Below are 230,686 nucleotides of genomic sequence, written 5' to 3' on the forward strand. Positions count from 1 at the left end.
CTCAGGAGCAACGATTGCCGGGGGAATGACTCGCCATCTGGAACGCCCCGCCGCCGGACGCTACGCTTTTCTCATGGCCATTCCCATCATGCTAGCAGCAGGTGGGGCAAGTTTATGGGATTTACGTCATGTAAACAACCTGGAGGAGTTTCTTCCGGTCATGGCCGTTGGATTCTCTACTGCCGCCGTGGTAGGCTATTTGAGCATTCACTGGTTATTACGCTTCATCTCCCGCCACACCTTACTGATTTTTGCCTTTTACTGCATTTTTGCTGGTGGGATCACGCTTGGTATTTACTTCTAAATGTCACTTCGCCAACGCTATCCCTATCCGGTATAATTGATAATATGAATGGGAAACGACCTGTCCCTCTGGTCATTGGAATTGCAGGAGGCTCGGGATCGGGCAAAACCACGGTTGCCAATGTCATCTTAGAACGAGTGGGACGGGATCGCATCGCTTACCTGCCCCACGATGCTTACTACCGCGATCTGGCGGCTTTGCCCCCCAACCAGCGCGCAGAGGTCAACTTTGATCATCCCGATTCATTAGAAACCAGTCTCCTCATTGAGCATATCCAACGCCTCAAGCAGTGGCAACCTATTGATTTGCCAGTTTACGATTTCACTACCCACACCCGCACCTCGCGCACCATTCGGGTCGAACCTAAGCGAGTCATTATTGTTGAGGGCATTCTGATTTTTGCTGAGCCAGCTCTGCGCGCCTTATTTGACGTCAAAATTTTTGTGGATACCGACCCGGATATTCGCTTTATCCGCCGATTGCAGCGAGATATTACTGAACGCGGGCGCACTACCGAATCGGTCATCAAGCAATACCTCAGCACAGTGCGCCCAATGCACCTGGATTTTGTAGAGCCTTCCAAACGCTATGCTGATGTCATTATCCCTGAAGGCGGGATGAATACTGTAGCCTTGGATATGGTAATCTCGCGCATTCAGGCTCTTCTCCAGGAAGAAGACTCCCTGGCCCAAGAGGCAGCCCACCCATGACCCAGGAGCAGCGTACCCGTCTGCTGCGCATCTTGGCTCTTGTGTTTGCGGTTGGGTTAACTCTTTTCCTCTACCTTAATCGCGATCGGGTCCAACACCTTCAAGGCTATGGTTATGCGGGCATTTTTCTGATCTCACTGTTGACTAATGCTACCTTGATCCTACCCATCCCCGGCGTGCTGATTACATCAGCCATGGGAGCAGTCTTCAACCCCTTCTGGGTGGCTCTGGCCGCTGGAAGTGGGGCAGCTCTGGGAGAACTTTCTGGCTATTTAGTGGGGTTTAGTGGTCAGGGAATCGTTGAACGGACCCAATGGCACGAACGCATAGAGCCGTACATCCGCCGGTATGGGGGATTAGCCATCCTAGTCATGGCATTTGTGCCTAACCCAGCCTTCGATGTTGCCGGGATCATTGCCGGGGCCCTCAAGATGCCCCTGCGCATCTTTTTGTTTTGGTGCTGGCTAGGCAAAGTACTGAAAATGTTGATCTTTGCCTACAGCGGGGCCTTACTTCTGGGCAGTCCCCCTCCTGGCTAGTTCGAAAAGACTCCCTTGCATACCCTCACTGAGTCACATGAGAAGACCGCGTTGGCTACGATCTTTCGGAATGCTTTGCCTGCAAGCGACGAGCACCCTCGGCGGCTAGGCTCTGCCAGGCCTGTTCTACCTCTTCCAACACCCTGGGATCCTCGGGAATTTCGCCATAGCGTACCTGGATATAAGCGTAAGTGAGCGTTTCTAAGGCGTTAAGGTGGTCAGGAAATAGGTCTTTGAGTACGGACAAAAACTCCAACGGAGTAGCCGCAAGGGGACGAGGACGCTCCAAAGCCGCGGCCAATTCCAAAAGATGTTGGTAAATAGCACGAATCCGATTCGCAATCTGTTGCCGAGCAATTTGATCGAGTGATTTGCGCCGTCTCCGCAAGCGCCGCGCACCTCGCACTAGGCGTGAGAATGGCAAGCGTTCCTCCAGCCCGCTTTCGGCTCGCAAGGGCAATAATAGTGTTCCAGGTGAGCGTAATTCGATCATCACCAGTACCAGGAGGCTTAAGATCACCAATAGCGCCAGTCCTGGCAGCAAACGATCAAGCAATGACCACTGAGCCGTTGGCCCCACCCCTTGGAGCAACTGCTCAACAACTCTAGGTAATTGTTCACCTCCCACAATATCAGGCAGGGGCGCCGCTGTGCCTCCCACCAACAGCGGGATCAGCCAGGAAACCAGCAACAGCACCATTGCGCCAAAGACAAACGCCACCACAACAATGGGAATTGCCACAAGTGCCATAATTCCCCAGCTCATCCATTCAACCGGGCGCTCAAGAACAACCCCTACTCCCACCCCCAATAAGGCCAACGCAAACCCCATTCCCACCACAAAAAACCACCAGGGGAGGGCCACTGCTGGTACAGCGCCCCCACGGCTCTGAAAGAGATCCACCATGTGTAAAATGCCAATGCTGCTCAAGTTAAGCGCTAAAACCAGAAAAGCTGGCCACAACGCTGCTAACGTGGGCTGCACTTCCCAGAAGACGCCATAGATAAGCAGCATGAAGATTCCCAACCGTAAGGAGGCGATAGCCCCATCGCTATCTATGCGCAGTTTTCCCAAACGTATACCCCGCCAAGTTAACAGCAGGACGGTTACTACGTGCCATCCCCACCGTCCTAGTCCTCTCTCGACTCGGAAGATTTCTTCCACAGAAAACCGTGTGAACAAGGCCGCCGCAGAGTCTCTAAGAAAGGCCCATCCCCCTAGCCCCACCGCGGCTAAAATAAAACCGGCCATTACTGCAACCGAACTCCAGGAGGTAAAACACTCGCGGTGGTGATCCAACCAACGGCTCAGACGCTCGGCCCCCAGAATAATTGCAAACAACGCAATGGCCACCCACCCCGCTTGCTGCACAGGCTGAACCAGGGCGCAGTACCACAACGTCGCCCAGACCACTTCGGCCAGAGCATTAAGTAGAATACCCGCTTCAGCCCATTGCAAAAGTCTCATCATATGTCCTTGGCTTCGCCAGCAACAGGAAGATGGATGACCTTAACCCGCGGGAGTGAGGGCGGTGGTGTTTCACTCAACGCCACCAAAACCAAGTGATGACGGTAACGCTGAATCAAGGTTATGGCCTCTAGCAATGGGGGGTTAACCAAGGCCGTGAGTATTACTAGTGTAGCCCCCATCGAGACATGCGAAGCGGTGTGAACAAGAAAACGCTCGAACGGATGGGTGATCAATGGGGTAACGCCGGCCAACGCCTGCAGCAGCATAGCCAGATGATCCATAGTGCGCCCAGGTTGAACCTGCATGAATTGGTCGGACGAAGTCACACCCCCATTTACGGCCAACCCGACCGCATAGCCATCTTCGATCCCGTAGTAGCAAAACGAGGCCGCTACACGGATAATTCGCTCCAGGACCTCGGGAAGCGTTCCTAACCAAGGGTGTTCCGACGTGGCCACATTGACGCACAACATCATGACCTGCGAGACAATAGGTTGATAAACTCGCGTTTGAAGTTGACCGGTGCGCACTGTTGCCGGCCAGTGGATTTGACGAAATGTGTCCTCGGGCATATAAGGGCGAACTCCAATCGTCAGGTTGGGATCTTCAAACAAACGTTTGCGAGTGCCCCGCTCTCCGTAGGGATCTTCTGAGAGCAGCCCTAGCGAAGTGCGCGATTCCAATTCCGGAAAAACAGTCACAGTTGCCGGTAACTCACGCTCCTCATGCTGTTCGGCCAAACCAAAAGGGTCACCAGATTCTAAAATCACGGGTCCCAACGTATAAATGCCGCGAGCCCCCAGACGCAAGTGAAGGTCCCGAATCACCCGACGATACCCCCACAAATGGTAGACATTGGTCAAATACCCGCGCCCAGGCACATGAGAAGGGGCCATTACCTCGCCTTCTTGAGGAGAGAGATTCAGCGGCCAGGAGTCACGAACCCTTAGCCATGTTAACGGTAAGCGCTTTTGATTCTCGACGCTCAAACGCAAAGGGAGGGTTTCCCCAGGGAAACCGCGGCTATAGATCAAATGGCGGTGATAAACCACACGCTCCAGCGCCCACTGCTGCCAGAGATAAGTCATCCCCACCACTGCCCCGGTTGCTAATCCCAACCCGACCAACCACTGAACACGCACCAGGGTCCCCACTAGAATGACCCCAATGATCAATGTAGCCCAAACACGGAACTTCACCCTACCTCCACCGGCACCGGCACCGCCGCGATAATTTCGCCAATTAAATCTTCACGACGACGCCCACGCAGCATGGCTTGCGGGGAAACGATCAAGCGATGCCCCAACACATAGGGGGCAACGCGCTTAACATCATCAGGCAACACAAATTCTCGCCCTGCAAGAGCTGCCCAAGCCTGGGCCATATAAAACAAATTCAATGTGGCTCGTGGGCTAGCGCCCAACTGTATCTCGGGGTTTTCGCGGGTTGCCTGGGCAATGCGCACCATATAATCCCGCACCGAAGCCTCCACGCGCACTTCCCGCCGCATCGCCTGCGCCTCACGAACGCCCTTTGGATCAGTGACCGCAGCCAGCATCTCCAGTGGATCTGTGGCCTGAAATCGCTCCAACATTCGGCCTTCTTCCTCAGGCGTAGGGTATCCCAGCCCAATCTTAATCATGAATCGGTCAATTTGGGCTTCAGGCAGGGGGAATGTCCCCTCAAGTTCAACCGGGTTTTGGGTGGCAATCACCATAAACGGGCGAGGCAGAGGGCGAGTGACTCCATCACCGGTCACCTGGCGCTCTTGCATGGCTTCCAGCAATGCCGACTGAGTGCGTGGAGTCGCCCGGTTAATCTCATCAGCCAGCACAATATTCGCCATAATTGGCCCCGGCCGATATTCAAAATCTTGAGTTTTCTGATTGAACCACATCAACCCCGTGACATCTGAAGGGAGCAAGTCGGGGGTGAATTGAATACGGCGAAAGGTGCATCCCAATGAAATGGCCAGCGCCCGAGCCAGCGTCGTTTTGCCGGTACCTGGCACATCCTCAAGCAGCACGTGACCTTCGCATAAAATAGCCGCCAGGATCAAGCGAATGGCTTCGTCCTTCCCCACTACCACCTTCTGAACATTCTCAAGCACACGTTCGACAAAGGATTTTAGCAATGCTCACCTCCCAAATGATAAGGGTCAAGCCTGGGGCAATATCCACAAATCATCCCCGGTCTGGGCTTTCAGAGTCGCCTCGGCGTTCCCATTCACAACGCACAGACTCAAGAACCCTGTGCTATCAAACATAGCGATCAAATCGCCCGGATGTCCCTCGCCAAAAGTGGCGACAATCTCATTAATTTCGCGATCCTTATAACAAATTTTCCATTGTCCTCTCCCTTCAAGATGCACCGGAGCAATATTGGTAATCAGATTACCAAAGCCGTCAATGTAAATGATCTGACCACGCCAGCCACCTTGTTCTGGCGTGGGTTCGGGAATTGGGATCAGAACTGGGTCCTCCACAGCCAGACCTAAGGCATCCAGGGCCACTCCCGTAGCCAAATGCGCAGCCACCGGGGCAAAAATATCGCGTCCATGAAAGGAACGGCTCACAGTGGGCAGCCAGTAAGACGGCTGAGTCAAACGTACGAAACGCATTGACCACCGTTGCATCGTGGCTTCGCGCACCACTAGGGTTAATAACCCATTATCGGGTGCCACAAAGTAATAATCGCCAATTTGAGCGGCTAGCGGGCGCCGCGGGGTGCCGACCCCAGGATCCACAACCGCAACGAAGACAGTCTCACGGGGGAAATAAGGGTAGGCCTGCGCTAACAGAAAGGCTCCCTCAAAGATATTCTGAGGCCTCACAGCATGGGTAATATCGGCAATTTGCACACCGGGGGCAATCCTCCAGATAACGCCCTTCATCACCCCCACGTAATGATCACGATAGCCAAAATCCGTCAACAAGGCAACAACCTGCGCCATTCTCACTCCCGAACACACTTCATAGAGTAGTAGCGTGAAAATCATACCACAACCAGAGCATCCTTCTCGCTCCGGTTCAGCTCTAATAAGTGCCTCACCTTGCTCAGGCCTCCTCAAATGATTGCGCTTAGCACCTCCTGACGCATCTTATCAATGCGCCGCTGTAAATAAGGGGAGAAATAGCCTCGGTAACGCTCCTGAAGCGCTGGCAACATCCAATCGCGACCAGTGACAATGCCGCGACACAGCGGTGAACCACAATGACATTCAAATTCATCGTAGTCGCTTGAATCACTCATGGCATAGTCAAAACAGGCCTCTTCCCCTATCGCAATATCGCGTATGGCTACCAAGGTAATCGGAGAACTCAAGCCACAATTGGGATCACAGGAATGATTAAAATAATCCGCCGGCTCGCCATACGTTAAGGGCACCATATAGAGATCATCTTCGATCTGAATGCTATGCACCCGCCGCTCCATCGGTAAAAGGCGCAACTGTTCACCCGTTAGAACCTGTCCTCCCCAGACGGCCAGCAATTCCCCTGCGCGAATGGGTTCTCGAGCAAAAAGTCCCAAACCCTTCTCTCCCGAGCAGGGCCGTAACTCTAGTTTTGGAGAGCAGTAAGAACACGTACTGAACTGCATATGTCCTCTCTAAAAAGTCAATGTCTTTAGCGCCCTTCCTGCGTATCTCTACAAATTAGTAACCCCATACGCTTATCTCCAACCAACCACCTCCTCTATGTTGATCTTACGGTTTTTACAGCAGGCCAAAAGAAAAAATCACCCACCAAGGGGTGAAAAAGAGAATCTATTGAGATCACTCTGCCAGGTGAACTAGAAAGAACAGTGCGTTCTAAGCAACAACACAAACCCTTGTACGCTTAACCAGCCTCCAATTTCAAGGTTAAGAACCTACGTGTGACCCAATTATATCAGGATCCCCACATTCGTACCCAATTTTGGCCATTTTCCTTTAGAATCAGGGCATCTGGAAATCCGCACCCTTGGCCTAGCAATCGGCAAACGGGGATTGGCTAGAAAACGCTTGGAGGAGGCAGACAATGAATAAGGTTTATAAAACCATCGAGATTACCGGCACCTCAGATGTCAGCATTGAGGATGCCATCCAAACTGCCATTGGACGAGCTGCGCAAACCCTGCGTCATTTACAGTGGTTTGAGGTCAGCGAGATTCGTGGACGTATCGAGGGTGATCATGTAGGACAATGGCAAGTTACCATTAAGATTGGGTTTACCTTGGAAGAGTAATCTCTACTCGGCTTCTTGTTCCGTCTTCCGTAACCTACAATCCCTTCGGGAAAGGCACGGCTTTTCCCGCGATGGAATGTGTTTATGAACAATACCCGGTTGAAATCCGACTTAACTTTGCTCCTGGCCGCCGCGATCTGGGGAAGTGGCTTTGTGGCTCAGAAGATCGCTTCTGCTGAAATCTCTAGTTTCGTTTTCAATGGACTGCGCTTCACAGCCGGAGGGATTTTACTTGCTCTGGGGTTGCGTTTCAATTTTCCCACCCGCCTAAAAGATTGGCGATGGGTCCTCCTGGGAGGCATTTTGCTCTTCGGAGGAAGTACGCTTCAGCAAATCGGGATTGCTACCACCACAGCCGCCAATGCCGGCTTTATCACAGGCCTTTATGTAGTCATTATTCCCATCTTGCTCTTTATTTTCGGGCGTCAGCGTCCTGGCTGGTATGTCTGGGCAGCCGCTGGAATGGCCGTCACGGGAACACTGCTCCTCAGTAGCGGCTCCCTGCGCATCCAGCTCAACACCGGTGATACTATCGTCCTCGGCGGGGCTTTGGTATGGGCTCTTCATGTGATTGTTGTAGGCAAGGCAGCCAATCGAATGAATAGCCTGCAATTTGCAGCAGGTCAGGCGCTTATCTGTGGCCTACTCAACCTGGCTATCGTATGGGGATGGCCCCAAGAAAACCGGTTAATCATGAGCCCAACCACTCTTCTGGCAATTGCCTACTCGGCAGTGTTTATTGTTAGCCTGGCCTTTACCTTGCAGGTAATGGGACAACGGTATGCCCCACCCACAGACGCGGCGATTCTATTTAGCAGTGAGGCCGTATTTGCCGCGCTTTTCGGAGCGCTCCTTTTGGGGGAACGGCTTCAGCCCGTCCAATGGCTGGGGGCTGCTCTCATCTTTGCTGCAATGCTGCTTTCTCAGGGACACGTCCTTTTGAGCTCGGACCTCTCAGTCTCACCTGCACCTATGTCCCGGCCTGCAGATACTTCCTCCGACTAAGGGCGCTCTGAATCACCCACCTTTCTCCAGCACCGTCCGCAACCCAAACTTGTTTTCTGCGTAGAATATTGCAGAGATTGCAAGCCGGTGGAACAAGGTGATAGCAGAGCCCGACTCAGCCCTCTTAAGGCATGCTCAACAAGATATTGAAGCCTTTAGCCAGGTTGTGGTTACCTATCAAACCCCGGTATTTAATTTATGTTACCGCATGCTGGGTGATTCTCAAGAGGCTGAAGATGCAGCCCAAGAAACATTCTGGCGCGCTTTTCGGTCGCTTCATCGCTACGATCCTTCGCGTTCATTCTTGACCTGGCTGCTATCCATCGCAGCCCATTACTGTATTGACCAGCTCCGCAAACGACGCACACCTGTAGAAAGCATCCAAGAATGGACGGACGAACTTCTCCCCGGTTCAGCGCCCAACCCCGAGGCTCAATATGTCCAATACGAAGAACACCAACGCATTCAGCGGTTGCTCATGCGCTTGGAACCCCATGAGCGTGCTGTCTTAATCTTACGCTACTGGTATGAAATGAGTGAATTAGAAATGGCTGAAATACTCTCGATCTCGACCAGCGCGGTTAAGAGTCGCCTCCACCGTGCCCGCCAAAAAATGGCCATTTTATGGAAGGAAGAACAACACAGTGGTTCTGCCCCCAAGGAGTCAATCCATGAAGCACCCGCCTATTGAAACCTGGTTCTGTGAGATGGGATGCTCCGAAATTCAGTCCCAGGACATGAAGGCCCATTTAGAAACATGTGTACATTGCCGTGAATCCTACCTGGCTTGGCAGGAGGTCAGAGAAGAAATCAAACGCCTGCCTTTGATTGCCCCTCCCCCGGCGTTTTCCAACCGCTGGGAGTCTTATGCCCGGGCCCAAATGCAGCGCTCTTTTCAGGCCACTTGGACATGGATCGACTTTGTGGTAGGGGTGGTGCTCTTAATTCTGGTGAGTTGTATAGCGCTTTTGGTTCTCTTTTGGGATTCCAACTTCGTCGCCGAGGGAATCGCGCACCTCATCCGATTCCTGACACGTCTGCCCTCGACCTGGCTTTATATCCGCTACGCCACTGTTTTCTGGCTGCGTGAAACCCCACCCTACTGGTTACCAGCAATTGGTTTCATCCTTTACGCTTGGATCCTTCTCCCCTTGAGTGCCTGGTGTTACACACTCGCCAAACTCACCCTACAAGGAGCAAAAACCCCATGAAGACGAGACACATTACTTTATGCTTAATCTTTGCGGTCAGCCTAATCCTTCCACTTGGATCATGGCGCCCCGCCCTCGCCAAGCCCCTGCTATCTCCTTACCCACAAACCCTCAAGGGCGATCGCCTAGTGATTGGAGAAACCTTTGTCCTGCAGAGCGGTGAAACCCTCGAGGGAGACCTGGTAATTATAGGGGGTACCGCCGAGGTGCAGAAAGGCGCTACCGTCAACGGAGATATTGATTTGCTGGGTGGCTCGTTGAAACTGGCGGGAGAAGTGGTTGCCAGCATTAACGCCGTTGGAGCAACGCTTGAATTTGAGGAGGGCGCCCTGATCCGAGGAGATATTCACGCTATGGCCTGTTCAATCTCGGGATTAGAGAAAGTCACCCTGATGGGCAGTCTTAATACTTTCAGCCCCTCAACTGGCGTTTGGCGAGCCCCGGTTTTCCGCTGGCAACCCTGGGCCAATGTGCCCACAGAACCCTTCAATTTCCTGCAGCGCGCTTTTCTTAACCTTCTACGCACACTAGCGATTGCTCTTCTGGCACTGCTAATTGCCTTGATTCTGCCAATGCCCCTAGATCGCATCAGCCAAACGCTCACGTACGAGCCTTTCCTTAGCGGCGGTTTGGGATTGTTGACGCTACTGGTTATACCAGCGGTATTAGTGATTCTGCTGATCACCATTATTCTGATCCCAGTGGCACTAGCAGGGTTGATGATTCTGGCTCTAGCGCTACTGCTGGGATGGGTCGCCGTCGGATACGAAATCGGAAATCGTCTGGCCAACCTCTTCAAGAGCATTTGGAGCCCTCCTGTGACTGCCGGGATTGGCACATTGATACTTGGACTTGTCCTGTACTTGCTGGGATATGTGCCCTGTCTGGGCGGAATCCTAAGTTTTTTGATCGGATGCTGGGGTCTAGGTGCCGTTCTGTTAAGTCGTTTCGGCACCCAGGTCTTCCGTACCAACACACCTGTCCCTTCCGCTCCAGATTATCCAGGGATTACCCCAACCCGGCTATCGCCTTCCGATGAAGAGGAGAAAGAAGGAGAAAACCCATGAAACGAATTTCAAAGGCCTTTCCAGTTGGTCTGATCCTGCTAAGCCTAACACTGTTGAGTTCACTGGCTTGCTCCATTACTGTCAACCTACCCAATATTCGTGTGCCAACGCTTCAAACGACTACTCCGGTTGTCATGACCGTTGACGAGCCACTCCCCGCAGATAGCGCGCAAGCCATCAAATTACGTTTGGAAATGGGAATGGGGCAACTGACCCTCCAACCGGGCGCTCGGAGCCTACTCCAGGGTAGCATTCGCTACAATGTCCCCGAATGGGAGCCTCAAATCCTACGTGGCGAGGATAGTCTAGTCCTGACCCAGCGCCAGGCGGATGGGCAACTAGCGCTTCCCAAGGAAACGATCAATGAATGGGACTTAAAATTGGGGAATTACCCGCTACAACTGACCATCAACGCCGGCGCTTATAAAGGTGAAATAGATTTGAGTGGTCTGCCTATTACGCGATTACAAATCTCGGATGGAGCCAGCGAAGCACGGGTGGTGTTCAATACCCCCAATCCTCTGCCCATGGAGCAACTGCGCTATCGCACCGGGGCTTCCAAAATTGAACTACTTGGTCTAGGAAACTCCCGTGCTCAGGAAATTGTTTTTGAAGGGGGCACAGGGACTTACACGCTGGATTTTTCAGGTGAGATGTCACATGATATGAACGTAAGCATCAAGTCTGGGGTTTCCCAAGTAGTGCTCATCATTCCCTCTGAGGTACCCGCACGCGTGGAGATCACTGGCGGGTTGAACAACGTTTCTCCGCAAGGCACCTGGAGCATCCGCGACAGCGTTTACGAGAAGGGTGGCCGTGGACCCAAACTATGGATCAAGATCCAAATGGGGGTTGGCTCCCTTGAACTCAAAACCCGGTAGCGCGATACAACCGATAGTGTTCTACTAACTCATACACCTGTGGCAGAAGGTAGTAACGGTATGTTCTACCCTCTGCCACGCGTTGACGGATCTGGGAGGAGGAAATCTCCAACAATGGGGCATCCACAAACATTACTTTGCGTTCCAGGCCAGGCAAAACGGCCTCGAGGCGTGAGAGATCTACCGCATCTCCAGGTCGCCGCATCACCCCCAGCCCATCGCAAGTCTCTAAAAATTTTAGGGGTTGATGCCACGTTGGCAGGTCACGCAGCGAATCCCCACCGATCAGATAAATCAGCGTATCTCCAGGGTAAAGGTCGTGCAAAATCCGGAGCGTATCCACCGCGTAATGGGGACCAGGGCGCTCAATCTCAACCCGTGAGAGTTCAAATAGAGGGTTGCTCCGTATAGCAGCCTCAACCAATTCAAGTCGAATTGCCAGAGGGGTGATCGGTTGCCCGCGCTTGTGGGGTGGATCGGGGGTCAGGACCCACAACACGCGTCCCAATCCCAATTGATCAGCCGCTTCCGAAGCCAGAATCAGGTGCCCCACATGGGGTGGATCAAAAGTTCCACCGAAGACCCCGATACGCCTCATTCCTGCCACTCAAGTTCGTAATTATCCCCAATGAAGACGGTATCTCCATTCTGAACGCCTGCCTGACGCAGCGCTTCATCCACTCCCAGGACCTCCATTAATCTCTGGAAGCGGCGCACCGATTCCTCGTACTCCCAGTACGTCATTGCCGCTGCCCGCTCAACAGCCTCTCCAGTCACTTTGAAACTTCCATCCGCCAGTCGAATGACTTGGAAGGCTCGCGGGTCTGCAGAAGGACGATACACGGGCATCTCAACCTGGCTTGGAATCGCTGGGGCTTGCTTGACCAGTTCTGCGCAACGCCACAAAATCGGTTGCAAACCAATCTTTTTCAAGGCCGAGATAGCGACCGCATCCACCCCACGTTCCTTGAGCTGGCGCTCAATTTCGGGCCAGCGTTCCTGCACTTCTGGTAAATCAATCTTGTTGAGCGCAACAATCATGGGTTTACGCGTCAGTTCAGGGTCGAATAGAGCCAACTCGCTATTGATTTGGGCATAGTCAGCCACTGGATCAGGGGAAAGTCCATCCAGCAAGTGGATTAATACCTTGGTTCGCTGGATATGACGCAAGAAAGCATCCCCCAACCCTACCCCGCGATGAGCCCCCTCAACCAATCCCGGAATATCGGCCAAAACCAGAGACGTGTTAGCATCTAAATCGGCTACTCCAAGATTGGGCTCCAAGGTAGTGAAAGGATAATCGGCAATTTTAGGCTTTGCATTCGTTACCGCAGCCAGAAAACTGGATTTCCCTGCATTAGGTACCCCCACAATGCCTACATCGGCAATCAGTTTCAACTCGAGGCGTAAGTTACGTTCTTGGCCCGGTTCCCCTTTCTCGGCAATACGCGGAGCCTGGTTACGTGGGGTAGCAAAATGGGCATTGCCTCGTCCGCCCCTGCCACCACGGCACACCACCAGACGCTGCCCAGGCTCCACCAGATCGCCCAATAACTCTCCCGTATCGTCATCGTAAACCACGGTGCCCGGCGGAACGGGGATGATCAAATCTTCGCCTGAGCGCCCGGTCATGTTGTTAGGTCCACCTCGCCCACCATCCTGAGCAATGAAACGACGCTGATAGCGAAACTTCACCAACGTATTCAGCGAGGGAGTAACCTCGAGAATGACATCTCCCCCCCGCCCACCATCACCACCATCGGGGCCGCCGCGGGCTACATATTTCTCCCGGTGAAAGTGGACAATACCATCCCCGCCTTTGCCTGAGCGAACGTAGATTCTGGCCTCGTCAATAAACATACCTCATCCGCTCATCCAGGGTAGGAAAGGTATTGGCTCCTTTCCTACCCTTGTTTTATCTTCCCAATCTACTTGCCCAGTTTTTCTTTCAGAATATCCTCCAGGGTAGGTTGTCCGATCTCCTGGAGTTCGTAGCGAACGCGTTGTACCGGTTTGTTGATCTTGATCACTCGCGTAATGTCAATGGGCGTGGCTGAAATAACCAGATCCACCTCTGCCCGATTGATGGTCGCCTCCAGTTCCTTCATTTGGGTTTCACCATATCCCATCGCAGGCAGAATAGGGCCCGTCTGCGAATATTTCTGATACGTTTCGGCAATTGAACCCACCGCATACGGGCGCGGGTCGACAATCTCAGCGGCACCAAAACGGCGGGCAGCCACCCAACCAGCCCCATAAGCCATTTCACCATGTGTCAGAGTGGGACCATCCTCAATCACCAACACCCGTTTACCCCGGATCGCCCGCGGATCATCCACAAAGATGGGTGAAGCTGCCTCAATGATAATAGCATTCGGATTGAGCGCTTGGAGATTCTCGCGAACTTGCAAAACGGCTTCGGGATTTGCCGTATCAACTTTGTTAATCACAAACACATCCGCCCGGCGCACATTGGTCTCGCCTGGGTGGTAACGCTGTTCGTGACCTGGACGGTGAGGATCCGCTACCACAATGCGCAGATCTTCCTTATAAAACGAGAAGTCATTATTGCCCCCATCCCACAAGATGACATCCACTTCGGCTTCTGCCTGGCGCAAAATCTTCTCGTAATCAACCCCCGCATAAACGATAACCCCGTTATCCAGGTGCGGTTCGTATTCTTCCCGCTCCTCAATCGTACACTCGTAGCGGTCTAGATCTGCATAACTGGCGAAGCGTTGGGCTTCCTGGCGCACCAAGTCACCATAAGGCATGGGGTGTCGAATTGCTGCCACTCGCAAACCCATCCCACGCAATATTTTGGCCACACGACGGCTGGTCTGACTCTTCCCCGAACCCGTGCGTACCGCACATACAGCAATTACCGGCTTGCTGGATTTCAATTGGGTGCTTCCAGGTCCCATTAGACGAAAGTCGGCGCCAGCTGCCATCACTAGAGAGGCCTTGTGCATGACATACTCGTGCGAAACATCGCTGTAGGCAAACACTACCTGATCCACAGCTAAGGTCTTGATCAAGTGTTCCAGTTCACTCTCAGGATAAATCGGAATGCCCTCAGGGTATAGGGGGCCGGCTAATTGCGGTGGATAACGCCGTCCCTCAATATTGGGAATTTGGGTCGCGGTAAATGCTACGACCTGATATTCGGGGTTGTTACGGAAGAAAACGTTGAAATTGTGAAAATCACGACCTGCGGCGCCCATGATAATGGTTCGAATGGTCATAGGTTGTTAAATCCTCCTGGGTGTTGGATTTTAAACCGGATTACATCGCCTCTGGGGCGTTAATCCCAAGCAAAGCCAAGCCAACCTCCAGTGCCTGGCGTGCCGCCGCCACCAAGCGGAGCCGGAATTGACGCACTTCCATCTCCGCTTGCAACACCGGACATTGAGTGTAAAAGTCATTGAAAACGCGGGCCATTTCATAGACTAGGTTGGCAATCAGCAGAGGGCGGAATTCTGCAGCCGCCCGTTGGATCTCACCCGGCAACCGGGAAATCAGATCCACTAACTCAATCTCTGATGTGGTCAATGTATGCACGGGGAGCACGGAGGCGGGAAGCTCAAAACCGACCTTACGCAAAATGCTCCCGGCTCGAACGTAGGCGTACTGAATGTAGGGGGCTGCTTGTCCATTGATATCCAACGCGCTTTCCCAATCAAAAGTCACAATCTTAGTGTTATCCCGTGAGAGCATGGAGTACTTGATTGCCCCCAATGCTACGGCATGGGCAATCGCTTGTTGCTTCTCTGGTGACAACTCTGGATTTTTCACTTGAACGATTTCCAGAGCTCGACGGGTGGCTTCACGCACTAAATCCTCCAATAACACCACCGTACCTTCGCGTGAGGACATAGTGACATTGCCCGGCAGATTGACAATTTCATAGGCCAGGTGATAGCACTTGTTGGCCCAAGCGTACCCCATTAGTTCAAGGGTCTTGAAAATCTGCTGCAAATAGAGGCTCTGGCGCACGTCAATCACATAAATAGAGCGATCCAAATCGTATTCTTGAAACTTCAGGATCGCCAACGCCAAGTCCTTAGTGGCATAAAGCGAGGTTCCATCTGAACGTAGGACCACTAGCGTACGATACTTATCTTTCGTACCTAGGAGCTCATCCAAAGGCACTACCACAGGACCTTCCGGGCGCTCGTCACGAGCAATGCCACGTCGAATCAAGTCCTCCACCAAACGAATGCCCGGCTCCTCGACCTCGCTCTCAAAATAGACACGGTCAAAATGAACGCCTAACAAGGCATAAATCTGATCAAACCCTTCCAGGGACCACTGGCGCGTCCGCTGCCAAAGGGCTAGGATGTCTGGGTCACGTTGGTGCCAGCGTGCAAAAAGTGCCCGCACCCGAGGCTCTACGGAGGGATCTTCCTCAAAGCGTCGGTCAGCTTCGGCATACAAATCTCCCATCCAGCGGGTTTTATCCTCCCCTGGCTCCTCGCCCGCATGGTAGGTCATATAGTTCCAGAGCCACTTAATAACATGTAAACCAATATCACCAATATAATTAGCCCGAATCACCTCATAGCCGGCATATTCAAGGATGTTGGAGATCGCAGCTCCCAAGATCACGTTCCGCAAGTGGCCCACATGAAACGCCTTGTGGGTATTGGGCTGTGAAAACTCTACCATAACTCTTTCGCCGCGCGGAGCTGCCCGACCAAAGCCACGTTTCTGCTCAAGCACGGTATCCACAACACGCTGCGCATAACGCTCCGGGGAGAAATAAAGATTGAGATAGCCGTTCACCGCCTCTATCCGCGCAAAGCCCTCCATCTCTCCTAAGAACCGCGCCACCTCGGTAGCCAATTCCTGCGCCCGCTGATTGACCTTGAGCGGCTTCCCCTGCCGTGCTTCCTGAGCCGCCAACTGGAAAAAAGAGGTCGAAATTCCCCAATGACCAGCAAAAGGAATCCACTTCCACTGGATCTGCGGCTCAGGCAACCCATTTTGCTGACAATACTGGCGAATTTTTGCCTCTACAGTTTGTTGTTCGTGCTCAAACATGCAACCCACCCCTCAATTTGTAGGGTATTGATAATTCACGCTTCCAATGATAGGCAGACCGATTATAACATAGACCCCCGCCTTGCCATCTGGGCGAGAGTGAGCCCCAAGCATAAAGCGAGCGGGAGGTGATACTCCCGCTCACACAAAATGCTCAAACGATAGAAGAGGCGTGTTTGATCAGGCTGCCTTGCTCAATAAAGCGGCAAAGCGCTTCATCAAGCGGCTCTTTCGGCGCGCGGCGTTATTTTTGTGGATAATCCCTTTTTCGGCTGCCTTATCAAGGGCTTTCTGAGCACGCAGAACTGCCACACGAGCCTCATCAAGGTTGCCACTCTCGATAGCTGCATTTGCCTTACGGATAAACGTACGTGCTGACCCGCGATAGACTCGGTTGCGTAGCCGTCGCTTCTCATTTTGTCGGTTGCGTTTGATCTGAGACTTGATATTAGCCAAAGCCCATCCTCCATCTGTTTAACTTTCGAAAGCGGATTTTACCAGAATATGCCTAATCCGTCCAGGAATTTTGCTAAAAATGCCTCCAAAGAGTCCCGCCTTGTTCCTTGATAAACGTGCCGACCCCGGCCTTTCGGGGGCCGGGATCGGGGTGCTTTCAAAATCCTATTTATCCAACAGGACGGCCACCCCAGGCAGTACCCGCCCTTCCAGCATTTCCAGAGATGCTCCACCACCGGTTGAGATATGGGTAATCTTGTCTGCCAAACCCGACTGGTTAATGGCTTGTACCGACTCACCACCACCGATGATACTCACCGCGCCGCTCTCGGCCACCGCGCGAGCAATCCCAAAGGTACCTTGGGCGAACTTCGGGAATTCAAATACACCCATGGGGCCGTTCCACACTACCGTGCCCGCCCCTGCAATCACTTTTGCATATGCCTCCACAGTTTGCGGCCCAATGTCCAGCACTCGCCAACCCTCTGGAACAGGGCCAACCGGGATCACTTTCGATTCGGCTTCAGCATCGAACCGATCAGCAATGACAACATCCACGGGCAAACGCAAACGCTCACCACCCTCGCCAAGCAGTTCTTTGGCCGTATCTAGCGCCTCATCCTCAACCAGCGAGTCTCCCATCGGTATGCCCTTGGCCTTAAAAAACGTATTAGCCATGCCGCCACCGATGAGAATTGCATCAGCCTTCTTGAGCAAGTTACGAATGACTCCGATTTTATCGCTGATCTTCGCCCCACCCAGGATCGCCACAAAGGGACGCTTGGGATTGTCAATAGCCTCGCCGAGATACTTGATTTCCTTTTCCATCAAAAAACCAGCAACGCCCGGCAAGTAATGGGCAATCCCCTCGGTAGAAGCATGAGCACGATGGGCAGAGCCAAAAGCATCATTGACGTAGATGTCTGCCAGGGCTGCCAGAGCCTTGGCCATTTCAGGATCGTTCTTTTCCTCCTCTGGGTGGAAACGGGTATTCTCCAACAGCAGAACTTCCCCGGGCTTCAGCGTCTTAGCCGCCTCTTCGGCAACCGGTCCAACACAATCCTCGGCAAACTTAACCGCTTTGCCAAGCAACTGACCAAGATACTCAGCCACTGGCTTGAGTGAATACTTGGGATCCGGTCCACCCTTGGGGCGGCCCAAGTGTGAGGCCAGGATCACCGCAGCACCCTGGTCTAGTAAATACTGAATGGTAGGCAGTGCCGCTCGAATGCGCGTGTCATCCCCAACGACGCCATCTTTGATTGGCACGTTGAAGTCTACCCGCACAAAGACACGTTTACCCTTTACGTCAATGTCCCGGACAGTTTTCTTGTTGAACATGAGACCCTCCCTTTATTTGGACCTGGTCATGCACAGCCTTGAGAATGATTGGGCTGCACATGACCAGGTTTGTCATCCGATTCGGTGGATCAGAGCGATTTTGCCATAAGAGCGGCCAGGTCGGCAGTGCGGCAGGAATAACCCCACTCATTATCGTACCAAGCCACCACTTTCACTAGGTTGCCCCCCATGACCATGTTCGAAGGCAGGTCAATGATGGAAGAGCGCGAATCCCCCTTGAAATCCATGGAAACCAACGGTTCGTTGTATCCACCGTTGGTCACACCCAGAATGCCCTTAAGCGGACCGTTAGCCGCATCAATGAAGACCTGGTTCAATTCTTCCTTGGTAGTGGGTTTCTCAACCGTCGCCACAAAGTCCACAATGGAGACTGTAGGAGTGGGTACGCGCAGAGCATACCCATCGAACTTGCCTTTCAATTCGGGGATGACCAGCGCCACTGCCTTGGCTGCTCCAGTGGTTGTAGGAATGATGTTAAGGCCCGCCGACCGTGAGCGGCGCATCTCTTTCTTATGTCCCTGATCCAAGATCACCTGATCATTGGTGTAAGAGTGAATGGTCACCATGACCGCGCTTAGGATCTTGAAATGATCATGAACGACTTTCGCTGCAGGCGCCAGACAGTTCGTCGTGCAGGAGGCGTTTGAAACCACGTGATGCTTGGCCGGGTCATACATATTTTCATTCACGCCCAGCACAATGGTGATATCCTCGTTTTTCGCAGGAGCGCTGATGATAACTTTCTTGGCGCCTCCCTTATCAATATGTACCCGTGCTCCGGGCTTCCCCTTTGCTGGGTCACCCAGCGCATCAGTGAATGCACCCGTGGATTCGATGACGATATCTACGCCCAAATCCTTCCAGGGCAGGTTACCTGGATCCTTCTCGGCAAACACCTTGATGCGGCGGCCATCAATGACAATGTCACCATCCACGACCTCCACACTGCCAGGATAAATCCCATAGGTGGAGTCAAATTTGAACAGATGCGCGTTCTGCTTCGCATCAAAGAGATCGTTGACCGCCACAACTTCCAGATCATTGGGGTAACGCTCAAGGATAGCCTTGAGAACTAGGCGGCCGATGCGACCAAAACCATTGATACCAACTTTAACTGCCATTGTGCACCTCCGTAGTAAAATCGTTAGAGTAGGTTCAGTTCCTTCCCTTTTCCGTGTACGCACTGAGGGCGCTTTCACGGGGAAGGGTGTCCTCGCGTCCAGATAGCGGACCCGTTCGTTCGTAATACAGGTCCATAATAACTTGAGCCAGCCGCGGGGCATGATGTCGCCAAGGCTGCTCGTCATCCACTAGATCTGCGCAATAAACAGGGCAATGCTCTTCCAACTCGGGTGAAGGCAACACGGCCCGAATGCCCTCAGGAAGGTTGCCAGGGGCTCGATTATTGCAGATCACCAGATCGAAAATTGCCCCCCCTAAGTGGCGTTCAATCGCCTTCACATGATCTGAACAGGTAAATGCATCGGTTTCCCCACGCTGCGTTGCTACATTGCAGATATAGAACTTCAGGGCCCGACTTGTCCTTAAAGCCATCGCAATGTCGGGCACCAGCAAATTGGGCAGAATGCTGGTGAAAAGGCTGCCCGGCCCAATCAGGATCAGATCGGCATTTAGAATTGCCTGCACCGCAGGTGGGTACCCCAGTGGTGCACTGGGCTCCAACCATACTCGCTCAATCTGACCGCCTGCCTTGGGAATATTACTCTCCCCCCTAACCCGCAAAGTACGCCCCTTTTCTGGCGCCTTCACCTCTGCAACCAAACGCACGTCGTGGAGAGTAGAGGGGAGAACCCGCCCTCGCACCGCCAGAACCCGCCCCGACTCGGCAATGGCTTCCTCAAACGAACCGGTAATATCGGCCAGAGCGGTGATTAGGAGATTGCCCAAATTATGACCGTTAAGCCCGGCTCCCACTGGAAAGCGATAGCGGAACAATTGGGTAATTAGCTCTTCATCGTCTGAAAGGGCCGCTAAACAGTTGCGAATGTCGCCAGGTGGTAACACCCCCATATGGCGGCGCAGTTCGCCCGAGGAGCCTCCATCATCCGCCACGGTCACAATGGCGGTCAGATTATGGGTGTGGGCCTTCAAGCCTCGTAAAAGCGTTGAAAGCCCCGTTCCACCCCCAATGGCCACAATGCGAGGTCCACGCTCGCGTCGCCGATAATCCGTCACTGCATCCACGATAGGCTTGCCGGGTCGCAGGAAGGGGCGCAACAGCGAGCGGCTCAATCCCCATCCCCCCCACAGAATTAGGCCAATACCAATACTGGCAAAGATCGCAATGCGCAGTGGGCGGGTGAGAAAGCGCAATGCCAGAATAGAAAGCAACGGTAACCAAGGTGTCTCCGGAGCGCCTCGATAAACATCTAAGAGAGAAAGGGTCACCCCTGTGCCCAGAAAAGTTGTTCCGATGAGCAGAACCAGCAGCCAGCGTTTAACCCCAATGCCCGGAGTAAGCCATCGCAGCGCCAGCCGTAAATGGCGCTGCCAAGATCGCCCGGGACGAGAGGTTAATTTACCCATACCATTCTATTTATAACCGTCTTTTGTCTGGACGTCAACGCGGATGCTGACTTACGCTCAAATTTATTATACCACGAATTGTGACATTTATCACAATATCCCAAGGATGCTTCCGAATTTTCCCATGCTATAATGGGAATGGTGAACATCCGTCACAGCCACTCTGCTCCATTAGCCTAACAATCTCCGTCCGGGGATCGTTACAGCGATTTGGTTTATTTACTATACTCGTTGTCTTCGGTTTTCACCTGCCGTGGAACAACAAACGATTTGACCACACCACTATGATTCTCTGTTCCAAACATTTTCCTCTAAGGATTCACCCACTAAACCAACTTTTTAGGAGGACACACTTATGCGGATTCCCCATCTGCCTGGTCCCAAAGCCCAACATTACATTGCCAGGGATAGAGCGGTCATCTCTCCTTCCTACCCGCGTAGCCACCCCTTTGTGATGGATCACGGGCATGGGGTTGAAGTCTGGGACGTGGACGGTAATCGTTTTCTCGATTTTGCAGCAGGAATTGCGGTGATTTCAACCGGGCATAGTCACCCCCAGGTGGTCAAAGCCATTCAGGAACAGGCCGAAAAATTCATTCACATCTCCTCCGACTTCTACCATCCCAGATGGATTGAGTTAGCAGAATACATCAACCGTATTGTTCCTTTCGATGAAGATGCTATTTGTTTTATGACCAACTCTGGAACAGGTGCTATTGAGACAGCGATTAAGTTGGCCCGGTATTACACCGGCCGCACAGAATTTATCGGTTTTTTGGGAGGCTTCCACGGGCGAACAATGGGCTCGTTGGCAATCACTGCCAGCAAGTCTGCTTACCATCGCGGTTTCCTCCCGCTGATGCCGGGAGTGACCCACGTCCCCTACCCCAATCCCTATCGCCCAGTGCTCCAATCTCTCCCCGGCGAGTCCTATGGTCAAACCGTTGTGCGCTATCTGGAGCAAGAGATCTTCGCCAAACTAATTCCCCCTGATTCAGTGGCCGGGATCATTGTTGAACCCGTGTTAGGTGAAGGGGGATACGTCGTGCCAGCACCTGGTTTTTTCCCAGCCTTAAGAGAGTTATGCGATCGTTATGGTATTCTCCTGATTGTGGATGAAGTGCAAAGCGGAGTAGGCCGTACCGGCAAATGGTGGGGCATCCAACACTTTGGTGTCGAGCCCGACATGATTTGTATCGCCAAGGGCATTGCCTCCGGCATGCCGCTGGGGGTGATGGCAGCTCGAAAGCACCTGGTGACCTGGCCGAAGGGGAGCCACGGTAATACCTATGGGGGTAACCCAATTTCATGCGCTGCAGCGCTGGCTACGCTGAACCTGATCGAAAATGGCTATATGCAAAACGCCGCCGCGGTGGGGCAATTTGCCCTCGAATACCTACACGAAATTATGGAGCGCCATCCCTCCATCGGCGATGTCCGTGGCCTGGGATTAATGATTGGCGTAGAATTTGTACATGATCGTGAATCCAAAGAACCCCATGAGGCACTGCGAGATCGAGTGGTCGACCTGTGCTTTGAGAAAGGGCTGATTGTCCTGGGATGCAGTACCAGTACCATTCGCATCTCGCCGCCATTGTGCATCACTTACGAGGAAATGGAGGAAGGATTAACAATCCTGGAAGCCGCGATTGAGCAAGCAGAAGATGAACTGTTTCGGCATCCGATCTCCCACTTTGGAGACGCTCACCCATGAGCTTTATGCTCCCTGACTTCCGCATCCGTCAACGCGATTATCTTTTGGAAATTACACGCGCCCTGACTCAGGAACTGGATTTGGATGCCTTACTCGGGCGCATTTTACGCATTGCCATTGAGATGCTGGCAGGACAGGCGGGCCTAATCGCGTTACGCGAGGAAGATGGTTCATGGAAAGTTGCCGTGGCGCAGGGAATTCCCCAGGCTTTTGTCAAATTTCTGGCCCCGTATTTGAACGAAATTACTGACTCCCCTGATCCAAATGTGTTCGAATTGCTTGAAATTGACCGCCGCTTACGCGAATTGGCGCTCACTGCCAGTTTTGGCTTACTTCACGGCGTTGTGCTGCCGCTGGTAGCTCGCAACCGCGTACTAGGAGTGATTTTCATCTTTCGTTCTTACCCGGCTGCGTTTTCGGCGAATGATCGGGCTCTGCTCACCTCTTTTGCCGATCAGGCAGCCATTGCAGTTTCCAACGCACAACTGTACACCCAGCTAGCCCGCAGCAAACAACGCCTGGATGGTCTCCTGGACGCTGTCGCAGATGGCGTGCTTATTCTTAACCCCAACCTGAAAGTCGAGCGATGCAACCCCGCCTTTGCACGCCTCTTGGGGCTACCGCGCGAAAAGATCCAGGGTCGCCCTCACGAAGCCGTGGTTAACTGGGCTTCGCCCCCCAAAGACATGACGCTAGAGCAGGCTGTTGCGGGGGGATGGCCGCTTGTGCCGAATGCCAACCTCTATGTGGAGGGTGACCTTAAGTGCCATGGGCCTCGTAGCACCGTCCCGGTGGGTATTACCTACGCCCCGCTTCTGAGTGAAGGCAAATTGCTTAATATCATCGCCGTTATTCGCGATATCACCCGTTTTCGTGAGGCCGATGAGCTAAAGAGCACCTTCATCTCTATCATTAGTCACGAACTCAAAACCCCCCTGGCACTGATCAAGGGCTATGTCAGCACCCTGCGCCGTGAGGATGCCCAATGGGATCCGGAAATCGTCCAAGAAAGCCTAGCTGTCATTGAGGAAGAGGCTGATCGCTTGGGAACCCTGATCGAGAATTTATTGGATGCATCACGCTTGCAGGCGGGTGGTCTCACTCTCAAACGCGCCGACGTGTGGTTGCCAGAACTGGCTTCTCGGGTTGCCCAACGCATGGCCACCCAGACTACGCGTCATACCATCGTGGTAAACTTCCCGCCAGATTTTCCCGTTATTCTGGCCGATGAAGACCGTCTGCAACAGGTTTTGACGAACCTGATCTCCAACGCCATCAAGTACGCCCCCCAAGGTGAGATCTGCATCTCCGGTCAGGTTCGGCCCGATGTAGTGATTGTATGTGTCAGCGATCAAGGGCCAGGTGTTGCCCCTTCCGACCGTCCCTACATTTTCGACCGCTTCTACCGCTCTCCTGAGGTCATGCGCCAAACCAAAGGCGCCGGCCTTGGTCTATATTTGAGCCGCGCAATTATTGAAGCCCACGGGGGAAAGATCTGGGTGGACTCAGAGGCTGAGCAAGGGGCACGTTTTTGCTTCTCGCTACCCCGCCAACCGCAATAGGTGCGCGTTCATGCCATCCCCGAGTGAGCATGGTATAATGCGTTCATTGATTCTCTAGAAGAAAGCGAATCCACTTCTATGCCTAAAGTTCAAACCTCTTGTCCCCGCTGCAAATCCCCGGTGATTGCCGACCTCGAGCAACTCCTGGACGTATCCGTAGATCCCTCTGTGAAACAACGGTTGTTGAGCGGGCAAGTCAATGTCATCCATTGCCCGACCTGTGGTTTTGAGGGGATGGTCAGTGCCCCTCTCGTCTATCACGACCCAGAAAAAGAACTTCTGCTTACTTATTTTCCGCCCGAATTAGGACTCTCGGTCAATGATCAGGAGCGTCTGATTGGTCCCCTGATCAACCAAATTACCAATCGGCTACCGCTTGAAAAACGCAAAGCCTACCTGCTTCGCCCTCAGACCATGCTGACCTTCCAGACGCTTATCGAGCGTATTTTAGAGGCAGATGGGATCACTCGCGAAGTATTGGAAAACCAACAAAAGCGCTTTGATTTGATCCAACGCCTCGTGGGTACTGCCAGCCCGGAGGATCGCAAAGCCTTGATGCAACAAAACGAGGGGCTTATTGACGCCGATTTCTTCCTCATGCTTTCCCAAATTACCGAGGCAATGCTAGCCCAGGGAGACGAGCGAACAGCCCGCGTGCTGGCTGCGCTTCAACAAGAGGCGCTCAACAACACCAAGACCGGTCTAGAAATCAAAAATCAGACCCAAGAAGTTCAAGATATCCTGCAAAAACTTCAGCAGGCAGGTCGTCAGGGCCTGACTCGGGAAAAATTGCTCGATTTGATGTTAGAAGCCCGAAGCGAAGCTGCCTTGACCGCTCTGGTTGGACTGGTACACAATGGGCTGGACTATGAGTTCTTCCAGGCCCTCACGGAACGCATTGAAACCGCCCAGGAGGAAACCGAAAAAGAGCGCCTTCAAGCCCTACGCACCAAACTCTTGGAGTATGCACGGCAAATTGACGAACAAATTCAACGCCGTTATGAGCAGAGCCGTCGCCTGGTGCAACAAATTGCTTCTGCTCCCAACATTGAGCAAACCGTTGAGGAAAGCCTAGAAGCCATTGACGAGTTTTTCCTCAAAGCCCTGGACGAAGAATTGGAGCAAGCCCGCAAAAGTGCGGACTTAAATCGCATTTCCCGCCTGCAGCGCATTCGTGCCCATCTTGAAAAGTTGAGCGCGCCACCCCCTGAAGTGGCGTTTCTAGAAGAACTGCTCAGACTCCCCTCCTACCAAGAACGGCAAAAGAAGATGCAGGAACATGCCGAGCTGGTCACAGGAGAGTTCCTACAATTGGTAAGCGGACTCATTGCTCAGGGCGAGAAGCAGAGCCAGCCCCCCGAATTACTCAGCACCTTGCGCGAAATTAACCGCATTGCACTGCGCATGACCATGATGGCCAACCTGAATCAATGACCTAGTGCTGGTCAAACCGGCCCTACTGGGCCGCAACATCGTCAGCAAAGCGGCTGGAAAGTTTTACCATCTGTGCAAAAAAACCATTTCCCCCTCGGAGGGTATGGGGCGTTCCGCACTCCACGATTTGCCCTTGGCGCAACACTACGAGTTCATCCACGTAATCCAGACTCTGGGGAGAATGGGTGATCCAGATCAACGTGCGTTCTGCCACCCAGGTCATTAAACGACCAAGAATGCGTGCTTCTTGGGCACGTTCTAGGTGAGCGCCTGGCTCGTCTAGGACAATCACCGATGCCTTGCTCAAGAATAAGCGCGCCAAGGCCAGTCGTTGGCGTTCTCCGCCGCTCATTTGAGCGCCCAGATTACCCACCCAGGTATTCAATCCCTCTGGCAGTTGCCGGGCCCAATCTGCCAGCTCAACTTGTTCTAATGCCCACCATAATTGGTCCTCCGTCGCCCGTGGTGCAGCAATGCGCAGATTTCCCCGTAAGGTATCACTGAAGATATACGGCTTTTGCTCAAGCACTGCTAATACTTGATGTAAAACCCGCTCATCCCAGAGCCTTAACGGCACCCCACCAATCAAAATCTCACCTTCGTCGTAATCCCAGAAGCGCAACAAAAGATTGACCAGCGTAGATTTGCCCGCCCCACTCGGCCCCACAATGCCTACCCGACGACCAAAGGGTATCTCCAGATTAATGCCCTTTAGAACGAGCGGTGCGTCAGCGGCATAACGAAACGAGAGATCGCGCATCTGGATATCCGGCCGTTGGGTGGTCTCCTCAAAGTGCACGTGCGTTGAGGCCGTTTGGGATGACTTCAACGTTTCCAAAGACAATAGGCGTTGCGCTGAGTGCAAAGCCAGAGGTAGATTTTGTGCCCCTTGTACAACCGCGCTCACTGCTTCGTAACTGGCAAGAACCACTATCACCAACACAGCCAGCAACACACCGCTGAACTCACCCCGCGCCACCGGGTCAAGCCCCGCCCAGAGTACTCCCCAGGCTGTTAACCAAACCCATAACGAAGCCAACCCGTTAGCTAATCCCCCACGCAAGGCGCGGCGCATCTGGATATGATGGTGGGTAACCTCCAAGTCCTCAATCTGTTTGAACATAAATTTTTCCTGCCCAAAAAGCAGGTAATCTTCCATACCTTGGATAAATTCGACCAACCGAGTGTTTAAGTTAGCGCTTGCCTTCACCTGTTGCAAGGCAAGCCGCTGCTGCATGTGGTAACTCATCAAGGGCACCACTCCTCCTGCACCGAGCAATCCTGCGGCCACCCATAGCCATATCCGGGGGTAAAAAACGCCACTGAACCAGGCCAACCCTAAAGTAGTAAACACCATCACTAAGGCAGGAGATATGAATCGTACATAAAAGTTTTCCAAATTTTCCAGATCAGTCATCGCCCGATTAAGAAGATCCCCGGTGGGCAGATAGGGCTGTCGGGCAGGTAGCAAGGGCGCAAGTGTGCGATAAAGCCAGCGCTGCAACTGACCCAGCAGGCGCAAGTTGACTCCATGAGAAACCCAGCGCTCCACATATCGGATGACACTACGCGCTAGCCCCAAAAAACGCACTCCCACAATAGCGATGTGCAATTCGGCAATCGAAGGATGCAACGCAGCGCGCGCGATGAGATAGGCGGCCGTGCCCAGCAAGCCAATGCTACTCGCAATAGTCGCAATTCCCAGCAGAATTGAGGTGATAACGTGAGCAAGGTAAGGTCTTAGAAATTGCACCAATCGCCAGATGAGTTTCACAGCCCCCTCCATTGCATCACGCGGCTGTAAAAGCATCCCTTCTGCGCGAGGAGATCGGCAGGTGTCCCCTGCTCAACAATGCGCCCACCTTCCAATACCAGCACCCAATCGGCATTCTGGATCGTGCCCAAACGGTGAGCAATGATTAAACTGGTGCGCCCCTGCCACAAGCTATGAATCATCTGCTCCAGACGAACCTCCAGATCTGGATCAAGATGAGCCGTAGGCTCATCCATAACTAGAAGCGGCGCATTCTTCAAAAAGGCGCGCGCCAAAGCCACCCGTTGTGCCTCACCGCCGCTCAGGCCGGCTCCCCGTTCCCCCACCATCGTATCCCATGCTTGAGAATGACGTTCGAGAATCTCTACCAGGAACGCTTGACGACCAACTGCAACCAAGGCTTCCTCAGGAGCCTCGAGATCGGCCATACATACGTTCCAGGCCAGACTAGCGTTGAAAATATAAGGATTCTGGGGAACCCAAGCAATAAGGTTTCGCCATTCCTCAAAAGGGATCTGCGAGAGGGGACGACCATCTATCGTGATCTGCCCCCGACTAGGCTGCAAAAAACCCAACAGCAGATAAGCCAGCGTGGTCTTTCCCGCCCCACTGGGACCAATCAATGCCACTTTTTGCCCCTGGCGGATCTCAAATGTGATGCCCTGTAAGGTCATCTCTGGACGCCCAGGGTAAATAAAATCTACATCCTCAAACCGGATCCTTTGCGGTGGTGCAAGAGGCCTTTCAAATTGGCTCGACTTTCCCTCAACAAATGAAACGCGTGACCATGCCGAAGCAGTCGCAGCCTCATCCAGTAGGGCAAAGATCGTTTGGGCAGCGCTCACCCCCGACATCGCGGCATGGAAACGCTGGCCCAACATACGCAAAGGTAAATAAAACTCGGGAGCAATCAGCAGGATGAAAAAGCCATGCAGAAAGTCCAAGCGCCCATAGAGCAAACGCAACCCAACTTGCACCGCAACCAAAGCCGTGCTAAGCGTGCTGATTAACTCCATCACGAGGGCCGAAAGAAACGTCATCCGCAATACCGCGAGGGTGGCAGTATAGTAAGCATCACTAACTCGCCCAAGGTGCATTCCGCGCTCTTCTACTCGCCCCATGGCCTTCAAACTGACCAACCCTTGCAAGGTGTCCAGGATGTATTCATTCAAGCGTTGTAGCGCCCGCCATTGCCGGCGGGTTAGTTGCTCTACCATGCGCCCAATGAGCATCATGAAAAGTGGAATCAGAGGAGCAGTTGCCAAGAAAACAAGCCCCGTCAACCAATCTAGGGGAAATACTACTTCCAACACCAACAGTGGCACTCCGGCCGCCAGTACCACCTGGGGTACATAATGGGCGAAAAAAGGCTCCAATGACTCCACCCCTTGCAGGGCAGTTGCAATCAAATTGCCCGTCCGCCTAGTTTTTAAATAGGCCGGCCCAGCACGCAACATCGCCTCCAGCAAGGTCCGTCGCAACCGAGCCTTAATCCGCACCGCCACCCGCTGAGCAGCCACTTCACTCCCCCAAATCGCCCCTGCCCGGCCCAGCATAACGCCAAGCAAGAGTGCCAAAGGAACGTACAAACTAACTCGACCCTGATGCTGAATAAAGGCTGCGTTCAAAATCTGGGCAAATAAGTAAGCCTGGAGCACGGTCATGAATCCAACTATCAGCCCCATGCCCACCACCGTACCTATCCCCCACACATCTGTACGAGCCCATTGAAGCAATCGTCTGAGGTGATGCATAACACAATTGATTATAAAACCACCTCTTAAGCACATCCTTAAAGCCTCTGCCGGGGTTAACTTACACGAAGAAGACATTCTCCATTCCCCAAAGCGAGGTTCTACTATGAATCGCCCTTTAGCCCTCACCCTAACTGCCCGCATGGGCATCCGTCAGCACGGGTTACAAGATGCCCTGTTAATTCTTGGGGGTAGCCTCTTGGTTGCGGGCTTAGCCCAGATACGCATCCCATTGCCGTTTACCCCAGTCCCCATCACTGGCCAAACCCTGGGCGTTTTCCTGGTAGGCGCGACGTTAGGCAGCCATCGGGCTGCGCTCAGCCTTGGGCTGTATCTGCTCGAGGGAGTGGTAGGATTGCCTGTTTTTGCAGGTGGCGCCAGTGGTCTAGTTCATCTGCTGGGCCCAACGGGTGGGTATCTCCTTGGTTTTGTGGTCGCCGCTTATGCAGTAGGTTGGTTGGCCGAAAGAGGCTGGGATCGCTCAACGGTGAGCGTGATCATGATGTTTACGTTGGGTGAGTTGATTATCCTGGGACTCGGTAGCCTGGTGCTGGCTCGCTTTATCGGGCTTGAACACGCCTGGCTCGGCGGAGTCATGCCGTTTTTGCCCGGCGACGCCCTTAAAGCATTCCTTTCCGCCCTCCTTTTGCCCACAGCGCGCAAGGCGATTGACTCATACTAATGATGCAAGATGCACGGAAGAAACTTTAGATAGTCCCTTCCGTGCATCTGCGTCCTCAGCGTTAATCTCATTCCTTCATGACAGCCTTAAGACCTTCAATGGCCTGTACAGGGGTGGGATCCACCCCGTAGGCCATGGCCAGGTAGTAGGCCAAATAATCGCCAAAGTGGAGGAGTGTCCATTGGTGGGCCATGCGTCCCTCCCCCTTTCCCTGCACAAAATCCACATTAATTCCTGCTGTCAGGAAAGCCTGCAAAGTCAGTTCATTGCGCAAGCGATTTCGCGGGTGATCTGAGGGGGTCCGTAGGAAGAGCACCATCATCTTCTCCAGAAGCGCCTCTGGGTTTTCAATCCCGGCTAGGGTATTGTGATCCGCTTCAGGCAAGATATCGAATTGAGCCCACGCCTTGGCCAATTCGTTTATTTGGCCCTTCCAGCGCCGCGCAACTGGCGCTGCCACGTCTGAGCCTATCACAACTACCCAACGCCCCATAAGTTGTCCCGCCAAACGCTTGGCAGGATTACGAACGACTGGCACTTCCACCCCCAGGGATTGTTGTTGTTCCCGCATAGCCTGAAGCGTGATTTCAAGATCGTGGGTAGGGTCAGGAATAAAGCCCAAGCGGGTAAATAAAGCCAGCAAAAAACCGAACGAAAACCCTACTGCCGCACGCGGCTGCCCATGGTGCTCAAACTGCCACACATCCCATCCAGCTTCATTGGCCACAGCAGCCAACTCTCCACCAGTTGCGATTGCCACAACCTGACATCCGCGTTCGCCCGCCTGCTTGACCGCTGAAAGCGTTTCTTCCGTGTTCCCTGAGTGCGAGGACCCAATCACCAGGATCTCTGATCCACGCGCCCAAGCCGGGAGCTGATATTCACGACAGGTTACCACAGGAACAGTGAGGAAAGGTTCACCATAGGCAATAAACAAATCGGCCCCAATTGCTGACCCCCCCATACCCGCGATCACGACGTGGCGGATCGGCGGCTTTACCCGCAAAGGGAGGTTCAGACCTTGCTCCCAGGCCTGGGCAAGTTGATCTGGAAGGTAATCAATAGCCTCTCGCATATTAGAGCGATCCAGTTGACTGAATTTATCCCTATCATCAAGATTCATAAACCGACTCCATAAAGTAGAGTTTGAAACAACCGGGCCCGATCAAGGTACCGTCCAAAGGAGGTAGGTCAATTCAACTTGGTCTTGCATCCGATCCACACGGCTAATCTGAAGGTAGGCTACGTTCCCACTTCCGGTTTGTATACATAGAGAAGGGAAGAAGGCCTCCGCTTCAAGGGGAAGCGGCATTTCCTCCTTCGCTAATTCCAGGCACTGACCCGGAGATGGGGGCTCTGCAGCGGGAAAAACTCCCCACTGCGCCCCACCCATGAGTATCATCATTAACCCCTCATCCGAACGTTCAATCCAGAGATCTACTGCTGAGGTATTTTCCCACACTGTGCCACTTTCCAAGTCAACCCCCTGTTGACCTGTCAGACGTACCTGTCCTTGCATAGTTACGATGACAGGAGACACAGTTAGGCTGGATAAAAGTGTGGCGGTATTGACCGAGGGAACTTGAATGCGCACCCAGAAAGGAGCATTTCCAGCCGGCCCTAAACCGAACAGCTTGCCAGAAGGAGAACGCAACATCCAGTAACTGGTATACCGTCCTTGCCAAAGCGGAGCGACCATCTCAATACTGATATCCGTAGATTCGCCCGGGAGCACACGATTGAACAGTGCATAGGAGGTAAAAGGGGCCAGGTTATCTCCTGAAACCCACACCACACTATAGGTGCCATCCCAGACACACGTCCCGAGATTCACCAGCCGCCAGGTCTTGACAAAGCGCTGCCCGGGTAAAATAGGAGTATCATCTGGAATGGTCACGTCCAGCGGATTACCTGCACCCGCCAGTTCACAGGGCTGGGCAGAAATCAAGGGCTGAACGGTCTGAGTCAAAGGGAGAAATTTATAAGGGGTCTCCAAAGTCCTCGGAACGCTCGGCGGAGATGACTCCGCCGTCACACTTGGAAGCGGGTTGAGTGTCGCTAGTGGTTCCCCGCTTGAACGGGGAATCCTCCCCTCCCTCAAAGTCTGGCATCCGCCCAAAAGTGTCACTTCCAGTGCAACAATGCCCACAACAATTACCAGCCTCGCCAAACGCATACCCCTCTGATTTTACCTTACCCCGCCCGATCCGTTAAACTAATTTCAACACCTCCGGCAAGATCGCGAAGACAAGGGTATGAGTTAAAATGAGCCTATACAAAATTTTCTCAATTCGAGAGGCTCTGCATGTCGTTTGCAAAAGTGGGTGTCTACGTGGATGTTTCCAATATTTATCTTAACGGGGGGCAACGACTACAATATGATGTACTACGTGAATTCGCCTGTCGGGATAACGCTGAATTGGTCCGTCTAAACGCCTATGTGAGCTATGACCGCGAACGGGCTGAGCGTGACGAAACCTACCGCAAGGGCACCCAGAATTTTCACTCCGCCCTGCGCGACCTGGGCTATAAAGTGATCGTCAAAGAGATCAATTGGTTCATAGACGAGAACGGCGTTCGTTATGGTAAAGCCAATGCCGATCTAGAACTGGCGGTGGATGCCTTGCTCCAATCTGTTAACCTTGACCGCGTACTCCTTGTCTCAGGTGATGGTGACTTTGTCCAGGTCGTACGCGCCTTGCAAGATAAAGGCTGCCGGGTTGAAGTAATAGCCTTGGATAACGTCTCCAGCAAGTTGCGCCATGAGGCAGATTTCTTCATCTCTGGCTACCTTGTTCCCAATCTGGTGCCCACGGTCTCACCGCGCAATGATTTACCGCCCTGGGGCGAAATCGGCTCGCGGGTTCGGGGCTGGTGCTACTGGCATAGCGACCAGGGATATGGCTTTATGCGTTACCTCAAGGTCATTGCTCCCAATCTATGGCTAACGGACACGCGTAATCCTAACTCGCCGTATGGTTCGGTCTTCTTTCACGACTCCAGCCTGCCAGAGGGAGTGCGCCCCAGCCAGTTACCCACCCGCAATTACATTTTTGAGTTTGAACTGGCACGATCGGAGCGCACCGATAGCCTGCAGGCTCTCAATATTGAATTGATCAGTCGTCTCTAGCCTCCGGCCGAATCTTCGACGAGAATAGCCCGGGCAGGTCCACCCTCTACACCTTGGAATTTTATAGGCAGACAAATGAGCTGATAAAGCCCGGGGGCCACCTGCGAGAGATCCAATCCTTCAATGATCACTACTCCCGCTCGCAAAAGCACCTCGTGTGTAGGGCGGGAACGTTTATAGGGCGCAACAGATAGATAATCCACACCCACCAGGCGTACACCCTGCTCCACCAGATACTCCGCCCCATCCTGAGTAATACCCACAAAATCAGTGCGAAACTCACGTTCGCCCTGGGCCCAAAAACGCGAGTTGCGCGTTTTGAACAGTACACGTTGCGCCCCACCCGCCAGCGGGAGATTCTTAAGGACTTCCGCAGTAATCTCCCCAAATGTTTCCGGCACTTCTACCACCTGGGCAGAGCCTATCAACACATCCAAGGAGAGACTCTCAAGGCGCGCTCCATCCGGAAGGAAGTGATAAGGCGCATCCAGGTGGGTGCCTGTATGCAACCCCATTTCCACTTTGGAGACATTGGCGTTTGCGCCTTCTTCAATCTTGCTAACACGCTCGATATGAACACTGGGATCACTGGGCCAGGTGGGAAGATCGGGCCCGATGGTTAATGAGATATCGTGAATCTTACGCATGGTCTCCTCCTTTTCTGAAATTGTGGGTTACCAACCTGAAACTGAAAACATCTGGCTCAAAAAAGTCGAGCGTTCTTCGGGGGTCATCAAGCGTGGGCGAGCGTAATCTTCCAACATAGTAGTAATGAGAACCGTACTGATATGACGGCCATTGTAAAAAATGTGCTGATCAATAAACCCCTTACGCGTACCCTCGATCAAACGATCATTCACGTAGACATGCATCTGATCAAAGAAAAGGTTGCCCAGTCCATAGTGGATAAAACTCCCACCATAAAATTCCATCGCCATCGGATGGTGCGCCTGACTACCGCTAACAATAACCGCTCCCGCTTCGGCCAAGCGTCGGAAATCTTGCTGCTCATAAGGCAACACGTCTGGGCGATAAGATTCGAAATACTGGAAAGTAGCAATGACCAGATGCCCCTCAGTCGCCAGGCGATGAATTTCGGACTCCATCCAGGGATAGTCGCAATTGGCCACGCCAGGAAGATCCGGCGTTGCCCAAATGAAGGCTGGCCCCGCCGGATTGCAACCTATAAAGGCAAACCGGTTTCCATTGTGCTCCACAGTGACTGCTGCTTTGGCTTGGGCCTCGTTTTCGCCTGCCGCATAAAACGCCCATCCCCGTTGACGATAGAGATCCAACGAATAGAGCAGAGCATCTCGGCCCCAGTCAACGCCATGATTCCCGGTCAACTCAAGAATATCGGTACCCACATAATCCAACAGTTCAATGTATCTCGGATCACTACAAAAAATTAACGATAACTGATTAGGGTCAGGAGGTGGACAGTTAGGGCTAAACGAGACCTCATTGCTAATATGGGTCAAATCGGCATCCCGCAAAAGTGCGCCCACATCCTGAGCCGGGTAGGTTATCCCTTTCTCCTCCATCTTGGCTGCCGTAGCCCGCACCAGTGCCGTCACACCGGTCATCACCAAAACGGTTAACCGATCTGCCTGACGATTGGACCTCAACTCGCTCCCTCTGGCCCGCAGCAGCGCCTCAATCTCGCTAATCTGATCTTCATGCCCTCGCCAGGTAAACCATGCCGTGAGCGGATAAGATTGAGGATCAAAGTGTTTGTCAATCGGCGATCGCCCATCTAGCTGGAGCACTTTCCACCTTGGCTCCAAGGCTTCAAAAGGCACAATCGCAAGCGCTGGTCGCCGCGTCCAAACGGCTTCAAGTAATGCAGCCTCATCCACGACTTGAACGCGCTCTGGATGGGCTTCCCCTAGGATCTTCTGCATAACCTCAAGAGTTTCTGCTGAGACAAAAATCGTACCCTTTAAATCGCTTTCCTCTCCCCGCCAGGCCTGCTCAAGGGCTTGAAGGGTTGTCCCGTCTCTTACTGTTGGGAAGGGCACCACTAGCACATAGACCCAGGGCACACCCTGCCCAGCCTGTCCCAGAGTCAGCCAGACAGTTGCTTCGGCCTCTGAGGTTGCCATCTCCAGCACTCCGAGAGGGATTTGCTGGCGCAATCCCTGGGGCACAAAAGCCGGCACCCAAAGGCGCGTTAGAGCCGTCTCAGTCGGTGATTTCTCGGTTTTTTCCTGAGTCACCAAGGGCTGAAATGGGGTGGGCGTTACCTCGGAAGGTTGCGTAGTAACCTGCCCCCCAAAAGATGGAGGCTGCGTCACACTCGTGCACCCACAAAGGACGAAAAGCGTGAGGGGAAATATGAGTGTTATGCGTCGCATGGCGGGTTACCTTGGAGAAGCAACTACCACTCACTAGCAGCAAAAACGTTCTGAAGCATTTCAGTGCGCTCTGCCGTCGTCATCAGGCGGGGTTGGGCATAGTCCTCCAGAATAATGGTAATCAGTTCCACACCCAGATAACGCCCTTCATAAAACAGATGCCGATCCAAAAAGGCGCGTCGATTCCAGTAAAACATCTGGTCGAAGAAGAGATTGCCCAATCCATAATGGATCAATGCCCCAGATTTAAGTGCAAACCCTTGCGGGAAATGAGCCTGACTGCCACTGACAATCACTGCTCCCGCTTGGGCAGCAGTTTGAAAATCATATCGCGCTTGACTAGCGGGCTTAAAATCCTGCACTTCCAAATGCTGGAACGTCACAATGGGCAGATATCCCTCGTGATGCAGCGCCTGGATCTGTATGCTCATGCGTTCAAGGTCACATGGCGCGGCACCAGCCCGCTGCTCAGTGGCCAGCACGGTCTCCGGTCCCACGGCATTACAACCGAGAAAGGCCAGGCGCGTGCCTTTGCGCTCAATTTTTAACGGCGCCTCGGCTTCGGCCCGATTGGCGCCACCGCCATAGAAAGACAAATGGACTTGCCGATATAAATCCAAAGTGTAGCGGAAGGGCTCTTCACCCCAATCCAGGAGATGATTGCCGGTCAGTTCAATCACATCAGTACCGATTTCCTGCAGCAGACCCAAATAGCGCGGGTCGCTGCAAAACCGCGCTTCGCGTCGCAGGGGGTTAGCAGGCGGGCATTGAGGATCAAAGGCCACCTCGTTGCTGATGTGGAGCACATCCGCTGCACGCAAGAGCGGCGCTAACGCCTGCCCCGGGTAGTTCACCCCTTTTTCCTCTATGCGCAACGCTGTAGCCCGCACCAGGGCAGTCGTCCCGCTCAAGATTACTGTGACTAAATGCTCTGGATGATAATTTGTGACTACCGGACCAACGTCTCCCTCAAACCCCGGAGCACCATATGAAATCCACAGGGGAAACCCCGTGGCTTCTGCTTCCAATCCACTTTGTCCGTCAATTCTGAGCACCTTCCAGCGCGGATTGAGGATTTCAAAGGGGATGATTGCCCAGGCACCTATAGCCCAGGCCACCTCCTGCACCTCGTCCTCTGGTTTGAGCATGACAATGTCATGCTCGGAGGCCGGTTGTCCCCAAACTGCCCGCACGGCCTCATAAGTAATGGGACTCATGACAAGAGGGCGTCCTTTCCAGGGAGTTGCAGGGTCCGACCAGGGATGTTGACCCAACCAGGCCGCCTGCAGTTCATCCCAGGTAGTTCCATCGGCGAGAGTAGGAAAAGGAGCAACTAGAAGAAACAACCACCTGGCCAAGATCGGCGCTTGACCGATTGAAGCCGGTTTGAGCGGTTGGAGTCTGATTGCCGAAGATGGCTGGTCTTCAGTAACGGCATAACCCGCCTGGCGTAGTAGCCGAATCAGGCCCTCAGGGAGGTTGCTTGCATCAAACCGCGATTCTTTCCAACGCCCCGACGCCTCCTGCATTGGTGGCAAGGAACTGAGTGTAGGATTGTTAACGACGTATGGCGAGTTAAGAGGAGGCTTAAGATGCTCAACACTTGGTGTCCGGGTCACCACCACCTCAGGAGTCGCATACATTCCCTGGCAAGCGCTCATCCCAAGGCTCAATAAACAAACAAGGCTTAGCAAGCAAAATACCTTAGGCCCAATCAACGATGAAGAGGCGAAAGACCGCACGGCCTAATTATACCCGCCGGCTAGATTATACACGGCAACAACTTGATAGAAAATGAAAGTTCCGCCGACTATAATGCAGGCAGAAACCATTTCATGAGGGTTGAATAGATGCGCGAAGTCGCCGTTTTAGGCATTGGACAGACCCCTATTGAAGAACATTGGGAAAAGTCGCTACGCCTCTTAGCAGGAGAAGCGGCTCTGGCAGCTTTGCAGGATGCCGGAATTAGTCGGGTAGATGGGGTCTTTGTGGGCAACATGATGGCTGGTTCTGCCAATCACCAACAGCAACTAGGCGCTTACATTGCGGATTGGGCAGGCTTGCGTTATGCTAATGCCCTTCATGTTGAAACTGCTTGCTCGTCTGGATCGGCCGCGTTCCGTGCCGGTTTGATGGCAGTTGCCTCAGGAGTCCTAGATGTGGTATTGGTCGTGGGAGTGGAAAAAATGTCCGATTCGCCAGGGGATGAAATCACGGCCGAACTAGCCACCGCCGCTGATGCGGATTGGGAATCGGCTTTCGGGGTCTCCTTCGTTGCCCTTAATGCGCTGATCATGCGCCGTTATATGCACGAGTACGGCTGGCAGCACGAACACTTTGCGCCCTTTTCAATCAATTCTCACCAGAACGCACTGCACAACCCTTATGCCCGCTTCCACACCCCGCTAAGCCTTCAGGAATACATGAAGGCCCCCATGATTACCCCACCGATTAACTTGATGGACGCCTCGCCGATGGGCGATGGGGCCGCCGCGGTTGTCTTGGTGCCCGTGGAACACCTTCATCGCTTTCCTCCTAAACCAAGGGTCCGCATTGTGGCTTCGGCAGCAGCCACTGATACCATTTCTGTAGCCAGTCGCCGCGACCCTCTCTGGCTAAGTGCTGCAGAGCGCTCGGCCCGTCAAGCATATGCACAAGCCGGGGTTAGCCCCAATGATGTTGATGTATTTGAACTTCATGATGCGTTCACCATTATGTCCGCCCTCTCTCTGGAAGCCTGTGGCTTTGCTGAACGCGGTCAGGGACCGCGCTTGGCTCTAGAAGGAGAGATCCAAATTGGAGGACGCATTCCTATCTGCACACGGGGCGGCCTCAAGGCCCGCGGGCATCCGGTTGGTGCCACTGGGATATATCAAATTGTAGAGGTGGTACAACAATTGCGTGGCGAGGCTGGAGCAACCCAGGTGGAGGGAGCCAAAATCGGCATGACCCAGAATATCGGCGGAAGTGGCTCAAATATTATCACCCACATTTTCCGCGCCGATTGATTAAATGGCAGAATCCTTTGCCAGGATGGTTGACAAAACCGCTGAGCAAACCTAAACTAACTTCATGCTTGCCCGCGTCTTCTCGTGCGCTGTCATTGGCCTGGACGGGGTTATTGTCGAGGTAGAGGTTGATGCCTCTCCTGGCCTACCTGGAATGGTCATTGTAGGGCTGCCTGATACCGCCGTCCAGGAGAGTCGTGAACGTGTCCAGGCTGCGATTAAGAATACTGGCTTGACCTACCCCAGAAGACGGGTGACCGTCAACCTTGCTCCAGCCTCGGTGCGCAAAGAAGGCCCTGCTTACGACTTGCCAATTGCGCTAGGGGTGCTCATGGCTAGCGAGCAAATTCCCCTCGAGGCGTTGGATGGGGCGCTGGTGGTAGGAGAGCTTTCTTTGGATGGCAATGTTCGCCACGTTCGTGGCGTCTTACCGATGGCTGCTACTGCCCGTCAGCAGGGCTTTCAGCGGATTTTTGCCCCACAGGCAGACGCTGCAGAGGCCGCCTTGTTACCGGAATTGCAGGTGTATCCGGTCACTACGCTAAACGATCTGGTTGGACATTTACTCGGCCGCCAGTCTCTTCAACCTCACCCACCCGTTCAATTGGGCAACGACCCGCCTGCTCTTGTTCAAACCGATTTTCAAGAGATCAAAGGACAAGAACACGCCAAACGGGCTCTGGAAATAGCCGCTGCTGGTGGGCATAATGTCTTGATGATCGGGCCGCCTGGAGCAGGAAAAACCCTCTTAGCACGGGCCATGCCTGCCATTTTGCCAACGCTGACTTTGGATGAAGCGCTGGATATCACCCGTATTTACTCGGTAGCCGACCAGCTTCCCGAGGGCAGCCCGTTGATTCGCACCCGCCCCTTTCGCGCGCCCCACCATACTATCTCGCATGCTGGGCTGGTTGGTGGAGGACACTGGCCTCATCCAGGTGAAATTTCACTGGCGCACCGCGGTGTGCTCTTCCTGGACGAACTTCCCGAATTTAGCCCACGGGTGCTGGAGGTCTTGCGCCAACCCCTGGAAGATAAGATCGTCACCATTAGCCGCGCTAACGGGTCACTAACCTTCCCTGCCAACTTCCAATTGATTGCCGCCATGAATCCTTGCCCCTGCGGTAATTATGGGGATCCGCAAAAGGCGTGCACCTGCTCACCAGGCACAGTAACCAAGTACCAAAAGCGCGTTTCCGGCCCCCTATTGGACCGGATTGACCTCTATATTGAGGTGCCGCGCGTAGATTATGAGAAAATCGCCGACCGTCATCTTGGTGAACCATCCGCTACTGTGCGCCAGCGGGTTGAAGTAGCCCGTGAACGTCAGCGTCACCGCTTTAGCGCCAACAACGGGATCACCTGCAATGCTGAAATGCGCCCGGCAGAAGTACGCGAACACTGTGGGTTAGACGAAACTGCCAATGCTCTTTTACGCACCGCCATGGCCCGCTATCAACTCTCGGCGCGTGCCTTTCATCGTACTCTTAAGGTGGCGCGCACTATTGCCGATCTCGCAGGATCCGATCAGATCCAACCCCATCACCTTGCCGAGGCTCTACAATATCGGCCAAAAGGGTTGTTATTGACCTAGCCTTTATCCTGTTGGTTTCCAGTACCTTACCGCAGGGCCGTAGAGCGTTCTCTGCGGGTTCCCTTGCATAAATTTCAACCAGATAAGGTAAAATTAAGCCATAATCTCGTTTAGCGTTGTCAGATACGGGTTCGCTCCTATGGAATCAACTACCCATTCCTTTACTTACTGGCACTTTGAGAACAACCAATGGACGTACCAACAGGGGGAGATCATTGCTGAGACACCAGTGGACCTGAGCGTCAACGGGGAGCGCTGGGTTACCCTGATGTGTACGCCAACTCATCTTGAAGCGCTAGCAATTGGCTTCTTATTCAACGAAGGCATTGTGGAATCAGCGGATGAGGTTGCAATCGTCCGTGTGTGCGAAAATGGCTGCAATATTGACATCTGGCTAAACAAATCTGTACAGAAGCCCAGCCACTGGCGCAAGACCTCTGGTTGCACCGGTGGGGTTACCAGTCAGGAAACCAATCCTCCTAAAACGATTCAAGAGGACGCTTTCCCCATTGCCATCGAAGCCCGCCAGATACTCCAAGGACTGAGTCTGCTGTATCAGGCACAGGATCTGTATCAGGCTGCTCGGGGGGTACATAGCAGCGCGCTGGGGGATGGTGAGCGTCTATTGATCCAGGTTGAAGACATTGGTCGGCACAACACGCTGGATAAAATTGCCGGTGAAATGCTCTTGCGCGGCATCTTTCCTGCCTACCGCATCCTTTTCACAACCGGGCGCATTTCATCCGAAATGCTGCAGAAAGCCGCCCGCATAGGGGCACACGCTCTTGTCTCCCGAACCTCCCCTACCGCGCTCTCGGTTCGCCTGGCCGAACAGTATGGGATCACCCTGATCGGGTATGCGCGGCGTTCCCAATTCAACGTGTATACCCACCCCGAAAGGATCACTGGCTGGCAGGCTACACGCTTGGTGACTGCCCCCATCCTTTCTCATTCTAAATAAGCCTCTCGTGCCAGGCGTTCAGCCCACGCCAGTTCGTCAGGGGTATTAACATTCAAGAAAGCCCGTCCTTGCGGATCCAAGTGGCGAATCTCTTCCCATTGCAGAGGCCGCCATTGTACCTCAGGCAGCCAGGCGATCATGCGCCGCTCTCCCTGCAACAGTGCGCGCTCTACAGCCGACAGGCAGGTCTCACGGCGATAGACCGCATGAAATGGCTCCAATCCCTTGGTTGATTGAGGAATAACTGCATCCAATTCTTCCCGAATCAAACACCTCTGGGCTTCCTCAAGCACAGCAGCGTTGACAAATGGCATATCACAAGCCACAACGCTCACATAGGGGTATTGGGCATGGCTCAGAGCCGTGTAGAGTCCACCCAACGCCCCCATTCCGGGGATGCGATCCGGAATCACTAAATAGCCCCATTCTAAATAGGGTTGGGGATCATTCGCCACAATCACTACTTCACCAGCCAGCCCTTCAACCCGCCGAATGACCCGCCGGATCAGAGGCTCGCCCAAGAAAGGCGCCAAGGCCTTATTGAAGCCCATGCGCTGTGATTTTCCTCCGGCTTGCACAAACAGACTCAGCATAAGATTGTGTATAATTATAGGCAAATTGGTAAGATTTTGCGGTTGATGCTCTCCCAATTTTACGCCCCTTTTCCCACGGTGAGTAAAATGGAATCTTCTCTCGACCTCAGCCTTATTCGATCGTTCCTCTCAGAAATCGCCTCTCAAGGGCGAACAGCACTCCTGCCCGCCCTACATGCCGCCCAGGACTTTTATGGTTACATCCCCGAGCCAGTTGCCCTAGAGATTGCCCAGACTTTGCAAATCCCAGCAGCGGATGTGTTCGGGGTCATTGAGTTTTACGCCATGTTCCACACGCAACCGGTGGGCAAGGTTATCATACACGTTTGTAATGATCCGGCTTGCGCATTGGCAGGGGCAGATACCGTCTTCAAGCAGCTCAGCCGCCGCACGGAATATGCCTTAGAAACCGGCGAGCCTATTAGCGTTACCGTGGAACAATCCCCCTGTCTGGGTCTCTGTGATCATGCACCAGCGCTGTTGGTCCAAAATCTCCCGGCCACTGCAGCCCCTGAGATTACCTGGCAGGAACTGGTTGCCCATACAGGTCGCCGTCCGCAAACTTATGTGGACGGCGACCTACGTTTGTTGACTGCCCGATGCGGGAAGGGTCACACAACCTCTCTAGAGGCCTATCTGGCCCAAGGGGGTTACACTGCCTTGAGGAAAGTCCTTACCATCCCTCCCGAAAGGGTCATCGAGGAAGTAAAGGCTTCTGGATTAGTTGGGCGAGGTGGGGCCGCTTTCCCAACCGGCCTAAAATGGGAAAGTGCTGCCCGAGCGGAAGGAACCCCTAAATATGTCGTTTGTAATGCCGATGAGGCCGAACCCGGCACCTTCAAAGATCGTGTTCTGATGGAAGACGATCCTCACCAAGTCCTGGAAGGGATGATCATTGCTGCTTACGCCATTGGGGCCGCCAAGGGTTATTTTTACATTCGCGGCGAATACCTCAATGCGTATCAGACTATCCGTCATGCAGTTGAAGAAGCGCGCACTGCCAACTTGCTTGGCTCGTGCATCTTAGGTAGCGATTTCTCATTTGACATTGAAATCCGCCGCGGTGCCGGGGCCTATGTATGTGGCGAGGAAACAGCGCTTTTTGAATCCATAGAGGGCAAGCGCGGTTTTCCGCGCATTAAGCCCCCATTCCCCACAACTCATGGGTTGTTTGGGAAGCCAACCGTCATAAACAATGTAGAAACACTGGCCAATGTTCCCTTGATTCTTCAGTTGGGGGCAAATGAATATCGGAAAATGGGCACCGAAAAATCGCCAGGGCCAAAACTCTTTTGCCTTTCTGGCGATGTGCGCCGCCCTGGACTGTACGAGGTCCCTTTTGGCACCCCCCTCCGGCATCTCATCTTCGATTTGGGAGGTGGGATGCGCAGCGAGGCCCCCTTCCAGGCGGCTTTGATAGGCGGTGCGGCGGGCACTTTCGCCACACCCGACCATTTGGATACCCCGCTTAGCTTTGAGGGCTTGCGGGCGGCGGGTTTGACCCTGGGCTCGGGGGTGATTACCGTGTTCGATTCCCAACGCGACTTGCGCGATGTGCTGTTTCGACTAGCCCGTTTTTTTGCTGAAGAATCGTGCGGAAAATGCTATCCATGCCAGATGGGCACTCAACGCCAGTATGAAATCATGAGCCGCATCCTCAACGGACAAACCCGCCCGGGAGATATTGAGCGCTTGCAAGATATTGGCTGGACCATGACCGACGCTTCCCTATGTGGGTTGGGGCAAACTGCAGCGTCGGCCATCCTGAGCGCTCTAAGCCATTGGCCTCACCTTTTCCAAGCCACAACCTTTTCCTGATTCTGCTTTTGTGAGAGAGCCTCCATGAACCAACCCCTCGTTTCCTTGACCATTGATGGAATTGCCGTTCAAGCGGAGCCTGGTATCACAATCCTCAAAGCGGCTCAACTAGCAGGGATTGAGATCCCCACGATTTGTTATCATGACCATTGCACGGCAAATGCCCTATGTCGCATCTGTGTTGTTGAGGTCAGCGGTGCGCGCACGCTGGTGCCAGCGTGTGTGGCCACCGTGCAGGATGGCATGACAGTCTACACCCACAGCGAGCGCGTCCAGCGCTCCCGACGCACCATTCTCGAAATGCTCTACGCTAGCGTGGACCTCTCGGAGGCGCCGGAAATTCAAACCATGGCCCAAGTCTACGGTGCTGATCCTCAGCGCTTTCCTGAGGCAGAGCGCCGTACCCTCTCCCCGATAGACGACAACCCCATGTACATTCGCGATTACGCAAAATGCATTTTATGTTGGCGTTGTGTCCAGGTGTGCGCTGAAGATGCCCAATATACCTACGCCATCAACTTCAGCGGGCGGGGTTATGAGACCCAAATCAGCACCTTTTTCCATCGCCCAATGCCTGAGACAACCTGTGTGTTTTGTGGTCAGTGTGTGGGCGTGTGCCCAACAGGTGCCTTGAAACCCAAGCGCGAGTGGCTACTAGAGCAAGGATATACCCCTGAGGCAATCATGGAATTAACCCGCAGTGAACGGCGGGGCAAGAAACGCCGTGCCAACTTAGCGGCATGAAAGGAGTGCAGGTCATGTTAATCCCGGAGCGCGTTGTCCCTACTGTATGCCCCTTTTGTGGTGTGGGTTGTAACCTTGAACTCCATGTCCGAGACGGTTTCATCTATAAGGCCACCTCGTCCTTTGATTCGGTGGTCAACCATGGCAATTTGTGTGTCAAGGGCCGTTTCGGACATGATTTCATTTACCATCCCCAGCGCGTGACCGTTCCCCTGATGCGCAAAAAAAACCAGCGTCCTGGTGAACGTACGCAGGCTTTCGATCTCTCCGAATGGCGCGAAGTCTCATGGGATGAAGCCCTCGATTACGTTGCTGACCGATTGGTCGAGATTTACCAAAGAGAAGGCTCCCACGCCATGGCGGTTTATTGTTGTGCCAAGGCCACCAATGAGGATAATTACCTCTTACAAAAGATGTACCGCGCACTCTTCCGCACCAACAATGTGGATCACTGTACCCGTCTGTGCCACGCCGCCAGTGTGGTGGCCTTGCAAATGGCCATTGGTTCGGCAGCCATGAGTAATACCGCTGCCGAGGTGATTGAAAACGATGTCTTCATCTTAACTGGGAGCAACCCCACCGAGAATCACCCTATTATTGCTTTGCAGATGAAGGCTGCCGTGCGCAAACATGGCGCTAAGTTGATCGTAGTGGATCCGCGGCGCATCGAAATGGTGGACTACGCCACCCTCTACTTACCGATTAAGCCCGGAACGGATGTGCCCGTCTTTTCTGCCATGGCCCACGTCATTCTCAAAGAAGGACTGTACAACCGCCAGTTTATTGCTGAACGTACAGAGAACTTCGAGGCATTTGCGGCTTCGATGGAAAAATTCACCCCCGAGTATGCCGAAAGTGTGTCCGGAGTAGATCGCAACCTGATCATTGAAGCGGCCCGGCTCTATGCTACGGCCAAAAATGCAGCCATTTACTGGGCGCTGGGCATCCCCGAATCCAGCCATGGCGTAGCCAATGCGCTCAGCCTGATTAACCTGGCGTTGCTTACTGGACACATTGGGCGGCGCGGCACGGGTCTCAATCCCCTCCGTGGGCAAAATAACGTACAGGGGGCCTCAGACGCGGGCGCCATGCCTTGGCATTACCCCGGCTATCAGCGCGTAGACGTGGAGGAGAACGCCCGCCGTTGGGAACAGGCCTGGAATGTTGAACCCGGCGGTTTGAGCCGGCAACTGGGCTTAACCACTACTGAGATCCTCAGTAGCGTCGGCCCCGGGGGTGTACGGACGCTCTACATCATGGGTGAAAATCCAATGATGTCAGAACCCAACTTAAACCACACTCGCCAAAAAATGCAAGAACTGGAATTCCTGGTCGCACAAGACCTTTTCATCAACGAATCCGGCGCCTTTGCTGATGTCTTTCTTCCTGCCACCTCCTGGGCAGAGAAAGAAGGAACATTTACCAACACGGACCGCCGCGTGCAGCGCGTGCGTCAGGTCATTCCTCCGCGGGGTCAGTCCCGTCCGGATTGGGAGATCATTTGTGACCTGGCCAAGCGGATTGAAAAACGGCTAGGCCGTCCTACCACGGCCTATTGGGATTACCAACACCCCTCCGAAATACTAGAGGAAATGGGGCGTTATGTTCCTGAATACGCCGGCGTAACCTATGAGCGTCTAGAACGCGAAGGTGGGTTACAAACCCCGGTATGGGATGCCCAGCACTCGGGCACGCCTTTTCTCTTCGCCGAAACCTTCCCCCGCGGACGGGGAAAATTCCATCCACTGGATTACACCCCAAATGCCGAGATGCCCGACGACGACTATCCTTTTGTCCTGAGCACTGGGCGCGTATTAGAACATTGGCATGGTGGCACGCTCACCCGCCACTCTTGGCTGGATGATCTTTTTCCTGAGCCCCTAGTGGATATTCACCCTGGTGATGCCGCCCGCCTGGGCATCCAAAATGGCGACCCCGTGCGGGTAACCTCGCGGCGCGGCTCGATTGTCCTGCGCGCTCATGTGACATCCAAAACCAACCCTGGTGTCGTCTTTATTCCCTTCCATTTTCACGAGGCAGCGGCTAATTTGCTTACCCACGATATCCTTGACCCACAAGCGAAAATCCCCGAATACAAAGCCGCAGTAGTACGCGTGACGAAAGCCCGCCCTGAGGAACTCGGGCCCCGCGCCGAACCCCAGCTAAGGGGGAGGTATTGAGGGGGCAAACCTCCAAACAAGAGAAGGACTGCCAACTTAGAATCTGTTGTACAATAAATTTTAGAGAGGCAATGCTCTCAATCCTATTTCTGGAGGCCGCGATGAGCGCTCAAACTTCGATCCCCCCTGAAGAAATCACCAGCGATGACCGTCTGTGGGGCCTGTTAGCCTACCTCTTGACCCCTCTTGTCCCTATCATCATCCTTTTACTTGAGGACAAGAAAAATCGTCCTTTCCTAAAAGCCCACACCATGCAAGCCCTGATCCTGGGAGTCGCCCTAATCGTTTTCAATATCTTAATGGGCTTTATTCCTGTGGTCGGTTGGTGTATTGGCCCCATTGTCACCATTGTCCTGGTCATCTATTATGGCATCAAGGCGAACCGGGGTGAGATTTTTGAAATCCCGGTGATCACAAATTTTGTCAAGAGCCAGGGCTGGGCCTAGAACGCTAAATATAAGGCCTCTGCCCAATCTGCGCGGTAGAGGCCTTATCATCACTTAGACGAGCCAGTTAGCTCCCCTTGGGAACCGGAAGGGGGGTGTGTTGGGTTGGCTCTTGGATGCTTCTGACCATGGTCTTGGCAAGATCCCGTCGGAATTGGCTCATATAGAGGCGATAGTAGAAACCTTGCTGGGCCAGTAATTCCTCGTGCCGCCCTCGCTCAATAATTTCACCTTCGTGAACGACCAGCACCAGATCCGCGTTACGGATCGTGCTCAGACGATGGGCGATGACAAATGCGGTTCGCCCCTCCAGCAAGCGCTCCAACGCGCTCTGGATCAATCGCTCAGTACGTGTGTCAACACTCGAGGTTGCTTCATCCAGGATCAAAATACGCGGATCGGCTAGGATCGCCCGCGCAATCGCCAATAATTGGCGCTGCCCCTGACTCAAACCGGCCCCTCGCTCGCCCAGTACAGTCTGATACTTCTCGGGCAAACGTTCAATAAAGGTATCCGCATGCGCCAGCCTGGCCGCCTCAATGACCTCCTCGTCACTAGCATTTGGATTCCCAATGCGGATGTTTTCCATAACTGTGGTGCTGAAGAGAAACGTGTCCTGAAGCACCATACCAATTTGCCGCCGCAATGACTCGGCCCTCACCTTCCGCACATCAATACCATCTATCAACACCGCTCCCTCGGTCACATCATAAAAGCGCGGAATTAGATGGACCAGCGTGGTTTTCCCCGCGCCAGTTGGCCCAACAATTGCGATGGTCTGACCAGGTTTTGCCACAAATGAGACGTTCTTAAGCACCGGCTGACCCTTGATATATTCCGCTGAGACATTCCGGAACTCCACCTCACCCCGAATCGGGGGCATTTCAATTGCATCTGGAGCGTCCTGAATGGCTGGTTCGACGTCCAACAAGTTAAAGATGCGCTCGGCACCCGCAATCCCATTCTGAATGTTTGTCCAGAGAATGGCAATTTGTTGAATCGGTTGGTTGAAACGCTGTACATAGCCTAAAAAGGTGATCACCAATCCCAGTGAGACAGCCTCGCCCCCTAGCCTGGCGCCGCCCAACAGTGCGGTTCCTCCCACAACCGTGACAATGGCCAACGCCAAATAACCCAGCGCTTCTAGAGTGGGCGAAAGCGCCGCTGTGAACGACACAGCCCGTACATTAGCATCCCGATTGGCAGCGTTAATCTGGCGAAATTGTTCAATGTTGGCTTCCACTCGATTGAAGGCCTGCACCTCACGCACAGCGGCGATAGTTTCTTGTAATTCTGCATTAATAGAGCCTAGTTCTTGACGAGCGCGCCGAAAAGCCTTGCGCGCTTGCGAGGAAAACCACAACGTAACCATTAACATGAGAGGGGCTACTGAGACACTCATCAGGGCAAAGGTCACGTTCTTTGTAAACATGTTGTAGATGATCCATCCCAACAATAGCACCCCACTGGCCACGTTGACCAACGCGAACGAAAGAGCCTGCTGTAGCGCCTCGGTGTCGTTGGTAATCCGGCTCATCAGGTCGCCGGCTTCATTCTGGGTGTAGAAGGAAAGTGGCAAGCGGTGCAGATGTTCAAAGACGCTAACGCGCAAGGAACGTAAGACATGCTGCCCCACCCAGGAGACCGCAAAGAACGTCAACCCCGTTAGCAGCGCCCCCAACACAAAAAGCCCCACAATGATAACCACAAAACGTCCCAACCCTGCCAAACGATCCCCCGCACTCAACTGTGAGGGATCTGCCGGGGGAAGGGGAAACCCACCTATCTGGAATATCTTACGTATAAATGTTTGGGTAAAGCCACTTGGTTCGTGGGTCACGCTGAGCCAACAATTCGACTGAGCTGCCCCACCCATACCCGAAAGCCCTGGAAAGGATGAACCAAACGATCCGGACGCTACTGGAGCCAGGTAGCAATCCACCAGTTGGCCGGTTAACTCGGGGGTAGTAACCTGCGTCCAGGTTGAAATGATCACCATCACCCCAGCCCCCAACAATGCAAACCAGTAAACCCCAAAGTACCTGGCCAGCCGCCCCAGGGTTCGGCCAATATTTTGAGGTTTAGAGGTTTCGCGATTCAATGCATTGCGTGGACCACCATGAAACATAGTCGTATGCTCTCCTGAAATCTAAAGTTCAATCACCCGGTAAAATCACAGCATCCGGAATCAATTGGGGCTCATCCCCTTGTAACTGCGAGGAATATATCTCGGCATAAATCTCGCTTTCCTCCAGCAATTCCTCATGCCGCCCTTGCGCCACAATTTGACCCTTATCCAGCACCAGAATCAAATCGGCGTTCATCACCGTACTAATACGTTGAGCAATTACAAACGACGTGCGCCCCTTCATCAAGTGCTGTAGTGCAGCCTGAATTTGCGCTTCCGTTGCGACATCCACATTCGAGGTTGCCTCATCCAAGATGAGAATACGCGGGTTGAGCAACAGCGCGCGGGCCAATGCAATCCGCTGTTTTTGACCACCAGAAAGGGTCGTCCCTCGCTCACCTACCGGGGTGTCATAACCCTGCGGAAACGTCATAATAAACTCATGAGCCGCAGCGGCTTTAGCCGCCGCAATAATTTCATCTATAGTAGCATCTGGCTTACCAAACGCAATGTTCTCGCGAATAGTGCCCGAAAAGAGGGTGGTTTCTTGAAGAACAATGCCAATCTGTGAACGCAGTGACTGGAGCGTGACGTCTCGAATGTCATAACCATCAATCAGTACCCGCCCCTCTGTCGGGTCATAAAAGCGCGGGATCAAATTGATAATGGTAGTTTTGCCCGAACCCGTTGCACCTAGTAGTGCCACAGTCTGACCTGGCTGTACTTCAAAAGATACGTTTTTCAACACCGGTTCGCCACCACCGAAGTAACGGAACGACACATTTTCAAACTTCACATGCCCCTTGATGGGTGGAAGTGAAATGGCGTCCGGTTTTTCAACCACATCTGACTGGGCATCCAGAATCTCAAAGATGCGTACCGCCGAAGCAGAGGCCTGGCTAAACTGATTGATGATAAAACCAAATTGCGCAATAGGAAGGAACAGAAAAACCAAGTACAGGCTGAATTCCTGCCACTCCCCCAGCGTAAGCACCCCTTGGATGATGCGCTGACCTCCGGCATATAATATGGTGGCTTGTCCCAGATTGGCAATCAAAAACGCAAAGGGAAACAGGAAGGTGAACAGCCGCGCTATGGCAATCTGCTGGTTCATCAACCGATCAGCGGCTGCACGGAATTTGGTCTGCTCCTCACGCTCACGCACAAAAGCCTTAATGACTTTAATGCCAGCAAGATTCTCTTGCAAAATGGTATTCAGTTCGGATAAGCGCTGCTGTACGCGGGTAAACATGGGACGGCTGATACGACTAAAAATCACAAAGAGTACCAGCGCAACCGGGAGAATCCATAGAGTGGTCAGGGCTAATTCCGGGTTTGTGGTGAAAAGCAAGATAAGTGTCCCGCTGATCAAGATGATAGCACCCACCAGTTGTAGCAAACCCTGCCCCAGGAATAACCGCAATTTTTCCACATCATCTGTGGCACGTACCATTAACTGGCCTGTTTGTTGGCGGTCATGATAAGAGAAAGACAAGCGTTGGATCTTGGCATAGAGATCGTTGCGGAGGTCAAAGGCAACTGCCTGCGAATTGCGCTCTGCCCAATAAGATTGCAAAAAGGCAAATAACCCTCGCACGGCAGCAAAGATAACAATCGAAATAGCCGCGCTCATGAGAGCACCTGGTGCATTACTCACATCCTGGCTCAGACGTTCACGCAACTGTTGCAAATCCCAAGCAGTGGGATAGTTCAACAGTTCCAGGATGCGCGGTAGCGCCTGGTTCATAAAAGCGGAGGGAATTTTATCCAGGGCTTTCAGCACTTGATCGGCCACCGCCCCGCGCGTGACTGCATCAATCATATTCCGCACCATCCGGGGCACCGCCAACTGAGCCAGCGTGGCGATTACCAAAAAGATGTAGGGTAAGAGAGCCTGTCCACGATAACGACTTAGATAACGAAAGGCTCGTTGCATGACCCCGCGGGTAGGCGAACCGTTCAATGAGGAACGCATAGCAACACGATTATGACGAACATCCGTATGGAGCATAAGCGATCACCTTCTAAAATGGGCTTCAGGCATTTCAATGGCACGAGCCACTTGCGACAACCGCACAATGGCTTGATTGATTTGTCGGATCTCTTCGATCTCCAGGTGCTTCACAAGATCATCCATCCAGCGAAAACGGAGGCTGATCCCTGTTTCGACCATGGCTCGACCTTTAGGGGTAAGGCTCAAACGCTTAGAGCGCCGGTCGTGTGGATCCTCGATGCGCTCCAGGAGCCCACTTTGAACCAGCCGATCCACCAACTGGCTCGCCGCCGCCAACGTGATTTCCATACGCTCGCTCAAATCCGAAACAGCACAATTCTCCCTGTAGTAAAGTGCCATCAGGACGTTAAACTGCGGCATAGAGAGTCCCGTACTGCGAACATAGCGGAACAGTTCATGCATGCTGTGCACCATAAATACGTCCATCCACTCACGTAAACGCAGAACTAATTCTTCGCGCTCATCCATTGCTTTAGCACTCTTATTTATTTAGATGACTTAACAATATCGCTAGGCAAAGGTTTTGTCAACCCCACATAATAAGCATTTAGGTTAAAATTTGGGCATGATTTTTACCCCCTCCCTCCGAGCCGCCATTGAGCAAGAACTGGCCCAGGCCGAAAGAGCACGCCAGGCTGGAAATGAGGGCCAAGCACGGGTATGCGCTCGTAGAGCTGTGGGCCTAGCACTACAAGCATTTTGGGATAAGGATGAGCAAACCGAGTCCTCGTCGGTCATTCGCCTGTTTGAACGTTTGCGTGAGAGTGAAACGTTGCCCGAAGCCCTTCGCCAAGCCGCCGATCACTTCTTGATGCGGGTCACGCCGGAATTCCGCCTCCCAGTAGACGTAGATCTGGTGGCCGAAGCCCGTTGGCTGATCACCGAACTTGAACGTTTACACACAACGGAGTCCACCGATGAAAATTAAGCGGATTGAGAATCCACCTACCATCATCACGCTCTACGGAACAACCTGGTGCTATGGCTCGCGCCAAGCACGTGCTCTGCTTGATCAGGAAGGCATCCCTTATCACTGGATTGACATTGATCGGGACTTAGAGGCACGCCGCGTAGTCGAAATAATCAATGAAGGATTTCGTAGCGTTCCGACCCTCGTATTCCCAGACGGAAGCGTTCTAGTGGAGCCCGATTTGGAAACCTTAGCAGCCCACCTGAAACGCTTCAAACTTCCCCCACAACCCTGATGCGAACGCTTGCCTCTCACTCGGCCGACCGGGCGGGGCGATGCAGGAACCAGAGCAATAACGCGCCCAAGAAGACACCCGCCCCAATGCTTAGTAGCGCCCCCATCAATCCAATCGATCGATCTAACGTGATTCGCGGCGTGGTCGTTAGTCGTCGCTGCAGGCGCACCACAAACTGGGGGTCGGGATCTACCGGGTGCAATTTGGAGCGCAGTTGCTCTTCAATGCGCTGCAGGATCTCATTGTTCATTTGTTTGGCGACCAACGCGCTATCCCTCCTCCTCCATAACAGGATAGGCCACAATACCGATAGTGCCCGGGCCCAAGTGCGCCGCCACGGGTATGGAAAGATCGGTGATAACGATCTCCTGGCAGCTCAAGAGCGTCTTGATCTTTGCTACTAACTCCTGAGCCACTTCCGGCGCCGCCGCATGGACTACTGCCAGGTTGATTTTGTGTCCTTGCATCTGTTGTTTAAGTTCGTCCACAATCCGCTCTAGGGCTCGCTGGCGGCCACGCACTTTATCTGCTGCGTAAAGCAACCCCTCGCGTAACTTGATGATGGGATTGACCTTTAGCAAGGACGAAAGGGCACCTTGCAGAGCATTGATACGCCCGCTCATTTGCGCAAACTCCAAATTCTCCAGAGTGAAGATCACCATTAATTGATCTCGAATTTGCGCCAAACGTTGCAGGATGCGTTCAACATCCCACCCACGCCAGGAAAGCAGGCGCGCCTCGCGGCACATAAAGGCTAGCGCCGCCGACCCCGCCCCGGAGTCGAAGGGATAAATGTTTAGCTCGCCAGCCAGTTCTCGAGCCGCCATTTGAACTGCGGCAAAAGTGCCAGACAATTTGCTAGAAAGATGAATGGAGAGGATCGAATCGCCCCGACTGGCAACACGGCGATAAAATTCTACAATCTGCTGAGGTGAAGGCAACGAGGTTTTCGGCAGAAGACGCTTCTGGCGCACCATTTCATAAAAATCCTTGAACGTCAGATCGCGTTGTAAGAACGACTCCTCACCGAAACGCACGCTTAATGGGATGATATGAATCTGGTATTCCTCTTCCCACGCCTGCGGAATATCTGCCGATCCATCGGTAACAATTTTCAAAGCCATTTCACTTACTCCTCTTCTAGGTTCAGACCCAGCTCATTTCGCAAACTGATCAAGGTACGATGGTACAGGCTCTTAATCGCGCCCTCACTACGCCCCATAATTTTGGCGATCTCTTCATTGGAAAGTTGCTCTACAAATTTCAGCACAATCAAATTCTGGCGTTCAGGAGGGAGCTTCTGAATTGCCCGGATCAGACGCTCAATCTCTTGATCGCGTTCCAGATGCATCTCCGGGTGCTCAGCCCGCATCATCAAGTGCAGGTGGCCTTCAATAGGAACCTCTTTACGTCGCTGGTTATCGCGGTGCCAGTTAGCCACCAAATTATGAGCAATTCGATATAACCAGGCCGAAAACGGCAAGCCCTGATAACGAAAGTTGCGAATGTGGTGCAAGGCACGATGAAAAACCCGCTCAGTCAGATCCTCAGCATCATGAACATTACCGGTGCGGTAATAAATATAGCTGTAAATTCGGCGCACATACCGCTCGTAAAGCACACTAAAAGCCTCCGAGTCCCCTTGAGCGGCGCGCAGGATCACGTCCTTCTCGTCAGCGTCATATAGCCCGCTCAATACCGCCTCCCCCACTCCGAGGAGGGTAACTCAATATTTTTAACCCCAACCGAACCATTGGGTTTCTTAGTCATCCCGAAAACTATTTTACCATTGCGAACCCACATCTCCGCTCAAATTCTTCTGACGTGCACTACTCCCTTTAGAAAGAGCAGAGGTACACAATTGGTCAACCCACGACCCAACAAACTTGTCATTCCAACGAAATTGGGCTACAACATAGGATAGAAATCTAAACCTAAAGGTGAAAACCCAATGCCAATCCGAGAGCATGTTCTCACCATTCCACAAGGTTACCGCCTCTTCGCCCGCGAATGGGCACCAGAATCCCCACCTCATGCACTGATACTTCTCGTCCACGGTCTGGGTGAGCATAGCGGACGCTACCACCACGTGGCACAAGCCTTCAACCGACATGGTTGGCTCGTTTTGGCTCCCGATCTACCCGGACACGGGCGCTCCGAAGGAAAACGGGGACATATTCGAACATATGATGAATTCTTAGATATTTTCGATTGGTTGCGTCAAGATCTTCAGCAACGTTTTCCCGGAATACCTCAAATCCTGTTTGGGCATAGCATGGGTGGCAACCTAGTGCTTTATTATGCCCTGCAGCGCACTCCTCCTCTGCGGGGAGTCATTGCCTGTAGCCCCGGATTGCGTGCCGCTAAACCTTCCCCCATTCCTCTCTGGCTGGGAAAGTTGCTGCGAGGACTGTTCCCCGCCCTTCTTATCAACAATGGTTTGGATCTCAACGGCCTATCCCGCGATCCACAGGTCATCCAGACCTATGTTGACGATCCATTAGTACATCCCCATATCTCGCTAAGTCTGGGGTTAGGCCTACTCGAGGCCGGACAGTGGCTACTGGAATGGGAGGGCGAGTTTCCATATCCACTGTTGCTTATGCAAGGCACTGCAGACCGCCTAGTAGACCCCGTTGCCACCTCTCAATTTGCCAGTCGCCTGCATGGTCCCGTGGTTTATAAGGCCTGGGAAGGGTTTTATCACGAACTGCATAACGAACCCGAAAAAGATGCAGTCATTGCTTATATGCTAGACTGGATACGTGCTATTGTTGAAGACCAACAACAAACCCCATCTTAATCATTACAACTGACACAACTTGGCTAGGGAAAGATGACACTTGACCCTCAATACCACGAGGGCTACAATTGGTTTGGGCTAATCCTTTGACAGCCTGATTTTTCTCCATTTTCGTCCCAAGGAGCCAACTATGAGCGATTTTCTAGTTCGGGGTTCACTGGCAGAGATAGACCCAGACCTCCATGAATTGATTCAACTAGAGGCCGAACGTCAATATCGCAAACTGATTCTGATTCCAAGTGAAAGTACCGCCCCTTTTGCCGTTCGTGAAGCCCTGGGCTCCATTTTTCAGAATTTATACGCCGAAGGCTATCCAGACGAAGAAACCCGTTGGATGAGTGAGGCAGAGATCCTCGATTACTCTGCCCGTCTGACGTATTATCGGCGTTACTCCGACCCACGCTATTATAAAGGTGTAGAATATGCAGATATCTTGGAAGCGCTAGCGCGCCGCCGACTGGTCGAGCTTTTTGCCACCAACGGTGTCTCCCCCGACCAGATCTTTGCCAATGTTCAACCGCTTTCAGGTGCCCCAGCGAACAATGCCGTTTATACTGCACTGCTCAACCCAGGCGATACCATTCTGGCCATGAACTTGCTTCACGGTGGTCACCTCTCCCACGGCTCACCGGTCAATCGGTCAGGAAAATGGTTTAACGTGATTGCTTACGGGGTTAACCCCAAGACCGAACAAATTGATTATGACGAAGTTGAGGCCTTGGCATTAGAGCATAAGCCCAAAATCATCATTGCCGGGTATTCATCCTATCCATGGGTACCCGATTGGGCACGTTTTCGCGCCATCGCCGACCGAGTGGGAGCGGTGCTACTGGCCGACATCGCCCACATTGCCGGGATGGTTGCCGCAGGAGTGCTTCCCTCCCCGCTGGGACATGCCCATGTGATCACCTTCACCACGCACAAGAGCCTAATGGGCCCGCGGGGTGCCTGCATTTTGACCACCGACGCCAACCTGGCCAAGAAATTGGACCGCGCTGTTTTCCCAGGTGAACAGGGTGGTCCTCACCTGCATGCTATCGCTGGCATGGCAGTGGCGTTCAAATTGGCCCGTACCGAGACCTTCCGACAACTACAGGCCCAAATCGTCAAAAACTGTGCAGCCTTGACCGAGCGCCTCGCTGAGCGCGGTTTGCGCATCGCTTACGGAGGAAGCAATACCCATCTCGGGAATGTAGATTGTAAGACCATTATTGGGCCAGATGGCACGCCCCTCTCTGGGGATATGGCAGCCCGCATCTTGGATATTGCTGGGATCGTCCTCAACCGCAACACCATCCCGGGCGACAAAGCTGCCCTCAATGCCTCCGGGATCCGTTACGGCACGCCATGGGTGACCCAGCGCGGGCTAAAAGAAGCCGAAATGCATCAGATCGCTGACATCATGGCCGACGTACTTTTTGCCACCACTCCCTATAGCGTTGAAACCCGCAAGGGGCCTGCCCAACGCGCCAAGGTCAAATTCGAGGTTCTGGAAGACGCCAAATTGCGCGCGCGTGCACTGGCCGAGAAAGCCGGGATTGACTACGAACCTACCCAACACGGCTATCCGCACTTCTTCTTCCTGGATGACAAACCCAAGGCCCAAAATGGGTGGGTAGCCTATGACTTACAGGGGGAACGCGTGCGCACTTTTGTCAATTTCGTCTTTACCAGCGATGTGGAGGCCTTGAAACCGGGCGAAAGCCAGGCAACACAATTGCGTACCCCTCAAGGAAACGTTGAAGGGAGCCTCACTTGTATCACCCCCTGGCACTTCCGCCTCTCCGTCCCGGCAGACAAAGCCGCCTTGGCTGCTACCTGGCTGCGCGATCTTTCGGATGGTTATGTTGCCTTTGACCCCGATCCACTGCGGCGCTTGCCCGGGCCAATCATTGTCAACGAAAGCGAGGCTCAATCCATCGCTTGGGTCGCAGGCGCGGCCGTTAGCCAGAGCAAGCCCTACTATATTGGCATAGAAGATGCAGCCGGCCCTGAACCCCTGCCCACTTTCACTTGGGAGGAGCGCGAGCCCGAGCAATTGCGCCGAACCCCACTTTTTGAGACCCACCGCCAACTGGGCGCCAAGATGATCCCCTTTGCCGGATGGGAAATGCCTGTGTGGTACACCTCGGTCACTGAGGAACACCTGGCCACGCGTCAGGCAGCTGGATTATTCGATGTGGCTCATATGGGTGTCTACCAAGCCGAAGGACCGGATGCAGGGGTCTTTCTGGATAGCGTCTGCGGCAACGACATCAGCGCTCTGGCTGTTGGTGAGTCGTGCTATACTCATTTCCTTGATCCCGATGCAAATGTCATTGACGATACCATCGTGTACCGGCGCGCTCATGACAAATACCTGATCGTGGTCAATGCTGCCAACGACGATAAAGACTGGGCCTGGCTTAATGCAGTGCGCGACGGCAAGGTGCGGGTGGATAACCAGCGCCCTTGGGCCCGTGCGTTTGGTAGCCAGGTGGTGTTGCGCAACTTACGAGATCCCAAAGAAGGGCCCGACATGCGCGTGGACATCGCCCTCCAAGGACCCAAGTCGCGCGATATCCTACTGGCTCTGGGTTGCGATGCCGAAACCCGCAAGCGCATTGTCGCTCTCAAACGCACTGAACTCTGTGAAGCCGTCATTGGTGGTTTTGACTTGGTCATCTCGCGCACAGGCTACACCGGTGAGAAAATGGCATTCGAGCTCTTTGTCCACCCGGATAAAGCGGTGGGCTTATGGAATGCTCTGCTCAAAGTCGGGGAGCCGATGGGACTGAAACCGTGTGGTTTAGGTGCCCGGGATTCCCTGCGCACCGAGGCGGGGTTACCGCTTTATGGTCATGAATTGGCTGGCCCCTTCAACCTAGGGGTTGGCGAGGCAGGCTTTGCCGCTTTTGTTAAGACTTATAAGCCATGGTTCATTGGGCGAGACGCCTTCATTGCCCGCGAAAAGCAGCGCCAGACAGTGGTCATTCGCTTCCGCTTCACCGAGAAGGGCGTACGAATGGCCCATCTAGGTGATCCGGTTCTAGACCGGAAAGGGCGCACCATCGGCTATGTAACCAGTTGTGCGATTGATTCCGAGGGCTTTCTGACCGGCCAAGCATGGGTTGAACTTAAGTACGCGGAGGAAGGCACACCAATTTACATCTTCCAAGGCAAACCACAGAACCTAGGTAAAGCCCCAGCCGAGCTCAAAACCGGCGATCGGTTGATACTACCCACGCCGGCAGTGGTCCTTAGCCGCTTTCCAAGGTAGGCAAGAGCACCAGGTGTGCGGACATAACTCTAACGCACACCTGGTGTTTTTTAGAAAGTAACGCACGTTTTGACTTACCATGTCTCTGAAACCCTTATCCCGTCCAGTTCCTACGATCAGGAGGTAATCCTATGCCGTTCGACCCGATTATGGTCAAGCCCGAAGAGTTCACCTCCGCTGCAAACGTCCCTGAATTTCCTTTGGAGACCAGCCCAAGGAGAACCAGCATGCAAACACTTTGGGATCACCGCTATGCTCAGCGTACTCAACGCATGAAGGGATCGGCGATCCGTGAATTGCTCAAATTGACCGAGCAGCCTGATGTGATTTCGTTTGCCGGGGGGCTGCCAGCCCCAGAGGTCTTCCCGGTTGAAGAGTTCACTGAGGCGTGCTTGCGCGTCCTGCGCGAAAACGGCGGAATGGCCCTTCAGTATGGCTCAACCGAGGGTTATCTTCCCCTGCGTGAGATGATTGCACGCCACACCTCGCGCTACGGTATCCGTGTCTCTGCAGATAACATTCTCATCACTGCTGGTTCGCAACAAGCCCTGGATTTGATCGGCAAAGTGTTCATTAACCGAGGTGATCGCGTCCTGGTGGAATCCCCCACCTACTTGGGCGCCTTACAGGCCTGGAATGCCTACGGCGCTGAATACATTACCGTGCGCACTGACGATGAGGGAATGGTCACCGACGAATTGGAAGACGCTTTACGGGCTGGGCCTAAATTCATCTACGTACTGCCCAACTTCCAGAACCCGATGGGGGTTACTATGTCCACCGCGCGCCGTCGGCAATTGGTGGAATTGGCCTCGCGCTATGGGGTTCCGATCATCGAAGACGACCCCTATGGGCAATTGCGTTACGAGGGCGAACACTTACCTTCGGTCGTGGTTATGGACGCCAAGATCCACGCCCAGAACGACCGCAATGGATACTATAGTGGGAACGTCATCTACCTAAGCACTTTCTCCAAGATCCTCGCCCCCGGCTTGCGGCTTGGCTGGGTCATCGGTCCTACCGAGGTGATTCGAAAACTTGTGCTCGCCAAGCAAGGGGCAGACCTGCATACCGCCACTTTCAATCAGGTAGTGGCTTATGAGGTCGGGCATGGGGGGTTCCTGGACCGGCACGTGCTCAAAATCCGTGAGGTTTACCGCGAACGCCGCGATGCCATGCTCGAAGCACTGGAGAAATACATGCCCGAAGGCGTCCGTTGGACCCGACCACAAGGCGGTCTTTTCCTATGGGTGACCCTCCCGGAAGGCATGAACACCACAGAACTGTTCGCCGAAGCAGTAGAGAACAAGGTGGCCTATGTGCCGGGTGAGCCCTTCCATCCCTGTGGGGGTGGCGAAAACACGATGCGCCTTAATTTCTCCTACTGCAAGCCAGAAGTTATCCACGAGGGCATCCGACGGCTCAGCCAGGTCATCAAAGCCCATTTGAAGTGAGCTACGCACAGATAGAAAGCGATCCACCCGCCGCATCATCGGCGGGTGGATTTTTATCATCGCATGGTAAAATGCGGCAAGAGACCATTGGGAAGGCTTTCCAACCCGTGCTCCCACAATTTAAAATCACTTAAGATAGACCCCCCCATGAATTCACGAAGAATAGAGTTATCTGGGATCAGATCACTTTCAATTGGTAGGAACCACTCCATGAAACTCAGCAACCGCTTTGCTTCAATGTGCTCGGCACTCCCATAAGGTACCTGACGCAACAGAGGTTCTGCCAGGGGCTTGAGGGCTGAGAGTTCATAGACCAGAGCGGAATTAAACATCTCATCGGCGTTTTCCTGGTAAGGGAAGATATAACGTTTTTCACCCCGTCGCACCGATTCCCAACGACTAATCGTTTCGGCCGCCGAATATCCTCGCTCACGCGCATCCCGCACAATACGGCGAATCAGACGAGTATCGGTCGTGGAAATGCGGTTATAACGATCCAAGTTAAGCTGAGTCAAACAAGAAACGTAAATGCGATAGGCTCGCTCCTGCGGAAAATCGGGCAAGAGGCGCGGATTTAGACCGTGAATACCTTCCAATATTATCAGCTGCTCAGGACGCAACTGCACAACATCTCCAGCCTCGGGACGCCCGGTTTTGAAGTTAAAGCGAGGCAGCTGGACCACTTTGCCAGCAATCAGCCCCTCTAGGCACTCTTCAAGGCGTGCAATGTCCAGAGCCTCCAGCGCCTCAAAGTCGTAATTTCCGTGTTCATCCCGCGGGGAGCGCTCACGCTCTACGAAGAAGTTGTCCAATTCCAGCGGAAAAGGCGAGAGACCATGCGCCAGCAACTGCACTGCTAAGCGCTTGGCGAACGTCGTTTTCCCCGAAGACGAAGGTCCAGCAATCAAAATGATGCGCGCATACTCGGCCCGCTGGGCAATCTGCCGTGCAATTTCAGCAATACGCTGCTCGTGAAGTGCCTCAGAGACTAAAATCACTTCACGAATGCGCCCCGCGTGAATGGCATCATTGAGAGCACCAACACTTTCTATCCCTAGGCGCGCCAGCCAATCCCCGTATTGGCGAAAGGCTAGCAGCAATTTTGGGTAGGCCGGCATCGGCGAAAGGGCTGTCGGAGCATGCCGCCGAGGAAAACGTAATACAAACCCATCCTCTTGCGGAGTCAAGGCAAACCAGCGCAGGTAACCCGTTGAAGGCACCATATATCCGTGATGGTAATCGCGATGTTCCCCCAAACGATACAGAACCAGTGTATCCTTTTGCCGGTATTTCAATAACCGCAATTTATCTGGATAATCTCTCTGTTCAAAATAGGCAATAGCCTCACTCAAGGGCACTACCTGGCGCTCAAAGGGCAAGTCCTGCTCAACCAGGTGCCGCATGTGGGCTTCCAACTTCTCAATTTCGGCCTCACTCAAAGGAGGTCTGCCACCCACCCGGCAATAGTACCCTCCAAATGCCACGGAGTGATCAACAGTCAGTATTGCTTGGGGGAACAGATCCTCGAAAGCCGCTTCAAGTAAGAATGTAATTGAACGGCGGTAAATGCGCGCCCCATCCGCATCGGCCATGGTAACCGGTCGCACACGAGCATCCATGCTGATGGGATAAGTTAGTTCGCGCAATTCGCCGTTAACAACCGCCCCCATGATTGGGGGATTATCCCACTCCGGCAGGGCTTTGAGGAATTCCCCTACGGGCGTATGGCGTGGACCGCTAAACACCCGACCATCGGGTAGGTGAATTTCAACTGTTTCGCGAGGTTGTACAACCTGACTAATATGAAGTGGTTTAGTCATCCCAGGCCTCGAGAATTTAGACGACTGTCAGGTATATCAAGTATATCACCCCTCTCGCCCAGAGAATCAGTCCCACCCTTACACTTCTGAAAGTGCAAGGGTGGGACTGTGGTTAGCCAAGAGCCTAATCTTTGCTAGGGAACGCGCAAGAGTTCCAACTGCGCAAAATCGTCTGGAGTCAATTGACCAATGGGCTGGGTTGAAGAGGGATAGGTACTCAGCATTTCTTCCTGCGTAGGGGTACGATCGGCTGGCCAAATCATGTCAATAATGCGCGTGTGATTCGTATCGGCAGGCCCACCCCCAAAACGCCATTGAGCGGCCTGGGGCTCAACATCACGCACCCGCCAAACCCCCGTTGCCGGGAAACCTTCTTGTCCCAGGACGACCGCCACATACCCCCAGGTGCGGGGATCTCCCTCGCCAAAGATCTGACGTGGAACACGCAACGTAACCGTGCGCGCTGCTGGATCTACTAAAATTTTGAAATCGACGCCAGTGACCTGCTTGGGGGTTAAAGTAGTTGGATCAGGCGCTAAGATTTGTGGGGTCCACCCCTCCGCCCAAATGGCAATCTCCCAGCCGTTACCGCTCTGGAGGGCAGCATTGCGGCCAGGCAGGAGTAAACGTGCCCCTGTCCCTGCGCCAGGGTCCTTATCCACATAAACATCCAGCGTTTGAATCGCCAGATTATTTGGCGAGCCCCAGGGATTCGGGATTGGGCCGTAGAATGTAAAGCGGAAAATCAGGTTATTCTCATCGTACGAGACGCGGAAGGCTTTCAGATCAAAGGCCTTTTCCTGGAAGACGCTGTCAGTCGGATAGGTGTAGCTGCCCGGCCCGTGATCATCACCCTCAGGATCTTCAACTTCAAGGATCACCGTCGAAAGGCCCAAATCTGGCAATACGACCTGCGCTGGCCCACCCTCTGGCAAAATCTGCCCATCAGGCTGAGCAACAACAACCAACCGCAGGTCATCCCCGGCTTCCACAGTCCCCAATGCCGTCAACGGAATGGCTATCTCAACCGTCGCCCCCTGAGCCGCCGCCTGTCCGCCTCGTCCAGCAAGTTGCCAACCTTTAGCAGAAGCCGTGTAAAAGACAACCTCCGACCCACCTTCCCATACGAAGGCATGCGTCGCTGCAATGCGCAGCAGGACGGGTGCTTCACCCTCTGAAGCCTGAGTGAAGGGGTAAGGATTCGCTACGCGCGGAACTGTGAGGTAAATTCCCAGGCGTGGTGGCAAGGCGCTACCGGTGGCTGCATCGGCTTTGAGATACAGATTCTTGCCATCCATCACGACTTCAAAACCACTCAAAGGTCCCCCACTCTCAACCGCGTAGTAAGCCGCATTGGCCCATTCATCCGCACCCGCTACCCCATCAATCACCGGCGTGGCTAGGCCTGCTAAGGAACGCGTTGCCGCTACCGGCTTCGCTTGAATGATCGGCACGCTGACAAAGGCCGGCACAGGCTCTCCCAAGGACTCAAAAACCCCGCGCAAGAGGGCGCGGAACCCTTCATCAAAGTATTCATCCTGACCCGAATCCTGATCACTGCCGTACCACCAGAACCAGTCCGATCCCTCGGCTAAGTACATGTAATCCTGGGCTTTGGCAATTGCCTCTGCAGAGGCCTTACGGGTGCGTGTCATATCGTACTTGGCCAGTAGTTCACGTGTCTGGCGCAGGTACTCCCAGGCCTGGGTTTCTTCGGGCTCACCAATCCATGTATCGTAGTTCGGACTGAACCAAGCCCCTGGGAAAAGTTTCTCTAGCGTTCGTTGCTCGGGGAAGCGTTTGAGGTACTCGCTGGGGGTAATGGTCTTAATCGTTTGGCTCTCAGAGAGTAAACGGTAAAACGTATTTAGGAATTCTTTCCCATCATTCTTGTAGTACTCCCAGGCGTTTTCCCCATCCAGAATGATGCTCACAATGTGGGGGCCTTTTGCGCCTTCCGCTTTCAAACGCTGGCGAATATTCTCCAAGCGCTGCATCAGATCTTTGGCAGCCGCCTCTCCTGGCATCCCGGAATAGGTAAAACCAATCTTATCCGAAAGGGTCCAATCGCGGAAGAAGACCGCCACCCGGTGACCATCTTTGTCCTGAACGTAATAGGGCCGATACAGCAGATCAGCTTCCTGAACTGTCTCTTGGGAGTCACGGGTAAAAGAGCCTATTCCCAACGATTGGGCGAGAACAGGCTCACCAGTGGCCATCCACTGATACCCAGCTTTTGCGACCAACGGCACGATCTCTTGGGCAACTGCGCCTTCACCCGGCCAGAGCCCCCTGGGGGCAACCCCAAAATGCTCCTGGTAAATCTGAACACTGCGTTGTAGATGCGCAATGGCATCATTGGGGTAGGAAAAACGGGTCGGCAGCTCGGCCCCCGGGTTGCCCACAGCAGCCAGGTTGGTATCGTATATCAAAGGCAAAATCGGATGGGCATAGGGAGTAGTAATGACTTCAATCTGACCTTTCTCTTGAAGTTCTTTATGGATCGGCACCACTTGCGCCATGATGCGACGAATCTCGCCAAAAAGGACAACCTTATCGGCTTCCGCAAAGCCATGATCTTTTGCCACCAAGGACTTCAATGGTTCTTTGGCCAGTTCGTCCGGGTCAATCCAGGCCAGGTTGAACCAGATCTGTAAATCGCGAAAGTCCTGCTCAGTGAAGGTTTCAAGCGCACGGGCAATGGCTTTATCATCGGTGCCACCACGCTTATCTAGCAAGGCCTTGTAACCCGGATAACGGCTGATAATGTTATCCCAGTTGACATCAAAGAATCGTCGCAGGATGAACTCTTTTTCGTCCGGCGTAAGATCGCTGGCGGCTTTTTCGGCCAAGACCCAATATTTGTCCTTGGCGCCGTTTTGGACGAAATCATCCAACTGGCGCAACAACACAGGCGTTAGGTTAAAGGTCACATGGACCTGAGGATATTGAGCAACCGTCGCGGCCATATCGTAGTAGTCTTTGGTCGCGTGGACTCGCACCCAAGGCCGCGTATAGATCCCTTCGGCATCTTTGTAATAGAGCGGCTGGTGCTGATGCCAGATCAGATTTAGGTATAGAACCTCTTCCTCTACCGGCGGTTGGGTCTCAGTGACGGTTGGAGCAGCCGTTGGTGCAGACACAGTCGGTGTAGGTGTAACAGTTGCGCAAGCCGTGAGTACCAGGGTTAAAATCAGCAAGGTGTTGAACAACAAGAGAGACCGAGAGATGCGACGCATAGGCCTATCCTTTTACACTCCCAAGGGTGAGACCAGAGATTAACCATTTGGACGAATACAGGAACAGCGCCATAACGGGAATGGCAATCAACACAGAGGCTGCCGCAAACTTCCCCCAGGCAACCGTAAACTGCTGAGCATAGGTAAAAATACCCAACGGCCAGGTGTACATTTCGTTCTTCTGTAGAACGACCCGCGCTACCAGGTATTCACTCCATCCCCCCATGAAACTGAACAGGAACGCAATCGCCAGGGCCGGGCTAGAAAGAGGCAAGATGATTTGGATAAAGGTGCGCAATCGCGAAGCCCCATCAATCAGCGCCGCCTCCTCTAGGTCTACCGGGATAGTATCGTAGTAACCCTTAAGGGTCCAGATGGTCAACGGCACCGAACTGACCGAATAGGCAATAATCAACCCCAATGAGGTGTTGATCATCTGAAGTTTTGCCAGCATGATAAACAGCGGCAAAAGCAGCATCCCGGCCGGGATCATCTGTGTGGTAAACAGAAAGATCAACCCTGCATTGCGCCCTGGGAAACGGAATCGGGAAAAAGCATAGGCGCTGGTAGCCGCTAGAGTGACACTGGCAATTGAAGTGACCATTACGATAGACAGGGAGTTCCAGAGCCAGAGGAAAAAGTCTGATTTCCGATTTTTCTCCGGGGCCCCAAAGAGCACTTCTTTATAGTTATCCAGAGTGGCATTCTCAGGTATAATGCGCAGGCTGGTTGTCAGCAACGTATCGTTGGGACGCAGAGAAATGGTCACCACCCGCAAAACCGGGTACACAGCGATGATACAGGCAACAATCAGTCCCAGATGGATTAATAGACGCTTGAAGGGACTATCGCCACGAGCGCGAAAGAAAAACCAGCGGTAAAATCGCTTCAGAGCCGTCAATATGCTGTTCATGGTCATCTCTCCTTTTACTCAGTTGCTGACTTCAGCCCACCACTAACCCGCAAGAACACCAAAGTGAAAATGAACAAGATCAGGAATATGACCAGAGCAAACATGGCCGTAAAGCCGTACCGGTAGAACTGGAACGCCGCTTTGTACATCGAAGAAACCAGAATATCGGTTTTCTCCTGTGGTCCCCCCTGGGTCACCAGGTAAATTACATCGAACTTGTTGAACGTCCACACCACCCCCAGGATGATCGCAGGCGTGAGTACCGGACGGAGGAGAGGGACTGTAATATTCCAAAACGATTGCCAGGCGCTCGCCCCATCAATCTCGGCAGCCTCGTAATATTCATGGGAGATGCTCTGCAAACCGCCAAGAATGATCACCATCATAAAAGGAATGCCCAGCCAGATATTGACGATGAGCACAGAAACAAACGCCCAGAAGGGGTCTTGTTTCCAGGACACCGGCCCAATGTTCTGGGCTAGCCAGTTAAACGCATCCCCAATGACCAACCACGAACCAGTATGACTGGCTACATCTGCAAACCACCCTTGTAGATTACGCAAGATGATATTGAAGAAGCCGTACCGGGAGTCGAACTCATTGCGAAAAGCCATTGCAGCAATCGTGGTGGGAATAGCCCATGGGAAAACCAGGAGAGTACGGTAAAGCCCCCGTAACCTCATTGGACGGTTGAGCATTAGTGCCAGAACCATCCCCCCGGTAACATGAAAGGTAACATTGATCACTGTCCAGAGCACGGTACGGCCTAACACCTCAAAGAACTTGGCCTCTTTGGCGACATTACCGGTGAACAAAGTAACCAAGTTTTGCCAGCCATAGATCAAGCCATAAGAGGCATTTTTAGTCGCCTGGGTGCCTAGCGATGCATTCGAGAAAGCTAGTTTGACTTCAAAAGCAAACGGGTAGAGGATGAGGAAGAAAATCCCAATGAAAGCCGGGGTAACCAGCAGGTAAGCCAGACCCAGTTTGGTAGAGCGTGGGCGGGTTAACACTTGAACCACTGCCAGAAGCGTCCCCACAATGAGCACCATCAGAAGCCCGCTCCAGAGCCCTGCCGAGGACTTTGGGACAATAGAGGCGTTGATGAGAGCACGTTGTAAAGTGGCCGGTAAATTGAGCGGGAAACGAATGGCCGCGGCCAGTGGACCATCCCCTAGGCGGATCAAATCAGTGAGATCAAAGAAAGCGATCACGCTCAGGAGCAGAATTAGCCCAAAAAGCCCTTGCACCCCCCGGACAATCATTCCAGTGGTTAAATCACGGGGGCCACGAAAGAAGATCTGGTAAACAAACACCTCAATTGCCGCCAGCCCAACTAGCAAAGCAATGAGGAAGCCACCGACTTCTGTGATGCGCGCCACAATAATCTTCTGAGTTAGTGTGATTCCTGCGGAGTAAGGAGCGATTAGACGTATGAGCCCCCAGATAACTGCCGTCCCAGCGGCGAGCCAGAGAAATGTTGGTAGAAAGCGGCGCAATCCGTTTTTCTCCTCCATGGCACCTGTCCCCTTCTGGATAAAAAAGGGGAGCATGAGGGTTCATGCTCCCCTTAACCGTCACGTTAGTTATTGTAGGGTAGCGACACACTCATCGGCCGACTTCTGGGCCGCGGCGGCTGCATCCTCCGGTGTAGTGGTACCCGCCATCACGCCTTCCAGCGCCGGGCGCCACGCATCCCAGGCACAGCGCATCTCGGGTGCTGCCGGCATGCCACGACCGTTGGAAAGTGCTGCCATTGAGCCAGCCAGAATGGGATCGCTGGTGATCAACGGATCCTTTGCCACCTCTTTGTTTGAAGGCAGACGCTTGAACTCCTCAAGCCAGCGCTTCTGCACATCCGCCGAGGTCATGAAAGTGATGAACTTTACCACCGCGTCCTTCTTGACCGGATTATCCAGAACACCTTTGTAGACCATGAAGTACTTGCCGCTGGTCATCTCGGTGTAAGGCTTACCATTGATGGGTGGCACCGGCGCCACACCCAATTTGTCACCCAGCGCCTTGACGTAATCGCCCAGCGACCAATCGCCGTTGATGATCATAGCCGCTTTGCCCTCTTTGAAGAGCGTGTCGGCGCAGTTGTAATCGCACTCCTGAGGAACAACCCCCTGGTCCTTGAGGCTCTTGACAAACTTCAGGTAATTAATGAACGCCTCGTTGTTGAACTGGGGCTTGTCGTTCTCATCCAGAGGCCAGCCGCCAAACGCACCGTAGAAGCCAGCCCCCCAGAAAGGCTCATTGAGGTTATAGGCAAAGCCCTGAATGTCGCCCTTGGTCAGTTCTTTGGCCTTCGCAATCAGGTCTTCAAACGTAGCTGGTGGTTCAGCGATGAGATCTTTGTTGTAGAGCAGCATCAGATGGTTACCGTAGTTATCCGGCACACCCCACAAGGTACCCCCGACCATGGCCGGCTCCAGCGCACCCGGGAAGAACTGATCCAAGAACGCCTGATCAAAGAGCTGATCCACGGGGGCTACAATATCCAGCTTGCTGAAGGGGCCTGCAAAATCGTTGGGAACGCGCACAACTTCGGGGGCTGCATTGGCCAGTGCCGCGGTTTGGAACTGATCACGCAGCGCCTCATTCTCATAGTGGGTGCGTTCGACCTTGATATTGGGGCTAGCAGCCATGAACTCGGCTATCAGCTTATCAATGAACACATCCACTTCATCGCCTTCTTGCTCCCAGAAGGAGAGGGTAACCTCTTCAGCCGCGACTGGCTGAGTGGGTTGTTCCTGGGCTGGTTGAGTGGGAGCTGTAGTAGGAGCTGCAGTGGGCGTTGCAGCCGGCTGGCAGGCGGCGAGCACGAAGGCCACCACAAGCAGCAGACTCATTAAGGGCAGTAACTTCGCTTTCATTCTTTCCTCCTTAGGGGTGTTTTGGAAAAACTTTTGGATGCCTGTTCGCGAGGAACTTTTGGCACAGTAGGAGAGGAATTCGGCCTTCTATCATATTCTGTAGTCGCACCACCTCCTTCCTGACTTGCGGCGAACATGGGCACAAGCCCAATATATACCACAGATCCAGAAATGCTGACAAGTTTTTCGTTAATCCCCCCCAAAATCTGGTTGTGGACAACCAACCTGCATTATTCATAAGAACAATTTTATTATAGCATAGTGAGGGACCAATCTTGGGAAAACGTCTAGTCTTCTGGCCTTTCGCTTTTCTCAGTTTTGTTATAATTCGCATCACGATGCAGGATACCTGGCGATTAATCCGCTCCTCGCCCGCCACTGGCGCCTGGAATATGGCCCTAGACGAAGCCATCCTTGAAGCCGTTGTCCAATGGCAATCTCCCCCTACCTTGCGGCTTTATGCCTGGCAGCCCCCATGCTTGTCATTAGGCTATGCGCAAAGTCTCAACGATGTGGATTGGGAAGCCCTGAACTCACGGGGTTGGCAGGTGGTACGCCGTCCAACAGGGGGAAAGGCCATCCTCCACACCGATGAACTTACCTACGCCGTAATCGCCCCGCAGGATCACCCCCTCGTGAGCGGTAGTGTGCTCGAATCCTATCGTCGCATTGCAGCAGCGCTAGTCAAGGCCTTGCACAGCCTAGGCCTGCCGGCTCGAGCCGATCGTGAATATGGGCAGGTCAACGCCAATGGTGCCGTGTGCTTTGAAGTGCCCTCAAATTACGAGATTACGGTAGATGGCAAGAAGATCATCGGCAGTGCGCAGGCGCGCCGACTTCAAGGGGTACTTCAGCATGGCTCGTTTCCTCTGCACGGAGATTTAACACGCATCCTAGACGTCTTGCGCTACGACAATGCTCGCCAACGCGAAGACGACGCCCAGCGCCTCTTGTCACATGCCACAACTGCCGAAGCTGTGTTGGGCCACCCTATTTCCTGGGAAACAGCCGCTGAGGCCTTTGTGCGTGCCTTTGCCGAAACCTTTAACATTCGCTTTCAGGAAACCGCTCCTTCACCGCTGGAGATGCGTCGCGCTGAGGAACTCATGCGCGAGAAATACGCCAACCCCTCATGGACACAACTCCGTTGATCCATATTCGTACACGACTGCTTGCTATTCTATGCATCCTGCTTGTGGTAGGATTGGCAACCTGTTCGTCCCCCAACACTCCCACCCCGGAATCTCAAACCCCTCCTCCTACCATCACCCCAACGCCGCCACCCCTGGGGCATCCCGCTCACCCCTTGGTCATAGGTTTTGTGCCCGATGACCCCACCGCCCGCCAGGCCGAGGCTCAAGCCTTGGCAAGTGCACTAAGCGAACGTACCATGCTCAGTGTTCAAACACGCCTGTTTGAATCCTACCGCTCTCTCCTGGAAGGGCTTGAAAAAGGCTCTGTGCATGCCGCCTTTTTACCTCCACTCACCTATATCGAGGCGCATGAAAAAGGCCTGGCACAAGTCGAATTATTGGCCAATCATTTTGGCGTTTATTTCTACGGGAGCATGTTCCTAGCCAACGCCGAAAGCAACTTTACCCGTTATTTTGACCCTGCCACCAACCGCAGCACAGCCCCTGCAGAAACCGCACTTCAACAACTGGCCGATTTACGCCCTTGTTGGGTAGAACCTACATCCATCGCGGGGTATCTGCTTCCGGCAGCATTGCTAAAGCATCACCATATAGAGACCCTGCCCGGCGTCATTGCTCAGACCCCCAGTGCGGTAGTACGCGCCCTTTATATAAAGGGAATATGCGACTTCGGGGCTACTTTTGCCATCTCCGGTGATCCACGCACGGCCTCTAACGTGCTAGGTGATCTTCCCGATGCCGAACAACGGGTTATCATCCTCTGGCAAACAGAGCCAATCATCCCTAACCTAAACGTTTCCTTTCACCCACAAGTATCCACTGTGTTACGCAATGCCGTCGCTCAAAGCCTGAGCGAGATCGCCGGCGAGACCGAGCTCAATACTGTGCTTACTTCGCTCAATAATGGCTATGCCATCCAAGCCTTCAAGCGCGTAGACGATTCGGTTTATGATCCTCTGCGCGAGACTCTCTCTGTGCTATCCCTGGATCTGATGGACCTGCTGGGTCGCTGAGCACGCCTCTCGGCTTGCTCAACATGGTAGAATTTGCCCCATGAAAACCCTGAAAAAACTGCTGACTTTCTCCGTAGGGCTGGGAAGCGGAGCTGTGCTGATTTTAGGGCTACCCAGCTTAGTAGCATGGCTCTACGCTGCACCACGCACCTTCAACCCTCAGGATAGCCCTTCCACACCGATAGCGATTGTCTTCGGTGCTGGTCTCTCCCGCGATGGGAGCCCTTCCCCCGTTTTGCGCGATCGTGTGGCCACGGCAGCGCAACTGTATTTTGAGGGGAAAGTGAGCAAACTGCTCATGAGCGGTGACAACCGCTTTATTAACTACAACGAACCAAGGGCCATGCGCGACTACGCCTTGCAACTAGGGGTCCCGGAAGCCGACATCGTATTGGATTATGCGGGTCGCCGCACGTACGATACTTGTTACCGCGCACGTTACATCTTTGGGGTACAGCAGGCCCTGCTTGTCACCCAGGCTTTTCACCTTCCACGCGCGCTTTTTACCTGCAACATGCTTGGCATTGAAGCCTGGGGAATTGCAGCAGACCGACGAACCTACCACCCTATCTCCTATCGGTATTGGCGGCTGCGTGAGATACCCGCCACCTTAATGGCCTTTGTAGATGTCTGGTTACGACGCCCCATACCGGTCCTGGGTGAGCCCGAGCCTATTTTCCCCGATCAACGCGGAGCAAACTTGCCCTGACAAAACTTCTACTCAGGAGTAAAGAACCTATGAATCGTGAAGAAGCCCTGAATATTGTTAAGGAATTTGTGAAGAACGAAAACCTGATTCACCACATGCTTGCCGTCGAAGCAGCCATGCGCTTTTACGCCGAGAAACTGGGTCAAGACACCGAACTATGGGGCATAACTGGGCTGTTGCATGATTTTGACTGGGAAATTCACCCCACCCTGGAAGAGCACCCCCAGGCTGGGGCGCCCATCTTGCGCGCCCGCGGCGTTCCAGAAGAGATCGTGCGCGCTATCTTGAGCCACGCAGATCACACCGGAGTGCCCCGAGAGACCTTAATGGAGAAAGCCCTTTACGCCTGCGACGAAATCACCGGCTTGATCACCGCTGTTGCGCTGGTACGGCCCTCACGCTCCCTTTATGACCTCACTGCTGCCTCGGTCAAAAAGAAGTGGAAGGAACGTTCGTTTGCCGCCGGAGCAAATCGTGAGGAAATTGCTCGCGCCGCGGAGGAATTTGGAGTCGAGTTATGGGAACATGTTGAGAACGTCATTGCCGCCATGCGTCGCATCGCCCCGCACATCGGGTTGGCAGGGAACTTGCAACCTCCTTCCGAATAGTTCATAATTCGGTAAAGAGGGATGAGCATGAGCCTCCAGGGCAAAGGATTTTTTATCTGGAAAATACGCGACTGCGAGGGTGGTAATGCGCAAGCCATTGCTAACCTAGCCCAATCTTCCGGCTATACGCATATCTTGATCAAGGTGGCCGATGGGCCCTATGCTTACAACATCAACACCACTGGGGCAGATCTGGTACCACCGGTATTGCAAGCCCTACGCGCTCGGGGGATCAAAGTCTGGGGGTGGCATTATGTCTATGGCAACAACCCGGTAGGGGAAGCCAACATTGCCATTCAGCGTATTCAGAACCTCGGGCTGGAAGGCTACGTCATTGACGCCGAGGCAGAATTCAAGCAGCCCGGACGAGAAACCGCCGCCCGCACCCTTATGAGTCGCCTGCGTAACACTTTCCCCACCCTACCTATAGCACTCAGTTCGTACCGTTTTCCCTCTTATCACCGCTCGTTCCCCTGGCAGGCTTTTCTGGAGTACTGCGATTACAACATGCCGCAGGTCTATTGGGAGCAGGCCCATAACCCAGATGCCCAACTGCGCCGGTGTGTGAGCGAATTTCAGGCGTTGACCCCGTTTCGCCCAATCATTCCGACTGGGCCGGCTTACAAGGTCAACGGATGGGCCCCCACTCCTACCGACATCGTCACGTTCCTGGATACTGCGCGTGCTCTTAACCTTAGCGCAGCCAACTTCTTCTCCTGGGATGAATGCCGACGTGACCTACCTGCTATCTGGAACACCATTGCCGCTTACACATGGAATATTCAACCCCCTCCCCCGGATATTACCCAATTATTTATCACTGCCCTTAACAGCGGCAACCCCGATACGGTAATTGCCTTGTATCACCCCGATGCGGTTCATGTGACCGCAGCGCGCACCATCCAGGGCAGCGAAGCAATCCGCGCGTGGTACACCAGCCTGCTGCGCCAATTACTGCCTCGGGCGACCTTCACGCTCACCAGCCTCAGCGGGAGCGGAAACTCACGCCACTTCACCTGGACAGCACAATCCAGCCAGGGAAACGTGCGCGACGGAAGCGATACCTTGGGAATCTTTGATGGCAAGATTGCCTATCATTACACTTCTTTTCGCATTTCTTGAGACCCCACGAGAAAAACAAAAAGCAGGCGGCCATTAAACACCGCCTGCTTTTTGTATGGCCCAACTGTCACTTCAGTCGCCGGTAATGTTGGCCATGGAAACACTCTTAGAGAAAATCCCATCTGCCTTAAAGCGATCCGGGTGGAATCCTGTGCCGGCAGGGATGAGCTTACCAATGATCACGTTTTCCTTCAAGCCATAGAGTGGATCTACCGCGCCCGCAATGGCAGCACCCGCCAATACTTTGATGGTGTGTTGGAAGGAAGCCGCTGAGAGGAACGAATCGGTACTCAGTGAGGCCTTGGTGATCCCCAACAGGACCTCCACATAGCGCGCCGGTTGCTTGCCTTCGGCAATCAACTGCTCATTGACCCGGCGAATCTCCAGCCGATCCACCAGATCCATGGGCAGATAGGGCGAATCACCCGGGCGAATGACCTGAACGCGCCCCATCATCTTACGGATGATAACCTCAAAGTGCTTGTCGTTGATGTTTTGACCCTGCGCACGATAGACCTTTTGAATCTCGGAGAGCAGGTACATCTGACAGGCTTCGCGTCCTTTCACCCGCAGGATCATGTGCGGGTTCAACGAGCCCTCAGTCAAAGGTTGCCCAGCTTCCACGTGATCCCCATCACGGATCATCAAGCGCGCTGTGCTGGGGATCTCATATTCTTCGGCTTCCTTTTGCTCGTAAGATACGATCACCTTACGCCCTTCCAAGCGCACCCGTCCGCTGTGCTGAGCCGTAATCACTGCCTCACCCTGGGTCGCAATAGGATCCCCAATCTTTACCTCGCTCTCATCGGTAACAGCAATCTCCCACCCTTCAGGCACTTCATATTCATCGCTAACCATCTCAGAGTGTTCAACTCGCACCACGCGCTGATCGGAATAACGATCTGACTGGATGATCTTGGCCGTTCCCGAAATGCGCGCCATAACCGCTTCCCCCTTCGGCTGACGGCGGGCCTCAAAGAGCTCTTCCACACGCGGCAAACCGGTCGTGATGTCCCCGCCAGCCGCCACACCGCCGGTATGGAACGTGCGCAAAGTCAACTGCGTACCCGGCTCGCCAATGGACTGGGCGGCCACAATCCCAACCGCAGCGCCCAGTTCAACCATTTTGCCACGCCCCAGATCCATGCCGTAACAATGCGCACAGACACCATGGACGAGTTCACAGGTCAGTGGCGAGCGGACTTTCACCTCATCAATGCCGGCGGCCAGAATCTTGCGGATCAGGTCATGATCAAGCATCTGGTTACGCTCTGCCAACACTTCACCCGTCAACGGATGCACCACGCGCGCCGCAGTCAACCGTCCATACAAGCGGGTGGCCATGGATTGGCCCGCCACATCATCCGACTTGCGGATCCAAATACCCTCTTGGGTACCACAATCCACTTCGTTGACGATAATATCTTGCGCTACATCCACAAGACGGCGAGTCAGATAACCAGCATCCGCTGTGCGCAAAGCCGTATCTGCAAGACCTTTGCGGGCACCATGAGTAGAGATGAAGTACTCCAATGCGGTCAACCCCTCACGGAAGTTAGACTGAATGGGCAAACGGATGATGCGCCCAGCCGGGTCTGCCATTAGACCGCGCATACCCGCCAACTGGGAAATCGGTCCGAAACCGCCTTTGGTAGCACCACTATTGGCCATCACGGCCAGGTTACCATTGGGGTCCATAACGCGGCGCACCGCCTCGGCTACCTCTTTGGTGGTCTGTTGCCAGATTTCGATTTCGCGTTCATTGCGTTCCTGCTCGGTCAGCAAGCCGCGGCGGAAAGCGCGTTGCACTTCATCCACCCGTTGGTGGGCCTTTGCCAGGATCTCCTGCTTTTCAGGTGGCATGGCAATATCTTCGACTGCTAGCGTTGCCCCCGAGCGCATGGCGTACTCAAAGCCAATATCCTTGATTCGGTCGGCTACCTCGGTAGTGACCTCCTCGCCACAGAGTTCATATACTTGAGCGATGAGATCCTTAACCCCACCTTTATCCAGTGCTTCGTTGACGAACTGCACCTCTTCGGGGAGGATGCGGTTAAACAGTGCCCGCCCCACGGTAGTCTCAATCAGAGCCTGGCGCGGTGCTGGCAAACGGTTGCCTTGGTCATCGTACCAGGTTTTGACCCGCAAACGGATATTCGTATGAACTTCGACTTGCTCAAGGTGATAGGCCAACTCCACTTCGTCAATATCAGCGAACACGCGCCCATCTCCCTGATGCATCTTGTTATCCTGCATAGTGAGGTAATAGACCCCCAACACCATATCTTTCGAAGGGCTAATGATCGGCTCACCATCTGCGGGTTTGAGCAGATTCTTCGAAGAAAGCATCAGGTTACGAGCTTCCCACACCGCCTTTTCGGAAAGTGGCACATGGACAGCCATCTGGTCACCGTCGAAATCAGCGTTAAAGGCTGTGGTCACTAACGGATGGAGCTGGATGGCGCTGCCTTCAATCAGCACCGGCTCAAACGCTTGAATACCCAGACGGTGCAGAGTGGGGGCGCGGTTGAGCAACACCGGGCGCTCCTTAATAACCTCTTCCAACACCTCCCACACCTCCGGGCGATTACGTTCAATCAGACGACGCGCGCCCTTCACATTTGCGGCGTAATTGTGGGCCACCAAACGTGCAATCACAAAGGGGCGGAAAAGTTCCAGTGCCATCGTCTTGGGCAATCCGCACTGATAGAGTTTGAGGGTCGGTCCAACCACGATTACCGAGCGACCCGAGTAGTCAACGCGCTTACCCAGCAGGTTGCGGCGGAAGCGGCCTTTCTTACCCTTGAGCATATCACTGAGGGACTTGAGTTCGCGGCGCCCTCGACGCGAGAGGGCCTTACCACGCTGCGAATTATCAATCAGCGAATCCACCGCCTCTTGAAGCATGCGCTTCTCGTTGCGCACGATCACATCTGGAGCCCCCAATTCCAGCAAACGTTTGAGCCGATTATTGCGATTGATCACCCGCCGGTAGAGATCGTTGAGATCCGAGGTCGCAAAGCGCCCACCATCCAACTGCACCATCGGGCGCAGATCAGGCGGGATCACCGGCAACACCTGCAAAATCATCCACTCAGGGCGGTTGCCTGAACGACGGAAGGCTTCCACCACTTTTAGGCGCGTGGTGGCTTTCTTGCGCTTCTGTTTGCTCTTGGATGTACGCACTTCGTGCCAGAGGTCTTCGGCCAGTTTATCCAGGTCCAGCCGGCGCAGGATATCATAGAAGGCCTCCGCCCCCATATCCGCGCGGAACACTTGCCCCCATCGCGATTTCAGTTCGCGATAGCGGCTCTCAGTCAGGAACGTGAAGGGGCGCAATTCTTGCAACTCATCCCGCTGGCGGGCACTGCTACTTTGAGCAGCCACCGACTGATCTTCGAGTTCGTTGCGCAGGGCTTCCATTTCCATTTCCGCCTGCGCACGAATTTCCTCAATCTGCATTTTGATCTGCTCTAGTTCGCGTTGAAATTGCTCACGGAACTCATTTTCCAGTTCTTCGAGGTGTTCCTTTACCACGCGCTGCACCCGTCCAATATGCTGTGGGGTAATAGTCTCACCCGCAGCAGCAATTTCCACATTGGCCGAGGTGAAGATAACCGGTGTGCGCACTACCGTCCCCACTTTTTCCTGCAAGGTTCGCTCCAGGGATTGCCCTTCCTGGATGACCGGTTCCAAGCGCGCGGCAATTTGCTCATCACGCCGGGCCTCCATTTCGGCCCGCTGTTGATTCAATTCGGCAATTCGGCGATCGCGCGCCTGTTTGACCTCTAGGATACGCTTGTTGAGTTCGGCTGCCTTCTGGCGCTCGGAAACAGTAAGTTCGTCTTCCATGCGCTTGAGCACCTTCTGGCGGGCTTCCTCGTCCACATACGTCACAATATATTGGGCGAAATACAAGACACGATCCAGGTTGCGGCGCGAGATGTCTAGAAGCAACCCGAGGTACGAAGGGACGCGACGGGTGTACCAGATATGCGCAACCGGGGAAGCCAATTCAATATGCCCCATGCGCTCGCGACGCACGGAAGAACGTGTAACCTCCACCCCACATTTATCACATACAATCCCCTTGTAACGCGGATTTTTGTACTTACCACAGTAGCATTGATAATCTTTAGTGGGCCCAAAAATGGCCTCACAGAAGAGCCCGTCCTTTTCGGGACGCAACCGACGATAGTTGATGGTTTCGGGTTTGAGGACTTCGCCATACGACCAAGAGCGAATCGTCTCCGGAGAGGCCAGGCTGATTCGAAGGGCTATCAGGCTTTTCGTTTCCACAAATACGCCTCCTCTAGCAAATGACCTTTTTGACTTTAAACAAGACATACGCCTGAGGACACGACCTCACGCGTTTGAGTTCGCTTAGGGGTCAACTATAGCATGCATGCAAAACAAAATTATAACACGAAATTACGTTTTCGTAACCCCTCTGAAGAAATTTTAAGATTAGGATTGGGAAATCTCACACGGGTTTGCCCGCTCAAAGCAGATAAATTATACCATAGACTCGGCATTCTCAGGATCAAGAGGCAATTCAATATAGAATACACTCCCTTTACCCAACTGGCTCTCCACCCATACACGCCCGCGATGACGATCCACGATTGACTTAACAATCGCCAGCCCCAGACCCGTCCCCCGTTGTTCGTGGGCTTCCCGTCGCCTGCTACGATAAAACTTCTCGAACAGCCGGGGCAGGTCCAGCGGGGCAATCCCAATACCGTTGTCCCGAATCGCAAAAATCACCCGCTCATTTTGACAAGTGGCACTTACCCAAACGCTGCCATGAAGTCGGGTGTACTTGATCGCATTATCCACCAGATTGAGCAAGGCCTGTTTCAATAAATCAGGGTCAGCACGTAGGACTAGGCCTTCTGGGAGATGAAACTCGCTTTGAATCTCGATGCCCTTTTGAGCAGCCTGGGGTTGCAACTGCGCAATCACCTGATTAACCACTTCCGCAGGATTAAGATTTTCGAGTCTTAGCTCAATCCCGGCCTCAATCCGCCCTAAATCAAGCAGGTTGTTGACCAATCGCGTCATTGTTTCAAGGCCATGCACTATCTTCTGCAAGTAACTCTGTTGTTGCTCATTAAGGTCTCCAATCATTTGGAGCATAGTGACATATCCCCGAATCAGGGTCAACGGCGAGCGCAAATCATGACTTACCGTCGCCACAAATTCCGACTTTAGAGCATCTAGTTGCTTGTAATGGGTAATGTCCTGAAGGACGCACACCTTACCAATGGGATATTCCTCGCCCCAAACCGTCGCCACGCTAGCGTGATAAACCCGCCCCTCGGCAAGAGTAATTTCCTGCGACCGGAAGCGCGCCTCGGGTGGGAGAGAAAGGAGTTCTAAAAGCGCTGGAACCGTAATCACTTCCTCCAGAGTGCTTCCCGGAGTCACCTGCCCAAATAGACCGCGCACCTGAAGCGCTGCCGGATTGAGTAACAACAGCGTGTTCTGATTATCAAAAACCAGAACCGGCTCGGGCACTGAAGCCAACACGGCTTCCAGACGTTTGCGCCCTACCTCGGCCGTGGCATACAACCGTGCATTGGCCGCCGCCATCGCAATATTACCCGCCAGCGTTTCCAAAAAACGCAATTCCTCATCAGCAAAAGCACGGGGTTGATCATAGCCGATCCAGAACACGCCATAATAAGTATTCTCATAACGCAAAGGCAACGCCACCAGTGCTGCCGGGTAGGGCCGTCCCTGGATCACCTCCTGGAAACGCCGTGCACGACCCACATTGGTGATTGCCAGGAGATTCTGCTGGCGTACCTCCTCAAAGAGCACCTCATCCAGATAGGCAAAAGGCCCAGCAAGGCTACCCTGCCCTAAAGCCACCCCCTGCCCGCTAGCAAAATCCAATTTCACTTCTGGGATCAAGACCACCCGTGTCGTTACTACGTGGTCTCCCAACGTAACCTCCAATGCTGGGGCAATCGCCGCTTCAATATCCAAGTTAGCCGCTACCGCTTGGCTAACCCGTAAGAGCTTATTCAATTCCTCTAGACGTGCTTTCAGGCTTAAGCGCATCTGCTCAAAAGCTCGCCCCAGTCGTCCCACCTCATCCACCCCGTCCACTCGAACAGGCGCATCCAGTTGTCCCTGCGCAATTCGCGTGGCTTGGGAGGCTAAGAGAGACAGCGAAGTGACCAATGTACGTGAACCTACTCGAGACAGAATGACAAGCAACCCAGCAAAGAGGACCAGCAAGATCAGCGTAGGAGAAGCGATTTGTAGCGCCATATCCTGAGCGCGTTGCGCGGGCATAATCAGGATAACGCTCCACGGCTTACCCACCACGGGTTGATAATAAATAAACTGGCGTATCCCCAGAGGCGAGAACCCTTCATAAAAGCGGGGTTCACCGTCCCCAATAACGCCACCGAAGGGTTCACCCAGTAATACCCCCGCAGTAGGATTAGCCTGATAAAGGACAATCCCGTTCTCATCCAGAATAAAGCCATCTCCACCTTCACTCACAATGCTACGCAATGCTGCCAGAGCAGGTTGGGTGAAGGGGTTGGTGTCGAAATCTGTACGTCCCACTAAAACCCCTTTCACCCCACTAACGTCCCGTACCCCAGCCATAAATGAGACTTGCATCGAGCGCTTCTCCCCCGCTGGCAGGATCGTATACACCTGAATGGGAACGCCCTTAATAGCCAGACTAAGCCCCTGAGTTTCCTGAACCGAAAGAGGAGAGGCGTTCAGATCAAGGTCGGGATAGGCAGCTACCAAATGCCCCGTGGCATCAAAAAGCATTAATCGGTGGAAGTAAGGCACCGCTCGCAGTTGTTGGGCCAAGCGTTCGCGGATTGTTTCTGGTGGCTGTTCTAATAGAGCAGGGTCAGCCAGGCGAGCAACTAGGCTCTGCCCGCTTTCAAGAAAGTAGGGTAATCCCTCTGCTGCGACTTGAGCTGCCCCACTCAAACGCTCCCGAAGCATCCCCCGGGCAGCAGCACCCGCAACCATCCAGTGACTGGCCGTCATGATCAGAAACAAAAGCGTGACGAGAGGCAAAGCCACAAAAAGCAACCGATTGGCCAAACTGGTCTCCCAAGGCGCGGGGGTCAGGACAGAGGGGCGCCGCCAACCCGTCCCCGGGATCGCCGCCATTACAGCCGCCACCCCACCTGCCAGAAGCAGTTCCCCATAACGGACCAGGCCAGTCAACCAGGATTGGGAGAAGGCAAAATCAAGGCGTGTTGCAAGCCCACCAGGGGCAGCAAAAAAGGCCCCTAAGACCAAGATTGGCGCGTAAACCACTCCTGTAACAAGCGCAGCTACCCACGGCAAACGCAACCAGGCCCAGAAGCGCCCTCGGTACGCCTGGGTCACAGCAAATCCATAGAGCAGTCCTAACCCACTTATCAGTAGCGGGGTGAATAAATCATGCGTAACCCAAATACCAATGAACAAACCACTCTCCAGGGCTATCCAGGCGGCCCAGAAAGGCCCTAGCCAGCCCGCTGCTGCCACCCAGGGGATAGCCGCCAATGGCAGGAATAGCGGAAGGGGCGACTCGCCCGGCAAATAGGGCAAGGGCAGCAAAGCCTCGCCCCCAATTTGTAAACCGACCAGCAGGGTCATCAGTGGAGCAAGGAAAGCCAGCCCCAACAGGCGGTACCAGTGCTGACGAGCCGCCTGCAAAGCCCCGGGAGCCACACGCTGAAGCCCCCACCCCCAGAGAAGTAAAAGCAATCCCCATCCCAGCCAACCCACCCATTGAGAAGGCAGAACCAGGGAGGGTTCACGCATAAACGGCCAAACCCACTCAATCATCATCTACCCATTCTACCCCACTTCCATCCTTACATAATCTCGCTCGGCATTCGATCCAGGCGATTGAGGCTTTGCCAGTAAGCCATATAAAGCCAAGCAGCACGATCTCGAATGGGTAAACGACGGATGGCATCCAACCATCGCTGTTCAGTCGCCCTACTTTGCTCCAAGCAACGCTGACTAAACTGATAACGCTCTTCTAAGGAGGCTTCCACTAAGCGCTCTGCTTCTGCCAAAAAACGCGCTTCTAGAGCCTCTCTCTCACCCCGAATAGCCTCGATGCGGGTGGGATAATCCCGCAGGATTTCTCGATGCAGTACCTCATGAGACCAGAACAAGGATTCAGGATCATACTCCCCTCGCGGGTACGGCCCCATATCAGGCAAGCCGCTATCCAGCCAGAACGGCTTGAAAATGCTCGTACAAGGGGCTGAGGTTCCGGTGGCCCAAAAGGTAAAGTGCCCTGGCTTCAAATGGGCGATTAATGAGGCTACCGACTGGCTCCGCCGCACTGGGCCAAAAGCAGCATGCATACAAATATCCGCTCCCACCAAGCCCCGATCCGGGCGCCAAGGATTGCCCCGGGGGACATTATGGGTTCGCAGGGCTGTCATTAAGGTTAGAACCTCGATCCTCCCGCGGGCCCTACGGAGTGCGTCCAAACTGCATACCTGCCGCCGCCGTCCATCGCCAAAACGGGTAAACAGCCAATCCGAGTAGCACGCTGCAAAATCAAAGTCCTCACGCCGTTTGCACCACCCTTGATCCAACGCATAACGCACCACGTCTTCCGAGGCCAGATCCCAGGTTTTATGAATGCTGAGCGCGTTCGAAATTGTACGCACATCGCGCACGCGTTCGGCCACCCAATGTCGCCCCGCCGTCTCCAGCACCCAGGCTTCTCGAGGATCGGCGATCAAGAAACTATTGTGATAATAAAAGGGATGACGAAAACCACAATTTCCGCCCTGGCCGTAGGCCTCCAGCAGCCGAACAATGACCCACAATGCCTCCTCAGCCGTCTGGGCGCGCTCCAGAGCTAAGCGCAACAAATCCATGCCGGTGAGACCAGATTGTTTCTCATACGGAATGCGGGTGAAGACAGCTTCATTTCCAATGACAACCCCGTGTTCGTTGGCCCCCATTTCAGCCCCCCACATCCAAAACGGGCGCGAGAGAAGCACAGTATAGGTACGCTCAACCTGGGGAATCTCAAGATAAGTGCACCTGACACTTGCACCTGGCGGGTGGGTTGCGCCAGGAATTATTTCCAGAATCTGAGCCTCGTCCGGCTCACGATCGGAGTTCTTGGCAAACACCACAGCACCATCGGCAGTTGCCTGCCCGAGAGCAACCAGAGTATCACACATGGTCTCTCCTAGTTGATTCGTGCCAGAATTTCTTGCACCACTTCATCCACGCTTAGACCATCCGTATTGATGATGATGGCATCCACTGCAACGCGAAGGGGAGCAACCTCCCGAGTAGAATCCAGATGATCGCGCTGGCGCAAACCCTCTAGAATCTCTTCATAGCTGACCTCTTCCCCACGCGCCTTGCGCTCCAGGTATCGCCGGCGGGCACGCTCCTCGACCGAGGCATCCAGATAAATTTTGGCTTCTGCCTCCGGCAACACAACCGTGGTAATATCGCGCCCGATCATTACCACCCGTCCGCGCAGACCGATGCGCCGTTGTTGTTGGGTCATCGCCTGACGCACCCCCGGATAAGCCGCCACCCGTGAAACCCACCGATCCACTTCAGGACGCCGAATTGCCCAGGTTATATCTTCACCATCCAACCATACATCGGCCTGCCGTCCATCCTCGCGGCTGGGTGGCCGCACATCAATATGCACAGCCTGGGCTAGATGGGTAACCGCTGCCTCATCCTCAACCGATCCCAGGCGTTGCAAGGCTGCCCAAGTAACTGCACGGTACATGACCCCCGTATCAAAGAATAAATACCCCAGCACCTTAGCCACACGTTCTCCCACGGTGGACTTACCAGAGGCCGCCGGCCCATCAATGGCTATAGTCAACGGTGGTGTTTCCATGAGAATCCCTAAGATTAAGGAGTTGAAAGATTAACAACTTGTGGAAAACGATCCGCGCGCACCCACACAATAATCGCCTGACGTTGCAGCGGTGCCTTACGGTATATTATCCAGGATAACCACTCTCCTGGCAAGAAGAGCGACCAAGCCGGTGTTTCTTGCCACACAAAATCCTGACCACGGTAAAGGGCACTTACTCCCGGGGTTGCCATCTCTGAGGTAATAACGACCGAGGGGGTCTCCAAAGGTGAGAGTGTTTGAACAAATTTAGCGTGGTAGAACTGGCGCAGCGCCCACCTTAAGGCATCTGACTCAAGCCCTACCACACCAATATCTATTGCATCTCGCCGCCCGGTAACCCACTCTGAGACATCCCCTAATGTCTTTAGGAGCAAATCTTCCTCGGCCACATAGGGTTGAGGGCCCCAGATCTGGGCTGAGGGCGCCCGTCCCAATCCGGCTGCCTGCCAGGTGGCCGAAAAAGTTAGCAAGGCAAGAAAGATTGTGCCACCCCAAAACAACCCCCGGCGAGCTATTGGTGCCCCCCACGTCCATCCTACGACCAGCCAAATGGCAACCCCCAAGAGCACAGCTCCTAGAAACGCTAATCCGCGTATCCAAAGCCACTGCGGATCCCCATTACCAGGCACCAGCCCCTCTAAATTAAGCCACAAATAACCCAACAAAACAAAATAACCGGTGGCAGCAACCAGCCAGGGCATGCGCTCCGTCTCACGAAGGCCACTCAGCCTCTGCACCAGGGTAGAAGCCGCCAAAACCCATACGGGTACAAGTACCCAGATCAGGTGGCTCACCTGACGCCCTGGATACACCATCAAAATAACTACCCCAACCCCTAGCCAGAGGGTGGCCAGACGTGACAGAGTCGCCATACGGCGCCAGCCTTTGGTCCACTGGCCCAGGGCCAAGACCCAGCCCAATGGCTGATAGACGAGTAAAGCCACCCCCAATAACCCAGACGAGACGCCGTCGGCTACCCACCCACGCAGGAATTCAGCCACACCAGTGGCCGCTGCACCCAGGCCACGCCCCATGATTCCCAGGCCACTCCCCAATAATAAGACAGTTAACAAAGCCGAAAGGGCAAGACCTGACCAGGAAATCGGCAGTCTGGGTTTCTCCCCAAAGAGCAAAGGAGATGCTTCAACTGAAAAGATCCCCTCGATCCAGCGCCACAATAACCAGGTCACTCCTAGAATCAGGCCACCCAGCCAGAAGGAAGCACCAGAAAGAATCCCCAACGCCAGTGCAATCCCGGCTAGGTGCCACTCTCCACGCCAGGAAAAGGTGACCAGCCCCAACAGACTCCACAAGGCCAGACTATCAGCCGCCGCCAAGCGTGAGGTTGCCACTAACCCGGCATCCAGCGCCAGGCCCAACGCCAGGAGAAGCGCCAGACGTTGGCCCAACTGACGTCGTAGTAGCCATGGCAAGCCCACTACCAGAGTTCCCCATAGCGCGGGCCAGAACCGCGCGGTGGCCTCGCGGGCGCCAAACAGGCAAAATGCTAATGCTGTGGGCAACAGATAACCGGGTTGCCCTGCCAGGCCGGGAACTGAGTGTCCCTGCGCCAGTGCATAAGCCTGCCAGGCCAAGTGGGCTTCTCTCTCGCTTAGAGGAAGCCTATCGAGAGCCACCAACCGCACGAGAAGCCCCAACGCAAGCACCCCCGCAAAAAGGCTCATCTCCAACTTGGCTGTCGACTGCGGCACTTGACTTAGCCGTGATATGCTCATGCTAACCCTCACTCACCCAGATGGATCACCTGATAGATGGCAGTATCGAGATCCTGGTACACCCGTCGCCACAATTTGCCCTCTTGGGCCTCAAATTTCGCCAACCCCTCAGCCTGATAAACCGCTTTTTCCAGTTGTCCCACAATAACATAAGTGACCTGATACCGATCCAGAAAGCGCTGGGCTTCTTGCGGATCGGTTGCATTGTAGAAAGCCGCAATGGCTGCCACCCGCTCGGTGACCCAGGTATCGGGTAATAGGGCCCGCTGCTGGCGCTGATGCCAGTTCCACCCCACCACGCCTGGCAGACCTGTATATATCGTGAAACGGTTACCCCAGCGGTATTCAGGAACATTGGCTTCCACAATTACTGGCGACCCTTGCACTGTCTCTTGCATCCAGCGGATGGCGCGGTAGTCCTGACTCAAATCCAGGGTGTGCTCACCCTCCCAATAAGTTGAAAATGACATATAGGCCATGCCATCAAGGGTATGGGGAGCATTGGGGCTCATGCGATCCCGAATCTTATCCGCCCCGCCTAATAAAGGGAAGAGAAGGGCACCTCCGACCAAAAACCCTAGCCCCACTTTCCATACATTCTGCCAGGCTGGCTTCCAAAACCGCTGCGCCGCTGGCCACAACCAAGTCATTGCCACCGCTGCGCTGATTCCAAACAGCACCCATGCCTGGAGATAAAACTTGAAAACCGTGTTCATGCGACCAATGTCGCCCCGCAAGACCACCAACTCGACCGCCAGTGTGAGCGCCAGTGCCGCCATGCTCATAACCAGTACTGCCTGTTTGGCATGATCGTGGTGCGGACGCAATAGAAGCAACCCCGCCCATAACAACAAGAGCATCACCAACCAGGCGACCTCAATCCCTAGCCCCTTAGTTAAGTAGACCATTGCCCCCATATAGATTAGTCCACCGACTAGAAGTACGTATCGGTAGGGGTAGACGCGACGCAGTGCCGAGAGAGGCGTCGTTGCCATCCAAATGTAGGTCTCCCACGCGTACCAGAATACCAAAACAAACAGGAAGACCCCCCAATGGGTGAGATAGGACCAGAAAGGCGAGCGGGCCCCGCGCCACCAATCAATAGCGGCATACGCCTGCCCATACCAATGACTAAACGGCGCATAAAGCCACAGTGCCAACCCTGTAAGGGCTACCGAAGCCGCCCCAATAGCAACCCGGCGCCTGAACCGCGGCGGAAAATAGGGACACCACCCCTCAGGAAGGTCACCATTTTGCCAGCCGCTAAATATCACCGCCAACAACCCCAACCCTAAGTAGGTAGGCAAATCCCAGGTGTTAGTGGGCCGCAAGGCTCCAATGCTCAATCCGCCCAGAAAGAACAGCCCTACTGTCCTCAATGACCACGGCAGACCCTCTTCAGAACGCATCCAACACCAACCCGCAAAAAGAACCGCCAACCCCCATCCTAATGCCAGAAGGGTTAGAGGAAGAGCAAACAGATGGGCGTGAGGATCGGCATAGAGAAAAGTAAAGAATGGGAATTCGGTAATCGGTTCACCCGGATAAACACGGCTTGGAATCCAGTACCAATCCCCAGGCGCATAGGGAAGGTGAGCCCCGGCGACCAGACGTCCTAGCCCCTGTATTGCCCAGATCACTTGTTGAACAAAATTTACACCCTCAATTTGCCCGTTGGGAGCCACCAATCGTTGTAAACCCTGCCAGATCATGCGTACTGTGCCTAGGTTGCCCAAGATCAACACACCTACCGCTGCTGCCCACCCTCCCAGCCACGGCTTGGCTTCTACCCAATAAGGCGACTCGGGGGCATCTTGGTGGGGTCGGCGCGTGTTTGCCCAACCGACCAGATTGAAACCTGCACTGAAAGCCCCCAGCGCCACAAAGGCAAAAAATGAGGGCAAAATCAAGTTATAAGCAATCGCGGGGACAATTCCTAACCACTTCGTTGGCACAGCCGCCAGGGCAAAGCCGAAGTAATAGTAATTGATATACCCCCCCGCAAACCAGGGATCATAAGGCGGGAAGGTTGTACTTTTAAGCACGGCATTGAAATAGGAAAAATCCATTGGCTTTTCACCCCCCTTGTAGGGGTGCCACAAATCCGGATTACCCAGCCGAATCAACAGAAAGAATGTAAAAAACACTAATGCCAAGGCTTCAACCCGCAAGATGTACCGCCATCCCTGGCGCAATTCCTGAAGAATGGCTTTACGCTGCAGAAAGCCTAGCCCCAGGTTAAGCCCCAGAAGGCCCACAGCAGTCAGCGAAATCGTGAGAGGGGTGAAGGGAACCCCCAAGGAGCCCAACACCCACACCCCCCATCCCAAGCACAGTAATCCCAAGATGCGCAGCAAAGGATATCCCCGATCGGGGAGATAGCCAAAAGCCAGCCGTGCCAACGGATAAACCATCCATCCTAGCCCCGCAAGCACCCAATACCAGAGAATTAGCCCCAGGCCTGGGTAACGATTGTACCAAGCCGAGGTATCAAACAAGGCAGACCAGGTGCCCCCATTAACCTGTTGCACCCAGCGCTCCAGGGGAAGCATAAGCGTTGCGGGGTAGGACTTAAAATTGCGCGGCGTCAAGCGAATAACTTTGCTTAAGTCCACACTGCCCAACAATGCACGCACCTGGGTCGGGTCATAATCGGTTCGCTTTTTGAAGATCAGCACCTTAGGGTGATCATACACGGTAAAGGCTTCTTCGGCAAACTGGGTGTTAAGCTTGAGCGGCCCTAGATTGGGGTCACTCTGGAAGACCTGAATCAACTCAAAACCCAGTTTCCCCTCAAACATGCCCGGCTGAGCCACGCTGTAACACCAAAGGATAGATTGACTCTCCGGGCACCCTAGCAAATTACGATAATAGGCCGTCGTCAACGGATAACGTTCTGGCACACGGGTTGTGGTGCCCCACTGGCGATTCGAGGTGATAAAAATATAATCTGCCTGATCAAGAATGGAGAGGAAGCGTGCCAGTTTATCTTCGTTATCATCCCAATACATTTCAAAGTTCAAGCCACTGCGGTAAATCCCCCCATACGGATCATACCCATCCATGCGCAACGGCAGACCGTCATCCCAGGTGGATTCATGGGCTGGGGCACTGCCATACACAGCAATCTCGCCCTCGCCAGCCACAACGTCCAAGGTCAGAAGATACCCTTTATCCTTTTCCAGCCAAACGGGCGCGCTCAGCGCAATTTGGTAAGGCTCGCCGCGTGGGTCTCCTTGCGCCTGAAACGTGCCCCGGAACTCTTCCGCTACTAGTGTAGCCCCAGTAGCTGACTCAACCACCTGGAGGCGTAGGGTTTTGGTCTCATCTAAATCCTTCCAATCCACAACCCGGTTTAGCCTGATCCCCGTTAGTGTGCCCGATTGAGTGGAAACAAAAGGAATCACCCAACCCTGGCCGGGCCGCAATGGCTCCACTAGGGCTGGGATAACGGTGAGCCGCTGAGGGACCTGCTCATTACCCAATTGAATAGCCCCGTTCAGACGAAGCAGATACCCTTCACTTTCCAGGCTAATCTCCAACCAGTAAGACCGACCCGCGTCAAGCTGAACTGGCGTTTCCAGAGCGATGACGCGCGCCCCCTGCTCTTCGGAAGTGGCATAGGTATCAGTCATCTGACGGATTGCCAGAATACTACCCTCTCCCTCGCCCTCCCCAAGGGTAACCCGGATCGTCTTTGGATCCGCCCCAAGGGAGGGATCATAGATGGCTGTCAACCATATCCGTGAGACCGTCCAGGATTCGGTAGGGGTAAACACCCAGCGCAGAGGTCGTGAAGCGGTAAGTGAGACTCCCTCGCGTACGGGCAAGGGTTGATTAATTAGCCCAGAGTTAGATTGGATTTGCAAGTTAATTGGACCAGGCACGTGCTGGTAAATCCAACGACTAGCAGCGACACGAGTCACCGGACGCGTGTAAATGCGGGTAAACGCAAATGCCCACAGGAACGTCCCCACCAGCACCAGTCCTCCCAGTCCGGCCGCAAGTATCTGATATCTTTTAGAACGAACAGTCGCCGCGGATTCTCGACCCTTTTCCCACACCTGAGTCACAGCCCAGGCCGCAATGATGGCCAACGCTGGATAGACCGGGAGTTGATAACGCATGGCACGTGTGAAATTTAGACTTTGCCATGTAAAGTACAGCCCTGTCCACCCCCACAATAAAAGGTGCTCACGCCACTCCCCTTTGAGAATGCGATAGCCCATCCAAACAAAGCCTGCCCAGGCCAATATCCCTAACGGTAATCCTAATCCCCACTTGACCATGTTATCCCATGCAAAAGTGACCGGGCGTCGCGCCCACTGCAATGCTGGTGGAAAATCCACGTCACCATTGCTGAGATTGCTCAACTCACGCAGGTTATCCACCCAGCGCGGGTTAATGGCCAACCCCCAGAACCCTGGCCCACTAAACGCGTAGGGTTGAAAAACGCGAAAGCATAAGAAGGCCACACCGACCGCCAGTGCCAGGTTGCGTATTATTTTTGCCCCGAGTGTATAGCGCACCCCTGCGGGAAGTCGCGAAAAACGAATCAAAGCCGCCAACGGGAGTAAAACAGCAACTGGCAACGTGCTCACTTTGGAGGCCAATGCCAACCCCAGTCCCACCCCGAACAGCAGATAAAAACCCACTGGCTCTTGCGCCTTCAGGGCAACATTTGTATTCTGAGAATCATCGGGCCACGGCGCAGTCATCACGCGCACCGCGGCGTAGAAGGCCAGATAGAGGAAGGCATTGGCAAACGTATCTACGGTAAAGTAGTGCGAGAGTTGAATTTGCAACACGGCCAGCGCAGTAAACGCTGCTGCCAACGCCCCCAGGGCATAACGGCGATAAAGATGCCGCGCAATGTGATAAACCAGAAATACAGTGAGCAGATCCGCCAACGCCGAGAGCACCCGTCCCACCAGGTAAATTTCCCCGTAGCCGGTTTTTCCGAGCCCTTCACCAACCCACCGCACCAGGAATAAGGGAAGCGTGCCATACACGTAAAAACCATAGCCAACCACGTGAGGGTTGAGAGGAGAGGTAGCCGTATTAAAATACTCCGCCAGGCTACTAGGACTGTGCACCGAACTAGCAACCATGGTCATAAAACGCTCATCTGGGTGAAGATGTTGCTCTTCATCCCAATCCAATCCCAGCAAACGGAAATAAGCTCCAACCAGCAGGACAAGAACCAGCAGAGCTTCCCAGAACAACCTTCGATGCGCGTGACTTTTTTCCTCAGATGCTATGCTCATATTTGGCTCGTTCATATGTTTCAAGGGGTCTGAGGAGGAACAAAGAAGATCAGGAAATCTTTCCCCTCACGGTGACTATCATAGTAATAGAGAAAACCCGTTGGGTAAAGCGCACGCAATTTGGCCAAAGCCGCTTGATCTTCGGGTTTGAGAATGAAGAGCTTGGGATCCGGCTGGTCGAGTGTCTTCTCGAAATCCTCAGGCCATAACGCATAATCCTTAAGCGGATAGCCCGCATTGATCCCCACCAATCGAGTATCCACCCAGTAAGGATAAGGCACCACATAGGCAGTATCAGGAGTACCAATAGAATCCGCAAAAGCACGGATGACATGACCGATCTGTGAGGTGTTCCAGGCACTCGCCATAAACTGGCGGTCGAACTCCCGGAATACCAAGTTGAAATTCTGATACCCAACCGCGACCAGGAGTCCGACCCCCACCAGCCCGCTGATCGCTTGTCCCCAGCGTGGATATAAGTGCTTCTTCAACGTCTGCCAAAAGGAAACCAATCCAATGGCTGCAATGATAAACACTGGAACGATAGCCCCGCCGGTTCGATTGAGTGAGGGATTTTCCTCAGGAAAGGCCAGCGAGAGAATTGAAGGCATCATCAACATAGGAACAGAAAGTAAGAGAAAAATATCCACCCAGTGACGTTCTTGCACATAACGAAGGGTAATGATAACCAGACCGAGAAAATAAAACGCCGCAGTAAATAAGTCCAGTGCCGGACGTCCAGGAATGGAATGCACCCAGATGGTGCCATTGTCATAGAAAAACATGATCAGGGCTTTCCATAAATTGCTCAAGAAAATTTGCCAAACCGGCGCTGGGTAAGGACGCTCAACCGCACTAAGGCGCGTTAGTGCCCGAAAGGCAAACATTTCGGGTTGTTCCATCATATAACGCAGGAGCGGCAGGAATACCACTAATGCCGTGAAAGCCAGTGCCCCAAAAGCCCATACCGTCGCCCAGCGGCGCCCTTGGGAATGCCGGTGAAGCAAGTACAGTCCTACCGCTAGCCCCATGACAACCGGCAAGAGTCGAGTTGGGCTGTATCCATGCAACCCAATACCCACAGCTAATCCCGCCCAGATAAAATCATTGCGTCGCCCATGCCGCAGCCCGCGGATGAGGAAGAACAAGGCTGGCGCAACTGCCATCGGATAGAGCGGGAAGCGTAGTCCTACGCGCGAGATGACGTTCGGCCAGTAAGCCACGCCGGCCAAAAAGAAAGCCACCAGTCCCACCCATTTTCCCCCGATTTCTTTGCCCAGCAAATAGATAAATGGAAGGGCAACCAGCCCGGCCAATGCCGTGCCAATCTTTAGACTCATGAAGGATAAGCCTGTTCCGGCTACCACGGCGATCAAAGCGGTTAGATACATTTGAAGCGCTTCTCGCCCGGTATTGCGTGGGAAGAAAATCGAGGTCTGACCCTGTAATACATCAGCCACATCAAGTAACTTTTCGGCATGATCACTGAACATCTCCCCCAACACACTATCCAAACGATAAAAACGATAAAAGACCACTACCAAGGTGGTCAGTGCCAATACTACTGTCCAGCGCGATATCGTGACCGTCCAATACGATTGACGCAACCTGTTCAGCCAGTCTCGATACCCCCCTGCCGACTGCGTAGGGAGCAAAAAGGCCGCCAAAGTTGCAGCCAAACACCCTAGCCATAGAATTAGATTCAAAGGCGTAAAACGATTGCCCCCTAATGCCAGGAAGGCAAAAGGCATTAGCCCTGCCGCTAGCATTACTGCGCGGCTTCGTACTTTTAGCGATAAGGGTGCAGGCGGGGTCTCGTTTTCAAGCGCCGGAGCGCGCCATTCATGCTTCCAGATCGCCACGACCAAGGCTATCAGCGCCAGTGCATAAATCCCCACTGCCACCAACGGTGACCCTTCTCGAGGCGGCTCCAACATGCGCTGTGCCAGGAGAGCCAGCCCCACGGCGGACAAACTCAGCCAGGGTATGCGGAAAGGTTCATGAGACACCGGTTGCAGAACCGGCCTGGTAGTAGTAGGCGCGGGTTCAGGTGCAGAAGAAGCCTGCGGAGGAACTTCGACGGTGGTCTCGTCCAAGGATGATACAGAAGAGGGGGTCAGGGGTTCTTCGAACGGCGGGATGGCTGGGGGCCTTCCCCGCCAGGGAGTCAGCAAGGCTTTTACGAAATCCAGGATAGTGGGTTCTTTCATAGTCAACGTATCTCGTAAGCGCGACCTTTTCGTCTGGCGGATGACCCCAATTGAGTGTATATCATAATTCAAGACCCAAGGACTGGCAAGCGTTGCGGTCGAGCGTGTGGGCGCCGTTCGGATGAAGTATGATTATGCTAAACTTATCCTGAAAGTCTTTTGGAAAGTAGAGGGAACCATGGGATCGGTAAATGGACTGCCCCTGGATACCATTCTAGAAGGCGATTGCTTGGAAATCTTGCCTCAACTCCCCTCGAATGCCGTGGACATGGTATTTGCTGATCCCCCCTACAACCTGCAACTACGGCAAGCCCTCTACCGCCCCAACTTAACTCGCGTGGATGCAGTGGATGACCACTGGGATCGCTTTGAATCATTTGCCGCCTACGACGCCTTTACACGTGCCTGGCTTTCCGAGTGTCGCCGTGTGCTCAAAGATACCGGAACCCTCTGGGTCATTGGCACCTACCACAATATTTACCGCGTCGGCGCTCTGCTCCAAGAACTAGGGTTCTGGATCCTAAACGACCTGGTTTGGATCAAAACGAACCCCACTCCCAACTTCCACGGTACCCGCTTCACGAATGCCCATGAAACCCTGATCTGGGCGCAGAAAATCAAAGGAGCTAAGTACACCTTTAACTACCAGGCGATGAAAGCCCTTAATGAAGACCTTCAAATGCGTTCTGATTGGTATTTGCCCACTTGCGTTGGAAACGAGCGTATTCGCATCAACGGCGAAAAAGCCCATTCCACCCAAAAACCCGAGGCTTTACTTTACCGCATTATACTGGCCTCAACACGGCCTGGTGAAGTGATCCTGGATCCCTTCTTTGGAAGCGGAACTACCGGTGCAGTAGCCAAAAAACTTCACCGCCACTACTTGGGCATAGAGCGGGACCCTCGCTACATTAAAATTGCGCAAGCGCGTATCCAGGCCATCATACCTGCCCCCGACCCAGCCATGGAATGGGTAGAAGCGCGACAGCGCCCTCGCATTCCGTTCGGCGCTCTATTAGAGGCGGGCCTGCTTCAGCCCGGTCAGCGCCTTTACTTCCGAGGTTCGACCCCTGAAGCCATCATCCTTGCCAATGGTCACCTGCGTTGTGGTGAGATCAGCGGCTCCATCCACACCGTGGCGCGCGCACTTTTGAATAACGCTCCCTGCAATGGTTGGGAACTGTGGTACTACCGCGATGAGGCCGGGAGTCTTCATCCCCTCAACGACTTACGCGTGCGGCTGAGTAAAATGTATACCTGGCTAGGACAGTAGTGCTCATTCGCGCCGGGTTACATAGAACGTATAGACCCCATCTTCGCATACGGCCGTCTGATCATAATAGGGTTGTACTACCCGCCGGGTCAGACTGAGATTCCAAGCCGTCGGCGCAAGAATCCACCTGCCGGTCAGTTTGCGGACCACCCATGCGGGAAGACCAAAATAATGCCCCCACTCCATACAGGCTAGCGCCTCGGGTGAAAAGTAATGCCAATAACGCTCCAGGATAAAACCCGCTGTCCTCAAACGTTCGTCCCAACGGGGCACATCATCACAGTGATAATGGCGTGAAATACGGTTGAAGAAACGCCGATACCCTTCGGCCAGTTTATGCCGCCCCAATCGTTCCAGAAAGCGCGCCACTGAAAGTGACCGGGTAAAGCGGTGATTGGGCACACAAAAGACAAAAGGTGCCCCAGGACGAAGAACCCGGGCTATTTCTTGTAAAACCGCCTCTACATCCGGGATATGCTCCAACACCGAATTACTCACCGCACTGGCAAAACTTGCCGAGCCAAACGGCAATGCATTCCCATATCCACGGAGTACCCAGCGATACCCCCCATAATCCTGTGCCAGAGGCAGAACCCTTGGATCCGGATCCAGTCCCACATCCAACGGCTCGGCAAAGGTTACACTAGCAAAGTGTCCGTCTCCACACCCAATATCCAACACTGGACGTGGAAGCTGCAGATTCTGGTAGAAACGTGCCTCGACCGCCCGCAGCAAAGCGCGGAAATAGGGCAACTCACGCAAGTGCAACCAGAGCAAGTCGCGCTCGCCAAACTGTTGGGATTCAGAAGGGTTCTTGTTGACGCTCAATGCAACTCATCCCACATGGTTTGAAACAAGGATTCAAAATGCACAGCAATAGCATCTGGGTGATATTGCTGGCGAATAGCCTCACGATCCACACTGAACTGTTCCCGGTTCGCCAAAACGTCCAGGATGGCCTCTGCCAGTGCATGCGAATCCCCAACCGGGACAATGCGTCCCATGCGATGCTTCAGCACCGGCTGACGCACTCCGGGTAGATCCGAGGCCACACAAGGCACTCCATTCATCATGGCTTCAATTTGGACTAGCCCAAAGGCCTCTGTTGAATTGAGCGACGGCAGCACCAGCACGTCAATGTTGGGATAGAAACGGGCCATCTCCTCCGGACTCAACACACCTAAAAAGCGCCAATGCCCCTGTGTTTGGAGAGTCTCGATACGGGGAGCCAGACGGCGGAAGTATTGCTCCTCCCCCACAATGTTCTGGTAAGGCCCGGCAAAATGAACCTGCGCTTGGGGATAGACCGCTAAGATACGGGGTAAGGCGTCCAGAAGCACTTCCACCCCTTTTTCGGTGGCAAAGCGCGCCGCCATTCCAATAATGGGACGGTAACCTGCGGGGTTAAAGCGCCGTCTAAATTCCTGAATACTTTGTGAGGTGACCACCGGCAATTCTACCGGCGGGGGGATAATATGCAACTTGCGCATATGCCGCCGCAGATACGTTGAATGATCTGCGTAATCCTGAGTGTAAGTGACAATCCGGTGGGTAAACAGTGCCGCCAATTCATTCATAACGAGCACAGCCCGATTCGCCAGCCAAGCCACCAGCCCCGGGGGCATGCGCAAATCGCAGTGATAAGTGATAACAGTGGGCTTGCGGAAGAGCCGTCCTCGCAATGCAATACCGGCAGCATCAAATTGGGGTAAATGCAAATGTACCACGTCGTGAGAAAGCACCAGACGCGTGGCCAGGAGGCCTAACGTGGGCATGATGACCCCTTTGCTCACCCGCCATAGCACCGGTGCACGGACAATTCGCACACCATCCATTTGCTCCTCACGCGGCAAGGAGTGTTCATATTGTGAGGTAAGCACAGTCACTTGATGTCCCCGCCGGGCTAGCGCTTTGGCCAGCCGCTCCGCATATATTGTTAAACCCGAAGTATGAGGGCGATAGTAGGTAAGCACGGTTAAGATGCGCATCGTTGCTCGCCGGGTTCAAAAAAGATTGAGGTTGCTTCTGACCCAATTAACCAGACGCTCCACCCCTTCTTCCACACTGACCTTAGGTTGCCAATCCAACCATTGTCGGGCCTTACGAATATCTGAAATGTAAACCCGCTGGTCACCAGGGCGCCAATCCCCATAGTCAACCGGGATCGGGAAGCCTACCAAACGCTCTAGAAGCGGCCCAAACTCACGCCAAATCGAGATGCTATTTTGGGGCCCCCCTCCAATATTGAAAATCTGGCCAGCCACTGAATCGATACACTCAATAGCCGCATCATAGGCATCCAGAAGATCATCAATAAAGAGCAGGTCACGCACCTGTTTGCCATCCCCATAAATGGTCAACCGACGCTTTAGCAAAGCGGCAATAACAAACCAAGCCACCCATCCTTGATCCTCCACCCCAAACTGACGCGGTCCGTAAATACAAGACTGGCGCATTACCACCGTGGGCAAACCATAAATGCGCGCATAGTCGCGCACGTATTGGTCACCACACCCCTTTGAGCATCCATAGGGGGAGTGAAAATCGAGGGGCTGGGTCTCCGGACAACCTTCGGGAAGGTCCTGATAGTGCCAGCGAGTTTCACCCTCCACCACAGCCACATTCTCCATGCCACCATAGACCTTATTGGTTGAAGCATAGATGACAATAGGGTCCTTTCCCGAAAGCCGAGCTGCCTCCAGGACGTTGAAGGTGCCCAGCGCATTAATTTCAAAGTCACTGCGCGGATCGGTCACCGAGGTAGTAACGGCAACCTGTGCTGCCAGATGGACAATGACATCCACACCCTGCACTGCTTTGTTTAGCTGCTGCGCATCCCGTACATCCGCCACAATCAGACGATAGGCATTCTCACCAAAAGTGATACGCAGCCACTCTAGATTACGCACCGCACCTACGCGTGAGAGATTGTCATAAATAATTACTTCGTGCCCCTGACCAATCAACCGGGCAGCATAATTGGAACCAATGAAACCTGCTCCTCCCGTGATAAGATAGCGTCGCGGCATCATACCTCCACAAAATTTTTACGGAATTGGCTCCCTGCGCTCCCGCAGTCGTAGCCACTGGGTCCAGCCTTGCAGTGAGCGACGCTGGCGCAGCAATCCCAGCACGCCCAGTAGTCCTGTCGTCATAAATTGTAAGAAATGCAGGGTAATTGCATACGCTAGAGCGGGGGTCGAATCCACCCCCAGAAGTGCTAGCGCACCAACCAACGCTGCTTCAAACGTACCCAAAGCAGCCGGGGCTGAGGGCAGAGCAATCCCCATAGCCAATACCCCATCCGCAAACACCCCCCACCAGAAGCGGGCATGTGGCGCAATAGGCAAAAGCATCAGGTAATAATTGCACACCGCCAGTCCCCACGAAACCGCGATCCAGAACATGACCTTCCATAGGGAAGCGGGGCTGCGCAACGCTCCCAGCCCATCCATGAGCGTGCGCACTTGGGGTAAAATCATCTCTTGCAAAGCCCGCCAGCGCCAACGGCGAGTCACCCTCTCGAAGAGGTGTAAAGTGGCTTCCTGATGCCGGGCAACCTGAGTCAGGATGAGCATGCTCAAAAGAATAACCCCCAGCGTCAACCAAGAAACGGTACGCGCCCAAGCCATCCCTACCACTAGGGGCAATGTGCTCAACAACAAGAGCGCAGCAAAGGCAAGGTCCACAATTCGCTCGATGACCACGGTGGAAAGGATGTGGACCGGGCTGAGATTAATCTGCTGTCCCAGCAACACAGCACGCCCCAATTCACCAGCCCGTAAGGGCAATAAGTTGTTGATTAAATAACCCTGGTTGATAGCCCAAAATGTCTGAACCGGGCGAGCGCGCCCCTCTAATAAGGCAGCCCAAGCCATCGCGCGTGCCCATAGAAAAGCCAGGGTCAATAGTAACGAGCCTGCAATAAAGGGCCAGCGATAGGCAACCAGAGCTTCCCCTATCCCATTCCAATTGGCAACACGGAGCAAAATACCCAGGGCCAGCACACTAATCAAAAACCCTGGCAGCCACCTCACCCATGTGATCCGACGATTGCTCTTGTCTTTCAATCCTCCTCCAAGCCCAAGACCGCCAGAAAAGCCTCCTGCGGGATCTCCACGTTGCCGATCATCTTCATGCGCTTCTTGCCTCGTTTCTGCTTTTCCAATAACTTTTTCTTGCGGGTCACATCGCCGCCATAACATTTGGCCAACACATCCTTGCGCAGCGCCTTAACATTGGCTCGCGATATGATGCGTCCTCCGGCCGCTGCCTGGATAGCCACATCAAACAACTGGCGGGGAATCACCTCTTTAAGTTTGCTGACCAAAGCCTGGCCCTTGTGATAGGCCTGATCACGATGCACAATAGTGGCCAGCGCATCTACTGGCTCGCCAGCCACCAAAACCTCCAGCTTGACCAAATCTCCCGGGCGGTACTCGGCAAAGTGATAGTCCATTGAACCGTATCCGCGCGTGCGAGACTTAAGTTCATCAAAAAAGTCCACGATCAACTCAGAGAGCGGGATCTCAAAAGTCAGTTGGACACGGTTAGGGGCTGGGTATTCCTGCTCGCGGAAAATCCCGCGACGGCGACGTACCAAATCCATAACTGTGCCGTAAAACTCCATGGGGGTAAAAATCTGAACCACCATCCAGGGTTCACGGATCTCTTCAATCAGGCCCTCATCCGGAAGTAACGCCGGAGAGTCAATTCGAATAATTTCGCCAGTGCGCAAGAGCACCTCATACTCGACTGAAGGCGCCGTGACCACAATATCCAGGTCATATTCGCGCTCCAAACGCTCCTGGACAATCTCCATGTGAAAAAGCCCCAAAAAGCCACAACGAAAACCAAAATTAAGGGCCTGTGACTTCTCAGGCTGAAACACCAGAGAGGCATCGTTGAGCTGGAGTTTTTCCAGAGCCTCTTTGAGGCGTTCATAGTCTTCATTTTCAACTGGATAAATCCCAGCAAAAACCATCGGTTTTGGATGGCGGAATCCCGGCAGAGGCTCCGTAGCAGGAGCGGTCGCGGACGTAATTGTGTCACCCACTCGGCATTCGGAAACTGTCTTCAAGCCGGTGGCCACATACCCCACTTCTCCGGCGCTTAATGCACCTACTGGACGCATATCCGGTGAGAATATACCCACCTCAACAGGTCGAAAGTCAATGCCACTCGACATGACCCTTAGGATATTCTCGGGGCGAATCACCCCATCAAACACTCGCACATAGGCAACCACCCCCTTATAGGGATCGTAATGGGAATCAAACACCAACGCCCTTAATGGAAGAGAGACATCTCCACGGGGGGGTGGCACCCTTTCAACCACAGCACGCAGTACGTTCTCTACATTAGTGCCTTCTTTGGCCGAAACGGCCAGAATTTCATCCAGAGGCGTTCCCAAAAGGCTTTGTATTTCCTGGGCTACCTCAGCCACACGGGCTGAAGGCAAGTCAATCTTGTTGATAACCGGAATAACGATCAAATCGGCATCCAACGCTAGGTAAAGGTTCGCCAGAGTCTGCGCCTCAATACCTTGAGTGGCATCCACGACCAGTAGCGCCCCTTCACAGGCCATTAAAGCCCGGCTGACTTCGTAACTAAAATCCACATGACCGGGTGTGTCGATTAAGTTTAGTTCATACTCTTGTCCATCGGAATGACGGTAAAGCATCCGCACTGCCGAGGCTTTGATAGTGACCCCCTTTTCTCGTTCCAGTTCCATTGAGTCCAATATCTGTTCCACCATCTGGCGGTCCGAGATCGTACCCGTTATTTGCAAAAGGCGATCCGCCAGAGTGGATTTCCCATGATCAATGTGAGCAATAATGCAAAAATTACGAATAAACGCTTTCTCCATAGCGGAGAATAGTATACCCCAAAACAGGAGCAAAAGAGCCCTGCAGCACTGGTCAGGGCTCCTTTGAGTTTTCCATGCCACAGGGCGTTTTAGGTTACTGCAAAGAGACGCATGCGTGGGGATTCGGCTCTCTCCAAGTTGATAAGGCGTTTACGCACGTGCTCAGCCAGGGCAACAAAACTTTGTGCAATGGCAGAGTCCTTGCTGCTACGCAAAATTGGAATGCCAAGCGCATCCGCTTTTTGAGCCGCCTCAACATCCTCGGGGATTGTCATCGTTATCATGTGTTTAAGCCGTTCACTGACCTTCTCCACTGTTATGGGATGGTCCTTGCGGTAGCGACTCATTACCAACACAATACGCTCTCGGGACATTCCCAACGCATCCCACAGGTCAAGAAACAAACGCACATTACGAATCGCGTTGATCTGCTGTTCCACGACCAACACTACCACGTCCCCCGCATCCAGCGCCGCCAGCACTGGATCAGAGATGAAAGAATGAGTGTTCACCACAATATAGTCGCTAAAACGGCGTATAAACTCTAAAATTCGCGAAAAGTTCTCACCAGTAATTTTCTCGGCAAATTCCGGGCGCGGCGGCGCCGGCAAGATATACAACCCAGTCGCCCGATTCAGGAGCATCACACTCTCTACAAGAGAAATGTCCAGATCGTAGATGCGCGGTATGAGATCCAACACTGAGAACTGCCCTAATTCATTGAAAAACATATGAGCATCCCCATATTGCAAGCACCCATCCACCAGAGTGACTCTCGCTTCATTATCCATCAGCGCAAGCGCTAGGTTAGCCGCAATCGTGGTAGCCCCCGTTCCCCCTTTAGGGCTGTAGACCGTGATAAGGCGGCCGTTGCCTCCCCGTCCAGGTACAAACATTGGGGTCGGACCCGCTGGCAAGCCCGCGGAGGGTGCCTGCCGCTGCCGCTCGGCAAGCGAGAGCTGGGAAGCTCGGCGCAACACATCGGTAAGTTCCTTGATAGAAACATCATGAGTAATGAAATCACACGCCCCCGCCCTGACCGCCTTCAACACCAGGTCAGTGTAATTGTCTTGCGAAATCAGAACCACTTGTGTACCCGGATAGTCCCGTCGTAACATCTCGGTTAGAGCAATACCATTCATATCCGGAAGGTCATACTCAATCAACGCGACCTCAGGCTTAAGATCCCGGATGGCTTCAACCGCCTCTTGCGCCGACATTGAGACATTAACCAGCTCGATTTCCTCAATCAACCCAAGCGTTTTTTGCAAGTGCTTGCTCAATTGAGGATTATTTTCAACCAAAACCACTGTGGTCAAATCATGTGAATCGCTCATCACTGGCTTTCCCTCCCGATAGGGGCTCGGGCTTACAGCCCAGGCAATCAAGATACATTCCCTATTATCAGCGATTTTTTAATCCAGTTGTTAATTGACAGGAAAGTAACGCAGAGATATTATTAGTATAATACAACTAAACAGGGGAGATAGTATTTTATACCTGAGTGTCCTCATTTCGCAAGAATGGTCTATTAGAAAAGGATTTAGCCATGGAGAAAGAATGGCTCGATGAATCCATAGCGGGGAATGCTTCGGTCAAAGAGGTCACGACGGATCCAGCCATGGTTGAAGTACCTCAGGAGAGCCAGAGCCATGAAGCCTCACCAGAAAGCGCAGAGGCACCCAAACCCGAAACTTCCTCAACTTCTAAATCCCTCATTCTCAGAATACGCGACTCAGTACGTCAATGGTTAGATTTGCAGAGGCAGATACGTGCTTATCCCCAACGGGCTCGCCAGCGCTTGGACGACATTGAGTCGGCATTTCTGGCCTACCGAGTCACCTACGCTAGCCTGACTTTTAAGGCACCCAAGATCGAAGAAGAACTGCTTGACCTCTACTACCAGATTAGTGAAACCATCCCAAGTCTTGAGCAGAAAAATCGCAGAATTCCGCTCTTTATTTGCACAAACTCTAGGTTGAGGCAGATCAAGAGTGCGTGGGATGATTTGAGCGCTAGACAAAACCTGCTCCTCGAAAAGCTAGCCACTGCCCCCAAGCGGTTAGATTTCTACAATCGAATGCAGGTCATGCGTGAAAAGAAACGACTTGAGGAGATCCGACGTCGTGAAAATGCCGCCCGCCTGGAGTCCGCCACCGAATCGGTCAAGAAGGTTATCAGTTATGTAGAAAACCAATGCAAGAACGACGAACCGATCTTGTTTGGCAATGAAGTACTTACATTCCAAAATGCCCGCTCACTATGGGAACAGATTCTTAACGACATTTTGCAGCAGCGTAACGAGGAAACCACCGACGTAGAGGATCTGCTGGGTCGCTTACGCATGCTGGAAGAGAGCGTACGAGAGTATCCCACGCTCTCCAAGCAGGTGCAACGGATTGGCGAGCGATTTTCACGCCTAATTGCTTATCACGACTTGCTTTCCTCCTACGGGAAACGCATTATCCCCCAGGCTGAAATCGTGCGCGCCTCCGCCATCATGTATGAGCAAATCCCGGCCCTTTGGGCTGCTGGTCAGTACCAACAACTCAAAGTTATGCTCGAAAGAGTTGAGAACTTCTTGAACTTCTACGAAAACACCGTAGAACTGGAGGTTGCCATTGGGGAACGTCGGCGACCAGGATTCACCCAGTCACTTTCTCCCACAATCTTTCCAGGTGCGGCAGGGCTTTCACCATTGATCAATTTAGCGCGGGTGCTAGTTGCTGCGATCGATCAGCGCGATCGCTTCATGGTTGGGCACTCCGAACGGGTGGCGCGTTATGCCATTGAAACCGCTAAACGCATGAACTGGTCAGGATCGGACCTTGAATTCATCGAGATCGCTGCACTCTTACATGACGTTGGGAAGATTTCAATCCCCGAAGCAGTACTTACCAAGGTGAAACCCCTCACCTCTCAAGAATGGAAAATGATCCAGATGCATCCGTATTACGGCGCTCAAATTGTCAGGCAGATGAACGCCTTCTCACGCATTGTTCCCTGGATCTACCATCATCAAGAGCACTGGGATGGTACCGGTTATCCCGACCAGCTAAGCAAGCAGGAAATTCCACCAGCCTCCGCGATTATCGCTGTTGCCGAAGCCTACACAATGATGACCACCGACCTGCCCTATCGAAGTGGATTCACAAGCGAGGAAGCCCTCAACAAAATCCGAGAAGCCGCAGGTGCTCAATTCAACCCCGAAGTCACAGAGGCCTTCATTGAGGCAATACAAGACTCCCAAAGTCAAGCCCCTTGATTCCGAAAGATTAAGGCCTCGAATGTAGCCCATCATTTGGAGAAGCCCCATGCGCATAAAAGCCCAACCTTTTATCCACTACGCTCCTGAAACCTGTGCGTTTTGCAGTGGCAACGGCGCAGGACGCTGTCGTGATGGTAACACCTATGATGTCTGCCCGGTTTGTAAGGGGGTTGGCACAGTCCTAGTGGCACAAGCCCCCAAGAAATGTGCCTTCTGTGCCGGGAATGGCGGTGGTCTCTGCCGAGATGGCTATGTCTATAACGTATGCCCGGTCTGTAAAGGCACCGGTTGGGCTTATGTGTACGAAGAAGACACCGAGGGAGATGTTGCCTGAATGAGAATGCTAATGGGGGAAACGCAGATAAAGTACCACTCTACTCTGGGGATCTTAGCCTGTATGTTTTGGGTGCTGGCGGCATTTGCCCCCCCTCCCCCCCAAGTATCCGCCCCATCAGTGCGCGCATTGAATGAAACACCTTTGACAACATCTCTCAGCCCCGCCACAACGAGCCTGGCTTCCTCCCCCGTCTCCGTGCCCCCCGACGAAGGAGGTACTCAACCCATCTATGTGCTCTACAGTACAATGTTAACCTGTAGTGAAATCTGGGGTGTTCATCAACGCCCCCCCTTTGTACCCCCGGTATTGGAGCCATCGGTTTCGATTACTGAGTTGAATACCAATCAGCCTTATTACTATCTGGCTGCTATGTTGATTCGAAACCAAGTCGTGGAAGCCCAGGATTGCCCAAGCGGAGGGTTGCAAACGCCCTTTGTGGCGAATACCTGCGGTGTAGAGCGTGCCCGCCCAGTGCTCATAGAATGGCAAAACCGCTACGATCCCGAAATCGTCCAGGTGGCACAGAACACAGGCGTACCTCCGCGTTTACTCAAACAATTGTTCGCAATTGAAAGCCAGTTCTGGCCGGGGACATACGGCAACGGTTACGAGATTGGGTTGGGGCAACTCAATCAATCTGGGGCAGATACATTGCTTTTATATAATCCGCCTTTTTTCCAGCGCCTGTGCAACACCGTCCTCCACCCCAACCGCTGTGAGATGGGATACACGAACCTCACTAATGAGGAACGTCGAATGCTGCGTGGCTTCCTGGTGCAACAGGTGAATGCAACGTGCAGGGATTGTCCAGGAGGCGTTGATGTGACCCGGGCTAAAGAAAGTGTTTCGACCTTTGCCGAGGTGATTCGTGCCAATTGCGCCCAAACTGCCCAAATTATCTACAATGTCTACCGACGCTCACCCGCTCAGATCAGCAATTACGTGGATCTATGGAAGTTAACCCTGATCAATTATCACGCCGGGCCCGGCTGTACTGCCAGAGCAGTTCAGTACGTGAACCAGCAAGGACTCTTCCTCTCATGGGAAAGCCTGAAAACCGGCCTAGCCACCCCTGAATGCCGTAAAGGACCTGACTACATCGAGCGCATTTTTCAATAGCCTTGGCTCAGAGCAGCCTCGATCATTGAAACTAAATTTGGAACGAAGGGGCTTTTAGGGCCTGGTGCCAGCAGAGTCAGGAATTCCACATTCCCTTTTGGGCCTAATAAAGGAGAACGGATCAGTCCCTGGGGTATTAGTTCAATCTCCAGCGCAAAACTGAGCACCTCTTCCAGTACCTGTCGGTGTACCCTTGGGTCACGAATCACCCCTTTGCCTCGCGCCGACTCACGTGGCCCAGCTTCAAACTGAGGTTTGATTAACGCAATAATCTTCCCATCCGGTTGTAACCACCCTTTGACAACAGGAAGGACTATCTTTAGGGAAATGAAAGAAACATCTACCGTAACAAGATGGACCTTTTCCGGTAGCATGGACAGGTAGCGTACATTCGTGCGTTCCAGAACAACTACACGCGGATCTTGGCGTAGTTTCCAGTGTAACTGCCCGTATCCAACATCAACAGCGTACACCCGGGCTGCCCCATAAGATAGCAGACAGTCCGTAAAACCACCAGTAGAAGCCCCTACATCTGCACACACCCAGCCTTCAAGGTGCGTCAATCCAAATGCCACCAACGCAGCCTCCAGCTTCTCGCCCCCTCGTGATACATATCGCATCCCCACTACAATTTCAAGATGAGCCGTTTCGGGGACTAACGTGCCGGGCTTGATAACCACCTCACCATTCACCCGCACCTGACCTGCCATGATCAAGCGCTGCGCCTTAGCCCGACTCTCGACCAGTCCTTTCTCAACTAAGAGCATATCCAAACGCGCTTTCACGAGGGGTATTTTACTCGCTTTACCAAGTTATGATATGATTATGGGCATGATTAGGGCTCTGATCAAAACCATGCGCCCCCGTCAGTGGACAAAAAACGCCTTTGTACTGGCAGCGCTGGTTTTTGATCGCCAATTAACTCACATACCCGCCGCCCTCCGCACCCTGCTGGGATTCGTTTTGTTCTGCTTGATCTCAGGGGTCGTTTATATCTTCAACGACATCATGGATGCCGAGGCAGATCGGCATCACCCCCAAAAACGCTTGCGCCCTATTGCCTCAGGAGCATTGCCCGTCCCTGTTGCTCAGGGCACGGCCATCGCTCTGGTTCTGCTCATCTTCCCAATCGCGTTCTACCTTTCCACTGCCTTTGGCCTGATTCTGAGCGCTTATTTCTTCATCAATCTGGTTTACTCCCGTTGGCTAAAACACATTCCCATCCTGGATGTCCTAATCATTGCAGCCGGTTTTGTATTGCGCGTGGCAGGCGGTGTTTCCTTGATCCAAGTAGAGCGCTTCTCACCCTGGCTATATGTCGTTACCACGTTGCTAGCACTCTATATAGGATTTGGCAAACGACGCGCTGAACTCTCTGAATTGGCTGAACAAGCCAATACCCACCGTCGCGTCCTGGACGGATACACCATCCCATTTCTGGATCATTCCATTACCATTGTCTCTAGTAGCACTATCATTGCCTATAGCCTGTACACCTTTTCGGCGCCCAACCTACCGTCTAATCATCTCATGATGCTTACCATTCCCTTCGTCCTATACGGAATCCTGCGTTACCTATACCTGGTCCAGGTAGAAGGATCAGGCGGTTCACCCGAAGATCTCTTGCTTACTGATCGCCCCCTTCAGGTCACCATCCTGCTGTGGGGAATTGCTGTTCTGGTTATTTTTTACGCCTTTCCAATAAAATAAATGCATATGCCCGCTATTTCGGTCACTGCTCCTGCAAAAGTTATCCTCTTCGGTGAGCATACGGTTGTCTACGGTCACCCCGCAATCGCCGTGCCAATCCACGAGCTAGTGGCACGGGTGACGATTATTCCCCAACCTACACGCTCTGGCCCCCCTGAGATCGAAGCCCCCCAAATTGACTTGAGAACCAGCCTGGATCGTTTACCGCCCGAGCACCCTATCGTTCGCGCTTTTCAACTAGTGGCTGAGGCACTGGGGCTAGATCACTGGCCGGCATTACACCTACATCTCACCTCCAGCATCCCTGTTGCCTCAGGCATGGGCTCCAGTGCTGCTACTGCGGTGGCTCTGGTTCGGGCACTGTCAGCCTTTATGGGACGCCCCTTGAGCGATGCAGAGGTTTGTGAACTGGCTTACCGTCTCGAGCAACGCCACCATGGCACGCCTTCCGGGATCGATAATACCGTCATTACCTTTGACCGCCCCATCTTCTTTGTGCGTTACCAGCCAGTAGAATTCCTCACCTTTGCCGCTCCGCTTCATCTGCTCATCGCAGATACTGGTGTCAAAAGCCTAACACGAGAGGCTGTAGCCGGGGTTCGTCAGCGCTGGGAAAAAGACCCGATACTGTATGAAGCCCGTTTCAAGGCCATTGGTGAGCTCACCCGCCGGGCAAAGGAGGCGCTTATCCGGGGGAAAATCGAAGAAGTGGGAACCCTAATGACCGAAAACCACCGCCTACTGGTCGAGATTGGAGTGTCCTCCCCCGAACTAGACCGTTTGGTGAAAGCCGCAGTGAGTGCAGGAGCTTTAGGTGCGAAACTCTCAGGAGGGGGTCAAGGAGGTATCATGATTGCCCTTGCTCAGCCTCACACTGCTCATCTGGTTGAGCAGGCTCTATACCAGGCAGGAGCTGTCAATGTATTTTCAACCGTGATACCCGCGCCTACTTCTCACAAGGCAATCTCTCCATGAGCCCACTTTACTTTATCAAACTAGGTGGTTCACTGATTACCGAAAAGCATCGCCCCTCCACCCCGCGGCCAGAGGTGATCCGACGCCTGGCGGAGGAGATCTACCAAGCACGCGTTGAGCACCCCAACCTACAACTCATTTTGGGCCATGGCTCGGGGTCGTTCGGGCACATGGCCGCCAAGAAATATAACACCCATTTGGGGGTTTCCACACCTGCGCAATGGCAAGGTTTTTTGGAAGTCTGGTGGCAGGCCCGCGCCTTGAACACTTTGGTCACCGAGATTTGCCTCCAGGTTGGCCTCCCGGTCATGGCATTTTCCCCGTCTGCCACGATCATTTGCCAGAATGGGCAGATAAGCACCTGGAACTTGGCGCCCCTGCAGCAGGCACTCGAAGTCGGCCTTATACCGATCGTTTACGGGGATGTCGTATTAGATAAGGGCATTGGGGGCACCATCCTTTCCACCGAGCGCCTATTTGTGGAACTCGTACATCGCCTGAAGCCCACTCGCCTCCTCCTATGTGGACAGGAAGAAGGAGTGTGGGCCGACTTTCCTCAACGCCAACGTCTGATCCCACATCTTACTCCTCATAACCTTGAAGAGGTCCTACCGGCCTTGATGGGTTCCGAAGCCCCCGATGTGACCGGCGGCATGTTCGAGAAAGTCCGCTCCATGCTCGATTTGGTGAATCAATATCCTGATTTGGAAGTCGTCATTTTCTCAGGCGAACGTCCTCAAAACCTGACCCTTGCTTTGCAGGGGCACCCCATAGGCACCCGCATTACCTACTAGGAGGTCATCATGCTTCTAACACGTGAGATGCTAGAAGAAATTGAAGATCGTAACCTTGCACCCTATGGATTTCGCAGTAAATACTCACGCGGACGCCGTTATCCAGAGGACGAGCCCGAATACCGCACCGTGTTCCAGCGTGACCGCGACCGCATTCTCCACACCACTGCTTTCCGCCGCCTGGAATATAAAACCCAAGTCTTTATCACCTACGAAGGGGATTATTATCGCACGCGCCTGACCCACACACTTGAAGTGGCCCAGATTGCGCGCACCATTGCCCGAGCCTTGGGGGGCAACGAAGATCTAACTGAAGCCATTTGCTTGGCACATGACCTTGGTCATCCTCCGTTCGGTCACTCTGGCGAAACCGCTCTGGCTCGCCTAATGAAGGACTATGGCGGCTTCGATCACAACCGTCAGTCGTTCCGTATTGTGACCGAACTAGAACGCCGATATCCGGATTTTATAGGGCTTAACCTTTCTTGGGAGGTCCTCGAAGGCATTGTCAAGCACGAGACCGAGTACGATAAAGCCGAAGCCCGTGACTTTAACCCCGAACTGCGGGGTCACCTGGAAGCCCAAATTGCCAATGTGGCAGACGAGCTGGCCTATACTGCCCACGACCTGGATGACGGTCTGCGTTCTGGGCTTCTCAATCTGGACATGCTGGATGGTCTCGAACTATGGGAATTGTTAAAACATAGCATCGGTTGGGATGGCAAGGTGTTAGATGAAATGACACGTCACCGCCTGATTCGCCGCCTGATTGGGTTGGAAGTCAGCGATTTGGTTCATGCAACCCATCAGCGTTTGCGTGAGAGTGGCGTGCAATCTGTGGACGATCTACAGCGTTTGCCGTATAATGTAGTCGCTTTCAGCGAGGAATTTAACCGTCGCAACCGTCAACTGAAGGACTTTTTATTCCTTAACCTCTATCGTCATTATCGCGTTGTTCGTATGGCGGTAAAGGCCGAACGGCTCATCAGCGACCTTTTTGAGGCTTATTGTTCAGAGCCCACGATCCTACCCAGCCACATTCAACACCTGATCGAACAGCGCGGGTTAGAAAGGACCGTATGCGATTATATTGCCGGCATGACAGACCGCTTTGCCATTGAGGAGCATCAAAAATTATTTGCTCCCCTCACCCTCCCTTAGGAATTTGGCGATTTTGACGGTCGGTAGCCGGGCAAGCGAAAACGATGCAATATTATGTCTTAGCGGAGAGGTGTTTGACCATGTCCGAAGTACATTATTTGACTGCCGAAGGTTACCAGCGCATGCAACAAGAGTTGGAGTACTTGAAGACCACCGCGCGCCAGCAACTGGCTCAACGCCTGCGCGCAGCCATTCAGCAAGGCGACTTGTCTGAAAACGCCGACTACATTGCGGCCAAGGAGGAACAGGGGTTCATCGAGGGACGCATTCAGGAATTGGAGCAAGTGCTACGCAACGCTGTCATCATTGACCACACCGAAAAAAAAGCCAATGAGGTGAGCATTGGGCATGTAGTAACCGTCCAGGAAGGCAATTTCCCACCAGAGACCTATCATCTGGTCGGGCCTAAAGAAGCCGACCCCCTCAACGGGCGCATTTCACACGAATCCCCGATTGGAAGAGCCCTCTTAGGCAGAAAAGTTGGCGATGAGGTCACTGCAGAAACGCCCGGTGGCGTCATCCGTCTAAAGATCCTTAAGATTGAGTAACTTTTGATAAGGAGCAAAATAGACGCGCCCCCTTTCATCCAAAGGGGGCGCCTGTCTTCTCCAACTCAGAGAACCAAAAGATTGACTCAGGCCTGTTTCTGCCACACAGAAAGCTCAATAGTAATGCGTTCAAAATAACTTTCCGGAGGCAGCGCCCCTCCCCCTAGTACCAAGTCTGCCACATGCGCCTCCATAATCAGGGTATTCGCTTCTAACGTGATACGCTGACCGGGCTCTACTTGAATCAGTTCACCCTTGGATTCCAGCCGCTGGCGGATAGCCGGATCGTTATAAGCGTGGGGCGTCATCAGGACCTTGGTGACCGTTTGATAATCGTTCTTATCAAAAAGCCAAACTTCTAATGCAGTGACGCGCTTAGGTTCACCCACCCCAATGGTATCCGAAATACCAACGCCGCATTCGCCTAGGAACTCACCCGCGGGTGAATCAATACTGAAGGAATCGTCATAAAGGTCATCCCCTAGCACATAAGTGGTCATAAACTGGGAGATTGGAGGCTGTTGCCCCTGAGCCACATAATCCGTTGGCTCCGCCTGACGGCTGTACTCGCGTGCTTGGCTGACTACCGAGGGTGCCGCTCCACCCCGCTGGCGACGAAAAACAAGCAAGTACACCAGCACCCCACCCACCGCCAGCGTTACCAAGCAAAGCGCAATCACGATGGTCACCCCCGATGCCCTGGGGGCCGTGGTGGGTTGCCCGGCACCTGGCGTCACCGCGGGCAGAGGAAGGACTGGGCCCTGCAAGGCTGCACGGAATTGATTGATATCACTCTCGCTCAAGTTGCATTGCCCAGGTTTTAAGTCGGCGAGCAAAGCTTCCCCCTCCTGACCTAGGAGTTCAAATCGCGCCCTGGCGTTGACCTGATTCTGGTTCTTGATGTAAGAATCAATAATCATGCACAGGTAGTCTGTCTTCAAATCAGCGCGCAGATGACGCGGTTCTGCATTGACCCAACGCACTGGCCAAAGCCACCACCCCAGAATCGGCAACCCAATGATCAATCCAAGGACAAAGCCGCTCACCGCAGCAACGATTGGATTTTTCAAACGCTCACGCAGCATCTCCATCATGATCTTCTCTCCTACTAGCGGGCTATTTCAGTCCAGTGGCCGGCACGTGATTATTGTAGGTCAGGACCCTAAATCGCGCAACCGCCGCCAGGTCTGGATTATGGTCTTAGTGCCCTTCGATGCAAGATTCATGCCGATTCGGCTGTCTTCTCTCCGATTTTTTCCAGCAAAAAGGTTTCATTGCAGCGCAGACATTGGGCTTCACGTTTATTGACTTCAACTAGCAATCCTCCACAAGCTGGGCACGGGACAGGCAGTGGGCGCTTCCAAGACGTAAACTGGCACTGTGGATAATTTGCACACCCGTAGAATACCCGTCCCCGCCGTGTCTTCCGGATCACCAGTTCACCACCATCCTCCGGGCAGGTAATCCCCAATTTCTCTAGCCAAGGCTCGGTATAGCGACAAGTCGGGAAATTGCTACAACTAATGAATTTGCCATACCGTCCGTAACGAATAACCAGAGGATGGCCGCATTGCGGGCAATCCCGCCCTACCGGCTCTAGATCCATCTTGCTGACCGGAATCTCTGCCTGCGCTTTTTTAACCTGTGGAGCAAATGAGTCATAGAAAGCCCGAATGACCTCCGTCCATGCCCGCTGACCCGAGGCAATTTCGTCTAAATCCTCTTCCATGCGAGCGGTAAAACCGATGTCCACAATCTCAGGAAAATGCTGCACCAGCAGATCATTAACGAGCCGCCCCGTTTCCGTCGGTATTAGGCGCTTGTTTTCACGCACGACATAGCCGCGCTCCTGAATGGTCGAAAGGATAGGGGCGTAGGTCGAAGGGCGCCCAACCCCATATTCTTCCAGGGCCTGCACTAGTGCAGCCTCCGTGTAACGGGGAGGTGGTTGTGTGAAGTGCTGCTCGGGGAGCACCCGCATCAACCGCTGCAACTGCCCCTCTTGGATACCGGTTGGAATGCGCACATTTTCTTCGTCCTCGCCTCCACGTTGGTCTTCATCGCGCGCTTCTTCGTATAGCACCAGAAAGCCCGGAAAACGCACACTGGAACCTGAAGCGCGGAAAAGATAAACCTGATCCTCGTACTTGCCTTCCACCTCAACAGCGAGTGTATCCAAAATAGCAGATTCCATCTGTGAGGCCACAAACCGTTGCCAGATCAACTGATAAAGCTTAAACTGCTCAGCCGTCAGGTAAGGTTTCAGCTTTTCGGGTACACGGAACACTGAGGTGGGACGAATGGCCTCATGGGCTTCCTGTGCGGCGACCGCTCGCGTGCGGTAATGAGGCGGCGAGGGAGGCAAAAACGCCTCTCCGAAGACCTGACGAATGTAGTCACGCGCTTCCCGCTGAGCTAACTCAGAAACATTGGTCGAGTCCGTACGCATATAAGTGATCAAACCAGTTGCACCGCCTTCACCAACATCCAAACCCTCATAGAGTTGTTGGGCGATCATCATCGTGCGCCGGGGGGTGAACCCCAAACGTCGCGAGGCCTCCTGTTGTAGCGTGCTGGTGATAAACGGGGCCGAGGGACGTCGTCGACGTTCACCGCGCTTGATGCGGGCAATGTGATAACGCGCTTGCTCAAGCCTGATCACCACTGCCTGAGTCTCCGCCTCGCTGCTGAGCTGCACCTCCTGCTCATTGATTCGCACTAAACGGGCCATAAAGGACTGTTGCAGTCCTTCAGGCAGGAATTCGGCTTGAATCGTCCAATACTCCTGCGGGACAAAGGATTCGATTTCGCGCTCTCGCTCCACAACCAAGCGCAACGCTACTGATTGCACCCGTCCAGCCGAGAGACGGCTACGCACCTTTTCCCACAACAGCGGGCTTAGGCTATATCCCACTAAGCGATCCAGGACGCGCCGCCCTTGCTGAGCGTTGACCAGATTCATATCAATTCCCCGCGGATGGGAAAACGCCTCCTGAATGGCTGGCTGGGTAATTTCATGAAAAACCACCCGTTTGGCAATCCGTGGGTCAATCTCAGCGGCCTCAAGCAAATGCCATGCAATGGCTTCCCCCTCGCGATCGGGATCGGTCGCCAGGTAAACCTCTTCTGCTGCTTTGGCCAGGGCTTTAATCTCCTTAACCACGGCCCGCTTTTCATTGGGCACGCGATACTTGGGTCGGAAGTCGTTTTCAATATCCACCGAGAGCTCGGAGCGCAGAAGATCACGCACGTGTCCCACCGAGGCTTTCACCGTGTACCCCTTACCCAAAAAACGCCCCACGGTTTTGGCTTTGGCTGGCGATTCCACAATCACCAGTTTGCCATTCCGGCGCGTTTCAGGTTGGGGAACTGGATTAAGGCCAACATGGGCCTCAGTGGCACCTATGCGGGTCATCTTTGTCCCACACACTGGGCAAAACCCAGTGGTCACAGGTCGCCCTGCCTTGTTATAGCCGGGCTGGGGATCTTTCATTTCACGTTTGGTCTTACAACGAACGCAATAGGCTTCCAAGGTCCACTCCTCACAAGTAATGGTTTTTCCCACTTTGAGAGAGAATTTTAACCACTTCACGCACTTTTTGGGCCTGCGAACGCTTACAAATTAGTAAAACGTCCGAGGTGTCGACCACCACAATGTCCTCCAGGCCAACCACAGCCATTAAGCGTCCCGACTGCTCAGAAAACAATAAAGTCCCCTGGGTTTCGAGCAATAACGTTTCTTCTGCCAGAATCAGATTGCCGTGCTCATCTTGGGGCAACACTTCAAATAACGAATCCCAACTTCCCACGTCGTTCCACCCCAAACCCTCTGCCGAAAGTACAGCTACCCGGTCGGCACGCTCCATGATCCCATAATCAATGGTCTCCGGGCGTATGTGCGGCCACAGTTGTTGCAAAACCGTTTGGCCCTCTACACTCCCCCACGTCTTGCCAATACGAGATAAGATTGCAGCCAAATCAGGCATCCAGCGTTCAAATTCCTCTAGGATGCGATCCACCCGCCAGATAAACATACCCGAATTCCAATCAAAGCCGCCTGCCTCCAGCATAGCACGGGCAGTGGCTTCGTCCGGCTTTTCCTTAAACTTGACCACCCGGTAGAAGGGTAAACCATTTTGTTCTCCCAATTGTTCCCCTCGCTGGATATATCCATACCCTGTTGCCGGATAAGTGGGGAGCACGCCCAGGGTAACCAAATACCCCTCCTGTGCGACCTGATAGGCTGCACGCAAAAGACGGTGAAAGTGAGCTGTGTTTTGGATTACATGGTCAGCCGTTAAAACTGCCATTACGCTGCGGGGATTCTGTCGTGCCAGAACCGTTGCCGCCAGCCCCACTACCGAGGCCGTCCCCTTTGGCATGGGCTCAAGCAAGAAGTTCTGCGGTGAGAGGTAGGGAACCTGCGCCTGCAGATGAGACGCCTGTTCACGGGCTGTAACAACCAGAATGCGCTCTGGGGGAAACAAACCTTCTAACCGCTCCACAGCTTGCTGAAAGAGAGTGCGCTCACGACCAAGGCGCAACATCTGCTTGGGACGCGATTGTCGTGAAAGAGGCCACAGCCGAGTACCACCCCCTCCTGCCATGATAACCGCATAATAATCCTGCATGACTCCCTTACCCTCCTACATAGAAAGATGTATCTTCCCGCAAGACAGTAAAGTTAGCCCCACCCACATTGCGTACCAGACCCTTAAGTTCCATCATCGCCAAATTGGCAAGCACTTTTTCGGCACTCAGCCCTGAGAGAAAGCAGATCTCATCTACCGATAGCACCTGATCCCCCATGACTCTGAGCAGAGCGGCTTCCACCTCATTTCCTGGCAACAGAGCCCGCACGGCTTGTTGATGTTGCACTTGAGTGAGGTCCAGCACCTCCAGCACATCTTCCGGCTGCAACAACGGACGCGCCCCATTGGCGATCAAACGATTCGTCCCCTTGGAGGCAGGCGAGGTAATATTACCTGGTACGGCAAAGACCTCACGCCCCTGTTCGGCTGCGAATGTAGCCGTGATCAAGGCCCCGCTCTTCTCCCCCGCCTCTACCACCACGGTCGCAAGAGCTAAACCCGAAATAATGCGATTTCGGGGTGGGAAATTGGTCGCTTCGGGTGGCGTGCCGGGTGGATAATCGCTGAGCAACGCCCCTTGTAATCCTATCCGAGCCGCCAGACGCTGATGCTCAGGTGGATAGATTACATCCACACCGTTGCCTAATACGGCCAGAGTGCGCCCACCGGCGTTGAGGGCTGCCTCATGAGCCAACGCATCCACCCCCCGGGCTAAACCACTGACAACGGTCACCCCATGTTGGGCAAGCACCATGGCCAAGTGTTCAGTCACTCGCCGCCCATAGGCACTGACCTGACGCGTCCCCACTACTGCTACAGCAACCTGATCCGCAGGAAGCAACGTACCCTTCAGATAAAGCACTGGCGGGGGCTGATCAATGTTCTTCAACAGAAACGGATAATCCTCATCCTCCCAGGTAATAACTCGAATCTGCTGCTGCGTCAATGCGTCTTCTATCTCTTCAAGACGCAGACGCTGGCGTGCTTCGAGAATTGCCTCAATCAGACGAGAAGGTATCCCCGCTGCGCGCAGAGCCTCCGGAGGCGCCTGCCAGGCGCGCTCTAGGGTGCCAAAGCGCTCTAACAACGCCCGCATGCGCACTGCTCCAATGCCCCTAACATGATTAAAAGCCACCCAGTAGAGCCGCGCATCCATGATCGGCTAAAGCCATTCAGGTGGATTGACGATCAGGCAATGAGAGTCCAGATCCACCTCGAGAATCACCCCTTCAATGACCGGCAAAAGAACCTCACTGCCCTTCTCGCTCTGCACGACATAGACATCATTAGCCCCGGTTTCCAGGATCTCGCTCAGTACTCCCAAGAGGTTGCCATGAAGATCAAAGACCCTTAAGCCTAGCAACTGGTGGTGATAGTACTCCCCCTCGGGCAGGGGTGGAAGCTCATCGGCGCGAACATAGAGATACTGATTACGAAAGCCTGCCACTTGATCACGATCTTCGTACCCTTCAAATGCAATTAGCATCGCCTGAAGGGCTGGACGCGCTGAGCGGATACGAACCGGTTGGTGGCTTTCTCCTACGTAGAGTTGCCGCCCAGGGACTAGACGCTCCGGGAAGTGGGTGAGGAGATCCATCACCATCTCTCCGCGCACCCCGTGCGGACGACGGATTCGCCCGACTGCCAAGAACACAGGCTCGCCCGAGGGGAGCGAGCCCGTGTTATCCCGTTGCAAATAGCGTTTTCGAGGACGAGAAGGGTTTTTCACCGCGGATCTACCACGTCCAGGGTAGCCTGTTTTCCCTCGCGGGCTGCCGCAACGCGCAACAAAATGCGCATGGCATTAGCAACGCGCCCGTTCTTGCCAATGATACGGCCCATGTCTTGTTTAGAGACATGCAACTCAACCCGCACCCGGTTGGCCCCTAACCGCTCTTGCCTGACCTCCACCTGGGAAGGGTCATCCACAAGTGCACGGGCAATATATTCGACCAGGTCTCTCACATCAAACCCCTATCTGCGCCATTTTAGGCGCGTGAAGTCACAACGGGTTTTGTCTTCGGGTTCACCTTGCGACTGGCGTAATAAGCTTCTGCCTCGGCCAGTAACGCTTCTAGCGCTTCACCCGCCTTATAACGGGCATAACGATCCAGCAAGCCCGCACTGCGGAACAATTTCTCTACCGCCTCGCTCAGTTGGGCGCCCTTGTTCATCCAATCGAAGACACGATCCTCCTTTACCTGGATGGTGAAGGGCTCCGTACGCGGATTGTAAAAACCTAGAATCTCCAAGAAACGACCATCGCGTGGCATTTCTTTATCTGCTGCCACAATACGATAACTGGGTTGACCCCGAGCACCGACACGACGCAAACGAATTCTGACCATCTGAGATATCTCTCCTCTTGTTATTGTTTAGACTAGCCATTGTGCTTATTCTATCATCAGGCCCCAGAGGTCACCGAAAAGTGAGGGACGCGGAAGGGCACGCGAGTCTTTTCGGAGCGACCTCTATCCTAACAGGCGCGGAAGTCCTCGCCCGCCTGTTTTTTGCAGTGTCTTGAAGAGGCGCTGGGCCTCTCGGAATTGTTTGAGCACCCGATTAACGTCCTGAACATCCGTGCCCGAACCGCGCGCAATTCGGCGCCGACGGCTCGCATTCAGGATTTCGGGATGCAAACGCTCCTCTTTGGTCATTGAGTTGATGATGGCTTCAGTGACTTTCAGATTACGCTCCGCTTCTTCGGGGGAAATGGCTCGTGCCATCTGCCCCATTCCGCCAGGCAACATTTCTAAAATCTGATGAAGTGGACCCATCTTACGAATCTGGCGCAATTGCTGAGCAAAATCCTCCAAGGTAAACTGCCCAGCGAGCATCCGTTCAGCCTGTTTCTGGGCTTCTTGTTCGCTATAGGCAGCCTCGGCTCGCTCGATCAGCCCAAGCACATCCCCCATGCCCAGAATACGCGAAGCCAATCGGCGTGGGTCAAAAGCCTCTAACGCCTCCAGCCCCTCGCCTGTTCCCAAGTACTTTATCGGCACCCCCGTGACGGCACGTATGGAAATCGCTGCGCCACCTCGGGCATCCCCATCCATCTTAGTGAACATCAAGCCTGTCAGCGGAACAGCCTGCTGAAAACCGCTGGCAACGTTGAGCGCCTCCTGCCCGATCATCGCATCCACCACCAGCAATGTCTCATTGGGGGTAACCCTATGGATGATGGCGCGCAACTCATCCATGAGCGCTTCGTCCAATTGCGAGCGCCCTGCCGTATCAATGATCAAGACAGTGATACCGCCCTTTTGGGCTTGCTCATAGGCCCGTGCCACCAACTGGGGGGGCTTGATCCCTGACTCATAAAAAACCGGCACCCCCACGCGTTCCCCCAGGGTCTGCAACTGTTTGATCGCCGCTGGACGATAGGGATCCGCGGCCACCAACATTACCCGTTCACCCTGAGAACGCAATTGGGCCGCTAGTTTAGCCGCCGCAGTGGTTTTCCCCGAACCCTGCAACCCTACCAGCATGATAACACGAGGCTTAGGCCCACTGAGACTTAAGCGCTCCGGCTCACCGAGTGTGGCGATCAGTTCCTCATGCACAATTTTGATCACCTGCTGAGCCGGGTTAAGGGCTCGCGAGACTTCATGTCCAATGGCACGCTCACGCACACGCGCGATGAAATCCTTCACGACACTATAGTGAACATCCGCCTCCAAAAGCGCCAAGCGCACCTCACGCATTACAGCGTCTACATCCGCTGGCGTGAGTTTCCCGCGGCGACGCAGTTCCTTGAAGATACCCTCAAGTCTTTGGGTCAGCGCCTCAAACATGCATCAACCTTGCATCCAAAATACACATAACAGCCCCTCGCCCCTTTCCCGGGGCGCTGGCGAGGATGATTTTATATGGGATAGACCAATTGGTCAAGGGAAAACTCAATTGGCGCGGGGGCATACCTTTCTTAGCTCACTCCCATTTGCGCCTTCACCGTGAAAGCCACCTCGGATAGGGCCACTAAGGTTTGGGTTCCTGTCTGTAGATCCTTGAGGGCTACCTGATCCCGCACCAGTTCGTCGGGGCCGGCAATCACCGCATAACGGATCCCGGCACGATGCGCATACCGCAACTGCTTGTCTAGCTTAATGGCCTCGGTATAGCCAATGACCCGCAATCCAGCCTCACGTAAAATCTGACTGATTTCTAAGGACTTAAGCAAATGCTCTGCATCAAATACTGTCACCAACACATCTGCCGGGGCCGGATTCCAGGTGGGCAGTAGCCCGTATTTTTCCAGGACAAGCGTCACCATCACATCACCCATTGCAAATCCAACGCCGGGCAATGGCTCACCACCCACATCCGCCACTAAATTATCATAGTGTCCCCCTCCTAAGATGGCACGGCCCTCTTTTCCCATGTCACGGCCTTCAAAGACCGTGCCCGTGTAGTACTCCAGACCACGAATAATTTGGGCATCAAAATGGACGTAGTCCACCGCTCCGTAGGCTTTCAATGCCGCAAATACACGTCGCAGGGAGGGTGAATGTTGCCACAGACTCTTATCATCTAGCAGCCGCTTTAGGCCGTCCAGCTGAACGGGCTGCAGGCCCAAAGAAAGGGCGTAGTCTTCCCACGCTTCCGGATTCATCTTTTCCCGCCGATCAATCAAGCGAAATACCTCACGGTGGCGTTCAGCGACAATGCCTAGATCTAAGAGGAGACTCTCCATTAAGTGGCGATCATTGATAAAAATCCCCACCTGACTCGGAGTTAAACCTACGCGGCGGAAAAAAGCCACACACAAAGCAATCAATTCTGCATCACTTTCCGGTGAATTGGCACCGATTAAATCGGCATTCCATTGAAAGAATTCACGCGTGCGCCCTTTTTGAGGACGCTCATAACGCCAGAACGGGCCAAACGACCACCAGCGCAGGGGATAAACGAGTTGTTTTTGGCGCTGAGCGACCATGCGCGCCAGCGTGGGCGTTAACTCAGGGCGCAGGGTGATGAGTTCGCCCCCTCGATCCGGGAAGACAAACGCCTGTTCCTTAACCAGTTCCTCCCCCGATTTAGCCGCATACAGATCAAGCCGTTCCAGAAAAGGGCCGTCATATTCCTGATAACCAAATGATGCCGAAACCTCACCAATCACCCGATACAACCAGGCGCGCACCGCCATCGCCTCGGGATAAAAATCGCGTGTGCCTTTAACCGCTGCAATCACTGTTCCCATGATCTTTTGTCCTTCTTCAACATGTTCGTGTTTTTTGATTTTAACACAACCCCAGAGCGTCTTTACTCGCTTGAGTCTCATTAAATAAAAAAGAGGCTTTTTATGCACATAATGATACAATCATATAGGTTTTTCATCCACCACCCTAAAATCATTGAAATGCTTGTGAATTAAATCTCAAAGTGATGGCAAGAGGCATAGGCGATGGAACTCAAACGGGCGATCGAAATCCTTGACGGAGAGGTACTAACTACCTCAGTCAACCTTAATCGTCAGGTCAAAGGTGGCGTGGGTGCCGATTTGATGAGCGATGTCCTCTCCTCCACCCAGCCGGAAGCGCTACTGTTAACTGGTCTGTGCAACCCCCAGGTGGTTAGAACGGCGGTAATGGCCGATGTCACCGCCATTGTGCTGGTGCGCGGTAAACAGCCTCCCAATGAGACACTCCAATTAGCCGAAAATGAGGGCATTCCGCTGATCTCAACCCGCTACGGAATGTTTGAAGCCTGCGGCCGTCTCTATCAAGCTGGCCTACCTTGCTTGGAACGTCCGGTGTCTAGTGAGTAGCACAAGGCGCAATTTTTGGATCACCCCATGAGCGACAATCTTCTATCCGCTTCCCGCGTGATCACCGATAAGGTAGCTGAGAATATCAGCCGTGTGGAGGAACTGGCTTATGAGATTCGCGTGCGGGAGGTGATGACCAGCCAAGTCATCACCATGCACCCGAATGACGCCATGCAAACCGTACTCGAAACCTTTCGGCAAGCGCGCATCTCGGGAGCCCCTGTGCTGGAAGAGGGGAACCTCATCGGATTGATCAGCATTGAGGACCTCATCCGCTGCCTACTAAAGCAGGATCTGGCCGCACCTGTTCACCAGTATATGACCCCCCATCCCGTAGTGGTCAAAGGGGATGACTCAGTTGTTGAAGCCCTGAAGGTATTTGTCAGCAAGAAATATGGGCGACTTCCTGTTGTGGACAGTAACGGACACCTAATCGGCATCATCACCAAAGGGGACATCACGCGTGGTTTACTACGCGCGCTGGAACGTGATTACCAATCCGAGGAGGTAAGGCGCTACCGCGCCAGTCACCTGTTCGAGGATATCGAATCAGAACGCACCAGCCTCATCTTACGCTACAACATCAAACAAGGAGATTTTGAACACGGGGGTGAAGCCTCGGCCAAGATCAAACGTGCCTTACTGCGCTTGGGAGCCTCGCCGCAAATTGCACGCCGTTGCGGTATTGCCGTTTATGAAGCTGAGATGAACTTAATTATTCACACCACTGAAGGCGGAGTCATTCGCGCAGAGATTGAACCGCATCAAATCTCCATTGATGTCTATGATTACGGCCCCGGAATTCGCGATGTAGAATTAGCCATGCAGCCTGGCTACTCTACCGCTAGTGAAAAGGTACGCGAAATGGGCTTCGGGGCCGGGATGGGACTGGTCAACATCAAACGGTGTGTGGATTGGATGAAACTGGAATCCGAGTGGGGCAAAGGCACCCGCTTGCGCATGAAGATCTACTTACCACCTCCCCATACACACACTAAGGGGGAGAACTCAAACCCCACATAATCACCCCCAATCTGAGGAGAGGCCAAGATGCGATTGGATCAAATTGTAAACGCCCTTCAACTCAGTGTGCTTACCCACCCGATTGACTTAAGTGAAGTGGAACCAACCGGTGGTTATGCTTCGGATTTGCTTTCGTGTGTTATGAGCGGCGCCCAGCGAGGTAACTTGTGGGTGACGCTTCAATCGCACTTGAATATTGTGGCGGTAGCAGCGCTCCTCGATCTTGCTGCCATCATCATCACCGAAGGGGCACAACCCGATGTTGCTACCCTGGAAAAGGCTGAACAAGAAGGCGTGATCCTACTCTCTACCCCACTGCCTACTTACACGGTCATCGGGCGGCTCTGGGAATTAGGGGTACGTAATCCCGAGACGACCCCTTGAACCCACCCAAAGGAGCATGAGGTGACCCTCTTCCGCGCCGACCTACATGTGCACACCGTGCTCTCGCCATGCGCCGAGCTCGAAATGCTCCCTCCCCTCATTGTAACCGAAGCCTTGGAGCGCGGAATTTCCCTCATCGCCATCACTGATCACAATGCCACTGCTAATATTGCGGCAGTGCAAGCAGCTGCTACCGGCACCCCCCTGACTGTGTTGCCCGGGATGGAACTGCAAACTCGCGAGGACATCCACGTCCTCTGCCTCTTTGATACGCTCGAACAGGCCCATGCCTGGCAGGCAATCGTGGATCAAGCCCTCCCGCCGCTCAAAAACCGTCCTGACTACTTCGGTGATCAACTCATCGTGGATCAGGAAGGGGATTTTGTGGCGCGCGAAGAGCGCTTATTATTGGTGGCAACCTCCTTCTCGCTCGAAGAAGCCTGGCAAAAGGTCACAGAACTGGGCGGCCTTTTCATCCCTGCCCACGTAGACCGCAAAACCTTTGGACTAATCGAAACATTGGGTTTCGTGCCCCCCACTTTACCAGTAGACGCCCTAGAAATCTCGCGCCACCTCAAACCCCGCGATATTCCCACCCGCCTGCCCCATATTCTCGGTTACCCGCTTATCCAAAGCGGAGATGTACATCGCTTGGACGAGTTTCTAGGAAGCACGCTTTTTGAAATAGAAGCCCCCACGCTAACGGAGATCCGAATGGCGTTACGGGGAGAAAACGGACGCTCCTGCCGTATCCTCTCAGCCACCACAATCCCCTCCAATGTAGATTGTTAATTTTTTCACATTAATACAACCCTCACGAGAAGATAATGACATTTGGCAATTCTGGGAAGGGAAGGAACTCAGTAAACTCAACATAGTGGAGCAAAGTTATTAAGGTTATTTATATCCGATTTGTCTATTGGAGTTTCCCATGAACCCAACGATTGCAGAGAAAACCAAAATTCCGCCCACCGATCCATTGGCTGACCCGGAGAAGAAACGTATCATTGATGAGATCCTTGAAAAGAATAAAGATCTGCCCGGGGCGCTAATGGTGATACTGAATGAACTGCAATCCCGGATTGGTTTTATTTCCAACCCGATGCAGCAGTATGTGGCCGATGTCCTGCACATTCCGGTCAGCAAGGTGCACGGTGTAGTGACCTTCTACTCTTTTTTCACCACCACGCCGCGTGGTCGGCACACGATCAAATTCTGTATGGGTACCGCCTGTTATGTGGGTGGCACACCCCAATTAATTGAAAAAGCCAAGTCATTATTAGGGATTGAGCCCGGCCAAACCACACCTGATGGCAATATTACGCTGGAATTATGCCGGTGCGTCGGGGCTTGCAGCCAAGCGCCAGTGCTTGTGGTAGATGATCAAATTGTTGGGCGTGTGCGCCCCAATAAATTCCCGCAAATCCTGCGACCCCTGCAATCTCAATCCTGAGTAGCCATGAAAGAACTTGCTCTCCACCTCCTAGATATCGCTGAGAACAGCCTGGCGGCTGGGGCTCGCCACATCACTATTAAGGTGGCTGAGGATACCCATAATGATCGCCTGGTTATGGAGGTGTGCGATGATGGCAAGGGCATGGACGCCGAAACGGTTGCCCGCGTCGTAGATCCTTTCGTGACCACACGCACCACCCGTAAAGTGGGTCTGGGCATTCCATTGCTGAAAGCGGCGGCCGAAGCCTGCAATGGCCACCTGGAGATTGAGTCAGAAGTGGGAAAAGGCACTTGTGTGCGAGTCTCTTTCCAGCGTAGCCATATTGACCGCATGCCACTTGGAGACCTGGCAGGCACCTTTCTGACTCTGTTGGTAGGCAATCCCCACGTGTACTGGACCTTTATTTACCAGGTAGACAACCAAACTTACACCTTTGATAGCCAACCCATCTTGGAAATTCTGCAAGATGTTCCACTTTCCGAACCCAGGGTCCTGGCTTACCTACGCCAGGAACTGGAAAACGGTATCCATCAGGTTCAAAAATCCACCCTCTTGCAAAAAGCGACTCAAGGAGTGTGATATGCCCACGATCAAAAGTTTAGACGATTTAAAACGCATTCGCGAAGAAGCCCTGGCCAAGCGGAAAGCCAAAACCACCTCTGGGCAGGTGCAAATTACGGTAGCAATGGGCACCTGCGGTATTGCTGCCGGTGCGCGCGACACGATGAAGGCCATCCTCGAAACGATTGCCGAAAAGAATCTGGAGGGCATTATTGTCACTCAAACTGGCTGCATTGGTCTTTGCGAACGCGAACCCATCATCCAAGTCACCGTTGGCGACCAGCCAAAAGTGACCTACGGTAAAGTGACCCCCGAAGTGGCGCGCCGCATCCTGGAAGAACATGTGCTCAAAGGACAAGTTGTCCAGGACCACGTGGTGCCCCTCTAGAGCCTGACGTCTAAAACTACGATCCTTACAAGGCTACAGGTGTTGTGATATGAAATACTATCGGTCTCACGTTCTGGTATGCGTAGATCCTGAGTGTCTGGGCCGCGGAGCTCACGAGATTGAGGATGCACTTCAGGATGAACTGGTGGCGCAGGGGTTGATTGACGAGGTACAGGTCCTCGAAACCTCACGCATTGGCGCTTGCAGTGATGGCCCTGAATTGATGGTTTATCCCGAGGGCGTCCATTACGTTGGCCTTTCGGTTGATGACATTCCTTATCTGGTTGAAGAACACTTCCTGAAAGGGCGGGTGGTTCAAAAGTTCCTCTACACCAAACCCAAGTTTGTGGATGAGGAACTAAGCGCCCCCACTCCCAAAGAAGTGCGGGTGGTCTTGCGCAATTGCGGTAAGATTGATCCGCAAAACATCGAAGACTACATCGCTGAGGATGGGTACCAAGCACTGGCTAAAGTGCTTACCGAGATGACACCCGAGCAGGTGATTGAGGAAATCAAGCGCGCTGGGCTGCGCGGGCGCGGCGGCGCTGGCTTTCCTACCGGGCGTAAATGGGAATTAACCCGTGCGGCCAAGGGCGAACCCAAGTACGTCATCTGTAATGCTGATGAAGGCGATCCTGGCGCTTTTATGAACCGCCGCGTGTTGGAAGGCGATCCTCACTCGGTGATTGAGGGGATGATCATTGCTGCATACGCTATTGGGGCATCCCAGGGATATATCTACTGCCGCGCCGAATACCCCTTGGCGGTATCAACCCTCAACATTGCCATTCAGCAAGCCCGTAATTTTGGCTTGCTGGGCAAAAACATCCTGGGAACTGACTTTTCGTTTGACTTAGAAGTGCGCCAAGGAGCTGGGGCTTTCGTGTGCGGTGAGGAAACAGCCCTAATCGCCTCAATCGAAGGTCGGCGTGGTGAACCACGTCCGCGTCCACCTTTTCCTGCACAGAGTGGCTTATGGGGCAAACCCACTAACATCAACAATGTCGAAACCTATGCCAATGTCCCACAGATTATTCTCAAAGGTGCTGAGTGGTTTGCCAGCATGGGCACGGAAAAAAGCAAGGGCACCAAGACGTTTGCCCTGGCAGGGGATCTTAATCACACTGGTTTAATTGAAGTCCCCTTTGGCATTACGCTGCGTGAGATCGTTTATGACGTTGGCGGCGGCATCCGTGACGGTAAAGCCTTCAAAGCCATCCAAACCGGCGGTCCGATGGGGGGATGTTTGCCTGCTGACTACCTCGATCTACCGGTGGATTACGAGTCGCTGACTGCTGCTGGCTCAATCATGGGCTCGGGCGGTATGATCGTGATGGATGAAGACACCTGCATGGTAGATATCGCCCGCTTTTTCATGGAATTCACTCAGGACGAGTCCTGCGGAAAGTGCACCCCCTGCCGGATCGGTACGCGCCGCATTCTAGAAATCCTCACTCGCATCTGCGAAGGCAAGGGCCAAGATGGCGATATCGAGACGTTGGAGTACCTGTGTGAACAGATTCGCACCAACAGCCTGTGTGGTCTGGGTCAGGGTGCTCCCAACCCCGTGGCCAGCACCCTCAAGCACTTCCGCAAGGAATACGAGGCTCACATCTATGAGAAGCGCTGCCCAGCAAAGGTTTGCCGCGCGTTGATCCGCTATGAGATTTTGCCAGAAGCCTGCACCGGCTGCACCGTTTGTGCGCGCAACTGTCCGGTAGGGGCTATCAGTGGCGAGCGCCGTCAAGTCCATGTGATTGATCCAGATGTGTGCATTCGCTGTGGTATTTGTATGCAGGTCTGCAATTTCAATGCGGTAGTGATTGAATAGGTCATTTCTTTCTTACCAGCCGGCAGGAGGAGAGGCATGCAATCCGAGAATGGCAACCATAAAAAGGAAAAGATTCTAGCAGCTGTAGAGGCAGCGATTGAACGTTATGGGGCACGCCGCGAAGAACTTATCCCTATCCTCAGCGATATCAATCGCGTCCTGGGTTATCTTCCCCCCGAAGCCCTGGACGAAGTCTCTAAGCGCCTGAAAGAGCCTCACAGCCAAGTCATGTCGGTGGCCAGTTTTTATCAGATGCTCTCCACCAAACCGCGCGGCAAGCATGTTGTACAGTTTTGTGAGAGCGCCCCTTGCCATGTCGTGGGTGGGCGAGAGGTATGGGAAGCTCTGCAAGAACATCTGCAACTTGGAGCAGGTGAAACCAGCCCAGACGGACAATGGACTCTGATCACTGTTTCCTGCTTGGGGCTTTGCAGCGTAGGGCCGGTGATCGTCGTGGATGAAGACGTGTACGGCAACGTCACCCCCGAACGAGTGCCTGAAATTCTGGCTCGTTACCACTAGACCACGAAGGAGGAACGCGATGAAAATAATCCGCTCAATGGTTCTAGTGTCTGGAGATCCTCTCAGCCTGGAACGAGGCGCCGAGCAAGTCTTTCAGGCACTGCAGAACGCGATCCAGGCGTTTGGGCTGAGTGATGAAGTCTCGGTGATGATGATCGGTGATGTGGGCCGTCACGACGCCTTACCCATGGTCATTGTCTATCCCGAAGCTGTTGTGTACGGCCCGGTACGACCAGACGATGTGCGCTACCTGGTCGAAGAGCATCTCTATAAAGGGCGCATCGCTAACGAGCTACTCGCTCCGGTACGTGAGCTCTCAGGCCGTGTAGCCTGGGTGGCGGCCCGCAAAGGCACCCTTCCCGCCGAGCAACGCATTGTCTTGCGCCGGGTAGGTCTGATTAACCCGGATGACATCGAAGAGTACATCCTCCATGATGGCTACACAGCCCTTGGTAAGGTGCTTACCGAGATGACCCCCAACGAGGTCATTGAGGAGATCAAAAAATCCGGCTTGCGCGGGCGAGGTGGAGCCGGTTTCCCAACCGGTGCCAAATGGTCATTCGTCGCCCGCGAGAAATCCGAAAAGAAATATATCATCTGCAACGCCGATGAGAGTGAACCTGGTACGTTTAAAGACCGCATCATTCTGGAAGGTGATCCCCATAGTATTATTGAGGCCATGATCATCGCCGGCTATGCGGTCGGCGCGGATGAGGGTTACATTTACGTGCGTGGTGAGTACCTACTGGCCCAGGAACGCCTGCGTCGAGCCATCGAGCAGGCGCGCGAGATGGGTTTTCTGGGCAAGAACATCTTCGGCACCAACTTTAGTTTTGACATTCACATCCACACAGGGGCAGGTGCCTACATTTGCGGAGAAGAAACTGCTTTGATCGAGTCCATCGAGGGCAAACGCGGCCAACCCCGCTCGCGTCCTCCTTTCCCAACCACTTATGGCTTGTGGGGTAAGCCAACCGTGGTTAATAACGTAGAAACCCTGGCCAATGTCCCCCCGATTATCCTCAACGGGGCTGACTGGTACCGCCGCTTTGGCACCCCCAGCAGTCCCGGCACCAAGGTATATACCATCCTTGGCAACGTCAATGTAACTGGTGTCATCGAGGTTCCAATGGGGATCACCCTGCGTGAGGTGATTAATATCTACGCCAAAGGGATGAAGGGCGGGGCCGCCTTCAAACTGGCACAGACGGGAGGCTCGAGCGGCTCGTTGATTCCTGCTTCCCTTCAAGACACCCCAATGGATTTTGATTCCTATGCCAAGGCCGGGGTTGCACTGGGTTCCGGTGCATTGCTTATTTGCGACGAGAACACCTGCGTGGTAGATTTGGTTAGAGTGCTTATGAATTTCTTCCGCAGGGAGTCCTGCGGCAAGTGCAACCCCTGCCGCATCGGGACCCAACGCGCTTATGAAATCATGAGCGCCATCTCCGAAGGCCGTGGCAAAATGGAAGACCTGGATCAATTGCTTTGGTTGAGCGAGAACATGTACCTGCTCTCAAATTGTGGTTTGGGCCAGACGGCCGGTACCCCCATCAAAGATATGCTCAAACATTTCCGGGCCGAGGTAGAAGCCCACATTACATTGCATGTGTGCCCAACAGGGGTCTGCAAGATCAAGGCTTTTGCGTGATTCATCTACCCTTCACATCCCAGTTTTCAGAGGAGTATTAGCCGTATGACCACCAATAATGGTTTCACCATCGATGCCCTCATGCCCCCCGAAATGGCTCAAAAAGCCGAGGCCATTGGGGTCAAGAAAGCCAATCTAGACTTTTGGTCCATGCTGGCCCTCTCGATCCTCGCGGGTGCCTTTATTGCCTTAGGTGCCATCTTTGCCACCACGGTAAGCGCCGGTTCAACTTTGCCTTACGGCGTTACTCGTCTGCTGACCGGCCTGGTTTTTACCTTGGGCCTGATCCTGGTCATCGTAGGCGGCGCTGAGCTCTTTACCGGTAACAATCTGATCGTCATGGCGTTCACAAGCGGGAAAGTCACACTAAGAGCTCTTCTACGCAATTGGGTGATCGTCTACATTGGCAACTTTATTGGCTCCATCGCCACAGCCGTGCTCGTCTTCCTCAGTGGGCAATACACGTTCGGCAACGGCGCAGTGGGCTTAAATGCGCTGAACATCGCCAACACCAAGGTGAATTTGGAATTTGTACAGGCAATTGCCCTGGGTATTCTGTGTAATGCTCTGGTGTGCCTGGCAGTGTGGCTGTGTTACAGCGCCCGCACCACTACCGATAAAATCTTGAGCATCATTCCGCCTATCTCAGCCTTTGTGGCGGCTGGTTTTGAACACAGCATTGCCAACATGTACTTTATTCCCATCGGCCTTTTCATCAAGCAATGGGCACCAGCCTCTTTCTGGAAATTGCAAGCCCTAGTGGATGCGGGTAAAACGATTGAGAGTTATGCCAACCTCACCTGGAAAAACTTCTTCCTAGCGAATTTGCTACCCGTAACCCTAGGTAATATCATCGGTGGTGCCTTTTTAGTCGGATTGGTCTATTGGTTCATCTATTTGCGCCATCATCGCTCTTAGCACGAGAGTCCAGAAAGACTGAAGGAGAAACGCCTATGGTTACCGTTACAATCGATGGGAAGAAAATAGAGGTACCTGAGGGAATGACGGTATTGGAAGCCGCTGCCCAGGCCGGTATCACTATCCCCACCTTGTGCTACCACAAAGATCTTAGCCCACACGGGGGATGTCGATTGTGTGTGGTTGAGGTTAAGGGAGCTCGCACCCCGCTGGCCTCATGTACGTTACCGGTCAATGACGGCATGGAAGTGACTACGGAGTCCCCCGCGCTGCACGAGTCGCGGCGTACTATCTTGCAACTTCTGCTATCCACTTATCATGACGCTGGTTACGCTGCCAACGATGGACGTGTGAATGAATTAGAACACTGGGCTCGCGTTCATGGGTTGGATCCTTCTGAGACCATGGCCAAAGCCCCCCGCTATCCCATCAACAGCGACCCCAATCCCTTTGTTTGGGTAGATCTGAACAAGTGCATTTTGTGCGGGCGTTGCATCCGTGCCTGCGCCGAGGTACAAGGACGATTTGTGTGGGGGCTGGCTGAGCGGGGCTATGACACTCGCATTGTAGCCGGCATGGACGAAACTATGCTCGAGGCCCGCTGCGAATCTTGCGGAGCGTGTGTGGCTTACTGCCCCACCGGCGCACTTGATAACAAACCCTCGGTCGGTGCAGGCGCCCCCGATAAAGTGGTAACAACCACTTGCTCCTACTGTGGGGTAGGTTGCCAGTTCGACTTACAGGTCAACACGAAAGAGAACCGCATTCTCCGCGTCACCTCAAATCCCGAAGCACCGGTTAACGGCATGCATCTGTGCGTCAAAGGGCGCTACGGATATGACTACGTCCATCACCCAGACCGACTGCTCAAGCCTCGCGTGCGCGAGTACCTGCTCAAAGGCCAAAAACGCCCCGCCAATGGTGATCGCGGCCCTTGGGTTGAAGTGGATTGGGACACTGCGCTCGAGATTGTGGCCCGTAAATTGGTTGAGGCACGTGATACCTACGGTCCGGATAGCGTGGGTATTCTGACCTCGGCCAAGTGCACCAATGAAGAAAATTACTTAATGAATAAATTGGCGCGACAAGTGATTGGCACCAACAACATTGATCACTGTGCGCGCTTATGCCACTCCAGCACAGTGGCAGGCCTGGCGCTGGCTTATGGTTCAGGTGCCATGAGCAATTCCATGAAAGATGTGGCTGAGAAAGCAGCTGTCATCTTCATAACTGGCTCAAACACCACCGAGCAACACCCCGTCTTCGGCGCCATGATCCGCCAGGCAGTGCTCAAGCGTGGAGCTAAATTGATCGTAGCCGATCCCCGCAGAATTGATATTACCGAATTTGCCACCCTGCATCTGCAACAACGCCCGGGAACAGATATTGCTCTGATCAACGGCTTGATGTACATCATTGTTCAAAACGGCTGGCAAGATCAGGCCTTCATTGCGGAGCGCACAGAAAACTACGAAGCGTTTCTCGAAAATCTGCAGGAATACACCCCCGAAAGGGTGTCGGCTATCACAGGGGTACCGGTTGAGCAACTTTATCAGGCTGCTGAGATTATGGGGAAAAACCGTCCCATGGCTGTTATCTGGGCTATGGGCATCACACAGCACATTGTCGGCGTGCAAAACGTACTAACCCTGGCTAATCTGCAAATGCTCTTGGGGAACATGGGTGTTCCCGGGGGTGGGGTCAACCCCCTGCGTGGCCAAAATAATGTGCAAGGCGCCTGCGATGTGGGTGGCTTGCCGGATGTATACCCTGGCTACCAGAAAGTCACATCCGAGGAGGCCCGTCTGAAGTTTGAGCAAGCCTGGGGCGTTCCCCTCCCCGATAAGGTGGGTCTGACGGTCACTGAAATGATCCCAGCGGCTGGTGAGGGCAAAATCAAGGCAATGTACATTCTGGGTGAAAACCCGGTCATGAGCGATCCTGATTCGAATCACGTGCGCCATTGTCTGCAAACGTTGGAGTTCTTGGCTTTGCAGGAAATCTTCCCCTCGGAAACCTCGGTTTATGCCGATGTCTTGCTACCGGGGGTTTCGTTTGCTGAGAAAGATGGCACTTTCACCAACACCGAGCGCCGCATCCAACGTGTCCGTCAGGCCATTCAACCCTTGGGAGAGGCGCGCCAAGATTGGATGATCATTCAAGATCTGGCGCAACGCATTTTGAGCCGAGGAAAACGCCGAGTCAACCTAGAAGCCCCCTATGCCCAGTGGAACTACACCAACACCGCCCAAATCATGGACGAGATCGCGGCGCTGACTCCGATTTACGCAGGAGTGACTCATGCTCGATTGGAGGCGGGCGAAAGTTTGCAGTGGCCGGTACGAAGCAAGGAGCACCCTGGTACTCCCATCTTACATGTAGAGCAGTTCACGCGCGGGAAAGGCAAATTCCACCCCACTGTTCATATCCCGCCTGCCGAACAACCTGACGAGACCTACCCCATGGTACTCACTACCGGCCGTGTCCTCTACCACTGGCATGGCGGGGAAATGACACGTCGCTCCAAGGGCCTGATGGAGGTCTACGGTCAACCCTTAATCGAAATCAACCCCGAAGATGCCCAACGCATCGGCCTGAATGGCAACCGCATGGTAAGAGTCTCTTCGCGTCGAGGGAGCATCATCGCAGAGGCCTGGATTACCGAACGCGTTCCCCCCGGCCTCATCTACGGAAACTTCCACTTCCCTGAAGCTTCGGTCAATGAACTAACTCTTGCGGCATTGGATCCGATCTCTAAAATTCCCGAATTCAAAGTCGCTGCAGTCAGAGTTGAGGCCTATTCTGAATGAACAATTTTGGGGTGTAGACCGAGTGGACACAATCCACTTATTATGAACATGTAATCAACTGGAAGGGAGCAGGGATGGCCACAATCACAATCAACCAGCAAACCTACGAAGTGCCCGATGGAATCACTGTTTTGCAAGCGGCGAGGCAATTGGGAATCTTTATTCCCACCCTGTGCGATCACCCTCACTTGACGCCCTACGGGGGGTGCCGGCTGTGCATGGTGGAAATTGAAGGTTTTCGCACCTTGCAAGCCGCCTGTACTATTCCGGTCTCGAACAACATGGTGATTCACACCGAGAACGAAAAAATTAAGAAGGCACGCGAGTTTGCCCTCTCGCTGATTTTCAGTGAACGCAATCACTTTTGTCCTTACTGTCAGGTCAGTGGAGGGGACTGCGAATTGCAAAATGCGGCTTATCGCGTGGGGATGACTCACTGGCCCTTACAGCCTAACTGGCAGCCCTTCCCGGTGGACGCTTCCCACCCCTACATTATCCTAGAACATAACCGCTGCATCCTTTGCCGCCGTTGCATTCGCGCCTGTAACGAACTGGTGGGAGTCAACACCCTGGGGGTGGCTAACCGCGGAGCACGCACCTTTGTCATTGCTGACTTCGGGGTGCCTCTTGGCGAAAGCACCTGCGTTTCGTGCGGCATGTGCGTTCAGGTGTGTCCAACCGGCGCCATGATTGATCGGAAGAGCGCCTACCAAGGGAAAAAATCCGAGGCTGAGCACGTCGAAACCATCTGCACGGGCTGCAGCCTGGGATGTGGGCTCGATGTGCTAATTACCGACAACCGCATTTTGAGCATCTACGGCAACTGGGACGCACCCGTTAATCAGGGCGTATTGTGCAAAGTGGGGCGTTATTATCCACTGGATGACGATCGCCCGCGGATCACCCAACCCCTAGTGCGTAAGAACGGTGAACTGCAACCCACAACCTGGGAAGAAGCCTTAAGTGTCGCCGCCAGCGCTCTTAAACGCCATTCTGCCAATAGCCTAACCCTGGCCTCAGCCCGTCTGACTGCCGAAGCTCTCTATCTCTTCCGAAAGGTATTTGCAGAAGGATTGCATAGTCCCTTGGTAACCACTTTGAACGGCCATGCCATGCGGCCCCTGACAGAAACGCTCCATGATCTTGGCGAGCCTTTTGAAGGAAGGGTCACAGATTTGAATGATGCCACCTCTATCTTGATTGTGCAAGCCGACCTGGCAAGCAACCACGAAGTCCTAGGATTTATGGTGCGGCGGTCGCTCAACCGCGGCGTTCGCATTGTAATCGCCGATAGCCGTGAGAATCCTCTAGCCGCTCTCGCCGAGGTGTCACTCGTCTTCAAGGAGGGGCGGCAATTAGCAGTTGTTGAGGGGTTAATGGCCGCAGTAGCTCGGCTCGGGCTGAGCCAAACTGAGTACACCGAAGATGCCATTGCCAACCTGGCCAATGCGGCTAAGACAACTGGACTAGCGACAGATGATTTCCTCAAAGCTGCCTACCAGATTACGCGTGGTGAAAAACCAGTGATTATCTATGATCCCGCTGCGATCAACGATGTTGTAGCAATTAAAGCGCTGGTGCGCTTGGCCAAGATGACCGGGGCAACCCTGATCAGCCCCAAAGGTGAAGCCAACAGCCTGGTAGCCGCACAATTTAATCTGATTGAGCCAATGCGCCCAGGCACTTATGAGGTGGCCTTTGTAGCACTTGGAGATGAGATCCCCAGTGAAACTTTGGTCGCTGCATTAGAGCGAACACCTTTCTTGATCGTGCAGGCCAGTCGCGAATCAAAACTCACCGCCCGCGCCGATGTTGTCCTGCCAGTCTACACCTGGGCTGAGGAAAGCGGCCATTACCTTAACCTCGAGGGGCGTCTTCAGGAAGCCCATCCATGCCTAACCGCCCCAGGACAGGCAAAATCCAATGAAGTTGCTTTGCGCAAACTGGCCGAAGCCCTGGAGGTGAGCGCTGAAGGGGATTGGCGCACTGTCCTCACACAACGTGTTGCACCCGTTACCATTGCTGTATAAGAGAACCGGAGAGTGCGAGAAGGAGAAGCTATGAGCAAACCGAAGGTAGCCACCGATTGGTTAGCCGGGTGCGCCGGCTGCCATATGTCTTTTCTAGACATTGACGAGCGAATTGTAGATCTTGTTGATCTGGTTGACCTGCGCTCTTCCCCTATCACCGACCTGAAAGAACCCGATCCGAGTGGGGTGGATGTAGGCATTCTAGAAGGCGGGATCAACAACACTGCCAACGAAGAAGTTGCTCACAGGATGCGCAAGCGCTGCAAGATCTTGGTGGCATTAGGGGATTGTGCAGTTTTCGGTGGGGTGCCAGCAATGCGGAACTTCTTCAAGATCGAGGACGTCCTGCGCCGCGCCTATATCGAGACAGAAAGCACTGACGCTGAGGGTAAAATCCCCGATGACCCCGAATTGGCCAAACCCACCCGGGTGCGTGCTGTAAGTGAGGTGGTGCCCGTAGATGTTTACATTCCGGGTTGTCCGCCCAGTGCCGAGATCATCTACTATGCATTGAGCGAACTGGCTCAAGGGCGTATTCCTGTGCTCAAGGACGAACGCCTTCAATGGCATTAAGGGTAGGTCATCTTTAGGAGGAAACAAGTATGGCAATTGTAACCACCCAGAAAATTACCATTGAGCCCGTAACCCGGATTGAGGGCCATGCCAAGATTACCATCCATCTTAATGAGGCCGGTAAAGTCGAGCGCGCCTATTTGCATATTAACGAATTTCGCGGCTTCGAGAAATTCTGTGAAGGGCGCATGGCCTTTGAAATGCCGGTTATAACCCCCCGCATTTGTGGCATCTGTCCGGTCTCGCACCACCTGGCTGCCGCCAAGGCCTGTGACGATCTCTATGGTTCTCCCCCGCCTCGCCCGGCCCAATTGCTACGCGAGCTCATGCACATGGGACAGATCATTCAAAGCCACGGGATGCACTTCTTCGAATTGGCGGGCCCCGACTTGCTCCTGGGGTTTGACGCCGACCCCGCCATCCGTAACGTGGTCGGATTGATCCGCGCCAATCCTGAACTAGCCCTGCGCGCCGTGCAACTCAGAAAATTTGGGCAGGAAATCATTAATATTCTCGGCGGGCGACGCATTCATCCCGTCTTTGCCGTTCCGGGCGGGGTCAACAAAGCCCTCACGGCCAGTGAGCGCGATCAAATCCTGGCCGGTCTGGATGAAGCCATCACCACCATTCAACTCGGTTTAAGGATCTTTAAGGATTGGGCTGAAGCCAACCAAGAGGACATCAATCGTTTTGCGGTCTTCTCCACTGGCTACCTTGGAATGGTCAAGGCGGGCAACACGCTCGAACTCTATGATGGAGACCTGCGGCTGATTGATTCTTCGGGTCACGAATTAGAGTATTTTGACGGACGCGATTACCTGAATTACATTGCTGAACACGTTGAGGCCTGGTCATACCTGAAATTCCCCTATTACAAGAAAATGGGGTGGCCGCAGGGTGTTTACCGAGTAGGACCGCTTGGACGTCTCAACGTCTCCGAGCGCATCGCCACACCGCTCGCTAACGAGGCACTGCAGGCGTTCAAAGCCATCAAGCCCGGCAAGCCGATTGAACAGACTCTTTACTACCACTATGCGCGTTTGATTGAGGCTCTGTATGCTGCCGAAAACGTGCGCGTGTTACTGGAGGATCCTGATATTTTGAGCACGGAGATCCTGAACACGCGCCAGGAGTTCCGTGGAGAAGGTGTTGGAGTGATTGAAGCCCCGCGCGGCACTTTGTTCCATCATTATTGGGCCAAACCTAATGGACAAATCGAACGGGTCAACCTGATAGTTGCTACGGGTCACAACAACTGGGCCATGAGTCAGGCCGTCGAAAGCGTGGCCAAGACCTACATCACAGGACCTGAGATTCGCGAAGGACTGCTCAACCGGGTGGAAGCCGCCGTGCGCGCTTATGACCCATGCCTTTCCTGCTCAACCCACGCCATTGGGCAAATGCCAATGATCATTGAGATCCTAGACGCTCAAGGCAAGCCCACGCAGACCCTTGCGCGTTTGCATGAGTGACAAGACACCCACCTCGAATAGCCGGCTTCCTTCCCCCGGCGAGAGGGGGAAGGAAGTATGTTTGGCACCTCGTATCCTCATTATAGGCATTGGCAACCCTGATCGTCAGGATGATGGGGTGGCCTGGCACTTGATCTACCGCTTGGCAGAACAGTTGGGGTACCCCGTCGGATCGGAACTCGATGGAGAAATAGGCGAGATAAGCGTTAACCCATGCCTCACGCTACGCACGGGCTTGCAGCTAACTCCAGAAATGGCCGAGGAGATCGTTACCTACACACATGTCTGTTTTGTAGATGCCCACACAGGCAGCTTTCCGGAGGAGATCACCTGGTTACCCTTGCACCCCGGATTTCAGCCCTCCCCACTCAGCCATCACCTAACCCCAGAATCCTGTCTAGCACTGGCTGAGACACTCTATGGACATGCTCCCCAGGCTATTTTACTTTCCCTAAGGGGATACGAATTCGGCTTTGCTCGTGAATTATCACCGCGCACCCGCGTCCTCCTGGAAACGGCGGTGGACTCGCTACTACGGTGGTTAACATCCCTCCTTCCAAGCGACTAGGTTTTGGTGACAATTTGCGTCACCAATAATTACAGAGGACACTATAATCCCAACCCTCAAGATGATAAAAACTATACAAAGTATTGGACCAAAGCCGTTAGCGGTGGTATAGACATATGGAAGTTGACCTGGTTGCCTTGCTTAGAAGCATTCCCTGGTTTGTTGAACTCAGCCAGCGCCAATTGGAGACCCTGGCAAGTCTGGCACGTGAACGCTATCTAGCGCCGGGTGAGTCCCTTTTTCAAGAGGGGGATTATCCTGATTTTCTCTATCTCGTCTTGGATGGTCGCGCCAGCGTGGAGATCAACGTTCCCAGCCACGGGCCTGTACACATCTTCCAGGCGGAGCCTCTTGACATCCTTGGATGGTCGGTACTCACCCCAGTGGTGCGCCAGCGCACCACCACTGTGCGCGCGCTAACCCCAATGCGCCTGCTCGCCTTTGAAGGAAAGGCCTTGCAACAACAATGCGAAACGGATCCCCATCTTGGTTACGTCATTACCCGCCGGTTGGCGAATGTGGTTGCTAGCCAGTTACTGTTGACACGCCTGCACTTAATGGAAATTCTGATGAATTCCTCGCGTGAGACAGTAGGATAAAGCGAGGGTTATCGGTATAATTTAAGTCCTCATGCACGAATTACCCGTCACCGAAAATATTCTTTCCATTGCCCTCAAACATGCCCAGGCCGCTGGTGCCCGCCGCGTCACCGACATCCACATCGTTTTAGGTAAGTTCTCGAGTATTGTTGATGATTCGGTGCAGTTCTACTGGGACTTAATCAGCGGCGGTACCATCTGCGAAGGAGCACGTTTGCATTTTCAGCGGCTGACCCCACGCATGCGCTGCCAGGACTGTCAGCACGAGTTTGAAGTCAGCGGTGAGATCCAGCCTTGCCCACAATGTAACAGCCTGAACCTTATCTTGCTGTCAGGCGATGAGTTTTACCTGGAAAGCATCGAAATCGAACGTTAAGGACCGTTTTTCTTCAAGGAGATAGCAATGGCAAATACTACCAAAGTTCCTGTCGTCGAGAAAATCCTGGACGCTAATGACCAGGTGGCTGAATTCAATCGACGTCTGCTTGATGAAGCCGGAGTGTTCGCGCTTAATATCATGGCCTCGCCGGGTGCCGGAAAAACCAGTCTGATCTTGCACACGCTGCAAAACCTGGCCTCCGAGTATCGCATCGCAGTGATTGAAGGCGACACCGCACCGGTCACCCTTGATGCGGATAAAGTCAGCGCGTTAGGCATCCCAGCCGTACAGATCAACACCGGTGGTGATTGTCACCTAGACGCTGTCATGCTGCGTAGCGGGCTGGCACAGTTGACCCTCCATGACCTGGATCTGCTTATTGTGGAGAACGTTGGTAATTTGATCTGCCCAGCCGCATTCAAATTGGGCACGCATCGCAACATTCTGGTAGCCAGCATTCCAGAAGGCGACGATAAGCCCTACAAATACCCCAACATGTACCGGGGATTGAATGTTTTGGTTATCAACAAGATAGATTTATTACCCTATGTTGACTTCAACATGGCATACTTCCGCCAGGGCGTAGAACTCCTTAATCCGGGTTTGCTCACTTTTCCTCTTTCGTGCAAAACGGGAGAGGGAATACAACCCTGGCTGGAGTGGTTACGCGCTGAGATCAAAGCCAGGCGGCAATGAATCGCACGTCTCACGGACTGTATATACGCATCCGCGGGATTGTTCAGGGGGTGGGGTTTCGCCCGTTTGTCTATAACTTGGCCAACCGCTATCATCTTAACGGGTGGGTGCGCAATACTACTGCCGGGGTGGAAATTGAGGTCTGCGGCGATCCACAGGCGCTACAATCCTTCATTTCCGATTTGCAAACTCAGCCCCCTCCCCTGGCCCGGATTGATTCGTTTGAGGTGGATCCCCGTCCTGCTAATCACTGGACCTCCTTCCAAATCATCGAGAGCCGTGCAGAGACAGAGGAGTTCCTACCCGTTTCACCGGATGTGGCCATCTGTCCTGAGTGCCGGCAAGAGCTGTTCGATCCCCAGAATCGACGTTACCGATATCCCTTTATCAACTGCACGAACTGCGGCCCTCGCTTTACAATCATCCGCAGCATTCCCTATGACCGGCCTAACACGACCATGGCCATTTTCCCCCTCTGCCCAGCCTGTTCCGCCGAGTACCACGATCCGACAAACAGGCGTTTCCACGCCCAGCCGATTGCCTGCCCGGAGTGCGGCCCCCACCTCCAATTCTTAACCCCTGAGGGCAAATTGCTCGCAGAACGCGAGGAAGCCCTTCAACTAGCGCGAACCTGGCTGGCGGAAGGGCGTATCTTGGCAATCAAGGGTCTAGGCGGGTACCACCTAGCTTGCGATGCCACTCGTCCCGAGAGCGTGCGCGAACTGCGCCGACGCAAACAACGGAGTGACAAACCTTTTGCGCTGATGGCTTTTGATCTCTCCATCATCACCCGTCACGCTAGGGTAAGCGAGCCCGAGGAACGCCTGCTAACCGCTCCCCAGCACCCAATCGTACTACTGGACCGCTTGCCCACCTCCTCCATTGCCGCCGAGGTGGCGCCGGGACAACGCACCCTCGGCTTTATGCTCCCTTACACGCCTCTGCATCTTCTGCTCCTCGAACCTGCTCCCAGCTTTCCTGAAGCCTTAGTAATGACCAGCGGGAATTTGAGCGAAGAGCCAATTGCCTACCGGGACGAAGAGGCTTTAGAGCGTTTGTCGTCTCTAGCGGATGGCTTTCTAATGCATAATCGCCCCATTCATACCCGGGTGGACGATTCGGTGGTACGTGTTTTCAACTATCGCCTCTATCCATTACGTCGAGCGCGAGGTTTTGCTCCCGATCCCATCCGGCTGCCCTGCGCTGTCCCCCCCATCCTCGCCACTGGTGGTGAACTTAAGAATACCTTCTGTCTAACGCGCGGAGCCTACGCCTTCCTTAGTCACCACATTGGCGATTTGCAAAATTACGAGACCCTTCAGGCATTTGAGGAAAGCATCGACCATTATGAGAGGCTTTTCCGCACCCAGCCAGAATGGTTGGCAGCGGATTTACACCCTGACTACCTTGCCACCCGCTACGCCCAGGAACGGGCTCGTACAGAAAACATCCCCCTCCTTCTAATACAACACCATCACGCTCACCTAGCGGCGTGCCTAGCAGATAATGGCATCAGCGACCTTGAACCCGCAATCGGGTTGATCTTTGATGGCACCGGCTATGGGACCGATGGCAGCGTCTGGGGGGGGGAAGTACTGGTGGGTAGCTACCAAGGTTATCAGCGTTACGCGCATATCATGCCGGTTCCGCTACCCGGGGGGGATCGTGCCGTGCACCAGGTGGCACGGATGGCTTTGGCCCATCTGTGGGCGTGTGATCTGGCCTGGGAGGATGATCTGCCCCCAGTAAAAGCCCTTTGTCCTGAGGAGCGTACCCTGCTGCGAAGCATGTTGGAGAAAAAGATTAACACCCCTCTGACCTCAAGCATGGGACGGTTGTTTGACGCCGTCGCCGCCCTGCTTGGCATACGCGCTGAAGCCAATTACGAAGCACAAGCCGCCATGGAACTGGAAAACCTGGCCGATGAAGGCGAGACCGGCGCATATCCTTTGCCATTCGAGGCCCCCCACATCCTCCTCCGCCCCTTCTGGGAAGCCCTCTTGCACGATTTACGTCAAGGTACACCGCTTCCTACCATGGCCGCTCGGTTTCACAATAGCATCGTCAATCTGTGCGTTGAAGCTGCCCAGCACATCCGCCAGGCTGAAGGACTTGGTCGGGTTGTGCTCAGTGGCGGGGTGTGGCAGAATCAGTTTTTGCTGCGACGCGCTACGCGGGCTTTGGAGCAGGCAGGTTTTCAAGTCCTCACCCACCACCAGGTACCCACTAACGACGGCGGGCTAGCACTGGGCCAGGTAATGGTCACTGCCTCGTGGATCGAATCCAATTCGCGCTCAAAAGGCTTATAACGGAGGTCTATCATGTGTTTGGGTGTTCCCGGAAAAATCGTAACCATTTATCAACAAGCGGGTTTGCGAATGGCTAAGGTGGATTTTGGTGGCGTGTACCGTGAAGCCTGCATTGAAACGCTGCCAGACGTGAAGGAGGGGGACTACGTGATCATCCACGCTGGCTTTGCCCTGAATCGGCTTAGTGAAGCCGAAGCACTGGAGACCCTGCAACTCTTACGCGAAATCGGTGCCCTGGATGAAGGTGACGCAGTGTGAGGACCCCGCTATGCAATTATGGCAAGAATTCCGCAACGCTGAACTGGTGCACCGGGTAGCCGAAGAAATCCGGCGCCTTGTCACCCGACCCTGGGTGTTGATGGAGATTTGTGGTGGGCAAACCCATGCCATTTTGCAATATGGCCTGGATCAACTGCTCCCCGGGGAGATCGAACTTGTACATGGTCCGGGCTGCCCGGTATGTGTCACACCTCTGGAACTGATTGATAAAGCCATCGCCATCGCTTCGTTGCCCAACACTATTTTGTGCTCTTACGGGGACATGCTACGTGTGCCTGGTTCTCAACGTGATCTGTTCGGGGTTCGAGCTGCGGGCGGGCGAGTGCAAGTGGTCTATTCTCCTCTAGATGCTGTCCGGATCGCTCAAGAAAACCCGGATAAGGAGGTCGTCTTTTTTGCCATTGGCTTTGAGACCACGGCTCCCCCAAACGCCATGAGCCTTCTTCAAGCTAAGGCGCTTGGGCTAAAGAACTATTCCCTGCTGGTATCACAAGTGCGCGTTCCTCCAGCCATGCACGCTATCCTGAGTGCCCCCACCAACCGCGTACAGGGCTTCCTGCTGGCTGGCCATGTGTGTACGATTATGGGCTACTGGGAATACGACCCCATTGCTGCCCGCTATCATGTCCCCATGACGGTAACCGGATTTGAACCGGTAGACCTTATGCAGGGCATTCTTAGGACAGTCAAGCAACTTGAGGAAGGCCGCGTCAGCGTAGAGAATGCGTACTCTCGCGCCGTAACACGTGAGGGCAATCGGGCCGCCCAAGAAATCATTGACCAGGTCTTCGAGCCCTGTGATCGAAACTGGCGCGGAATTGGGCTTATCCCTATGAGTGGATGGGGATTGCGCGCCGAGTGGGCAGATTTCGATGCCGAAAAGCGTTTTGATCTGGGTGCCATTCGTACTCAGGAATCCCCCTTGTGCATCGCCGGCCAGATTCTACAGGGCATCAAAAAGCCCTATGAATGTCCGGCTTTTGGTACCCAGTGTACACCCTTGGCCCCTCTAGGAGCCCCCATGGTTTCATCTGAGGGCGCGTGCGCAGCCTACTATCGTTACGGTCATAGCCGTCCGTAAGAGGTTGGTCCAGATCCAGAGAGGATAAGCATGAGCAATTTTACCGAAGTACCTACCTTTGAAGGCCCCCAATGCCCGCTTCCCCTCACCCATGCAGAACGCATTGTGTTGGGGCACGGAAGTGGGGGGCGCATGACCCACGATTTGATCCGCACTGTTTTCCGCGCCTACCTGGGCAACCCTTACCTGAATGCTGGCAATGATTTTGCGCGTCTGCCCTTGCCTCTCCAAGGACAAGAGGTGGGCCATCTGGCTGTCTCTACAGACACACACGTCATTTCTCCCCTTTTCTTCCCGGGTGGCGATATCGGCCGTCTGGCGGTATGTGGTACTGTCAACGATATCAGCATGAGCGGCGCCATTCCACTTTATCTCACTGCCGGGTTCGTATTGGAGGAGGGCTTAAGCCTTGAAGTCCTGGAACGCATCGTGCGTTCCATGCAAAGCGCAGCCGAGGAGGCTGGAGTAACTCTGGTGGCTGGAGATACCAAAGTGGTTGAAAAAGGGAAGGGGGATGGGGTATTCATTAACACAACAGGAATCGGCTGGATCCCCCCCGATAGATCCCCTCTTGGGGGCGAGCGCGCCCAGCCCGGCGATGTTGTGCTCTTGTCCGGGCCTATTGGTGATCACGGCATTGCCGTGCTCAGCGCGCGCGGCGAATTGGGTTTCGAAGCAGAGGTGCAATCTGACGTGGCCCCCCTCAATCATCTCATCCAGGCCTTGTTGCAGGCGGCTCCCCATACCCACGTGCTCCGCGATCCCACGCGAGGGGGCCTGGCTACTACCCTCAATGAAATTGCCCAGCAAAGCCAAGTAGCCATCCGAATTGACGAGGCCACCATTCCAATCCGACCAGTAGTGCGCGCAGCCTGTGAGATGTTGGGCCTGGATCCCCTCTATATTGCTAACGAGGGGAAGGTTGTCGCCATTGTTCCCCCCGGAGAGGCTGAAGCTGCCCTGGCGGCCATGCGCCAGGCACCCTATGGCGCTGAGTCCGTGCGCATTGGATATGTAGAGAACCAACCCACAGGACGCGTGATCCTGCGCACGATTTTGGGCACCCACCACATCCTTGATATCCTGAGCGGAGAAATGCTCCCACGAATCTGCTAACACAGCGCTCCAGACTAACCACCTTGGCTCACAAATAAATGGGGCGGGTTGACTTCTGACCCGCCCCAAGAGATTCCAATGGCATTCTATACCCTTACTCGTAACGCAAGGCTTCTACCACGTTGAGCCGCGCTGCCTGACGTGCCGGCACCGTTGCTGCCAACGCGCCAAAAAGGATCCCAATGGCAATAGCAGCGAGAACACCCGAAGCGGGGAACAGGTACATCATGGGGAAGCCCATCGCCTCAAAAGCCTTTACTGCCATATACCCCATGTACAGGCCTGCTAGGATGCCAAATGACGTACCAATGGCAGAAAGGATCAAGGCTTCCGAGAGGATGATGGTGCGGATTTGCCCCCGAGTTGCTCCCACAGCGCGCAACATACCGATTTCGCGGGTGCGCTCAATCACCCCAATGGCCAATGTGTTCACCATGGCGATCAAGGAAGGGATGGCCAAGAACGCCGCCATCGCATACATGCTAAGGAGCACAACATCAAACAAGCGCTTGTTTTCTTCCACATAACGCTTGCCGCTAAACACTTTGAACTGCGGATAGGCCTTAAGCAACTGCGCAATGGCAGCCTCCACGGTAGCCTGATCCGCCCCTGGCTTTAGATTGATTTGATAGAAGACATCTTCGGTGCGCCCGAAATCTGCTGCTAAGTTCTGCTGGGAGATGTAGCCAGTGGTTGTCTTAGCGTTTAAGTAGTCCGTGGCAATGCCAACAACACGGTAAACCTGTTGGCCAGCAGGGGTTAACAGGGTAATCTCATCCCCCAGATGAATATTGGCCGCCGCCGCCAAAACTCCGTTGATAACAATGGCACGTTCGCTCTCCAAGGCCTGGTAGGCGCTCTCTGGGTCCCCCGCGCTAAAGGAGAGAGCCTCCAACTGTCTGTAGGCCTGCGGATCCACGCCCAATAAACCAACAGCAACGCCTTTCACCTGAGTGCCCGCAAAACGCAACGTGCTCACCAGTTCAACACCTGGGATCTCACGCAACTTTCGCGCCAGTTCAGGTGCGGCCCCGGTATTCGATCCCCAAACCGCAACCGTCGGAGGCATGATCAGAAAGTCGCTCCCCAGGCTCTTTTCCAGCACATGGATGAAGGTCAGTGATACCGAGGAGAGCGCACTGGCCATCATAATCACCACGGCCATCGCGATCATGGTGGTAGAGGCGGTCACGGTAGCACGACCTGGTTGACGGCTTAGGTTGCCTTCTGCCAGTTGCGCCGTGCCGTGGCGGGCAAAAAGCAGGGCTAGGAGATTGCCAAACAGCACCGCAATCGGGTTGATCAGCGCTGGCGCCATCAAAATTAAAGCACCTACGAAAAAGATAGCCCCTATCCCCAGCCAGGCAGCCTGTCTACTGATGAGAATGGCCACCCCTAAAGCCATCAGTACCACACCAGCCCAGAAAGAAAAGCCGGCCAGGCGCTTGAAACTTACCTGCCCTACTGAGGGGCGCAAAGCTTCTAGTGGAGTAACGCGCGTTGCGGAATGCGCCGGTAACAAGCCTGCCAGCACCGTCACGCCGATCCCCATGACGGATGAGCCTAGCACCAAAGATGGCGAGATAGCCGGCAACCCGACCTTGATGTTAAGGTATTGTTGACCAATAGGCACGATCAATTGAAGCAATAGCCAGCCAAATAAATAACCCGAAATCAGTCCCGCAATAGTACCCACGACCCCCTGAATCAACCCCTCGGTCAGGATCAACCCCCGGATGGTAGAGCGGCTAGCCCCCAGTGCGCGCAACATGCCGATATCGCGACGTCGTTCTGCCACAACAGTGCGGAACGTATTGAAAATAATGAAACCACCCATCAACAGTGCCAGAAATCCCATCAGATTGAAGATCATCTGGGCATTGCGGATGTTGGTCAGTATCTCCGATCCGCTTTCCAATGCACCTATCTTATAAGCATCTCCCACCGCGGCAACAATGCGCTGCTGAATCTCTGTTCGTCGCGCCTCATCTAGGGTATCCAAGTTAATGTCAATGAGATTGATCTTCCCCGGCATGTTGAGCAAGCGCTGAGCCTCGGTCAGGGTTACCAATACCTCTTCGTTCCCAGGCAGTACCCGTTCAGGCAAAAGTCCCACAATCCTGAGATCTGCAATCCCTACCGCGGTGGGTAGTGCCAGAGTATCCCCCACTCCAACCCCCAACTCGCGGGCCAGGGAACGGGTAATTACTGCAGCGCCTAGGTCATCCGGCTGGAGAAAACGCCCCTGAACAACGTTAAAGACGATCATCTGGCGGGCAAGTTCTGGATCAATGCCTTTGAGCACCACTGTACTAACACGGTCGGGTGTGTTGGGATCCTGATCAAAATAATCGGCCGGTAAATTGATCAGGCGCTCTAATGACCCCATCACGACTTTAACCCCCTCCACCTGGCGCACTTTCTCAAGCACACTGGGATCAAAGGCTTCGCCCGTTTTGTGTGAGATGGTCACGTCAATCTGTCCGGCAACCGCCATCATTTGGGTCTGGAATGCCTGGACGAAGGTGGGCATGAATGTATTCATGCCAAAGATAACCAACACACCAAACATAATTGCTAGGGTGGTCAAGGCCGTGCGTAACTTTCGTCCGCTCAAATAACGTAGGGCTAACTTAATATACAGGCTCATACCGCACTCCTTTTCACCGCCAAACTAATCGCCGATTTCTTTCATCTTACCGACGACAAGATCCACTTGTTCACCATTGCGGCGCTCCATCACTGTTTCGTCTACAATCTGACCGTCCTTAAGAAAGACAATGCGATCTGCATAGGCCGCGATGCGTGGATCGTGGGTGACCAGGAGGATCGTGCGCCCCCACTCGGAAGAAATCTGGCGTAGTAGCATGGCGATCTCCTCCGAGGCTCGTGAGTCCAAGTTGCCCGTGGGTTCATCAGCCAGGATGATGGACGGCTCGCTGGCCAAGGCGCGTGCGATGGCCACACGCTGCTGTTCGCCCCCCGAGAGTTCCGAAGGACGATGGGCAAGCCGAGACCCCAGCCCCACGCGTTCCAACCATTCGCGCGCCCGCTGGTAAGCCTCACTAGGGCGCATTCCATCCAAGATCATTGGCAACGCTGCATTCTCCAAGGCGTTGAGGACTGGAATCAGGTTGAAAAATTGAAAGACAAATCCTATCTTGCGCCGCCGCAATGCAGTTACTTTATCGTCACTTAACTGGGTGAGATCCTCCCCCTCGATAACCACCTTGCCAGAGGTTGGGCGATCCAAACCGCCGATAAGATGGAGCAGAGTGGACTTTCCGCACCCGCTGGGCCCCATGACCGCTACAAATTCCCCCGGTTGAATGGTTAGGTTGATACCTCTCAGCGCATGAACTGCTGTGACACCTTGACCATAGATTTTGACCAGATTTTGCGTGGAAACAATGGGTTGCATGATGATGTCCTCCTTTTCTCTCCTTACTCTACTTTTCACCCTTTGCAGGTCGGCCGCGTGGCCGGAGTTCCGGTTCAGGGATGGGTTGTTTACGCACATCATCCAACCGGGCCTCGATCATATCCAACCAGCGCAAATCGGCTTCTAAATGCATGACAGCCTGATCCAGTAATAGAATGTGGGCCAACGAGGTAGAAGGATCAAGGGTCATGCGCAAAGCAGTCAGTCGGTGCAATTCCTGAAAGAGACTAGCGCGCTGGGTGTAGATCAAACGCTGTGGATCAGCCTGACCTGTGGCTAAGGCAATCATCAGTTTGAGAAAAAATTCGTCGTGTTGAGGTTCTGCCCGCACCGGGGTTTCAAACCAGCGTCGCAGTTCCTCTTGACCTGCCGGCGTAATGGTGTAGCGGCGTTTTTCCAGAGCTTCACCTGGGGAATTCTCCTCTTCCACGATCAGACCACTATCCTTCAAACGGAGAAGTGTGGTGTATACCTGCGCAGGTCGCAAATCCCAAGTTTCGCGCCCCCCAGCAAGCGCCTGAAAGGCTTGCAATAATTCGTACCCATAGCGGCTACGCTGACTCAGCAATCCCAAAATCGCGTTACGCACGTACATACAAAATACTCACCGGTTATCCAAAAACTCGCCAAAAATATATAACAGATATCTATTTTTGTCAATATTCTTGCTCAACACTGAGAGGATAAAGCCACGGATACAAAGACCCGTTACTTACCCGAGAAATTCTCATCAACCTCTTGACTCTGCCCTCAAAAGTTGCTACAATGAATGCGAACGTTCGCGCGAACGTTCGCATTCAAAGTCCACCCTCCCAACTTACGCCCATGGTTAGGAACCGTGTCACCCTCAAGGATGTCGCCCGTCGCGCCGGCGTCTCTTACCAAACGGTCTCGAAACTCCTTAATCACCAAATCCGCCTCCCGGAAGAGACTGAACGCCGCATTTGGCAAGCAGTGGAAGAATTGGGGTATACGCCACATTACAACGCTCGCAGCCTGCGCGCTCAGCGCAGCTTCACCATTGGCTACTCTTGGCCTCCTTCTCCACCAGATGAGACCAACCCCATCTTGGATCAGTTTTTACAAAGCATGTTCGTGGCCGCTGAAGCCCGTGGCTATTACTTACTAATGTTCCCTTACCATTATCAGGTCGACAAACAATTGGCCACTTACGCCGAGTTAATTGACACAGGACGAGTTGATGGCTTCATCCTTTCAAGCGTGGAATACAACGATCCCCGCATCCGCTACCTCCAAGAGCGCAAATTTCCGTTTGTAGCCTTCGGGCGCTCTAACCCCGATTGGCACTTCCCCTGCATTGACGTGGACGGGGGCAAGGGGCTGTATGAGGTAACCTGCCACCTGATTGCTTTGGGCCATCGGCGTATTGCCGCCCTGGCGTGGCCAGAAAATTCACGGGTAGGGAACAATCGTTTAGAAGGCTACCTGATAGCCTTGCGTGAAGCAAACATCCCAGTCAACGCCACATGGATCCTACGCGGCGAAGGGCGTCTAGATTTCGGTTACCGTGCCACCCATCATTTGCTCAACCTGCCTTCCCAACAACGCCCAACGGCCCTGGTGGCTCTTAATGACTACATGGCCATTGGCGCTATGCAAGCGGCACAAGAACGCGGGCTGCGCGTTGGGGAAGATCTGGCCATCTCGGGCTTCGATGACATCCCTCTAGCCCGCTACCTCACCCCTCCCCTAACCTCGTTGCGACAGCCCATCTGGGAGATCGGTCAGCAAGTTATCGAACGCCTGATTGATCTCATCGAAACCGGCCAATTTCCCGAGCCGCAGTGCCAGCTCGTTCCTCCTACTTTGATCGTGCGCGCTTCAACGGATCCAAACGCCAAAGCAAGCACCGGCTCCTATTCGCCCTCGACAAAGGAGGTGATCAACGGGTAAAGTTTCCACGTATCTTACATCCCCGGTAGTGTAAAGAAGGAGCCACCCCTCTCCCCGCCAGGGCATATCAGGGTGGCCCCAGCAAGCAAGGTTTATCCCTGCTTGTAGGTTAGTAGTATAACACATCCCCTTTCTTCTCTCGACACGCAAATTTCAGGAGGAGAACCCATGAAAGCCTTACGTATGACAATGATCCTAACTGCCATGCTGGCGCTTATCCTAGCCGCTTGCGCCCCTGCTACTCCTCAGGTCGTCAAAGAAACGGTTGAGGTTGAGAAATCCGTTGTCGTGACCCAAGAGGTAGTCAAAGAGGTGCCGGCGCAACGCGCTGTCGTTCGTCTCTCTGGCTGGGCCGCTAGCCCGGAAGAGACTGCCCTGCTCCAATCCCTGCTCTTGGATTTTACCGCTGAGAATCCCGATATTGTAGTAAAGTATGAGCCTATCACCGGGGATTTCTGGGCAACCTTGAAAACCTCTATCGCTGCGGGCACAGAGCCGGATATCTACTACATGGATATTTTCCAGTTCCCGGCCTTCGTCCAGGATGATGTTATGCTCCCGCTGGATGACCTGATGGCCTCGACTGGCACCAAAAAGGAAGAGTTTATCCCCTCCCTCATCGATGCCTTCTCCGCCAACGGCAAGGTTTACGGTATTCCCAAGGACTTCAACACACTCGGGCTCTTCTATAACAAAGATCTCTTTACCCAAGCTGGCCTAGCCGAACCGACGGATGATTGGACTTGGGATGATCTGAAAGCCGCGGCCCAGAAACTCTCCAATCCTGCTAATAACGTCTATGGTCTAGGTGTACCAGCCGATGCAGGACGTTTTCCCATCTTCGTTTTCCAAAACGGCGGTTCGATCATGACTCCCGATTTCCAGGATACCCTCCTGGACGCTCCTGAAGCGATTGAGGCCGGAAAATTCTACACCTCGTTCCGCGCCGAGAAGATTGGCGCTATTCCCGCTGATGTCGGTGAGGGGTGGCAGGGTACTGTTTTCGGCAAAGGGCAGTTTGCCATGGTTTATGAAGGGGGCTGGTTGATCCCCTATCTAAAACAACAGTTCCCTAACATCAACTATGGCGTGGTCACGCCGCCAGCGGGTCCTAAAGGTGAGGGCAATTTGATCTTTACCGTGGCTTACGTCATCTCCAAGAACAGCAAGAACCCCGAAGCCGCCTGGCGCGTGATCCACTACCTGACCAGCGAGGCCGCTCAGAAGAAAGTCATGGAAAGCGGTTTTGCTCTGCCCACACGCCTCTCGCTCCAGGAAAGCGAATACCTGAAGACCAATCCGGCCTCAGCGGCGATCTTCCGCGGTGCTTTGCAGGGTGCCCGCCCCTTCATGTGGGGTCTGGTCGGCTCGGATGTGAACGAGCAAATGACCAAAGCCCTGGAGCGGGTCTATCTTGAAAACATGCCGGTTGAAGAATCCTTCAAGCAAGCCGCCGAGGTCATCCGCCAGAAATTGGCCGAATTGAAATAGGTGCACTACCGGAGGAGGGGCATTAAGGTATACCAAGCCCCTCCTCCTTAGAGGAGATCGGGATGTCCACTTCCTCTACCCCTCTTGCCTCTGCCCTCGCGCTACGCCAAAAGGCGCGCCGACGACGTGAAGCTCTTACGGCCTACACGTTTCTTTTGCCCTATTTGTTTATTTTTCTGGTCTTTACCGTCTTTTCGATTGGCTACGCGTTTTATCTTTCCTTCACCCGCTACAATCTGCTTAGTCCGCCGCAGTGGTGGGGATTGGAAGGTTATCGTCGTGTTCTCTGCATTGAATCCTGGTTTCCACGTCCCGAGAATGCTCCCAAACCCGTCTGTGATGACCTGTTTATCCGCAAAGCACTGCCGAACACTTTCAAGTACACCGCCATCGTGGTACCAACCCAAACCCTAATCAGCCTGATCCTGGCTTTCGCCATGGATCAGAAGATACGTTTCCGCCGCCTCTTTCGCACCATTTTCTACTTGCCATCGGTCACATCGTCGGTGGTCATTTCCCTCATCTTCGTCTGGTTGTTCAGTCCCCTCGGGGTGATCAATCAAATTTTCCACCTAAAAATCAACTGGCTCAATGATCCGCGTTATGCCTTCTACACGATTATGATGGTGAATATTTTCACCACCAGCGGAACGCTCATGCTCATTTTCCTGGCTGGACTACAGGATATTCCCACCGCCCTTTATGAAGCCGCTGCCATTGATGGGGCTAACAAACTTCAAATTTTCCGCTACATTACCATCCCCATGTTGCGTCCGGTCATCTTTTTTGTGGTCACTGTTGGAGTGATTGGCTGTTTTCAGGTCTTTGACCAAATCTACGTGATGACTGCTGGCGGCCCATTGGATTCCACCACAACCATCGCCTACCTGATTTATAAGTGGGCCTTTCGCGACACAACAGTGAAAATGGGACAGGCTTCAGCACTAGCCTTCATCCTAGCACTTATCATCTTCGTCGTCACCATGCTCCAACGAAGAGTAATTGAAGGTAGTGGTACTGTCGGTCAGTGACGGAGGAAAGAGAACTATGACCATCCTCACCCAGGCCCGACCCCGGCCCCTCTCTCTCAGCGATCGTCTAATTCTATGGTACGATCGCTTCAAAACACCATTGTTCTATCTAATCCTGATCCTCTGGGCAATCGTCTGTTTGGCTCCCCTTTACTTCACGCTGGTTTTCAGCCTTAAACCGGTGGCAAACGCTTACGACCCACCGCTCTTCTGGCCTATTCCTTTCACTTTAGATAATTTCCGTGATGTGATTGGCGCCCTCCCGCTTTTCCCGCGCTGGTTGCTGAATAGCCTGATCGTCTCGCTGACCGTGACCATCCTACGCGTTCTCTTCTGTGCCATGGGAGGCTATGCCTTTGCACGAATGGACTTCCCCCTTAAAGGAGTTCTTTTCAACGCCATGCTGGTTTCCATGATGATCCCGGGGCAGGTTACCCTCATCCCCGCCTTCCTGGTAGTCGGTCCGGGCATTATCCGCGGCGGCCTGAAAATTGGTGATATCACTTTGCCCACCGGCTTTGGCCTCATTGATAACTTGGGGGGCGTCATCCTACCAGGAATTGTGACAGCGTTTGGAATCTTTATGATGACCCAGTTCTACAAGAGCCTGCCTCGAGAGCTAGAAGAAGCCGCGATGATGGACGGTTTAGGACGTTGGGGAATTTTCTTCCGCATTGTCCTCCCCCTAAGTCAGACTCAACTGCTGACCCTTGCCTTATTAACCTTCCAAGGAGAATGGAACGCCTTCATGTGGCCACTGGTGATCCTGCGCACCCCCGAGAATTTCACTCTTCCCCTGGGGCTTAACTGGTTCCGCGGCGAATACTACACTCTGATCTCAAAGGTCCTGGCCGGCTCGCTTTTCAATACGCTTCCGATTCTAATCTTGTTTTTCCTTTTCCAGCGTTACTTCGTTCAGAGTATCGCAGGCACCGGGTTAAAAGAGGGATAGACGCATCATGGAAACCCCCACATCACGCTCACTCTGGCATATTGAACAATCTCATTTCGACCCCCAAAATCAACGGCACTGGGAAACCGTTTTTACCATCGGCAACGGCGTTTTCTGCGCTCGCGGCGTCTTTGAAGAGGGTTACCGCGGCGAAGAACGTGCTGCATTTATGCACGGGCTGTTTGATGATGTGCCAATCCACTTCACTGAGCTCGTCAATCTTCCGGACGCTTTGGAACTAGAACTTTTCCTTGCAGGAGAGCGCTTCTCGCTGGAACAAGGCACTTTACTGGAATTCCACCGACGCCTTGATCTCCGCACTGGCCTGCTTGAACGCCGGATCCGCTGGCGTAGCCCCCAGGGGCGTACAACCCGCTTGCACTTCCAGCGTTTTATCAGCCTAGCCGATCCCCACTTGATGCTCATCCGTTTTTCGATTCACCCGCTTGATTACCAGGGCCAAGTCGAAATACGTGCAGGGCTGAACGGCGAAACAGACAATCTCCAGTTTAAGCACTGGGAATGGCAGGATCAGGCCACTTCCCCCGCCCAAGCCCGGCTGACCTGCATCACCCGTAAAACTCACCTCACCGTGGCTCTGGGCACTTACCTTCACATAGAAAGCCAGGCCGATGTTGAGCGCGAGGGATGGGACGTGCGTAATCACCCCGTTCTGGTGGCTCGTACACAAGTCTCACCTGAACAGCCAGTCAGCGGTGAGAAAATCGTTTACCTCTATAGCAACCGGGAGACAGCAAACCCTGCCCAGATAGTGCAGGCGCGGCTGACTCAGACAAATGCCCCCCTGTGGGATAAAGCCTGGTTGGCACATGCCATCGCTTGGCAACGCGAATGGGAAGCCTGTGATGTCATTATTGAGGGTGATGAAGAGGCCCAGCAAGCCGTACGTTTTAGCATTTTCCATCTTCTCATCGCGGCACCTCGGCAGGACGAGCGAGTAAGCATCGGTGCCAAGACACTCTCCGGTTATGGCTATCGAGGACACGTATTCTGGGATACTGAGATCTTCATGCTCCCTCTATTTACTTACACCCGCCCTGAGATTGCACGCAACCTGCTTTCTTACCGCTGGCACACTCTGGAGGGAGCGCGCCGTAAAGCCCGACGCAATGGCTATAAAGGCGCGCAATATCCTTGGGAAAGCGCCGCGACCGGGGATGAAGTGACGCCGACCTGGGTACCCCATTTCGCCGACCCCACTCAACTCATACGCATCTGGACAGGCGACATTGAGATTCATATCTCCGCCGACATCGCCTATGCTATTCGCCAATACTGGCAGGCTACTGGGGATGATACCTTTATGCGCGAACGTGGCGCTGAGATCATCCTGGACACTGCGCGCTTCTGGGCCAGCCGCGCTGAGTGGAATCCCGATCTGGAACGCTTTGAGTACACCGATGTGATCGGTCCTGACGAATACCACGACCATGTAGATAACAATGCCTATACAAATTACCTGGCGCGCTGGCACTTGAACACCGCGCTTGAAATCCTGGAATGGCTGAAGAGCCACTTTCCGGAGACTTATGCCGACCTTGCTCAGCGTCTAGAATTGACGCCCGAAGAGCTGGCCTACTGGCAAAAGGTCATTGCTCATCTGTACTGCCCACTGGACGCCCAAACAGGTCTGATTGAGCAATTTGAAGGTTATTTTCAGCGCAAAGATGTGCTAATGGCTGATCTTGAGCCCCGCAACGTGTCCGTGCAAGTGCTCTTCGGCATTGAGGGTGCCAATCAAACCCAGGCCATCAAGCAGCCCGATGTATTGATGCTACTCTATCTCCTTCCTGACCAATTTAGTACCGAAGTGGTCAAAGCAAATTACGACTATTACACTCCCCGCACCGATCACACCTTTGGCTCCTCGTTGGGGCCTTCTATCCAGGCCATCATGGCTTGTCGCGTAGGACGCCCCCAAGAAGCCTACGAACACTTTATGCGCGCGGCGCGAGCCGATCTGGAAAATGTACGCGGTAACGCTGAAGATGGCATCCACGGGGCCTCCGCCGGTGGGGTCTGGCAGGCCGTGGTATTTGGGTTCGCAGGGTTGCAAGTGTCAGATTCCGGTTGGAGCCTCAAACCGACACTACCTTCCCACTGGAAGCGCGTAGCGTTCAAGTTCATGTGGCGCGGACAACCCATTTACGTTGAGGCTACACCCCAAAACCCGTCCCAGACCCACGAGGTGTCCCCATGATCCGTGCCTTCATCTTCGATTTAGATGGCGTATTGACCGATACCTCGGAATTCCATTATCTGGCCTGGAAACGCCTGGCCGAGGAAGAAGGTATCCCATTCACCCGTGAGGATAATGAAGCTCTACGTGGCGTTTCGCGTCATGACTCCCTCCGTCGGCTCCTTAAGGGACGCACCCTTCCCCCTGAGCAGTTCGAGGAATGGGCCGAACGCAAGAATCGTTACTATCTCGAACTGATCGCCCAAATTACTCCTCAAAACCTTCTTCCGGGTGCCTTGGAGTTTCTTCAAGCCCTCCAAAAGGCTGGCCTAAAGCGGGCCATTGCTTCCTCTAGCAAGAATGCTCGGTGGGTGGTTGAGCGGCTTAATTTGCTCCCCTGGGTAGATGTCCTGGTTGATGGCACCATGGTTGAGCGAAGCAAACCCGCCCCAGACCTCTTTCTCAAAGCCGCGGAACTGCTTGGCGAACAACCGTATGTCTGTGTTGTGGTTGAAGATGCTGAAGCCGGAATTGAAGCCGCTCGCGCCGCCGGCATGCGGGTAATCGGCTTAGGGCCACGGGAGCGAGTGGGTAAAGCCGACCTTGTCATTCCAAGATTAGATGCGCTAGGTCTAGATGAGATATTAAGACATCTGGAGCATGATTCTTAACGGATAAACACACGACTTCTTCTCTTGTTAGCATTGAAACCCCACCCCATGGGGTTTCAATGCTATATCAGGTAAAATTGAGGCATCACATTTCACATAGGTAATCGTTGAATGACTGTATTGAGGCTGGCCTATTTTATCTCCTCGCATGGGTTTGGTCACGCCGCCCGTGCAGCGGCCGTGATGGAAAACCTCAAGCAAAAATGCCCTGGAGTCGAGTTTGAAATTTTTACTCAGGTGCCAACCTGGTTTTTTGAAGACACACTCGGGGATGGATTCGTCTATCACGAGTATCCGGCGGATGTAGGCATTGTCCAGCGCACCCCTTGGGATGAGGATCTACATGCAACTTTCATGGCTCATGCACAACGGCTTCCCTTTCCTGATGAAGAGACAAGCGCATTAAGCGATCAGATACGCCGCGCCGGTTGCCGCGCTGTTCTGTGTGACATTGCCCCCTTGGGGATAGCCGTCGCCGAGCAAGCTGGCCTGCCATCCTTTTTAATCGAAAACTTCACCTGGGATTGGATCTTTGAGGGTTACCTGACCGAAGAACCCCGACTGGCCTCCCTTATCTCCTATTACCGGGATTGGTTTGCCCGCGCCAGTTACCATATTCAGACTGACCCCAGTTGTGAACCTCGCTCGCATGATCTGTGCGTTGAACCTGTTAGCCGTTCACCAAAACACAGCCGCTCTGAAATTCGTGCCCGACTCGCCATTCCAGAAACAACACCTACCCTATTGATCACTATGGGAGGAATTGAGCATCGCTACGCGGCCTTAGCCGCCCTTAGGGAATATTCCGGCGTGGTTTTTGTCATCCCTGGTAGCGCCTCCCAACCCACCCGGGACGGCAATCTAGTTCTACTCCCTCACCGCAGTGGTTTTTATCATCCGGACCTGCTGTTTGCTAGCGACGCAGTGATCGGCAAGGTGGGATACAGCACAATTGCCGAAGCCTATCATGCTGGTATTCCTTTCGGTTATGCCATCCGAGAACGGTTCCGCGAATCAGCACCGTTGGCCGAATTTATCCGCCGTCATATGCCCTCTTTGCAGATCCCCACTACCGAATTTATGAACGGGACCTGGGTAAAGTATTTAGATGAGTTACTGGCTTTACCACATCGAGCCACTGCTGAGACGGCCCCCAATGGTGCTGCCCAAATTGCCACTTTTATCCTGGAGCATCTGGATTAGCTATGTTGGTTGTCTTGGAACCGACTCGTTGTCAATTGAGCGTCTCAAAATCACGCTTCATTGCCTCCCTTTTCCCGGTCCACACCGAACACGAGGTACGTACAACCCTGGCAAGAATTCGGAGCGAGTTTCCCGATGCTTCCCATCATCCGTACGCTTACATTGTGAACCATTTAGAACACTCTTCGGACGATGGGGAACCCGGGAGTACGGCTGGCCGCCCCATCCTGCTGGCCTTGAAGTCACGCCAGGTCGAGGACGTCTTGCTCGTTGTAACCCGTTACTTCGGGGGTATAAAACTGGGCACCGCAGGGCTGGCCCGCGCCTACCGCGAAGCTGCCTTGCAAGCATTGGATCTCGCTCAATTGGGTCAAAAAACTCGGGTCACGATTCTACATTTGCAACTCCCCTATGCTTTATATAATTATATTGAAAAGCAATTATCCGACTTGAATGGCCACCTCCTGGAACGGCAGTTCACATCTGAGGTCAGCCTCACTGTTTCGGTGGCTCAATCGCAGGTCACCAACTTACTTGCGGCGCTGGAGGCGGGCTCGCACGGACAGATACTTGTACAGATCCTTGAAGAGGGGATCGAGCAGATCATCCCGCTCACCTCGTCCGCCCAAAAAACGCCCAAGAGGTAAACCCATGCATCGTCCCATTTCACATGATCCACAACCCATTCGCCTTTTCAAATCCGACTTCCTGGAGTTTTTTACCCATATTCATCCCGCGGTAGTGGTGATCATATGGCTCCCAGTCGCATTGATCTTTTTGGGGTACGGGGTGTTTGAGGCAACAAGCCGCACCACTTGGTTTCAGATTCCTCTTGGCTTTGGCTTGGGGCTGTTCCTCTGGAGTCTGGCCGAGTACACTCTCCACCGCTTCGTTTTTCACTTTCGTCCTCGCACTCCCTTCCAGGAACGGGTGATCTTCCTTTTCCACGGCATTCATCACGCCCAACCCCAGTGCAAGACGCGCCTCGTCATGCCCCCTATCGTTAGTATTCCCCTGGCCTTCATTTTCTATGGACTGTTCTGGCTGATATTAAGCCAGCTTTTCTCGGCGCCCCACTGGCTGGGTCCTACTTTTGCAGGTTTCATTACGGGTTATTTAAGTTATGATTTGATCCACTATGCCACACACCACTTCCCAATGCGCCGCGGCATCTGGAAAGCCCTAAAACGCCATCACATGCAGCATCATTATAAGACACCCGACCAGCGCTTCGGCGTTTCTTCCCCTCTATGGGACTATATATTCGGGACTCAGGGCAAAGAAAAAGGGCGAGATAACACCTCGCCCTTGCATGGGTGATGACAGCGCTAGATTAGAGCCTAGGGTTGTTTAGCCTCGGCTTGCTTGGCCACAGCTTCGGCGGCTGCCCGCACAGTTTCTTCGTCCGCCAAATAACGCCGTGAAATGACCTTGAGGTCTTTGTCCAGAGCATAGGCTAGCGGAATACCGGTGGGGATGTTAAGTTCAGGGATATCTGCATCCGAAATGTTATCCAGATACTTTACCAACGCGCGCAGGCTGTTCCCATGTGCCACAATCAGTACCCGCTCACCTGCCCGCAAGCGTGGTGCAATTTTCTCATGCCAGTAGGGCAACACGCGCTCAAGGGTCATCTTCAACGATTCGCAAGCCGGCAATAGTTTGGGATCTACGTTTTTGTAGCGCGGATCGAAGCGCGGATGGCGAGGGTCATCCCAATCCAAGGGGGGCGGCGGGACATCATAACTTCGCCGCCAGAGATGCACCTGTTCCTTCCCGTACTTAAGCGTCATCTCGGCTTTGTTCAGGCCTTGCAAGGCCCCGTAGTGCCGTTCGTTCAACTGCCAAGCAATCTCATAGGGCAGGTACATCAAATCCATCTCATCCAGGATGATCCACAAGGTGCGGATGGCGCGCTTCAACACCGATGTAAAGGCAATATCAAATTCAAACTTTTCGGCCAGTAGTTGCCGCCCTGCCCAGCGCGCTTCTTCCTTTCCTTGCTCGGTCAAATCCACATCGGTCCAACCGGTAAAGCGGTTTTCCATATTCCAAACGCTCTGCCCATGACGGACGAGTACCAGGTTTTCCATTTTTACTTCACCTCTCCTTTCCAGCCTAGGATTAGGGCAAACACTCCATAAACTACTCGTGAAAATTTACACAAAGCAATTATACTTCAAAACAATAGTTATTGGTCTAGATTTTACCGCGAATTCTCGCTCCTGAGAGCCCCAATCTGCGTTGATCACCAATTTCGATTACAATCAAAGTTCAAATCTATCTGTGAATCAAGGCTTACTATGTTTGTCTTTCTTTCCAAGTTCCTCCCCCTCCTTGTTTACCCCCTTGGGTTAGCCTGTGTGCTCCTGATCTTGGCGCTGATCCGTTCGTCGGCGCGGAGCAAGCAACTTTTGGTTCTCGGTGCATTTCTGCTCCTCTGGCTGGGGGGAAATCGCTGGGTGGCCTACAGCTTGGCACGTTCATTAGAATGGCGCTACCTTCCCCCAGATGAGATTCCCCAGGCTGAAGCCATTGTTGTTCTGGGTGGCGGCACCGAGGCCCCCTCGTATCCTCGCCTGTTTGTCGAGGTTAACGGCGCGGGCGACCGCGTTCTTTTCGCGGCACGCCTTTACAAGCAGGGAAAAGCACCTCATATCCTGCTTAGCGGTGGCTACATCTCATGGCTCAGCCAGCGAGGCAGTACCCCGGCGGAAGAAATGGCGGATTTGATGCGGTTGATCGGCATCCCTGAAGAAGCCCTGTGGTTACAGCCCCGCTCACAGAACACCTATGAGGACGCCCTCTATTCAAGTGAGATGTTACGCGAAAGGGGTATTCGGAACATCATCCTGGTGACCTCCGCACAACACATGCCACGCTCAGTGGCTCTCTTTGAGCATCAGGGCTTTAAGGTCATCCCTGCTCCTACCGATTACACCGTCACCGAGAGCAACTGGCAAGATCTTTGGCGCCCAAACCTGGCCAGGCAGCTCATTAACCTGTTACCAACCGCCGATCATTTGGGACTTACAACCAGCAGCCTCAAGGAGTACTTGGGTATTTTGATCTACCACCTACAAGGTTGGTTGTGAGGCCTCAAAGACGCCGCAGCCCATACACTTGCCAGGTGGCCCGCAGGAAAGGTCCAGGGGGCAGTGACACAAGGACCTGCAAACACTCGGCCACACTGGCTTGCTCATCCAGGAAGCGGAAGATGCGCCGAGCAGGGTTGTTGCGAAACAATTGCATAAAAATATCGGCCATGCGCTCGCCTTTGCGCCACATCACCTGCAACATGATCCGATCCAACACTCTGAAACGACGTGGGGCAACAGGAAGGGCAAACGGGTGGCCGTATTGCACTAATGAGCGCACAATTGCCGCACTATCGGCTTGAATGCGCAGGAAGGCATACCCACTAGAGGGCTTGACGCGTCCCCCCTTAGTCCCAATATTTAAGAGCCTCGGCCCAGCTCGCCGCTCAAATGGATGATCGGTCATAGGAATGGCGCCACGTTCTTGTTCCAAGATGTGATAACGAGAGAGGTTGAGGACCTCTTCCACATAAGCGCGCAGGGCGTTATCGTAAGCCTGTTCATCCAGAAAGGTGGGGGAAAACAAGGTGTACTCCACCAGCGCACGGGTAGGGCTCCAGGGGAGAACATACATGAAACGCATCGCCCCATTTTGGGACGTGCGAAAATCAAAAAGCGTCCCCTGTGTAGAATCAAAAACCGGCAGGTCACTTTCAATGACCCAGCCTTTGAAATGCTGCCACAGATAATGATAGCGCTCCGGCTGACGCGCCCACGCCTGAACTGAAAAGGTGCTATCAAAGCCCCAGCGACCACGGTACTCACGCCCATCAACCCAGACGGAGATACCGTATGTATCTTGAAACACTTCTTTGACTTCTCCTTGAACCAGAGTCACATTGGCCGCCCCATTCAATGCAGAGAGGACAAAGCGATAATAATCGGCCCCGCGAATCATATGGTAGGCGTAGTCCTGCAAATCAAGATTCAGGGTTTCATTCCAGTGCCTTACGGTCAGGCGTGGCCAGGTGTGAAAGTAAATAGGCTCGAACAAACTCGGACGATTGCTCCAAAAGCACCAAGTACGATCGTTACGCACCTTCTCCTCGCGCTCCACAAGAAGGACGCGCCGATCCCTGAGGGGGCTTTGGAGCAAGTGATAGGCCAGGGAAAGTCCCGCTGCGCCCGCGCCCAAAATGATAAAATCAAATTCGCCCATAGAACATATCCTTACGAGAACTGCTTGGATTTTACCCTGAAGATCCCAGCAACAAGGCCGTTAACCCTATACGTTCCCATGCAAAAACCCACAAGCGGGTCGAGAGCAACCCGACCCGCTCGTCTCAGGCCAATTTACTCAGCCGTTAGCAGTTGTTCAACGCCTTACAAATCATCTCCTGATCTACCGGCAGACGGTCTACGCGCACCCCCACAGCGTTATAAATCGCATTAGTGATCGCGGGGGGAGTGGGAATCAGCACAATTTCTCCAACCCCCTTAGCCCCATAAGGCCCTTCAGCAACCGGATGCTCCACAATAAACGAGATGATCTCGGGCGTGTGAACGATAGAAGGGGTACGGTAACGCGCCAGACGGTCAGTAACTACTTGCCCATCTTTGAGGATGAAATTCTCTGTCAACGTATGCCCAATCCCCATGATCGCGCCCCCTTCAACCTGCCCGCGCAACCCCAGGGGGTTGATCGCGTAACCCACATCATTGGCAATGATCATACGCAACACTTTAACCTCACCCGTCAGGGTGTTCACTTCAACCTCGGCGGCCTGGGCTGCAAACGAGAAAGCAAAGTGCATATCCCCACCCTCGCCCAATGGCCGGGTGGTGGGCGCCCAATATGTGTAAGATGTCACCGGCGGACGGCCACTCGCCAGCATTTCTTCGGCCACCTGCTGCAGTGTTAATGCGTGCCCATTAATCTGAGCCAGCCCTTCTACAAAACGAACTTGTTCCGGCGGTACATCGTAGCGCTCTGAGAGTTCGCTGGTCAGCAATTCCTTAAGTGCCCGTGCGGCATACCGCACCGCGTTTCCGGTTACAAAGGTCTGACGGGAAGCTGTGGTTGGTCCACCATCCGGTGTTAAATCCGTATCCATGAGTAACACCTCAATCCGTCGTGGGGACTGATTGAGTTCTTCAGCGGCAATAAGTTGTAACACCGTTGGAAGACCCTGCCCCAATTCTGCGGACGATGTACGCACCTGGAAAGTACCATCGCGCCGCAACTCCACTTCTGCCCCTGCCTTGTCTGGCGCGCCGCCGCCTAAGCCAGTGTTCTTATAGGCTACCGCAAAACCCCAGGCGCGGCGCAGATGAGGCGCACCTGGCACTGTCTTGGGTTCGAACGGATTAGGACCACCCAGGCGGCGCATCTCTGCCTCAACTTTTTCAATGCACTCCAAAAGCCCCACACTCTGCCGCAAAACCTGCCCGGTATTGGTCACGCTACCAACGCGCAAAGCATTCTTGCGTCGCAATTCCACCGGGTCTATGCCCAGCCGTTCGGCCAGCATGTCCATCATGCTCTCAATTGCAAAAGCCGATTGCATCACCCCAAAACCCCGAAACGCTCCTGCGGGTGGGTTATTGGTGTACATGGCATAGCAATCAGCCTTGACGTGGGGAACTTCATACGGCCCAGAAGAGTGGGTCGTGGCCCGCGTCATGACCTTCTCGCCGAGCGAAGCATAAGCACCTGTATCCCCATAGAGCTCTGTCTCTACCGCCGTGAGGCGCCCATCCAACTTGGCCCCTACCTTGACTCGAATCTGGGTGGCATGGCGCTTGGGGTGCGCAATCAACGACTCATGACGATCGTACAATAACTTCACTGGCCGCCCCGTTGCATGGGCTAAAAGGGCAGCATGGATCTGACCCGCAATATCTTCTTTACCACCAAAACCCCCACCCATTAACTGTCCGATGACGTGAACACGGGTTTCGGGCCAACCCAGAGCGCGCGCAATCTGTTGGCGATCCGCATAAGGGATTTGCGAGCCAACATAGACCTCCATGCGTCCATCCGGCGTAGGGCGTGCAATGCTACATTCCGGCTCCAAAAACGCATGATCGTGCATGGGTGTATAAAAGGTGTGCTCAAGGATAACATCTGCGTCGGCAAACCCCTGCTCCACATCCCCCTTGCGCACCTTAATATGCTTGAGAAGATTACCATTAGGGTGAATCTTGGGTGCATCGGGCTGCGCGGCCTGTACCGGATCGCTCACTACCGGCAACAGTTCAAAATCCACCTCAATGAGGTCTAGGGCTTGCGTGGCAATCTCGCGTGTCTCAGCAGCAACAATTGCCAGCGCGTCGCCCACATAGCGCACGCGCTCCCCTACCCCCACCAGGATGGGCCAATCATAAATAACCAACCCATGATTGTGTTCACCGGGAATATCCTCAGCTGTCAGCACGGCTACCACGCCGGGGAGTGCTCTGGCCTTGCTCACGTCAATGCGCGTGACGATGGCCGAAGGCACCATGGCACGCTTGACCCGTGCGTGCAACATGCCTTCAAAGTGAAGGTCATCGGTATATTTGGCGTGTCCGGTGACTTTGGCCACAGCATCCGGGCGGGGATGAACATTGCCTACATACTTACCCGGTTTTGACGCTGGTGGAATCACGGGTGATTCCACCGGGCCTCCGGTACGCATGGCCTTAGCCGCCGCTTTTATGGCCTGCAGAATAGCCGGATAAGCCCCGCAACGGCATAGAGTATCTTTGAGCGCCGTCTTAATGTCTTCATCGCTTGGTTCGGGATTCCGTAAGAGCAGAGCATAGGAGGTCATGATTTGCCCTGGTGTGCAGAAGCCACACTGCAACGCACCGTACTTGATAAAAGCCTCCTGAAGCGGGTGCAGGGATCCTTCGGTTGAGGGCTTCATGGCTTCCTCGGTGGCTTTCGAAAGCCCCTCAATGGTCAATACGTGCTTGTCCTGCGCCCGTACGGCTGGAAAGGAACAGGAGAGAATCGGCTCACCATCCACTAGCACAGTGCATGCCCCGCATTCCATTTCATTACAGCCGATTTTAGTTCCGGTCAGCCCCAAGCGGTAGCGCAATAGATCCGAGAGCATCTCTCCCGGCACGACGGGCAGATCTACTTCTTGCCCATTTACCCATAAATGTAACCGCTCACTCATACCGCCTCCACTACCGAGGGTTCCAGGGTGCGTTGCCAAGCCTTGATGACCACTTCTTCCAACAAGACTCCGCTCAAATGATAGCGGTACTCCGCGCTGGCCCGCAACGGGCTACTCCGAAAACGGATGGACTCTCGAATTGCCCGTCGGGCGGCCGCAAAGGTCTCTTGGTCACAGGGTTGACCTCTCAAAACGGCCTCCACAGCGCTGGCCCGTCGTGGCACCGGCCCTGAAGGGCCGATCGCCACTCGAATGTCGCCGATCACCTCACCGTGGCGCTCTACCCAAACCGCCGTGTTAAGAATAGGCAGGGCTACCCCTTGAGGACGCATCACCCGCCCAAAAGCCGAGGCCTGATGAAGCCGGCGCAAAGGCACATGAAAGCCTACTAGGATCTCCCGCCTTAAATCTAATGCGGTTTGACCCGGCCCCTTGAAAAGGTTTTCCATGGGCTCCAACCGCCGTCCCTCCAAGCTGGCTACCTCCGCACGGGCATCCAGCGCCAGTAAGGCGATCATGCCATCAGCCGCCGGCAGTGCGTGAGCCACATTTCCGCCCAAGGTTGCCGAATTACGCACTTGTGGGCCGCCGATTTGGCTGCAGGCTTCAGCAACGGCCGTGGCGTGGTGACGCACCAAGGGGGATTCGGCAACCCGACTTACCGGTACGGCAGCACCAATGAATAGATGGTCTTCAGTTTCCTCAAGGCGCTTCAGTTCAGGGATATGGGTGATATCAACTAGCGTATGGACCGGCTCATGCTCACCCTGCTGAATCTCCAAGAGCAGATCGGTCCCCCCTGCCACCGGCAGGGCAGAGCCTGGAGCATGGCTCAGGATATCTAACGCTTCTTCAATCGAATGTGCCAGAACATAAGTATTCCAAAAGCGCATAGGATCGGTGGACTCCTTTCGTTTGACGGCGGCACTTTTCGACGGGCTCACAGGCCCGACGCCGACAGCCGACCCGAGAGACTGCCGACCACCGATTCCTTGGAACTTGGGATTATTTTAATTATAGACGAATTTTCTCCAAATGATGCTGCCCTCCTTCTCGCACGCCGGCCATCATCAACCCCAATTGTTCAGCAGTGGCACTCGGCCCATCCACAATACCCACAATTTCACCCTCATACATAACAGCAATGCGATCAGAAAGGGCACGAATTTCATCCAGATCTTCTGAAATCAACAGAATGGCAGTACCTGCCTGTCGCTGTTCCAACAAGCGCTGATGGATATATTCGGTGGCGCCGATATCCACCCCGCGTGTCGGCTGCGAGGCAATCAATACCTTAGGGCGTCGCGAAAGCTCACGTGCCAAAATGAGTTTCTGAATGTTTCCACCCGAGAGATTCTTTACCGGGGTATCCACTGAGGGCGTCTTGACATTATATTCATTCACCAAGCGTTTAGAGACCTCACGAATCGCGTTGAAATTCAGGAAGATTTGTCGCGAAAATGGCGGCTTGTGGTGATCTTCGAGGATCAAATTATCCGCCACGCTGAATTCCTTGATCGTACCATCGCGCAGGCGTTCTTCCGGAATGTAGGACTGCCCCAGAGCAATCCGCGCACCAGGTGGTTCATGTGTCACATCTTTTCCACAGAGTAGAATGCGTCCTGATTTGACCGGGCGCAAACCGGCCAACGCCTCCGCTAATTCGCGCTGCCCATTGCCGGAAACCCCCGCCAGCCCCAGAATTTCGCCGGCATGGACTTCCAAGGAGACGTTGCGTACCGCATCTTGCCCGCGGTCACCGCCCACCACGAGATTCTCGATTGCTAATTGCACCTCACCCAACTGGGCAGGTGATCGTTCATACTGTAAAATCACCGGACGACCCACCATCATCTGAGCCAATTCAACCTTATTGGTTTCCTTAGTGGGTCGCGATCCTACAACGCGTCCGTCTCGCAACACTGTCACACGGTCACTGATGGCTAGCACCTCGTGCAGTTTATGGGAGATGAAGATTAACGCATGTCCATCGCGTGCCATCTGACGCAATGTACGGAAGAGATCTTCTACTTCCTGCGGGGTGAGGACAGCCGTCGGTTCGTCCAGGATCAACAAGGCAGCACCTCGATATAACGCTTTGAGAATCTCCACGCGTTGCTGTTCACCCACCGCCAGTTGCCACACATAAGCCTTGGGATCCACCTTCAAGCCGTACTGCTCACTGAGTTCACGCACGCGCTTTTCGACGCGGTCCAAATCAAGCAGTACCCCACGTGAAGATTTCAGTCCCAAAGCCACATTTTCAACCACCGTCAACGAGGGAACCAGCATAAAATGCTGGTGGATCATGCCGATCCCGGCACGAATGGCATCCTGAGGTGAATTGAAATGCTGCTCAACGCCGTTGATGAGGATCTTGCCTGCATCGGGGCGATAGAGCCCGTAGAGTTGGCGCATCAGGGTTGTTTTTCCCGCCCCATTTTCACCTAACAAAGCGTGAATCTCCCCTGCGCGCACATCAAAATCCACGTGATCATTGGCCAAAACGCCCGGAAAGCGTTTGACAATTCCTATCATGCGCATCTCCTCGATGCGCATCTGCCCCGTTGGCAAACGACCATCAAGACCCAATACCTGTGTGCTCATCGTCACCTTGCAAATTTTAAGATCACTCTCTTTGGAGGCGGGTGCAGCCAATTGGGGCTGCACCCGCGCAGCACACTCCCTGCAGTTCGCTAGGGTAGAGGTTTAATGGTACCGTCAATGATGCCCTTAATGACCTCGTCGGCCTTCGCCTTAATCTCGGGCGGAACGGGGACACGATCATTGTACTTGATGGTCAACCCACCATTTTCAAGCGTCAATGTGTACGCCACCCCACCTAGCGTGCCGGCCTTGCGCTTGGCAATCATGTCCTTGATAATGCCGGTGTAATCATACACTTGATTGGCCACCACAATGTCGGGGGCAAGGCTGGTCTGATCCCACTGTTGGCCAAACCACTTGGCGCCTTTCTCTTTGGCAACACCGATAGCGCCCACCACCGATTGGGATGACCCTGTCAGCATGTCCGCGCCAGCGGCAATGTGTGTCTCGGCAGCAGCTGCCATCAACGAAACATCCGAGAAAGAGCCGGTGTAAGTTACCTGAACTTTCACACCCGGACGGGCTTGTTCGGCCCCATATTTGAAACCATCCACGTAGGTCTTGGCGTCGCCGGCTTCCACCGGACCACACACCCCTAGCACACCCGTCTTTGACATGAGAGCGGCAATGGTGCCCAAAACATAGCCACCCTGCTCTGCGGCGGGGTTATAAGCAAAGACATTCTTGATGCCCTGATCCGCAAACGTGTCTGTCGTAGTACCCCAAGCGAAGGTTGTATTGGGGAATTCAGGGGCAATCTGCGCCAGCGAGGTCCCGTACTGTGAACCATGCGCAATCACAATATCATAGCCCTGAGAAGCGTAATCGCGGATTGCAGCGGCTGCATCCGGAACCTTGAACATGTTCTCAGAATAAGCAATCTCCAATTTGGAGGGCCCACCCATTTCCTGTTGCACTTTCACCCACGCCTCGTACATGCCCTGACTGAACGCCATATCCGTGATAGAAGAGGGCATGACGATAGCCACGCGGAGTGGTTTTTCAGGCGCCTGCGTTGGTGCGGGAGTCGCCGCCGGCGCACAGGCACTGAGCAACAGAGCAACCAGCACAACCAGCATGAGCAAGCGAGAGAGCACAGACTTCATAGTTTCACCTCCTGAGTGGTTCGGGGAAGGGTTAAGAAAAGCACCATTTTAGTTTTGGCTTTGCGACTTGACTACTTCTCCTCCAAAGGGTTGAAGAACCACCTCCTTTCACTAGAACTCGCCACGCTCAAAGGGCTTGCCCAATGCATCCGGCATCGCCGCACGGCGCACCGAGATTGCCAACGCCAGAATGGTCATGGCATAGGGTAACATGACGGCAAAATCATAGGGGAAGTTAACACCCAGCACCTGTAACCATAATTGTAGCGCATTGACAAAACTAAACAAGAGGGCGCCTCCCATGATTCCCCAAGGGCGCCAACTTCCGAAATACACCAACGCAATGGCAATGAAACCCATGCCGCTGGTCATGTTTTCCTGAAAGAGATTGATCAGCGAGATCGAAAGAGAGGCACCGGCAATGCCCGCTAGCATTCCTCCCAGACTGACGGTGATGTAGCGAATCCGATCCACATTGATCCCCAATGTATCCGCAGCCTGGGGATTTTGTCCCACCGCCCGAATCATGAGCCCAAACGGAGTTTTATACAGGATAAAACTGGCCAACGGTACCAGGAGAAATGCTCCGTAAACCAAGAGGTTATGGTTGAATAAAACATCTCCAAGATAAGGGATGTTACCTAGAAGCGGAATGCGTACTGGCTGAAAACCGCTGATGGACTCCACCCCGGTCATGGTCTTCTTGAAAAGGAGGCTGGATAATCCTAACCCAAACATGTACAGGCCAATCCCGCTAATCCCCTGTTCGGCTTTGAGAGTCACGCTGACTACAGCCATGAGCAAGCCCATTAGCAGACCCACTCCCATCGCCGCCAATAACCCCCACCACAGATTTCCGGTTTTCATCCCCACGTAGAACCCGCTAAACGCCCCCATCAGCATAATTCCATCCACCCCCAAGTTGTAAACCCCCGAATTCTGGACAAATGCCTCACCAATCGACGCATAGAGATATGGCGTAGCCAGACGCAGCCCAGAGTAAATAATGCCTAGAATAACAGGGATCGTGAAGAGATCATTCATAAGTTTCTCTCCTACGGGCCCGGCGCACCGCCCAGATTCGACTGCTCACAACAAAGAGAACAATCAACCCCATAAGGGTATCCACAAAGGCCGAGGGCACCTGAACAGCACGTTGCATCTTATCAGCACCCACAAGCAGTCCACCAAACAACACCGAGGCAGGCACTGTGCCCAAAGGATGTAGATTGCCAAAGAGCGCAGCCACAATGCCGGAGAAACCATACCCCCCCGAGAGGCCCTCAAGCATACGCCGCTGTACCCCCATCACCTCCACGGCACCCGCAAGACCGGCGAACGCCCCGCCCAGGGTAATGGCCAATGCCTGGTAGATGGGCACTGGAATTCCTGCGTAACGTGCTGCCCGCGGATTAAGACCAACCGCTCGAATGCGATAACCAATGGTGGTGCGCCAAAGGAAAATATAGACCAGAATAGCCATTACCACCGCCAGGATACTCCCCGCATGCAACAAGGTCTGCGGGACCAACCGGGGCAACCAGACTTGGCGAGGAAGCAAGGCCGACTGGGCAATGCGCGTCCCTGCTTCGATCTCAGCCGGATCAATCATGGGCCCGCGCAACAGATAGTTAGAGAGTTGCAGGGCAATAGCATTCATCATGATGGTGCTAAGAATCTCATTCACTCCCAAGCGGGCTTTCAATACCCCTGGCACCGCCCCCCAGAGAGCTCCGCTCAACGTGCCCACCAGCAGACAGAGCGGCAGCAGAACAACCCCCGGCCACTGACTGAATGAGAGAGCCAGCGCCGTTGCCGAAAGCGCGCCAACGATGATCTGACCTTCACCGCCGATATTGATCACTCCACCCCGGAAGGCAATGGTAATACCTAGCCCCACCAGGAGCAACGGCGTGGCCTTTACCAGCGTCTGGGTAACGCTAAAAGTGCTTCCCACCGCCCCCTGCACCAGCGCCGAAAAAGCCACCCCCGGATTGGCCCGCAACAATAAGAGGATGAGCGCCCCAATGATCAGCGCCACCGGTACCGCCATAATCGGCAGAATGGCCTCAAAGACCTGATTGAGAATGCGTTTGATCTCAGACCGTTGGGGCATTAACCGTCTTCCTTTCAATTTATGATTTTCAAACGTGCACTAGGGGGAAAACACTAGAACGGCGCCGCTGGCGAAGTTTTTCCTTGGCTAAAATCACCTGCTAGTGACAAATTATAGCGAGATATCAGACAATTTACAAGTGACAAACATCGCAAGTTTCGTTACTTCTCTCTTCAATTGTCATACAACTTGACTAAACAAAGGAGGTTACTAAAGCAAAAAGCGGTGCATCAGCGGCAAATCCATCACCGACTTCGCATGGATTTTGCTTTCTTATGTAGATCACACAGCCTTGACTCGCCGTGGCGATCTTCTCGGAATAATCATCCAGGTAGATCGGGCTATGGACAGACAACACATAGCCAGTGATGAAATTTTAACTCACACATTCAATCCGCTTCAAAATCCCCCGTGCCTTCATCGCCTGAAAAAGGCGATCCCTCTACCGAGGACGAGAAACTAGATGGAAAGGGCAATGGCAAACGCACCACGAGACGCCGTACTTGGTCGCTCTCACGCGCTAGAACGCGTAGAACCACAACGCTCATGTCGTCATTTGGGCGCCCATGATCGAGTCGGATAGCTTGAGAGAGCAATGTGTCGGCCAGGGACTGCGCCTCAGGATCTTGCTCCTCCAACATGGCTTCTAAAACGGTGCAAATATCCAGAGTGCGCCCATACTGGCTACCAGCCTTACTCAGGCCATCGGTATGCATGACCACTGTGGTGCTGACTTCCAAAGGAAGCTCAGTAATGGCCGGGCGAATATTCCGCGCCACGCCAATGGGTTGATCCACCCCACTAATATATTCCACGCGATCATGATGTGCTACATAGATAGGAGTGGGATTGTTGTGCGTGATAACCAACGTATGCGTCTGTAAATCGGCACTAAGGATACTGAGATATACCGAAGCCTGACCGTTGCGCTCCGTATAGAGAAAGTCAGAAGCCGCTCGTGCCGCCGCCCCATCCCGAACCCCTTCGGCCAGCAAGCTAATCACTTTATGCACCACCAGGCTCGAAATCACTTTGGCCTGGCGACCGGAGGCTTGCCCATCGCAAAGAACCACCGATAGCCCCCCATTAGGGCGCTCAACGACCTCCAGGGTGTCTCCACTCTCTTGCGACCCGTACTTGGTTGTTTTGGCCACCGCAATTTGTATTTCCATTGTCACCTGCTCTACTGATCCTAAGGATTCTGACACCGGCCTCACATTTCCTGGGAAGTGTGACCATGGGCCTTTTGAGCCGCCAGGATCCATATTCGATCTTCATTATAATCGCTAATTTTCCAGGTGACATTCAAATAATTACGCGCCCACAGATATTCTGTGATCTGGCGCTGAAAATCAGACACCCTAGAGTCCTGTGCAGTGATACGAAACAACCAACGCAGAAAACGCAAAAACAACCCTTTGCCACCCGGTGCGGCTCCCAAAAGAAGGACGAGATGCCCACCGGGGCGCAAAACCCGCCAAATGCTCTCCAATGTATTTTCGGCCCAGATGTAATCCCCGGGGAATGTCGCTACTACAGTATCAAAACTTTCCCAACGGAAAGGAAGCGCTTCCGCCCGAGCCCGTACTAGCCTCCCAACCACCCCAGAACGCCTTAAGCGACGCTGGGCCAAGCGCACCATGTTGCGGCTCTCATCTACCCCAAAGGCCCGAAAACCACATTCATACAACCAGATCTGCAAGTGACCGGGGCCAAACCCAATTTCCAGGACACACGGCCCCTCGAGCAACGCAATGACTGATCGCACCCATTTCTGCCAGCGCCCCGCCGAAACCACCCAGGAAACCCAATCATAAGCCCAGGCAAAGGGATGATAAAGTAGCCAGAAAACACGCTCCATCAGGTATACTTTACGTGCCACAGGATACCCATCCTTACCCCAGGTTGGAGCCACGAGCCATATGGAATTGTACTTCATCCGTCACGCCCAATCTGCTAACAACGCTTTATGGGAAAACACAGGTAGTAGCGATGGACGTCATCCTGACCCTGACCTAACCGAGAAAGGGGTGCGCCAAGCTCTCTATCTGGCTTCGTTTCTTAAGACCCCTCGAAGCACATCTGAGAAGGCCAATCACACCGCAGACCGGCATAACCGGTATGGGTTTGGACTGACCCACCTCTATTGCAGCCTGATGAAGCGCGCGGTGAGAACCGCCGCTATTGTGGCTCAAGCCCTGAACATGCCACTCTATGGTCACGCTGACTTACACGAAAATGGTGGTGTGTACCTCGATGACCCCGAGCGTGGGGAACCCATGGGCCAAGGCGGCCTTTCACGCACCGAATTGTTGACCCTCTACCCGGATTTAATCCTGCCCCCTTCTGTCACAGAAACCGGGTGGTGGAATCGCCCTTTTGAAACCGAGGAAGAACGGATTGCCAGAGCACGGCGCGTTTGGGCATGGTTGCTTGAGCGGCACGCTCACACAGAAGATCGCGTTGCTTTCTTCAGTCACGCTGGCTTTTATCATACCTTCCTTACTACCTTGCTGGGTGCAACCACTCCAGACGGTGCCTGGTTTACGTTGAGCAATTGTGCTATCACTCGTTTAGATATCTCCTCAGATGGAGTCTGGATCGTTTATGCCAATCGGGTTGATTTTCTCCCAGATGCCTTGTTGTGACTCCGCGCGATCGGCTTCGCCAACCGTTCATCCAACTCCGGCGCGGTCCATCGTAGCAAACAAGGCAAACCCCACCAGTTGCACTGCCCCGCCGATCCACAATGCTGCTTGTAACCCCAGCCAATCGGCCAACGAGGTTCCCAGCACTGGCGCCACCATTGAGGAAACGTACTGAAGTTCCTGAGCCAGCGCCACAAATGAAGCGCTATATTCAATGGGAACCCGTTTCATTAATTCATCAAAGAAAACCAAGTTTAAGCCCGCCTGGAAAATGCCAGCGATCCCAGCAAAAAGGGTGATGAGTTCCACTCGGGTAGTCAACGCTACCAGCACCGGGTAAACTCCTACCCCAAAGGTTGTCCAGAGCAGGATCCATCGCGTTCCCCGTCGCCGCGATTGTGCCGACCAGAAGAAATATCCAACCATCAGGATAGCCGTCTGGGCGGTATTGATGGTGGCAATCCATCCATCTGACGCATGGACAACCCGCACAAAATAGAGCGGGAATATTGGGGTTACCAGCGCAGAGCCGGTCAAAAAGATAAATCGCCGAGCGACAAACGAGAGAAACGCCCGCTCATTGCGCAAAATGTGAAGATAGGCAGCCAGCCGTTCCTTGAGCCCTCGAGCCTCCGGTTCATCCGGGACCGGCATATCTGGTAATACAATTTGGCTGGAAAAGTAGTAACTGAGAATACCCGCCAAACCCAAAACTGTAAACACCACCTGGTAATTCAGGGGGAACGCAATGCGGTCTAGCAGTTGTCCGATGAGAAAAACAGCCACCGAGGTTGTCACTCCAAGAATGGACCAGCGCCGGGTCATCAGATCAAAACGATGATGCGGACCAGCCACGGCATTCATCACCACCGAAAAAGTGATCGAGAGCATGGTTTGGGGGATTGTCGCCAGCGCCCATAAGAGCAGGATTCCAACCACGCGGAAACCGGAAGGCATCAGCAGACTCAGGACCCCGATCAGGCCGTAGCCCAGAATGTACCCCATACGCGAAAGACTAAACCAGCGCACAATGTTGCGCTGACGTTGCAGAAACTGCCCCATGGGCAAGGCCAGAATAAGGCCAGTCAGAGCGGGCAGTGAAGAGAGCAACCCCACCTGGAAACTCGAGGCCCCCAGGCGGGTTAGAAAAACGGGCAAAAAAGGTGCTGCCGCATTGGCTAAGCCTACCGCAATGGCATCCAGTTCCACATTACGGAAGTTGCGTTGCTGGATCGGATTGAGATCTGGCAACCCCGCCAGAAAACGCCTGATCTTCACAAAGCATCCCTCAGGTTAGAGTTGGATATCAAACTCCCCCACCTCGAGCACCACTGGCTCGACAATTTCCACATCAAAACGGGCCAGCCAGCGATAAAGTTCCAAGAGATAACGTAACCAGACCTTCAAGCCTGGAGACTCTGTCGTGGATTTGGTCCACTTTTGCTCCAGAAAAGGAATTTGCAGGGCCGCCGGAAAACGCGGTACCGAACGCGCTAGCAGGAGCATTTCTAAATCCCACACATTAATTTCACCGGAGGCATGTGCGCTGAAAAGGCGATGCCCCTGCGGATGAATCCATAACCCCACGCCGGGAGAAGCCGGCTCTGTCAGACGAGACACAATCTTACCGCTGAAGATGTTCCAAGCTGCAATGGCACCCTCAAGGTCTGTGCTGAACAGCAATTGCTCTTCAGGATGAAAACACAGGTGACTCAGGCGCGTGCCCTCGCAAGCCACTTCCCATAAGCGTCGCCCGTTGACAATGTTCCAGGCACGCAACCACCCATCTCGGCTATACGACGCTCCTAGTTGACCTGAGCTAACCGCCAGCGCCAGCAGGGTTTCACCCTGGTCGGGCAGTTCAGTGATCAAAGCCCCATCCGCCCAGCGCCACACCCGAATCACCCCCGCTGAACCCGCACTTATCAATCGTTCCCCATCGTCGCTGACCCCCAATCCAAACAGTTCTTCTCCATCCGGCGCAATCATCAAGCGCAATTGGGGACCAAAGGGGAAGCGCCACACCCGAATGGTCCCATCAAACCCAGCACTGAATAAAACGCGCCCGGCCGGATGCATCACAAGGGCTCGAATCAACCCAGCATGTCCGGTCAGAGTTTTTACCAGAGCGCCATCGCTGAGGCGAAAAATCCGAATCGCATGATCATTAAATCCTCCCACGAGATAATCCCCCTCGGGGCTAAAGGTTAGTACACGAGGCTGGCCCAACGAGCCCCCCATGCGCCGCGCTGGCCATGAGGAGGTCTCTAGCTCCCAGACCCAAAGGGTGGCATCAGCCGTCCCGCCTGCCATCCAGGTGCCTTCCCGATTGACAGCAAAGCTCATCAACTCGGAGGCCACCGGCGGGCGATAAACCGCCACCCGCTGCATTTGCGGAGGATTCAAACGACAGGCTTCGGCCAACTCCACCAGGAGACTAAATGCACCCTGCTCTTCAGAGACGGCAGGTTGCCAGGATCTTTCTTTCAATACGTGTAAGATGTGAACGCCCCAGTAAGGTGGGGCCACCTGGGCTATCCTCCACAGATCGGACCAGCGTTCTGCCCGTGCCAGATGAGCCACCAGACCTTGCCAATCGGCATCACTCAGGTCGCGGATTCCGCGCACGGTCTGACCGCGCTGAACCACGCTCAACCAACCCACCCGTCCGGTGTAACGACTGAGATTGAGCAAACGCCGTCGCACCAAAGGAGTAGCCCGCTCATAGGCCATTGCCAGCAAACGCTGGTCAAGGTCTAGGCCCTCGTAACGTTCCCATTGCTGAGTGAGGAAGAAAAACAGGGCCCGCTGGGCGGCATCGCGAGGGAGATATCCTCGCTGGCGCAGAATTTGCAGCACCTGCTCATCTTCATATTTCAAGTAGAGAGTGCATAGCGCCTCCTGAGCAATTTCATTCCCCTGCTGTGCCAGTTGATCCAGGAAATGCAAAATTAATTGCCGCTCGCGAAGGTGCGTAAACCGGGCATAGCGCTCGACCAGCATTTCCAGCCTTTCTGCTGTGGGGGCTTCCAAGACTCGTACAATCTCAATCCATTCTTCCCACCCTTGCCGCCGCGCGGCTTCCAGCAAACGGGTACGTAGCGCTAAGTCCTGGGCTTCGAGGTAGGCTTCCGTTACGTGCACACCGGTAGAATCATGTTGATGGTAGGCCTCCACATCTTCATACAGAAAACTAAACAAGGCTTGCAAGCGGGGTTGTGAACATCGCAGACCGTACGCTTGAATCAGAGCCACTGCGTCTAAATTGGCCTCATCTACTGCCAGACTGAAAAGAATCGTTCGGCTGGACTCATATTCCTGCCGCATCGCCCGCGCAACCAACGCTTTTAGTGCTAGGGCTCGCATTTCCTCATCCGGGCAGATGCGCACTGCCAGCCCCAGCACTTCATCGGCTTCAGGCTCATCCTCGGCCTCTAGGAACGCAATGGTACCCCGTAAAAGCAGGCGCTCAACCCACTCCGATGGTAGATTGATCCAGGTGGAAGGGTCACGCAAAAGGCCTCGTAAACGGTCCAACCGTTCCTGCGCAGATGTCATCGTTGCAAGCCCACTCTGTGAACAGGATCAACCCCTGTGACTCGCACCTGACCCTCAGGCGTGATGATCACCTCGGCTTCAGGCACTTGCATAAGATCGGCCAGCGTGTAACGTGAGGTCAAGAAATGCAAGGTTTTGTTGGCCGATCCCACGAGCCCGCGCGCCAGACGTTGCCGAGCCTGATAGCGCCCAGCAATGACCACATCCACGTAGCCCAGCACTGCGCTTCCCCAGGGCAACGCCCCGATTTCTTCCCAAGCATATCCGGTCAACATTATCACTGACCACGAGGTTTGACGCCGTACTCTAGCCAGAAAGGACACCAGCGCCTCCCCTTGCTGCAAGGGCTCACCGCCACTTAGGGTCAGCCCCTCGCTCAAGGTTGAGTAGCGCTTCACCTTCCGAAAAAGCCTCTCCGCAGTCCACAACCTCCCACCCTCAAAGGGATGGGTTTGCGGATTGAAGCACCCCGGGCATCCTAGGCTGCATCCCTGGAACCAAATGACCGTGCGCATGCCAGGCCCGTTGGCGCGGCTCAGCGGCTCAATGTGGTGAACACGAAGCAAGTCCTCTCGAACATTCATAAACCCGGTTTACCGATTTCCAGGTGATTAGCATCCTCAACCCCTGTTGAAGGTGATTCCAGCGCCTCAGCCGTCATCTCGCGCTGAAGAATTTGACCACCCAATGCCTGCTCCAACGCCTTCGTTAAGGCTAGGCACGCTGCGCCCTTGATCCCACGCACGGCAACAACAACCTGTCCTTGACGATCTATGGTGACCTCTATTTCTTCAACTCTCATCATCCACCTGCCTTATCCAATCCGACGTAACAATAGGCGAATTTGCCCGGCTTCATTGGTTTCCTCCACCAACGTGAAGCCCTGGGCTTCGAGTTGATCACGCGCTGCATGATAGGCATAGCGCTGGGCCAGTTGATGCTTGAACTCGCGCGGACGAACGCCCATTACAGCAAACCAGTCCGCCACGATTTCATAAACTCCTTTGACCTTGCGAAAGCCGATCGGATAACTGAGGCGCGGCTGAATGCGAATCTCAACCGCCATGCACTTCCCCCGCATGCTGCGGATCTCCAAATCTCCCTCTTCTGGCTCGTAGCCTAGATCCCGCAAAGCTGCGAGCAGGTAGCGCTTTTCCACAAATCGGGTCTTGAGCCGTGAAATGTGGGACATCCATTTACCCTCAATTCTCCATTACGAAAGACGCACCACCGGCACAGACCGCAAAACCCAGTGCTGATGATACAGATCACGCGCATTAATCATCAGACGTTTATTGGCATCCACGTAGAACTCCACCTCGAAACGAGGTTCCCCTTGTGCCGCCGGTGGTTCGGCCACAAGAAAGGTGGGATTAGCCTCGTTCATCCAAAAGCGCATGCGCGCTTCTTGCTCTTGTAGACTTAATGGTAACAACCGTACGGACCCCATTGTATCAAACACCAACTCGACCCTTTGTTCAGTCTGGGGGTGCGAATCCCCAATCTCAAAAATAGCCAGACCCAGGCGCTTTTGACCATCATAAGCTGCCTTGATCGTCAGTTTCGCCACCGGGGCCGGTGTTGGGTATGGGGTGCCCTTGGGAACGATGATGCGATAGTCATAACCACCCTTTTGTGGATCCACATACCGAATGGCGTAATCGTGTTGAATGTAATCAAAAACTTCCACTCCACCCACAAAAGCAGCAGTGCCTAGCGCAACGGCCTCCAAGGGGCGATGTAACATCACACGTTCCCTGCCAAATATCTGCCGCAGTAGCCGTTGGACCGCTGGAATACGACTACTCCCCCCAATCATGAGAACCGCTTGAATCTGGTCTTCATCATAGCCACGCTCATGAGCGTGGTTGAGAGCCAAACGAATGGTGCGATGTATGTCGGTGAATAAGCCGTGGGCTTCCAGTAATTGCTCAAAATCCTCACGCGAAAACTGGGCAGAAAGGGTACTCCCGTCCGAAAGCGGCAGCTCCTCTAAAGTGACCTTATCCTCAAAAGAGAGGCGCTCTTTCAAACGTTCACTGCGCACCAGCAATTGCGTACTTTGTTCGCGTACTGCTTTTTCATCCTCAGAGCGATTGTGGAGGCGCAGCACTTCTTGATAAATCCACTGGTCAATGCGCGCACCTCCTAAATCCCGGCCTGCCTTCCCTAGTACTCGGCAATGACGCCCGTGGGCATCAGCTTCTTTCTCCAGCCGGATCAATGAAACATCTAGACTGCCTCCGCCAAAATCAAAAATCAGATACACCTGTCCGGGGTGTAAGTGCAACCCGTATCCCAGGGCTGCTGCTGAAGGTTCATCTATGATCCGGAAACGATGAATGCCCAGTGTTTCAGCCAACCCCAACAACCAGTTTTGGTAATGCTCAAAGGCCTCAACGGGCACGCTAAAGGCTACTTCTTCATCAGCATGCAAGTCCTCCAGCGCAAAAAACAGCACTGTGCGCAAAAAATCGCGCCCTGCATCCGCCGGGCTGATCTCTCGCTGTCCAACCCGCAACCGCAGGGGAGACCGATGACTGATATAACGCTTCATCCAGCGCAAGGTGCGGGGAGAGTCATACAGGCCGTGTTCAAAGACCTGCTGGCCTATCCAGAAGTGTTGCTCGTCCACATAATGGATGACTGATGGAACATAGGAAACAGCCTCACCCGCTCCCTCTTGCAGACGGCCGTAATCCGATAAATGCAGTACTCTCGGCTGCTGGGCTTCGGTATCCCAAATTGCCAGAACCGTATTCGAGGTGCCGAAATCAACCGCTAATCTGCCACCCATCTCGACCCTACAAACCCAATATCATCCTTCCCCACGTGACCCCGTGGGTTGATTCGATTATAACGCAATGCACCTGGACAGAGAATCAGAAGCTTCCTGCCATGTGCCTCACCAAACTAAGGCTCAACCGGATATCCGGCTGCACTCCAGGCTGCAAACCCGCCCAGAATTGGCTTTACGTTGGTGAAACCCTGCTCCAAGAGGTACTGCGCCGCACGGGCGCTTGATTCTTCGGCCGGTCAAGTACAGTAGGTGATAATGGACCGCGAGGGATCCAATTCGTGAAGCCTCTGCGGCAATTCATTCAACGCAATGTTGAGCGCGCCTGGTATATGAGCGGCTGAGTAAGCGCTAGCCGGACGCACATCCAGGAAAATCGCACTGCCCTCATCATATGCGCGCTTGGCTTCCTCAAGGGGGATGCGCTTAACCTCTGGATAGGGGATATTTGCCACCTGGGTCGAAGGCAGCGTCCGACCCGAGTTGGACGACCGGTTTTGGGCCCAAAAGCCCCATGCGCCATAGGCCATTAGCGCTAGCCCCACCAGGATAAAGATCCAAGGGACTATGCGACGCGACTGACGAACCTCTCGCTTGCTGGAAGGTCGAGTAGATGAAGTTTTCATAGGCCCAAATTATAACCAATATTATCCGATATTGTCGCTTGGTTTGGCTGCTTTGCGGGCTTGCTTCTCGTCAACTAGGTTGACCAGTTCAAATCTCCCCACCGCGGCTACCAAATCTTCGCGCCGCATTATGATGGCTACCCCCGGTTGACCGGCCCCGAGTGAGACTTCTTCAACCGCAAAGACATGGGGATCGACCAGAATACGCAGTGGAGCCGGCAATCCGAAAGGCGAAACGCTGCCCGGCATATAACCGGTCACACGAATCACCTCCTCCTCGGTTGCCAAGGTTAAGCGGCGTTGCTGCAGGTGCTGACGCAACGCAGGCCAATACACATGGAATCCGCCCGGGACAAGGACCATCACGAATTCTCCTTCGGTCGTACGAAAAAGCAGCGTGCGTACCACCTGCTCGAGGCGCTGACCACGCTCGGTAGCCGCCTGTTCCAGATCATCCGGTGGTTGTTGATGCACAAAGCGGCGGTATGGAATACCGCGCTCTATCAGATAAGCCTCAGCTGCAGTCAGCATGGTCGGCCCTCTCAGCGACTAAAAGATAAAAGTCAATTGTTGTTCAGGGTGACGCCCATCTAGCAGGAGATAAGGAGCCGCCCGATTGACGTTCACGCCTAATTGACGCAACTGCCGCAGATCGCGCAAACGGGTGAGGCGGCGAGCACGGATAATCGCCAGTGCCGACTTTGGCCCAATCCCAGGAATGCGCAATAATTCCTCACGAGAAGCGCGGTTAACTTCCAGCGGGTGATTAATATAACGCTGGGCCCAAGCCGTTTTGGGGTCCACCGCCAGATCCAGCCTTCCATCACTGCCCAAAGGAAGTTCCTCAAACGCAAAGCCATAATCGCGCAGTAGGAACGAAGCCTGGTAGAGACGCAGGGCACGCACTGGATTTTCGGGGGAATGATCCTCCAACGGGGTTTGAGCAATTGGATGAAAAGCCGAGTAATAAACTCGGCTGAGCCCGAGTTGCTTATAAAGATACGCAGTCGTCCTCAAAAGCTCTGCATCTGTTTCACCGATCCCAACCACAAATTGGGTGCTTAACGAAACCCGCCGATGGCCTGGACCAGACTGCAAATTCTGAGCAGCCTGGTAGGCTTGCCGCAGCGGCTGTAGCAAAACGCTACCCGGCGCTTTACGCGGTGCCAATTGCTGCAAGTAAGTCGCTGGCATCTCCAGGTTAATGGACACACGCGAGGCTAAAGCAACAGCGCGTTCTACCTGGGCAGCCTCAGCGCCAGGCATCAGTTTGAGATGCAGGTAACCCTGAAACCCCAATCGGTGGCGCAAAATCTCTGCCGTGGCAATCAGGCGATCCTGAGTGCGCACACCGCCCCCGGTCACCCCCGAGGAAAGGAACAGACCCTTGACCAGACCCGCCTGATAAATTTGGAGAAAAGCCCGTGCCAGTTCTTCGGGTTCAAACGTAGCCCGTCGAAAATCGCGTCCGGCGCGGAAGGGGCAATAAGCGCAGTCATATTCACATGCCGAGGTCAAGAGCACTTTGAGCACCGGGATCTTTTGTCCCCCGCGCAAGGTAACATAACTAATGTGGTCCAATAGACGTGAAGCAACCCCGAAAGTGCGCGCCGTATAACAGGCTGGCGATGCCTCACGCCAGCCACTGGACTCTTCGTCCAATTCCAAACCAGTCTCTTGAGAGAGAAGGGAGAGTTTCTCCAGCCAGTCCATGTTGCTTTTATTATAGAACATATTTTCCGTTCATACAATCGCCTATTCGAGCCAACTTGCGTGCGGCTACTTTCGCAACCTCGGTGTTTGATATACTTAAGGAAATAACGGGTTCCGTTTGCTAAATCTTGGTTTAAGCGCTCATGGTAATTCTGGGTTTCTGGAACGACACCCGATTGACTATCAGCATCAAAACCAGCGGTTTGACAGTAGGTTTTGAACATGCTGGTCGGACAGTCGTGTACGGTTACGACCGCGTCGGGCGACTCTGGACAGCCATGGAAAATGATATATCTTATCGCCGCGGTCTAAATGGTAAGGTCATTGCCAAATGGCGAGAAGAAGGGAATCTTCCTGCCCGGCGTTGGCTCTCCGCTGCTGAAGCAGAGGCCTGGATAAACCGCGCCCATCATCAAATGAAAGCCCTCCTTACTTCCATTACACAGCAAGAGGTGGCCCTGGAGCACCCCCTTCCTGCAGAAGGTCTTCACCTTCTGAATCGGGCTGCAAACTTTGATGTCCTGCACGCCGCTGCTGATGCGGCTCAATTTGCCCGCATTTATAAACCCATTGGCATTCTCCCTCCAGACCAATACATGGCCGTTGTCCTTCAAGCCACCGAGGGATGCTCGTTCAACACCTGCACGTTTTGTACCTTCTACCGAGATCGTCCATTTCGCATCAAAACACCCGAAGTGTTCCATGAACACGCGCAGGCGGTCAAAGCCTTTCTGGGCGAGGGGCTAAGCCTGCGACGTACCATTTTCTTAGGAGATGCCAATGCGCTGGTAACACCCATGCCGCGTCTGCTCCCTCTATTTCAAAGCGTTCACGCACATTTTGATGTCGAGGCACTGGGTGGCATTTATGCCTTTTTAGATGGTTTTAGTGGTGAGAAGAAGCACTCTGCCGATTACGCGGAACTGGCCGCTTTGGATCTGAAACGAGTTTATATCGGCATGGAGTCGGGAAATGCAGATCTCTTACGCTTCTTGAGAAAGCCTGGCGATCCAGAAGATGTCATCCGTACCGTAGAGTCACTCAAACAGGCAGGCGTAGCGGTGGGCATCATCATCCTGCTTGGTGCGGGGGGACACGTTTTTGCACGCCGACATGTCGAAGATACCGTGGCAGCCCTTAATAGCATGCCACTTGATCTAGAGGATTTGATCTATTTCTCTGAACTCATTGAAAGCGAAGGGATGCCTTACGTTCAGCAAGCCTTCGAGGCAGGCTTGCGGCCCCTCTCACCAGAGGAATGCCTGCAACAAGGGCAAGAAATTGAGACCAGGCTCATCTTCGATGAAGAACGGGGCACGCCCCACATTAGTCGCTATGACATCCGCGAATTTGTGTATTGAATAAACAAGAAACTATGGGATTAGTTTACGTCCGCTTTCATGGTTGCCTGAACGATTTTTTGCCGGCTGCTCAGCGTGAACGCCCAATTACATACATTGTCAAGGAAAAAACCGCCGTCAAGCACATTATCGAGGCACTGGGGGTACCCCATCCAGAGATAGGCAAGGTTGAGGTAGATGGACGGCCAGTGCCACTTACCTACCATGTTCAGAACGGGGACGATATTCATGTGTTTCCCTTCGACCTAGAGCACACAGAGGCCTCTGTCATTGATCCGCGCTTTATCTTAGATAATCATCTGGGAAAGTTGACCCATTATTTGCGTCTGCTAGGGTTTGATGCACTTTATGATCCTTTCTGGCAAGATCGCGACTTGGCCTTGATTGCCAATCGTGAAGATCGCATCCTACTTACTCGTGACCGTGGCTTGTTAAAGCGCAACCTGGTGCGACGGGGTTATTGTGTGCGTGCTCACCAGCCTCGTGAGCAAGTTTTTGAGATTATTAACCGTTTCAATCTAAGAGCCTTGGTCAAACCCTTTCAGCGGTGTCCACGTTGCAATGGCTTACTGGAACCCGTTAACAAAGCCGAGATTCTTGATCACTTAGAACCGCTAACACGGTTATACTATGATGAATTCGACCGCTGTACCCAGTGCGGGCAGATTTACTGGAAGGGTTCCCACTACGAACGCATGCTGCCCTTCATCGAAAAAATTCTCAACTACTGCAATGGAAATACCCCATGACTGCCGCTCTCCCCGTCGGAAAACTTCCTCACCACCTTCTAGCCGACCTGCTGAAACAGGCCCCCAGTCAGCATGAACGAGTGCTTTTGGGCCCCGGGATCGGGCTGGATTGCGCCATCCTGGATATGGGCGAGATTGCCCTGGTGCTCAAGACCGAACCCATTACCTTTGCCACCCAGGAAATCGGCTGGTACGCTGTGCAAATCGCCAGTAACGACATCGCCACCACCGGCGCCGTTCCACGCTGGATGCTAGTCACCCTGCTCTTGCCGGAAGGTAAGACCACCCCAGAATTCGCGGCTGAAATTGGACAACAAATTTTTCAAGCCTGCCGTCAGATGAATATTGTCCTCCTGGGCGGACACACCGAAATTACGTACGACCTTCACCGCCCAATCGTCGTCACCACATTGATAGGCGAAATTGAAAAATCGCGCGTCATCACACCCCGCGGCGTTCGCCCAGGAGATGTTCTCATCCTCACTAAAGGGATTCCCATTGAAGGCAGTGCCATCCTGGCGCGCGAATTCGCTCATCGGCTAGAAAGCGTGCTCACCCCCGAAGAGATTCAGGCCGCCCAAGGCTTCATCTACGAGCCAGGCATTAGTGTATTCCGTGATGCCCAAATTGCGGTCGCTGCCGGGCGGGTAACTGCCATGCACGATCCCACAGAAGGTGGGTTGGCAACAGCCCTCTGGGAATTGGCAGAGGCTGCCGGCGTTCGCCTGCGCGTAGAAAGTGACCTCATCCCCATTCCTCCTCTGGCCCAGAAAATCTGCGCTCACTTCGGCCTGGATCCCCTGGGTACCCTGGCTTCGGGCGCGCTCCTTCTGACCGCCCCACCTCAGGATGCCCCCCACATCTTGGCAGCATTGAGCGAGGCGCAGATTCCAGCGGCCGTAATCGGCACGGTTGAAGCCGGCGCACCTGAGGTCATTCTTCTCAGCCAGGGTCTTGAGAAAACCCTGCCGCAGTTTGCACGCGATGAGATTGCGCGTTTTTACGAGCAACAGATCCCTGCATAGAGGTTCTCGCTTACCAGCCCCAAGAAGGCTCCGAATTTGTGGTAAAATTTTACAAAACCAAGCGCGCCCGTGGTGAAGTGGATATCACGTTACCCTCCGGAGGTAAAATCCCGAGTTCGAGTCTCGGCGGGCGCACTGATTTTTTTTGTTTAAGTCGGTTTTTTACATTAACAGCATAATTTGTTAATGCGTTGCTTATACTCAGATGGTATAAATGCAAGCGATTCGGTTACAATACATAGGAACGACTGACAAGGAGGATGACCATGTATTACCCCTTCTTATTTGGTGGTTACGGCTTGTATCTTTTGTTCAGTCTGCCCGCTCTGATTCTGGGATTGTGGGCACAGATCAAAGTACAGACCGCTTTCAGTAAATATTCTCGGGTGCGCACCCTGAGTGGCTTGACCGGCGCTCAGATTGCCCGCCGCATGCTCGATATGAACGGATTACATGAAGTGCGAGTTGAGCGGGTGAGCGGCTTTCTCAGCGATCATTACGACCCGCGGGCCAAAGTATTGCGCCTGAGCCCAGAAGTCTACTCCAGCCCAAGCGTAGCCGCGGCAGGCGTAGCCGCTCATGAAGCCGGACACGCAATTCAGGATAGCCAAGCCTATGCCATGTTACAGTTACGCACGGCCATTGTACCAACCGTTCAAATCGGCTCCTGGTTAGGCCCAATTATCTTCATTCTTGGCTTCTTCTTCCAGGCTGACCCCATCGCCTGGCTAGGAGTTGGCCTATTTGGGCTGACAGCCCTCTTTGCGCTGATTACCCTCCCAGTGGAAATTGACGCCTCTAATCGAGCCAAGCAATGGCTAGCAACCTCGGGTGTGGTCTACAATCAGGAAATGGAAGGGGTGCGGAGCGTTCTGGACGCTGCTGCACTCACCTATGTGGCGGCTGCCATTCAGGCCATCACCACCGTGCTCTACTACGCTTTCCTGCTAATGGGGCGTCGTCGGGACTAAATACCCGGCTGTAATATTGTATCTAACGCGGAGTCCTACTGAACGGGCTCCGTTTTTTATATAATTCATTCAGAATGGCAGAAAAGCGGTCCGCTCTCGGGCTTCGAGTTCTAAAGGGTCTCTTTGCCCTCATCTGGTTACCCCTGGCATTGGGGGCAAGTAACCTCGCCAACGAGGCCATGCAAACGCGCCCTTTCACCTGGCGCTACGACGACTTACGCCAGCTGGATGCTGTCAATCTCACTGCTGCGCCCCAGTGCGATTTCATCGCAGCCTACGCGCGTACCTACCGCGCTGACCTTGAAATCCGTCTGGACACCCTGACCAGCCAAGGCCAGGCCGATTGCGACCTTTACCTGGCTTTTGATCTCCAAAGTGGGGGTAGCCATGCTTTACCCATACATGCTGCTAGCCCGTTTGCATGGGACTTTCTGCTTATTGCCCGCGCTCATCAAGTGCCCTTCATACAGCAACCCTCAGGAGCAATTGCTCCCCTCATTCCACACATCCTGCGTGACTCTCAGCAAGACACCTGGGTAGTCCGCCTCAACCGCTATTTACTCCCCAGTTCCCGCCGTCAGGTCACGTTCTTTGTCTGGAGCACCCTACCTGGTCAGGGGGAACCCGTAGATACGATTGGCCCGTTTGAGTTATCCACAACACCCCCAGCGCCAGCACCGCTTCTCCTGGTCTTTTGGGATACATTCCCGTCCGCCACACCCGCCCAGGCTTTGCGGCGCTGGGACGGCGCTCACACCGGCCCCTATGGGCAACGACACGGATTGCGCCACCTAATCAATGCTGCAGTCCAATACCGCATTCCCATTGTCCTGGCCGATTTGATGCATCCTCCCTCCTTGGCTGGTCTGGACGCGGTAGGGGGCTTGAAATTGGTACAGCAGGCTCACCGGCAGGGATGGCTCATTCTCCCCACTGCTGCGATGGGGGCACCCGAACTAACCCCCTGGACCCAAGACCTTTCCAAAGCCATACGGGACTATTTTGGCTTCTCGGATTCCCCTTTGCGCTTCGGAGCCTTCCCGATAGACGAACTCCGCGCTGGCCGTGCCTACTTCTCTCGCCTTTCCGAAGCGTCTCACATCCTTCAGTTGAATAGCACGCGCCTCTTGCCCCTCCCCAACGGCTTTCTCCAAGTCGGCCCCACCTCTTCCCAGATCGAATCCTCCGGAAAGCTCTCTATACCCGCTAAACGCGCCTTAGTCAGTGCCGCCCTTTCCCCTGACCCAACTGATCTGGTGGTTTTAGGGGAAAGCCTTCCTAACAGTTCCTGGGCCGACCGTGGCCTTGCTTATGCAATGATGAAATACTTGGCCAACCATCCCTGGATCCACGTGATGGACGAAGCCGATCTTTGGACACATCCTGCACGCTCTGTTGCCCCCGCTTCCTTGCAAGCCTGCAAAAATGTATGGTGCACCGGCATCAACTCGGCTTCTTTTACCCCTAACGAGGCGCGCTGGGCGTCGTCGTTTAGTGCCCTTGCGACGTCTCTTCGGAGATCCTCTGCAATCCCTCAAACCGCTGCCCTCCGCACCAGCCTTGTGCTTACGGCGGCAATGTTGAGCCATCCCACCCCAGATCCGGCTCTTCAGGCTTTGCGCACCGAGTATTTTGGCGAATTGGGTTATCTACGGCAGGCATTGGAATGGGCCTCTCACCCTACTTTTAGACACACCTGCAACATTGATCTAGATGAAGATGGGGTACCCGAATGCATCCTGAGCAGCCCCACGGCGCTGGCTATCCTGAGCCTCGAAGGTGGCCGCTTGGTGCACCTCAGCCTAATGCAACGCGACGGTCCTCTGGAAGTTGTGGCGGCCAGTGCTCAACTGGCAGTTGGGCTGAGTGATCCTTCCATGTGGAAACCAGAGATGGGGATATGGGCTGACCCTGCCGTAATCCCGGGGGGAATAGTCCACCCTCAAGACTCCAACGTGTATCAGGTTCAAAGTCTGGAAGCCAACTGCATGACGTTGAACAGCCCCCAGACCGGGCTGGAAAAGCGCTATTGCTTGCAACCCAGCGGTCTCACCATCACCGTGCAGGGGAACTCGCGCACACCACCCCTCTTGCTTCCACTGGTATTAGCCCCTCAACAGCGTTTCGCCCCCGGCTGGGCTCGGCGCTATTTGCTTAGCCCCATCTCAAAGCAGCATGTGGTATGGGCGATATTCGGCTACAGTTTCTTAGACATCCTCTCCAACCAGGAATTTGAGGTTATCCCGTTTACTGATTCAATTCCCTGGTTGGAACAACCGGAAGATCCCAATCGCGCCTATCCACCCGGACATTATGTGCTATTTCCTATAGCGTTACTCACCTTTAAAGACCCAACATCTCTTCTATTAGAAATCGCTTTACGCTGATGCACTTTTAATAAAGCCAGTATAATATTCTGTAGAATCCTTCACAACAGAGGTCAGAATGGCCGAACAAGTTGTACCCGATATCGTCATCGGTAGACTGCCACGTTATTTGCAGGCCCTGGAACGGATGCGGCTCGAAGGAATCCAAACCACTTCATCCCTGGAGTTGGGGCAACGCTTAGGGATCTCAGCCGCTCAGATCCGCAAGGACTTATCACATTTTGGGGAGTTTGGCAAACAGGGCACCGGTTACTCAGTGGATTTCTTGATCGAGCAGTTACGTGCCATCCTCCACCTCAACCGATTGTGGGATCTGGCCCTGGTAGGTGTGGGCGACCTGGGAAGTGCACTGGCCCGCTATCAGGGGTTTACCAACCGTGGCTTCCGCATTGTCCTAGCATTCGATAATGACCCCAAGAAAGTCGGCAAACGCATCGGGAATTTGGTAATTGAAGATAGCACCACCATCCCGGAGCGGATTCGCCAAACCGGGGTAAAAATTGCTATGCTAACTGTGCCTGCCTCAGAGGCTCAGAAGGTAGCCGATTGTCTGGTAGAGGCTGGAATTCGGGCTATTCTCAATTACGCACCCGTCCACCTTGTGATGCCACCCGGGATCATTGTTGAGAATATTGACCCCATTCTTAAACTACAACACATGACATATTACCTGGACTGATCCGGGTAACGTCGGTTTTCACACATAAACCAGGCTACGACGCAGGAGTTCGCGCATAGCAAGCGCCTTGGCCGCTCCCTGAGCCGTGCAGGTAGTGGGATTATCTACCAAGTAAACCGGAATGCCCAGTGCCTTTGTCAGGTAGGTATCCACCCCCCGCAGAAGGGCTCCACCCCCACACAGCGCCGCGCCACGATCAATAATATCAGCGATCAACTCGGGGGGCGTCTTCTCCAGCACCCGCCGCACCAGTGTCACAATGGCTTCCAGGGGTTCTTCCAGCGCATCCACAATATCTGCCGTGGTTAGGGTCACCGGGCGAGGCAAGCCGGTTACTTGATCTTGCCCTTGAACTTCCAGGCTTTGTTGTTCTTCCTGAGGAGTTGCCGCCCCAATCCGGATCTTGAGTTGCTCTGCTGTAGGTTGGCCAATGATCACCCCGTATTTCTTGCGCACGTAGGTGATGATTGCCTCATCCAGCGCCAGTCCACCGGTACGCGCGGTCTCGGCTACGACAATATCGTTAAGGGCCAGCACCGCAACCTGGTTAGTGCCCCCACCCAGTGAGATAATCATATTGCCAGTCGGCGTATTGACCGGCAGATCCAAACCCAGCGCAGCCGCCAGTGGCTGCTGGATCAGATATACTTCACGACTACCGGCTTCCAAGCCAGCCTCGTGCACAGCCCGGGTTTCCACACTGGTGACCCCATAGGGAATAGTAATCATCAGTCGTGGACGGAAGAAAAGCATGGGGCCGCAAATCTTTTTGATCAGGTACTGAAGCAGGACCTCGGTAACTTCATACTCGGCGATGACCCCGTGTTGCAATGGACGCACGACTTGAATGCGCTCCGGAACACGTCCGATCATCTCCTTGGCGGCTTGCCCCCATTCAACCAGTTTTTGCTCCTCCACCATAATAGCAACAACCGTGGGCTCCTGCAATAATATCTGGTTGCCCTCGGCAATAACAGTGTTGAATGTCCCCAGGTCAATGCCTAACTCACGTGTCAAGAGGGGCATAACTGTGCAATCCTTTCATCCCAAAGCATCAAACCCAGCGCCTTATTCACGTCGTTCACGTTGCACCCGTTGCCGATAGCGCTGAACGGCTTCCAGGCGCAAGTTCGACCGGCGCAGGGCGGCCTGAAGTTCAAAATATTCATCCGACTCTTCAGGGATGCCTTTCTTAAGCATCTCTTCAGCACGGCGCTTAGCAGCTTCGGCGCGCTGAACGTTAATCTCCATGACGTTCTCAGCAGCGTCCGCCAACACAGTCACCTGATCAGGTTGCACTTCGGCAATTCCCCCAGCAACGGTAAAATACTGCTCCTCACCCTGCTTGCGCACAATAATAATCCCATAGCGGAGCGCGGTGAGGAGAGGGGCATGATTGGGTAAGATACCCATCTCGCCCTCAACCCCTGGCAAGATAACAATATCAGCATCCCCCGAAAATACAACGCGATCCTGGGAGACAATTTCACACCGAATGGGCATGCGTCCCTACCTTTTATCAAGCCGTCTCAAGCAACTTGCGGGCCTTCTCCCGGGCCTCATCAATGGTGCCTACCATGTAAAAGGCTTGCTCGGGCATATCATCGCACTGGCCGTCGAGGATCTCGCGGAAACCCCGCACGGTCTCGCGCAAGGGCACATAGCGCCCTTCCAATCCAGTGAATTGCTCGGCCACAAACATCGGTTGGGAGAAAAAGCGCTCGATCTTGCGCGCACGTGAGACCAGAAGTTTATCTTCCTCGCTCAGTTCATCAATTCCCAAAATGGCAATGATATCTTGCAAATCCTTATAGCGCTGGAGGACCCGTTGTACCTCGCGCGCGGTGGTATAGTGCTCTTCGCCAACGATGCGCGGATCTAGAATGCGCGAGGTTGAAGCCAGCGGATCTACCGCCGGGTAGATGCCTTTTTCGGCAATTGAACGTTCCAGAGCAATGGTAGCATCTAGGTGTGCAAAAGTGGTCACTGGCGCCGGGTCAGAATAATCATCTGCCGGCACGTAAACCGCCTGCATCGAGGTAATTGAACCTTGGCGCGTCGAGGTAATGCGTTCCTGGAGTTCTCCCATTTCGGTTGCCAAGGTGGGTTGATAACCCACTGCAGAGGGCATACGTCCCAGAAGGGCTGACACTTCGGAACCCGACATGGTGAAACGGAAAATATTGTCAATAAAAAGGAGAACGTCCTTGCCCTGATCACGGAAGTACTCGGCCATGGATAGTGCCGTTAGGGCCACCCGCAAGCGTACCCCGGCCGGCTCATTCATCTGGCCAAATACCATCACAGTGTCTTTCATCACGCCCGATTCAAGCATCTCACGATACAACTGAGTTCCCTCGCGCGTGCGCTCACCCACGCCAGCAAACACCGAATTTCCCTGATGAACGGTGGCAATGGAACGAATCAGTTCCATGATGATAACTGTCTTACCTACACCAGCGCCACCGAAAATCCCAGTTTTTCCGCCCTTGGTAAAGGGGGCAATCAGATCAATCACTTTCAGACCAGTCTCAAAGACCTCCACTCGAGTAGATTGCTCGGCAAATTTGGGCGCTGGTCGCCGGATCGGATAGTACACATCAGAGACCACCGGACCCTTCCCATCCACGGGTTGTCCCAGCACGTTGAAAACGCGCCCGAGCGTCGCCGGTCCAACCGGAACTGTAATCGGTGCATACGTCCGGCGTACCGGCAAGCCGCGCATCAACCCATCTGTCGTGTCCATGGCGATGCAACGCACCCAGTTATCGGGCAACTGCCGCTCAACCTCCAGGACAAGCGGTGTGCCCTCTGGACGAATCACCTCCAATGCTTCAAAGAGCTCGGGCAAATCCCCGGCTGGAAAGACAACATCCACCACCCCACCCAGGATCTGAACGATGCGACCGCTAGCCTGATTCATTTATGCCTCCCAAAATTAACATCACCGCTCTGCCTCAACCATGCTTTTAGCAAGTGCCTCGGCCCCGGCCGAGATATCCAGCATGTCACTAGTAATGGATTGCTGGCGCGCCTTGTTGTAATCAAGTTGTAGAGCCGTGATCAACTCACGTGCGTTCTCGGTAGCATTGCGCATGGCCACCATGCGTGCAGCGTGCTCACTGGCAATGGCCGACAGGATTGAACGGTAAATTTGAAGTGAGGTAAAGCGTGGTAGGATTTCATTTAACAATTCAGTGTGCCCTGGTTCGTAGGTAAAGACTGCGTGAGTCGGATGGGTGGCCTCAGGCGAATGGACATCCATGGGCACAATCTCTGGCTCAAGCGGCAACAATTTGCGCACCCGGGGCTCCTGACGCAACATACTGATAAATTCGGTATAGGCGATAAACACCTGGTCATAATGTCCAGAGAGAAATTCGCTGATTGCCAACTGACCAATAGCAGCACAATCCACAAAGCGCGGTATAGGTGGAAGGTCGGCGAACCCAGCCAGTATCGTACGGCGGCGCCGCAACAGCATCGTCTCTCCCTTCTTCCCCACACTCACATAACTCACCTGGGACTCGAAATCACGAAACGTTTGCAACGCATAACGCACAATATTGACGTTGTAGGCACCAGCCAAACCACGGTCTGAGCTCACCAAGATCACAAGCACGGGCCCGTTTCCTTCGCGACGGGTCAATAATGGATGCAAACTTTCTGCTCCCGGCTGGCGCGCCAAGTGAAGCAGGAGTTTCCATGCCTTCTCCGCATAAGGACGGGTTTGGGAATATGCCGCAATCGCCCGCCGCACCTTACTGGCGCTCACCGTCTCTAACGCCTTGGTCACCTGGGCCAGGTTCTTAATCGAGCGAATGCGGTTGCGCATCTCACGAATGGAGGCCATTTTTGTCCCTCGCGGCTCCCTTCTACATCCAGGTGTTACTGAAAGCCTGCAGCGCCTCGCGCAGGCGGGCTTCCGTTTCAGGAGTGATCATCTTCTTTTCCGCGATATCTCGCCCAATTTCAGGGTGAGAGGACTCCATATAGCGCAATAGCGCTGCTTCCCAGGCTTTGATCCGTTCAACCGGCACGAAATCGGCAAAGCCGTTCACGCCCGCAAACAAGACAATCACCTGATACTCCAATGGCATTGGTTCATATTGGGGCTGTTTGAGGATTTCTTGTAAGCGCAGTCCCCGATTGAGTTGGGCTTGGGTCGCCTTATCCAAATCCGAACCGAATTGGGCAAAAGCAGCCAGTTCACGGAAGGCTGCCATGTCCAGGCGCAAACGGCCTGCCACCTGCTTCATAGCCTTGGTTTGTGCCGCACCACCAACGCGAGAGACCGAGATACCCACATTGATGGCAGGACGAATACCTGCGTTGAAAAGGCTGGTTTCAAGGTAGATTTGTCCATCGGTGATGGATATCACATTTGTGGGAATATAAGCCGACACATCGCCTAGCAAAGTTTCAATAATTGGCAAAGCAGTCAGCGATCCTCCAGTTCCCTCGACGGGTAGAATCTTATACTGCTCAGCATCTGGCATGGTCCTGAGCGCCTCTTCCGCCTCAAATCGCGAACGCGGGCCTTTATAAACCTGTCCATTCACCCCGTCCTCGGCTTTGGCTTTTGGATACGGGTAATCCTTTGGTACGATCACATAATGAGTGGCCAGGCGAGCGGCGCGCTCCAGCAAGCGTGAATGCAGGTAGAACACATCACCGGGGTAGGCTTCGCGCCCCGGCGGGCGGCGCAACAACAACGAAATCTGGCGATAGGCCCAGGCGTGCTTGGAAAGGTCATCATACACCACCAGAGCATCTCGCCCGCTTTCCATAAACTCTTCACCAATAGCGCAACCGGCATAAGGCGCAATATACTGCATCGCTGCTGGATCATCCGCAGAAGCCACGACCACCACCGTGTGGTTCATCGCCCCATATTGTTCTAACAGTGCGATTGTGCGCGCAATGGCAGCTTTTTTCTGCCCAATGGCAACATAAACGCAGATCAGATCTTTGCCCTTCTGGTTGATAATGGTATCAATTGCAATAGCGGTCTTACCGGTCTGACGATCCCCGATGATCAGTTCGCGCTGTCCGCGTCCAATCGGGATCATCGCATCAATTGCCTTGATACCGGTTTGAACAGGGGTGTCTACATCTTGCCGCTCGACCACTCCTGGAGCAATTCGTTCAATTGGGCGATAACGGGTAAAGGGAACAGGCCCCTTGCCGTCTATAGGTTCACCTAGGGCATTAACCACGCGCCCAAGCAAACCATCCCCTACCGGAACTGAGGCAATACGCCCTGTCGTGCGTACCTGCATCCCTTCGGTCACGGTTGCGAAATCGCCCAAAATAATGACGCCGACCTTATCTTTCTCCAGGTTGAAGGCGATTCCCATGACCCCATTTTCGAATTCCACCAGCTCCTGGGACCTGACCGTGGTAAGTCCTTCCACCTGAGCAATACCGTCGCCTGCCTCGATGACGGTCCCCACATCGCGCACTTCCAAACGCGGCTGGTAGGCCTCAATTCGTTGTTGCAGTTCAGCGGTCAGTTGTTTGATAAGATCGGACATCAACCCTCCTTAACAGATCCAATCATGGCACCCTTGTGAAGTCATTATCCTAACCTACTCGATCTAGACCCACGTTTCCAGGACAAAACACGAAACAATCATACCTGAAACACAAACCTTTGTCCAGCAAAAGCCCTTCAAAGATCTCAAGAAAAAAAATATCGCAACGCCAACCTCAAACGCTCTTCCGCATCAGCCGGTGCATCCCTGGGGATAGACTGAAGAGCCGCCTGGGCTTCAACGACGCTGTAACCCAGGCTGGTCAATGCCTCCAAGACCTGCTGGTCCACATCACTAAAGGTCACCAAGCCCGCCATGGGTTCCTCACGCCCAATCTTATCCTGTAAGTAGAGAACAATCTTTTGAGCCGTCTTACGTCCCACACCAGGTACGCGGGCAAAAATCTCCGGTTGCTCCTCACGCACTGCCTGCTGGATTAAGCCAACTGATAGAGTTCCCAGAATGGCCAGCGCCAGACGTGGTCCTACCCCGTTTACCCCCAGGAGGAGAGTAAAATAACGGCGCTCCGCTTCGCTCTCAAAACCATAAAGCGCCCAGCCATCTTCACGGACTACCAGATGGGTATGCAGAAACAAGGCACTCCCCGCGCGAGCCTGACGAGCCAACGTCATCGGCACATAGACCATTATGCCCATCCCGCCCAGTCGCAGAATCACGTAGTCTTCACCTGCTTGCATGACCTCGCCTTCAATAAATGCGATCATGGTATTTGCTCCTCACACGCGGGTCCAGAAGATAATCCGCCTTTACGCCGGCGCTGATTGAAAATCTCGTAGAGTACGACAGCGGTTGCCACAGCCACGTTAAGGGAATCCACACGTCCGACCATGGGAATAGCCACCATTGCCTGACACAACGAGGCATAAACCGGCGAGAGGCCCTCACGCTCGCTCCCCATCAGCAACATCAAGCCCTCGGGATAAATAAAGTCTCGATAATCCTGAGCCGCCCTATCTGATGTACCAATCAGGGGTGGATGACGCTCGGCAACCCAGCGCAGGAACGCCTCCCGTGAAGTGCGAACCAACCACTGCGTGAAAATCGCCCCCATGCTTGCTCTCACCGCTGCCGGATCGTAGGGGTCTGTGGTGTGCTCCAAAAGCACAATCCCCCGCGCCCCTACCGCCTCCGCGGTGCGTAGAATAGTGCCCAGATTTCCAGGATCTTGAATTGCTTCCAGCCCAATCCACAGTTCCCCCACCTCAGGTCTCACCATCGACAACGTTCCCCACTGCTGATGAATCACCGCGGCAATGCCTTGAGGATTTTCCTTGAGGGCCAGGCTCTCAAAAGCACGCGCGCTAACCTCCACTACTCGGATGCCTTTTGCCCTCGCTTCTTCCACCTGCTGTTGGGCAAATGCGCTACTCAGACGTTCAGGGGCTATGATAAGGGTCTCAATCGGCCAATTCTGCGCCAGCGCCTCCGCCACTAGACGAATGCCTTCCACATAAAATAAACCACTCTGCTCGCGCACCTTTCGCTCGCGCAATCGTCGGGCCAGTTTGAGTAACGGATTGGCAGGACTGGTGATCAGGCTCGCCATTGTTGAGTGGTACGCAGGTGATGAAGATGACAAATCGCAATAGCCAGCGCATCCGCCGCATCATCCGGTCGGGGGATCTCAGAAAGGTTGAGCAACAAGCGCACCATCTGCTGCACTTGATTCTTATCCGCACCTCCATAACCGGTGACCGCCTGCTTGACCTGGAGCGGCGAATATTCGCCAACGCTCAACCCCGCCTTAGCCAGCGCCAACAGAGCCACCCCACGGGCTTGTCCTACCGCCATGGCTGTGCGTACGTTACGCTGAAAGAACAATTGCTCAACCGCCGCGCTTTCCGGCTTAAAGCGCTGTATCAAGGCACTCAATTCGTCAAACAGTTGGGCTAGGCGCTGTTCAAGAGGCAAAAAAGGCGCGGTAGTTACCACGCCGTATGTCACCGCCTCCAGGCTACGTCCTTTATCTTGTACAATTCCATAACCGGTCGTGGCGGTACCGGGATCAATGCCCACGACCATCATGGAGCTTAACCTTCTCCAATAGCCATCAGGGCTTCGTCGGTGATGCGCAGGTTGTGATAGACGTTTTGTACGTCATCCAGGTCTTCTAAGGCTTCGATGGCACGTAATACCTGCAGCGACTCTTCGGTTCCGAGTTCAATTTCCTGGGTTGGGATCATGCGCAAGCCGGCCTCTTCCGGTTGGTAGCCCGCTGCGCGCAGGCTATCCAACAGGCTTTTGAACGATTCAACCGGCCCAACAACTTCAATGATGTTTCCGTCCATGGTCACATCATCAGCCCCGGCTTCTACCGCCACTTCAAATATTTTCTCAAAATCCTTTTCGGAGCCTTGGAGAGCAAAATAGGCAGCACGCTTGAATTGCCAGGCTACTGAGCCAGCCTCGCCTAGGCTACCACCCGCTCGTGTCAACACGTGGCGGATCTCCGCAACAGTGCGGTTGCGGTTTTCGGTGACACATTCGATCATCAAAGCCACCCCATTGGGGGCATAACCTTCGTAGAAAATTTGCTCCAGCACGCCCCCCTCTTTGCTTTCGCCGGTACCCCGCTTAATGGCGCGTTCAATGTTCTCTTTGGGCATGTTGTTAGCGCGTGCCTTTTCAATCGCCAGCCGCAAACGGACATTGGCTTCCGGATCCCCACCCCCCTCGCGGGCGGCCAATACAATTTCACGCGTCAGGCGGGTGAAAAGTTGCCCCCGCTTGGCATCCATAGCGCCTTTTTTGCGCTTAATCGTAGCCCATTTTGAATGTCCAGACATACTACCGACTCCTTAACCACATGAAATACATCGTATTCCCAACCCGTTCTTCCTGATTATACCATAACGCAACCTTACAATTCTGTAAGCCCGCCTTACAAACACCTAAAAGCGCTTGCCTTACCAGCAGGGTTTTGCGGATAATGAGCGGGCCATGGTAAAAAGATTTTACATTCGCTTAGGGTTAACCATTGCCAAAATGGCCCTTTTTATGGGACTATGGTTTATTACCACGGCCCACGTTTCCATTCCCAACCCTATCCGCGATCCCGGTCTAGCCGCAAGAGGCAATAGTGAAACAATTACGTGGGCCTCCCTCGATCTGACGGCCCTTCAGACATTCCGAGATCACCTTACGCTTACCGGTGATCCCCAACAACCAATGGGACTTTACGTGGAAGGAGTGATGGCCTACCCAATCATCCAACAGCCTCGCTCCAACCCTGCTTACGTCTCTTCCCAGCCCAACACCCTCACCGAATTTGCCTTGGCCAAGCATTACGGCAGCTTGGGCTTGTTGGCACACAATGACCTAGCGGGACAGTCTTTTCTTGCCCTTCAACCTGGACAAGATCTATGGGTTGTCTTTGGAGATGGCAACCTTAAGCGGTATCGCGTCGCCACAATAAAGCATTACCAAGCCCTGCAACCAAATTCCCCCTATTCCTCATTCATTAACATTGATGATAAGGACCGTACGGTGCTGAGCGCCGCCGAACTGTTCTTGCATATCTATGAGCGTCCTGGGGCCCTAATCCTGCAGACCTGTCTCGCCCGAAATGGGAACAACTCATGGGGGCGCCTTTTTGTCATCGCCTTGCCTGAGGAGACAACCAGCCTTTCCATCCCCCCGGAATAAGCCGTTCTCACTCCGGTTCAGCGCTGGGTAGGGGAGCTTGACCTAGCGACCGAGCCACCACAACCAACCGATGCGTATTTGAATACGCTGGCCAGCACGTGACCAGCGTGAGACGTTCGTCTTGTGAGCGCTGAATCCAGCGTGCGTTCTCCAGCCGGGTCTTCAGATCGGCGTCCCGTTCAGGCAGAATCATCACATTGACCACCACATAGCTGAAACGTCGTCCACCCCCTTCAACAACAATAAGATCGCCCGGCTCCAATTCGTGCAATCGCTCAAAAACCTTGCCATGAACATTATGATGCCCTATAAGCACCGTGTTCCCTGCCTGACCCAACATGGCTGTTGCAGTAGGCCATCCAGCAGCAAACTCATCCGGGGCAAGCCACTGCTCAAATACCCCCTCGCCAAGCTGGATTTTGCGTGTCTTTACAGGCACTACCGGGGCATCCAAGTCAATTTTGGAAATAATCAAACGTTGAGGGATGGCAGGTACGAGCGAAGGAGTGGGTTTTGCCTCCGTGGGCAAAGAACTTGACGGCATCCCAGGTGTCCCGGATAGGGTGGTTAACTCCTGGGGCGGAGGAGCAACCAACGTAGGGGGGCCTTCCTGGGCTTCGGAAAGCGTCAAGGGCACAAACCCAATGTCTGAGGAGGTCTCGTTGATGACCACTCCCGACTCAAAGGTTTGCGCGGCCTGCCATTGGTACAGACTAACCCCCAGACCAACCAAACCTCCAAACAGCAACAGAACCCCCCCCAAGCGCCACCAATCCCACGAAGAGCGCATTTTCATTATCGTGAGGCTCTCAACCCTTCTTTGTGAAAGGCTATTCGTTTATGAAAGGCTATTCGCCCGTCTCCAGTTTGTAGCCCAAGCGATCTACATTGACAATCAGATCCGCCCCCGCTTCATCTACATTGCCCAGTTTTCTGCGCAGGAGGTAGATCAGGAACTTAATGCGCTGTCGGGCTTGGGGGAGGTCACGCCCCCACACAGCCTCGGAGAGGGTCAAATAATCGACCACCTCAGGAGCATACTTCGCCAAAGTAGAGAGCACCTCAAACTCCTTGACCGTTAGAGGGATGCGTTCATTCTTATAGCGCACTTCACGAGACTGACTTTCAATAATTAGCCCTACGTTAGGAAACACATAACGATGCGAGGATTGAACATGGCGCGAACGACGCAAGATCGCATTTATCCGCGCCAAGACCTCGCCTCGGTGAAAGGGCTTGACCAGATAATCATCTGCGCCTAAGTGAAAACACTCCATCAGGGACTCTTTAGCATCAACTGCAGTGAGCACTAATACGGGGGTTGTACTGACCTGACGTAACTGACGCAACGTTTCCCAGCCATCCATTTCGGGCATCAATAGGTCCAAAAGCACCATATCAGGGGTAATGGTATGATATTTCCTCAGCGCCTCTATCCCATTCGCAGCGCTGAGGACATCAAATCCGGCCGTTCGTAATATTTGCTTTAAGAGTGTGGTGGTATCAGGGTCATCTTCGACGATCATGATGCGCGAACGCTGTCCTGAATAGAATTCATCCAGATCGGCTCCTAGCGGTTGGCTCAAAACCATAGTTGCACCTCCTTAGGTATACAAAAACCGGCCCACGGCCGGTTTCGCTATTTGGCTCCCCGAATGCCCGCCTGAAACTTTTCAGGCAAGCGACCATCTCAAGCATTCGGATCCTCGCCGCCACTCATATTACTAAACATTGCCTTGTTCTAAGGTCCTGTTTGGTTATAAATTCATTATAGTGAGGTAATCCCTTTTTGTCAATCAAGCCCAAAAATCGGGTAGCCCATGGCAAGATTAGAATTGAATTAGAATTTTACCGACCTATTGAATTCTCCTTCAAATTGTTGTATATTTTTATTACCCCATGAAGGCAGCGGGTAGGAAGAGGCTGAACCGCTGTCTATTTTCGTGTCTCGCCAGGGGGGCCCATCACAGGGTTGGGCGCCCAAGGAAAATATACCTAAAATATACCTGTACATGTATTGAATTTTGAAGAAAAAACGTGTATGCTGATAAGCGAACATCTTATTCACGAAACTCTACTCTCGATTAACGAGGATGATTAGAAGGCCTATGGAAAATCCGTTGCTTAATGTTGTAGATGAGGATGAAGAATATCCTGCAATCGCCCGCCTAATTGAACTAGGGCGTCAGAAGGGCTATGTGACCATTGACGATATCCTGCACTTTTTCCCGGAAGCGGAGCAGGATGTCGATCAATTGGAAGAAGCCTTCTCGGCGCTGATGAGCGCAGGTATCCCCTACCTCGAAGATGAACCCCTTGGTGGCGAACTAGGGGAGGAAGAAGAGGAAGAGGAACTGCTGGAAGAAGAGCCTGAACTCGAGGCAATCGAGCACGATCTTAACCTCGATGACCTGCGCGATATTGACACCGACGACACCATCGGTCTGTATCTCAAGGAGGTGAGTCGCGTGCCTCTGCTCACCGCCGAGGAGGAGGTTGAACTCGCCCAGCGCATCGAGCGTGGCCGCATGGCGCGCGAAGAACTGGCGCGTGGCAATGTCAGCCCTAAGCGCCGATTGGAACTGCGTAAGCTCATTGAAGATGGGTGGGCCGCACGCGAGCATCTGATCACCGCAAATTCGCGCTTGGTGATCAGTGTAGCCAAGAAGTACATGGGACGCGGGGTCCCCTTCCTGGATCTTATCCAGGAAGGAAACATTGGCCTGATCCGCGCCACTAAAAAATTTGATTACCGTCGCGGGCACAAGTTCAGCACCTACGCCACATGGTGGATTCGTCAAGCGGTGACGCGTGCCATTGCGGATCAGGGACGTACCATCCGCGTTCCTGTTCACATGGGCGATCAAATCAACAAACTGCTGCGCGTCCAGCATCAACTGACTCAGCGCTTGGGGCGCGAGCCAACCGTGGAAGAACTGGCCGAAGAGCTGGATGTACCTCCGAAGAAAGTGGAGAACATGATCCAGGTTGCCCGCCGGCCGCTTTCACTGGAAACACCCACCGACGACGAGGAGGACTCGGTGTTGGGTGACTTTATCGAGGATGAGGAGGCTCCTCCTCCCGATGACACAGCCACCTATAACTTGCTGCGTGAACACCTCGAAGAAGTGCTCAACACTCTACCACCGCGCGAGGTTCGCATCCTGCAGTTACGCTATGGCCTACTTGATGGTCAAGCGTACACCTTGGAAGAGGTCGGGCGTAAGATGGGAGTCACTCGCGAGCGAGTGCGTCAAATTGAAGCGCAAGCCCTCAGTCGCTTGCGCCATCCCAGCATTCGCCGCAAGCTCAGGGATTACCTTGGTGAATAATGCTTTTCCTCTGCCCACGACACATCCGTGCAAGCCAACTGCAAAATTGTCTTGCACGGATGTCTTTTTTAGAAATGCCCACTCTTGCTTGATCGGCAAAGTTGGGGCATACTAGAAAAGGGAGGTGGCTTATGCCCAAAGTTTCGCTGCGCGCCTACAACCGCGAAATTGAAAGCCTTATTGAAAAAGGGCAAACCGACGCGGCAATTGCTCACTGCCGTCACATTTTGAAGTTCTACCCTAAGCATATTGATACTTACCGTTTGTTGGGCAAAGCCTTTTTAGAGGCTCAACGCTACGCCGAAGCGGCGGACATCTTTCATCGCGTTCTCTCTTCTGTACCCGATGATTTTATTTCACAAATCGGGATGAGCATAATCCGCGAAGACGAAGGCAATCTTGATGCCGCCATCTGGCATATGGAGCGCGCTTTCGAGACCCAGCCTTCTAATACAGCCATCCAGGATGAACTACGTCGCCTGTATGGCCGCCGTGATGGCATTGAGCCGCCTCGCATTCGTCTCTCACGTGGGGCTTTAATCCGCATGTATGCTCGCGGTGAGCTCTACCCTCAGGCGATCGCGGAGGCGCGCGCTGCTCTGGCTGAGGACCCCAATCGTATTGACTTAGAGGTCATTTTAGCCCGAATGTATTATCTTTCCGGGCAGAAGGTCGCCGCAACCGAGGTCTGCACTCGTCTGGTTAGTAAATTGCCTTACTGCTTCGAGGCTAACCGGATTCTGGCTGAAATTCTCCCCACCACCTCCCGGGCTCAAGATGCGGCTATTTACCGCCAGCGTGTAGTCGCCATGGATCCCTACTTAGCGCATCTGACCCCCGGCATGTTTTCATCACTTGAGGTTCCGGACAATGCGGTGACCCTCGACCACCTGGAGTGGAGCCCGGAATTAGAAACCCCCGCCCAACCCGAGTGGACACGCACGGTAGGTGTAACTTGGCTTGCTGATGACGAAGAAGCCTTGCCCGATTGGTACTCTGCCCTCCAAGAACAGTCCTCATCCGAAAAACCCCTATCTCCCCCGGAGACTACTTCCCCGACTGAGGAGATCGAAACAAGCCTTACCGAACTTGGTGAGCCTTCCTCTCCTGAAGCGGAGACACTAATCCCTGACTGGATGCGCGAAGCCGGGTGGGAAATTCGTTCTGAAGGCACAGAAGCCCCAGAATCTCCATTAACAGCCGAGGAGATCTCAGAATCCCTCCTCGAACCTGGTGAGGTTCCAGAGTGGCTGCAGGAAATTGCTCCTCCCGATCTAGAAGCACCAACAGGAGAAGAAAGCCCCGCCCAAGCGGAAATGTGGTTTGAAAATCTGTTCCAAAGCGGTGCCTCGCAGCCTATTCCAACGGAAGAAGAATTTGCATCCGAGGTCTCCTCAGAATTTGAAGTCCCCCTCACACTCCCCCCGACCGAAACAGAGCCACCCTCTACGTGGCTGGCCGATTTGGCATCTCCGGAACCCCCTTCCCAAGGGGGGGCACAGCTCACAGAGGAATGGGCAATGCCCGAGTGGATGAGCGATGTCTCGGAAGAACCCCCCCTTTATCCAGAGCACTTCGCTCTCACTGAGGAGACAATTTCATCCACCGAGCGCCCCTCCCCAGAAGAAACCGAAGTTGCCGAGGCAGAAGCCATTCCTCCTAAGGGAGAGAGAGTTGCTTTCTCTCCAGAAGTTGCCCCAAGCGAGACGTTTTCCGGCATTGCTCCTCCGGAAGGTGAAGACATCGAGGCCGCACTGGCTTGGTTAGAGAGCCTGGCAGCCCGCCAAGGGGCGGAGGAGGCTACCCTTACGACTCCACCATCTGAACGCTCGGAGGAACCCCCCGCCTGGGTGCGTGAGGCTCAGGCAGATGCGCTCGAAACCCTCTCTACCGCTCAACCTGTAGAAATGCCACCCGCAGGTGAGCGCCCCCTGAGCTCCGAAGTTGGCATCCCTGAGAAGCCTCCCGTTGAAATGGCGCCACCCTTAGATCTCTCCACGCCCTCAAACGAAGGGGTCTCTCTGGATGAAGAGGCAGCCTTTGCCTGGTTAGAGAGCCTGGCCGCTCGTCAGGGCGCGGATGAAGACACGCTGATAACTCCGCCCGAACAGCGCGTTGAAGCGCCCCCTGCCTGGATCATCAATGCGCAAGTTGAAGAAAACCAACCCACCGATATCAAGGTCCAAGAGGATCTAATAGCGGCTTCTGAGTTCTCCACCGAGGAGTCTCGGGTAGAGATTCCTGTGCCGCCTGAATCCATTCAGACTAGCACTGAAACCATACCCGAATGGTTGCAAGAGGTTCTGGAACCTCCCACCCCATCATCCGAAGAAGCCAAAGACGTCATGGCTCCGGAGGAAACACCTGAGCCCTCAGAAACCATCGAAGATACGCAACCGGTCCGTCTCACTGCCTCTGAGCCGACCTGGGTTGCCACTCCACCAGAAAGCGAAGCCCTCACATCCGAATGGCTGGCAGAATTGGCAGAAGTTCCATTCACCACCGAGGAAGAGGAGGGTAAGAGCACCTGGGTGCCGGAGGAGGTTATCGCCACTGAGGGGATAGCTCTGCAGCCAGCCGTCGCACCTGTCTCCGAAACGGTTCCCGACGAAGCCCTTCTGTGGTTGCGTGAGGCCCAAAACGCTTCGCAAGCCGGCAACTTGGAGCGAGCCCTCCAGTTCTATCAGCGTCTCATCCAGGGTGCTTATTATCTTGAGGATGTTATTCACGATTTACACGAAGCGCTCTATCGTTTTCCAATCGATGTAGGCTTATGGCAGGCTCTTGGCGATGCCTATGTGCGTAGTAACCGCCTGCAAGAAGCCCTGGATGCCTACACGAAGGCCGAAGAGCTGCTTCGATAAAAACCATCCCTTTATTCATGGAGGCGCACTGTGGAACGCACACTGGTCTTGATCAAACCGGATGCGGTGCAACGTGGCTTGATCGGTGAAATCATCCTCCGGTTGGAACGCCGTGGCCTGAAACTTATTGCCGCCAAATTCTTACAGGTTAGCCAGGAGTTAGCCGAAACCCATTACGCCGTGCACAAAGGGAAACCCTTTTACGAGGGACTGGTGCATTACATCACCTCTGCACCCGTGATGGCTATGGTCTGGGAAGGACCCAATGCTATCGCGGCTGTGCGTCAAACCATGGGGGCCACTCGACCTACTGAAGCAGCACCGGGAACCATTCGCCATGACTTTGCCCTGGAGGTGGGGCGTAACCTGACGCACGCTTCCGATTCTCCTGAAACGGCCGCCCAGGAAATTGCATTGTGGTTCAAGCCCGAAGAACTTTATCCCTGGGACCGTGCTACCGATCCCTGGATCATGGGTCAGAATTAGGCTTTCAACGTTTGGAAAAAAACATCTCGGGCAGATAACCCGAGATGTTGATTTTCCAGTCTAGCGATTGATCACTGGCAGATTAATCGTATAAATAGCCTGATACGCCAGGTGAAGCGCCTGATCAACACCCCCAATGCGCCCTCCTAGATAATGCACACGGGTGTCAGTGGAAAGGAACAACCCATCCTCCCCCAACGGGTTGGGAATGGCGGCCACGGGTTGCCATGCATCACTACCTTCAGTATAAGCCCATAACATTGGCGGGGTTTCGCCCCTATCGGCAGGCGGGTTGCCCACCACATAAAGATTGCCTGCCAGAGAGGTTGCCGCCACCGGGATGAACACCTCAGGCAAGTTGCCTCGGCGTTCCCAAGCCTTATCTTGACCAGCGCCCCGGTTGGGGTAGTAGGCCCACAGTTGAGGGGTATCCCCATTACGATAACCCACCAGGAGAATCTTGTTATTAATGGCTACAGCAAAAAGATGCCCAAACGACTCCGGCAGTTCTCCCCCATCCTTCCATTGCTTAAGCGCAGGATCGTAGGACCAAATCTGGCTCATAAATTCATACCCATCCCATCCCCCAAAGAGAAAGAGGCGTCCCTCAAAAGCCACTAACGCATAACGACACACAGGGCGCAGCAGGGTGGGTCCAGTCTCCCAGACATCCTGGCGTGGGTCATAGATCTCCAAACGGTTGCTAGGTTGTCCACTGGGCGTACACCCACCGGGGATATATAAGCGCTCACCTAGTACTGCCCCTTCCGCATCTTCTACCGCTGACGGCTTGGACCGGCGAGAGTCCCAGGCATTTCGTTCCAGGTCGTAGACCAACACCGCTCCATCTACACCCTGAGCAGTGCGCCCACCAACAACCAGCAACCAGTTCTCATAACGTCCCCCCGCCATTCCACTTCGTCCGGTCGGCAAAGCTGTTAAGGACAAGAAACGTTGTGCATTGGTGACCTCTCCACCATCTGAAGGCGAGGGAACAGGCGAGACGAGCGTGCGAATCATTACGCCAAGGACAACGATGCTCACCAGCACAATTAATAAAGCCACTTCCCAGCGAATGGAGAGGTGAGATCGCGTTTCAGGACGGACCTCCAAATGGCTCGTCCTGTCCTGTGTTTCCGCTTCGATTTCCCCCTGATTTCCGCGCTCAGGAAGAGGGGTTGCAACAATGCCATGTCGCAGTGCGTAGAGGGTGGCTTCGGTGCGAGAGACAACACCAATTTTGCTGAAAATATTACGCAGATGCACCTTCACAGTATTAGGACTGATATACAACTTCTGGGCAATCTCTTTATTCGATGCCCCTGTGGCCACTAGGCGCAGAATCTCGCGCTCTCGCTCACTGAGATTGACCTGTTCTTCTGTCATGCCCCTATTATACGTCCAGAGAAAATCAACTCCGAATATACCCCCATAAACAAAAGCCAAAGCATTTCCCCAAGAGTGAGCGTCAATTACTTTATTGTGAGTAATCCCCCACAAGATCTTGGGGGCGCACAAAATACCGCCACACTTGATCTCATGGCGGTTTAGGACGAATACCTAGAAACAGAGCGGGTGACGGGATTCGAACCCGCGAATCGTAGCTTGGGAAGCTACTGCCTTACCGCTTGGCCACACCCGCATTGTACCCAAAATTATAGCCAGAGGTGACCGGAATGTCAACGCTTTCGCCGCCCCAAAACCTTCACCTCCCGGAGAAGGCAAAACGAGAATAAGGGTTACCGATATGTCTCGTATATGCGCAAAACAATGTCGGCATAGTAATATCCGACATTGATCGGGCCATAGGCGCGCAGAGCTTCACGAACGTCCCCGGTACGTTGAATTAAGCCTGCCAACATCCGCGTGCCATAAGCAATATTGAACTCAGGATCAAACAGCTCCTCCATGCTCGGGCGAGAGGCAAAACAGGGCCCGTTTTTACACATGAAGCTGGCCGCCAAGCCATCCCGCGGCATCACCTGCATCAGCCCAACTGCACCGCTCTTCGAATAGGCCTCAGGGTTGCCGCCGCTTTCTTGCAAGATCACCGCTGCAATCAAATTCGGATCCAGTCCATTTTCCGCTGCATAACGTTCAATCAAACTGCACCAACGGCGTACCTTATCGGGAAAACGCAAACTGATTGAACAATCTCTTTCACCAGTCTCGGTCTCGCTCGTCGCTCCAGCCTCGGTCTCGGGCACAGGGGTTGGTGTTAAGGCTGCCATCTCTTCACCGGCTGCCTGAACCGTCAAACTGGGGCTGGCGATCCAGCGAGTAAACGCAATCAAGAATAGGCATCCAATGACCAATCCAGGTACAATGGCAGCGGTTGCGCGATTCATTGTCAGCACCTCACTTTTTGGGGTGCCGATATTATAGCACATTAGTTCTATATATTCAACCCCCAAAATCTACGGACGCAACGCGCCCATCTATTCTTGCCCTGAAGATGGGGTTCGCTCACGCGCATGCTGTAACGCTAGTGCAACTATACGATCAAACCCCTCTTCCAACAGGCGTCGAATCATGGCTGCCGCTTGCTCGTAATCTGCCAAACTTCCCCCAATCGGGTCCGGTACATTATACGCTTGACCTGTCATTTCGGTCAGCAGGTAGATCCGGGAAGCATGTTCAGGATATTCCACCCATAGTGCCTCGCGCTGGTTTTTCTCCATGACCAGCACCAGATCAGACCGCGCCAGAATATCGCCGTTCACCTCACGTGAACGGTGGCTTGAAACGTCCAGACCATAGCGAGCAAGAACGCTTTGCACCTCCCCGATCACCGCTTGTCCTGGCATCGCCCAGGTACCTGCTGATTCCACTTGCCATTGGCGCCAATCATTACGCTTTTGCTTGAGCAGGGCCCGGAATATTTCGGCTGCCATGGGCGAACGCACCCGATTGGCAGTACATACAAAAAGTACTGTGGGCATAGAGCCCCCTTCCACAAAACTAAGGCAGTCGTTCCATGCTGACAACCTGGTGCTCCCAGCGGTGCCAACCGGATGAAAATCGCTCCGCCAGGATGCGTTTGCCCTCTCCCGGCGAGGGGAGCCCCATCAGTTCCAAATCGGCATCCACCATGATGCGTACCAACTCGCGAAAGCGGACTTTGGGTTCCCACCCCAACTCACGCCGCGCCTTGCTGGCATCGGCCAGCAAATAATCTACCTCCGTCGGACGGAAGTAACGAGGATCAATTCGCACATAGTCATGCCAATCCAGCCCCACATAGCCAAACGCTTCATCGAGAAACTCACGCACTGAATGGGCTTCACCAGTGCCAATGACATAATCGTCGGGCTGATCCTGCTGTAGCATCAACCACATGGCCTCAACATACTCGGGCGCATACCCCCAATCCCGTTTAGCATCCAAGTTACCCAGGTAAAGGTAACGCTGCTTCCCCGCCATAATTGCCGCCACGGCACGGGTAATTTTGCGCGTCACAAAGGTTTCGCCTCGGCGAGGTGATTCATGATTAAACAAAATGCCATTGCAGGCAAATAAGCCATACCCCTCACGATAGTTCCGTGTTACCCAGTAAGCATACACTTTAGCCGCAGCATAAGGGCTTCGTGGTTCAAAAGGGGTTTGTTCGTTCTGGGGTGGCTTAGCCCCTCCAAACATTTCACTCGAAGAAGCCTGGTAGAAACGGGCCTTGCATCCACTCTTGCGCACGGCTTCTAACACCCGAATCGCACCCAGGCCAGTGATGTTGCCGGTATACTCGGGCATATCAAAACTCACCCGCACATGCGATTGTGCCGCCAAGTGATAAATCTCGTCCGGCTGAATGTTATAGATCAAATCCATCAGGCTTTCGGGCACCGAAATATCCCCGTAATGGAGATAAAAAGGCAACTCTCCCCCGTTCGGATGCGGATCACGGTAGATATGATCAATGCGTCGGGTATTGAAGGTGCTCGCGCGTCGAATCAGACCATGGACCTCATAACCCTTAGCCAATAAAAACTCCGCCAGGTAAGAACCATCCTGGCCGGTGATGCCCGTAATTAGCGCTTTTTTCAAGATCCATACCTCCCCAGAATAATGACCGCCGGGTTGCACTTACCCTGCGCTCAAAGTATACCCAGGCCGCTTAGGCCTGTCAAATGGCTACTCACACGGATGGCCGCTGAGTTCCTGAGGTCTCCAACGACTCAGGTTCAAACAAACGGCAGTAAGCACATAACCCTGGTGATGTCGTTGGTTGTCCGCACTTGGGGCAGGGGTGTAATTCAAGAGGCAACTCTTCCTCACGTGGCAAGACCAATTGACCCGAGTCACGGGCTTCTATAAAGCCAAGGTAAAAGCGTAATTTGGCGCCTGGCTCAACTTCTTCCAGACGATTGAGTAGGTCCTTGTAAAGTAGTTGTTTGCTCCCTTCTGCAAAGGGACACTCATCTTCAATATACGCAATTCCCCGCACCAGGGAGTACGCTGCCGTTTCACGCTCACTAAAGCGACAAAATGGCTTGACCTTGCGCGCAAAGCCAGGTGATTCGGGCAGTACTGGCGACTGACGGCGCATCTGCTCCAGATTCCAGTGGAACACGTTTCCAAAAAGAAACGCCACTTCATCGTCCAGGTTATGAGCTGTGGCCAGCACATTAAACCCCAGATCCAGGGCTGCCTGGTTCATATCGTGTCGCTTGATCAACCCACACACAGCACAGGGTTTATCGCGCCCCCGCCGAGTACGCCGGGCAATTTCAGGCACACTCTCCCCGTGATCTTGTGTCACGTTGATCACATGTAACACCAAGCCTCGTTGCTCAGCAAACTCGCGCGTCAGGCGCTCTGACTCATTCGAGTAGCGCAAACCCTCGTCAATGCCAAGATTGATATACAAACCCTCGGCATGATAACCCAACTGCCACAAAACATCCCACAGCGCTAGCGAATCCTTGCCCCCCGATACGGCTACCAACACTCTCTCATCGCGGGTGAACATGCGATACTTTTCAATAAAGCGCTGAGTTTGCTGAACAAACCACTCAATATAATGGTCCTTGCAAAGCGCCAGGCGATGCTGGCGCATCCGTATGACAGCCCGCTCGCTACACTTCATGCACTTCATCGAAACACTGGATGTCACCGCCCACCTCCAGAAATTGAGGGGACTATTTTGACCACATCGCCATCGCGCAAAACGTCATTCTCGTTAAGCAATTCGCCGTTCCGCACCACTAAGTGTGACTCAGGAGAGAGATTCAAGCGCCTCAGTGCCTCTTTTACCGTGATAGTCCCTTCAATTTGAAATTCCTGCTTACGCAAGATCAGAACTACTGGCATATCTTGACCTCCTCTGTCAAGATTTAGATTTTAACACACTTTGTCAGGCCCACGCGCTCTATTCGGGCTCTTGCACTGAAATGGTTGAGGGACGAGATCGGTTGAGATTGACCACCATCCGAATATCACCGTTGGGTAATATGTGGAGATTCCCCTTTTCATCGCGCAGGTGGGTCACACGCAAGGTCATTTGCTCTACTACTCCCGTATGATCTCCCACTTGGATGGTATCCCCTAGCTCAAATTGACCTTCTAGGAGAATAAATATCCCATTGATAACATCCCTTACCAAGGTTTGCGTTCCCAGCGAAAGGGCCAACCCCAACACCCCAGCACCAGTCAGCAAGGGCAGAATGTTAATGCCTAGGGTGTGCAACACCATCAGGAGCGCGAGAGTCACAATTACCACATTGACAGTATGCTGCCCCAACTTAATAAGGGTGTGAATGCGCCCTTTGCGCTCTGGTAACACCGCCCAACGCTGCAGCAGTCGAGTCTCCAGAGATCGAAACCCCGCCACACTTAGCCGCTGTGCCAGGATTGCCAGAAGTGCAATGAAAACCGGTTTAACCAAAAGGGTGATGATTTGGAGCCAGGACCATTCACGCATCTGATCACCTCCAGAACGCTTGTTGTATATTATCTCGCTGCACTTGAGTCGGCTTTACCCATACGGCCCTAGTATATCAGATCGGTTTTCTCTGTTTCCTCAAATTCGATAGATTTTGAGGGTTGTTTAGAAATAGGATAGTTCATGTCGTCTTGAATTAACGATCCTTGCCTTAACCGAGAGAGCTCTCACGATGCAAAAAACTTTTCCCTTACACCTGAGCGCATATTCATTCCTCGTAACGAAACGGGTTGACGGGGTTAATTTGTTTAGGTTGAAGACACGCGCTCACCCAATGGTAGTCAGAGTTTGGTCAGCCTACAGCCCAGTGCTTATACAGAGAAGTAGCCATGAGTGAACACCCAAAATTGCAGCATCTTCGCATGCTCAAGGCTCAAGCCCGTTTAGGGGGTGGCATTGAGCGCATTGAAGCCCAACACAGAAAAGGTCGCCTAACGGCTCGTGAGCGAATCGATCGCTTACTCGATCCGGGTTCATTTCGCGAATTAGATGCCCTAGCCGTCCACCGTTGCCATGATTTTGGTCTTGACCAGCAACGCTTCCTGGGTGATGGGGTGGTAACGGGCTGGGGCACCATTGAGGGGCGTCTGGTGTTTCTCTTCTCTCAGGATTTCACGGTACTCGGCGGAAGTCTGGGCGAGATCCATGCCCAGAAAATTTGTAAAGTCATGGACTTAGCGATAAAGAACGGCGCCCCCCTCATTGGGATCAACGACTCGGGAGGTGCCCGCATTCAAGAGGGCGTGGATGCCTTAGCCGGTTATGGCGATGTTTTTCTGCGCAACACACTCGCCTCAGGGGTTATTCCTCAAATTTCACTGATCATGGGGCCCTGCGCTGGGGGTGCGGTTTACTCCCCTGCCCTGACTGACTTCATTTTTATGGTGCGCGGTTCGTCTCATATGTTTGTTACTGGGCCCGAAGTGGTCAAAGCGGTTACCCACGAAGAGGTCACTTTTGAACAATTAGGCGGGGCCGATATTCATGCCCAACTCTCAGGAGTTGCCCATCGAGTGGCAGAGAATGAAACTGAGGCACTGGCTCTTACGCGCCAGTTATTGAGTTACTTGCCCTCTAACAACATGAGCGACCCGCCATATGTGGCAACGTCGGACGATCCTATGCGGATGGAAGCAGCGCTGGACGATTTGGTACCGGATGATCCGGCGCGCGCGTACGACATTAAGACCGCTCTGACGTGGATAGTAGACGAGGGGCAGTTTTTTGAAATCCAGGAATTGTATGCCCCTAACGTGGTTATCGGGTTTGCGCGTTTGGGCGGTCATAGCGTGGGCATTGTGGCCAATCAGCCCGCCGTTCTAGCAGGAGTGCTTGACATTCATGCTGCCGAAAAAGCAGCCCGCTTTGTGCGCTTTTGTGATGCCTTCAATATTCCCATTATTACTTTTGTTGACGTGCCCGGCTTCATGCCCGGCACGGCTCAGGAGCATGGAGGGGTGATTCGAGCGGGGGCCAAACTCCTTCACGCCTATTGCGAAGCCACTGTACCCAAACTAACGGTCATTACACGCAAAGCCTATGGGGGTGCTTATATTGTGATGAGCAGCAAACATCTGCGCTCAGACCTTAATTTTGCCTGGCCCACTGCCGAAATTGCCGTGATGGGTCCCGAAGGAGCCATGAGCATTATCTTTCGCAAAGAATTAGAAGCCTCTACAGACCCTACACAACGCAAGGCCGAACTGGTACAAGAATATCGTGAAAAATTCGCTAACCCATATGTTGCAGCCGCTCGGGGTTACATTGATGATGTCATCGAACCCCGCGAGACCCGCCCGCGTCTGATTGAGGGGTTGCAAATGCTGATCAACAAGCGCGATACGAACCCGCCCAAGAAACACGGAAACATTCCTTTGTGAACTCTTGGAGGAGATACCCAAAGGAGGCACAACATGTTTAAGAAAATTCTAATCGCCAATCGCGGTGAGATCGCCGTTCGCATTGCTCGTGCTTGCCGAGAACTGGGAATTCAGAGTGTAGCGGTTTATTCGGATGCTGACCGCCAAGCGCTTCATGTACGCTACGCCGACGAGGCTTATTATTTGGGCCCCTCACCAGCGCGCGAATCCTATCTATGTGCCGACAAAATACTGGCCATTGCGCGTAAGTGTGGTGCGGATGCTATTCACCCTGGCTATGGTTTTCTAGCCGAGCGTGCCGACTTTGCCCAAGCATGCATGGAATCCGGTATCACCTTCATCGGCCCTAAGCCTTCGGCCATTGCGGCAATGGGTGACAAAGCCGTAGCCCGGGCGACAGTAGCAGTAGCAGGGGTGCCTGTTGTTCCCGGCACCGAGGGCGAGGGCAATCTCAGCGATGAAGAGCTGCTGACCATCGCTCCCCAAATCGGCTTTCCATTGCTTATCAAGGCCACGGCCGGGGGTGGTGGAAAAGGGATGCGCGAGGTGCGTTCGATAGAAGAGATGCCCGCATTGCTCCAGGCTGCCCGGCGTGAGGCCGAGGCTGCTTTTGGAGATGGCAACATTTATCTAGAGAAACTCATCCCTGGGGCACGTCACATTGAGTTTCAAATCCTTGCCGACTCCTACGGTAATATTGTGCACTTGGGCGAACGGGAATGTTCTATCCAGCGCCGTCACCAAAAATTGGTTGAAGAATCCCCCTCTCCCCTATTGGCGGAGAACCCTGACCTACGCGCCCGAATGGGAGAGGTTGCTATACGCGCCGCCAAAGCCGTTGGATATGTCAATGCCGGAACCATTGAATTTCTGGTTGATCAAGAGCACAATTTTTATTTCCTAGAGATGAACACTCGTTTACAAGTGGAGCACCCAGTTACCGAGATGGTAACTGGTACTGATCTGGTCAAAGAGCAAATCCTGATCGCTGCTGGGTGTCCTTTGCGCTTTACCCAGGAAGATGTCCATCTCCGCGGCGCTGCGATCGAATGCCGGATTAACGCAGAAGACCCTGCTCACAATTTCATTCCCACCATCGGACAGATCCGCCATCTTTTCACTCCGGCGGGTCCGGGTGTGCGTCTGGACAGCGGCATCTATGCCGGCTACGAGATATCGCCTTATTATGATCCCTTGATTGCCAAGCTGATTGTGTGGGGAGAAACCCGCACCGAAGCAATTCAACGTATGCGCCGAGCCCTAGAAGAACTACGCATCGTAGGCGTTCAGACCAATGTTCCCTTTCACCTTGCCTTGATGCATGCCCCACGCTTTATTGCCGGGCAGTATGACACCTCATTTGTTGATCAGCATCTGGTAACCGCGCAGAATAGCGATGAACAAACCGTGGCCATGCTGGCGGCCATTGCAGCAGCGCTGGCCGCCCATCGCCAGCGCCCCCAGAAAGTAACCGCTTCGTCTCAACCCGCTTACCCAAGCAACGCCTGGAAGTGGGTGGGCCGCTGGGAATTTGCGCTTCGTTAGCCCCATCGTGGTGTTGAGGTGAGCATGAGTCGCTACGTAGTACACATCGGGGATCGGGAATACCACATTGAGATTTTAGATGACCGCCATGTGCGCCTTAACGGTGAAATCATCGAGGTAGATCTTGCTACCCTCCCCGGTTCCCCTTTATTCTCACTTATTGTGAACGGGAAATCCTATGAAGTGTTGGCAACCCCACAGGGAGAAGACTGGGAAGTCCACCTGAAGGGACGCACCTACCTGGCGGAGGTGGAGGACGAGGCCGCTCGCACCTTGCGCACAAGTATTCCGGACAACGCCGCCCAATCCTCGGACTATCTCCTTCAAGCCCCTATGCCCGGATTAGTGGTGGCCGTTCCAGTTGCAATCGGTCAGGAAGTGAACGTCAATGAAGTCCTAGTGGTTCTGGAGTCAATGAAGATGCAAAATGAACTACGCGCTCCCTATTCCGGTCACGTCGTCGAGATTTATGTTCATCCGGGCGAGCGGGTGTTGCAAAAACAAGACTTATTACGAATGCGCCGTTTCTAGAAAGACGCTTCTAGTTTACGGCCTCTCCAGTACAACACGCCCATCCAAAAGTTTGTGGGAACGAGACAACTTGCAGCATGGGACCAACATTTGGGATCCCTTGCTTAAATTAGTGGGCCCGGCAGGATTCGAACCTGCGACCAAGCGGTTATGAGCCGCCCGCTCTGCCGCTGAGCTACGGGCCCAACTGACAAATAAATTATAACATGAGTACCAACTTCCTGTCTGGCTGCAAAAAAATCGCCATGAAACTGGCTTGACATTTGATTCATTGCATGATAATCTTGGCTCAACGTGGCCCGTGGTAGCGCGCCGCAGGCCTAAGCAATCTCAAAGTACTAAACGGAGTTTAAGGCATGTCTGAACGTTATGTAGGAACTGTCAAGTGGTTCAACCCCACCAAGGGGTACGGCTTCATTGGCCGCGAGAATGGCGAGGACGTCTTTGTCCATTACACCGCTATCCAGATGGCAGGTTATCGCCAGCTCAAAGAAGGCCAGAAAGTGGAATTTTCTATCGAAGAAGGGCCCAAGGGCCTGCAGGCAGCGCGGGTCGTTCCACTCTCGCAATAAACCACCGCTGGCCAATTGCACGCAGGGCTGCGCTCTTGCAGCCCTGTGTTTTTTAATCCCCGCGTATGCCCAGCCAGTATCCCATCAGTTTGATCAATTCACTCAGTGTTGCTTCCCATCCCTGTCGGCTGAACATCCAGGTTGCTGAACGATACCAATGCCCCTGCACCGCCCGCACACGCACCTCAATCCCGCTCCCGCGGTACACAGAACGGAAGATGAGGCGGGTACGCAAGGTGTGGTATGGATCAGTGATGACCAGTACTGACCTGACCCCTAACTCCTCTAATTTCTCGCGGGTATATCGAGCCTCTTCATAGGTACTGCTGGCACGCTCACGGGTAAAATGAATTGCTTCACCTGGAATTCCCTTTGAAACCAGTTCATCGGCATTCCAGTTCTCCGCACGTGACCCCTCGGCCTTCGTTAACAACACGACATCCGCCCCAATTTGACGGTAGGTTCTCAGCACCTCCTCCAGGCGATCCTTACCCCCACCGCTCAACAATACCAATGCCTCACTAGGGCGCAGGGGGTCTGACGTGATCAGAGCGGCTCCAATCCCCCATAGTAGAGCATAGCCGAGTATCCATGCGAGTGCTGCGCCTAGAAGAACCCCTAAAATTGTTCCCAAACATGTTCCAGTGCGTGATCGGTGCTCATTCACCGCCCACTAACCCATTCACGAAACCATTTTGGTTCTTTCGAGCGCCGCCTTCATGCGCAATAGACCCTGCTCGAGCGTTGCACGAGGACAACCAAAGTTCAGACGCACAAAACCACGCCCCTCTGCACCAAAATCACGTCCGTTATTCAACGCAACCCGCGCCTCATTGAGGAAAAATTCGTAGGGATTCGGCTGCAAATCCAGACCTCGGCAGTCCAACCAGGCTAGATAGGTGGCCTCGGGTGGTTGCATCTCCAAGCCGGGTAACTCATTTTGGACATACTCATACAAATAGTTACGGTTGGACTCCAGGATCTTCAACAAGTGTTGCAACCATTCCGCACCTCGAGTATAAGCAGCCTCAGCGGCAACCAACCCCATAATGTTCATTCCGCCCCCCAGATCATGCACCAGTTGCTTAAGCGTCTTACGCAAAGCGGGATCCGGCACAACGGCAAATGCAAACTTCAACCCGGCCAGATTAAACGTCTTGCTAGGCGACATGAGAGTCACCGTCTTGCGGGCAATCGCTTCATCCAAAGTAGCAATTGGAATATGAACATGCCCAGAGTAGGTCAGGTCACAGTGAATTTCATCCGAACAAATTACCACATCCTGTTCCAGGCAGGCCTCTGCCATGATCCAAAGTTCCTCGCGGGTGAAGACCCGCCCTACTGGGTTATGCGGATTGCAAAGCAAAAACATGCGGGTCTCCGGCGTTAACGCAGCCCGAAAGCGATCTCCATCCACATAATAACGCCCGGCTGCATCTCGGGAAAGAGGCAAACGCTGATCTTTCATTCCCGCCTGACGCGCCACGTTGAGAAAAGGGGGATAAACCGGTGTTTGGATTAAGAGTCCACTGCCCGGGGTTTTCAACGCCAATGCGACCAAATTAAAGCCGCTGACCACACTGGGCACAAATACAATTTCTTCTTCGCTGACCCGCCATTGATAGCGCGCTTCCAGCCAGGTCATAATGGCCTGCTTCAGTGACGGCGGGTCAATGGCGTACCCATAAATCCCATGTTCAACCCGCGCTCGTAATGCCTCAATGACCTTCGGCGGTGAAAGGAAATCCATGTCAGCAACCCACATTGGGAGAACATCTTTGGCATACGCCCGCCATTTCAAGCTCTCAGTAGTGCGGCGATCCGGAAAGGTGTCGAAATTAAAAGGCTTCTCCATGGTTTCTGTTCCCAATGAGATTGGAATACCCGCATTATACTCGCATCGGCCTTGCCCACCATTAAATTCAAAGTTTTAGGTAGTGGTATACTAAATTTCAATTATCGGATAGTTTATGAAATCTTCTTTCCGTATGCCAGCCCAAGGACACCCTCTCCCTCAAGTGAGTCCCCCCCAACTGCTTGTGCTTACCTCACCTGAGTGGGAAGATTACGCCCTCTTGGATAGCGGCCAAGGGCTGAAACTGGAACGTTATGGGAATTATCTCTTGGTGCGCCCTGAAGCCGAAGCCATATGGAAGCCTGCCCTCCCGGCCAAAGCCTGGGCCCAAGCTCATGCTCGTTTCCAGCCCCTCAGCGAGGAAAGTGGTGGCACTTGGGAACTCCTGCAAGCCATTCCCGACCGCTGGTCAGTTCGCTACAAAGATTTGCATTGTTGGATTCAACGCAGTACCTCACGCCACGTAGGCCTTTTTCCCGAGCAGGCCAGTCAGTGGGATTGGATTCGGGAACGCATTCGCGCAGCAGGGCGTCCCATTAATGTTCTTAACCTTTTCGGCTATACAGGTCTGGCTACATTGGCAGCCGCGCAAGCCGGGGCGCACGTCACCCATGTGGATGCTTCACGCAAAGCCATTGCTTGGGCCAGGGAAAATCAGAGCCTCAGCGGCCTACAGGATGCCCCTATTCGTTGGATTGTGGATGACGCCTTAAAATTCGTCCAACGTGAGGCACGCCGCGGTCACCGCTATGAGGGCCTAATTCTCGACCCACCAAAGTTTGGCCGGGGGCCGAAAGGTGAAGTCTGGGAATTCTATAAACTCCTTCCCAACCTCCTCCAGGCCTGTCGCGAGGTGCTGGCATCTGAACCGATCTTTGTCATCCTCACGGCCTACGCCGTCAAAGCCTCAGCCATCACGCTTTACTACGCTGTTTCAGAAATGATGAGTACCTGGAAAGGTCGCACCGAAGCCGGTGAAATTGCCCTGATCGAAACCAGTGCGGGGCGCCTTTTGCCCACTGCCATCTTCGCCCGCTGGTCCACCTGAATTTATGCCAAAGGAGGTCTGTCAGATTCCATGAACGAACAAAGCATCGCTATCATTGGGCCGGGGGTTATGGCCGAGGCCATCATCGGTGGCTTAATTCGCCAGCATGTGGTCACGCCAGCCCAGATCATTGCAGCCGGCCCGCGGCCTGAACGTGGACACGAGTTAATCGAACGGCATCACATCCGCTTCACCACCGACAATGCTGAAGCCGCTCGTGGGGCCGATGTCGTCATTCTTGCCGTCAAGCCCCAGCGCCTTGAAGCCGTACTCGTGGGATTACGCGATCAAATTCGGCCTGAAGCGCTTGTCCTCTCCATCGTCGCTGGCGCTCCTATTCAAAAAATCGCTCGTGCCCTCAACCACGCCGTCATCGTTCGGGCCATGCCCAATACCCCCGCCCAAATTGGGCAAGGCATCACAGTGTGGACTGCCTCGCCGGCCGTAACAGGTCCGCAACTCGAATTGGCTCGCCAGATCCTGAGTGCACTCGGCCAGGAAGTATTTGTAGAAGAAGAAAATTACCTGGATATGGCCACTGCGCTCTCCGGTACTGGGCCCGCCTACGTGTTTCTCTTCATGGAAGCCCTCATTGACGCTGGCGTTCACTTAGGCTTTCCACGCCGGATCGCCGAGCAATTGGTTGTACAAACCCTGCGTGGCTCTGTGGAATACTATGCTCTCCGCCGCGCCCATCCGGCTTCCTTGCGTAACGAGGTGACCTCACCCGGTGGCACCTCTGCAGCTGCACTCTACTATTTAGAGAAAGCGGGCTTTCGTACCGCCATTAGCCGCGCAGTTTGGGCCGCCTTCGAGCGCTCTCAACAACTCGGGCGAGGCAAAAACAGTCAGCCCCCTGAGAACGGTGAGGTAAAAGAACAAGCCTGATTTAGGGGGAGGCTACCATGCTAGAAAAATTACGCAATTCATGGGAATTGGTGAAAGCCAGTGCCCGTGTCCTGGACGCAGATAAAGAATTATTGATCTTTCCCATCATTTCTGCCATGCTAACCCTACTGGTTAGCCTGACTTTCTTTTTACCACTGGTTGTGTCTGGATTTGTGGACAATATCCTTTTTGGGAACGCCCAGATAACGGGGATCATTGTGCTTTTTATTTTCTACCTCATCCAGTACACGGCTATCTTCTTCATGAACACCGCCCTGGTGGGCGCGGCTTTGATGCGCCTGCGCGGAAGCGATCCCACTTTCCGCGATGGTCTAAACATTGCCTTCGCGCGCTTTGGGGCCATTATAGGTTATGCGGTGATTGCGGCCACAGTGGGCGTGTTGCTCAAACTGGCCTCTCGGCGCCAACGTGGCCTTGGTCGCTGGATCACTTCACTGTTCGGTCTTGCCTGGAATCTAGCAACTTTCCTGGTGGTGCCCGTTTTGGCAGCCGAGGACGTAGGTCCGATTGACGCCATCAAACGTAGTGCCGCTTTGCTCAAGAAGACTTGGGGAGAGCAGATCGTAGGCAACGTAGGATTAGGGACAGTGTTTGGATTGGCTGGCACCCTGATCACCCTGGCCATGATCCCGCTTGTCCTACTTGGGCTTCAGTTGCCCCAGCCCGGTTGGTTCATTGTGCCACTGATTCTGGTGTATATCCTACTTCTAATGCTCCTGAGCCTCCTCCAATCCACTCTGAGCGGCATTTACACCGCAGCAGTCTATCAATATGCGGTTACGCACGAGCCAGGGCCGTTTTTTGATCCTGAAATGATCCACAATGCTTTTCAGCCCACCCAACGGCGCCACTCACTATAACCACTTCACACTCCCCCACTTGCATATCGGGCGATCTTTCTGGTATATACTCAAATGAGAGCCTTTCAATTCGATGGGGTAGATTTTTCTGTTGAGGAGGATGCCATGATCAGCACCGTTCGCCAGATTTTACAAAACAAATCACCTGAAGTGTGGTCGGTCACTCCAGACACCACTGTTCTGGATGCCCTGAAACTGATGGCTGAGAAAGACATTGGGGCTGTGCTGGTGATGGAAGGAGAACGTCTTGCGGGTATTTTCTCCGAGCGTGACTACGCACGCAAAGTCCCGTTACTGGGACATTCAGCCGAAAACACCCCGGTGAAAGCCCTAATGACCCCTGAGGTTTACTGCGTTGGACCTCATCAGACCGTTCAGGAATGCATGGCCCTAATGACCGCCAAACGCATTCGCCATCTCCCTGTAGTTGAGAATGAGAAGGTGATCGGGATCGTCACCATTGGCGATGTGGTTAAGGCGGTCATTTCGGACCAAGCGCTATTGCTTGAAGAGATGGAACATTATATTAGCGGAACGGGTTACGGGCGATAACGACCTCTCGAAAAGTATCCTCGCACTGTTGTCCACCTGCGTACCTGGCTCTGCCAGCAACCAAGGCAGTGCCCCCCAGGTCAGAGATTGTCCTGCGCCCAGTTGCATGATCCACATGCTTCTTTCGCTGGATGCATTGTCTCCCCTTACAGCCGTGATCAAGGTAACCTGACCAGCGCCTACCACTTGCACTCCCCACGGCCCCATGATTACACCTGTGGCCTCATCCACGCCCAACCCTAACCAGCCAGGACAATCGAGCATGATTCGCCACAGGGCTTGGTAGCGACCGCGTTGGTGAAAGTGAGGAACTATCACCGCGCGGGGCAACATACCCAAGGCAAATTCCCAATGGGGAGTCAATGAGTCCTCTAAGCCGCCGACCAACGTGCCCATAGCTGCCGCACCGGCCGAAATTCCGCCAACCACCACCCCCACAGTATGTGCCTGCCACAACATACGATGCAGCCGCGTCCCCCGTACCACCCTGAGCAAGCGCTTTAAGTCTCCACCGAGAATCAACACAGCGCTGGTGTATGCCAGCGCGCGTACCAGTGCCCGATCTTCAGCCTGAGTACGCTCCCACACAGGTAATATAGTTGGTGGATAGCGAAGACCCAGCACTTTGAGTCCGTTGACATAATCCTGGACTGCCAACGGGTCGTGGCAGGCGGTCGGAAGAATCACAACCCGTGCCGAGGCTCCACCTGCTACGTTAAGGAAAGCCCTAAGGCACTCGCTGGTTGAGGTAATTCCTCCTCCCATGATCATCGTAATTGTTTGCATTGTCACTTAGCCTCCTGGACCTTAAAATCATTATAATGAAAAGCCATCTTTACACGTTAGATCCAGAGTGTTCTAATGACCTCTCAACCTAAGGCGCTCATAATTTCTGATGAACAGCTAACCATCTATCGTGCGCAGAGCTATCGCTATCTTCCATCCCTCCGGTTACGCTCGCGCGATGAAGCCATTCATTTCGTCAATGAACGTGGTTTTGTGCTTTTCTGGCCCGCGCAAGGGCTCACCATGCCCAGCCTCTGGGTCGCTACCGCGGGGAACCGCCCGGTAGCCGATGCTCATGACGATCCCGGTCACATTTGCTGGGATTGGAAGGACAGTCTTTTGGGCAAACGCGTCTGGTATTATGCACGAGTGCTACGGGGGAAAAATACCCTCATCGCTTTAGATGTGCTCCCTTACTTCTATGCTCTCTCGCCCAATTACGGCGATCCCGAGCACGACTATCTCGACCAGTACCGCGATGGACTGCTAACCCTTGAAGCCAAACAGGTCTACGAAGCCCTTTTGAACGAAGGCCCCTTAGATACACTGGCACTCCGACGTGCGGCTCGTCTGAATAGCCCGGAAAGCACTTCACGATTCGAGCGTGCGCTGACTATATTGCAAACTCAATTCCGCGTGCTACCGGTAGGCACAGCAGAAGTTGGCGCCTGGCGCTATGCCTTTGTTTATGATGTTACCCACCGCCACTTTCCTGAACTGCTCTCTCAAGCAGCCACACTCCACGAAGACGAGGCCCGGGCCTATCTTCTCCGGCGCTATCTTCTCAGTGTAGGCGCCATCAACCTCTCCCACCCCTTAGGTCTCTTCGGTTGGCGCGAAAATGAGATGCAGCGCGCACTTCGCCGCCTCGAGCGTGAGAGTTATGTCCTGCGAGGAATAAGGTATGACCGCTCTAACGAAGAGTGGATTGCCTCTCCTGAATTCTTTGCCTTATGAAGAACCTTCCCAACCTCGTGCTCCACATGGATTGGAGTAGCCAGCCTGCCAAACGCTGGCTAGCCTGGGCGATTTGCTCTTCTTCACAGACCTACAAAATTTATGCCCCCATACCCGTTTTCTCCGGTGAAGAAGTTTGGAGTTTCGTCCACACATTGCTTCCCCGCGATGGATGTGCCCTGATTGGCTGCGATTTTCCCATCGGATTGCCTCTTGAGTATGCCCGCAATATTAACAGCCGTAACTTTTTGGACTTTTTGGATCAACTCGAAGCCGGTGCATGGCCAGATTTTTTCAAAGTCGCTACTCGACCCGAAGAGATAGCACCTGGGCGCCCCTTTTACCCTGCCCGCGCTGGCGGTAAACGCATCCAGCATCTCGTTCAAGGGCTTAAGGTTTCTTCCTCACAGGCACTATGGCGCCTATGTGACCGCGCCACCCCGTACCGACGTGCCGCCGCCCCGCTCTTTTGGACGCTGGGCGCACAACAAGTAGGTAAGGCTGCTCTCTCAGGATGGCGCGAAATCCTGATCCCTGCTCGTCATTTTGGGTTTCCACAAGTCAGGTTTTGGCCTTTCCAAGGCTCTTTACAGGCCTTACTCCGGCCTTCAACCATCATCATTGCGGAAACCTACCCTGCCGAGTATTATGCACCTCTGGGCCTAAATCTTCGACTTACCTGTCCTGGTTTACGAAGAGGAAAACGCTCTCCTCACACACGCCAGTTGAATGCACCCCACCTCCTGAGCGCTATGCGAGACCTGGGGGGACACCCTATGCCCGAACTCGTGCAAGCCATTGAGAAAGGCTGCGGTACCTCCCCTACCGCTGAGGATGCTTTCGATGCCCTAGTTGGATTGCTCGGGATGCTCATGGTGCTGCGTGGCCGGTTACCCGCCGATCCTCCTGCAGAAGCCCCTAGCGCAGTCGAAGGCTGGATTTTGGGAATGCGCATCGAAAAGAAGGGCTATAATGAAATAAGTTAGTCATACATCTCTACCTCTTCTTACATTCATTCATTCATTCACCCATATTTGGAGGCCCAGCGTGATGGAGTTTCACATCTCCCGGCGTGCGCGTGAGCGTTATCAGTTTGACGAAACATTGTTTGCCTTCAATGGTCATGTTATCCTAGCAGACTTCCAGGCTGCCCGTCGTTTTGCCCAAAAAATGAATCTTCAACGCGACCTCACCCGCCACCCCGAAAAGGTGGTTCGCGCCGGCGACATTAATGCCATGGGATTAATAGATGAGATTTTGCATTTGGTAGCCGCCCTTTACCGCCAGCAGAAAAACCCCCGAGTTTTGCAACAGGCCCTAGCGTGGTTGGAGGAGCGCCTGGGCAAAACCCGCCTGGATCACACCTTGTTGGAATTCGTACGCGAATTTCCACCCTTACCGGTTTACCGCAAGCAAATCAGCCCCGAGGACTACCTGGAAGGACACAGTGGCGGATTGACTCATCGTGAAGCCACCCTCGAAGAACTGCTTTTGCTCTGGGTCAATAATCGCAACCCGGCGCTTGATCCCTATCTGGAACTCTTTGACGAGGAACATCTGCGTCAAGAAACAGCCTATGCCGCTCTGATTCGTGAGCTCTATCAATACTTATCCACCCAGCCGACCTTTGGCCCAGACAATCACAACCTTGTGGATATGATGCGCGCTCCGGCGATCGCGCATCCTCATTCCCTTTACGAGCAACTTGAATACATCCGCCAACGCTGGGGATACCTCCTGGGGGAGTACCTGATCCGCCTGCTTAAGAGTCTGGACCTGCTCAAAGAGGAACAGAAATCGCCCTTTTTAGGGCCGGGCCCAACTGAGATTCCCACCTATGCCCATCTAGAAGGTGAGCCTGAGGCTTTTAGCCCTGATCGTGAGTGGATGCCCCGACTGGTACTTATTGCCAAAAACACTTACGTCTGGTTAGACCAACTCACCAAGAAATACGGACGGCTCATTCACCATTTGGACCAGATCCCGGATGAAGAACTAGATACGCTGGCTCGCTGGGGCATCAGCGGTTTGTGGTTGATCGGTCTGTGGGAGCGCAGTCGCGCTTCTGCGCGTATCAAACAACTCTGCGGCAACCCCGAAGCCCTGGCCTCCGCTTACTCACTGGCCGAATACCGTATCGCCGATGACCTAGGGGGTGAGGCCGCTTACCAAAATCTGCGCGAGCGCGCTTGGCAGCGTGGCATTCGCCTGGCCAGTGATATGGTACCTAATCACATGGGAATTGACTCGCGCTGGGTGATTGAGCACCCCGATTGGTTTATCAGTCTAGATCACAGTCCCTTCCCTTCCTACACTTTCAATGGGCCTGACCTGTCCAGCGATCCACGAGTGGGCATATTCCTTGAGGATCACTATTACGACCGTACCGATGCAGCGGTAGTCTTCAAGCGGGTAGATTACTCCACCGGGGCCGCCCACTACATTTACCACGGCAACGACGGCACCAGCATGCCTTGGAACGACACTGCCCAGTTGAACTACCTCAAGCCTGAGGTGCGCGAAGCAGTAATGCAAACTATTTTAGAGGTAGCGCGTAAATTCCCCATCATTCGCTTCGATGCGGCGATGACCCTTACTAAGCGCCACTACCAGCGCTTATGGTTTCCCGAACCCGGCACTGGGGGAGCCATTCCTTCGCGGGCCGAATTCGGGCTTACCCGCCAGGAATTTGACCGCTTGATGCCCAACGAATTCTGGCGCGAAGTGGTGGACCGTGTGGCTCAAGAAGCACCAGATACCTTGCTCCTGGCTGAGGCCTTTTGGCTTATGGAGGGCTACTTTGTACGCACACTGGGCATGCATCGTGTCTATAACAGCGCTTTCATGAACATGCTCCGCAACGAGGAAAACGCCCAATATCGCGCTTTGATTAAGAACACCCTAGAATTCGAGCCCGAGATTCTCAAACGCTATGTGAACTTTATGAACAACCCTGATGAACGCACTGCAGTGGAGCAATTCGGCAAAGGGGATAAATATTTCGGTATCTGCACCCTCATGTGCACACTTCCAGGCTTACCCATGTTCGGTCATGGACAAATCGAAGGATTCGCCGAAAAGTATGGCATGGAGTTCCGTCGCGCCTACTGGGATGAAACTCCTGACGTGGACCTCATCGCCCGTCACGAACGGCAAATCTTCCCTCTGCTCCACCGCCGTGCCCTGTTTGCCGAGGTGGAAAACTTCTTGCTCTATGATTTCTACACTCCTGAGGGAACAGTTAACGAAGATGTGTTTGCTTTCTCCAACCGCTTGGGGGACGAAAAAGCCTTGGTGGTCTACCACAATCGCTTTGCTGAAACACGCGGCTGGATTAAAACCTCAGTAGGCTTTCTAGAAAAGAAAGGAGGAGAACGACGCCTGACCCAGCGCACCTTGGGAGATGGTCTGGTGCTGAGTCGGGCCCCCGAGACCTTCGTCATCTACCGCGATTTAGTAGATGGGTTGGAATACATTCAACCCGTCTCTGAAATCCATGCGAAGGGGTTATATTTCGAATTGAAAGCCTACCAAGCCCATGTCTTTCTAGACTTCCACGAAGTCACTGATGACGCCAACGGCACTTACCGCCGCCTGTGGGAGCAGCTCCAGGGGCGGGGAGTGCCTAGTCTTTGGAATGCACTCCAGCAAATCCGTTGGCAACCCATCTGGCAACCGTTGCTAGAAATCTACAATCCGGGCTACCTGGGCTACCTGCTTAGCCAACGCCTGACCCAGCCCCAGCAGAACCTGCCACCTCACGTGCTGTCCGAGGCCCAACACAAGATGGAAAGGCTATTGAGGGGCATCGAAGTTCTTACCGGTTGCCGAGATGCCTGGGCCAAGATCCTGGAGAATTTTCAGGCCCGTCTCTCGCTGGTGTTGCACTGGCCAGTCCTCGCCTCCAAACTTGGGTTGCCCACAACCCAGCGCCTCAACCAGGCCCTGAAGGAGCTGCAGGATCGCCTCCTCACCCCTCCTGAGCGTTGGCTTGCTTTGCTCTGCGCCACGTTCTTCATAGAAATTGGCCGTGTCAAAAGCGAGGAAGGGCTCGAAACAACCAGCCTGGATTGGTTCGAAACCTGGCAAGTGCCCCAATTGCTCACTGAAACCGCCCAAGCGCTCGGTCTTTCCCCCGCGCAGGCGCAAACGCTTCCAACAGCCGTCCGCGTGTTGATTGCTCATCAGTTCTGGTTTGAGCAGGACGCTTCCCGTTCCCAAGCAGAAATCATGGGGCACTGGCTGACCAGCCCAGATGTTCAAACCCTCATCGGCCTGCACTCCCACGAGGGCATTCTGTGGTTCCATAAAGAGGGTTTTGAAACGCTGGTTGCCTTAATGCAGGCTGTTGCACTGTTCCCCCTGGCTAGCTTGCCCTCTTGGAAAAGCACCCTTTTCTATGAACGCGTGCTCTCAGTGCATCATATGGGTCAGGCGCTATTCAAAGCCGCTGAGAAAAGCGGTTTCAAGCTTGAGGGGTTGCTCCAGAATCTTGGACAGGGATGACCTTCTACACATTCGGCTGACCTTTGCAATCTGGACTAGTAAGGTCTATAATAAACTTGTCTAGATCAATAGGCATGGAAGGAGATTAACATGAGTGCGTTGGCCGATGAAAGATGTGTCCCGTGTCACGGTGGAGTTCCCCCTATGAACGAGAGTGAGATCGCCCAAATGCTCCCTGAGGTACCGGGTTGGGAGGTTTTGGAAATAGCAAACCAAAAGCGCTTACAACGCACCTTCAAATTCCCCGATTTCGTAGCCGCGCTGGAATTCACCAATCGCATTGGTCAGATCGCCGAGGCCGAGGGGCATCACCCTCTCATGATCACCGAATGGGGCAAAGTCACCGTTGCCTGGTGGACGCATGCCATTGGGGGCCTACATCGCAACGATTTTATCATGGCTGCGAAGACCAACCAGATTTACGCGCAAATGCTTGCCAGTGGGTAATCATACGGGGTGGGCTGCCCAGAACACCCCGTACGGGGGCAGGTGCACCCACAAATGTCCTTCTTCTATCCACCAGTTGAACGCCTCCCCTAAGAGAGGCTGAAGAGCAGGCGCATTAACTTGTCCTAGGGTTTCTAGGTGGATCCCCACGGTGCGCTCATGTGCGCCCGCATTTGCCACCACCAGCACTTGTTCACTAGAATGCTGACGCACAAATGCACAACAACGGCTGGAATCCTCCACACTGATAAATCGGAAATCACCTCGCCGCAAAGCCGTCTTAGCCTTGCGTAACTGAACTAAGCGCTTGACCCATGCCCTGAGGTCGTGATCCCAAAACGATTCGTCCCATGGAAACGCACGGCGGCAATCCGGATCTTTCTCACCTGGCAATCCGATTTCATCCCCGTAATAAATGGCGGGCGCTCCCGGTAGGGCAAACTGAAGCGCAAACGCCATTTTGACCGCTTCACGGTGCCCCCCTAGGACAGTCATAACCCTGGGAGTATCGTGAGAACCTAGCGGAACGTACATCGCCAGACGATTCTCGGGCGCATATGCGTGGATCACACGCTCGACCTCCCCAGCAAACTGGGAGGCCGTTATCTCCCGGTTGAGAAAGCGCAGAATGGCTTCGCGCAGAGGGTAGTTCATCAGGCCGTCAAAGTGCCCCTCACTAACCCAACGCGGATTAACCTCCCAAATTTCCCCCAACAGGTAAGCCTCTGGGTTGATTTGCTTCACCGTTGCCCGAAATTCTGCCCAGAAGTCATCGTCATCAATCTCGTTGGGCACATCCAAACGCCAACCATCAATGCCCTTTTCGATCCAAAAGCGCGCTACGCTCATCAGATACGCCCGCACACGCGGATTATCGGTGTTGAACTTAGGCAGGCTCTTGATCCCCCACCAAGCCTCGTAGCGAGCCGGACCCCGCGAGTAGGCATTAATGGGAAACCTATGAATGTGGAACCAGTCCTTGTACGCGGAATGTTGCTGGTTCTCCAGCACGTCCACAAAAGCAAAGAAGCCCCTTCCGCAGTGATTAAAAACTCCGTCCAGGAGAATGCGCACCCCATGCCGATGGGCATGCGTAAGGAGGTTTTCGAAGTCCTGCATGCTCCCCAAACGTTCATCGATACGGAAGTAATCTGTCGTGTTGTAGCGATGAGTGGAAGGGGAAAGAAATATCGGGTTGAGATAGATAGCGGTGACGCCCAAATCGAGCAGATACTCAAACCGCTGAAGGATTCCTTGCAAATCACCCCCTTGAAAATGATACAAGTCAGGAGGTGTACCCCATGGATGCACATTCGGCGGATCGTTGCTTGGGTCACCATTTGCAAACCGATCCGGAAAGATCTGATAAAACACAGCATCAGCAACCCATTCAGGTACGTTCATGGGTGTAACTCTCCTCTCTGGCACGTTGAACAAGATCAAGCAAGACTTCGGGGCGCTTTTGGAAGGTCGTTAAGGGAAGATCCCCTCGACTCAGCGCTAGCAAGGTTTCATTGAGAACACGATTGATAGGTGTCGGAATGCCCAGACGCTGCCCCCAACGCACCACGGCGCCGTTTAGGAAGTCCACCTCGGTTTGACCGCGTCCCCCATGCAAATCAATGTGTAAGGACGGCATTTTCCGCCCCCGCCCACGGCTGAGAAAAGGACTCAATACGCGTTGACTAAGGCACAGGGGTAAAGTGTTCATGAGAACGACCAATGGGCGCAGCGGCGTGCCCGGTAGATTGACCACCCGGAGCCTTAATGCGCGCATAACGGCCAGTGCTTCACGGACCTGCCCCACTTCCATGGCATACAGCCCCGGATGCGCAAAGATCTCAGCAGGCGTCATATCTAGGATAGCAGCCGAGGCGTTCCCCAGTAGATTGGTCAACAGTTTTGACCATTTCATTGCCATGGCATTAGGATATTCCCGGGCATGTAGCCCTGCAGCATTTAGAATCGCTAAAAGTGGGGGGATTAACTTGTGGTCCCCCGCCACACCTATCCCCCTTAGGCGCTCCAGGACGGCTTCCCCCGGTGCGGGACGAGCGACAGCACTCGTCAGGGTGGCAGAGACGACATTCGACTCACCCACTACTCGGGCTAAAATGGCCTCACTTTCCACCCCGTTCTGCAAGCAGACCAAGGGAGGTAACGCTGCACGGTAGGGAAGCAAGTCACGAGCCAGGGCTTCAACATCATAGGCTTTTATCGTCACCAAACCAATATCGTAAGGCCCCCGAGTGAGCGCTTCGTCTAGCGAGGTGACCAGAAGCGGTTCTGGAATCGTATGGGTCATTCCATTCAGCACCAGACGCAGCCCACGCGCCCGGAGTACCTCAGCGGTTGTTGGTCGCACCAGAAAAACCACCCGCTGACCCGCTAATATCAGACTTGTCCCAATGTAAGTTCCCAGTGCACCCGCCCCTATGCAAAGAAACGACCAGCGTGGAATGGAAGGAAGCTCTAGGGATGCGGAACGCAAATTACGCCTCTCCGTTTATCCAATCTCGTGCTCCACGCAGAAAATCTGCCCCCGCCATGGGACGCTTGCCCGCGGGCTGAACTTCATCCAAAACCAGGCTCCCGGCCACCGTCCCAATCGCCGGACAATTATCCAGAATTCCGCGCTGACCAGGTTGTAGGGCTGTGATGTCCACCTTATGCGCCCGGAGCACTTTTAGTGGGGCACCGCGAAATTCCAGGAAGGCCCCAGGCCAGGGTGTGAAGGCCCGCACCTTACGCACCAACACCTCAGCCGGTTGTTGGCAGTCCAAACGTCCATCCTCTTTCTTGAGCATGGGAGCGTAAGTCGCCAAGCGCTCGTCCTGCGGTTGAGGGACAAGGCGTCCAGCGATATACTCGGGCAGAGTCTCGATCAAGAGTTGAGCGCCCAGCTCTGCAAGGCGTTGACTGAGGGTACCAGCATTATCGTCCTCACGGATGGGTTCCCGGCGTTGGCTGAGAATGGGCCCAGTATCCACTCCCGCGTCCATTTTCATGATGGTAACTCCCGTCTCAACATCGCCATGCAGTAGCGCCGCTTGGATAGGAGCGGCCCCTCGCCAGCGTGGCAATAGCGAAGCATGAACATTTATGCACCCATAGGGAGGTAGATCCAAAACATCCTGACGGAGAATTTGCCCAAAAGCCGCCACCACAATAAGATCGGGTTGCCAGGCCTGGAGTTGCGCCAACGCCTCAGGTTGACGCAGCCTTTCCGGTTGAATAATCGGCAGCCCCAAGGATTGCGCTAGCACCTTGACGGGTGGCGGGGTTAACTTTTGTCCCCGTCCAGCCGGACGATCGGGTTGTGTGACCACCCCAACCACGGAGTAATGCGCTGCCAGTTCCCGCAGGGCCGGCAGCGCAAAATCAGGTGAGCCCATGAAAACAACGCGTAGGGCTTTCATAAAACCAATAGCGATTTGAAAAGTATTAACCTTTCTCTTCGCTCTCTATGACCGCTCGCATCAGTTGGAGAAACTCGTCCCACTCTTCCTGGAAGAAATGCACGGTGAAATTGCCCAATTCCAAATGATAGGTCATCTCGCCGTCGGGTTCTTCTGCCCGCCAGGCCATGTAGTTTTCGGTTTCTGCAATCGTTTCCGTTTTCGGTTCATTTCGTCCGCTCATGATGTCTGCTCCTACCAACGAGATTTGTTTTATTATCCCATATTCGGGCTCAACTCACCAGGGAAATGCGTGACTTAATGTCTGACTTAAGACAAACATAACTTGTATCTCCCAGAGGAGTTGCCTTAAAATTGAAGCAAGGCAGCGATCGAAATCCCATCCTCGGAGGGTAGCACATGGAAAAAGTAGACTATTCTGTGATTGGAAGACCTGTCCCCCGCGTTGATGCCGTCAGTAAGGTCACTGGTAAAGCCAAATACCCAGGCGATCTCTCGATGCCAGGGATGCTCCACATGAAGATACGCTTCGCCGAGCGCCCCCATGCGCGCATTCTCAAGATTGACACCTCCAAGGCTGAGGCCTACCCGGGTGTGGTAGCGGTTTTCACCGCAAAAGATGTGCCGGTCAACGAGTATGGCCTCCAGCAACCCGATCAACCCGTATTGTGCGGCCCGGGTTCTGACAAACCCGGCGCAGATGTGGTTCGTTTTGTCGGGGATCAGGTGGCATTGGTGGTTGCCGAGAGCGAAGAGGCTGCAGCTGCAGCCTGTGACTTAATTGAAATTGAGTACGAAGACTTACCGGTGGTAACCGACCCGCGTGAGGCCATGAAGCCCGGTGCACCACTCATCCACCCGGAGCGTGGCGACACCAATGTATGTGTGCATTACAAGATTCGCAAGGGAAACATTGAAGAGGGATTTGCCCAAGCCGATGTCATCGTTGAAAGCGAGTATCAACTTCCTTTCCAAGAACATGCGTATCTACAACCTGAGGCAGGTCTGGCTTACGTAGACGATGAAGGGCGGGTCACGGTGCAAGTCGCCGGACAGTGGACGCATACCGATCAGAAGCAAATCGCCCACGCCTTGAACCTGCCGCTGGAAAAGGTACGGGTTACCTATCCCGCCATTGGGGGTGCCTTTGGGGGGCGGGAAGATATGTCGGTGCAAATTGTCTTGGCCTTAGCCGCTTGGAAATTAAACCGACCGGTGAAGATCGTCTGGTCACGGCGTGAATCCATTATTGGGCACGGTAAGCGTCATCCTATGTATGTCCGTGCGCGATGGGGGGCCACCCGCGAAGGTAAACTTGTGGCCGCCGAAACCGAGGTAATTGCCGATGCCGGGGCATACCTCTACACCACCAACAAAGTCTTAGGAAACTCTACCGTGGTGCATACCGGACCCTATTTCATTCCTCATGTAAAAGCGGATGTGTATGGCGTTTATACCAACAATTTGCCCACCTGCGCCTTCCGTGGATTTGGTGCCCCTCAGGCGAATTTCATCGCCGAAATGCAAATGAACAAGTTGGCCGCAGCACTAGATATGGATCCGGTAGAGTTTCGACTGAAAAACGCCCTACGCGAGGGACAAACCCTAGCTGTGGGTACAACTCCCCCAGACCCCATTAGCATCTCCGAGGTGATTCGCGCGGCTAGTGAGCGCTTCGGCTGGGAACAACGCAAACGTGAATTAGCCCACCAAGATCCCCAAGCCACCGTAAAGCGGGGCATTGGCTTTGCCAGTGGCTTCAAAAATGTTGGTTTCAGCTTTGGCTATCAGGAAAACTGCTGGGCTCGCATTGAATTGCATGGCGCAGAAGAGATTGAACGCGTGGTGCTCCATCACGCCGGGGCTGAGGTTGGGCAAGGCGCCCATACCATCATGGTGCAAATGGCGGCTGAAGCGCTGGGCGTGCCAGTTGAAAAAGTCACTCTTATTGCCCAGGACACCCTGAATATGGGCAACGCGGGCAGCGTCTCAGCTTCGCGGATGACCTTTATGGCCGGTAATGCCATTCGGGGAGCTGCTGAAATCGCGCTCCGCAAGTGGAAGGATGAAGAACGCCCGGCCATTGGCGAGTATACCTACCTAGCCCCCAAGACCACCCCCTTTACCCCAGAAACTGGCTACTCGATGCCCAATTTTGCCTATGCATACGCTGCACAGGCTGTCGAAGTTGAGGTAGATACTGAGACTGGTCAAGTGCGCGTGATTCGCGTGGTCTCCGCGGATGATGTGGGACAGGCCATTAACCCCCAGTTGGTGGAGGGCCAAATCGAAGGCGCCGTGGTGCAAGCCCAGGGCTATGCCCTGCTGGAAAACTTCATCATGAAAGACGGTTATGTCCTGACCGATCAACTAAGCACCTACCTCATTCCCACAGTTCTCGATATCCCCGAGAAAGTAGAACCCGTGATTGTTCAAATACCCGATCCTCGTGGGCCTTGGGGAGCACGAGGTGTGGGAG

At 53.8% G+C, this 230,686-nt stretch carries 198 protein-coding genes, 3 tRNA genes and 1 pseudogene (2 of these 202 cut by a window edge); 98 read left to right on the plus strand and 104 right to left on the minus strand.

The features are described from left to right. The 3 genes in view from uppP to Q0721_RS01280 are tightly spaced (at most 44 nt apart) and all read left to right on the plus strand, a layout consistent with a single transcriptional unit that may run on beyond the window. On the plus strand, window positions 1-304 hold the 3' portion of the coding sequence (uppP, locus tag Q0721_RS01270; protein ID WP_299024499.1) for an undecaprenyl-diphosphatase UppP. 512 nt of this gene lie to the left of the window's left edge; 304 of the gene's 816 nt are visible here — the last part of the coding sequence; its start codon lies off the left edge, out of view; its stop codon occupies window positions 302-304. Between the two features lie 44 nt (window positions 305-348). Continuing rightward, on the plus strand, window positions 349-1,014 hold the full coding sequence (udk, locus tag Q0721_RS01275; protein ID WP_299024501.1) for a uridine kinase: 666 nt from the start codon (window positions 349-351) through the stop codon (window positions 1,012-1,014). Then, complete coding sequence (locus Q0721_RS01280; RefSeq protein ID WP_299024503.1) at window positions 1,011-1,553, plus strand: VTT domain-containing protein; 543 nt, start codon at window positions 1,011-1,013, stop codon at window positions 1,551-1,553. The genes udk and Q0721_RS01280 overlap by 4 nt, the downstream gene beginning before the upstream one ends. Window positions 1,554-1,608: 55 nt before the next feature. Here the strand turns inward: Q0721_RS01280 and Q0721_RS01285 are convergent, their stop codons facing one another. The 5 genes from Q0721_RS01285 to Q0721_RS01305 form a co-directional block, all read right to left on the minus strand. Next, entirely contained in the window at window positions 1,609-3,024 is a 1,416-nt protein-coding gene (locus tag Q0721_RS01285; protein WP_299024505.1) for a DUF4129 domain-containing protein, read from the minus strand. Beyond that, complete coding sequence (locus Q0721_RS01290) at window positions 3,021-4,223, minus strand: DUF58 domain-containing protein (RefSeq protein ID WP_299024507.1); 1,203 nt, start codon at window positions 4,221-4,223, stop codon at window positions 3,021-3,023. Before Q0721_RS01290 ends, Q0721_RS01285 begins: the two co-directional genes overlap by 4 nt. Then, window positions 4,220-5,158, minus strand: coding sequence for a MoxR family ATPase (locus tag Q0721_RS01295; RefSeq protein ID WP_299024509.1), 939 nt, complete (start codon window positions 5,156-5,158; stop codon window positions 4,220-4,222). Before Q0721_RS01295 ends, Q0721_RS01290 begins: the two co-directional genes overlap by 4 nt. 24 nt (window positions 5,159-5,182) lie before the next feature. Beyond that, window positions 5,183-6,022, minus strand: coding sequence for an SAM-dependent chlorinase/fluorinase (locus Q0721_RS01300; protein ID WP_299024510.1), 840 nt, complete (start codon window positions 6,020-6,022; stop codon window positions 5,183-5,185). Between the two features lie 68 nt (window positions 6,023-6,090). Beyond that, the gene (locus tag Q0721_RS01305; RefSeq protein WP_299024511.1) at window positions 6,091-6,555 is read right to left on the minus strand and encodes an SET domain-containing protein-lysine N-methyltransferase; all 465 of its coding nucleotides are present in this window, start codon (window positions 6,553-6,555) and stop codon (window positions 6,091-6,093) included. A gap of 488 nt (window positions 6,556-7,043) precedes the next feature. Between Q0721_RS01305 and Q0721_RS01310 the strand changes: the two genes are divergently transcribed. The 6 genes from Q0721_RS01310 (at window position 7,044) to Q0721_RS01335 (ending at window position 11,414) form a co-directional block, all read left to right on the plus strand. Then, window positions 7,044-7,250: a dodecin gene (locus Q0721_RS01310; RefSeq protein ID WP_299024512.1), complete on the plus strand. Its 207-nt coding sequence runs from the start codon at window positions 7,044-7,046 to the stop codon at window positions 7,248-7,250. Window positions 7,251-7,334: 84 nt separating this feature from the next. Continuing rightward, window positions 7,335-8,255: a DMT family transporter gene (locus tag Q0721_RS01315; protein WP_299024513.1), complete on the plus strand. Its 921-nt coding sequence runs from the start codon at window positions 7,335-7,337 to the stop codon at window positions 8,253-8,255. Between the two features lie 97 nt (window positions 8,256-8,352). Next, window positions 8,353-8,946, plus strand: coding sequence for a sigma-70 family RNA polymerase sigma factor (locus tag Q0721_RS01320; protein WP_299024514.1), 594 nt, complete (start codon window positions 8,353-8,355; stop codon window positions 8,944-8,946). Beyond that, complete coding sequence (locus Q0721_RS01325) at window positions 8,927-9,466, plus strand: hypothetical protein (protein WP_299024515.1); 540 nt, start codon at window positions 8,927-8,929, stop codon at window positions 9,464-9,466. The genes Q0721_RS01320 and Q0721_RS01325 overlap by 20 nt, the downstream gene beginning before the upstream one ends. Then, window positions 9,463-10,533 (plus strand): polymer-forming cytoskeletal protein, encoded by a 1,071-nt coding sequence (locus Q0721_RS01330; RefSeq protein WP_299024516.1) that lies wholly within the window; start codon window positions 9,463-9,465, stop codon window positions 10,531-10,533. The genes Q0721_RS01325 and Q0721_RS01330 overlap by 4 nt, the downstream gene beginning before the upstream one ends. Then, complete coding sequence (locus Q0721_RS01335) at window positions 10,530-11,414, plus strand: toast rack family protein (protein WP_299024517.1); 885 nt, start codon at window positions 10,530-10,532, stop codon at window positions 11,412-11,414. The genes Q0721_RS01330 and Q0721_RS01335 overlap by 4 nt, the downstream gene beginning before the upstream one ends. On the opposite strand, the gene nadD is transcribed toward Q0721_RS01335, so the two are convergent. The 8 genes from nadD to Q0721_RS01375 all read right to left on the minus strand — a co-directional run bounded on the left by nadD (window position 11,401) and on the right by Q0721_RS01375 (window position 20,822). After that, window positions 11,401-12,012: a nicotinate-nucleotide adenylyltransferase gene (nadD, locus tag Q0721_RS01340; RefSeq protein ID WP_299024518.1), complete on the minus strand. Its 612-nt coding sequence runs from the start codon at window positions 12,010-12,012 to the stop codon at window positions 11,401-11,403. The two genes, Q0721_RS01335 and nadD, sit on opposite strands and share 14 nt — an antisense overlap. Then, window positions 12,009-13,274, minus strand: coding sequence for a GTPase ObgE (obgE, locus tag Q0721_RS01345; RefSeq protein WP_299024519.1), 1,266 nt, complete (start codon window positions 13,272-13,274; stop codon window positions 12,009-12,011). The genes nadD and obgE overlap by 4 nt, the downstream gene beginning before the upstream one ends. Before the next feature lie 68 nt (window positions 13,275-13,342). Further along, a complete protein-coding gene (locus Q0721_RS01350) occupies window positions 13,343-14,659 on the minus strand; it encodes a cyclic 2,3-diphosphoglycerate synthase (RefSeq protein WP_299024520.1) in 1,317 nt (438 codons plus the stop codon). Between the two features lie 40 nt (window positions 14,660-14,699). Then, complete coding sequence (gene argS, locus Q0721_RS01355; protein ID WP_299024521.1) at window positions 14,700-16,457, minus strand: arginine--tRNA ligase; 1,758 nt, start codon at window positions 16,455-16,457, stop codon at window positions 14,700-14,702. Between the two features lie 180 nt (window positions 16,458-16,637). Then, the gene (rpsT, locus tag Q0721_RS01360) at window positions 16,638-16,913 is read right to left on the minus strand and encodes a 30S ribosomal protein S20 (RefSeq protein ID WP_299024522.1); all 276 of its coding nucleotides are present in this window, start codon (window positions 16,911-16,913) and stop codon (window positions 16,638-16,640) included. Between the two features lie 165 nt (window positions 16,914-17,078). After that, the gene (locus Q0721_RS01365) at window positions 17,079-18,254 is read right to left on the minus strand and encodes a phosphoglycerate kinase (protein ID WP_299024524.1); all 1,176 of its coding nucleotides are present in this window, start codon (window positions 18,252-18,254) and stop codon (window positions 17,079-17,081) included. Between the two features lie 89 nt (window positions 18,255-18,343). Further along, window positions 18,344-19,396 (minus strand): type I glyceraldehyde-3-phosphate dehydrogenase, encoded by a 1,053-nt coding sequence (gene gap / locus Q0721_RS01370; RefSeq protein ID WP_299024526.1) that lies wholly within the window; start codon window positions 19,394-19,396, stop codon window positions 18,344-18,346. A 34-nt stretch (window positions 19,397-19,430) separates the two neighbouring features. Next, window positions 19,431-20,822 carry a gluconeogenesis factor YvcK family protein gene (locus tag Q0721_RS01375; protein WP_299024528.1) on the minus strand — a complete coding sequence of 464 codons (1,392 nt, stop codon included), beginning with the start codon at window positions 20,820-20,822 and terminating at the stop codon, window positions 19,431-19,433. 355 nt (window positions 20,823-21,177) lie between these two features. On the opposite strand from Q0721_RS01375, the gene Q0721_RS01380 reads away from it, so the two are divergent. From Q0721_RS01380 to Q0721_RS01390, 3 genes are all read left to right on the plus strand, one after another. Then, the gene (locus Q0721_RS01380) at window positions 21,178-22,536 is read left to right on the plus strand and encodes an acetyl ornithine aminotransferase family protein (protein ID WP_299024530.1); all 1,359 of its coding nucleotides are present in this window, start codon (window positions 21,178-21,180) and stop codon (window positions 22,534-22,536) included. After that, window positions 22,533-24,098, plus strand: coding sequence for an ATP-binding protein (locus tag Q0721_RS01385; RefSeq protein ID WP_299024532.1), 1,566 nt, complete (start codon window positions 22,533-22,535; stop codon window positions 24,096-24,098). The genes Q0721_RS01380 and Q0721_RS01385 overlap by 4 nt, the downstream gene beginning before the upstream one ends. A 78-nt stretch (window positions 24,099-24,176) precedes the next feature. After that, a complete protein-coding gene (locus tag Q0721_RS01390) occupies window positions 24,177-25,532 on the plus strand; it encodes a CpXC domain-containing protein (protein WP_299024534.1) in 1,356 nt (451 codons plus the stop codon). A 22-nt stretch (window positions 25,533-25,554) separates the two neighbouring features. On the opposite strand, the gene cydC is transcribed toward Q0721_RS01390, so the two are convergent. Both cydC and cydD read right to left on the minus strand, forming a co-directional pair. Next, a complete protein-coding gene (gene cydC, locus Q0721_RS01395; protein ID WP_299024536.1) occupies window positions 25,555-27,306 on the minus strand; it encodes a thiol reductant ABC exporter subunit CydC in 1,752 nt (583 codons plus the stop codon). Further along, window positions 27,303-29,060, minus strand: a complete 1,758-nt coding sequence (gene cydD, locus Q0721_RS01400) for a thiol reductant ABC exporter subunit CydD (RefSeq protein WP_299024538.1) — start codon at window positions 29,058-29,060, stop codon at window positions 27,303-27,305. Before cydD ends, cydC begins: the two co-directional genes overlap by 4 nt. Before the next feature lie 106 nt (window positions 29,061-29,166). On the opposite strand from cydD, the gene Q0721_RS01405 reads away from it, so the two are divergent. After that, window positions 29,167-29,742, plus strand: a complete 576-nt coding sequence (locus Q0721_RS01405; protein WP_299024541.1) for a biotin transporter BioY — start codon at window positions 29,167-29,169, stop codon at window positions 29,740-29,742. A 67-nt stretch (window positions 29,743-29,809) separates the two neighbouring features. Here the strand turns inward: Q0721_RS01405 and Q0721_RS01410 are convergent, their stop codons facing one another. Next, complete coding sequence (locus Q0721_RS01410) at window positions 29,810-30,865, minus strand: bifunctional phosphoglucose/phosphomannose isomerase (RefSeq protein ID WP_299024543.1); 1,056 nt, start codon at window positions 30,863-30,865, stop codon at window positions 29,810-29,812. A 42-nt stretch (window positions 30,866-30,907) separates the two neighbouring features. Next, window positions 30,908-31,738 (minus strand): NBR1-Ig-like domain-containing protein, encoded by an 831-nt coding sequence (locus Q0721_RS01415; protein WP_299024545.1) that lies wholly within the window; start codon window positions 31,736-31,738, stop codon window positions 30,908-30,910. 309 nt (window positions 31,739-32,047) lie between these two features. On the opposite strand from Q0721_RS01415, the gene Q0721_RS01420 reads away from it, so the two are divergent. Further along, window positions 32,048-32,872, plus strand: a complete 825-nt coding sequence (locus Q0721_RS01420; protein ID WP_299024547.1) for an NYN domain-containing protein — start codon at window positions 32,048-32,050, stop codon at window positions 32,870-32,872. On the opposite strand, the gene Q0721_RS01425 is transcribed toward Q0721_RS01420, so the two are convergent. The 3 genes from Q0721_RS01425 to Q0721_RS01435 form a co-directional block, all read right to left on the minus strand. Further along, complete coding sequence (locus Q0721_RS01425; protein ID WP_299024549.1) at window positions 32,869-33,519, minus strand: cyclase family protein; 651 nt, start codon at window positions 33,517-33,519, stop codon at window positions 32,869-32,871. The genes Q0721_RS01420 and Q0721_RS01425 overlap by 4 nt on opposite strands. Before the next feature lie 27 nt (window positions 33,520-33,546). After that, window positions 33,547-35,169: a CapA family protein gene (locus Q0721_RS01430; protein ID WP_299024551.1), complete on the minus strand. Its 1,623-nt coding sequence runs from the start codon at window positions 35,167-35,169 to the stop codon at window positions 33,547-33,549. 83 nt (window positions 35,170-35,252) lie between these two features. Beyond that, the gene (locus Q0721_RS01435; protein WP_299024553.1) at window positions 35,253-36,890 is read right to left on the minus strand and encodes a CapA family protein; all 1,638 of its coding nucleotides are present in this window, start codon (window positions 36,888-36,890) and stop codon (window positions 35,253-35,255) included. Between the two features lie 189 nt (window positions 36,891-37,079). On the opposite strand from Q0721_RS01435, the gene Q0721_RS01440 reads away from it, so the two are divergent. From Q0721_RS01440 to fdhD, 3 genes are all read left to right on the plus strand, one after another. Then, window positions 37,080-38,237, plus strand: a complete 1,158-nt coding sequence (locus Q0721_RS01440) for a thiolase domain-containing protein (RefSeq protein ID WP_299024555.1) — start codon at window positions 37,080-37,082, stop codon at window positions 38,235-38,237. A gap of 64 nt (window positions 38,238-38,301) precedes the next feature. After that, entirely contained in the window at window positions 38,302-39,831 is a 1,530-nt protein-coding gene (locus tag Q0721_RS01445) for a YifB family Mg chelatase-like AAA ATPase (protein WP_299024557.1), read from the plus strand. Window positions 39,832-39,970: 139 nt separating this feature from the next. Next, window positions 39,971-40,792, plus strand: coding sequence for a formate dehydrogenase accessory sulfurtransferase FdhD (gene fdhD, locus Q0721_RS01450; RefSeq protein ID WP_299024559.1), 822 nt, complete (start codon window positions 39,971-39,973; stop codon window positions 40,790-40,792). Here the strand turns inward: fdhD and Q0721_RS01455 are convergent. Further along, the gene (locus Q0721_RS01455) at window positions 40,780-41,385 is read right to left on the minus strand and encodes a molybdenum cofactor guanylyltransferase (protein ID WP_299024561.1); all 606 of its coding nucleotides are present in this window, start codon (window positions 41,383-41,385) and stop codon (window positions 40,780-40,782) included. The genes fdhD and Q0721_RS01455 overlap by 13 nt on opposite strands. 87 nt (window positions 41,386-41,472) lie before the next feature. On the opposite strand from Q0721_RS01455, the gene Q0721_RS01460 reads away from it, so the two are divergent. From Q0721_RS01460 to Q0721_RS01475, 4 genes are all read left to right on the plus strand, one after another. Continuing rightward, a complete protein-coding gene (locus Q0721_RS01460) occupies window positions 41,473-43,203 on the plus strand; it encodes an NAD(P)H-dependent oxidoreductase subunit E (protein WP_299024563.1) in 1,731 nt (576 codons plus the stop codon). 24 nt (window positions 43,204-43,227) lie between these two features. Further along, window positions 43,228-43,947: a 2Fe-2S iron-sulfur cluster-binding protein gene (locus Q0721_RS01465; RefSeq protein ID WP_299024566.1), complete on the plus strand. Its 720-nt coding sequence runs from the start codon at window positions 43,228-43,230 to the stop codon at window positions 43,945-43,947. A gap of 14 nt (window positions 43,948-43,961) precedes the next feature. Continuing rightward, complete coding sequence (gene fdhF / locus Q0721_RS01470) at window positions 43,962-46,127, plus strand: formate dehydrogenase subunit alpha (RefSeq protein ID WP_299024568.1); 2,166 nt, start codon at window positions 43,962-43,964, stop codon at window positions 46,125-46,127. Window positions 46,128-46,228: 101 nt separating this feature from the next. Further along, on the plus strand, window positions 46,229-46,573 hold the full coding sequence (locus Q0721_RS01475; RefSeq protein WP_299024570.1) for a DUF4870 domain-containing protein: 345 nt from the start codon (window positions 46,229-46,231) through the stop codon (window positions 46,571-46,573). A 67-nt stretch (window positions 46,574-46,640) separates the two neighbouring features. Here the strand turns inward: Q0721_RS01475 and Q0721_RS01480 are convergent, their stop codons facing one another. Genes Q0721_RS01480 through Q0721_RS01490 form a run of 3 tightly spaced genes read right to left on the minus strand, consistent with a single transcriptional unit; the run spans window position 46,641 to window position 51,183 of the window. Beyond that, window positions 46,641-48,701 (minus strand): ABC transporter ATP-binding protein, encoded by a 2,061-nt coding sequence (locus tag Q0721_RS01480; RefSeq protein ID WP_299024572.1) that lies wholly within the window; start codon window positions 48,699-48,701, stop codon window positions 46,641-46,643. 28 nt (window positions 48,702-48,729) lie between these two features. Next, entirely contained in the window at window positions 48,730-50,712 is a 1,983-nt protein-coding gene (locus Q0721_RS01485; RefSeq protein ID WP_299024574.1) for an ABC transporter ATP-binding protein, read from the minus strand. 6 nt (window positions 50,713-50,718) lie between these two features. After that, a complete protein-coding gene (locus tag Q0721_RS01490; RefSeq protein WP_299024576.1) occupies window positions 50,719-51,183 on the minus strand; it encodes a MarR family transcriptional regulator in 465 nt (154 codons plus the stop codon). A gap of 97 nt (window positions 51,184-51,280) precedes the next feature. Here Q0721_RS01490 and Q0721_RS01495 point away from each other — a divergent pair, with 97 nt between their 5' ends. Both Q0721_RS01495 and Q0721_RS01500 read left to right on the plus strand, forming a co-directional pair. Beyond that, window positions 51,281-51,643, plus strand: coding sequence for a hypothetical protein (locus Q0721_RS01495; protein WP_299024579.1), 363 nt, complete (start codon window positions 51,281-51,283; stop codon window positions 51,641-51,643). Next, window positions 51,633-51,920 (plus strand): glutaredoxin domain-containing protein, encoded by a 288-nt coding sequence (locus Q0721_RS01500; protein ID WP_299024581.1) that lies wholly within the window; start codon window positions 51,633-51,635, stop codon window positions 51,918-51,920. The genes Q0721_RS01495 and Q0721_RS01500 overlap by 11 nt, the downstream gene beginning before the upstream one ends. A gap of 16 nt (window positions 51,921-51,936) precedes the next feature. Here the strand turns inward: Q0721_RS01500 and Q0721_RS01505 are convergent, their stop codons facing one another. The 3 genes from Q0721_RS01505 to Q0721_RS01515 are packed head-to-tail and all read right to left on the minus strand — an operon-like array spanning window position 51,937 to window position 53,616. Further along, the gene (locus tag Q0721_RS01505) at window positions 51,937-52,185 is read right to left on the minus strand and encodes a hypothetical protein (protein ID WP_299024583.1); all 249 of its coding nucleotides are present in this window, start codon (window positions 52,183-52,185) and stop codon (window positions 51,937-51,939) included. Window positions 52,186-52,189: 4 nt separating this feature from the next. Next, window positions 52,190-53,044: a DegV family protein gene (locus tag Q0721_RS01510; RefSeq protein ID WP_299024585.1), complete on the minus strand. Its 855-nt coding sequence runs from the start codon at window positions 53,042-53,044 to the stop codon at window positions 52,190-52,192. A 5-nt stretch (window positions 53,045-53,049) separates the two neighbouring features. Then, entirely contained in the window at window positions 53,050-53,616 is a 567-nt protein-coding gene (locus tag Q0721_RS01515) for a sigma-70 family RNA polymerase sigma factor (protein WP_299024587.1), read from the minus strand. A 255-nt stretch (window positions 53,617-53,871) separates the two neighbouring features. On the opposite strand from Q0721_RS01515, the gene Q0721_RS01520 reads away from it, so the two are divergent. The 3 genes from Q0721_RS01520 to Q0721_RS01530 all read left to right on the plus strand — a co-directional run bounded on the left by Q0721_RS01520 (window position 53,872) and on the right by Q0721_RS01530 (window position 59,436). Continuing rightward, a complete protein-coding gene (locus Q0721_RS01520; RefSeq protein WP_299024589.1) occupies window positions 53,872-54,723 on the plus strand; it encodes an alpha/beta hydrolase in 852 nt (283 codons plus the stop codon). Between the two features lie 130 nt (window positions 54,724-54,853). Then, window positions 54,854-57,982, plus strand: a complete 3,129-nt coding sequence (gene gcvT, locus Q0721_RS01525) for a glycine cleavage system aminomethyltransferase GcvT (protein WP_299024591.1) — start codon at window positions 54,854-54,856, stop codon at window positions 57,980-57,982. 131 nt (window positions 57,983-58,113) lie between these two features. Next, window positions 58,114-59,436, plus strand: coding sequence for a PLP-dependent aminotransferase family protein (locus Q0721_RS01530; RefSeq protein WP_299024593.1), 1,323 nt, complete (start codon window positions 58,114-58,116; stop codon window positions 59,434-59,436). Between the two features lie 56 nt (window positions 59,437-59,492). Here Q0721_RS01530 and Q0721_RS01535 read toward each other — a convergent pair whose 3' ends face one another. From Q0721_RS01535 to Q0721_RS01555, 5 genes are all read right to left on the minus strand, one after another. Next, a complete protein-coding gene (locus tag Q0721_RS01535) occupies window positions 59,493-61,256 on the minus strand; it encodes a nucleoside kinase (RefSeq protein ID WP_299024595.1) in 1,764 nt (587 codons plus the stop codon). A 134-nt stretch (window positions 61,257-61,390) separates the two neighbouring features. Next, window positions 61,391-64,495: a glucodextranase DOMON-like domain-containing protein gene (locus Q0721_RS01540; RefSeq protein WP_299024597.1), complete on the minus strand. Its 3,105-nt coding sequence runs from the start codon at window positions 64,493-64,495 to the stop codon at window positions 61,391-61,393. Between the two features lie 4 nt (window positions 64,496-64,499). Continuing rightward, a complete protein-coding gene (locus tag Q0721_RS01545; protein ID WP_299024599.1) occupies window positions 64,500-65,408 on the minus strand; it encodes a sugar ABC transporter permease in 909 nt (302 codons plus the stop codon). Window positions 65,409-65,422: 14 nt separating this feature from the next. After that, window positions 65,423-66,961 (minus strand): sugar ABC transporter permease, encoded by a 1,539-nt coding sequence (locus Q0721_RS01550; protein WP_299024600.1) that lies wholly within the window; start codon window positions 66,959-66,961, stop codon window positions 65,423-65,425. 33 nt (window positions 66,962-66,994) lie between these two features. After that, window positions 66,995-68,287, minus strand: a complete 1,293-nt coding sequence (locus Q0721_RS01555; protein ID WP_299024601.1) for an extracellular solute-binding protein — start codon at window positions 68,285-68,287, stop codon at window positions 66,995-66,997. 275 nt (window positions 68,288-68,562) lie between these two features. Between Q0721_RS01555 and Q0721_RS01560 the strand changes: the two genes are divergently transcribed. From Q0721_RS01560 to Q0721_RS01580, 5 genes are read left to right on the plus strand one after another with little or no spacing between them, the layout of a single operon-like run. Continuing rightward, window positions 68,563-69,438: a biotin/lipoate A/B protein ligase family protein gene (locus Q0721_RS01560; protein WP_299024602.1), complete on the plus strand. Its 876-nt coding sequence runs from the start codon at window positions 68,563-68,565 to the stop codon at window positions 69,436-69,438. Continuing rightward, window positions 69,420-70,454: a PhnD/SsuA/transferrin family substrate-binding protein gene (locus Q0721_RS01565; RefSeq protein WP_299024603.1), complete on the plus strand. Its 1,035-nt coding sequence runs from the start codon at window positions 69,420-69,422 to the stop codon at window positions 70,452-70,454. The genes Q0721_RS01560 and Q0721_RS01565 overlap by 19 nt, the downstream gene beginning before the upstream one ends. Before the next feature lie 40 nt (window positions 70,455-70,494). After that, on the plus strand, window positions 70,495-71,163 hold the full coding sequence (locus Q0721_RS01570) for an ElyC/SanA/YdcF family protein (protein ID WP_299024604.1): 669 nt from the start codon (window positions 70,495-70,497) through the stop codon (window positions 71,161-71,163). A gap of 29 nt (window positions 71,164-71,192) precedes the next feature. After that, window positions 71,193-71,771: an HDIG domain-containing metalloprotein gene (locus Q0721_RS01575; RefSeq protein ID WP_299024605.1), complete on the plus strand. Its 579-nt coding sequence runs from the start codon at window positions 71,193-71,195 to the stop codon at window positions 71,769-71,771. A 27-nt stretch (window positions 71,772-71,798) separates the two neighbouring features. Beyond that, on the plus strand, window positions 71,799-72,893 hold the full coding sequence (locus tag Q0721_RS01580; RefSeq protein WP_299024606.1) for a nuclear transport factor 2 family protein: 1,095 nt from the start codon (window positions 71,799-71,801) through the stop codon (window positions 72,891-72,893). Between the two features lie 72 nt (window positions 72,894-72,965). Here the strand turns inward: Q0721_RS01580 and rpoC are convergent, their stop codons facing one another. The 7 genes from rpoC to Q0721_RS01615 form a co-directional block, all read right to left on the minus strand. Further along, window positions 72,966-77,192 (minus strand): DNA-directed RNA polymerase subunit beta', encoded by a 4,227-nt coding sequence (rpoC, locus tag Q0721_RS01585; protein WP_299024607.1) that lies wholly within the window; start codon window positions 77,190-77,192, stop codon window positions 72,966-72,968. A 216-nt stretch (window positions 77,193-77,408) separates the two neighbouring features. Further along, window positions 77,409-80,717 carry an ATP-binding protein gene (locus Q0721_RS01590; protein WP_299024608.1) on the minus strand — a complete coding sequence of 1,103 codons (3,309 nt, stop codon included), beginning with the start codon at window positions 80,715-80,717 and terminating at the stop codon, window positions 77,409-77,411. A 26-nt stretch (window positions 80,718-80,743) separates the two neighbouring features. Beyond that, window positions 80,744-82,084 (minus strand): C69 family dipeptidase, encoded by a 1,341-nt coding sequence (locus Q0721_RS01595; protein ID WP_299024609.1) that lies wholly within the window; start codon window positions 82,082-82,084, stop codon window positions 80,744-80,746. An 8-nt stretch (window positions 82,085-82,092) separates the two neighbouring features. Beyond that, the gene (cmk, locus tag Q0721_RS01600; RefSeq protein ID WP_299024610.1) at window positions 82,093-82,770 is read right to left on the minus strand and encodes a (d)CMP kinase; all 678 of its coding nucleotides are present in this window, start codon (window positions 82,768-82,770) and stop codon (window positions 82,093-82,095) included. 14 nt (window positions 82,771-82,784) lie between these two features. Further along, complete coding sequence (locus Q0721_RS01605; RefSeq protein WP_299024611.1) at window positions 82,785-84,527, minus strand: hypothetical protein; 1,743 nt, start codon at window positions 84,525-84,527, stop codon at window positions 82,785-82,787. Window positions 84,528-84,535: 8 nt separating this feature from the next. After that, a complete protein-coding gene (locus Q0721_RS01610) occupies window positions 84,536-89,794 on the minus strand; it encodes a DUF2298 domain-containing protein (protein WP_299024612.1) in 5,259 nt (1,752 codons plus the stop codon). Between the two features lie 20 nt (window positions 89,795-89,814). Further along, window positions 89,815-92,004, minus strand: a complete 2,190-nt coding sequence (locus tag Q0721_RS01615; protein ID WP_299024613.1) for a glycosyltransferase family 39 protein — start codon at window positions 92,002-92,004, stop codon at window positions 89,815-89,817. 178 nt (window positions 92,005-92,182) lie between these two features. Here Q0721_RS01615 and Q0721_RS01620 point away from each other — a divergent pair, with 178 nt between their 5' ends. Then, window positions 92,183-93,277: a site-specific DNA-methyltransferase gene (locus Q0721_RS01620; protein ID WP_299024614.1), complete on the plus strand. Its 1,095-nt coding sequence runs from the start codon at window positions 92,183-92,185 to the stop codon at window positions 93,275-93,277. 3 nt (window positions 93,278-93,280) lie between these two features. Here the strand turns inward: Q0721_RS01620 and Q0721_RS01625 are convergent, their stop codons facing one another. The 6 genes from Q0721_RS01625 to Q0721_RS01650 all read right to left on the minus strand — a co-directional run bounded on the left by Q0721_RS01625 (window position 93,281) and on the right by Q0721_RS01650 (window position 100,483). Then, entirely contained in the window at window positions 93,281-94,105 is an 825-nt protein-coding gene (locus Q0721_RS01625) for a class I SAM-dependent methyltransferase (RefSeq protein WP_299024615.1), read from the minus strand. Further along, entirely contained in the window at window positions 94,102-95,265 is a 1,164-nt protein-coding gene (locus tag Q0721_RS01630; RefSeq protein ID WP_299024616.1) for a glycosyltransferase family 4 protein, read from the minus strand. The genes Q0721_RS01625 and Q0721_RS01630 overlap by 4 nt, the downstream gene beginning before the upstream one ends. A 15-nt stretch (window positions 95,266-95,280) precedes the next feature. Further along, on the minus strand, window positions 95,281-96,309 hold the full coding sequence (locus Q0721_RS01635) for a GDP-mannose 4,6-dehydratase (RefSeq protein ID WP_299024617.1): 1,029 nt from the start codon (window positions 96,307-96,309) through the stop codon (window positions 95,281-95,283). Window positions 96,310-96,324: 15 nt separating this feature from the next. Further along, the gene (locus Q0721_RS01640) at window positions 96,325-97,347 is read right to left on the minus strand and encodes a lysylphosphatidylglycerol synthase transmembrane domain-containing protein (RefSeq protein WP_299024618.1); all 1,023 of its coding nucleotides are present in this window, start codon (window positions 97,345-97,347) and stop codon (window positions 96,325-96,327) included. Then, window positions 97,344-99,146 carry a translation elongation factor 4 gene (gene lepA, locus Q0721_RS01645; protein WP_299024619.1) on the minus strand — a complete coding sequence of 601 codons (1,803 nt, stop codon included), beginning with the start codon at window positions 99,144-99,146 and terminating at the stop codon, window positions 97,344-97,346. The genes Q0721_RS01640 and lepA overlap by 4 nt, the downstream gene beginning before the upstream one ends. An 89-nt stretch (window positions 99,147-99,235) precedes the next feature. Then, window positions 99,236-100,483, minus strand: a complete 1,248-nt coding sequence (locus Q0721_RS01650) for a response regulator (protein ID WP_299024621.1) — start codon at window positions 100,481-100,483, stop codon at window positions 99,236-99,238. Between the two features lie 212 nt (window positions 100,484-100,695). On the opposite strand from Q0721_RS01650, the gene Q0721_RS01655 reads away from it, so the two are divergent. The 3 genes from Q0721_RS01655 (at window position 100,696) to Q0721_RS01665 (ending at window position 103,870) form a co-directional block, all read left to right on the plus strand. Continuing rightward, on the plus strand, window positions 100,696-102,411 hold the full coding sequence (locus tag Q0721_RS01655; RefSeq protein ID WP_299024624.1) for an HD domain-containing phosphohydrolase: 1,716 nt from the start codon (window positions 100,696-100,698) through the stop codon (window positions 102,409-102,411). Between the two features lie 49 nt (window positions 102,412-102,460). Beyond that, complete coding sequence (locus tag Q0721_RS01660; RefSeq protein ID WP_299024626.1) at window positions 102,461-102,748, plus strand: hypothetical protein; 288 nt, start codon at window positions 102,461-102,463, stop codon at window positions 102,746-102,748. Window positions 102,749-102,892: 144 nt separating this feature from the next. Beyond that, window positions 102,893-103,870: a hypothetical protein gene (locus Q0721_RS01665; protein ID WP_299024628.1), complete on the plus strand. Its 978-nt coding sequence runs from the start codon at window positions 102,893-102,895 to the stop codon at window positions 103,868-103,870. Here Q0721_RS01665 and Q0721_RS01670 read toward each other — a convergent pair. Further along, a complete protein-coding gene (locus Q0721_RS01670; RefSeq protein WP_299024630.1) occupies window positions 103,864-104,655 on the minus strand; it encodes a TlyA family RNA methyltransferase in 792 nt (263 codons plus the stop codon). The genes Q0721_RS01665 and Q0721_RS01670 overlap by 7 nt on opposite strands. 40 nt (window positions 104,656-104,695) lie before the next feature. Here Q0721_RS01670 and Q0721_RS01675 point away from each other — a divergent pair, with 40 nt between their 5' ends. From Q0721_RS01675 to greA, 5 genes are all read left to right on the plus strand, one after another. Beyond that, the gene (locus Q0721_RS01675; protein WP_299024632.1) at window positions 104,696-105,580 is read left to right on the plus strand and encodes a decaprenyl-phosphate phosphoribosyltransferase; all 885 of its coding nucleotides are present in this window, start codon (window positions 104,696-104,698) and stop codon (window positions 105,578-105,580) included. Between the two features lie 6 nt (window positions 105,581-105,586). After that, a complete protein-coding gene (mvk, locus tag Q0721_RS01680; protein WP_299024634.1) occupies window positions 105,587-106,555 on the plus strand; it encodes a mevalonate kinase in 969 nt (322 codons plus the stop codon). Next, the gene (locus Q0721_RS01685) at window positions 106,552-107,349 is read left to right on the plus strand and encodes an isopentenyl phosphate kinase (protein WP_299024636.1); all 798 of its coding nucleotides are present in this window, start codon (window positions 106,552-106,554) and stop codon (window positions 107,347-107,349) included. Before mvk ends, Q0721_RS01685 begins: the two co-directional genes overlap by 4 nt. A 9-nt stretch (window positions 107,350-107,358) precedes the next feature. Next, the gene (locus Q0721_RS01690) at window positions 107,359-108,510 is read left to right on the plus strand and encodes a deoxyguanosinetriphosphate triphosphohydrolase (protein ID WP_299024638.1); all 1,152 of its coding nucleotides are present in this window, start codon (window positions 107,359-107,361) and stop codon (window positions 108,508-108,510) included. A gap of 80 nt (window positions 108,511-108,590) precedes the next feature. After that, a complete protein-coding gene (gene greA / locus Q0721_RS01695; RefSeq protein WP_299024640.1) occupies window positions 108,591-109,058 on the plus strand; it encodes a transcription elongation factor GreA in 468 nt (155 codons plus the stop codon). Between the two features lie 86 nt (window positions 109,059-109,144). Here greA and Q0721_RS01700 read toward each other — a convergent pair whose 3' ends face one another. The 9 genes and pseudogenes from Q0721_RS01700 to hisS all read right to left on the minus strand — a co-directional run bounded on the left by Q0721_RS01700 (window position 109,145) and on the right by hisS (window position 118,850). Continuing rightward, entirely contained in the window at window positions 109,145-110,152 is a 1,008-nt protein-coding gene (locus Q0721_RS01700; RefSeq protein ID WP_299024642.1) for a hypothetical protein, read from the minus strand. 128 nt (window positions 110,153-110,280) lie between these two features. Further along, window positions 110,281-112,650, minus strand: a complete 2,370-nt coding sequence (gene topA / locus Q0721_RS01705) for a type I DNA topoisomerase (RefSeq protein WP_366519153.1) — start codon at window positions 112,648-112,650, stop codon at window positions 110,281-110,283. After that, complete coding sequence (locus Q0721_RS01710) at window positions 112,601-113,689, minus strand: mannose-1-phosphate guanylyltransferase (RefSeq protein WP_299024643.1); 1,089 nt, start codon at window positions 113,687-113,689, stop codon at window positions 112,601-112,603. The genes topA and Q0721_RS01710 overlap by 50 nt, the downstream gene beginning before the upstream one ends. 7 nt (window positions 113,690-113,696) lie before the next feature. After that, window positions 113,697-114,806: a DNA-processing protein DprA gene (dprA, locus tag Q0721_RS01715; protein ID WP_299024645.1), complete on the minus strand. Its 1,110-nt coding sequence runs from the start codon at window positions 114,804-114,806 to the stop codon at window positions 113,697-113,699. Between the two features lie 6 nt (window positions 114,807-114,812). Beyond that, window positions 114,813-115,379: a ribosome maturation factor RimM gene (rimM, locus tag Q0721_RS01720; protein ID WP_299024647.1), complete on the minus strand. Its 567-nt coding sequence runs from the start codon at window positions 115,377-115,379 to the stop codon at window positions 114,813-114,815. After that, complete coding sequence (locus tag Q0721_RS01725; RefSeq protein WP_299024649.1) at window positions 115,376-115,615, minus strand: KH domain-containing protein; 240 nt, start codon at window positions 115,613-115,615, stop codon at window positions 115,376-115,378. Before Q0721_RS01725 ends, rimM begins: the two co-directional genes overlap by 4 nt. A 137-nt stretch (window positions 115,616-115,752) precedes the next feature. Continuing rightward, a pseudogene (rpsP, locus tag Q0721_RS01730) lies at window positions 115,753-115,998 on the minus strand (30S ribosomal protein S16); the annotation flags it as partial. Window positions 115,999-116,121: 123 nt separating this feature from the next. Then, window positions 116,122-117,444, minus strand: a complete 1,323-nt coding sequence (gene ffh / locus Q0721_RS01735; RefSeq protein WP_299024653.1) for a signal recognition particle protein — start codon at window positions 117,442-117,444, stop codon at window positions 116,122-116,124. Window positions 117,445-117,575: 131 nt separating this feature from the next. Then, window positions 117,576-118,850: a histidine--tRNA ligase gene (hisS, locus tag Q0721_RS01740; protein ID WP_299024655.1), complete on the minus strand. Its 1,275-nt coding sequence runs from the start codon at window positions 118,848-118,850 to the stop codon at window positions 117,576-117,578. 204 nt (window positions 118,851-119,054) lie between these two features. On the opposite strand from hisS, the gene Q0721_RS01745 reads away from it, so the two are divergent. The 23 genes from Q0721_RS01745 (at window position 119,055) to hypE (ending at window position 142,063) form a co-directional block, all read left to right on the plus strand. Beyond that, window positions 119,055-119,417, plus strand: coding sequence for a DRTGG domain-containing protein (locus tag Q0721_RS01745; RefSeq protein ID WP_299024659.1), 363 nt, complete (start codon window positions 119,055-119,057; stop codon window positions 119,415-119,417). A gap of 27 nt (window positions 119,418-119,444) precedes the next feature. Next, window positions 119,445-120,440: a CBS domain-containing protein gene (locus Q0721_RS01750; RefSeq protein ID WP_299024660.1), complete on the plus strand. Its 996-nt coding sequence runs from the start codon at window positions 119,445-119,447 to the stop codon at window positions 120,438-120,440. Between the two features lie 27 nt (window positions 120,441-120,467). Further along, window positions 120,468-120,824, plus strand: coding sequence for a DRTGG domain-containing protein (locus Q0721_RS01755; RefSeq protein ID WP_299024662.1), 357 nt, complete (start codon window positions 120,468-120,470; stop codon window positions 120,822-120,824). 21 nt (window positions 120,825-120,845) lie between these two features. Then, entirely contained in the window at window positions 120,846-121,616 is a 771-nt protein-coding gene (locus tag Q0721_RS01760) for a PHP domain-containing protein (RefSeq protein WP_299024664.1), read from the plus strand. 139 nt (window positions 121,617-121,755) lie between these two features. Beyond that, entirely contained in the window at window positions 121,756-122,277 is a 522-nt protein-coding gene (locus Q0721_RS01765; protein ID WP_299024666.1) for an NAD(P)H-dependent oxidoreductase subunit E, read from the plus strand. 6 nt (window positions 122,278-122,283) lie between these two features. Next, window positions 122,284-122,859 carry an ATP-binding protein gene (locus Q0721_RS01770; RefSeq protein ID WP_299024668.1) on the plus strand — a complete coding sequence of 192 codons (576 nt, stop codon included), beginning with the start codon at window positions 122,284-122,286 and terminating at the stop codon, window positions 122,857-122,859. Window position 122,860: 1 nt separating this feature from the next. Next, window positions 122,861-123,229 (plus strand): (2Fe-2S) ferredoxin domain-containing protein, encoded by a 369-nt coding sequence (locus Q0721_RS01775; protein ID WP_299024670.1) that lies wholly within the window; start codon window positions 122,861-122,863, stop codon window positions 123,227-123,229. A gap of 49 nt (window positions 123,230-123,278) precedes the next feature. Next, window positions 123,279-125,060, plus strand: coding sequence for an NADH-quinone oxidoreductase subunit NuoF (nuoF, locus tag Q0721_RS01780; protein ID WP_299024672.1), 1,782 nt, complete (start codon window positions 123,279-123,281; stop codon window positions 125,058-125,060). Window positions 125,061-125,096: 36 nt separating this feature from the next. Further along, on the plus strand, window positions 125,097-125,582 hold the full coding sequence (gene nuoE, locus Q0721_RS01785; protein ID WP_299024674.1) for an NADH-quinone oxidoreductase subunit NuoE: 486 nt from the start codon (window positions 125,097-125,099) through the stop codon (window positions 125,580-125,582). Between the two features lie 19 nt (window positions 125,583-125,601). Continuing rightward, window positions 125,602-127,233, plus strand: coding sequence for an NADH-quinone oxidoreductase subunit NuoF (gene nuoF, locus Q0721_RS01790; protein WP_299024676.1), 1,632 nt, complete (start codon window positions 125,602-125,604; stop codon window positions 127,231-127,233). Between the two features lie 45 nt (window positions 127,234-127,278). Next, window positions 127,279-128,151, plus strand: coding sequence for a formate transporter FocA (gene focA, locus Q0721_RS01795; RefSeq protein WP_299024678.1), 873 nt, complete (start codon window positions 127,279-127,281; stop codon window positions 128,149-128,151). A gap of 35 nt (window positions 128,152-128,186) precedes the next feature. Continuing rightward, window positions 128,187-130,961 carry a formate dehydrogenase subunit alpha gene (gene fdhF / locus Q0721_RS01800; RefSeq protein WP_299024680.1) on the plus strand — a complete coding sequence of 925 codons (2,775 nt, stop codon included), beginning with the start codon at window positions 128,187-128,189 and terminating at the stop codon, window positions 130,959-130,961. A 74-nt stretch (window positions 130,962-131,035) separates the two neighbouring features. Next, window positions 131,036-132,991 carry a molybdopterin-dependent oxidoreductase gene (locus tag Q0721_RS01805; RefSeq protein ID WP_299024682.1) on the plus strand — a complete coding sequence of 652 codons (1,956 nt, stop codon included), beginning with the start codon at window positions 131,036-131,038 and terminating at the stop codon, window positions 132,989-132,991. Window positions 132,992-133,021: 30 nt separating this feature from the next. Next, window positions 133,022-133,564: an NADP oxidoreductase gene (locus Q0721_RS01810; protein WP_299024684.1), complete on the plus strand. Its 543-nt coding sequence runs from the start codon at window positions 133,022-133,024 to the stop codon at window positions 133,562-133,564. Window positions 133,565-133,593: 29 nt separating this feature from the next. Further along, window positions 133,594-135,036 carry a Ni/Fe hydrogenase subunit alpha gene (locus tag Q0721_RS01815; RefSeq protein WP_299024686.1) on the plus strand — a complete coding sequence of 481 codons (1,443 nt, stop codon included), beginning with the start codon at window positions 133,594-133,596 and terminating at the stop codon, window positions 135,034-135,036. A 61-nt stretch (window positions 135,037-135,097) separates the two neighbouring features. Beyond that, on the plus strand, window positions 135,098-135,604 hold the full coding sequence (locus Q0721_RS01820; RefSeq protein WP_299024689.1) for a hydrogenase maturation protease: 507 nt from the start codon (window positions 135,098-135,100) through the stop codon (window positions 135,602-135,604). 116 nt (window positions 135,605-135,720) lie between these two features. Continuing rightward, window positions 135,721-136,203 carry a cyclic nucleotide-binding domain-containing protein gene (locus Q0721_RS01825; protein WP_299024691.1) on the plus strand — a complete coding sequence of 161 codons (483 nt, stop codon included), beginning with the start codon at window positions 135,721-135,723 and terminating at the stop codon, window positions 136,201-136,203. Window positions 136,204-136,234: 31 nt separating this feature from the next. Then, complete coding sequence (hypA, locus tag Q0721_RS01830) at window positions 136,235-136,579, plus strand: hydrogenase maturation nickel metallochaperone HypA (protein ID WP_299024693.1); 345 nt, start codon at window positions 136,235-136,237, stop codon at window positions 136,577-136,579. A 27-nt stretch (window positions 136,580-136,606) separates the two neighbouring features. Continuing rightward, the gene (gene hypB / locus Q0721_RS01835) at window positions 136,607-137,278 is read left to right on the plus strand and encodes a hydrogenase nickel incorporation protein HypB (RefSeq protein ID WP_299024695.1); all 672 of its coding nucleotides are present in this window, start codon (window positions 136,607-136,609) and stop codon (window positions 137,276-137,278) included. Continuing rightward, complete coding sequence (hypF, locus tag Q0721_RS01840; RefSeq protein ID WP_299024697.1) at window positions 137,275-139,587, plus strand: carbamoyltransferase HypF; 2,313 nt, start codon at window positions 137,275-137,277, stop codon at window positions 139,585-139,587. The genes hypB and hypF overlap by 4 nt, the downstream gene beginning before the upstream one ends. Before the next feature lie 12 nt (window positions 139,588-139,599). Beyond that, a complete protein-coding gene (locus tag Q0721_RS01845; RefSeq protein WP_299024699.1) occupies window positions 139,600-139,845 on the plus strand; it encodes a HypC/HybG/HupF family hydrogenase formation chaperone in 246 nt (81 codons plus the stop codon). A 10-nt stretch (window positions 139,846-139,855) separates the two neighbouring features. Next, entirely contained in the window at window positions 139,856-140,947 is a 1,092-nt protein-coding gene (gene hypD / locus Q0721_RS01850; protein ID WP_299024701.1) for a hydrogenase formation protein HypD, read from the plus strand. 30 nt (window positions 140,948-140,977) lie between these two features. Continuing rightward, window positions 140,978-142,063, plus strand: coding sequence for a hydrogenase expression/formation protein HypE (hypE, locus tag Q0721_RS01855; protein ID WP_299024703.1), 1,086 nt, complete (start codon window positions 140,978-140,980; stop codon window positions 142,061-142,063). 94 nt (window positions 142,064-142,157) lie between these two features. Here the strand turns inward: hypE and Q0721_RS01860 are convergent, their stop codons facing one another. The 3 genes from Q0721_RS01860 to Q0721_RS01870 are packed head-to-tail and all read right to left on the minus strand — an operon-like array spanning window position 142,158 to window position 146,100. Beyond that, window positions 142,158-144,713, minus strand: coding sequence for an FtsX-like permease family protein (locus Q0721_RS01860; RefSeq protein ID WP_299024705.1), 2,556 nt, complete (start codon window positions 144,711-144,713; stop codon window positions 142,158-142,160). Window positions 144,714-144,737: 24 nt separating this feature from the next. Beyond that, window positions 144,738-145,484, minus strand: a complete 747-nt coding sequence (locus Q0721_RS01865; RefSeq protein ID WP_299024707.1) for an ABC transporter ATP-binding protein — start codon at window positions 145,482-145,484, stop codon at window positions 144,738-144,740. A 28-nt stretch (window positions 145,485-145,512) separates the two neighbouring features. Further along, a complete protein-coding gene (locus Q0721_RS01870; RefSeq protein WP_299024709.1) occupies window positions 145,513-146,100 on the minus strand; it encodes a PadR family transcriptional regulator in 588 nt (195 codons plus the stop codon). Window positions 146,101-146,270: 170 nt separating this feature from the next. On the opposite strand from Q0721_RS01870, the gene Q0721_RS01875 reads away from it, so the two are divergent. From Q0721_RS01875 to Q0721_RS01915, 9 genes are all read left to right on the plus strand, one after another. Next, window positions 146,271-147,419, plus strand: coding sequence for a LacI family DNA-binding transcriptional regulator (locus Q0721_RS01875; protein ID WP_299024711.1), 1,149 nt, complete (start codon window positions 146,271-146,273; stop codon window positions 147,417-147,419). Between the two features lie 168 nt (window positions 147,420-147,587). Then, a complete protein-coding gene (locus tag Q0721_RS01880; RefSeq protein WP_299024713.1) occupies window positions 147,588-148,910 on the plus strand; it encodes an ABC transporter substrate-binding protein in 1,323 nt (440 codons plus the stop codon). A 62-nt stretch (window positions 148,911-148,972) separates the two neighbouring features. After that, complete coding sequence (locus Q0721_RS01885) at window positions 148,973-149,941, plus strand: sugar ABC transporter permease (RefSeq protein ID WP_299024715.1); 969 nt, start codon at window positions 148,973-148,975, stop codon at window positions 149,939-149,941. A gap of 16 nt (window positions 149,942-149,957) precedes the next feature. Beyond that, window positions 149,958-150,893, plus strand: coding sequence for a carbohydrate ABC transporter permease (locus Q0721_RS01890; RefSeq protein WP_299024717.1), 936 nt, complete (start codon window positions 149,958-149,960; stop codon window positions 150,891-150,893). A gap of 7 nt (window positions 150,894-150,900) precedes the next feature. Further along, window positions 150,901-153,114: a glycoside hydrolase family 65 protein gene (locus Q0721_RS01895; RefSeq protein ID WP_299024719.1), complete on the plus strand. Its 2,214-nt coding sequence runs from the start codon at window positions 150,901-150,903 to the stop codon at window positions 153,112-153,114. Then, window positions 153,111-153,764, plus strand: a complete 654-nt coding sequence (pgmB, locus tag Q0721_RS01900; RefSeq protein ID WP_299024721.1) for a beta-phosphoglucomutase — start codon at window positions 153,111-153,113, stop codon at window positions 153,762-153,764. The genes Q0721_RS01895 and pgmB overlap by 4 nt, the downstream gene beginning before the upstream one ends. A 111-nt stretch (window positions 153,765-153,875) precedes the next feature. After that, window positions 153,876-154,967: a hypothetical protein gene (locus Q0721_RS01905; RefSeq protein ID WP_299024723.1), complete on the plus strand. Its 1,092-nt coding sequence runs from the start codon at window positions 153,876-153,878 to the stop codon at window positions 154,965-154,967. Window positions 154,968-154,969: 2 nt separating this feature from the next. Beyond that, on the plus strand, window positions 154,970-155,614 hold the full coding sequence (locus tag Q0721_RS01910; protein WP_299024725.1) for a YigZ family protein: 645 nt from the start codon (window positions 154,970-154,972) through the stop codon (window positions 155,612-155,614). A gap of 4 nt (window positions 155,615-155,618) precedes the next feature. Then, on the plus strand, window positions 155,619-156,287 hold the full coding sequence (locus Q0721_RS01915; protein ID WP_299024727.1) for a sterol desaturase family protein: 669 nt from the start codon (window positions 155,619-155,621) through the stop codon (window positions 156,285-156,287). A gap of 20 nt (window positions 156,288-156,307) precedes the next feature. Here the strand turns inward: Q0721_RS01915 and gpmA are convergent, their stop codons facing one another. Continuing rightward, window positions 156,308-157,060 (minus strand): 2,3-diphosphoglycerate-dependent phosphoglycerate mutase, encoded by a 753-nt coding sequence (gene gpmA, locus Q0721_RS01920; RefSeq protein WP_299024729.1) that lies wholly within the window; start codon window positions 157,058-157,060, stop codon window positions 156,308-156,310. Window positions 157,061-157,270: 210 nt separating this feature from the next. Here gpmA and Q0721_RS01925 point away from each other — a divergent pair, with 210 nt between their 5' ends. Further along, entirely contained in the window at window positions 157,271-158,062 is a 792-nt protein-coding gene (locus Q0721_RS01925) for a YdcF family protein (RefSeq protein WP_299024731.1), read from the plus strand. Window positions 158,063-158,066: 4 nt separating this feature from the next. Here the strand turns inward: Q0721_RS01925 and Q0721_RS01930 are convergent, their stop codons facing one another. From Q0721_RS01930 to Q0721_RS01970, 9 genes are all read right to left on the minus strand, one after another. Continuing rightward, window positions 158,067-159,224: a lycopene cyclase family protein gene (locus tag Q0721_RS01930; RefSeq protein ID WP_299024733.1), complete on the minus strand. Its 1,158-nt coding sequence runs from the start codon at window positions 159,222-159,224 to the stop codon at window positions 158,067-158,069. Between the two features lie 145 nt (window positions 159,225-159,369). After that, window positions 159,370-162,174, minus strand: coding sequence for a molybdopterin cofactor-binding domain-containing protein (locus tag Q0721_RS01935; RefSeq protein WP_299024735.1), 2,805 nt, complete (start codon window positions 162,172-162,174; stop codon window positions 159,370-159,372). Beyond that, on the minus strand, window positions 162,171-163,067 hold the full coding sequence (locus tag Q0721_RS01940; RefSeq protein WP_299024737.1) for a xanthine dehydrogenase family protein subunit M: 897 nt from the start codon (window positions 163,065-163,067) through the stop codon (window positions 162,171-162,173). Before Q0721_RS01940 ends, Q0721_RS01935 begins: the two co-directional genes overlap by 4 nt. A 121-nt stretch (window positions 163,068-163,188) precedes the next feature. Then, entirely contained in the window at window positions 163,189-164,781 is a 1,593-nt protein-coding gene (locus Q0721_RS01945) for an ABC transporter ATP-binding protein (protein ID WP_299024739.1), read from the minus strand. 89 nt (window positions 164,782-164,870) lie between these two features. After that, the gene (locus Q0721_RS01950) at window positions 164,871-165,887 is read right to left on the minus strand and encodes a BMP family protein (RefSeq protein ID WP_299024741.1); all 1,017 of its coding nucleotides are present in this window, start codon (window positions 165,885-165,887) and stop codon (window positions 164,871-164,873) included. 111 nt (window positions 165,888-165,998) lie between these two features. Further along, entirely contained in the window at window positions 165,999-166,931 is a 933-nt protein-coding gene (locus Q0721_RS01955) for an ABC transporter permease (RefSeq protein WP_299024743.1), read from the minus strand. After that, window positions 166,924-168,003: an ABC transporter permease gene (locus tag Q0721_RS01960; RefSeq protein ID WP_299024745.1), complete on the minus strand. Its 1,080-nt coding sequence runs from the start codon at window positions 168,001-168,003 to the stop codon at window positions 166,924-166,926. The genes Q0721_RS01955 and Q0721_RS01960 overlap by 8 nt, the downstream gene beginning before the upstream one ends. A gap of 389 nt (window positions 168,004-168,392) precedes the next feature. Next, entirely contained in the window at window positions 168,393-169,175 is a 783-nt protein-coding gene (locus tag Q0721_RS01965) for a SpoIIE family protein phosphatase (RefSeq protein WP_299024747.1), read from the minus strand. 41 nt (window positions 169,176-169,216) lie between these two features. Next, window positions 169,217-169,885, minus strand: coding sequence for a class I SAM-dependent methyltransferase (locus Q0721_RS01970; protein ID WP_299024749.1), 669 nt, complete (start codon window positions 169,883-169,885; stop codon window positions 169,217-169,219). 40 nt (window positions 169,886-169,925) lie between these two features. On the opposite strand from Q0721_RS01970, the gene Q0721_RS01975 reads away from it, so the two are divergent. After that, window positions 169,926-170,651, plus strand: coding sequence for a histidine phosphatase family protein (locus Q0721_RS01975; protein WP_299024751.1), 726 nt, complete (start codon window positions 169,926-169,928; stop codon window positions 170,649-170,651). 27 nt (window positions 170,652-170,678) lie between these two features. On the opposite strand, the gene Q0721_RS01980 is transcribed toward Q0721_RS01975, so the two are convergent. From Q0721_RS01980 to Q0721_RS02020, 9 genes are all read right to left on the minus strand, one after another. After that, window positions 170,679-171,929: an MFS transporter gene (locus Q0721_RS01980; RefSeq protein ID WP_299024754.1), complete on the minus strand. Its 1,251-nt coding sequence runs from the start codon at window positions 171,927-171,929 to the stop codon at window positions 170,679-170,681. A 15-nt stretch (window positions 171,930-171,944) separates the two neighbouring features. Next, the gene (locus Q0721_RS01985; RefSeq protein ID WP_299024756.1) at window positions 171,945-174,209 is read right to left on the minus strand and encodes a hypothetical protein; all 2,265 of its coding nucleotides are present in this window, start codon (window positions 174,207-174,209) and stop codon (window positions 171,945-171,947) included. Further along, window positions 174,206-174,793 (minus strand): 4Fe-4S single cluster domain-containing protein, encoded by a 588-nt coding sequence (locus Q0721_RS01990; RefSeq protein ID WP_299024758.1) that lies wholly within the window; start codon window positions 174,791-174,793, stop codon window positions 174,206-174,208. Before Q0721_RS01990 ends, Q0721_RS01985 begins: the two co-directional genes overlap by 4 nt. Continuing rightward, the gene (locus Q0721_RS01995; protein ID WP_299024760.1) at window positions 174,790-175,014 is read right to left on the minus strand and encodes a DUF2997 domain-containing protein; all 225 of its coding nucleotides are present in this window, start codon (window positions 175,012-175,014) and stop codon (window positions 174,790-174,792) included. Before Q0721_RS01995 ends, Q0721_RS01990 begins: the two co-directional genes overlap by 4 nt. A 9-nt stretch (window positions 175,015-175,023) precedes the next feature. Then, window positions 175,024-175,401, minus strand: coding sequence for a DUF1257 domain-containing protein (locus Q0721_RS02000; protein ID WP_299024762.1), 378 nt, complete (start codon window positions 175,399-175,401; stop codon window positions 175,024-175,026). A gap of 21 nt (window positions 175,402-175,422) precedes the next feature. Continuing rightward, window positions 175,423-177,006, minus strand: a complete 1,584-nt coding sequence (locus Q0721_RS02005; protein ID WP_299024764.1) for an Hsp70 family protein — start codon at window positions 177,004-177,006, stop codon at window positions 175,423-175,425. A gap of 239 nt (window positions 177,007-177,245) precedes the next feature. Continuing rightward, on the minus strand, window positions 177,246-177,632 hold the full coding sequence (locus Q0721_RS02010) for a rhodanese-like domain-containing protein (protein WP_299024765.1): 387 nt from the start codon (window positions 177,630-177,632) through the stop codon (window positions 177,246-177,248). Between the two features lie 21 nt (window positions 177,633-177,653). Then, on the minus strand, window positions 177,654-178,163 hold the full coding sequence (locus Q0721_RS02015; RefSeq protein WP_299024768.1) for an aminoacyl-tRNA deacylase: 510 nt from the start codon (window positions 178,161-178,163) through the stop codon (window positions 177,654-177,656). 18 nt (window positions 178,164-178,181) lie between these two features. Continuing rightward, entirely contained in the window at window positions 178,182-179,366 is a 1,185-nt protein-coding gene (locus tag Q0721_RS02020; protein WP_299024770.1) for a helix-hairpin-helix domain-containing protein, read from the minus strand. Between the two features lie 122 nt (window positions 179,367-179,488). On the opposite strand from Q0721_RS02020, the gene Q0721_RS02025 reads away from it, so the two are divergent. From Q0721_RS02025 to Q0721_RS02055, 7 genes are all read left to right on the plus strand, one after another. After that, window positions 179,489-180,706: a radical SAM protein gene (locus Q0721_RS02025; RefSeq protein WP_299024772.1), complete on the plus strand. Its 1,218-nt coding sequence runs from the start codon at window positions 179,489-179,491 to the stop codon at window positions 180,704-180,706. A gap of 14 nt (window positions 180,707-180,720) precedes the next feature. After that, entirely contained in the window at window positions 180,721-181,455 is a 735-nt protein-coding gene (locus tag Q0721_RS02030; protein WP_299024774.1) for a Mut7-C RNAse domain-containing protein, read from the plus strand. Next, the gene (locus Q0721_RS02035; RefSeq protein WP_299024777.1) at window positions 181,452-182,480 is read left to right on the plus strand and encodes an AIR synthase family protein; all 1,029 of its coding nucleotides are present in this window, start codon (window positions 181,452-181,454) and stop codon (window positions 182,478-182,480) included. Before Q0721_RS02030 ends, Q0721_RS02035 begins: the two co-directional genes overlap by 4 nt. A gap of 63 nt (window positions 182,481-182,543) precedes the next feature. Beyond that, window positions 182,544-182,615, plus strand: a tRNA-Arg gene (locus Q0721_RS02040). Window positions 182,616-182,746: 131 nt separating this feature from the next. Then, window positions 182,747-183,451, plus strand: coding sequence for a zinc metallopeptidase (locus Q0721_RS02045; protein ID WP_299024779.1), 705 nt, complete (start codon window positions 182,747-182,749; stop codon window positions 183,449-183,451). 74 nt (window positions 183,452-183,525) lie between these two features. Then, complete coding sequence (locus Q0721_RS02050) at window positions 183,526-185,838, plus strand: hypothetical protein (RefSeq protein ID WP_299024781.1); 2,313 nt, start codon at window positions 183,526-183,528, stop codon at window positions 185,836-185,838. A gap of 58 nt (window positions 185,839-185,896) precedes the next feature. After that, on the plus strand, window positions 185,897-186,517 hold the full coding sequence (locus Q0721_RS02055) for a redox-sensing transcriptional repressor Rex (RefSeq protein WP_299024783.1): 621 nt from the start codon (window positions 185,897-185,899) through the stop codon (window positions 186,515-186,517). 18 nt (window positions 186,518-186,535) lie between these two features. On the opposite strand, the gene Q0721_RS02060 is transcribed toward Q0721_RS02055, so the two are convergent. The 9 genes from Q0721_RS02060 to Q0721_RS02100 form a co-directional block, all read right to left on the minus strand. Then, window positions 186,536-187,543 carry a rod shape-determining protein gene (locus tag Q0721_RS02060; protein ID WP_299024784.1) on the minus strand — a complete coding sequence of 336 codons (1,008 nt, stop codon included), beginning with the start codon at window positions 187,541-187,543 and terminating at the stop codon, window positions 186,536-186,538. A 42-nt stretch (window positions 187,544-187,585) separates the two neighbouring features. Further along, window positions 187,586-188,020, minus strand: coding sequence for a F0F1 ATP synthase subunit epsilon (locus Q0721_RS02065; RefSeq protein WP_299024786.1), 435 nt, complete (start codon window positions 188,018-188,020; stop codon window positions 187,586-187,588). Window positions 188,021-188,036: 16 nt separating this feature from the next. Then, window positions 188,037-189,440, minus strand: a complete 1,404-nt coding sequence (gene atpD / locus Q0721_RS02070) for a F0F1 ATP synthase subunit beta (RefSeq protein WP_299024788.1) — start codon at window positions 189,438-189,440, stop codon at window positions 188,037-188,039. Window positions 189,441-189,461: 21 nt separating this feature from the next. Next, window positions 189,462-190,370 carry an ATP synthase F1 subunit gamma gene (gene atpG / locus Q0721_RS02075; protein ID WP_299024789.1) on the minus strand — a complete coding sequence of 303 codons (909 nt, stop codon included), beginning with the start codon at window positions 190,368-190,370 and terminating at the stop codon, window positions 189,462-189,464. Window positions 190,371-190,392: 22 nt separating this feature from the next. After that, on the minus strand, window positions 190,393-192,054 hold the full coding sequence (gene atpA, locus Q0721_RS02080) for a F0F1 ATP synthase subunit alpha (RefSeq protein WP_299024791.1): 1,662 nt from the start codon (window positions 192,052-192,054) through the stop codon (window positions 190,393-190,395). 146 nt (window positions 192,055-192,200) lie between these two features. Then, complete coding sequence (gene ruvA / locus Q0721_RS02085) at window positions 192,201-192,779, minus strand: Holliday junction branch migration protein RuvA (protein ID WP_299024793.1); 579 nt, start codon at window positions 192,777-192,779, stop codon at window positions 192,201-192,203. Further along, window positions 192,776-193,621 carry an RNA methyltransferase gene (locus Q0721_RS02090; RefSeq protein ID WP_299024795.1) on the minus strand — a complete coding sequence of 282 codons (846 nt, stop codon included), beginning with the start codon at window positions 193,619-193,621 and terminating at the stop codon, window positions 192,776-192,778. The genes ruvA and Q0721_RS02090 overlap by 4 nt, the downstream gene beginning before the upstream one ends. Then, window positions 193,609-194,100, minus strand: coding sequence for a crossover junction endodeoxyribonuclease RuvC (gene ruvC / locus Q0721_RS02095; RefSeq protein WP_299024797.1), 492 nt, complete (start codon window positions 194,098-194,100; stop codon window positions 193,609-193,611). Before ruvC ends, Q0721_RS02090 begins: the two co-directional genes overlap by 13 nt. Window positions 194,101-194,105: 5 nt before the next feature. Next, a complete protein-coding gene (locus tag Q0721_RS02100; protein WP_299024799.1) occupies window positions 194,106-194,861 on the minus strand; it encodes a YebC/PmpR family DNA-binding transcriptional regulator in 756 nt (251 codons plus the stop codon). Window positions 194,862-195,015: 154 nt separating this feature from the next. On the opposite strand from Q0721_RS02100, the gene Q0721_RS02105 reads away from it, so the two are divergent. Continuing rightward, window positions 195,016-195,720 (plus strand): hypothetical protein, encoded by a 705-nt coding sequence (locus tag Q0721_RS02105; RefSeq protein WP_299024801.1) that lies wholly within the window; start codon window positions 195,016-195,018, stop codon window positions 195,718-195,720. A 7-nt stretch (window positions 195,721-195,727) separates the two neighbouring features. Here the strand turns inward: Q0721_RS02105 and Q0721_RS02110 are convergent, their stop codons facing one another. Then, the gene (locus Q0721_RS02110) at window positions 195,728-196,516 is read right to left on the minus strand and encodes a sortase (protein WP_299024803.1); all 789 of its coding nucleotides are present in this window, start codon (window positions 196,514-196,516) and stop codon (window positions 195,728-195,730) included. Between the two features lie 52 nt (window positions 196,517-196,568). Further along, window positions 196,569-197,312 (minus strand): response regulator transcription factor, encoded by a 744-nt coding sequence (locus tag Q0721_RS02115; RefSeq protein ID WP_299024805.1) that lies wholly within the window; start codon window positions 197,310-197,312, stop codon window positions 196,569-196,571. Window positions 197,313-197,828: 516 nt separating this feature from the next. On the opposite strand from Q0721_RS02115, the gene Q0721_RS02120 reads away from it, so the two are divergent. The 3 genes from Q0721_RS02120 (at window position 197,829) to ndk (ending at window position 202,402) form a co-directional block, all read left to right on the plus strand. After that, the gene (locus tag Q0721_RS02120) at window positions 197,829-199,052 is read left to right on the plus strand and encodes a sigma-70 family RNA polymerase sigma factor (RefSeq protein ID WP_299024809.1); all 1,224 of its coding nucleotides are present in this window, start codon (window positions 197,829-197,831) and stop codon (window positions 199,050-199,052) included. Between the two features lie 131 nt (window positions 199,053-199,183). Then, on the plus strand, window positions 199,184-201,916 hold the full coding sequence (locus Q0721_RS02125; RefSeq protein ID WP_299024810.1) for a tetratricopeptide repeat protein: 2,733 nt from the start codon (window positions 199,184-199,186) through the stop codon (window positions 201,914-201,916). Window positions 201,917-201,946: 30 nt separating this feature from the next. After that, entirely contained in the window at window positions 201,947-202,402 is a 456-nt protein-coding gene (gene ndk / locus Q0721_RS02130) for a nucleoside-diphosphate kinase (protein ID WP_299024812.1), read from the plus strand. Between the two features lie 60 nt (window positions 202,403-202,462). On the opposite strand, the gene Q0721_RS02135 is transcribed toward ndk, so the two are convergent. From Q0721_RS02135 to Q0721_RS02170, 8 genes are all read right to left on the minus strand, one after another. After that, entirely contained in the window at window positions 202,463-203,788 is a 1,326-nt protein-coding gene (locus Q0721_RS02135; protein WP_299024814.1) for a LuxR C-terminal-related transcriptional regulator, read from the minus strand. Between the two features lie 184 nt (window positions 203,789-203,972). Then, window positions 203,973-204,044, minus strand: a tRNA-Gly gene (locus Q0721_RS02140). A gap of 97 nt (window positions 204,045-204,141) precedes the next feature. Then, window positions 204,142-204,750 (minus strand): transglycosylase SLT domain-containing protein, encoded by a 609-nt coding sequence (locus Q0721_RS02145; protein WP_299024816.1) that lies wholly within the window; start codon window positions 204,748-204,750, stop codon window positions 204,142-204,144. A gap of 90 nt (window positions 204,751-204,840) precedes the next feature. Further along, window positions 204,841-205,344: a hypothetical protein gene (locus tag Q0721_RS02150; RefSeq protein ID WP_299024818.1), complete on the minus strand. Its 504-nt coding sequence runs from the start codon at window positions 205,342-205,344 to the stop codon at window positions 204,841-204,843. Window positions 205,345-205,363: 19 nt separating this feature from the next. Beyond that, window positions 205,364-206,443: a GDP-mannose 4,6-dehydratase gene (gene gmd, locus Q0721_RS02155; RefSeq protein WP_299024820.1), complete on the minus strand. Its 1,080-nt coding sequence runs from the start codon at window positions 206,441-206,443 to the stop codon at window positions 205,364-205,366. Between the two features lie 91 nt (window positions 206,444-206,534). Next, window positions 206,535-207,512 (minus strand): ATP-binding protein, encoded by a 978-nt coding sequence (locus Q0721_RS02160; RefSeq protein ID WP_299024822.1) that lies wholly within the window; start codon window positions 207,510-207,512, stop codon window positions 206,535-206,537. Then, entirely contained in the window at window positions 207,509-207,709 is a 201-nt protein-coding gene (locus Q0721_RS02165) for a MoaD/ThiS family protein (RefSeq protein WP_299024824.1), read from the minus strand. Before Q0721_RS02165 ends, Q0721_RS02160 begins: the two co-directional genes overlap by 4 nt. A gap of 58 nt (window positions 207,710-207,767) precedes the next feature. Continuing rightward, window positions 207,768-208,319, minus strand: coding sequence for a mechanosensitive ion channel domain-containing protein (locus tag Q0721_RS02170; RefSeq protein ID WP_299024826.1), 552 nt, complete (start codon window positions 208,317-208,319; stop codon window positions 207,768-207,770). Window positions 208,320-208,669: 350 nt separating this feature from the next. Here Q0721_RS02170 and Q0721_RS02175 point away from each other — a divergent pair, with 350 nt between their 5' ends. The 3 genes from Q0721_RS02175 to Q0721_RS02185 are packed head-to-tail and all read left to right on the plus strand — an operon-like array spanning window position 208,670 to window position 212,296. After that, entirely contained in the window at window positions 208,670-210,220 is a 1,551-nt protein-coding gene (locus Q0721_RS02175; protein WP_299024828.1) for an acyl-CoA carboxylase subunit beta, read from the plus strand. 33 nt (window positions 210,221-210,253) lie between these two features. Then, on the plus strand, window positions 210,254-211,765 hold the full coding sequence (accC, locus tag Q0721_RS02180) for an acetyl-CoA carboxylase biotin carboxylase subunit (RefSeq protein WP_299024830.1): 1,512 nt from the start codon (window positions 210,254-210,256) through the stop codon (window positions 211,763-211,765). 24 nt (window positions 211,766-211,789) lie between these two features. Then, window positions 211,790-212,296, plus strand: coding sequence for a biotin/lipoyl-containing protein (locus Q0721_RS02185; protein WP_299024832.1), 507 nt, complete (start codon window positions 211,790-211,792; stop codon window positions 212,294-212,296). 113 nt (window positions 212,297-212,409) lie between these two features. Here the strand turns inward: Q0721_RS02185 and Q0721_RS02190 are convergent. Further along, a tRNA-Ile gene (locus tag Q0721_RS02190) sits at window positions 212,410-212,481 on the minus strand. Between the two features lie 171 nt (window positions 212,482-212,652). Between Q0721_RS02190 and Q0721_RS02195 the strand changes: the two genes are divergently transcribed. Next, on the plus strand, window positions 212,653-212,868 hold the full coding sequence (locus Q0721_RS02195) for a cold-shock protein (protein ID WP_054522216.1): 216 nt from the start codon (window positions 212,653-212,655) through the stop codon (window positions 212,866-212,868). Between the two features lie 52 nt (window positions 212,869-212,920). Here Q0721_RS02195 and Q0721_RS02200 read toward each other — a convergent pair whose 3' ends face one another. Both Q0721_RS02200 and Q0721_RS02205 read right to left on the minus strand, forming a co-directional pair. Then, the gene (locus Q0721_RS02200) at window positions 212,921-213,502 is read right to left on the minus strand and encodes a YdcF family protein (protein WP_299024840.1); all 582 of its coding nucleotides are present in this window, start codon (window positions 213,500-213,502) and stop codon (window positions 212,921-212,923) included. A 48-nt stretch (window positions 213,503-213,550) separates the two neighbouring features. Beyond that, on the minus strand, window positions 213,551-214,723 hold the full coding sequence (locus Q0721_RS02205) for a PatB family C-S lyase (RefSeq protein ID WP_299024842.1): 1,173 nt from the start codon (window positions 214,721-214,723) through the stop codon (window positions 213,551-213,553). A gap of 115 nt (window positions 214,724-214,838) precedes the next feature. On the opposite strand from Q0721_RS02205, the gene Q0721_RS02210 reads away from it, so the two are divergent. From Q0721_RS02210 to Q0721_RS02225, 4 genes are all read left to right on the plus strand, one after another. Next, window positions 214,839-215,771, plus strand: coding sequence for a class I SAM-dependent methyltransferase (locus Q0721_RS02210; protein ID WP_299024844.1), 933 nt, complete (start codon window positions 214,839-214,841; stop codon window positions 215,769-215,771). A 30-nt stretch (window positions 215,772-215,801) separates the two neighbouring features. After that, window positions 215,802-216,659 (plus strand): pyrroline-5-carboxylate reductase, encoded by an 858-nt coding sequence (gene proC, locus Q0721_RS02215; RefSeq protein ID WP_299024846.1) that lies wholly within the window; start codon window positions 215,802-215,804, stop codon window positions 216,657-216,659. A 17-nt stretch (window positions 216,660-216,676) separates the two neighbouring features. Then, window positions 216,677-217,540, plus strand: a complete 864-nt coding sequence (locus Q0721_RS02220; RefSeq protein WP_299024848.1) for a DUF6159 family protein — start codon at window positions 216,677-216,679, stop codon at window positions 217,538-217,540. A gap of 108 nt (window positions 217,541-217,648) precedes the next feature. Beyond that, entirely contained in the window at window positions 217,649-218,092 is a 444-nt protein-coding gene (locus Q0721_RS02225; RefSeq protein WP_366519156.1) for a CBS domain-containing protein, read from the plus strand. On the opposite strand, the gene Q0721_RS02230 is transcribed toward Q0721_RS02225, so the two are convergent. Beyond that, window positions 218,039-218,878, minus strand: a complete 840-nt coding sequence (locus Q0721_RS02230; RefSeq protein WP_299024852.1) for a cyanophycinase — start codon at window positions 218,876-218,878, stop codon at window positions 218,039-218,041. The genes Q0721_RS02225 and Q0721_RS02230 overlap by 54 nt on opposite strands. Before the next feature lie 75 nt (window positions 218,879-218,953). On the opposite strand from Q0721_RS02230, the gene Q0721_RS02235 reads away from it, so the two are divergent. The 4 genes from Q0721_RS02235 to Q0721_RS02250 all read left to right on the plus strand — a co-directional run bounded on the left by Q0721_RS02235 (window position 218,954) and on the right by Q0721_RS02250 (window position 224,788). After that, window positions 218,954-219,835, plus strand: a complete 882-nt coding sequence (locus tag Q0721_RS02235) for a crosslink repair DNA glycosylase YcaQ family protein (protein ID WP_299024855.1) — start codon at window positions 218,954-218,956, stop codon at window positions 219,833-219,835. Continuing rightward, on the plus strand, window positions 219,832-220,821 hold the full coding sequence (locus tag Q0721_RS02240) for a hypothetical protein (RefSeq protein ID WP_299024857.1): 990 nt from the start codon (window positions 219,832-219,834) through the stop codon (window positions 220,819-220,821). The genes Q0721_RS02235 and Q0721_RS02240 overlap by 4 nt, the downstream gene beginning before the upstream one ends. A gap of 64 nt (window positions 220,822-220,885) precedes the next feature. Beyond that, window positions 220,886-224,341: an alpha-amylase family glycosyl hydrolase gene (locus Q0721_RS02245; protein ID WP_299025157.1), complete on the plus strand. Its 3,456-nt coding sequence runs from the start codon at window positions 220,886-220,888 to the stop codon at window positions 224,339-224,341. Between the two features lie 90 nt (window positions 224,342-224,431). Beyond that, window positions 224,432-224,788, plus strand: coding sequence for a 4a-hydroxytetrahydrobiopterin dehydratase (locus Q0721_RS02250; RefSeq protein ID WP_299024860.1), 357 nt, complete (start codon window positions 224,432-224,434; stop codon window positions 224,786-224,788). Here Q0721_RS02250 and Q0721_RS02255 read toward each other — a convergent pair whose 3' ends face one another. Genes Q0721_RS02255 through Q0721_RS02270 form a run of 4 tightly spaced genes read right to left on the minus strand, consistent with a single transcriptional unit; the run spans window position 224,789 to window position 228,430 of the window. Beyond that, window positions 224,789-226,192 carry a glycoside hydrolase family 13 protein gene (locus Q0721_RS02255; RefSeq protein WP_299024862.1) on the minus strand — a complete coding sequence of 468 codons (1,404 nt, stop codon included), beginning with the start codon at window positions 226,190-226,192 and terminating at the stop codon, window positions 224,789-224,791. Next, on the minus strand, window positions 226,179-227,279 hold the full coding sequence (locus Q0721_RS02260) for a 2-dehydropantoate 2-reductase (RefSeq protein ID WP_299024864.1): 1,101 nt from the start codon (window positions 227,277-227,279) through the stop codon (window positions 226,179-226,181). The genes Q0721_RS02255 and Q0721_RS02260 overlap by 14 nt, the downstream gene beginning before the upstream one ends. Window position 227,280: 1 nt before the next feature. Then, window positions 227,281-228,207 (minus strand): methionyl-tRNA formyltransferase, encoded by a 927-nt coding sequence (fmt, locus tag Q0721_RS02265; RefSeq protein WP_299024866.1) that lies wholly within the window; start codon window positions 228,205-228,207, stop codon window positions 227,281-227,283. A gap of 25 nt (window positions 228,208-228,232) precedes the next feature. Further along, window positions 228,233-228,430 (minus strand): hypothetical protein, encoded by a 198-nt coding sequence (locus tag Q0721_RS02270; protein ID WP_299024868.1) that lies wholly within the window; start codon window positions 228,428-228,430, stop codon window positions 228,233-228,235. 176 nt (window positions 228,431-228,606) lie between these two features. Here Q0721_RS02270 and Q0721_RS02275 point away from each other — a divergent pair, with 176 nt between their 5' ends. After that, on the plus strand, window positions 228,607-230,686 hold the 5' portion of the coding sequence (locus Q0721_RS02275) for a xanthine dehydrogenase family protein molybdopterin-binding subunit (RefSeq protein WP_299024870.1). The gene runs 131 nt beyond the window's last position; 2,080 of the gene's 2,211 nt are visible here — the first part of the coding sequence; its start codon is at window positions 228,607-228,609; the stop codon falls past the right edge of the window.

The organism is uncultured Thermanaerothrix sp. (genome assembly GCF_938028735.1).
GTDB lineage: Bacteria > Chloroflexota > Anaerolineae > Anaerolineales > Anaerolineaceae > Thermanaerothrix.

Bases quoted from the DNA above. Each gene is read 5' to 3' on its own strand.
- Q0721_RS02030 (WP_299024774.1), top strand. From the start codon at position 180,721: ATGGGATTAGTTTACGTCCGCTTTCATGGTTGCCTGAACGATTTTTTG.
- Q0721_RS01690 (WP_299024638.1), top strand. From the start codon at position 107,359: ATGCTTCTAACACGTGAGATGCTAGAAGAAATTGAAGATCGTAACCTT.
- Q0721_RS02050 (WP_299024781.1), top strand. From the start codon at position 183,526: ATGGCAGAAAAGCGGTCCGCTCTCGGGCTTCGAGTTCTAAAGGGTCTC.
- Q0721_RS01580 (WP_299024606.1), top strand. From the start codon at position 71,799: ATGAGCCTCCAGGGCAAAGGATTTTTTATCTGGAAAATACGCGACTGC.
- Q0721_RS01365 (WP_299024524.1), bottom strand. From the start codon at position 18,254: ATGTTCAACAAGAAAACTGTCCGGGACATTGACGTAAAGGGTAAACGT.
- Q0721_RS02165 (WP_299024824.1), bottom strand. From the start codon at position 207,709: ATGCCAGTAGTTCTGATCTTGCGTAAGCAGGAATTTCAAATTGAAGGG.
- pgmB (WP_299024721.1), top strand. From the start codon at position 153,111: ATGATCCGTGCCTTCATCTTCGATTTAGATGGCGTATTGACCGATACC.
- Q0721_RS02100 (WP_299024799.1), bottom strand. From the start codon at position 194,861: ATGTCTGGACATTCAAAATGGGCTACGATTAAGCGCAAAAAAGGCGCT.
- nuoF (WP_299024672.1), top strand. From the start codon at position 123,279: ATGAAATACTATCGGTCTCACGTTCTGGTATGCGTAGATCCTGAGTGT.
- Q0721_RS01630 (WP_299024616.1), bottom strand. From the start codon at position 95,265: ATGCGCATCTTAACCGTGCTTACCTACTATCGCCCTCATACTTCGGGT.
- Q0721_RS01535 (WP_299024595.1), bottom strand. From the start codon at position 61,256: ATGACTAAACCACTTCATATTAGTCAGGTTGTACAACCTCGCGAAACA.
- Q0721_RS02250 (WP_299024860.1), top strand. From the start codon at position 224,432: ATGAGTGCGTTGGCCGATGAAAGATGTGTCCCGTGTCACGGTGGAGTT.
- Q0721_RS02060 (WP_299024784.1), bottom strand. From the start codon at position 187,543: ATGCCCCTCTTGACACGTGAGTTAGGCATTGACCTGGGGACATTCAAC.
- Q0721_RS02065 (WP_299024786.1), bottom strand. From the start codon at position 188,020: ATGCCCATTCGGTGTGAAATTGTCTCCCAGGATCGCGTTGTATTTTCG.
- Q0721_RS02105 (WP_299024801.1), top strand. From the start codon at position 195,016: ATGGTAAAAAGATTTTACATTCGCTTAGGGTTAACCATTGCCAAAATG.
- Q0721_RS02115 (WP_299024805.1), bottom strand. From the start codon at position 197,312: ATGGTTTTGAGCCAACCGCTAGGAGCCGATCTGGATGAATTCTATTCA.
- cmk (WP_299024610.1), bottom strand. From the start codon at position 82,770: ATGGAAACACCACCGTTGACTATAGCCATTGATGGGCCGGCGGCCTCT.
- Q0721_RS02045 (WP_299024779.1), top strand. From the start codon at position 182,747: ATGTATTACCCCTTCTTATTTGGTGGTTACGGCTTGTATCTTTTGTTC.
- Q0721_RS01860 (WP_299024705.1), bottom strand. From the start codon at position 144,713: ATGAGCCTGTATATTAAGTTAGCCCTACGTTATTTGAGCGGACGAAAG.
- atpD (WP_299024788.1), bottom strand. From the start codon at position 189,440: ATGAATCAGGCTAGCGGTCGCATCGTTCAGATCCTGGGTGGGGTGGTG.
- Q0721_RS01315 (WP_299024513.1), top strand. From the start codon at position 7,335: ATGAACAATACCCGGTTGAAATCCGACTTAACTTTGCTCCTGGCCGCC.
- atpG (WP_299024789.1), bottom strand. From the start codon at position 190,370: ATGGCCTCCATTCGTGAGATGCGCAACCGCATTCGCTCGATTAAGAAC.
- cydD (WP_299024538.1), bottom strand. From the start codon at position 29,060: ATGCATCACCTCAGACGATTGCTTCAATGGGCTCGTACAGATGTGTGG.
- Q0721_RS01995 (WP_299024760.1), bottom strand. From the start codon at position 175,014: ATGATGAGAGTTGAAGAAATAGAGGTCACCATAGATCGTCAAGGACAG.
- Q0721_RS01460 (WP_299024563.1), top strand. From the start codon at position 41,473: ATGGAATCTTCTCTCGACCTCAGCCTTATTCGATCGTTCCTCTCAGAA.
- nuoE (WP_299024674.1), top strand. From the start codon at position 125,097: ATGCAATCCGAGAATGGCAACCATAAAAAGGAAAAGATTCTAGCAGCT.
- Q0721_RS01675 (WP_299024632.1), top strand. From the start codon at position 104,696: ATGGGCATGATTAGGGCTCTGATCAAAACCATGCGCCCCCGTCAGTGG.
- Q0721_RS01500 (WP_299024581.1), top strand. From the start codon at position 51,633: ATGAAAATTAAGCGGATTGAGAATCCACCTACCATCATCACGCTCTAC.
- Q0721_RS01940 (WP_299024737.1), bottom strand. From the start codon at position 163,067: ATGCGCTTTTGGAATACTTATGTTCTGGCACATTCGATTGAAGAAGCG.
- Q0721_RS02020 (WP_299024770.1), bottom strand. From the start codon at position 179,366: ATGTTCTATAATAAAAGCAACATGGACTGGCTGGAGAAACTCTCCCTT.
- Q0721_RS02015 (WP_299024768.1), bottom strand. From the start codon at position 178,163: ATGCTGACTGCAGCTGAGGCTTATCTGATAGAGCGCGGTATTCCATAC.
- Q0721_RS02000 (WP_299024762.1), bottom strand. From the start codon at position 175,401: ATGTCCCACATTTCACGGCTCAAGACCCGATTTGTGGAAAAGCGCTAC.
- Q0721_RS01570 (WP_299024604.1), top strand. From the start codon at position 70,495: ATGAAAACCCTGAAAAAACTGCTGACTTTCTCCGTAGGGCTGGGAAGC.
- Q0721_RS01755 (WP_299024662.1), top strand. From the start codon at position 120,468: ATGCGATTGGATCAAATTGTAAACGCCCTTCAACTCAGTGTGCTTACC.
- nadD (WP_299024518.1), bottom strand. From the start codon at position 12,012: ATGAGGCGTATCGGGGTCTTCGGTGGAACTTTTGATCCACCCCATGTG.
- Q0721_RS01440 (WP_299024555.1), top strand. From the start codon at position 37,080: ATGCGCGAAGTCGCCGTTTTAGGCATTGGACAGACCCCTATTGAAGAA.
- Q0721_RS02125 (WP_299024810.1), top strand. From the start codon at position 199,184: ATGCCCAAAGTTTCGCTGCGCGCCTACAACCGCGAAATTGAAAGCCTT.
- Q0721_RS01300 (WP_299024510.1), bottom strand. From the start codon at position 6,022: ATGATTTTCACGCTACTACTCTATGAAGTGTGTTCGGGAGTGAGAATG.
- argS (WP_299024521.1), bottom strand. From the start codon at position 16,457: ATGTTTGAGCACGAACAACAAACTGTAGAGGCAAAAATTCGCCAGTAT.
- Q0721_RS02235 (WP_299024855.1), top strand. From the start codon at position 218,954: ATGACCTCTCAACCTAAGGCGCTCATAATTTCTGATGAACAGCTAACC.
- Q0721_RS01870 (WP_299024709.1), bottom strand. From the start codon at position 146,100: ATGTACGTGCGTAACGCGATTTTGGGATTGCTGAGTCAGCGTAGCCGC.
- Q0721_RS01745 (WP_299024659.1), top strand. From the start codon at position 119,055: ATGGAACTCAAACGGGCGATCGAAATCCTTGACGGAGAGGTACTAACT.
- Q0721_RS01565 (WP_299024603.1), top strand. From the start codon at position 69,420: ATGGACACAACTCCGTTGATCCATATTCGTACACGACTGCTTGCTATT.
- Q0721_RS01485 (WP_299024574.1), bottom strand. From the start codon at position 50,712: ATGCTCCATACGGATGTTCGTCATAATCGTGTTGCTATGCGTTCCTCA.
- Q0721_RS01710 (WP_299024643.1), bottom strand. From the start codon at position 113,689: ATGCAGGATTATTATGCGGTTATCATGGCAGGAGGGGGTGGTACTCGG.
- Q0721_RS01615 (WP_299024613.1), bottom strand. From the start codon at position 92,004: ATGAAAGAACCCACTATCCTGGATTTCGTAAAAGCCTTGCTGACTCCC.
- Q0721_RS01605 (WP_299024611.1), bottom strand. From the start codon at position 84,527: ATGAGCATATCACGGCTAAGTCAAGTGCCGCAGTCGACAGCCAAGTTG.
- Q0721_RS01810 (WP_299024684.1), top strand. From the start codon at position 133,022: ATGAGCAAACCGAAGGTAGCCACCGATTGGTTAGCCGGGTGCGCCGGC.
- Q0721_RS01865 (WP_299024707.1), bottom strand. From the start codon at position 145,484: ATGCAACCCATTGTTTCCACGCAAAATCTGGTCAAAATCTATGGTCAA.
- Q0721_RS02120 (WP_299024809.1), top strand. From the start codon at position 197,829: ATGGAAAATCCGTTGCTTAATGTTGTAGATGAGGATGAAGAATATCCT.
- Q0721_RS01845 (WP_299024699.1), top strand. From the start codon at position 139,600: ATGTGTTTGGGTGTTCCCGGAAAAATCGTAACCATTTATCAACAAGCG.
- Q0721_RS01285 (WP_299024505.1), bottom strand. From the start codon at position 3,024: ATGATGAGACTTTTGCAATGGGCTGAAGCGGGTATTCTACTTAATGCT.
- Q0721_RS01990 (WP_299024758.1), bottom strand. From the start codon at position 174,793: ATGAATGTTCGAGAGGACTTGCTTCGTGTTCACCACATTGAGCCGCTG.
- Q0721_RS01825 (WP_299024691.1), top strand. From the start codon at position 135,721: ATGGAAGTTGACCTGGTTGCCTTGCTTAGAAGCATTCCCTGGTTTGTT.
- Q0721_RS02035 (WP_299024777.1), top strand. From the start codon at position 181,452: ATGACTGCCGCTCTCCCCGTCGGAAAACTTCCTCACCACCTTCTAGCC.
- Q0721_RS01280 (WP_299024503.1), top strand. From the start codon at position 1,011: ATGACCCAGGAGCAGCGTACCCGTCTGCTGCGCATCTTGGCTCTTGTG.
- Q0721_RS01750 (WP_299024660.1), top strand. From the start codon at position 119,445: ATGAGCGACAATCTTCTATCCGCTTCCCGCGTGATCACCGATAAGGTA.
- Q0721_RS01475 (WP_299024570.1), top strand. From the start codon at position 46,229: ATGAGCGCTCAAACTTCGATCCCCCCTGAAGAAATCACCAGCGATGAC.
- Q0721_RS01465 (WP_299024566.1), top strand. From the start codon at position 43,228: ATGAACCAACCCCTCGTTTCCTTGACCATTGATGGAATTGCCGTTCAA.
- Q0721_RS02245 (WP_299025157.1), top strand. From the start codon at position 220,886: ATGGAGTTTCACATCTCCCGGCGTGCGCGTGAGCGTTATCAGTTTGAC.
- Q0721_RS02230 (WP_299024852.1), bottom strand. From the start codon at position 218,878: ATGCAAACAATTACGATGATCATGGGAGGAGGAATTACCTCAACCAGC.
- Q0721_RS01975 (WP_299024751.1), top strand. From the start codon at position 169,926: ATGGAATTGTACTTCATCCGTCACGCCCAATCTGCTAACAACGCTTTA.
- greA (WP_299024640.1), top strand. From the start codon at position 108,591: ATGTCCGAAGTACATTATTTGACTGCCGAAGGTTACCAGCGCATGCAA.
- Q0721_RS02255 (WP_299024862.1), bottom strand. From the start codon at position 226,192: ATGAACGTACCTGAATGGGTTGCTGATGCTGTGTTTTATCAGATCTTT.
- gcvT (WP_299024591.1), top strand. From the start codon at position 54,854: ATGAGCGATTTTCTAGTTCGGGGTTCACTGGCAGAGATAGACCCAGAC.
- Q0721_RS02185 (WP_299024832.1), top strand. From the start codon at position 211,790: ATGAGTCGCTACGTAGTACACATCGGGGATCGGGAATACCACATTGAG.
- ffh (WP_299024653.1), bottom strand. From the start codon at position 117,444: ATGTTTGAGGCGCTGACCCAAAGACTTGAGGGTATCTTCAAGGAACTG.
- Q0721_RS01590 (WP_299024608.1), bottom strand. From the start codon at position 80,717: ATGATGATTGAGTGGGTTTGGCCGTTTATGCGTGAACCCTCCCTGGTT.
- hypF (WP_299024697.1), top strand. From the start codon at position 137,275: ATGAATCGCACGTCTCACGGACTGTATATACGCATCCGCGGGATTGTT.
- obgE (WP_299024519.1), bottom strand. From the start codon at position 13,274: ATGTTTATTGACGAGGCCAGAATCTACGTTCGCTCAGGCAAAGGCGGG.
- Q0721_RS01930 (WP_299024733.1), bottom strand. From the start codon at position 159,224: ATGGGCGAATTTGATTTTATCATTTTGGGCGCGGGCGCAGCGGGACTT.
- Q0721_RS01575 (WP_299024605.1), top strand. From the start codon at position 71,193: ATGAATCGTGAAGAAGCCCTGAATATTGTTAAGGAATTTGTGAAGAAC.
- Q0721_RS01805 (WP_299024682.1), top strand. From the start codon at position 131,036: ATGGCCACAATCACAATCAACCAGCAAACCTACGAAGTGCCCGATGGA.
- Q0721_RS01445 (WP_299024557.1), top strand. From the start codon at position 38,302: ATGCTTGCCCGCGTCTTCTCGTGCGCTGTCATTGGCCTGGACGGGGTT.
- Q0721_RS01890 (WP_299024717.1), top strand. From the start codon at position 149,958: ATGACCATCCTCACCCAGGCCCGACCCCGGCCCCTCTCTCTCAGCGAT.
- Q0721_RS01495 (WP_299024579.1), top strand. From the start codon at position 51,281: ATGATTTTTACCCCCTCCCTCCGAGCCGCCATTGAGCAAGAACTGGCC.
- Q0721_RS01490 (WP_299024576.1), bottom strand. From the start codon at position 51,183: ATGGATGAGCGCGAAGAATTAGTTCTGCGTTTACGTGAGTGGATGGAC.
- Q0721_RS02220 (WP_299024848.1), top strand. From the start codon at position 216,677: ATGCTAGAAAAATTACGCAATTCATGGGAATTGGTGAAAGCCAGTGCC.
- Q0721_RS01480 (WP_299024572.1), bottom strand. From the start codon at position 48,701: ATGTTTCATGGTGGTCCACGCAATGCATTGAATCGCGAAACCTCTAAA.
- Q0721_RS01330 (WP_299024516.1), top strand. From the start codon at position 9,463: ATGAAGACGAGACACATTACTTTATGCTTAATCTTTGCGGTCAGCCTA.
- Q0721_RS02195 (WP_054522216.1), top strand. From the start codon at position 212,653: ATGTCTGAACGTTATGTAGGAACTGTCAAGTGGTTCAACCCCACCAAG.
- hypA (WP_299024693.1), top strand. From the start codon at position 136,235: ATGCACGAATTACCCGTCACCGAAAATATTCTTTCCATTGCCCTCAAA.
- hypD (WP_299024701.1), top strand. From the start codon at position 139,856: ATGCAATTATGGCAAGAATTCCGCAACGCTGAACTGGTGCACCGGGTA.
- Q0721_RS02205 (WP_299024842.1), bottom strand. From the start codon at position 214,723: ATGGAGAAGCCTTTTAATTTCGACACCTTTCCGGATCGCCGCACTACT.
- Q0721_RS01775 (WP_299024670.1), top strand. From the start codon at position 122,861: ATGCCCACGATCAAAAGTTTAGACGATTTAAAACGCATTCGCGAAGAA.
- Q0721_RS01435 (WP_299024553.1), bottom strand. From the start codon at position 36,890: ATGAGCGCTTGCCAGGGAATGTATGCGACTCCTGAGGTGGTGGTGACC.
- Q0721_RS01770 (WP_299024668.1), top strand. From the start codon at position 122,284: ATGAAAGAACTTGCTCTCCACCTCCTAGATATCGCTGAGAACAGCCTG.
- Q0721_RS01595 (WP_299024609.1), bottom strand. From the start codon at position 82,084: ATGTGTGATACTCTGGTTGCTCTCGGGCAGGCAACTGCCGATGGTGCT.
- Q0721_RS01635 (WP_299024617.1), bottom strand. From the start codon at position 96,309: ATGATGCCGCGACGCTATCTTATCACGGGAGGAGCAGGTTTCATTGGT.
- Q0721_RS02240 (WP_299024857.1), top strand. From the start codon at position 219,832: ATGAAGAACCTTCCCAACCTCGTGCTCCACATGGATTGGAGTAGCCAG.
- Q0721_RS01530 (WP_299024593.1), top strand. From the start codon at position 58,114: ATGCCGTTCGACCCGATTATGGTCAAGCCCGAAGAGTTCACCTCCGCT.
- Q0721_RS01655 (WP_299024624.1), top strand. From the start codon at position 100,696: ATGGAGAAAGAATGGCTCGATGAATCCATAGCGGGGAATGCTTCGGTC.
- focA (WP_299024678.1), top strand. From the start codon at position 127,279: ATGACCACCAATAATGGTTTCACCATCGATGCCCTCATGCCCCCCGAA.
- Q0721_RS01510 (WP_299024585.1), bottom strand. From the start codon at position 53,044: ATGGCTTTGAAAATTGTTACCGATGGATCGGCAGATATTCCGCAGGCG.
- udk (WP_299024501.1), top strand. From the start codon at position 349: ATGAATGGGAAACGACCTGTCCCTCTGGTCATTGGAATTGCAGGAGGC.
- lepA (WP_299024619.1), bottom strand. From the start codon at position 99,146: ATGGAGAAAGCGTTTATTCGTAATTTTTGCATTATTGCTCACATTGAT.
- Q0721_RS02135 (WP_299024814.1), bottom strand. From the start codon at position 203,788: ATGACAGAAGAACAGGTCAATCTCAGTGAGCGAGAGCGCGAGATTCTG.
- Q0721_RS02270 (WP_299024868.1), bottom strand. From the start codon at position 228,430: ATGAGCGGACGAAATGAACCGAAAACGGAAACGATTGCAGAAACCGAA.
- fdhD (WP_299024559.1), top strand. From the start codon at position 39,971: ATGGAATCAACTACCCATTCCTTTACTTACTGGCACTTTGAGAACAAC.
- Q0721_RS01520 (WP_299024589.1), top strand. From the start codon at position 53,872: ATGCCAATCCGAGAGCATGTTCTCACCATTCCACAAGGTTACCGCCTC.
- Q0721_RS01650 (WP_299024621.1), bottom strand. From the start codon at position 100,483: ATGAGCGATTCACATGATTTGACCACAGTGGTTTTGGTTGAAAATAAT.
- Q0721_RS01765 (WP_299024666.1), top strand. From the start codon at position 121,756: ATGAACCCAACGATTGCAGAGAAAACCAAAATTCCGCCCACCGATCCA.
- accC (WP_299024830.1), top strand. From the start codon at position 210,254: ATGTTTAAGAAAATTCTAATCGCCAATCGCGGTGAGATCGCCGTTCGC.
- Q0721_RS02090 (WP_299024795.1), bottom strand. From the start codon at position 193,621: ATGGCGAGCCTGATCACCAGTCCTGCCAATCCGTTACTCAAACTGGCC.
- fmt (WP_299024866.1), bottom strand. From the start codon at position 228,207: ATGAAAGCCCTACGCGTTGTTTTCATGGGCTCACCTGATTTTGCGCTG.
- Q0721_RS01545 (WP_299024599.1), bottom strand. From the start codon at position 65,408: ATGAACAGCATATTGACGGCTCTGAAGCGATTTTACCGCTGGTTTTTC.
- Q0721_RS01905 (WP_299024723.1), top strand. From the start codon at position 153,876: ATGACTGTATTGAGGCTGGCCTATTTTATCTCCTCGCATGGGTTTGGT.
- nuoF (WP_299024676.1), top strand. From the start codon at position 125,602: ATGAAAATAATCCGCTCAATGGTTCTAGTGTCTGGAGATCCTCTCAGC.
- Q0721_RS02175 (WP_299024828.1), top strand. From the start codon at position 208,670: ATGAGTGAACACCCAAAATTGCAGCATCTTCGCATGCTCAAGGCTCAA.
- Q0721_RS01385 (WP_299024532.1), top strand. From the start codon at position 22,533: ATGAGCTTTATGCTCCCTGACTTCCGCATCCGTCAACGCGATTATCTT.
- Q0721_RS01880 (WP_299024713.1), top strand. From the start codon at position 147,588: ATGAAAGCCTTACGTATGACAATGATCCTAACTGCCATGCTGGCGCTT.
- Q0721_RS02170 (WP_299024826.1), bottom strand. From the start codon at position 208,319: ATGCGTGAATGGTCCTGGCTCCAAATCATCACCCTTTTGGTTAAACCG.
- Q0721_RS01985 (WP_299024756.1), bottom strand. From the start codon at position 174,209: ATGACATCTGCGCAGGAACGGTTGGACCGTTTACGAGGCCTTTTGCGT.
- Q0721_RS01380 (WP_299024530.1), top strand. From the start codon at position 21,178: ATGCGGATTCCCCATCTGCCTGGTCCCAAAGCCCAACATTACATTGCC.
- Q0721_RS01925 (WP_299024731.1), top strand. From the start codon at position 157,271: ATGTTTGTCTTTCTTTCCAAGTTCCTCCCCCTCCTTGTTTACCCCCTT.
- Q0721_RS01310 (WP_299024512.1), top strand. From the start codon at position 7,044: ATGAATAAGGTTTATAAAACCATCGAGATTACCGGCACCTCAGATGTC.
- Q0721_RS02010 (WP_299024765.1), bottom strand. From the start codon at position 177,632: ATGAAAACTTCATCTACTCGACCTTCCAGCAAGCGAGAGGTTCGTCAG.
- Q0721_RS01390 (WP_299024534.1), top strand. From the start codon at position 24,177: ATGCCTAAAGTTCAAACCTCTTGTCCCCGCTGCAAATCCCCGGTGATT.
- Q0721_RS01660 (WP_299024626.1), top strand. From the start codon at position 102,461: ATGCGCATAAAAGCCCAACCTTTTATCCACTACGCTCCTGAAACCTGT.
- Q0721_RS01950 (WP_299024741.1), bottom strand. From the start codon at position 165,887: ATGAAGTCTGTGCTCTCTCGCTTGCTCATGCTGGTTGTGCTGGTTGCT.
- Q0721_RS01895 (WP_299024719.1), top strand. From the start codon at position 150,901: ATGGAAACCCCCACATCACGCTCACTCTGGCATATTGAACAATCTCAT.
- Q0721_RS01955 (WP_299024743.1), bottom strand. From the start codon at position 166,931: ATGAATGATCTCTTCACGATCCCTGTTATTCTAGGCATTATTTACTCT.
- Q0721_RS01945 (WP_299024739.1), bottom strand. From the start codon at position 164,781: ATGAGCACACAGGTATTGGGTCTTGATGGTCGTTTGCCAACGGGGCAG.
- Q0721_RS01935 (WP_299024735.1), bottom strand. From the start codon at position 162,174: ATGAGTGAGCGGTTACATTTATGGGTAAATGGGCAAGAAGTAGATCTG.
- Q0721_RS01620 (WP_299024614.1), top strand. From the start codon at position 92,183: ATGGGATCGGTAAATGGACTGCCCCTGGATACCATTCTAGAAGGCGAT.
- Q0721_RS01420 (WP_299024547.1), top strand. From the start codon at position 32,048: ATGTCGTTTGCAAAAGTGGGTGTCTACGTGGATGTTTCCAATATTTAT.
- Q0721_RS01410 (WP_299024543.1), bottom strand. From the start codon at position 30,865: ATGAATCTTGATGATAGGGATAAATTCAGTCAACTGGATCGCTCTAAT.
- Q0721_RS02210 (WP_299024844.1), top strand. From the start codon at position 214,839: ATGAAATCTTCTTTCCGTATGCCAGCCCAAGGACACCCTCTCCCTCAA.
- gpmA (WP_299024729.1), bottom strand. From the start codon at position 157,060: ATGGAAAACCTGGTACTCGTCCGTCATGGGCAGAGCGTTTGGAATATG.
- proC (WP_299024846.1), top strand. From the start codon at position 215,802: ATGAACGAACAAAGCATCGCTATCATTGGGCCGGGGGTTATGGCCGAG.
- ruvC (WP_299024797.1), bottom strand. From the start codon at position 194,100: ATGATGGTCGTGGGCATTGATCCCGGTACCGCCACGACCGGTTATGGA.
- hypB (WP_299024695.1), top strand. From the start codon at position 136,607: ATGGCAAATACTACCAAAGTTCCTGTCGTCGAGAAAATCCTGGACGCT.
- Q0721_RS02150 (WP_299024818.1), bottom strand. From the start codon at position 205,344: ATGCCCACAGTACTTTTTGTATGTACTGCCAATCGGGTGCGTTCGCCC.
- hisS (WP_299024655.1), bottom strand. From the start codon at position 118,850: ATGGGAACAGTGATTGCAGCGGTTAAAGGCACACGCGATTTTTATCCC.
- Q0721_RS01405 (WP_299024541.1), top strand. From the start codon at position 29,167: ATGAATCGCCCTTTAGCCCTCACCCTAACTGCCCGCATGGGCATCCGT.
- ruvA (WP_299024793.1), bottom strand. From the start codon at position 192,779: ATGATCGCATTTATTGAAGGCGAGGTCATGCAAGCAGGTGAAGACTAC.
- dprA (WP_299024645.1), bottom strand. From the start codon at position 114,806: ATGGATGCGCGGCTCTACTGGGTGGCTTTTAATCATGTTAGGGGCATT.
- Q0721_RS01375 (WP_299024528.1), bottom strand. From the start codon at position 20,822: ATGGGTAAATTAACCTCTCGTCCCGGGCGATCTTGGCAGCGCCATTTA.
- Q0721_RS01540 (WP_299024597.1), bottom strand. From the start codon at position 64,495: ATGCGTCGCATCTCTCGGTCTCTCTTGTTGTTCAACACCTTGCTGATT.
- Q0721_RS01610 (WP_299024612.1), bottom strand. From the start codon at position 89,794: ATGAGCATAGCATCTGAGGAAAAAAGTCACGCGCATCGAAGGTTGTTC.
- Q0721_RS01700 (WP_299024642.1), bottom strand. From the start codon at position 110,152: ATGATGGAGATGCTGCGTGAGCGTTTGAAAAATCCAATCGTTGCTGCG.
- Q0721_RS01875 (WP_299024711.1), top strand. From the start codon at position 146,271: ATGAATGCGAACGTTCGCGCGAACGTTCGCATTCAAAGTCCACCCTCC.
- Q0721_RS01455 (WP_299024561.1), bottom strand. From the start codon at position 41,385: ATGCTGAGTCTGTTTGTGCAAGCCGGAGGAAAATCACAGCGCATGGGC.
- Q0721_RS01885 (WP_299024715.1), top strand. From the start codon at position 148,973: ATGTCCACTTCCTCTACCCCTCTTGCCTCTGCCCTCGCGCTACGCCAA.
- Q0721_RS01965 (WP_299024747.1), bottom strand. From the start codon at position 169,175: ATGGAAATACAAATTGCGGTGGCCAAAACAACCAAGTACGGGTCGCAA.
- Q0721_RS02005 (WP_299024764.1), bottom strand. From the start codon at position 177,006: ATGGGTGGCAGATTAGCGGTTGATTTCGGCACCTCGAATACGGTTCTG.
- Q0721_RS01815 (WP_299024686.1), top strand. From the start codon at position 133,594: ATGGCAATTGTAACCACCCAGAAAATTACCATTGAGCCCGTAACCCGG.
- Q0721_RS01425 (WP_299024549.1), bottom strand. From the start codon at position 33,519: ATGCGTAAGATTCACGATATCTCATTAACCATCGGGCCCGATCTTCCC.
- fdhF (WP_299024680.1), top strand. From the start codon at position 128,187: ATGGTTACCGTTACAATCGATGGGAAGAAAATAGAGGTACCTGAGGGA.
- gap (WP_299024526.1), bottom strand. From the start codon at position 19,396: ATGGCAGTTAAAGTTGGTATCAATGGTTTTGGTCGCATCGGCCGCCTA.
- Q0721_RS01350 (WP_299024520.1), bottom strand. From the start codon at position 14,659: ATGACCATTCGAACCATTATCATGGGCGCCGCAGGTCGTGATTTTCAC.
- Q0721_RS01555 (WP_299024601.1), bottom strand. From the start codon at position 68,287: ATGAAAGCGAAGTTACTGCCCTTAATGAGTCTGCTGCTTGTGGTGGCC.
- Q0721_RS01915 (WP_299024727.1), top strand. From the start codon at position 155,619: ATGCATCGTCCCATTTCACATGATCCACAACCCATTCGCCTTTTCAAA.
- Q0721_RS02110 (WP_299024803.1), bottom strand. From the start codon at position 196,516: ATGAAAATGCGCTCTTCGTGGGATTGGTGGCGCTTGGGGGGGGTTCTG.
- Q0721_RS01325 (WP_299024515.1), top strand. From the start codon at position 8,927: ATGAAGCACCCGCCTATTGAAACCTGGTTCTGTGAGATGGGATGCTCC.
- mvk (WP_299024634.1), top strand. From the start codon at position 105,587: ATGCCCGCTATTTCGGTCACTGCTCCTGCAAAAGTTATCCTCTTCGGT.
- Q0721_RS01910 (WP_299024725.1), top strand. From the start codon at position 154,970: ATGTTGGTTGTCTTGGAACCGACTCGTTGTCAATTGAGCGTCTCAAAA.
- Q0721_RS01550 (WP_299024600.1), bottom strand. From the start codon at position 66,961: ATGCTCCCCTTTTTTATCCAGAAGGGGACAGGTGCCATGGAGGAGAAA.
- Q0721_RS02055 (WP_299024783.1), top strand. From the start codon at position 185,897: ATGGCCGAACAAGTTGTACCCGATATCGTCATCGGTAGACTGCCACGT.
- Q0721_RS01960 (WP_299024745.1), bottom strand. From the start codon at position 168,003: ATGCCCCAACGGTCTGAGATCAAACGCATTCTCAATCAGGTCTTTGAG.
- fdhF (WP_299024568.1), top strand. From the start codon at position 43,962: ATGTTAATCCCGGAGCGCGTTGTCCCTACTGTATGCCCCTTTTGTGGT.
- Q0721_RS01335 (WP_299024517.1), top strand. From the start codon at position 10,530: ATGAAACGAATTTCAAAGGCCTTTCCAGTTGGTCTGATCCTGCTAAGC.
- Q0721_RS02145 (WP_299024816.1), bottom strand. From the start codon at position 204,750: ATGAATCGCGCAACCGCTGCCATTGTACCTGGATTGGTCATTGGATGC.
- Q0721_RS02025 (WP_299024772.1), top strand. From the start codon at position 179,489: ATGGTAATTCTGGGTTTCTGGAACGACACCCGATTGACTATCAGCATC.
- hypE (WP_299024703.1), top strand. From the start codon at position 140,978: ATGAGCAATTTTACCGAAGTACCTACCTTTGAAGGCCCCCAATGCCCG.
- Q0721_RS01685 (WP_299024636.1), top strand. From the start codon at position 106,552: ATGAGCCCACTTTACTTTATCAAACTAGGTGGTTCACTGATTACCGAA.
- atpA (WP_299024791.1), bottom strand. From the start codon at position 192,054: ATGTCCGATCTTATCAAACAACTGACCGCTGAACTGCAACAACGAATT.